Origin of the sequence: Mucilaginibacter celer, assembly GCF_003576455.2 — a bacterium.
Classification (GTDB): domain Bacteria; phylum Bacteroidota; class Bacteroidia; order Sphingobacteriales; family Sphingobacteriaceae; genus Mucilaginibacter; species Mucilaginibacter celer.
Genome location: NZ_CP032869.1, coordinates 4,782,705 through 5,013,390, shown reverse-complemented (window position 1 = coordinate 5,013,390; position 230,686 = coordinate 4,782,705). Strand labels below are relative to the sequence as shown.

General features: G+C 43.8%; 182 protein-coding genes, 2 tRNA genes and 3 rRNA genes (2 of these 187 only partly in view). 111 read left to right on the top strand and 76 right to left on the bottom strand.

Features of this window, described 5'->3' with window-relative positions:
* On the bottom strand, positions 1 to 1,944 hold the 5' portion of the coding sequence (locus tag HYN43_RS20525) for an ATP-dependent helicase (protein ID WP_119411104.1). The gene continues 1,224 nt to the left of window position 1, outside the view; only the first 1,944 of its 3,168 coding nucleotides appear in the window; it begins with the start codon at positions 1,942 to 1,944; the stop codon falls past the left edge of the window.
* A gap of 84 nt (positions 1,945 to 2,028) precedes the next feature.
* On the opposite strand from HYN43_RS20525, the gene HYN43_RS20520 reads away from it, so the two are divergent.
* Positions 2,029 to 2,595, top strand: a complete 567-nt coding sequence (locus HYN43_RS20520) for a hypothetical protein (protein ID WP_119411103.1) — start codon at positions 2,029 to 2,031, stop codon at positions 2,593 to 2,595.
* Between the two features lie 50 nt (positions 2,596 to 2,645).
* Here HYN43_RS20520 and HYN43_RS20515 read toward each other — a convergent pair whose 3' ends face one another.
* Positions 2,646 to 4,355, bottom strand: coding sequence for a glycoside hydrolase family 3 protein (locus tag HYN43_RS20515; protein ID WP_119411310.1), 1,710 nt, complete (start codon positions 4,353 to 4,355; stop codon positions 2,646 to 2,648).
* Positions 4,356 to 4,550: 195 nt separating this feature from the next.
* Between HYN43_RS20515 and HYN43_RS20510 the strand changes: the two genes are divergently transcribed.
* Positions 4,551 to 5,234: a porin family protein gene (locus tag HYN43_RS20510; RefSeq protein WP_119411102.1), complete on the top strand. Its 684-nt coding sequence runs from the start codon at positions 4,551 to 4,553 to the stop codon at positions 5,232 to 5,234.
* Between the two features lie 158 nt (positions 5,235 to 5,392).
* On the opposite strand, the gene HYN43_RS20505 is transcribed toward HYN43_RS20510, so the two are convergent.
* Positions 5,393 to 6,418 carry a hypothetical protein gene (locus HYN43_RS20505; RefSeq protein WP_119411101.1) on the bottom strand — a complete coding sequence of 342 codons (1,026 nt, stop codon included), beginning with the start codon at positions 6,416 to 6,418 and terminating at the stop codon, positions 5,393 to 5,395.
* A 319-nt stretch (positions 6,419 to 6,737) separates the two neighbouring features.
* Here HYN43_RS20505 and HYN43_RS20500 point away from each other — a divergent pair, with 319 nt between their 5' ends.
* Positions 6,738 to 7,634: a glycosyltransferase gene (locus tag HYN43_RS20500; protein ID WP_119411100.1), complete on the top strand. Its 897-nt coding sequence runs from the start codon at positions 6,738 to 6,740 to the stop codon at positions 7,632 to 7,634.
* A gap of 76 nt (positions 7,635 to 7,710) precedes the next feature.
* Here HYN43_RS20500 and HYN43_RS20495 read toward each other — a convergent pair whose 3' ends face one another.
* Positions 7,711 to 9,096 carry a methyltransferase RsmF C-terminal domain-like protein gene (locus HYN43_RS20495; protein ID WP_119411099.1) on the bottom strand — a complete coding sequence of 462 codons (1,386 nt, stop codon included), beginning with the start codon at positions 9,094 to 9,096 and terminating at the stop codon, positions 7,711 to 7,713.
* A gap of 739 nt (positions 9,097 to 9,835) precedes the next feature.
* Here HYN43_RS20495 and HYN43_RS20490 point away from each other — a divergent pair.
* The 6 genes from HYN43_RS20490 (at position 9,836) to HYN43_RS20465 (ending at position 16,161) form a co-directional block, all read left to right on the top strand.
* A 16S ribosomal RNA gene (locus tag HYN43_RS20490) occupies positions 9,836 to 11,356 on the top strand.
* Positions 11,357 to 11,597: 241 nt separating this feature from the next.
* Positions 11,598 to 11,672 (top strand) — tRNA-Ile (locus HYN43_RS20485).
* Between the two features lie 90 nt (positions 11,673 to 11,762).
* A tRNA-Ala gene (locus HYN43_RS20480) sits at positions 11,763 to 11,836 on the top strand.
* A 255-nt stretch (positions 11,837 to 12,091) separates the two neighbouring features.
* A 23S ribosomal RNA gene (locus HYN43_RS20475) occupies positions 12,092 to 14,972 on the top strand.
* 247 nt (positions 14,973 to 15,219) lie between these two features.
* Positions 15,220 to 15,331 (top strand): 5S ribosomal RNA (gene rrf, locus HYN43_RS20470).
* The 16S, 23S and 5S rRNA genes sit together here with 2 tRNA genes alongside, the layout of an rRNA operon.
* 341 nt (positions 15,332 to 15,672) lie before the next feature.
* The gene (locus HYN43_RS20465; protein WP_119411098.1) at positions 15,673 to 16,161 is read left to right on the top strand and encodes a hypothetical protein; all 489 of its coding nucleotides are present in this window, start codon (positions 15,673 to 15,675) and stop codon (positions 16,159 to 16,161) included.
* Here the strand turns inward: HYN43_RS20465 and HYN43_RS20460 are convergent.
* From HYN43_RS20460 to HYN43_RS20450, 3 genes are all read right to left on the bottom strand, one after another.
* Positions 16,158 to 16,463 carry a response regulator gene (locus HYN43_RS20460; protein WP_119411097.1) on the bottom strand — a complete coding sequence of 102 codons (306 nt, stop codon included), beginning with the start codon at positions 16,461 to 16,463 and terminating at the stop codon, positions 16,158 to 16,160. The genes HYN43_RS20465 and HYN43_RS20460 overlap by 4 nt on opposite strands.
* Before the next feature lie 4 nt (positions 16,464 to 16,467).
* A complete protein-coding gene (locus HYN43_RS20455) occupies positions 16,468 to 17,184 on the bottom strand; it encodes a pirin family protein (protein WP_119411096.1) in 717 nt (238 codons plus the stop codon).
* 206 nt (positions 17,185 to 17,390) lie between these two features.
* Positions 17,391 to 17,975, bottom strand: coding sequence for a Crp/Fnr family transcriptional regulator (locus HYN43_RS20450; protein WP_119411095.1), 585 nt, complete (start codon positions 17,973 to 17,975; stop codon positions 17,391 to 17,393).
* Positions 17,976 to 18,256: 281 nt separating this feature from the next.
* Here HYN43_RS20450 and HYN43_RS20445 point away from each other — a divergent pair, with 281 nt between their 5' ends.
* Genes HYN43_RS20445 through HYN43_RS20430 form a run of 4 tightly spaced genes read left to right on the top strand, consistent with a single transcriptional unit; the run spans position 18,257 to position 22,419 of the window.
* On the top strand, positions 18,257 to 19,429 hold the full coding sequence (locus HYN43_RS20445; protein ID WP_245446961.1) for a glycoside hydrolase family 172 protein: 1,173 nt from the start codon (positions 18,257 to 18,259) through the stop codon (positions 19,427 to 19,429).
* Positions 19,429 to 20,283 (top strand): fumarylacetoacetate hydrolase family protein, encoded by an 855-nt coding sequence (locus HYN43_RS20440; protein WP_119411093.1) that lies wholly within the window; start codon positions 19,429 to 19,431, stop codon positions 20,281 to 20,283. The genes HYN43_RS20445 and HYN43_RS20440 overlap by 1 nt, the downstream gene beginning before the upstream one ends.
* A 40-nt stretch (positions 20,284 to 20,323) precedes the next feature.
* Positions 20,324 to 21,604, top strand: coding sequence for an L-fucose:H+ symporter permease (fucP, locus tag HYN43_RS20435; protein ID WP_119411092.1), 1,281 nt, complete (start codon positions 20,324 to 20,326; stop codon positions 21,602 to 21,604).
* A gap of 26 nt (positions 21,605 to 21,630) precedes the next feature.
* Positions 21,631 to 22,419 carry an SDR family oxidoreductase gene (locus HYN43_RS20430; RefSeq protein WP_119411091.1) on the top strand — a complete coding sequence of 263 codons (789 nt, stop codon included), beginning with the start codon at positions 21,631 to 21,633 and terminating at the stop codon, positions 22,417 to 22,419.
* A gap of 572 nt (positions 22,420 to 22,991) precedes the next feature.
* Here the strand turns inward: HYN43_RS20430 and HYN43_RS20425 are convergent.
* Positions 22,992 to 23,768, bottom strand: coding sequence for a GLPGLI family protein (locus HYN43_RS20425; protein WP_119411090.1), 777 nt, complete (start codon positions 23,766 to 23,768; stop codon positions 22,992 to 22,994).
* 8 nt (positions 23,769 to 23,776) lie between these two features.
* Positions 23,777 to 26,584 carry an outer membrane beta-barrel family protein gene (locus HYN43_RS20420; protein ID WP_119411089.1) on the bottom strand — a complete coding sequence of 936 codons (2,808 nt, stop codon included), beginning with the start codon at positions 26,582 to 26,584 and terminating at the stop codon, positions 23,777 to 23,779.
* 295 nt (positions 26,585 to 26,879) lie between these two features.
* Between HYN43_RS20420 and HYN43_RS20415 the strand changes: the two genes are divergently transcribed.
* The 4 genes from HYN43_RS20415 (at position 26,880) to HYN43_RS20395 (ending at position 34,862) form a co-directional block, all read left to right on the top strand.
* On the top strand, positions 26,880 to 29,447 hold the full coding sequence (locus HYN43_RS20415) for a Kelch repeat-containing protein (RefSeq protein ID WP_119411088.1): 2,568 nt from the start codon (positions 26,880 to 26,882) through the stop codon (positions 29,445 to 29,447).
* Between the two features lie 847 nt (positions 29,448 to 30,294).
* Positions 30,295 to 32,214, top strand: coding sequence for a glucosamine-6-phosphate deaminase (gene nagB, locus HYN43_RS20405; protein WP_119411086.1), 1,920 nt, complete (start codon positions 30,295 to 30,297; stop codon positions 32,212 to 32,214).
* 247 nt (positions 32,215 to 32,461) lie between these two features.
* Positions 32,462 to 33,916 (top strand): MBOAT family O-acyltransferase, encoded by a 1,455-nt coding sequence (locus tag HYN43_RS20400; RefSeq protein WP_119411085.1) that lies wholly within the window; start codon positions 32,462 to 32,464, stop codon positions 33,914 to 33,916.
* Position 33,917: 1 nt separating this feature from the next.
* On the top strand, positions 33,918 to 34,862 hold the full coding sequence (locus HYN43_RS20395; RefSeq protein WP_119411084.1) for a hypothetical protein: 945 nt from the start codon (positions 33,918 to 33,920) through the stop codon (positions 34,860 to 34,862).
* Positions 34,863 to 34,979: 117 nt separating this feature from the next.
* Here the strand turns inward: HYN43_RS20395 and HYN43_RS20390 are convergent, their stop codons facing one another.
* From HYN43_RS20390 to HYN43_RS20375, 4 genes are all read right to left on the bottom strand, one after another.
* Positions 34,980 to 36,011, bottom strand: a complete 1,032-nt coding sequence (locus HYN43_RS20390) for a retropepsin-like aspartic protease (RefSeq protein ID WP_119411083.1) — start codon at positions 36,009 to 36,011, stop codon at positions 34,980 to 34,982.
* A 211-nt stretch (positions 36,012 to 36,222) separates the two neighbouring features.
* Positions 36,223 to 36,810 (bottom strand): hypothetical protein, encoded by a 588-nt coding sequence (locus tag HYN43_RS20385; RefSeq protein ID WP_119411082.1) that lies wholly within the window; start codon positions 36,808 to 36,810, stop codon positions 36,223 to 36,225.
* Positions 36,811 to 36,943: 133 nt separating this feature from the next.
* Entirely contained in the window at positions 36,944 to 39,211 is a 2,268-nt protein-coding gene (locus HYN43_RS20380) for an aconitate hydratase (protein WP_119411081.1), read from the bottom strand.
* Positions 39,212 to 39,491: 280 nt separating this feature from the next.
* Positions 39,492 to 42,680 (bottom strand): S41 family peptidase, encoded by a 3,189-nt coding sequence (locus HYN43_RS20375; RefSeq protein ID WP_119411080.1) that lies wholly within the window; start codon positions 42,678 to 42,680, stop codon positions 39,492 to 39,494.
* A gap of 37 nt (positions 42,681 to 42,717) precedes the next feature.
* Between HYN43_RS20375 and HYN43_RS20370 the strand changes: the two genes are divergently transcribed.
* Both HYN43_RS20370 and HYN43_RS20365 read left to right on the top strand, forming a co-directional pair.
* On the top strand, positions 42,718 to 44,001 hold the full coding sequence (locus HYN43_RS20370) for a glycosyltransferase family 4 protein (RefSeq protein ID WP_119411079.1): 1,284 nt from the start codon (positions 42,718 to 42,720) through the stop codon (positions 43,999 to 44,001).
* Positions 43,994 to 44,746, top strand: a complete 753-nt coding sequence (locus tag HYN43_RS20365) for a glycosyltransferase family 2 protein (protein WP_119411078.1) — start codon at positions 43,994 to 43,996, stop codon at positions 44,744 to 44,746. Before HYN43_RS20370 ends, HYN43_RS20365 begins: the two co-directional genes overlap by 8 nt.
* A gap of 257 nt (positions 44,747 to 45,003) precedes the next feature.
* Here HYN43_RS20365 and HYN43_RS20360 read toward each other — a convergent pair whose 3' ends face one another.
* From HYN43_RS20360 to HYN43_RS20335, 6 genes are all read right to left on the bottom strand, one after another.
* Positions 45,004 to 47,481, bottom strand: coding sequence for a glycosyltransferase family protein (locus HYN43_RS20360; RefSeq protein WP_119411077.1), 2,478 nt, complete (start codon positions 47,479 to 47,481; stop codon positions 45,004 to 45,006).
* Positions 47,482 to 47,564: 83 nt separating this feature from the next.
* Entirely contained in the window at positions 47,565 to 47,858 is a 294-nt protein-coding gene (locus HYN43_RS20355; RefSeq protein WP_119411076.1) for a hypothetical protein, read from the bottom strand.
* A 14-nt stretch (positions 47,859 to 47,872) separates the two neighbouring features.
* Positions 47,873 to 48,127: a DUF4834 family protein gene (locus HYN43_RS20350; protein ID WP_119411075.1), complete on the bottom strand. Its 255-nt coding sequence runs from the start codon at positions 48,125 to 48,127 to the stop codon at positions 47,873 to 47,875.
* Between the two features lie 162 nt (positions 48,128 to 48,289).
* Positions 48,290 to 50,314 carry an excinuclease ABC subunit UvrB gene (gene uvrB / locus HYN43_RS20345; RefSeq protein WP_119411074.1) on the bottom strand — a complete coding sequence of 675 codons (2,025 nt, stop codon included), beginning with the start codon at positions 50,312 to 50,314 and terminating at the stop codon, positions 48,290 to 48,292.
* A gap of 145 nt (positions 50,315 to 50,459) precedes the next feature.
* Positions 50,460 to 50,939 (bottom strand): MarR family winged helix-turn-helix transcriptional regulator, encoded by a 480-nt coding sequence (locus HYN43_RS20340; RefSeq protein WP_119411073.1) that lies wholly within the window; start codon positions 50,937 to 50,939, stop codon positions 50,460 to 50,462.
* Positions 50,940 to 50,949: 10 nt separating this feature from the next.
* Positions 50,950 to 51,447, bottom strand: coding sequence for a GNAT family N-acetyltransferase (locus tag HYN43_RS20335; protein WP_119411072.1), 498 nt, complete (start codon positions 51,445 to 51,447; stop codon positions 50,950 to 50,952).
* 131 nt (positions 51,448 to 51,578) lie between these two features.
* Between HYN43_RS20335 and upp the strand changes: the two genes are divergently transcribed.
* Both upp and HYN43_RS20325 read left to right on the top strand, forming a co-directional pair.
* Complete coding sequence (gene upp / locus HYN43_RS20330) at positions 51,579 to 52,223, top strand: uracil phosphoribosyltransferase (protein WP_119411309.1); 645 nt, start codon at positions 51,579 to 51,581, stop codon at positions 52,221 to 52,223.
* 133 nt (positions 52,224 to 52,356) lie between these two features.
* The gene (locus HYN43_RS20325; protein ID WP_119411071.1) at positions 52,357 to 53,085 is read left to right on the top strand and encodes a YjjG family noncanonical pyrimidine nucleotidase; all 729 of its coding nucleotides are present in this window, start codon (positions 52,357 to 52,359) and stop codon (positions 53,083 to 53,085) included.
* On the opposite strand, the gene HYN43_RS20320 is transcribed toward HYN43_RS20325, so the two are convergent.
* Positions 53,080 to 53,505, bottom strand: coding sequence for a hypothetical protein (locus HYN43_RS20320; RefSeq protein WP_119411070.1), 426 nt, complete (start codon positions 53,503 to 53,505; stop codon positions 53,080 to 53,082). The two genes, HYN43_RS20325 and HYN43_RS20320, sit on opposite strands and share 6 nt — an antisense overlap.
* Positions 53,506 to 53,567: 62 nt before the next feature.
* Between HYN43_RS20320 and HYN43_RS20315 the strand changes: the two genes are divergently transcribed.
* The 15 genes from HYN43_RS20315 (at position 53,568) to HYN43_RS20245 (ending at position 68,555) form a co-directional block, all read left to right on the top strand.
* Positions 53,568 to 54,101 (top strand): DinB family protein, encoded by a 534-nt coding sequence (locus HYN43_RS20315; protein WP_119411069.1) that lies wholly within the window; start codon positions 53,568 to 53,570, stop codon positions 54,099 to 54,101.
* 255 nt (positions 54,102 to 54,356) lie between these two features.
* Positions 54,357 to 55,211 carry a UDP-2,3-diacylglucosamine diphosphatase gene (locus HYN43_RS20310; protein WP_119411068.1) on the top strand — a complete coding sequence of 285 codons (855 nt, stop codon included), beginning with the start codon at positions 54,357 to 54,359 and terminating at the stop codon, positions 55,209 to 55,211.
* A gap of 119 nt (positions 55,212 to 55,330) precedes the next feature.
* The gene (locus tag HYN43_RS20305) at positions 55,331 to 56,326 is read left to right on the top strand and encodes a glycosyltransferase family protein (protein WP_119411067.1); all 996 of its coding nucleotides are present in this window, start codon (positions 55,331 to 55,333) and stop codon (positions 56,324 to 56,326) included.
* A 152-nt stretch (positions 56,327 to 56,478) separates the two neighbouring features.
* Entirely contained in the window at positions 56,479 to 57,465 is a 987-nt protein-coding gene (locus HYN43_RS20300) for a DUF6427 family protein (protein WP_119411066.1), read from the top strand.
* A 102-nt stretch (positions 57,466 to 57,567) separates the two neighbouring features.
* A complete protein-coding gene (gene purQ, locus HYN43_RS20295) occupies positions 57,568 to 58,260 on the top strand; it encodes a phosphoribosylformylglycinamidine synthase subunit PurQ (RefSeq protein ID WP_119411065.1) in 693 nt (230 codons plus the stop codon).
* A complete protein-coding gene (locus HYN43_RS20290; RefSeq protein WP_119411064.1) occupies positions 58,260 to 59,003 on the top strand; it encodes a type III pantothenate kinase in 744 nt (247 codons plus the stop codon). Before purQ ends, HYN43_RS20290 begins: the two co-directional genes overlap by 1 nt.
* The gene (gene bamG / locus HYN43_RS20285; protein WP_119411063.1) at positions 58,996 to 60,321 is read left to right on the top strand and encodes a BamG family beta-barrel-assembly machinery protein; all 1,326 of its coding nucleotides are present in this window, start codon (positions 58,996 to 58,998) and stop codon (positions 60,319 to 60,321) included. The genes HYN43_RS20290 and bamG overlap by 8 nt, the downstream gene beginning before the upstream one ends.
* Before the next feature lie 8 nt (positions 60,322 to 60,329).
* The gene (lptC, locus tag HYN43_RS20280) at positions 60,330 to 60,911 is read left to right on the top strand and encodes an LPS export ABC transporter periplasmic protein LptC (protein ID WP_119411062.1); all 582 of its coding nucleotides are present in this window, start codon (positions 60,330 to 60,332) and stop codon (positions 60,909 to 60,911) included.
* Between the two features lie 95 nt (positions 60,912 to 61,006).
* A complete protein-coding gene (locus HYN43_RS20275; protein WP_119411061.1) occupies positions 61,007 to 63,133 on the top strand; it encodes a peptidylprolyl isomerase in 2,127 nt (708 codons plus the stop codon).
* 71 nt (positions 63,134 to 63,204) lie between these two features.
* Positions 63,205 to 63,720, top strand: coding sequence for a DUF2480 family protein (locus HYN43_RS20270; RefSeq protein WP_119411060.1), 516 nt, complete (start codon positions 63,205 to 63,207; stop codon positions 63,718 to 63,720).
* 93 nt (positions 63,721 to 63,813) lie between these two features.
* On the top strand, positions 63,814 to 64,608 hold the full coding sequence (locus HYN43_RS20265; protein WP_119411059.1) for a DUF3108 domain-containing protein: 795 nt from the start codon (positions 63,814 to 63,816) through the stop codon (positions 64,606 to 64,608).
* A gap of 10 nt (positions 64,609 to 64,618) precedes the next feature.
* Positions 64,619 to 65,182: a DUF3109 family protein gene (locus tag HYN43_RS20260; protein ID WP_119411058.1), complete on the top strand. Its 564-nt coding sequence runs from the start codon at positions 64,619 to 64,621 to the stop codon at positions 65,180 to 65,182.
* A 358-nt stretch (positions 65,183 to 65,540) separates the two neighbouring features.
* Positions 65,541 to 66,677, top strand: coding sequence for a GDP-mannose 4,6-dehydratase (gene gmd / locus HYN43_RS20255; protein ID WP_119411057.1), 1,137 nt, complete (start codon positions 65,541 to 65,543; stop codon positions 66,675 to 66,677).
* Between the two features lie 24 nt (positions 66,678 to 66,701).
* Entirely contained in the window at positions 66,702 to 68,288 is a 1,587-nt protein-coding gene (locus tag HYN43_RS20250; RefSeq protein ID WP_119411056.1) for a capsule assembly Wzi family protein, read from the top strand.
* Positions 68,289 to 68,339: 51 nt separating this feature from the next.
* On the top strand, positions 68,340 to 68,555 hold the full coding sequence (locus HYN43_RS20245; RefSeq protein WP_119411055.1) for a hypothetical protein: 216 nt from the start codon (positions 68,340 to 68,342) through the stop codon (positions 68,553 to 68,555).
* A gap of 17 nt (positions 68,556 to 68,572) precedes the next feature.
* Here HYN43_RS20245 and HYN43_RS20240 read toward each other — a convergent pair whose 3' ends face one another.
* Positions 68,573 to 70,198 carry a hypothetical protein gene (locus HYN43_RS20240; RefSeq protein WP_162996563.1) on the bottom strand — a complete coding sequence of 542 codons (1,626 nt, stop codon included), beginning with the start codon at positions 70,196 to 70,198 and terminating at the stop codon, positions 68,573 to 68,575.
* Positions 70,199 to 70,288: 90 nt separating this feature from the next.
* Positions 70,289 to 72,220, bottom strand: coding sequence for a 1-deoxy-D-xylulose-5-phosphate synthase (gene dxs / locus HYN43_RS20235; RefSeq protein ID WP_119411053.1), 1,932 nt, complete (start codon positions 72,218 to 72,220; stop codon positions 70,289 to 70,291).
* A 209-nt stretch (positions 72,221 to 72,429) separates the two neighbouring features.
* Here dxs and HYN43_RS20230 point away from each other — a divergent pair, with 209 nt between their 5' ends.
* From HYN43_RS20230 to HYN43_RS20215, 4 genes are all read left to right on the top strand, one after another.
* Positions 72,430 to 73,722 (top strand): hypothetical protein, encoded by a 1,293-nt coding sequence (locus tag HYN43_RS20230; RefSeq protein ID WP_119411052.1) that lies wholly within the window; start codon positions 72,430 to 72,432, stop codon positions 73,720 to 73,722.
* Positions 73,723 to 73,799: 77 nt separating this feature from the next.
* Complete coding sequence (locus tag HYN43_RS20225) at positions 73,800 to 74,567, top strand: segregation and condensation protein A (protein ID WP_119411051.1); 768 nt, start codon at positions 73,800 to 73,802, stop codon at positions 74,565 to 74,567.
* A 361-nt stretch (positions 74,568 to 74,928) separates the two neighbouring features.
* Positions 74,929 to 76,215, top strand: a complete 1,287-nt coding sequence (glyA, locus tag HYN43_RS20220; protein WP_119411050.1) for a serine hydroxymethyltransferase — start codon at positions 74,929 to 74,931, stop codon at positions 76,213 to 76,215.
* A 6-nt stretch (positions 76,216 to 76,221) separates the two neighbouring features.
* The gene (locus tag HYN43_RS20215; RefSeq protein ID WP_119411049.1) at positions 76,222 to 79,347 is read left to right on the top strand and encodes a PAS domain S-box protein; all 3,126 of its coding nucleotides are present in this window, start codon (positions 76,222 to 76,224) and stop codon (positions 79,345 to 79,347) included.
* Positions 79,348 to 79,680: 333 nt separating this feature from the next.
* Here HYN43_RS20215 and HYN43_RS20210 read toward each other — a convergent pair whose 3' ends face one another.
* Together HYN43_RS20210 and rlmN are read right to left on the bottom strand one after the other, a co-directional pair.
* Entirely contained in the window at positions 79,681 to 80,379 is a 699-nt protein-coding gene (locus tag HYN43_RS20210; RefSeq protein WP_119411048.1) for a ComF family protein, read from the bottom strand.
* 23 nt (positions 80,380 to 80,402) lie between these two features.
* Positions 80,403 to 81,470, bottom strand: coding sequence for a dual-specificity RNA methyltransferase RlmN (rlmN, locus tag HYN43_RS20205; RefSeq protein WP_119411047.1), 1,068 nt, complete (start codon positions 81,468 to 81,470; stop codon positions 80,403 to 80,405).
* Between the two features lie 156 nt (positions 81,471 to 81,626).
* Here rlmN and HYN43_RS20200 point away from each other — a divergent pair, with 156 nt between their 5' ends.
* A complete protein-coding gene (locus HYN43_RS20200; protein WP_119411046.1) occupies positions 81,627 to 82,796 on the top strand; it encodes an amidohydrolase family protein in 1,170 nt (389 codons plus the stop codon).
* A gap of 85 nt (positions 82,797 to 82,881) precedes the next feature.
* On the opposite strand, the gene HYN43_RS20195 is transcribed toward HYN43_RS20200, so the two are convergent.
* On the bottom strand, positions 82,882 to 83,403 hold the full coding sequence (locus HYN43_RS20195) for a YceI family protein (protein WP_119411045.1): 522 nt from the start codon (positions 83,401 to 83,403) through the stop codon (positions 82,882 to 82,884).
* Between the two features lie 149 nt (positions 83,404 to 83,552).
* On the opposite strand from HYN43_RS20195, the gene HYN43_RS20190 reads away from it, so the two are divergent.
* The 13 genes from HYN43_RS20190 to sov all read left to right on the top strand — a co-directional run bounded on the left by HYN43_RS20190 (position 83,553) and on the right by sov (position 103,793).
* On the top strand, positions 83,553 to 83,834 hold the full coding sequence (locus HYN43_RS20190) for an acylphosphatase (RefSeq protein ID WP_342633813.1): 282 nt from the start codon (positions 83,553 to 83,555) through the stop codon (positions 83,832 to 83,834).
* Positions 83,835 to 83,866: 32 nt separating this feature from the next.
* The gene (locus HYN43_RS20185; RefSeq protein ID WP_119411044.1) at positions 83,867 to 85,387 is read left to right on the top strand and encodes an oligosaccharide flippase family protein; all 1,521 of its coding nucleotides are present in this window, start codon (positions 83,867 to 83,869) and stop codon (positions 85,385 to 85,387) included.
* A 229-nt stretch (positions 85,388 to 85,616) separates the two neighbouring features.
* Complete coding sequence (locus HYN43_RS20180; protein WP_162996562.1) at positions 85,617 to 87,317, top strand: tetratricopeptide repeat protein; 1,701 nt, start codon at positions 85,617 to 85,619, stop codon at positions 87,315 to 87,317.
* Positions 87,295 to 88,083, top strand: a complete 789-nt coding sequence (gene lolB1 / locus HYN43_RS20175) for a lipoprotein insertase outer membrane protein LolB1 (RefSeq protein ID WP_119411042.1) — start codon at positions 87,295 to 87,297, stop codon at positions 88,081 to 88,083. The genes HYN43_RS20180 and lolB1 overlap by 23 nt, the downstream gene beginning before the upstream one ends.
* 16 nt (positions 88,084 to 88,099) lie before the next feature.
* Entirely contained in the window at positions 88,100 to 89,410 is a 1,311-nt protein-coding gene (locus HYN43_RS20170; protein WP_119411041.1) for a murein hydrolase activator EnvC family protein, read from the top strand.
* A gap of 59 nt (positions 89,411 to 89,469) precedes the next feature.
* The gene (locus HYN43_RS20165; RefSeq protein ID WP_119411040.1) at positions 89,470 to 89,904 is read left to right on the top strand and encodes a Sec-independent protein translocase subunit TatA/TatB; all 435 of its coding nucleotides are present in this window, start codon (positions 89,470 to 89,472) and stop codon (positions 89,902 to 89,904) included.
* Between the two features lie 35 nt (positions 89,905 to 89,939).
* The gene (locus HYN43_RS20160; RefSeq protein WP_119411039.1) at positions 89,940 to 90,113 is read left to right on the top strand and encodes a Sec-independent protein translocase subunit TatA/TatB; all 174 of its coding nucleotides are present in this window, start codon (positions 89,940 to 89,942) and stop codon (positions 90,111 to 90,113) included.
* A gap of 104 nt (positions 90,114 to 90,217) precedes the next feature.
* A complete protein-coding gene (gene gatA, locus HYN43_RS20155) occupies positions 90,218 to 91,642 on the top strand; it encodes an Asp-tRNA(Asn)/Glu-tRNA(Gln) amidotransferase subunit GatA (protein WP_119411038.1) in 1,425 nt (474 codons plus the stop codon).
* A gap of 66 nt (positions 91,643 to 91,708) precedes the next feature.
* Positions 91,709 to 92,968 (top strand): lytic transglycosylase domain-containing protein, encoded by a 1,260-nt coding sequence (locus HYN43_RS20150; protein ID WP_119411037.1) that lies wholly within the window; start codon positions 91,709 to 91,711, stop codon positions 92,966 to 92,968.
* 203 nt (positions 92,969 to 93,171) lie between these two features.
* Positions 93,172 to 93,540: an iron chaperone gene (locus HYN43_RS20145; protein WP_119411036.1), complete on the top strand. Its 369-nt coding sequence runs from the start codon at positions 93,172 to 93,174 to the stop codon at positions 93,538 to 93,540.
* A 147-nt stretch (positions 93,541 to 93,687) separates the two neighbouring features.
* Positions 93,688 to 95,964 (top strand): NADP-dependent malic enzyme, encoded by a 2,277-nt coding sequence (locus HYN43_RS20140; protein WP_119411035.1) that lies wholly within the window; start codon positions 93,688 to 93,690, stop codon positions 95,962 to 95,964.
* Positions 95,965 to 96,153: 189 nt separating this feature from the next.
* A complete protein-coding gene (gene ruvA, locus HYN43_RS20135; RefSeq protein ID WP_119411034.1) occupies positions 96,154 to 96,738 on the top strand; it encodes a Holliday junction branch migration protein RuvA in 585 nt (194 codons plus the stop codon).
* A gap of 89 nt (positions 96,739 to 96,827) precedes the next feature.
* A complete protein-coding gene (gene sov, locus HYN43_RS20130) occupies positions 96,828 to 103,793 on the top strand; it encodes a T9SS outer membrane translocon Sov/SprA (protein WP_119411307.1) in 6,966 nt (2,321 codons plus the stop codon).
* Positions 103,794 to 103,982: 189 nt separating this feature from the next.
* Here sov and HYN43_RS20125 read toward each other — a convergent pair whose 3' ends face one another.
* Positions 103,983 to 105,785, bottom strand: coding sequence for a hypothetical protein (locus tag HYN43_RS20125; RefSeq protein ID WP_119411033.1), 1,803 nt, complete (start codon positions 105,783 to 105,785; stop codon positions 103,983 to 103,985).
* Between the two features lie 224 nt (positions 105,786 to 106,009).
* On the opposite strand from HYN43_RS20125, the gene miaB reads away from it, so the two are divergent.
* The 5 genes from miaB (at position 106,010) to secG (ending at position 111,085) form a co-directional block, all read left to right on the top strand.
* Complete coding sequence (miaB, locus tag HYN43_RS20120; protein ID WP_119411032.1) at positions 106,010 to 107,437, top strand: tRNA (N6-isopentenyl adenosine(37)-C2)-methylthiotransferase MiaB; 1,428 nt, start codon at positions 106,010 to 106,012, stop codon at positions 107,435 to 107,437.
* A gap of 84 nt (positions 107,438 to 107,521) precedes the next feature.
* The gene (locus HYN43_RS20115; RefSeq protein ID WP_119411031.1) at positions 107,522 to 108,781 is read left to right on the top strand and encodes a sigma-54 interaction domain-containing protein; all 1,260 of its coding nucleotides are present in this window, start codon (positions 107,522 to 107,524) and stop codon (positions 108,779 to 108,781) included.
* A gap of 6 nt (positions 108,782 to 108,787) precedes the next feature.
* Positions 108,788 to 109,312 (top strand): LptE family protein, encoded by a 525-nt coding sequence (locus HYN43_RS20110; RefSeq protein WP_119411306.1) that lies wholly within the window; start codon positions 108,788 to 108,790, stop codon positions 109,310 to 109,312.
* Positions 109,313 to 109,345: 33 nt separating this feature from the next.
* Positions 109,346 to 110,725, top strand: coding sequence for a hypothetical protein (locus HYN43_RS20105; protein ID WP_162996561.1), 1,380 nt, complete (start codon positions 109,346 to 109,348; stop codon positions 110,723 to 110,725).
* A gap of 9 nt (positions 110,726 to 110,734) precedes the next feature.
* The gene (secG, locus tag HYN43_RS20100; RefSeq protein WP_119411029.1) at positions 110,735 to 111,085 is read left to right on the top strand and encodes a preprotein translocase subunit SecG; all 351 of its coding nucleotides are present in this window, start codon (positions 110,735 to 110,737) and stop codon (positions 111,083 to 111,085) included.
* 738 nt (positions 111,086 to 111,823) lie between these two features.
* Here the strand turns inward: secG and HYN43_RS20090 are convergent.
* From HYN43_RS20090 to HYN43_RS20065, 6 genes are all read right to left on the bottom strand, one after another.
* The gene (locus HYN43_RS20090) at positions 111,824 to 112,162 is read right to left on the bottom strand and encodes a hypothetical protein (RefSeq protein ID WP_119411305.1); all 339 of its coding nucleotides are present in this window, start codon (positions 112,160 to 112,162) and stop codon (positions 111,824 to 111,826) included.
* Between the two features lie 92 nt (positions 112,163 to 112,254).
* Positions 112,255 to 113,124 carry an aldose 1-epimerase family protein gene (locus tag HYN43_RS20085; protein WP_245446955.1) on the bottom strand — a complete coding sequence of 290 codons (870 nt, stop codon included), beginning with the start codon at positions 113,122 to 113,124 and terminating at the stop codon, positions 112,255 to 112,257.
* 111 nt (positions 113,125 to 113,235) lie between these two features.
* Positions 113,236 to 115,689, bottom strand: a complete 2,454-nt coding sequence (locus HYN43_RS20080; protein ID WP_119411027.1) for a bifunctional YncE family protein/alkaline phosphatase family protein — start codon at positions 115,687 to 115,689, stop codon at positions 113,236 to 113,238.
* A 93-nt stretch (positions 115,690 to 115,782) separates the two neighbouring features.
* The gene (locus HYN43_RS20075) at positions 115,783 to 117,435 is read right to left on the bottom strand and encodes an IS1182 family transposase (RefSeq protein WP_119411026.1); all 1,653 of its coding nucleotides are present in this window, start codon (positions 117,433 to 117,435) and stop codon (positions 115,783 to 115,785) included.
* A gap of 144 nt (positions 117,436 to 117,579) precedes the next feature.
* Positions 117,580 to 120,003 (bottom strand): beta-galactosidase GalB, encoded by a 2,424-nt coding sequence (gene galB, locus HYN43_RS20070; protein ID WP_119411025.1) that lies wholly within the window; start codon positions 120,001 to 120,003, stop codon positions 117,580 to 117,582.
* Positions 120,004 to 120,290: 287 nt separating this feature from the next.
* A complete protein-coding gene (locus HYN43_RS20065) occupies positions 120,291 to 120,770 on the bottom strand; it encodes a DUF6702 family protein (protein ID WP_245446953.1) in 480 nt (159 codons plus the stop codon).
* Between the two features lie 67 nt (positions 120,771 to 120,837).
* On the opposite strand from HYN43_RS20065, the gene HYN43_RS20060 reads away from it, so the two are divergent.
* The 4 genes from HYN43_RS20060 (at position 120,838) to HYN43_RS30465 (ending at position 124,582) form a co-directional block, all read left to right on the top strand.
* A complete protein-coding gene (locus HYN43_RS20060) occupies positions 120,838 to 121,428 on the top strand; it encodes a HupE/UreJ family protein (RefSeq protein WP_119411024.1) in 591 nt (196 codons plus the stop codon).
* Positions 121,425 to 123,764 carry a M1 family metallopeptidase gene (locus tag HYN43_RS20055; RefSeq protein ID WP_119411023.1) on the top strand — a complete coding sequence of 780 codons (2,340 nt, stop codon included), beginning with the start codon at positions 121,425 to 121,427 and terminating at the stop codon, positions 123,762 to 123,764. The genes HYN43_RS20060 and HYN43_RS20055 overlap by 4 nt, the downstream gene beginning before the upstream one ends.
* 308 nt (positions 123,765 to 124,072) lie before the next feature.
* Positions 124,073 to 124,318, top strand: coding sequence for a hypothetical protein (locus HYN43_RS20050; protein ID WP_162996560.1), 246 nt, complete (start codon positions 124,073 to 124,075; stop codon positions 124,316 to 124,318).
* A gap of 66 nt (positions 124,319 to 124,384) precedes the next feature.
* Complete coding sequence (locus HYN43_RS30465) at positions 124,385 to 124,582, top strand: hypothetical protein (protein ID WP_162996559.1); 198 nt, start codon at positions 124,385 to 124,387, stop codon at positions 124,580 to 124,582.
* A 69-nt stretch (positions 124,583 to 124,651) separates the two neighbouring features.
* On the opposite strand, the gene HYN43_RS20040 is transcribed toward HYN43_RS30465, so the two are convergent.
* Complete coding sequence (locus HYN43_RS20040; RefSeq protein ID WP_162996558.1) at positions 124,652 to 125,044, bottom strand: DoxX family membrane protein; 393 nt, start codon at positions 125,042 to 125,044, stop codon at positions 124,652 to 124,654.
* Between the two features lie 115 nt (positions 125,045 to 125,159).
* Between HYN43_RS20040 and msrA the strand changes: the two genes are divergently transcribed.
* From msrA to HYN43_RS20020, 3 genes are all read left to right on the top strand, one after another.
* Positions 125,160 to 125,705: a peptide-methionine (S)-S-oxide reductase MsrA gene (gene msrA / locus HYN43_RS20035; RefSeq protein ID WP_119411019.1), complete on the top strand. Its 546-nt coding sequence runs from the start codon at positions 125,160 to 125,162 to the stop codon at positions 125,703 to 125,705.
* Between the two features lie 151 nt (positions 125,706 to 125,856).
* On the top strand, positions 125,857 to 126,663 hold the full coding sequence (locus HYN43_RS20030) for a 5'-nucleotidase, lipoprotein e(P4) family (RefSeq protein ID WP_162996557.1): 807 nt from the start codon (positions 125,857 to 125,859) through the stop codon (positions 126,661 to 126,663).
* 293 nt (positions 126,664 to 126,956) lie between these two features.
* Complete coding sequence (locus HYN43_RS20020) at positions 126,957 to 128,249, top strand: DASH family cryptochrome (protein ID WP_119411016.1); 1,293 nt, start codon at positions 126,957 to 126,959, stop codon at positions 128,247 to 128,249.
* 170 nt (positions 128,250 to 128,419) lie between these two features.
* Here HYN43_RS20020 and HYN43_RS20015 read toward each other — a convergent pair whose 3' ends face one another.
* Positions 128,420 to 128,878, bottom strand: coding sequence for a type II toxin-antitoxin system VapC family toxin (locus HYN43_RS20015; protein WP_119411015.1), 459 nt, complete (start codon positions 128,876 to 128,878; stop codon positions 128,420 to 128,422).
* Positions 128,878 to 129,093, bottom strand: a complete 216-nt coding sequence (locus tag HYN43_RS20010) for a hypothetical protein (protein WP_119411014.1) — start codon at positions 129,091 to 129,093, stop codon at positions 128,878 to 128,880. The genes HYN43_RS20015 and HYN43_RS20010 overlap by 1 nt, the downstream gene beginning before the upstream one ends.
* A gap of 196 nt (positions 129,094 to 129,289) precedes the next feature.
* On the opposite strand from HYN43_RS20010, the gene HYN43_RS20005 reads away from it, so the two are divergent.
* Both HYN43_RS20005 and odhB read left to right on the top strand, forming a co-directional pair.
* Positions 129,290 to 132,109 carry a 2-oxoglutarate dehydrogenase E1 component gene (locus HYN43_RS20005; protein ID WP_119411302.1) on the top strand — a complete coding sequence of 940 codons (2,820 nt, stop codon included), beginning with the start codon at positions 129,290 to 129,292 and terminating at the stop codon, positions 132,107 to 132,109.
* A 67-nt stretch (positions 132,110 to 132,176) separates the two neighbouring features.
* Positions 132,177 to 133,778 (top strand): 2-oxoglutarate dehydrogenase complex dihydrolipoyllysine-residue succinyltransferase, encoded by a 1,602-nt coding sequence (odhB, locus tag HYN43_RS20000; protein ID WP_119411013.1) that lies wholly within the window; start codon positions 132,177 to 132,179, stop codon positions 133,776 to 133,778.
* A 215-nt stretch (positions 133,779 to 133,993) separates the two neighbouring features.
* Here the strand turns inward: odhB and HYN43_RS19995 are convergent, their stop codons facing one another.
* From HYN43_RS19995 to HYN43_RS19980, 4 genes are all read right to left on the bottom strand, one after another.
* Positions 133,994 to 135,445 (bottom strand): IS1182 family transposase, encoded by a 1,452-nt coding sequence (locus HYN43_RS19995; protein WP_119408745.1) that lies wholly within the window; start codon positions 135,443 to 135,445, stop codon positions 133,994 to 133,996.
* Between the two features lie 415 nt (positions 135,446 to 135,860).
* On the bottom strand, positions 135,861 to 136,991 hold the full coding sequence (locus HYN43_RS19990) for a TlpA disulfide reductase family protein (protein ID WP_119411012.1): 1,131 nt from the start codon (positions 136,989 to 136,991) through the stop codon (positions 135,861 to 135,863).
* A 264-nt stretch (positions 136,992 to 137,255) separates the two neighbouring features.
* Positions 137,256 to 138,443 (bottom strand): TlpA disulfide reductase family protein, encoded by a 1,188-nt coding sequence (locus HYN43_RS19985; protein WP_205589794.1) that lies wholly within the window; start codon positions 138,441 to 138,443, stop codon positions 137,256 to 137,258.
* A gap of 55 nt (positions 138,444 to 138,498) precedes the next feature.
* Positions 138,499 to 139,680, bottom strand: coding sequence for a formimidoylglutamase (locus tag HYN43_RS19980; RefSeq protein ID WP_119411011.1), 1,182 nt, complete (start codon positions 139,678 to 139,680; stop codon positions 138,499 to 138,501).
* A 240-nt stretch (positions 139,681 to 139,920) separates the two neighbouring features.
* Here HYN43_RS19980 and HYN43_RS19970 point away from each other — a divergent pair, with 240 nt between their 5' ends.
* A complete protein-coding gene (locus tag HYN43_RS19970) occupies positions 139,921 to 140,886 on the top strand; it encodes an NAD-dependent epimerase/dehydratase family protein (protein ID WP_119411300.1) in 966 nt (321 codons plus the stop codon).
* A 331-nt stretch (positions 140,887 to 141,217) separates the two neighbouring features.
* Complete coding sequence (locus HYN43_RS19965) at positions 141,218 to 142,507, top strand: HAD-IB family phosphatase (RefSeq protein WP_119411009.1); 1,290 nt, start codon at positions 141,218 to 141,220, stop codon at positions 142,505 to 142,507.
* Positions 142,508 to 142,721: 214 nt separating this feature from the next.
* On the opposite strand, the gene HYN43_RS19960 is transcribed toward HYN43_RS19965, so the two are convergent.
* Entirely contained in the window at positions 142,722 to 143,195 is a 474-nt protein-coding gene (locus HYN43_RS19960; RefSeq protein ID WP_119411008.1) for a universal stress protein, read from the bottom strand.
* A gap of 78 nt (positions 143,196 to 143,273) precedes the next feature.
* Between HYN43_RS19960 and HYN43_RS19955 the strand changes: the two genes are divergently transcribed.
* Positions 143,274 to 144,227 (top strand): tryptophan 2,3-dioxygenase family protein, encoded by a 954-nt coding sequence (locus HYN43_RS19955; protein ID WP_119411299.1) that lies wholly within the window; start codon positions 143,274 to 143,276, stop codon positions 144,225 to 144,227.
* Between the two features lie 175 nt (positions 144,228 to 144,402).
* Here HYN43_RS19955 and HYN43_RS30905 read toward each other — a convergent pair whose 3' ends face one another.
* On the bottom strand, positions 144,403 to 144,534 hold the full coding sequence (locus tag HYN43_RS30905; RefSeq protein WP_281024296.1) for a hypothetical protein: 132 nt from the start codon (positions 144,532 to 144,534) through the stop codon (positions 144,403 to 144,405).
* Between the two features lie 217 nt (positions 144,535 to 144,751).
* Here HYN43_RS30905 and HYN43_RS19950 point away from each other — a divergent pair, with 217 nt between their 5' ends.
* Positions 144,752 to 145,822: a branched-chain amino acid aminotransferase gene (locus HYN43_RS19950; protein WP_119411007.1), complete on the top strand. Its 1,071-nt coding sequence runs from the start codon at positions 144,752 to 144,754 to the stop codon at positions 145,820 to 145,822.
* A 193-nt stretch (positions 145,823 to 146,015) separates the two neighbouring features.
* Here the strand turns inward: HYN43_RS19950 and HYN43_RS19945 are convergent, their stop codons facing one another.
* Together HYN43_RS19945 and HYN43_RS19940 are read right to left on the bottom strand one after the other, a co-directional pair.
* Positions 146,016 to 146,564, bottom strand: coding sequence for a histidine phosphatase family protein (locus tag HYN43_RS19945; RefSeq protein ID WP_205589793.1), 549 nt, complete (start codon positions 146,562 to 146,564; stop codon positions 146,016 to 146,018).
* Between the two features lie 16 nt (positions 146,565 to 146,580).
* Positions 146,581 to 146,862, bottom strand: a complete 282-nt coding sequence (locus HYN43_RS19940) for an ATP-dependent Clp protease adaptor ClpS (protein ID WP_119411005.1) — start codon at positions 146,860 to 146,862, stop codon at positions 146,581 to 146,583.
* 102 nt (positions 146,863 to 146,964) lie between these two features.
* Between HYN43_RS19940 and HYN43_RS30645 the strand changes: the two genes are divergently transcribed.
* The gene (locus HYN43_RS30645; protein WP_205589792.1) at positions 146,965 to 147,831 is read left to right on the top strand and encodes a hypothetical protein; all 867 of its coding nucleotides are present in this window, start codon (positions 146,965 to 146,967) and stop codon (positions 147,829 to 147,831) included.
* A 77-nt stretch (positions 147,832 to 147,908) separates the two neighbouring features.
* On the opposite strand, the gene HYN43_RS19930 is transcribed toward HYN43_RS30645, so the two are convergent.
* The 3 genes from HYN43_RS19930 to dcd all read right to left on the bottom strand — a co-directional run bounded on the left by HYN43_RS19930 (position 147,909) and on the right by dcd (position 154,225).
* Positions 147,909 to 150,713, bottom strand: a complete 2,805-nt coding sequence (locus HYN43_RS19930) for a TonB-dependent receptor plug domain-containing protein (protein WP_119411004.1) — start codon at positions 150,711 to 150,713, stop codon at positions 147,909 to 147,911.
* Between the two features lie 77 nt (positions 150,714 to 150,790).
* A complete protein-coding gene (locus HYN43_RS19925; protein WP_119411003.1) occupies positions 150,791 to 153,514 on the bottom strand; it encodes a TonB-dependent receptor plug domain-containing protein in 2,724 nt (907 codons plus the stop codon).
* Between the two features lie 174 nt (positions 153,515 to 153,688).
* Complete coding sequence (gene dcd, locus HYN43_RS19920) at positions 153,689 to 154,225, bottom strand: dCTP deaminase (protein WP_119411298.1); 537 nt, start codon at positions 154,223 to 154,225, stop codon at positions 153,689 to 153,691.
* A gap of 199 nt (positions 154,226 to 154,424) precedes the next feature.
* Here dcd and HYN43_RS19915 point away from each other — a divergent pair, with 199 nt between their 5' ends.
* The 4 genes from HYN43_RS19915 (at position 154,425) to HYN43_RS19900 (ending at position 156,888) form a co-directional block, all read left to right on the top strand.
* Positions 154,425 to 155,063 (top strand): 4'-phosphopantetheinyl transferase family protein, encoded by a 639-nt coding sequence (locus HYN43_RS19915; RefSeq protein ID WP_119411002.1) that lies wholly within the window; start codon positions 154,425 to 154,427, stop codon positions 155,061 to 155,063.
* A gap of 2 nt (positions 155,064 to 155,065) precedes the next feature.
* Complete coding sequence (gene lipB / locus HYN43_RS19910) at positions 155,066 to 155,821, top strand: lipoyl(octanoyl) transferase LipB (protein WP_119411001.1); 756 nt, start codon at positions 155,066 to 155,068, stop codon at positions 155,819 to 155,821.
* Between the two features lie 102 nt (positions 155,822 to 155,923).
* The gene (locus HYN43_RS19905) at positions 155,924 to 156,541 is read left to right on the top strand and encodes an SGNH/GDSL hydrolase family protein (RefSeq protein WP_245446951.1); all 618 of its coding nucleotides are present in this window, start codon (positions 155,924 to 155,926) and stop codon (positions 156,539 to 156,541) included.
* Positions 156,542 to 156,705: 164 nt separating this feature from the next.
* Positions 156,706 to 156,888, top strand: coding sequence for a hypothetical protein (locus tag HYN43_RS19900; RefSeq protein WP_119410999.1), 183 nt, complete (start codon positions 156,706 to 156,708; stop codon positions 156,886 to 156,888).
* Between the two features lie 223 nt (positions 156,889 to 157,111).
* Here HYN43_RS19900 and HYN43_RS19895 read toward each other — a convergent pair whose 3' ends face one another.
* Positions 157,112 to 158,539 carry an L-serine ammonia-lyase gene (locus HYN43_RS19895; RefSeq protein ID WP_119410998.1) on the bottom strand — a complete coding sequence of 476 codons (1,428 nt, stop codon included), beginning with the start codon at positions 158,537 to 158,539 and terminating at the stop codon, positions 157,112 to 157,114.
* A 143-nt stretch (positions 158,540 to 158,682) separates the two neighbouring features.
* On the opposite strand from HYN43_RS19895, the gene HYN43_RS19890 reads away from it, so the two are divergent.
* Together HYN43_RS19890 and HYN43_RS19885 are read left to right on the top strand one after the other, a co-directional pair.
* Positions 158,683 to 159,153 carry a DUF5684 domain-containing protein gene (locus HYN43_RS19890; protein ID WP_205589791.1) on the top strand — a complete coding sequence of 157 codons (471 nt, stop codon included), beginning with the start codon at positions 158,683 to 158,685 and terminating at the stop codon, positions 159,151 to 159,153.
* A 17-nt stretch (positions 159,154 to 159,170) separates the two neighbouring features.
* A complete protein-coding gene (locus tag HYN43_RS19885) occupies positions 159,171 to 159,521 on the top strand; it encodes a DUF2752 domain-containing protein (RefSeq protein WP_245446949.1) in 351 nt (116 codons plus the stop codon).
* Here HYN43_RS19885 and HYN43_RS19880 read toward each other — a convergent pair.
* Complete coding sequence (locus tag HYN43_RS19880) at positions 159,503 to 160,240, bottom strand: RDD family protein (protein ID WP_119410997.1); 738 nt, start codon at positions 160,238 to 160,240, stop codon at positions 159,503 to 159,505. The two genes, HYN43_RS19885 and HYN43_RS19880, sit on opposite strands and share 19 nt — an antisense overlap.
* A 96-nt stretch (positions 160,241 to 160,336) precedes the next feature.
* Here HYN43_RS19880 and HYN43_RS19875 point away from each other — a divergent pair, with 96 nt between their 5' ends.
* Genes HYN43_RS19875 through HYN43_RS19845 form a run of 7 tightly spaced genes read left to right on the top strand, consistent with a single transcriptional unit; the run spans position 160,337 to position 167,637 of the window.
* Entirely contained in the window at positions 160,337 to 161,287 is a 951-nt protein-coding gene (locus HYN43_RS19875) for a stage II sporulation protein M (RefSeq protein ID WP_119410996.1), read from the top strand.
* On the top strand, positions 161,284 to 162,186 hold the full coding sequence (locus tag HYN43_RS19870) for a hypothetical protein (protein WP_119410995.1): 903 nt from the start codon (positions 161,284 to 161,286) through the stop codon (positions 162,184 to 162,186). Before HYN43_RS19875 ends, HYN43_RS19870 begins: the two co-directional genes overlap by 4 nt.
* Position 162,187: 1 nt before the next feature.
* On the top strand, positions 162,188 to 162,970 hold the full coding sequence (locus tag HYN43_RS19865) for a DUF4129 domain-containing protein (RefSeq protein WP_162996556.1): 783 nt from the start codon (positions 162,188 to 162,190) through the stop codon (positions 162,968 to 162,970).
* Positions 162,970 to 164,142, top strand: a complete 1,173-nt coding sequence (locus HYN43_RS19860) for a DUF4350 domain-containing protein (RefSeq protein ID WP_119410993.1) — start codon at positions 162,970 to 162,972, stop codon at positions 164,140 to 164,142. Before HYN43_RS19865 ends, HYN43_RS19860 begins: the two co-directional genes overlap by 1 nt.
* A gap of 3 nt (positions 164,143 to 164,145) precedes the next feature.
* Positions 164,146 to 165,123: an AAA family ATPase gene (locus tag HYN43_RS19855; RefSeq protein ID WP_119410992.1), complete on the top strand. Its 978-nt coding sequence runs from the start codon at positions 164,146 to 164,148 to the stop codon at positions 165,121 to 165,123.
* A gap of 9 nt (positions 165,124 to 165,132) precedes the next feature.
* Positions 165,133 to 166,479, top strand: a complete 1,347-nt coding sequence (locus HYN43_RS19850) for a DUF58 domain-containing protein (protein WP_119410991.1) — start codon at positions 165,133 to 165,135, stop codon at positions 166,477 to 166,479.
* 3 nt (positions 166,480 to 166,482) lie between these two features.
* On the top strand, positions 166,483 to 167,637 hold the full coding sequence (locus HYN43_RS19845) for a hypothetical protein (RefSeq protein WP_119410990.1): 1,155 nt from the start codon (positions 166,483 to 166,485) through the stop codon (positions 167,635 to 167,637).
* A gap of 41 nt (positions 167,638 to 167,678) precedes the next feature.
* Here HYN43_RS19845 and HYN43_RS19840 read toward each other — a convergent pair whose 3' ends face one another.
* The 7 genes from HYN43_RS19840 to HYN43_RS19810 form a co-directional block, all read right to left on the bottom strand.
* Positions 167,679 to 168,473 (bottom strand): mechanosensitive ion channel family protein, encoded by a 795-nt coding sequence (locus HYN43_RS19840; RefSeq protein WP_119410989.1) that lies wholly within the window; start codon positions 168,471 to 168,473, stop codon positions 167,679 to 167,681.
* A gap of 370 nt (positions 168,474 to 168,843) precedes the next feature.
* On the bottom strand, positions 168,844 to 170,478 hold the full coding sequence (groL, locus tag HYN43_RS19835; RefSeq protein ID WP_119410988.1) for a chaperonin GroEL: 1,635 nt from the start codon (positions 170,476 to 170,478) through the stop codon (positions 168,844 to 168,846).
* A gap of 149 nt (positions 170,479 to 170,627) precedes the next feature.
* A complete protein-coding gene (groES, locus tag HYN43_RS19830) occupies positions 170,628 to 170,903 on the bottom strand; it encodes a co-chaperone GroES (RefSeq protein WP_119410987.1) in 276 nt (91 codons plus the stop codon).
* 202 nt (positions 170,904 to 171,105) lie between these two features.
* On the bottom strand, positions 171,106 to 171,750 hold the full coding sequence (locus tag HYN43_RS19825) for a putative polyvalent protein kinase domain-containing protein (protein WP_119410986.1): 645 nt from the start codon (positions 171,748 to 171,750) through the stop codon (positions 171,106 to 171,108).
* Between the two features lie 84 nt (positions 171,751 to 171,834).
* Positions 171,835 to 172,599, bottom strand: coding sequence for a hypothetical protein (locus tag HYN43_RS19820; RefSeq protein WP_245446947.1), 765 nt, complete (start codon positions 172,597 to 172,599; stop codon positions 171,835 to 171,837).
* Positions 172,600 to 172,889: 290 nt separating this feature from the next.
* Entirely contained in the window at positions 172,890 to 174,719 is a 1,830-nt protein-coding gene (locus HYN43_RS19815) for a glycoside hydrolase family 35 protein (protein ID WP_119410985.1), read from the bottom strand.
* 64 nt (positions 174,720 to 174,783) lie between these two features.
* Complete coding sequence (locus HYN43_RS19810; RefSeq protein WP_119410984.1) at positions 174,784 to 177,546, bottom strand: DNA gyrase/topoisomerase IV subunit A; 2,763 nt, start codon at positions 177,544 to 177,546, stop codon at positions 174,784 to 174,786.
* Between the two features lie 309 nt (positions 177,547 to 177,855).
* Here HYN43_RS19810 and HYN43_RS19805 point away from each other — a divergent pair, with 309 nt between their 5' ends.
* Both HYN43_RS19805 and HYN43_RS19800 read left to right on the top strand, forming a co-directional pair.
* Positions 177,856 to 178,557, top strand: coding sequence for a hypothetical protein (locus HYN43_RS19805; protein WP_162996555.1), 702 nt, complete (start codon positions 177,856 to 177,858; stop codon positions 178,555 to 178,557).
* Positions 178,558 to 178,687: 130 nt separating this feature from the next.
* Positions 178,688 to 180,592 carry a DNA topoisomerase IV subunit B gene (locus HYN43_RS19800; protein WP_119410982.1) on the top strand — a complete coding sequence of 635 codons (1,905 nt, stop codon included), beginning with the start codon at positions 178,688 to 178,690 and terminating at the stop codon, positions 180,590 to 180,592.
* A gap of 294 nt (positions 180,593 to 180,886) precedes the next feature.
* Here the strand turns inward: HYN43_RS19800 and HYN43_RS19795 are convergent, their stop codons facing one another.
* Entirely contained in the window at positions 180,887 to 182,206 is a 1,320-nt protein-coding gene (locus HYN43_RS19795; RefSeq protein ID WP_119406063.1) for an IS110 family RNA-guided transposase, read from the bottom strand.
* 494 nt (positions 182,207 to 182,700) lie between these two features.
* On the opposite strand from HYN43_RS19795, the gene HYN43_RS19790 reads away from it, so the two are divergent.
* Together HYN43_RS19790 and HYN43_RS19785 are read left to right on the top strand one after the other, a co-directional pair.
* Positions 182,701 to 183,192 carry a cytidine deaminase gene (locus HYN43_RS19790; protein ID WP_119410981.1) on the top strand — a complete coding sequence of 164 codons (492 nt, stop codon included), beginning with the start codon at positions 182,701 to 182,703 and terminating at the stop codon, positions 183,190 to 183,192.
* Entirely contained in the window at positions 183,192 to 183,851 is a 660-nt protein-coding gene (locus HYN43_RS19785; RefSeq protein ID WP_119410980.1) for a GDSL-type esterase/lipase family protein, read from the top strand. Before HYN43_RS19790 ends, HYN43_RS19785 begins: the two co-directional genes overlap by 1 nt.
* 261 nt (positions 183,852 to 184,112) lie before the next feature.
* Here HYN43_RS19785 and HYN43_RS19780 read toward each other — a convergent pair whose 3' ends face one another.
* Positions 184,113 to 184,541 carry a nuclear transport factor 2 family protein gene (locus HYN43_RS19780; RefSeq protein WP_119410979.1) on the bottom strand — a complete coding sequence of 143 codons (429 nt, stop codon included), beginning with the start codon at positions 184,539 to 184,541 and terminating at the stop codon, positions 184,113 to 184,115.
* A gap of 181 nt (positions 184,542 to 184,722) precedes the next feature.
* On the opposite strand from HYN43_RS19780, the gene HYN43_RS19775 reads away from it, so the two are divergent.
* From HYN43_RS19775 to HYN43_RS19765, 3 genes are all read left to right on the top strand, one after another.
* Complete coding sequence (locus tag HYN43_RS19775; protein ID WP_119410978.1) at positions 184,723 to 185,235, top strand: YdeI/OmpD-associated family protein; 513 nt, start codon at positions 184,723 to 184,725, stop codon at positions 185,233 to 185,235.
* A gap of 74 nt (positions 185,236 to 185,309) precedes the next feature.
* Positions 185,310 to 185,801: a molybdopterin-dependent oxidoreductase gene (locus HYN43_RS19770; RefSeq protein ID WP_119410977.1), complete on the top strand. Its 492-nt coding sequence runs from the start codon at positions 185,310 to 185,312 to the stop codon at positions 185,799 to 185,801.
* Between the two features lie 29 nt (positions 185,802 to 185,830).
* On the top strand, positions 185,831 to 186,802 hold the full coding sequence (locus tag HYN43_RS19765) for a hypothetical protein (RefSeq protein WP_119410976.1): 972 nt from the start codon (positions 185,831 to 185,833) through the stop codon (positions 186,800 to 186,802).
* 23 nt (positions 186,803 to 186,825) lie between these two features.
* Here HYN43_RS19765 and HYN43_RS19760 read toward each other — a convergent pair whose 3' ends face one another.
* Entirely contained in the window at positions 186,826 to 187,590 is a 765-nt protein-coding gene (locus HYN43_RS19760; RefSeq protein ID WP_119410975.1) for a hypothetical protein, read from the bottom strand.
* A gap of 153 nt (positions 187,591 to 187,743) precedes the next feature.
* Complete coding sequence (locus tag HYN43_RS19755) at positions 187,744 to 188,151, bottom strand: DUF2251 domain-containing protein (RefSeq protein WP_119410974.1); 408 nt, start codon at positions 188,149 to 188,151, stop codon at positions 187,744 to 187,746.
* Positions 188,152 to 188,238: 87 nt separating this feature from the next.
* Here HYN43_RS19755 and HYN43_RS19750 point away from each other — a divergent pair, with 87 nt between their 5' ends.
* From HYN43_RS19750 to ftcD, 5 genes are all read left to right on the top strand, one after another.
* Positions 188,239 to 188,745, top strand: coding sequence for a MarR family winged helix-turn-helix transcriptional regulator (locus HYN43_RS19750; RefSeq protein ID WP_119410973.1), 507 nt, complete (start codon positions 188,239 to 188,241; stop codon positions 188,743 to 188,745).
* Positions 188,742 to 190,301: a histidine ammonia-lyase gene (gene hutH / locus HYN43_RS19745; protein WP_119410972.1), complete on the top strand. Its 1,560-nt coding sequence runs from the start codon at positions 188,742 to 188,744 to the stop codon at positions 190,299 to 190,301. Before HYN43_RS19750 ends, hutH begins: the two co-directional genes overlap by 4 nt.
* The gene (gene hutU / locus HYN43_RS19740) at positions 190,279 to 191,952 is read left to right on the top strand and encodes a urocanate hydratase (protein WP_119410971.1); all 1,674 of its coding nucleotides are present in this window, start codon (positions 190,279 to 190,281) and stop codon (positions 191,950 to 191,952) included. The genes hutH and hutU overlap by 23 nt, the downstream gene beginning before the upstream one ends.
* A 140-nt stretch (positions 191,953 to 192,092) precedes the next feature.
* A complete protein-coding gene (gene hutI, locus HYN43_RS19735) occupies positions 192,093 to 193,313 on the top strand; it encodes an imidazolonepropionase (protein WP_119410970.1) in 1,221 nt (406 codons plus the stop codon).
* Between the two features lie 78 nt (positions 193,314 to 193,391).
* The gene (gene ftcD, locus HYN43_RS19730) at positions 193,392 to 195,080 is read left to right on the top strand and encodes a glutamate formimidoyltransferase (RefSeq protein ID WP_119410969.1); all 1,689 of its coding nucleotides are present in this window, start codon (positions 193,392 to 193,394) and stop codon (positions 195,078 to 195,080) included.
* A 41-nt stretch (positions 195,081 to 195,121) separates the two neighbouring features.
* Here the strand turns inward: ftcD and HYN43_RS19725 are convergent, their stop codons facing one another.
* The 7 genes from HYN43_RS19725 to HYN43_RS19695 form a co-directional block, all read right to left on the bottom strand.
* The gene (locus HYN43_RS19725; RefSeq protein WP_119410968.1) at positions 195,122 to 195,499 is read right to left on the bottom strand and encodes a helix-turn-helix domain-containing protein; all 378 of its coding nucleotides are present in this window, start codon (positions 195,497 to 195,499) and stop codon (positions 195,122 to 195,124) included.
* Between the two features lie 36 nt (positions 195,500 to 195,535).
* The gene (locus tag HYN43_RS19720; protein ID WP_119410967.1) at positions 195,536 to 195,829 is read right to left on the bottom strand and encodes a type II toxin-antitoxin system HigB family toxin; all 294 of its coding nucleotides are present in this window, start codon (positions 195,827 to 195,829) and stop codon (positions 195,536 to 195,538) included.
* A gap of 200 nt (positions 195,830 to 196,029) precedes the next feature.
* Positions 196,030 to 196,956, bottom strand: coding sequence for a hypothetical protein (locus tag HYN43_RS19715; RefSeq protein WP_119410966.1), 927 nt, complete (start codon positions 196,954 to 196,956; stop codon positions 196,030 to 196,032).
* Between the two features lie 125 nt (positions 196,957 to 197,081).
* The gene (locus tag HYN43_RS19710) at positions 197,082 to 198,272 is read right to left on the bottom strand and encodes a M20 metallopeptidase family protein (protein ID WP_119410965.1); all 1,191 of its coding nucleotides are present in this window, start codon (positions 198,270 to 198,272) and stop codon (positions 197,082 to 197,084) included.
* Positions 198,265 to 198,726 carry an SPOR domain-containing protein gene (locus HYN43_RS19705; RefSeq protein WP_119410964.1) on the bottom strand — a complete coding sequence of 154 codons (462 nt, stop codon included), beginning with the start codon at positions 198,724 to 198,726 and terminating at the stop codon, positions 198,265 to 198,267. Before HYN43_RS19705 ends, HYN43_RS19710 begins: the two co-directional genes overlap by 8 nt.
* A gap of 150 nt (positions 198,727 to 198,876) precedes the next feature.
* Complete coding sequence (secA, locus tag HYN43_RS19700) at positions 198,877 to 202,188, bottom strand: preprotein translocase subunit SecA (protein WP_119410963.1); 3,312 nt, start codon at positions 202,186 to 202,188, stop codon at positions 198,877 to 198,879.
* 265 nt (positions 202,189 to 202,453) lie between these two features.
* Positions 202,454 to 203,020, bottom strand: coding sequence for a hypothetical protein (locus tag HYN43_RS19695; RefSeq protein WP_119410962.1), 567 nt, complete (start codon positions 203,018 to 203,020; stop codon positions 202,454 to 202,456).
* 78 nt (positions 203,021 to 203,098) lie between these two features.
* Here HYN43_RS19695 and purD point away from each other — a divergent pair, with 78 nt between their 5' ends.
* On the top strand, positions 203,099 to 204,373 hold the full coding sequence (gene purD, locus HYN43_RS19690; protein WP_119410961.1) for a phosphoribosylamine--glycine ligase: 1,275 nt from the start codon (positions 203,099 to 203,101) through the stop codon (positions 204,371 to 204,373).
* 143 nt (positions 204,374 to 204,516) lie between these two features.
* Here purD and HYN43_RS19685 read toward each other — a convergent pair whose 3' ends face one another.
* The 3 genes from HYN43_RS19685 to uvrA all read right to left on the bottom strand — a co-directional run bounded on the left by HYN43_RS19685 (position 204,517) and on the right by uvrA (position 210,153).
* Positions 204,517 to 206,154: an ABC transporter substrate-binding protein gene (locus HYN43_RS19685; protein ID WP_119410960.1), complete on the bottom strand. Its 1,638-nt coding sequence runs from the start codon at positions 206,152 to 206,154 to the stop codon at positions 204,517 to 204,519.
* 75 nt (positions 206,155 to 206,229) lie between these two features.
* A complete protein-coding gene (locus tag HYN43_RS19680; protein ID WP_119410959.1) occupies positions 206,230 to 207,027 on the bottom strand; it encodes a Fic family protein in 798 nt (265 codons plus the stop codon).
* 237 nt (positions 207,028 to 207,264) lie between these two features.
* The gene (uvrA, locus tag HYN43_RS19675; RefSeq protein WP_119410958.1) at positions 207,265 to 210,153 is read right to left on the bottom strand and encodes an excinuclease ABC subunit UvrA; all 2,889 of its coding nucleotides are present in this window, start codon (positions 210,151 to 210,153) and stop codon (positions 207,265 to 207,267) included.
* A 494-nt stretch (positions 210,154 to 210,647) separates the two neighbouring features.
* Here uvrA and HYN43_RS19670 point away from each other — a divergent pair, with 494 nt between their 5' ends.
* From HYN43_RS19670 to cfa, 6 genes are all read left to right on the top strand, one after another.
* The gene (locus tag HYN43_RS19670; protein WP_022829898.1) at positions 210,648 to 211,232 is read left to right on the top strand and encodes an RNA polymerase sigma factor; all 585 of its coding nucleotides are present in this window, start codon (positions 210,648 to 210,650) and stop codon (positions 211,230 to 211,232) included.
* Positions 211,233 to 211,536: 304 nt separating this feature from the next.
* Positions 211,537 to 211,731, top strand: coding sequence for a hypothetical protein (locus HYN43_RS19665; RefSeq protein ID WP_119410957.1), 195 nt, complete (start codon positions 211,537 to 211,539; stop codon positions 211,729 to 211,731).
* Positions 211,732 to 212,071: 340 nt separating this feature from the next.
* The gene (nth, locus tag HYN43_RS19660) at positions 212,072 to 212,827 is read left to right on the top strand and encodes an endonuclease III (RefSeq protein WP_119410956.1); all 756 of its coding nucleotides are present in this window, start codon (positions 212,072 to 212,074) and stop codon (positions 212,825 to 212,827) included.
* 164 nt (positions 212,828 to 212,991) lie between these two features.
* Positions 212,992 to 214,017 carry a recombinase RecA gene (gene recA, locus HYN43_RS19655; protein ID WP_119410955.1) on the top strand — a complete coding sequence of 342 codons (1,026 nt, stop codon included), beginning with the start codon at positions 212,992 to 212,994 and terminating at the stop codon, positions 214,015 to 214,017.
* Between the two features lie 263 nt (positions 214,018 to 214,280).
* Positions 214,281 to 214,829: an REP-associated tyrosine transposase gene (locus HYN43_RS19650; protein WP_119410954.1), complete on the top strand. Its 549-nt coding sequence runs from the start codon at positions 214,281 to 214,283 to the stop codon at positions 214,827 to 214,829.
* 322 nt (positions 214,830 to 215,151) lie between these two features.
* Positions 215,152 to 216,273, top strand: coding sequence for a cyclopropane fatty acyl phospholipid synthase (cfa, locus tag HYN43_RS19645; RefSeq protein ID WP_119410953.1), 1,122 nt, complete (start codon positions 215,152 to 215,154; stop codon positions 216,271 to 216,273).
* Between the two features lie 51 nt (positions 216,274 to 216,324).
* Here cfa and HYN43_RS30795 read toward each other — a convergent pair whose 3' ends face one another.
* Both HYN43_RS30795 and HYN43_RS30790 read right to left on the bottom strand, forming a co-directional pair.
* Positions 216,325 to 216,621 (bottom strand): DinB family protein, encoded by a 297-nt coding sequence (locus tag HYN43_RS30795; RefSeq protein WP_245446945.1) that lies wholly within the window; start codon positions 216,619 to 216,621, stop codon positions 216,325 to 216,327.
* A complete protein-coding gene (locus tag HYN43_RS30790) occupies positions 216,609 to 216,791 on the bottom strand; it encodes a DinB family protein (protein WP_245446943.1) in 183 nt (60 codons plus the stop codon). The genes HYN43_RS30795 and HYN43_RS30790 overlap by 13 nt, the downstream gene beginning before the upstream one ends.
* A gap of 106 nt (positions 216,792 to 216,897) precedes the next feature.
* Here HYN43_RS30790 and HYN43_RS19635 point away from each other — a divergent pair, with 106 nt between their 5' ends.
* The 3 genes from HYN43_RS19635 to HYN43_RS19625 all read left to right on the top strand — a co-directional run bounded on the left by HYN43_RS19635 (position 216,898) and on the right by HYN43_RS19625 (position 220,611).
* On the top strand, positions 216,898 to 218,667 hold the full coding sequence (locus HYN43_RS19635) for an ArnT family glycosyltransferase (protein ID WP_119410952.1): 1,770 nt from the start codon (positions 216,898 to 216,900) through the stop codon (positions 218,665 to 218,667).
* Positions 218,668 to 218,677: 10 nt separating this feature from the next.
* Positions 218,678 to 219,703 carry a hypothetical protein gene (locus HYN43_RS19630; RefSeq protein ID WP_119410951.1) on the top strand — a complete coding sequence of 342 codons (1,026 nt, stop codon included), beginning with the start codon at positions 218,678 to 218,680 and terminating at the stop codon, positions 219,701 to 219,703.
* A 185-nt stretch (positions 219,704 to 219,888) separates the two neighbouring features.
* Positions 219,889 to 220,611 (top strand): DUF2490 domain-containing protein, encoded by a 723-nt coding sequence (locus HYN43_RS19625; protein WP_119410950.1) that lies wholly within the window; start codon positions 219,889 to 219,891, stop codon positions 220,609 to 220,611.
* A gap of 82 nt (positions 220,612 to 220,693) precedes the next feature.
* On the opposite strand, the gene HYN43_RS19620 is transcribed toward HYN43_RS19625, so the two are convergent.
* The 3 genes from HYN43_RS19620 to HYN43_RS19610 all read right to left on the bottom strand — a co-directional run bounded on the left by HYN43_RS19620 (position 220,694) and on the right by HYN43_RS19610 (position 223,514).
* Positions 220,694 to 221,533 (bottom strand): DUF2911 domain-containing protein, encoded by an 840-nt coding sequence (locus HYN43_RS19620; protein WP_119411295.1) that lies wholly within the window; start codon positions 221,531 to 221,533, stop codon positions 220,694 to 220,696.
* Positions 221,534 to 221,570: 37 nt separating this feature from the next.
* Positions 221,571 to 222,596, bottom strand: a complete 1,026-nt coding sequence (locus HYN43_RS19615; protein WP_205589790.1) for a proline iminopeptidase-family hydrolase — start codon at positions 222,594 to 222,596, stop codon at positions 221,571 to 221,573.
* A 174-nt stretch (positions 222,597 to 222,770) separates the two neighbouring features.
* Positions 222,771 to 223,514, bottom strand: a complete 744-nt coding sequence (locus tag HYN43_RS19610; protein ID WP_119410949.1) for a head GIN domain-containing protein — start codon at positions 223,512 to 223,514, stop codon at positions 222,771 to 222,773.
* Between the two features lie 174 nt (positions 223,515 to 223,688).
* Here HYN43_RS19610 and HYN43_RS19605 point away from each other — a divergent pair, with 174 nt between their 5' ends.
* The gene (locus HYN43_RS19605) at positions 223,689 to 224,597 is read left to right on the top strand and encodes a helix-turn-helix domain-containing protein (protein WP_119410948.1); all 909 of its coding nucleotides are present in this window, start codon (positions 223,689 to 223,691) and stop codon (positions 224,595 to 224,597) included.
* Positions 224,598 to 224,680: 83 nt separating this feature from the next.
* Positions 224,681 to 225,508, top strand: a complete 828-nt coding sequence (locus HYN43_RS19600) for an SDR family oxidoreductase (protein WP_119411293.1) — start codon at positions 224,681 to 224,683, stop codon at positions 225,506 to 225,508.
* A gap of 194 nt (positions 225,509 to 225,702) precedes the next feature.
* Here the strand turns inward: HYN43_RS19600 and HYN43_RS19595 are convergent, their stop codons facing one another.
* Positions 225,703 to 227,322, bottom strand: a complete 1,620-nt coding sequence (locus HYN43_RS19595) for a M1 family metallopeptidase (RefSeq protein ID WP_119410947.1) — start codon at positions 227,320 to 227,322, stop codon at positions 225,703 to 225,705.
* Positions 227,323 to 227,377: 55 nt separating this feature from the next.
* Positions 227,378 to 229,051 (bottom strand): M1 family metallopeptidase, encoded by a 1,674-nt coding sequence (locus tag HYN43_RS19590; protein WP_119410946.1) that lies wholly within the window; start codon positions 229,049 to 229,051, stop codon positions 227,378 to 227,380.
* A gap of 540 nt (positions 229,052 to 229,591) precedes the next feature.
* Between HYN43_RS19590 and lpdA the strand changes: the two genes are divergently transcribed.
* Positions 229,592 to 230,686, top strand: partial view of a dihydrolipoyl dehydrogenase gene (gene lpdA, locus HYN43_RS19585; RefSeq protein ID WP_119410945.1) — the 5' portion only. Its footprint extends 309 nt past the window's final position; the window shows 1,095 of its 1,404 coding nt (coding positions 1-1,095); the start codon lies at positions 229,592 to 229,594; the stop codon falls past the right edge of the window.

The following is a 230,686-nucleotide window of genomic DNA, read 5'->3' as shown; positions in this document are numbered from 1 at the left end:
GTGTGCGGTAAGGAAGTTAACCCCGTTTTCCGAAAAAATGGTTTGGTTCAGCTCCAGCCGGATAACGTGTTTCTTCATCATCTCGATGGTAGCTATCAGATCGGCCAGGCTGATATCTGGTTTTTTGCGGCTTTCATCTTTTAAAAAGTCGAAAAAGCTGGTAAGCATCTGCATGTAACTGCCTTTATCCTCCTGCTGCATAATGTATTTGAGGATGCCCATTTTGGCTATCACTTTTTCAAACAGCTTTTGCAGGGTTTCGCTTACCGCAATTTTTAGCAGATCATCAATGTTGCGGATCAGGTACCTCATCGCCTCCTGCTGATCTGGCTTAAAAAGATCGATCTGGGCGGGAGGTTTCAGCTCGTTAACATATCTGCGGATAGATGTTTTAGGCTGATTATAAGCAAGCGTACCAAAGTTTTCTTTAAACACCGCCACACTTGCTTTAGCTATTTCGATAGGAGGGATGTTGAAGAAATCGTAGTGCATAATCTCAAACAACAGCTCATCACCACTGTACGGCGAGTCGAGCTCCATAGCAAGGTAGCGCAGGATGTTGATGATCTTTTCGCCGAATGGATCCATCAATACATCAATTTTACGCTTGGTATTTACCTGGATCTTTTGCACGTTCAGAAACCTGATCATCTCTTCTACCTGGGCATGGTTGCGGTAAATAACCGCTATCTCGCCCGGTGGTACGCCACCGGCTACCAGTTTTTTAATCTGCAGGGATACGTCCACCAGTTCTTTATCAGGGTTTTCGTACTCGCGGATCAATGGCTCAACCAACAGATCATTAAAACGCGGATGCGACGATTTTAAAGCTTTATCTAAATTAAGCTGGCTGGTTAACCGTTCAAAATTGTTATAGATCAACGCTTTGGAAATATCAAGGATCTGCTGGTTGGAGCGATAGTTATGTTTTAGCACTACGGTATACAGGCTCTCCACATAGTCATTAGCAAAATCGAGGATGTTTTTCATGTTGGCACCCTGAAACTTGAAGATCGACTGATCATCGTCACCCACCACAAAAACGTTGGGGGTATCCCAGTAGTTCAGCAAAAAGCGCAGTAATTCATTTTGCGATCCGCTGGTATCCTGAAATTCATCAACCAAAATATACTGATAGCGCTCCTGGTATTTGCGCAATATCTCTTCATTATCGCGGAAAGCACGCAGCACCCAGATAATCATATCATCATAATCATACCGGCCGCGGGCTTTCATTTTTTCGGTATAGTTTTGGTACTCACCTACGGCGGCCAGCAGCTTTTTCATCACATCGTGCGCTGCATCGATATCTTTTTGTTTCGGATCGCCTACTTTAATACCTGCTTTGGCGTTGGCGCGTTTATAAATAAATTCTTCACGGTTGGGCAGGTCTTCCAGGTAATCGTTTACAGCCTGTTCAATCATGTTTGCATCCCAGTTTTCGCGCTTCATGGTGCTAAACAGAGTTTTGAGACGAGGCACATCATAATAGATATCGCCGGTAAAACGCTTCAGCAAATGATCGTTCGGGAACTCGTCAACCAATTCGCGAAAAAGCATGGCCGATTCCAGATCAGATAATGATTCGAGGTTCAGCTTGCCAAAATACTCCAGGTTTTCCTGGATAATTTCGTTGCAAAAAGCATGGAAAGTATAGATATTAATACGGTAAGCATCAGGGCCTATAAATTCAAACAAACGTTTACGCATGGCTACAGCGCCGGCATCGGTATAGGTTAAGCACAGGATCTCGTTGGGCGAGGCGTCGGTATCAGTAAGGATCTTACCTATCCGGGCTGCAAGGATTTGCGTTTTCCCCGTACCTGGTCCGGCCACCACTAATACTGGGCCATCCATTTTGTTAACTGCTGCCATTTGCTCGGGGTTTAATCCGGCAAGTGCTTCCTTAAACTTGTTGTTATATTTATTGAATGTAGATTGCATAATATTTTAGTAAAGATAAAAAAGGTTACCACGACATTTGCAGGCGGCTTAATAAATATGATATTTATCCCATCATATTAAACCATGGAAAAACCTTATCAAGGCAGAACAATAGTTGAAGATAATGTAGAATTTATTACTATCACCATCCCCGGAAAACGCGATTTCCTTTCTGTTTCCTGGTTTTTTGTGTGGATGATAGCCTGGGGATTTATCGGATCGGCAGCTATTTCAGATGTTGTTGATCCAATAACACATAGCATACGGGGCGGAATGGTTTTTTGGATAACCGGTTGGGCATTTATGGGTTTAATGAATATTAAAAATGCAATCTGGTTAATTTGGGGCCGCGAAATAATAGAGATAGACAAAAACACATTCGGCATCGCAAAGAAAAACGATTTTCTTAGCCGCGACAAAGTTTATGACCTTAAGGAATGCGAAAATTTCCGGATAAGAGATAAATATTCAGCTGCCGACAGGAAATACTGGTCGATATTTTACTACAGGAACGATGATCCCGGAAATATTGCATTCGATTACGGGATGAAAACTTTTAGCTTTGGCGAAGACCTGCGCGAAGCCGAATCCCGATACATACTTGATACGATAAAAGAAAAGGGCTTTATCCCCGAAAGACATTTTGATTGAGTTTCCTCTTTAAAAAGCTAACCTCTAATCTCAAACCTCTGATCACTAAACTACAACCCCATCCCTGTAGTAAAAAAAGTATTTATAGTTACCGGCAATTTCCCTGCAGGTTTCAAACCCCCGCTCAGTGCTTTAGCCGCCGATTTTTGCAGTTCAGGTGTCATCTGGTAGCAAACCATCAGGTTGCCAGCTTTCTCGAGCCCCGGCAAACCAGCAATGGCATAGGCATTGGCAAATACGCTGAATGCAGTGTTTTTGCGCGAGGCCAGATCGGCTATCATCAATTTTACATCACTATTGTAATCCAGTTTGCTTTGCGGGCGCAGGCGGGTATCATGTATTCCTACTATAATTTGCGGGTATTGCTTAAGCCATGCAAGGATATTGCTAAGCTCAATAGCCGGAGCGTCTTTATTAACGATAAAGATGCGGCTGTTAGGGAAATATCTAACCGCCTCCATCTGGAACGGAGTAGGCGAGGTTACGCCAATACTCACGACGGCGGTTTTTAAAAACGGGTTGAGTTTTGTAGTGTTTTTTAGCTGGGTTACCGCGGCATCGCTTAATTGTTGTACCAAAGCTTTGGCGGCATCGCTGTTAATATCCTGGCTCAGGTTGGCAAGCGGGGTTGGTTTGTACTGATTAAGGCCGGCCCAGTATTTAGCCGCCAGGATCTTTTTAATGCGCTCTTCAAATTCGGCCGCGCTAACGCTGCCATGCCTTACCGCTTTACGGATCAGGTTAATGGCGCGATCAGAATTTTCGGACAGTTCAATAATATCATTGCCTGCAATAAATGCCTTTACATCGGCTTCGCCGTTAGGGAAGTATTTGGTAACTCCCTTCATCTCCATCGCATCCGAAAGTACCAGGCCTTTAAATTTTAACGAATCTTTTAAAACACCTGTAATAATGGGGCGCGACAGGGTAGAGGGCAGTTTGGGCGTTTTATCAAGCGATGGGATATTCATGTGCGCTATCATCACCCCGCTGATGCCGGCATTTATAGCCTCGCGAAAAGGATACATCTCCAGCGAATCCAACCGGCCCCGGCCGTAAGGCAGCAAAGGCAAATCAAAATGCGAATCGACATTAGTATCGCCGTGGCCCGGAAAATGTTTGGCCGATGTGAGCAGGCCGGCATCCTGCATACCTTTAAAATAAGCTATACCTTTTTTTGCCACGTTGTACATATTATCGCCAAACGAGCGGTAGTTGATAACCGGGTTGTTGGGGTTATTGTTCACATCCATATCGGGGCCAAGGTTCATTTGCATGCCCAGGCGCTTAAAATCATAGGCTACCTGCTGGCCCATTTTATAAATGAGGTTATTATCCTGTATAGCCCCTAAAGTCATTTGGTACGGATATGATATCGTCGAATCGAGGCGCATGCCCAGTCCCCATTCGCCATCCATGGTTATTATTAATGGCACTTTGGCCAGTTTTTGATATTTATTGATGAGGTTGGCCTGCCTAACCGGTCCGCCCTGAAAAAAAACAACGCCGCCCAGTTGCTGATCTTTAATTACCTGTCCTACCGAATCGGCATAGGCCTGCCCTTTGTTGGTATGTGCCCGCACAAAAAGCAATTGTGCCACCCGCTGCTTACGGCTCATTTTGTTATAGACCGAATCGACCCAGCGGTTTTGTTTGCTCAACGATTGAATATAACTTTCCTTTTGCGCAAAGGCATCACCGGCAAAAAAAACGAATATGATAATTATAAGATGTGAAAAGCGGGATTTGTTGCGTTGCATAGGCCAAATGTAGCGTAATTCTGAATTTTTGATGAAAATGATGTTGTAACTATTACAAAAATTAAACCGCAAATAAACCTTCGTGTTATTTAGTAATCTATCACGTTTATAAACATACATACACGTAACTACCATTGGCAGCTGATAATATGATGCCGGCCAATAGTTACCACACTATTAAAAACAGATAAAACGATGAAAAAATTACTCTTTTTGGCAATATGCCTTTTTACCGTAGCAGGTTCGGTGAGCGCACAGGGATATTATGGTCCGCGTTATCGCCGCCGTCCGCCCCGCCCCGTTGAACGCCGCCAGCCGCAACGCCGTTATGATGATTTTTATACGCCCAAAGTAGGTGTTGCCGTAGGTTTAAATGCATCAAACACGGTTGATGCTTACAACAGTAATTACAGTTCGAGCGGGATTGCAGGCTGGCATGCGGGTTTAACATTTGATGTGCCGATTATTTATCCGTTATCATTTGCACCCGAAGTTTTATTTTCGCAAAAAGGCTACGAAGCCAACGGGCCCGATTACAAGTTCACCCAACGCACCAATTATATTGATGTGCCCTTGCTGGCTAAATTTAGGGTGGTGCGCGGCTTTAACCTGTTGATTGGTCCGCAGCTTACGTTTTTAACATCAACCAAAAACACTTACGAGTCTGGTTTAGGTGTTCAAATCGATCATATCGATAACGATGCTTCGCATAGCTATGTAGCCGGCGTTGTGGGTGTAAGCGTTGATATTAACCGTAATGTTGAAATCAGGGGGCGATATAATATTGACCTGGGCGAGAACCAGCCCTATGCCGATCAAAACCTGCCCAGCTATCGCAACCAGGTTTGGCAAATTGGTTTAGGATTTAAGTTTCAGTAAGTAATATGTTTGTCTGAAACCGGGATTTGGGAGGATTGTCTGAACCGGAATTTGGGGGAATTATTTAAATTTTTCGAATTTGCTTAGTATTCCATGAATTCCTTAATTCCCCCAAATTCGGGTTCAGACAATTTTTATGTTAGGGAAAGTAAAATGCCCTATATTTTTATAAACACCTTTTTTATATCGGCCACAAACTCCTCCTCTTCCCGGTATAATGCCGCACGATAGGGGCCGAAATCATCTTTAACTATATCATAGTTTTCAAGGCAGTTATTAATCTGGCTGATGATCTCCGGTATTTCCTCGTCCTTTTTTTCAAAACGGTATTCTTCGGGTATCGGCATATCCTGTTTAAATGCAGCCGAACCATTACGGCCGATAATCATGCAGCAACGCATAATACAGGCTTCGCGGGGCATGCGTTCCTTTCCCGGGTGATAGCCAAAATCAACATATAGCTTAGCCTTGTTCATTTTATAAGCAACCTCGACGGGCGTCATATCTTTAATGGCAATCCATTTTAAGTTGGGCGTACGGGCTATAATGCTATCCAAAAACTCGTCGTTTTTTTTGGGATTGTATAAAATGATGTTTTCCTTTTTTACATCTTCATCAACCATATTAAAAAAGGCGCTGTTCATGTAATCAGAGATACGGCCGATGGGCTGAATACCATTTGCCAGTAAATGCACCTGCGAATAGTACGAGTGGCAGATATGCATCACCTCCTTTTTGCTTTTAAACCACCTGAACGAAGCGATAGGGAAATTGCCGAAAAAGTTTTGGAGCTTAAAAAAGCGCTTATTTCGGTATTTATCGGTGATGTGTTTTTGCGTGATGTAATAGTTAACAACGCTAAGCCACCACACCGCCTTACGGATATGATTAAAATGAAGACTAAACAAAGGCGACAGGTGCGTTTCGGGCAGGATCATGATATGTCTCGAACTGTTTTCGAGCTTGCTTACATGGGGCACCGCATATTTTTCGTAGTTTTTATGTACCACATCAACACTATCGGGCGTGCAGTAGTAGTACATAAAAGCGTTAAAACCCTGCTTTATTAAATGAGCGCCTAACTGGTGCAGCGCCTCGGGGCCACCGGTGGCAAATCCCGCCGGACAAAAAATATAGATCCTGGTGTTATCATAACACCCGATGCCGTTTAACTGCTGCTTCAAACCAATTTGTTTGTTAGGTATTAAATTAATCAGGGTTTAAATATAAACGTTCTGATTATAAAATGAAGGTAAATCAAATTTTCAAATTCCCGCTCTTCTCTCCGGTTTAGTAATACAAAGTTAATACAATATTGGCAATTGCCTGGTCTTAAGCGGGTTGTTGTTAATTTGAAAAAAAATAAACTAAATGTTGTTTTTACGTGTAGCGAAACAAAAAAAATGTGCGTAATAGCAATAACAGGAATAAAGTTTGTACGAAACCGATATGTGCAGACGTTAGTTCTGAGTATTTACCTGTTTCACGAAAAACACATTTTGAATGATATCTATTATTATCTCGTCGGCCAATAGTGCGCTTTTAAAGCAAGTAAGTAAAAATGTAGAGGCTACCATAGGCGTACCTTTCGAGATTGTTAGCATTGATAACAGCCGGGGCAAAAAGGGAATTTGCGAAGTATATAATATAGGTATGTACAAAGCGCAATACGAAATTTTGTGCTTTATGCATGAAGATATCCGCATTGAAACGCAAAACTGGGGACAAAGCATTATTAATAATTTTAAAGACAATCCCGGTTTAGGCTTGCTTGGGGTAATAGGCAGCGCTTATAAAACCATGACTCCATCGGGTTGGGGAGGCCTGGGCGTAAATACCTATTACAGTAACCTTATTCAGCATCATAAATTTAGCGGCGAGCCGCCCATACATCATTACCGTAATCCGGATAATGTAAGGCTTGCCCCGGTGGCCTGTGTAGATGGCGTATGGATGTGTACTACTAAATCCGTTGCGAAGGAAATTATGTTTGATGAGATCAACTTTACAGGTTTCCATGTATATGATCTGGATTTTTCATTATCTGTTGGCCAGAAATACAAAGTAGCGGTTACTTATGATGTGCTGATAGCCCATTTTTCGGAAGGCCGCTTTGATGAACGCTGGATGATGGATTGTTTAAAGCTACATGAAAAATGGAACCTGATGCTACCTGTTGATTGCCAACAGCTAACCCGCGAACAAAGACTTTATAACGAAAAGGCAACTTTTAAACACTTTTTGCAGGTGCTTGAAAAATTAAGATTGCCGATAAGCCTGGCTTCAAAAATGCTTAGCGTTAATAACAGCTTTTTAAAACTCGATTTGAAGCTGTATTTTAAACTTCAGTTTTATATTCTGAAAAAACGCTTGTCGGCTTATAAGGCGCAGGTTTCTTAAATCTATTATATTATATATAAATAACAAAGGCTGTTTCGCGCTGTGCCGAAACAGCCTTCGTTATTTTGCGCCGGGCCTACCATTCGCGCGGTGGATTTGCCGAAAGAATCCTGATTTCTTTAGGATAGTAATTATTAATACGGTTAGGCAGTAATTTGGCCCAGCCCAGGGGATGCTCTTCGTAGGTCATCAGTGTCCATCCTTTATCATCAGTGCTTAAATCTATGTTATCCCGGCGGAGGTATTGGATGGCTTGTTCCTTATTAAGGGCCGTTTGCAAAACTGCGTTCTTATTAATAATAAGGCTTAAGGCCAACTCATGATCGGGTATCAGGTCTTTTCCCGCAAGCTTGCCAATAATCACTCCCGATTTTTTAATATAAAGATGCCGTTGTAATATATTGAGGCTTTCTTTATGATTGCGGTTAATGGCCATCCAGTCGTCGTTCACTTTAAAGTAGTAAAACTCGTCGGGATTGTTGATGTATGAACGTACCTGGTCAAGTTCTTTGCCCGGTAGTTTTTGTTGGGTGTTGTTTTTAAAAGAAGCCAGGTTACCACTATTTTCTTTTTTGCGCAGGCACGAAGCGAATAATCCTTCTCCTTTAACTTTGCCCGGGTAGAAGCGATAACCCCATGCCTTTTTAACCGGCGATTGGGTTTCAACAATCCCCCAGTCGTTACTAATTGGGATGCGCACACTTTCCAGGTCAAATTCACTGCATAGCCAATCCAGGATATCTTCATTTTCCTGGTGCGAGTACGAGCAGGTGCTATATATAAGGTAGCCGTCCTCCTTTAAGGCCGGATAAATATCGGCCAGGATGCGCTCCTGCCGTTGGTGGCAAAGATTCACATTCCCTTCCGACCATTCGTTCATCGCCTCCGGATCTTTCCTGAACATGCCTGATCCCGAACAGGGCGCATCAACAAGGATAATATCAAAAAAGCTTTTTAACCGGGTAAAATCTTTGGGATCGTTATTGGTAACGATGGTATTTGCAGTTCCCCACCTGTTCAGGTTATCAGTTAATATAGGTACACGGGTTTTGATAATCTCGTTGGCTACCAACAGGTCGGTTGGATTTAAGGCAGAATTAAGCAATGTACTTTTACCGCCGGGAGCCGCGCAAAGGTCGAGTACCTTTATTGCTTCGTCATTATTGGGGTTGATAGTTTTAAATATATGATCGATAAACATCGATGAAGCCTCCTGCACATAATAACATCCGGCATGAAAAAGCGGGTCGAATGTGAACGATGGGCGGGCATCGAGGTAGTATCCGTCAGGGCACCACGGCACATGTTGTATGTTTTTTATGGCCGAAGGCTTAAAAGGATTAACTCTTATAGAGGTTGGAGCGTCTTCAAACTGATGCGCATTTATAAAATTTTCTTGGTCGAAACCGTTTTCTGCGCTTAACGAAGCGATGAAATTGGGCGGGAAGTTATGCTCGTTCATATACAATTCAAATATACATATTCTGTCAATGCACCGTCCCGCTTGGTAGAAAGCAAAAGAACTTGTTTGCAGATTGCTTAGTTTACAGTGAGTTACAAGTCGGATCTAATTATTTCAAAATTTATTTTGGTTGATAGTGATTTTTCTGTGTACATTTGTGGCCCCTCTAACGGAAGGGGGATTGTTTTTTGAAATTAAGGTTGAATAAAAAAGGTTAAAAAAAGATAAAAAATCTTTTGCGAAACCGATAAAATATTCACACCTTTGCAGCCCGCAAACGAGGAAAGAAATTGAAAATGAGCGGTTCAAAACTTTGAAAATAAAAAGAAAAAAAAGTTTTGGAAAAACAAAAAAGGTTTTTACCTTTGCAACCCCGAACGGAAGGGAGCTTAAAAGGGCGAAAGAAGTTGAGGCTAAGCGAGTTTAGCCGATAAGAAAAGAAGAAGTTTAATAAAAGCTTCAAACAAGAAAAGTGAAAGGGAGCGATTCCCGCACTGATAAAATGACAAGTTAAGCTAAGCGAAAGTAAAGCAAAAACATAATAGCTGATTCGGATGATGAAGCGAGCAAGTTCTTTTAAGAAATGGAAATCATGTAGCGTAACGGGAGATTGACCGAGACTAAGGTTAAGGAAGATTGAAGAGTTACAATAAAACAAGCGGAATCTGTATAAAGATACAATAATGATAACAGATTCTATTAATTAATAATAGGGTCGGGAAATCAAACAAAACATTTTACAATGGAGAGTTTGATCCTGGCTCAGGATGAACGCTAGCGGCAGGCCTAATACATGCAAGTCGGACGGGATAGGAGAGCTTGCTTTCCTTGAGAGTGGCGCACGGGTGCGTAACACGTATGTAACCTACCTTAGTCAGGGGGATAGCCTCTCGAAAGAGAGATTAAGACCGCATAACATTATGATATGGCATCGTATTATAATCAAATATTTATAGGACTAAGATGGGCATGCGCAACATTAGCTAGTTGGTGTGGTAACGGCATACCAAGGCTACGATGTTTAGGGGATCTGAGAGGATGACCCCCCACACTGGTACTGAGACACGGACCAGACTCCTACGGGAGGCAGCAGTAAGGAATATTGGTCAATGGACGGAAGTCTGAACCAGCCATGCCGCGTGCAGGAAGACGGCCCTACGGGTTGTAAACTGCTTTTGCAGGGGAATAAACCTTCTTTCGTGAAAGAAGCTGAATGTACTCTGAGAATAAGGATCGGCTAACTCCGTGCCAGCAGCCGCGGTAATACGGAGGATCCAAGCGTTATCCGGATTTATTGGGTTTAAAGGGTGCGTAGGCGGCTTTTTAAGTCAGGGGTGAAAGACGGTAGCTTAACTATCGCAGTGCCCTTGATACTGAAGAGCTTGAATGTAGTTGAGGTAGGCGGAATGTGACAAGTAGCGGTGAAATGCATAGATATGTCACAGAACACCAATTGCGAAGGCAGCTTACTAAGCTATGATTGACGCTGAGGCACGAAAGCGTGGGGATCAAACAGGATTAGATACCCTGGTAGTCCACGCCCTAAACGATGAACACTCGATGTTGGCGATATACAGTCAGCGTCTAAGCGAAAGCGTTAAGTGTTCCACCTGGGGAGTACGCCCGCAAGGGTGAAACTCAAAGGAATTGACGGGGGCCCGCACAAGCGGAGGAGCATGTGGTTTAATTCGATGATACGCGAGGAACCTTACCCGGGCTTGAAAGTTAGTGAATGTGTCAGAGACGGCACAGTCCTTCGGGACACGAAACTAGGTGCTGCATGGCTGTCGTCAGCTCGTGCCGTGAGGTGTTGGGTTAAGTCCCGCAACGAGCGCAACCCCTATGTTTAGTTGCCAGCATTTAAGGTGGGGACTCTAAACAGACTGCCTATGCAAATAGAGAGGAAGGAGGGGACGACGTCAAGTCATCATGGCCCTTACGTCCGGGGCTACACACGTGCTACAATGGATGATACAGAGGGCAGCTACCTGGCAACAGGATGCCAATCTCCAAAAGTCATTCACAGTTCGGATCGGGGTCTGCAACTCGACCCCGTGAAGTTGGATTCGCTAGTAATCGCGTATCAGCAATGACGCGGTGAATACGTTCCCGGGCCTTGTACACACCGCCCGTCAAGCCATGGAAGCTGGAAGTGCCTGAAGTGCGTAACCGCAAGGAGCGTCCTAGGGTAAAGTCGGTAACTGGGGCTAAGTCGTAACAAGGTAGCCGTACCGGAAGGTGTGGCTGGAATACCTCCTTTCTGGAGCAGTTTCCGCAAGAGTAACGAAGAACTGTTACCTACATGATAATTTCTTAAATACAGAAACAAAAAGACAAAAGGAAACCCAGAAGATGAAGCCATCGATGTGGGCCGGCCGCTGAGGCCAGGACACAGTAGGCAGTCTTCAGTGGGCAGTAAGCAGTTAGCAGTTGGCAACAAGAGCTGGCTGGAAGCAGAATAAGAGCTGCACACTGCAAACTGAACACTGCAAACTAAGAATAGTCCTGTAGCTCAGCTTGGTTAGAGCACTACACTGATAATGTAGGGGTCAGCAGTTCAAATCTGCTCGGGACTACTATGCGGCGGAGCCGCAGGCGAAAAGAGGTTAGAGAATAGAGATTAGGCAACTAATCACAGATTAACCAATCTCTGATCACTCATCGACGGGGGATTAGCTCAGCTGGCTAGAGCACCTGCCTTGCACGCAGGGGGTCAACGGTTCGAATCCGTTATTCTCCACGATGCAGATTAGCAAATGTGAAGATATGCAGATATGCAAATGAGAAATCATCTGCACATCTGAAATCAAAACATCTGCACATCCGCAAAACGTTCTTTGACATATTGGAAGAAGTAATTGAAAACAAGAGAAAACAACAGATAGAGACATTGAGTCGAAAGTCTGAAGTTAAAAGTCGAAAGACTTAAGACTAAGCACTTGGAACTTAATACTCAAATAAAGACATACCATACGGCGCAAAAGGCGTATGAGTAGAAGAAAGTAAGAAAGGGTACACGGGGGATGCCTTGGCTCTCAGAGGCGATGAAGGACGTGATAAGCTGCGATAAGCACCGGGGATTTGCAAATAAGATTTAATCCGGTGATTTCCGAATGGGGCAACCTAATTAGTTGAAGACTAATTGCAATAGCGCTAACCTGCCGAACTGAAACATCTAAGTAAGCAGAGGAAGAGAAAACAATAGTGATTTCCAGAGTAGTGGCGAGCGAAATGGAAGAAGCCCAAACCTGTTATGTTACGGCATAGCAGGGGTTGTAGGACCACAACATGACAATTAAAGAGAACCGGAACGGGGTGGGAAACCCGGCCATAGAGCATGAGAGCTGCGTACGGGTAATCGATAATTAGATAGTGGTATCCTGAGTACCGCGAGGTCGGAGACGCCTTGTGGGAATTTGCCGGCACCATCCGGTAAGGCTAAATACTCCTGAGAGACCGATAGTGAACCAGTACCGTGAGGGAAAGGTGAAAAGAACCCCGAACAGGGGAGTGAAATAGAACCTGAAACCGTGTACTTACAAGCGGTCGGAGCCCGTTAACTAACGGGTGACGGCGTGCCTTTTGCATAATGAGCCTACGAGTTACTCTTCCCTGGCAAGGTTAAGCGTTTAAGACGCGGATCCGAAGCGAAAGCGAGTCTGAATAGGGCGTATAGTCAGGGGAGGTAGACGCGAAACCTTGTGATCTACCCATGGGCAGGTTGAAGGTGCCGTAACAGGTACTGGAGGACCGAACCGATAAACGTTGAAAAGTTTCCGGATGACTTGTGGGTAGGGGTGAAAGGCTAATCAAACTGGGAAATAGCTCGTACTCCCCGAAATGTTTTTAGGAACAGCCTGGCGGTTGAGTTATAAAGAGGTAGAGCTACTAATTGGGTGCGGGGGAGTCAAATCCTACCAAATCCAGATAAACTCCGAATGCTTTATAATATACGCTGGAGTGAGGCTATGGGTGCTAAGGTCCATGGCCGAGAGGGAAAGAACCCAGACCATCAGCTAAGGTCCCTAAATTATTGCTAAGTTGAACTAACGAGGTCCGATTGCACAGACAGCTAGGATGTTGGCTTGGAAGCAGCCATTCATTTAAAGAGTGCGTAACAGCTCACTAGTCGAGCGATCGGGCATGGATAATAAACGGGCATCAAGCAGTATACCGAAGCTATGGATTGCATGAAAATGCACTGGTAGGGGAGCATTCTATTATCCGGCGAAGCAGGAGGGACAACCGACTGTGGAGGGAATAGAAAAGCAAATGTAGGCATAAGTAACGATAAGGCGGGAGAGAAACCCGCCCACCGAAAGACTAAGGTTTCCTGATCAACGCTAATCGGATCAGGGTTAGTCGGGGCCTAAGGTGAAGCCGACAGGCGTAGCCGATGGACAACTGGTTAATATTCCAGTACTTTTTATTACTGCGATGCGGTGACGGAGTAGTGACACTGACGCGAACTGACGGAATAGTTCGTTAAAGGCTGTAGGTATAGAGATTGTAGTTAAGTACGCAGACTCTGCTGAAAGCTGATAGTATACCAAACCTTCGGGCGAGGTAATAGTTCAGGTAATCAGACTTCCAAGAAAACCCGCTAAGCTTCAGGTAATAAAAACCCGTACCGTAAACCGACACAGGTAGTCGAGGAGAGAATCCTAAGGTGCTCGAGTGAATCATGGCTAAGGAACTCGGCAAAATGGCCCTGTAACTTCGGGAGAAGGGGCGCTGCAGAAATGCAGCCGCAGTGAAAAGGCCCAGGCGACTGTTTAACAAAAACACATGGCTTTGCAAAATTGAAAGATGACGTATAAGGCCTGACACCTGCCCGGTGCTGGAAGGTTAAGAGGGGATGTTAGTCGCAAGGCGAAGCATTGAATCGAAGCCCCAGTAAACGGCGGCCGTAACTATAACGGTCCTAAGGTAGCGAAATTCCTTGTCGGGTAAGTTCCGACCTGCACGAATGGTGTAACGATCTGGGCGCTGTCTCAGCCATGAGCTCGGTGAAATTGTGGTATCGGTGAAGACGCCGGTTACCCGCAACGGGACGGAAAGACCCCATGCACCTTCACTATAGCTTAACATTGATATCGGATACAGGATGTGTAGGATAGGTGGGAGACTGTGATGCTGCTTCGCCAGGAGTAGTTTAGTCAACGTTGAAATACCACCCTTTCTGTATTTGGTGTCTAACTCTGCAAAGCGGAGAACATTGTTTGGCGGGTAGTTTGACTGGGGTGGTCGCCTCCAAAAAGGTAACGGAGGCTTTCAAAGGTAAGCTCAGTACGCTTGGTAACCGTACGCGGAGTGCAATAGCAAAAGCTTGCTTGACAGTGAGACAGACAAGTCGAGCTGGGTCGAAAGACGGATATAGTGATCCGGTGGTTCTGCATGGAAGGGCCATCGCTCAAAGGATAAAAGGTACGCTGGGGATAACAGGCTGATCTCCCCCAAGAGCTCATATCGACGGGGAGGTTTGGCACCTCGATGTCGGCTCGTCACATCCTGGGGCTGGAGAAGGTCCCAAGGGTTGAGCTGTTCGCTCATTAAAGTGGCACGCGAGCTGGGTTCAGAACGTCGCGAGACAGTTCGGTCCCTATCTGTTGTGGGCGTAGGAAGTTTGAGTGGGGCTGACCTTAGTACGAGAGGACCGGGTTGGACTAACCTCTGGTGAATCTGTTATGCCGCCAGGTGTACTGCAGAGTAGCTACGTTGGGAATAGATAAGCGCTGAAAGCATCTAAGTGCGAAACTAGCCACAAGATGAGACTTCCATAGAGGGTCGTAGTAGACTACTACGTTGATAGGTTACAGGTCTAAAGGTGGTGACATCAAAGCCGAGTAATACTAATTGCCCGAAGCTTTCTTCGGATCAGAGATTAGAGGATAGCGATTAAGAGATTAGTCGCTACCTCTAATCCGCGACAAAACAGATAAACAACAATGCTGTTGTTTTCTCTTATTCAAATACTTCTTTCAATAATATGTCATTGTTAAGCTAAAAGCGGAAGGCGTAAAGCCGAAAGCTGAAAAGCGAAACAATAAAATAATAGAATAATAAAAGAATTGGCAAAAGGGCTTTTAGCTTTCAGCCTTGAGCATTAAGCTCAAAAGAAATTCAGGTGCCTATATCGGCGGTGTCTACCTCTTCCCATTCCGAACAGAGAAGTCAAGCCCGCCAGAGCCGATGGTACTGCGGTAAAACGTGGGAGAGTAGGTCGGTGCCACCCTTTATCAGCTTCAATGCTGCAACAAATGCAAAGCCTTAGTGAACAACTAAGGCTTTTTGCGTTGATAAGCTTTCATAAGTTAAGTAAGCTTGTCCTGGCGCAGAGGGTTTGGCTCGCAAAGATTCTAAGGCGCTAAGTGTTTTTTGTGGATAGTTGGCGATTATAAGCACGCAAAGAAGCCAAGGACGCTAAGAAACTAATCTCTGTTCTCCAATCACTAATCTCTAAAATCAAGAACGCAAAGAAGCCAAGGACGCAAAGAAACTAATCTCTGTTCTCCAATCACTAATCTCTATATTGTATTATAATTTATTATTTTTGTCGGCCTTTACGTTATCACAGTGAACGATGTTATTTATACTATAGACCGTAACCAAATTCACCATTTGGTAAAGCGTTTGGTACGAAATACTGTAAAGAAATTAAGCATTATCGCAATTTTTGTGCTTGGTACCCAGTCTTTATCTTATCACAAGCATGTTGATTTGATACCCCTTATTTTATCTTACGTAATCACAACCATCATTCTATTTGGCATCATGTTATTTTCTGTGAGAAATAGATTTCAGAAAATGTACTATACGCTTAGGATCGTTTTAAGCCAGGAGGGGGTTGAAATAAAAGGGGAAGGTATACCTTATAAAAGCATAAGATGGGAAAATCTACTTGTTAAAGTGCAAAAAAATAATGTTATAGATTTATGGGATGACCAGATTGCAAATTGGTCGAGGAAATGGAGTGGGAAAGGCTGGATACGGATCCAACCTGAAATAGAAAACCGGGAAGATTTAATTAACGAATTAATGAAGCGTGGTAGGGCGGTTATTTAGTTTTTACTTAGTGCTTCATAAATTTCAGCGCTCAATAAGCCGCTGCCGCCGCCAAAATGCTGAACTATTTTAATTTCTGGCTTCAGTCCGCAAAAATGGTTATTCAACTTGTTTTCCGAATATTCATCCACACCTCCACCCAGTAATACCACTTTAAAATCCTGTTCACCAAAAGCCGCGATGGCTTCCTCATCGCTGAGGCAGCCTGTCGCGTTCCAGTCCGGATTATTGTTTACCAATCGTACTACAGTGGCCAGTATTTCAGGATGGCGGCCAACTACCAGTATCTGTATCTTTTCCATCGGTTTAAAATTTCATGGGTACGTCTATCAGCAAAAATTCGGCATCGGTACCAGCTTCAATGTTAAATTTATCAGTATCCCAAATGCCTAAAGCATCGCGGCTGTTTAAGGTTTCGCCATTGATAACTACTTCGCCATTTAATACAAAAGCGTAAACACCGTTACCTTCTTTTTTAATAGTGTATTTGGTACTTACACCCTTGTCAAATTTGCCCAAATGAAACCAGGCATCCTGGTGAATCCATACGCCCGCGTCATCGGGGTTAGGTGATAATACCTGTTGTAATTTATTATGTCTGTCTTCCAGGTTTAAAGAGATCTGATCGTAGCGCGGCTCAACGTTACGTTTATTAGGATAAATCCAGATCTGTAGAAATTTTACTTCGCTTGCACGATCAAAGTTATATTCGCTGTGAAAAATTCCGGTACCGGCGCTCATGGCCTGGATATCGCCGTTTTTTATTACGGCCACGTTGTTCATACTATCTTTGTGCTCCAAATCGCCTTCCAGCGGAATAGAGATAATTTCCATATTATCGTGCGGGTGCTTGCCGAAACCCATTCCCGGATCAACAGTATCATCATTCAATACCCTCAATGCGCCAAAATGCATCCTGTCGGGATTGTAATAACCTGCAAAACTGAACGATTGGTAGCTGTGCAACCAGCCGTGGTCTGCATGTCCGCGGGTGTTTGCTTTATGTAAAACGGTCTGTGCCATGATGTTTTTCCTTTAATTGTTTTGTTAATACAAATTTAAGGCGGCATGCTTGCGCGGCACTTGATGTAGGTTAAGAAATTGGTGAGTAGTTGATTGAGTTGATTAGGTGAATGGTTGGAAAAAAGGGAGAATGGTTGATTAGGTTATTGGTTAAACTCAAATTGCCATGCAAAACAACAACTCACCTAATCAACTCAATCAACCACTCACTTCTTCCTCACCATTTCCCCCTTCATCCTGCTAAAAAATTCGGGGGTAACACCGATGTATGATGCTATTTGTTTTTGTGGGAGGTGATCTATCAGGGTTGGATAGCGCTTGCAAAAATTGTTATAGCGTTCTTCGGCGGTGAGGCTCAGGCTATCTATTAATCGTTGTTGGCTTGCCACTAATGAGTTTTCGGCGAGGATCCTGAAAAAGTGCTCAAACTTAGGTATTTGCAGGTATAGTTTTTCCTGGTTAGCTTTGGATAGCAGCAGCATATCGGTATCTTCCAAGGCCTCGATATTTTGTATTCCGGGTTTTTGCGAGATCAGGCTGTACATATCGGCAATCCACCAATCGGCAGGCGCGAAACTTAATACATGTTCAATGCCGCTTTTATCAACGGTATATCCTCGTAAACAGCCCGAGGTTACAAAGGCCGAGTATTTGCACACCTCGCCATAGGTAAGTAAATACTGCTTACGCTTTATTTTTTTAGGCTGAAGGTAGGCGGTGAAAATATCCTGCTCTTCGTGCGTAAGGTGGATATGTTTTTCGAGGTTATTGAGTATCAGGTTAAGCGGCATACGCAAAAGTGTGGTTTATTTGGCTTATTCGCGAGGCCTTTGGCAATTTATCTATCCTGTTTTTTACAGGTAGGATAATCAATTTAATAAATTTTAAATTAGCTTTATCAACCGTCATTTACACATGCCAAAATATGCGAATGTTATGCTTATTAAGGAGTATAGATAGCCGGAAATTATCGATATGATTGTGAATGGCTTTTTAACTGAAGCCGGAAGCATAAACAAATAAACCTGGAACGCATTGCCAATTGCGTTAAATGATTTTAAAGATAAATTTTATGGTGAAAAATTATTTTTTAACGATCTGCCTGTTTGTTATTGTTGCTTCGTACGCTAAGGCGCAGCAAAAATTTAATGGTCTTGATGTGGGGTTGGGTAATCTTTACCGGGTATCCGATGCCAAAACAAGGTCGATAAGTCCCGAAAATTTTACTGGCGAAAAGGGTAAAGGTGGCATGGCTACCGAAGGCACCGGAGCCAATGCCGCCCGCGATCTGGGGCAAACCTGGAAGGTAAGCCCAAGCGTTGTTATAAAAAAGCACACCACATTTACTGTTGCCGAAATAAACGGTTCGGGTGCTATTCAGCATATCTGGATGACGCCTACCGGTAACTGGCGTTATTCTATCATCCGTTTTTATTGGGACGATGAAACCACCCCTTCGGTAGAGGTGCCCGTAGGCGATTTTTTTTGTATGGGATGGGGCAAATACGCGCCTGTACAATCGCTGGCGGTGGCGGTTAACCCGGGCAGTGCTTTTAATTGTTACTGGCCGATGCCTTTCCGCAAAAAATGCCGCATCACCATGGAAAATATTGATGATGCCGATATGGTGCTCTATTACCAGGTTGATTACATCTTGACGGATGTGCCCGAAGATGCCGGTTATTTCCATGCGCAGTTTCGCAGGGTAAACCCGCTGCCTTATAAAAAAGATTTTGTGTTGGTGGATAGCATTAAAGGTAAAGGCCAGTATGTGGGTACCTATATTGCCTACGGCTCCAACAAAAACGGTTGGTGGGGCGAGGGCGAGATTAAATTTTTTATGGATGGCGATACCAAATTCCCCACAATAAACGGAACAGGCACGGAAGATTACTTTTGCGGATCGTATGATTTTGATACCCACCACAAGGATGCCGAAGGCAAGGAAAAACCGGGTACAGAATATACCGAATTTTGCAGCCCCTACAGCGGCTTGCCACAAGTGATCCGTGGCGACGGACATTACGGCATTGCCCAGCGCTTCGGTTTGTACCGCTGGCATATTGCTGATCCCATCCGTTTTGAAAAAAGCCTGAAAGTTACCATACAGGCCTTGGGCTGGCGGCATGATGGCCGTTACATGCCTTTGCAGGATGATATTGCTTCTACCGTTTTCTGGTACCAGACAGGCGAACACGGCCCTTTTCCTAAATTACCTTCACGCGACGAACTGGAAGTAAACTGATGAAACTATATAAATTAGCCAAAGGCAGCTTACTGCAGCATAACGGTTCGTCGTATATTATTGACGACGAATGGGATAAACTGATTAACCGCGATGAGCTGGCTGCATACCTCGAATTAATCACTACGGATACTACCGCTTTGGCAGCTGATGTAGAAGCCGAGTACCTGAACGGAAAAATACTACCACCGATTGGAAACCAGGAGGTATGGGCGGCAGGTGTAACCTATTTACGCAGCCGGGATGCCCGCATGGAAGAATCGGAAACAGGCGCAAGTTTGTATGATAAGGTTTATGATGCACCCCGGCCCGAGTTATTTTTTAAATCGCTTGCTCATCGTGTATCGGGCCACAACGGCGAAGTTTATATCCGTAAAGATTCGGATTGGAATGTTCCCGAACCCGAGCTAACCTTGTTTATAAACAGCAATGGCAGGATCCAGGGATATACTATTGGCAACGATATGAGTTCGCGCAGCATCGAAGGCGAAAATGCTTTGTATCTGCCCCAGGCTAAGGTGTACGAAAAAAGCGCTGCGCTGGGGCCATGCCTGTATGTTACCTCGTCGCCTATTTCGGCCGAAACGGCGATCGGCATGAAGATAAAGCGTAACGGTGAATTGATTTTTGAGGATGAAACTACTGTATCGCGCATTAAACGCTCGTTTATCGAACTCACCGGGTATTTATACAGCGAATGCGATTTTCCTTACGGATGCTTTTTAATGACCGGGACTTGCCTCGTTCCGCCACCTTCCTTTGCTTTGCAGGTTGGCGACGTGGTGCAGATCAGCATCGACCATATAGGTACAATGATAAATACCGTGGCTATTAATAAAAAGCATAATCACTAAACAAAAACGAATAAGTAATACAACCAACCAATAAATACTAATGTCAAAAAACAACACGCTATTTGCAGTAGCATTAATTACCTCCCTGTTTTTTATCTGGGGATTTGCACTTAATCTTAACCCGATATTAATTCCGCACCTTAAAAAAGCCTGCCAGTTAAATGATTTGCAATCATCGCTTATCGACTCGGCGTCCTATATCGCCTATTTTATTCTGCCTATTCCCGCCGCGCAGTTCATGAAAAAATATGGCTATAAAGGGGGGATTATTTTAGGCTTGATACTTTTTGCTATAGGCGCGTTCCTGTTTTTCCCGGCGGCGGCAGTTCGCAACTATGCCTTCTTTTTAACGGCGCTGTTCATCGTTTTTTCGGGCGCAGCTTTCCTTGAAACAGCTGCCAATCCTTATATCACCGTATTGGGCGACCCTGCAGGTGCCGAGCGCCGTATCAATTTCTCCCAATCATTTAACGGCCTTGCGGCTACGCTTGCACCCCTTATCGGTGGAAATTATATTCTTTCAGGAAAAGTATTAACCGATGCCGAATCGAGCAAAATGTCGCCCGAACAGTTAAATGAATATCTTAATCATGAGGCTTCATCGGTACAAATTCCGTTTTTAGTAATAGGTGCCGTGGTGCTTGTAGTGGCTTTCTTAATTTACCGTACACACTTCCCGCCAATTGTTGAAGAAACCAGCGAAGACGCTATGAATGATCACAGGCCGCTGGGTACCCGTATAGCCGAGCTGTTGACAATAAAAAGCCTGAGGGCGGGTATCTTTGCCGAGTTTTTGTACGTTGGGGCACAAGCCGGTGTAAGCAGTTTCTTTATCCGTTATTCAGAAAAAGTTGCCGGGTTTGCCGAAAAGCCTGCTTCTTACTACCTCACCATTGCCTCTGCAGGTTTTATGGCGGGTAGATTTATAGGCACTTTGCTGATGCGCTACTTTAACCCGGTTAAATTGCTGATAACCTATGCCGTTATCAATATCTTCCTGATAGCCCTTGCGGTAACATTGCATGGTGAAATTGCCGTTTACGCGTTGATGTGTACCTGGTTCTTCATGTCTATCATGTTCCCTACCATATTTTCATTAAGTATCCGCGGTTTGGGCGCTAAAACCAAATTAGGTTCATCGCTGGTAATTATGGGTATTGTTGGTGGTGCTATATTCCCTGTAATCATGGGTCGGGTATCTGATGCTACACACAGCATTCAGTGGGCCTACGTTGTACCGGGCTTTTGCTTTTTCGGGATATTACTTTTTGCTATTAACAATTATAAAGTTAAAAAGCTGGCCATATCAGGCTCGCATTAATATTGATCTATCTATTATAAATAAAAATGAATTTACAACTTACAGATAAGGTAATCATAGTTACCGGCGGTGCAAAGGGCATAGGCGAGGGTATAGCAAAGGTTTTGGCATCAGAAGGTGCCATACCCGTAATTGTGGGCCGTAACGAAGCGGACAACCTGAAAACCGTGCAGGAAATTGAATCTATAGGCGGCGAAGCGCACCAGGTAGTTGCCGAATTAACTGATCCCAAAGCCAGCGAGAACGCCATTAACGAGGTAGTGGCCAAATACGGCCGCATTGACGGCCTGGTAAACAACGCCGGCGTAAACGATGGCGTCGGCCTTGAAAGCGGCGATTACAAGGGCTTTATCGCATCGCTGCATAAAAACGTAGTGCATTATTACCTGATGGCGCATTATGCCCTGCCCGAACTTAAAAAATCAAAAGGGGCCATCCTTAATATCACCTCAAAAACTGCCGATACCGGCCAGGGAAATACATCAGGCTATGCGGCATCAAACGGAGGCCGTAATGCGCTTACGCGTGAGTGGGCTGTTGAACTGTTAAAATACGGTATCCGGGTAAATGCCCTGGTAGTGGCCGAATGCTGGACCCCGCTTTATGCCAACTGGATTAAAACCCTGCCTGATCCTGAAGCTAAACTGAAGGAAATTGAATCGAAAATTCCGCTCGAAAACAGGATGACTACTGCCGAAGAGATTGCCAATACTGTGGCGTTTTTACTGTCGCCGGTATCAAGCCATACTACAGGGCAGTTAATTTATGTTGATGGCGGGTATGTGCATTTGGATAGGGCTTTGGCTAATGCTTAGTTTTTAAGTGCGCAAAGGTGAATTGTTTAAAATTTTGAGCACGCAAAAACGCGGAGACGCAAAGTTTTTAGGTTTGCATAGTTTGAGATTTTAAGCACGCAAAGAGGCTAAGACGCAAAGCTTTTTGATGGAAGCATCCCCGCCGTTGTTGGTGTTGTCACCATAGCCGTTAACTTAAGGGTTAAATCGTTAAAAAGCAGGGGAATTTGCGATTCCCCTCTTGAGAGGGGTGGAGGGGGTGTATTATTCTGCATGCGGCTTATCGCTTGTATAACACACCCCTGCTCCCACTCTTTCCCATCGCGCCCCCTCTCAAGAGGGGATTTTAAACGCGATTAGGCTAAAATATTCGCTTATGTTAACGGCTATGGTGTTGTCACCAACATCATTTCGTGCCGCTATGCTCTTATATAGTATTAAGCCACGCGCAGGTATCGCGTATAGCTGTTGATGACCAAGCCAACAACGGCAAGGATAGAAAATCAAAAAACAGCCATATAAAAGACCAAGTCCCCGATTTGCAAACAAATCGGGGACTTGGTCTTTATACTACAATATAATTTAAAAGGTCGTCATAACGAAAATCCTTTCAAATACTCCTTCCCCTCGGTACCCCAATCTTTCATTGCGTTTTGTAAAACGGTCATGAAGCTTTTATTGGTGGCTGCTTTACCTTTTTTAGGTGCTGTTAGCGATTTTTCGTCGATAGGTAGTTCGCTAACTTTGGTGGCAAACCAGGTTACGTTTTCGTGTGGGAGGGCTACCCCCAATATCATCCCCGGCAAGCCATTAAATGATTCGGGACCGCCCGAAACAGGGATTTCCTCGGTATAAAATGCTACTACGTAAATCGAATCGAGGATCAGTCCGTTGGCCCGGCGACACGGATAGCCTGCAATTTCGCGGGTTTCGCCGGTAAGCTTCCATTTAATGCGGCGGGTAGTATCTTTTACTAAAAAGGTTTCTTCAAATACACTTTTTTGGCTGGTGCTCATTCCGGTGTTGAAATCAGAAAATATAGTACTGTTTTGTGATACCATCATCGGCTCGCTCCAATAACCGGCCGTTGGTGTTTCCGGCTCAATAGGTGTAAACAAGGTTTGGTTGTTGCCAAATTTCAGGGTACTTTTTAGTACTTTAAACTGAGGCTTGTTTTTTTTGTATTGTTCGTACCTGGGCTGGTACCAGGTTTCATTGTCTTTATTAATAGCTTTTTGCAGCATTGCCCATACATTTGATGTTTTGTCGTATTCAATAACACCATGAAAGGTAAAATGCTTGTTGGCCTGCGCCATCAGCAGGTTGGCAGTTAATATAAGTAGGGTTGTAAGGGTTAATATCTTTTTCATAACAAGGTTTATTTTTTAGGTGCGCCGCCTCCAACTTTATTAAAATCCCAGGTGAGTGAGAACATGAAGTATCTGCGGATAGTGGTATAACGCTCCTGGGTAAGTACGTTTGCCGATCCGGTACGGTTATAGCCGGTATTTTGGTTCAGCAAGTCGTTGCCCGTAATAGAGGCCTTTAAAGCATCTTTCAGGAAGGTACGCGAGATATTTGCATTCAGCAAAAAGCGTCTGAAATCCTGCGGGAATGATTTGGTAGGGGCGTTATAAGTATAGTTGCCATCTGTGCCGATCTGGAATTTGCCAGGCAGATAAATATTGAAACCACCATAAGCATTAAACCCTCTGCCGTTATTGTTTAAAGCCGAATTTAACGATGACGAGTTTACGGTATAAGTAGGGCCGCCTGAAATCCAGGCATCATATTTCCTTTCTTTATACTTAGAAAACCGGATGTTGCCCGAGTAATTGTATGCTTTGGTTTCATTCAGCACATTGTTTGACAGGTTATAATAGGTATTACCGCTGGCTGATAACTCGAAACCGGCGTTAATATCCAATCCCGGAATTTTACGCTCAAAATAACTGTTTGCCCAAAAGTTATTGGTTGAGCGATTTTTAAGGTTTGACGATTGATAAGTGCTGATACCCGTAGTAGTATCGCGCACCACATTGCTCACAATAGGATTACTGGTGGTTGAATACGAACCGCTGATCCAGATGTACTGGTTGCTGATTACTTTATACGAGTTATAGCTGATGTTATAACGGTTGGTGAACGATGGTTTTAAGGCCGCGTTACCAGTTTGAATATTGAGCGGGTCGGTATTTACACGTACGGGTTGGATCTGATCAATATTGGGTTGCGTGGTGTTACCGTTATAGCTTATCCGCACGCTTGATTGCTTGCTGAACTTATATTGAAAGCTGGCCTGCGGATACCAGTTGGTGAAGTTGCGGGTTAAATCGGCCATGCGGCCAAACTCATCAACCTGTTTAAATTTGACGCCGGCTACCTTGGTGCCAAAGTTAAACGAGAACTTTTGTTTTTGTACGTTAAACACGGCACCGCCCTGGTTTGACAACTGGTTAAGTTTATAATCGCTGCTGTAAACACTATCTAACGTATTATAAACGGTGGTATTACCGGTATTGGGTTTATTAAAGGTACGCCTGTCGTTAGTGGCATTGTTTACAGATATGGCATAGCTTAGGGCCAAAGTAAAATCCTTGGCCAGTGGTTCGGTATAGGTGATATTGGTGTTGATGTTGGTACTTTTGCTTTTGTTAACCTTGTACTGATCAATAGTGGTATCTCTTGCAAAAACACCAACCGAATCATAAAACGTGGTGTTCGATTTCAGAAAACCTTTCGAATCGCTGTCGTTATAGCCTGCCCTGAAGTTTACCGATAAGGTGCGGCTTTTCTTTTTAAATTTTTTGGTATAAAATGCAGTAGCGTTAAAAACCTTGCCATCAACATCGGCACTGTTATCGCGCGAGTTGGTGTTTATGCGGCTGCCATCCAACCGGTTGGTTTGTGTATTGAATATGCTTTTGGTATTACTGTTTCTTAAAGTACCGTCTGCCGTTATTTTCAGGTTCTGCATCGAATCTATTTTGACCTGGTAATTCAGATCCAGCTTCTGGCGGAACAGGTAATTGTGATTATACTGATCGCTGTTTACAGTTGATATGTTACCCGGAAAGTTGTTTTGCTGCTGGGTATTTTTGGTGCCATCAACTGTAAGCGAGCCGATTTTGTAGTTGGTGTTTAACGATTCTTTATCGCCGTTCCATTTAGTATCATAGTGCGCGCCACCGGTACGGGCTACGGGTTTGCCTTCGCCATCATAACGGCCGTTAAAGCTGTCAAGATCATCACCCCCGCCACCAAAAATATAGAAGCCGCCATCATCGCCAAACTCCATGTTACCGCCGCCGCCGTATTTGTTGTTATCCTCCCAGCCCAAACCGGTTTTGCCGTTATTGCCTAAGGTGCCATAAAGCGAAAATTTTTGCTTGCCTTTAAAGCGGTTAAACAAAGCCTGCCCCTGGTAGTAACCATCGGTACCAAGGCCACCGTCAAGCTTGCCAAAGTAGCCGTTCTTTTTATCTTCTTTTAATTTAATGTTGATGGTTTTATCTTTCACGCCATCGTCAATACCGGTAAAGGCTGCCTGGTCGCTTTTTTTATCATACAGCTGTACTTTATCAACCATATCGGCGCGCAGGTTTTTGGTAACCAGGGTTGGGTCGTCGCCAAAAAACTCTTCGCCATCAACCAGTACTTTTTTTACCGTTTGGCCCTGCGCGGTGATTTTACCATCCTTATCCACCTCAATGCCCGGAAGCTGCTTCAGCAGGTCTTCCACCTTCGAGTTGGGTTGGATATTATAGGCGGCCGGGTTAAACTCGGTGGTATCGCCTTTAATTTTAATGGCTGCGGCTTTGCCTTTTACAATTACCTCTTTTAAAAGGCGCTCTTTAAGCAGCATACTTACGGTGCCAAAATTGTGGGTGGTATGTGCCGAATCTAAAGTAAAGCGCTCTACAAAATCGGCATAGCCGGGGTAGGTAGCCACTAAAATAAATTTGCCTTTGTTAAGATTGCTGATGGTGAAAGTACCATCATCTTTAACCCGGGTAAATTTTTGAAGGATGGAATCTTTAGCGGTAATTACGCTTACACTGGCATTGATAAGATTTGAGTTGGCTACCGTATCGGCCACTTTACCTTTTACGCTATAGCCGGTTTGAGCAAATGAAGTGGTAAAGCCGAAGCAAAGTAGCAATAGTCCAATAAATGTGATTTTCATAAGGTTCGTTATGGGAGCCAAAATATAACTAAATAGTTAGTTATGCAAGCTATTTAACATTTAGTACTGTACATTTAACATTTCATCGCTAAAATTTAACATTTGGTCTCGGTTTTAGGAGGCGTTTTGTTAACAAACCTTGCCTTCTGCCAGACAACTGAATACATAACTTATGTGGATTTAGGTTATCGGTTTTTAAATGTTATCTCTCCTCGTAGCTAAAAAAACTCTATTTTAGCACATTATTCTAACCTATAGCGCCGCCGGTTTTGCGTGTTTAAACAATGTTTTTTAAATGATAAAAAAAGATAAAATTTTAATGCTTCGTAAAAAGGCATGTAAGATTGTATTGCTTTTTATTATGCTGCTCCCTGCGCTAAAAGGTAATGGCCAGGGCCTCCAGTTCGGATCGAACGACAGCCTGATGAGCAAACGCACCTCGTACCAGGTGTTTAAGCAAGACCCTCCTACATTTCACAATCGTGTTGTTATCTCCTTCGATCTTTCGTTATGGGATAATCAACACCTCGGTTATATTTTAAATTTAACCGATGTAAAAGGTAACTCCTATAGCCTGAGCTCTATTTACAACATGGGGTCCTTTCTTAATTTTAATATTGATAGCCGTAGCAATAAACTGAATATCCCGCTTGCCAATAGCGTGTTAAAAAGGCGCAAATGGATGAAGATTGTGGTGGATCTGGATTTGAAAGGCGATAAGGTGGGTGTTTCGGTCGACGGTAAATGGTACCGCGCCGGTGGTTTGGGTTTTGATGGTAAAATGACTGCCAGGATCACGTTTGGAAAAAACGAACATTATTCGGACGTGCCCAATATGGCTATCAAAAATCTGGTAGTAAGCAATGATGATGATCGATACAGCTTCCAGTTAAATGAGTGGACCGGCAACGATGTGTACAGCGCCGAAGGAGATGATTTGGGCCATGTTGATAACCCGTCCTGGCTCATTAACGAATCGTATTTTTGGAAGCAAAAGTATACGCGAACGTTTAATGAGGTTGCCGGCTTAAATTTTAACCAGCGTACAGGGCAGTTTTTTATTTTTAAAAACGATTCGGTTTTTTATTATGACAACGAACGCGGCAATGCCTGGGCCAAAGCCTTCAAAAAACAACTGGATGTACCACTACACCTCGGTAAAAGCGTTATTAATGTAAAAGAGAACAAATGCTACCTGTACGAAGTGTTACGGGCGCCAAAGCCATCTCCCAGCATAGCGGCTTTTAACCTTGACAGCCTTACCTGGGATTTTTATGGCCGCGCAACCATTACCGAGCAAAGGCATCACCATAATATATTTTACGATAAGGATTTTAATAACCTGTACCTGTTTGGCGGTTACGGTTCGTTTAAATACTATAAAGATTTTTTTAAGTACGATAAGATAACGGATAACTGGCAGATCCAGAATTTTACCGGCGATGTGATCACCCCCCGCTTTTTTTCGGCCAGCAGTACGGCCGATAGCAATAATGATGTTTATATTTTTGGCGGTTATGGCAACCAGTCGGGCAACCAGGTGGTTGGCGGGATGCACTATTATGATTTGTACCGGGTTAACTTAAGTACCCATACCGTTAAAAAACTATGGGATATAAAGCCTAACGAAGAAGCCTTTGTGCCGGCCAATAACCTGATCATTTCAAAAGATAAGCAGTTTTTTTACGCGCTTTGCTATCCGCACGAAAAACCAAAAACCGCCATGCGGCTTTACAAGTTTTCGATAAAGGACGGATCGTACCAGATAGTAAGCGGAACGATCCCTGTTGTATCCGAACGCATAGAAACAGATCATAACCTGTTTTACAATGCCACGCAGGATGTGTTTTATTGTACCACGCAGGAGTTTATTACACCATCGCAATCGGTAATAAAGATTTTCGCCCTTACTGCGCCTCCGGTAAGCGAGCTGGATTACCTTGCAGCACATCAGCCGCGCCAAAAAACATTTACGCTGTACCGGGTTTTGGGCGGTGTTTCAGCCCTGCTGCTGTTAGCCGGCATAGTGATGTTTTTTCTGAAACGAAAAAGAACTGATGATGAGGTGCCCGCTCCGGCTGGTAATGAAGCGCCTGTTATTACCTATAGGGAAGAGAACGAGCCCGGCAGCAGGGCTAACGCGGTGTACCTGTTGGGTGAGTTTACCGTATTTGATAAAAACGCGAAGGATATCACTTACCTGTTCAGCTCGAAAATTAAACAGCTTTTTATCCTTATTTTATTGAATAGCCGTGATAAGAGTGGCGTGATCTCTAAGAAGATCTCCACTATTCTTTGGCCTGATAAAGATGTAGCTAAAACCAAAAACATCCGCGGAGTTACCATCAATCACCTGCGTAAGATCCTTTCGGATATTGAGGGGCTGGAACTTACTTTCCTTAATGATACCTATAGCTTTGTTATAGCCGATGATTTTTATTGCGATTACTTTATTGTAAGGGACGATCTGAAACAGGCCGGCAATGCTGAGCAATCTTTATTTAACCACTTTGATCTGGTAGCACGCGGCGGATTACTGCAGCATATTCCCGAAATTTGGCTGGATGATTTTAAACAGGAGTATGAAGAAGCCCTGATGCCGGTAATTTTGCCGGTGATTAAAAAGGTTTACGACTCGTTTGATTATAAAAGAGCGCTTGAAATCTCGCGGGTTGTTTTAAATATCGATCCTTTTAACGATATCGCTATTAAATTTAAAATCAAAGCTTTGCGCCGTACCCGTGGCATTGAGCATGCCCGCAAAGTATATGATGAGTTTGCTGCCGAGTACGAAAAATCGTTAGGGGAGGAATACCACGTTCCTTTTGAGAAGATCTGCTCCAATAAATCGGATGAGCGTTAATAGCTAAATTTAAATGGCTGTTAATTAGTGTGTTTTGAAATTGTAATGAGTTTTTTTTAATAAATACTACTAAATATATAGATTTAATAGAATATTTATATATTTGCCACAGATTAGTTTGTGAATGGGGTTCATTTCAAACTAAACGGCAGGCGCTGGTTCGGCAGCAAAAGGTTGGTTCGATTCCTCCCCTGCGTCTCTTCTCTCTCATGATTTATGTTTTATAATTGGTTAGCAAAAAGAGTATTCCTGCCCATCAGGAACTCTTTTTCATTTTTTGATGGTCAGGGATAAAGGAACAACTAAAACTACAGTGCTTTAATATCTTTTGTTTTGGACCTGTGCGCAGGCAGCGTTAGGGATTGAAGCGGAAAGCCCGGAGCGCGGGCGGGATTGAGTGTAGGCAAGGCGAGGACTTGCAGCGTAAAGCCCGGCCGAAGGCAACGCCCTGATTCAGTTGGCAGTTTTGAGTTGGCAGTTTGCAGTTGAAAAATGTATGAAATATAAAAGCGAACTTTTTTGGAAGATATGTTAAACGGCCTCTTCATATATTGAAGCAACGTTCTTTCGCAAATTTTAACCTAATCACCCGCTTAATCTGATTTTTCGGATAGAAAATACTTATTAAAAAAATTTAAAAAGTTCTTTTAATTCAAATTATGTTTTATTAAGTTTGTATTGATAATGCACAGCTTATTATTATACGTATTTTACTTTACCCTCATGTCGGTGAGGATAAACATTTTTGTTAATTGGTTTGATAAAAATCCTCGCCCCGGCGGGGGTTTTTTGTATAGCGGCTTTTTTAAACTTTAAACAATTATAACATATAGGTTCTGAACAAATTATGGCACGATTAAATTTATTGGAAGAGACACGGTATGAAAAGTTACCGGTAAGCGTTTACAGCGATGCTAAAACGGCTTCGGTAGCTGTAGCCAACCGGATAGCTAAACTGATTAAAGCAAAACAAGCCCGGGGCGAAAAAACGGTATTGGGCCTGGCCACAGGTGCAACCCCGGTTGCGGTGTATGGCGAGCTGGTGCGCCGGCACAAAGAAGAAGGCCTGAGCTTTAAAAACGTGATCACTTTTAATTTGGATGAGTACTACCCGATGAAACCCACAGCAGCCCAAAGCTATGTGACGTTTATGTACGAAAACCTGTTTAGCCATATTGATATTGATAAAAATAACGTGCACATCCCTGATGGCACATTAGATGCCGATGAGGTAGTAGCTTTCTGTGTGGAATATGAAAGAAAGATTGAAGAGTTGGGCGGCCTTGATTTGCAAATATTGGGTATTGGCCGTACCGGTCACATCGGTTTTAACGAGCCGGGTTCGGCACCAAACTCGGGTACCAGGATGGTAACGCTTGATGACCTTACCCGTCGTGACGCCGCAAGGGATTTTGGTGGTAAAGCGGATGTGCCAACCAAAGCCATTACCATGGGTATCGGCACCATTTTTAAAGCCCGTGAAATTATCCTGATGGCCTGGAGCAAAAAGAAAGCGCAGATCATTAAGAAAGCTGTTGAAGGAGAAATCTCGGGTGAAGTACCGGCTACTTACCTGCAACTATCAGATAATGTAGAGTTTGTATTGGATGTTGAGGCCGCATCAGACCTCACCCGTTTTGATACCCCATGGCTGGTGAAAGATTGTGTTTGGGATAACCAGTTAAAAAAGAAAGCAGTGATCTGGCTTGCAAACGAAATTAACAAACCTGTGCTGAAATTAACCGAAGAGGATTATAACACTCACGGCATGGCCCAACTGGCTGTTGAGCAGGGCCCGGTTTACAATATCAACATTGATATTTTTAACCAGATACAGCATACCATAACCGGCTGGCCGGGCGGCAAACCTGATGCCGACGATTCGCAAAGGCCGGAAAGGGCATTGCCTGCCAAAAAACGTTCAATCATTTTCTCTCCGCACCCGGATGATGATGTGATTTCGATGGGTGGTACCTTTATCCGTTTGGTTGATCAGGGCCATGATGTACATGTTGCTTATCAAACCTCGGGTAATACCGCGGTATGGGATGATGATGTGTTAAGATATATGGAGTTTGCTATCGATTTTACTAAATCCATCGGTGAAGACAGTACACATCTTCAAAAGTCGTACGAAGAAATGCGTGCTTTTTTCCCTACCAAGCAACCTAACGAGATAGATACGCAGGAGATTCGTAATGTAAAGGGCTTCATCCGTAAAACCGAGGCTATTTCGGGTGCAAGGTACGCCGGTTTACAGGACGATCATATCCACTTTATGGCTTTACCTTTTTACGAAACAGGTAAAACCAAAAAGAACTCGGTAGGAGAGGAAGACGTTCTGTTAACCATCAATCTGCTGCAAAAAATAAAGCCACAACAGATCTTCGCGGCCGGTGATTTTGCTGATCCGAACGGTACCCACCTGGTATGCTTTAAAATTATCCTTGCTGCTTTGGAGAGATTAAAAGGCAAAGAGGAGTGGGTTGAAGATTGCTGGCTTTGGATGTACCGCGGCGCATGGCACGAGTTTGAAACCCACGAGATTGAGATGGCTGTACCATTGTCTCCACAAGAGGTGCTCCGCAAGCGTAACGCCATCTTCAAACATCAATCGCAAAAAGACACCCCGGTATTCCCGGGTGATGATGCGCGCGAGTTCTGGGTACGTGCCGAAGACCGCACCCGCGATACCGCCCAGCGTTATGACCGCCTTGGCTTAGCCGAATATGAGGCAATGGAGGCATTTGTGAGGTATAAATTTTAAGTTTTTTGTTGATGGCACATGGTTGGTGCCCCATGAAATAAGGAATAATTTTCAACCCGGATGCCGCAGCTTCGCGGCTGATTATAAAGAGCCTTATGAAGTTTGCTTCATGAGGCTCTTTTATATCCGGTAAAGTCGGTTTCACAACTCGATGATATTTTTAATTACTATCAAAATAAGGCAGGCTACGCCGATAATATTTTAATTTCTTTAGCATATTTGGAAAGCCGAAAACTGCATTGAAATTATGCTCTTTAATTCCTTAAGCTTCATTGCTTTTTTTGTTATCGTAACCCCGCTGTATTTTATCCTGCCGCATCGGTTCAGGTGGATATTATTGCTGTTGGCCAGCTGCTATTTTTACATGGCATTTGTGCCCGTTTATATCCTGATACTGGGTTTTACTATTGTAATAGATTATTTTGCCGGCTTAAAAATAGAAAGTTCGCAGGGACACACGCGTCGCTTTTATCTCATCTGTAGCATTATAGCCAACGTTGGCATCCTTTGTGTTTTTAAATATTATAACTTCATCAACGGTAATATTTCCTGGCTTTTTAATCATTATGGCGGCACCAATCCGCTGCCTTACCTCAGTATTTTACTGCCCATCGGTTTATCGTTTCATACCTTTCAGGCTATGAGTTATACCATCGAGGTTTACCGCGGGAATCAGAAGGCCGAAAGGCATTTTGGTATTTATGCCCTGTATGTAATGTTTTACCCGCAATTGGTGGCGGGCCCTATCGAGCGGCCTCAAAATATAATTCATCAGTTTTATGTTGAGCAGCGTTTTGATTATAAACGCGTTACCGGCGGACTTAAGTTAATGCTATGGGGTTTTTTTTTAAAAGTGGTTATAGCAGATAATTTCGCATTGGTTGCCAATAATGTTTTTGACGGATATCAACATTTTGGCGCGGTAGGCACTATCATCGGTGTGTTATCATTCACTATTCAAATCTTTTGCGATTTTGCCGGTTACTCAAGCATTGCCATTGGTGCCGCGGCGGTAATGGGATTTGAACTCATGACCAATTTCAGGAGGCCGTATCTTGCCACCACTTTATCAGATTTCTGGACCAGGTGGCACATCTCGCTTTCAACCTGGTTTCGCGATTATTTATATATTCCATTGGGTGGTAACCGCGTAAAATTGCCGCGCTGGTGCTTGAACATCCTGATTGTATTTACAATAAGCGGCCTTTGGCATGGAGCCAGCTGGACATTTGTAATATGGGGCGCGCTTCATGGCAGCATCCTGATAATTGAACGTTTACTAAAACCAACGGGCAACCGACTTGCCCGGCTAACTGGTTTGGCAGGCTTACCGCTTTTACATAATTTGTTGAGAGGGATGGTAACCTTTATTATAGTGAGCATAGCCTGGGTGTTTTTTAGGGCGACCAATTTGCAGCAGGCCTTTTCAATGCTGAAGCACCTGTTTGCTCATTCAGATCTTAACGATGCGCGCGGGGCACTTGCACCATGGGGAAGGGAATCATTATCAAAGGTGCTGATGCTGGGTTTTACAGGTTTACTTTTATTTGTGCATCTATACCAGGAATTTGCCGGAAGCATAAGCGCGCTGATTGCAAGGCAGGTGCTGGTAGTAAGGTGGGGCGTTTATTTGTTGCTTATTTTTTCAATAATATTGTTCGGGGTATTCCAGAGTTCAAGGTTTATCTACTTCCAGTTTTGATATGGGCAGGTTTTTAAAAAAGATATTTTGCTTTTTATTGATTGGTGTAGCCATGGCTTACCTGCTGCAGTTTGCCATAGATACCGGTTTGCGCAAATCAGATTATTCGGCCGATTATAAAGTGTGGTACGATTTAATGAACTCGAGGATCAATGCCGATATCCTGATCCAAGGCTCATCGAGGGCCAGGATCCATATTTCGCCGGCGCTGCTCGAAAGCGAATTTGGTATGCCGGCATATAATCTCGGTATGAGCGGTACCGCCTTCGGTTTGGAAAATTATAGGTTTAACCAATACATCAAACACAATAAAAAGCCGAAGTATATAATACAGGTGGTTGATGTTACCACTTTTACCAATGCCGACGAGGTTGAATTTGTACAGTTTATCCCTTACCTGAACAAGCCTTTGATTGAAAAATTTAAAGGTCATTTTGATTATACACTGGCCGATCTGTACGTCCCTTTATATAAATACCGCACAGCCTACGGCGCAACTACTGCCGGAATCAGGAATATATTCAGAACAAGCGTTGCCGACGATGGCAACTACAAGGGGTTTTGCAGCTATAACCGTCCGTTTAGCAATAAATCATTACTGGCCCTCAAAAAAAAGTACCCGGCAGGACTTAAAACCAGGATAGTTGATTCTATTTACCGCGAGTTTGTTGATTTTGTTGCTTATTGTAAAAAGGAAAATATAACGCTCATACTGGTTTGGGTGCCCTCGCTGGATCAATACCAGGCACATGTAAGGGATGCTAATAACATGCCCGGGCTATACAGCTCACTTGCACGAAAGTATGGGTTTAAATATTTCGACTATTCAAGCAGCCCTATTTGCAGGGATACATCCATGTTTTTTGATTACTACCACATGAACACCAAAGGAGTAAATGCTTTTGGTAAATACCTGGTGGAGGATTTAAAATCGGTTATTCATTAAAAGTTATGGGTGGGATATTGTAACGTTTGCAGATAGCTTTTTAATCAGGATTTTTGGTGATTAAATCTTAAAATTCCAATCCCGCTTGCTTGCTTGATAATACTCAACGCTTTTGAGTTACTCCTTTTTCATCATAATCTTTTTTACGTTTCCCTTACTATCCCGGATAGTTAACGTTACGCTTTGCTTCCCGTCAAGAATTCCTGTTTTTCTGTTAACCAATTGGCAAAGATCTATGGTTTCGGTATTCAGTTCATCAACAGCCAGGATCTGATCGCCGGGATCAACCTGGCCTTTTAATGCCTGCCATACTGTTCCAACTACAAAATGATTGCCTGATACGCTTGATTTAATTGGCCAGCTATTTTTCTCAATATGTATGGTGTCTGCTTTTGTATCGAAGTAAAACTGTTGGTGAATAAAATCTAAAGTAACGCCTCCATAGTCCAGAAGCCTGGTGCCCATCCGTGTCATGTTGCTTTTATTGGTCTCGCCGGTGAAATTGGTAAGTATATGTTGCCCTATTTTCATAGCCGGAAAAAGTATGCGCCTTGTGCTGTCGCTTTTTTGTAAACCGAAAAGGCTGCGGGCACCTGTTCCGTAGCCGGTGCTGATGGTAGTAAAAGTCTTGTATTTTTCAGCTGTCACCATGTCTTTTTCTGCAGGCACGAAGAGGCTGCTTTCGCCGCTATCGAAACCAATCATGAAAAAAAAGACATCTGCCGTCCCGACAAGGATATAAGGATAGCTTTGTATGGGATCGGTAACTAAGCGGGCCGCGTCCTTTTTGTTTAAAGATAGTTTTTTAGCATTATCAGTAATAATGATCAACTGTTTTACAGGATCGATCCGCACAATAGATTTCCGGAGAATATTGCTGCCTAACACGCCATCTATATGCCAGCAGGTATAAACATCTGATCCTGTTATCAGGCTCGGAATATTATTAAAGGTGGTATTACCCAGTTTAATTTCGGCCAGGTTAACTACATTTAATGAGTCTTTTCGCCCGGTAGCATCAACTATGGGAGTCCGTTTTATGCTTGCCGACTTTAATTCGGCGGCAAGATCGGGAGTAATTTGTACGGGTGCGCCGGTATCGAACAAAAAACGATGTTGTTTACCTGCAATTTCTACAGTAATAAACATCTTGCCCGATAGTTTTTCGTACGGGATTTCTTCGTAGTAGTTTTTAGCGTTTGTTCAGCCCTGGTTAAAGGTGAAAGGTTGCTGAGCAAAGGCGAGAGCACTGGTGAATAAAAGTAAGGTTGAGGTTAGGATTGTTTTCATGTAGGATGTGTGGCTTTAAATTTAGCGAAAAATAATAAGCGATAAATAAGAGATAGAATTATTAAATCCATTATATAAGCAGCTTATATTTATTCACATGCCAATGCTTATCCTTTGTTTCGATAAGATATCCAATAATCTCATTTTTGCGCTCAAGCCTTTCTGATATATCTCCTGTCCAAAAATCAAGTACTCTTTTTTTATTATATGTAATTAGTATAATGTGTTCTCCTACTCCTATTCCTCCGGTAAGGTAAGTGATCATAAAAAGATGCCCATCGCTGCCAACATTAATCAGTTCGCGATTGGGTAAATTGTCGTCCCATCCTCCATCACAACAGTTCCACTCTTTGCCCGGATCTGCTATTGAAAACCCATCAGCGGCAAAGGATGCTAAGAAATCTTTTACAACCGCCGGAATACCTTTAATGCTTGTGTGCAATGACATCGATGATTTTTTAAGATCGGCTATAAAAGCGTCAAGGTTTTTATCCTGTAATATGAGTGACTGATTAACTGAGGGAGAACCGGAGTTTCCGATTGGCCTTATACTCGAAATATGATGGGGCTGATAAGTAACGCTTCTGCCCTTTTTTAACTGCGCGTTAGCGGCTGTAAACAGGGAGATCAGGATTAAATGAAGTAGCAGAAATTTCATATAAGGTTGGTTTATTAGCTAACGTTGTAAATCATAAATGAGTATCCATCACACAATCACACAACAAAAAAGCCTCCCCAAACGGGAAGGCTTCCAATATTTAAATCCGAAATCAAAATTCCGATATCCGAAATTAAGATGCCATTTGCTTGCGGATGATGTTCAACGCGCCGCCTGCTTTAAACCACTCAATTTGCTGTGCATTGTAAGTGTGATTTACAGGGAACGATTCGGTTGAGCCATCTTTGTGGTGTAATACCACGGTTAACTGCTGGCCTGGGGCAAATGTAGTTAAGCCGGTGATATCGATGGTGTCATCTTCCTGAATCTTCTCGTAATCGTTGTTATCAGCAAACGTGATAGCCAGCATACCTTGTTTTTTAAGGTTGGTTTCGTGTATACGGGCAAATGATTTTACCAGTATGGCACGTACACCTAAGTGACGAGGCTCCATGGCAGCGTGCTCACGTGATGAACCTTCGCCATAATTTTCGTCGCCTACCACTATCGAACCAATACCTGCTGCTTTGTAAGCACGCTGGGTAGCCGGAACCGGACCGTATTCGCCGGTCAGTTCGTTTTTAACGCTATCGGCAGTAAGGTTAAAGTAGTTGATAGCACCGATCAGCATATTGTTCGAAATGTTATCCAGGTGACCACGGAATTTCAACCATGGGCCAGCCATCGAAATATGGTCGGTAGTACATTTACCTTTTGCTTTGATCAATAGTTTTAAGCCGGTAATGTCGGTACCTTCCCATGCTTTGAACGGCTCAAGCAATTGTAAACGTGATGAAGTTGGAGAAACGATCACTTCTACTTTGCTGCCATCCTCGGCAGGGGCCTGGTAGCCTGCATCTTCAACCGCGAAACCTTTTACCGGTAACTCGATACCTACAGGCTCGTCAAATTTAACCTGCTCGCCTGCTTCGTTGGTTAAGGTATCGGTAAGTGGGTTAAAAGTTAAGTCGCCCGCGATAGCGAAAGCGGTAACAATTTCCGGTGAAGCTACGAAAGCGTGGGTATTAGGGTTACCATCCTGGCGTTTAGCGAAGTTACGGTTAAACGAAGTGATGATAGAGTTTTTGCGGGTAGGATCGTCGGTATGACGGGCCCACTGGCCAATACATGGTCCGCAGGCGTTAGCCAATACCACACCGCCCATTTCGGCGAAGGTAGCTAAATAGCCGTCGCGATCAACGGTGTAACGTACCTGCTCCGAGCCCGGAGTGATGGTAAATTCGGCCTGGGTTTTTAATTTTTTATCGATAGCCTGTTTAGCGATAGAAGCCGAACGGGTGATGTCTTCGTAAGATGAGTTGGTGCAAGAACCGATCAAACCAACCTCTAATTTGGTAGGCCAGCCGTTTTCTTTAACAGCGGTAGCAAATTTAGAGATAGGCCAGGCCAGATCAGGAGTGAACGGACCGTTTACATGTGGTTCAAGCTCGCTCAGGTTGATCTCGATAACCTGGTCGAAATATTGCTCTGGGTTAGCGTAAACTTCCTCGTCGCCTGTTAAGTGTTCAGCGATAGCATCAGCTAATTCAGCGATATCGGCACGTTTTGTACCTTTTAAGTAAGCTGCAGCTTTTTCGTCGTAACCGAAGATAGAGGTAGTAGCACCGATCTCGGCACCCATGTTACAGATAGTACCTTTACCGGTTGCCGACATTGAACGGGCACCCTCGCCAAAGTATTCTACAATGGCACCGGTACCACCCTTTACAGTAAGGATACCAGCAACACGAAGGATTACGTCTTTAGCTGAAGTCCAGCCAGAAAGTTTACCGGTTAATTTAACACCGATCAGTTTAGGGAATTTAAGCTCCCATGGCAGGCCGGCCATAACGTCGCAGGCGTCAGCACCACCAACACCAATAGCGATCATGCCTAAACCACCCGCATTAGGTGTATGTGAATCGGTACCGATCATCATACCGCCAGGGAAAGCATAGTTCTCTAACACTACCTGGTGAATGATACCTGCACCGGCTTTCCAGAAACCGATACCATATTTATCAGATACTGAGGCCAGGAAATCGTAAACTTCGCGGTTAACGTCAACAGCAGTACTTAAATCTTCAACCGCGCCAATTTTAGCCTGGATCAGGTGATCGCAATGTACGGTAGACGGAACAGCAACCTTAGGCCTGCCAGCTTGCATAAACTGCAAAAGGGCCATCTGCGCGGTAGCATCCTGCATGGCTACACGGTCTGGTGCAAAATCAACATAATCAACCCCGCGACCGAATGCTTTTTGAGCATCGCCTTCGCTAAGGTGGGCGTATAAAATCTTTTCGGTTAAAGTAAGGGGTTTACCGGTCGCTTTACGTGCAGCCTCAACGCGGGTGCTGTAGCGGTCGTAAACCTTTTTGATCATATCTAAATCAAAAGCCATTTGTATTTGATTTTTAGGTGAAAAGTAAAAGAAATTGACGTTAAGCCCATTAACTGGCCTTAGAACGGCGAAATTACAAAAATTAACATTTAATTGCTGTCAGTGCCTTGTACAAATGTTATTTGGATATGTTCTAAATAAGTGATTGGAGGTTAGTTAGTGGCAGTTGCAGTTTAACACAAGTTGCAGTTTTGAAGTCGCAGTAGCAGTTGAAAAGACTATAAAATTACTGCTACCTGCTATTTGAAAACTGACTGCTACTGCGACTGCAAACTGCTACTTACTTCAATTGCTTCAATATCTCCTCAATAGCCCTATCCAATTGCGGGTCTTTATTTTCCAACCTGTCGGTAAAATTAGTGTTCACATAAATATCCGGCGATACACCATTTTTCTCAATGTCTTTACCATCAAGCGTGTAGCAACCCCATGCCGGGATGCGGTAAAACGAGCCATCAACCAAGCCTTTGCCGCTGGTGAAAATAATCCAACGGTAGGTTTCTGTGCCTACTATTTTGCCTAAGCCCAATTGTTTAAAACCTTGCGAGGTCATTTCGCCATCGCTCAGGGTTTGCTCATTCATCAAAAGAATAATAGGTTTTGCTGCCGGTGCAAAGTTAGGTTGCGGTGATTTTTTGCCATCGCGGTAGGCCCATTGTAAGTATGGCTTCTGCGACAAAAACTTTAACACATCATCGTGCACATTGCCGCCGGTGTTGTATCTAAGGTCGAGGATGAGCGCGTCTTTTTTATAAGCATCGTCAACCATATCTTCCATAAAACCTTCGAGGGCATCGGTACCCATATTTTTCATGTAGGAGTATGCTATGCGGCCTTTGCTTTTTTCGGCAACGCTTTTTGCATTGTTTGCTATCCAATCATCGTACAGGTTGCCTGCCAGGTCGCCGGTTGATTCGGGGTGAAGTTTTACTTTTACCTCCTTGCCCGCACGGTTAAAGGTGAGTTCAATTTCGCTGTCAACCTGCGGTTTGGTGAAATAGTAGTTGCGGTCCTGTTTTTCATCAACAGTTACGCCGTTTACCGCTTTCAGTATGTCGCCGGGCTTTACGTCAACGCCAGCTTTATCGGCATTACTGTGAATGGCTATGCTGCTCACTTTGTATGGCGCTTCGTTATCAAAAATTATCCCTGTTTCGATGGTGCGATAGGAAAGGGTTTTCTTTTCTTCGCTCCCGTTCGAGTAAAAGCCCTGGTGCGATGAGTTCAGTTCGCCCAGCATATCATTCAATAAAAGACGCAGATCCGACCGGTTGTTGATGTAGGGCACAAAAACCTTGTAGGTATCATGCACCTTTTGCCAGTCGGCACCGTGAAAGTTGCCGTCGTAGTAGTTTTCATCCAAACCGGCCCAGGTTTCATCAAACATCTGCGCAAACTCACCGGCCATGTTGCGGGTAAAACTTTCGTCAATGTTTATTTTATCAACTTTATTCGCATCAATGTTCAAAGTGTAAATATTGCCGCCTGCTACCAGGAAATACTTATCGCCGTTGCCAAAAATATCGAAGTTGCCAAAGTCGGCCCCGCCAACTTTTTCGGTTTTTGGCTCCTCAAAGTTTTCGAGCGTGGTGCGGTAAACCGCGCCTTTGCCTTCACTGTGGTTCGATGCGTAGTAAACCAGCGTTTTGTCGCCTTTTTGAATAACGTACGATCCCTGGGCCTGCCCAAACTCCGGGCTGATCCGCTCCAGGCGTTTCATCAACTCGTCGGTATCTATCGTAATCTCGGCAGGGGCTTTCGGCGTAGGCTGCTCAGATAGCGGTTTCTTTTTGTTGGATGCCTTTTTTTCTTTTTCTTTCGATTTGTTTTTATCGTCGTCTTTTTTCTCTTCTTTAAACAAAGCAGTGAATTTATCCATCCTGAATGGTTCGTCATATTTTTGAAGCGGCATACGGTAAACATGCGCGTCTTTCGAGCCATAAGGGTATTCGGGCTGTGTGCGCGACGATGTAAAGTAAATATACTTCCCATCCGGCGACCAAAATGGTGCCGCCTCAGTAACGCCGCTGTTGGTAAGGTTAATGATGTTGCCGGTTTTTAACTCGTAAACAAAAACATCCATTTCAAAATTGCGGTAAGCATTGTATACCACATACTCGCCATTGGGCGAAAATCTTGGTTGCGGATTATAAAAGCCCCAAAACTCATCTGTAACAATTGTTTTTGAAGTGAGGGTTTTCAGATCCATCAACTTCAGTTCGTTGCGGCCGCTCAGGTAAATAGCTTTTGAGCGGTCTTTATTCATATCCAACTGGCGGTCACTGCCCTTATCAGATGTAAGCTGCTTTTCTTGGCCCGTACCATCGGCCGCTATGGTGTACCAATTAGGGAAACCGCCCAATGTTTGGCCAAACAACAGGGTTTTGTTGTCGGCCATCCACTCGACCTCGGTAACACGCTCGCTGGTATTACGTTCCAGTTTTTTAATAAATTTACCTTCCGCGTCGCTTACAAACAGTTCGCCCCGCGATATAAAAGCCAGTTTTTTACCGTCGGGCGAAACCGCAGCCCCGCTAATTTTTCCGCCAACATCAAATGACTGTTCTTTAGGCAATACATTATTGCGAAACAGGTTTAAACTCAGTTTTTGTGTTTGTTTGGATGCCACATCGTACACAAACAGCTGGTAATCTTTTTCAAAAACAGCCTTGCTGCCGTCGGCACTTACCTGCGGGCGTTTAATGGACGTTGGGAATTGGGTTAAAGCGGTTTTCTTTCCGTCGATAAAAGTGTAGAGGTTATATTCTTCATTGCCTTCGTCGGATACGAAATAGATGTTTCCTTTTTTATCGATGGTGGTCCAGAAATCTTTGCCCAGCCAGTCGGTGTATTTTTTGTAGGCTTTTGTTTTGGGATTGTAAGATTGGATATCCGGGTTATAAGCGCCTTTGTAATGTTTACGGTTGGAGAAGAAATTGCTTTCCCAGGTATTGCTGAAAAACAACTCGCCGGTTTGCGGATGCTCTACCACGCCATGAATGGTATTGAAGTAATGCCCGAATAAGCGCACAGGCGTACCGCCCGTAGCCGGTACTTTATACTCGCTGAACCCATTATACCGGCCCGAGTAAAAATAAATGGATTTTGAATCCCAACTCCACGAATCCACATTATCGCCTGCATCATTGTAGGTGATCTGCTTGATATCGCCACCGGCCAGCGGCATCACGTATACATCGTTATTACCGAACTGGTTGGATGAAAAAGCCAGCCACTGCCCATCCGGCGATACCCGCGGACTGGTCTCCTCGCCCTGCATGGCGGTTAGTCGGGTGGCCGACGGGTTGTTAATATCTGCCTTCCAAAGGTCGCCTTCATAGCTGAAAATTACTGTTTTGCCGTCGGGCGTAAGGGTTGGGTTTGAGGTGAAATAGCTTGTGGTGGTTTGGGCATTAACGCCTGTTTGCCAAAAAGCGGCTGCAAACAGCGCGAGGTATCGTTTTTTCATCTGGTTTAAGTATTACGAATAAATGTATTTTTGAGCCATGTTAAAAGTAGTGCATTTAAACACTTATGACGGTAATGGCGGAGCGGGCAGGGCATGCATGCGCCTTAACCGGGCATTAATAAGCCAAAATATAGATTCTAAAATTATTGTGCATTATAAATTTGGTAATAATGCCGAAATCAAAACTTTTAACCGTGGTATCATCCAAAAATCGTACACAGCAGCAACTATTATTTTTGAACGGATACTGGCCAAAAGGTTGTTAAAACCCGATAGCCGTACACCCTTTTCCTTTACCTGGTTTGGGCGCTCGGTTATTAAACACCCCGATGTTAAGGCTGCCGATATCATTCACCTGCACTGGATAAACCATGGTTTTTTGGATCCTAAGCATATTGCCGAAATTAAAAAATTGGGCAAACCCGTGGTATGGACTTTTCATGATAGCAACGCTTTTACCGGCGGCTGCCACGTGCGTTATACCTGCACCAACTATCAGCAGGAATGTGGCAACTGCCCGCTGCTCATTAATCCCGGCGATGATGACATTTCACACCGCATCTGGCAGCAAAAAAACAAGGCATACCAACAGCTTGATTTTGAAGTGGTAGCCCCGAGCACCTGGATGCAGGGATCGGTACAGGCCAGCAGCCTGATGAAGGGTAAAGCCATCAGCCAGATTCCCAACACACTCGAAACGGATATTTTTAAGCCTATTGATAAAACGAAAGCCAAAAAGCAAGCAGGCCTGCCAACCAATAAATTTATTTTTTTGAGCGGATTTATGCCCTCGCGCAAAGATCTGCACAAAGGCACCCAATACCTGCTGGAAAGTATGGAGCTGCTTAAACAGCGTTTAGGTGTGGATGCTGATAAAATCGAACTGGTTGTATTCGGCAACCGCGGTACCGAAACTGTGCCCGATTTTCCATTTAAAACCAGTTTTTTAGGTACTATTAATAACGATGAAAAGCTGGCCCTCCATTATGCCGCGGCCGATGCTTTTTTGATACCATCACTGGAGGATAATCTTCCTTACACCGTGATGGAAAGTTTAAGTTGCGGTACCCCGGTTATCGCTTTTACAACAGGAGGTATCCCCAATATGGTGCAGCATGAGCATAACGGCTACCTGGCCGCTTACCGCTCATCCGAAAGTTTTGCCGATGGTATGGAGTGGATTATCAAACATCCCGAAAAAGAAAAACTGAACCAACAGGCAAGGCAAACCATTATGGAGCGTTTTTCGGAAGAGGTGATTGCCAAACAGCATATTGAAGTTTATAACCGATTACTAAACAAGGGAGGTGCTCATGTTTAACCCCCGTTTAAGCGTGATTACTATTGTGTACAATAACGTGCGCGATATTGAACGCACTATGCTTTCGGTACTTAACCAAACTTACACCAATATTGAGTATGTTGTTGTAGATGGTTTATCCAACGATGGTACTTTTCAGATTATTGAAAAATATAAAGATCGCATCGCCAAACTCATCAGCGAAAAAGATGAAGGCATTTACGATGCCATGAACAAAGGTTTGGCTTTAGCCACCGGCGATTATGTGATCTTCATGAATTCGGGCGATGAGTTTTATGACAGCGAAACCGTAGCCGCTGTTTTTGCCTCGGCAGATGATGCCGATATTTACTACGGCGAAACAGAAATGATAGCCGACGATGGTACCAGCTTAGGCCAGCGCCGCCATAAAGCCCCGGCAAAGTTTACCTGGCGTGGTTTTAAATATGGGATGAGTATCAGTCACCAGGCTATCTATATGAAGCGTTTGTTAGTCGAGCCTTATGACAGGAGGTACGCACTCAGTTCAGATATCGACTGGATTATCCGCGCAGCTAAAAAAGCTAAAAAGATAGTTAACGTAAACCGCTACGTAGCCAAATACCTGGTAGGGGGGATGTCGAAGAAAAAGCACCGCCAGAGTTTGATGGAACGCTTTGATATTATGAAGCGGAACTACGGGTTATTGCCTACTGTTTTCAATCATTTTGTTATCGCCTTTAATTTGGGTTGGTATTGGTTAAAGAATAGAAGGACGAATGATTAACCGAAACTATTATAAAAAATGTCATTTCGATAGAGCCGGGGAGGGAAAGAGCGCCGGAGCGAAAGAGAAATCTTGTACGCCCGACTAAACCACTATGCATGCTTTAAAGCAGGACGTATAAGATTTCTCCTCACGCTACACTCAAATCCCTCCCACTCTTCGTCGAAATGACAATTGGTTTTTAGTCAACTGAATTGTTGGATATAAAAAAAGCGATGAGCCTAAACCCATCGCTTTTCCTTTTTAATATATAAAGCTTAAGCTTTTTTAGCCGCCGGCTTTGCCGCCGGAGTTTTCTTTTTGTTTTCGGTATAAGCTGCGCCGCCTAATGCAAGCACCAGCAGTATCGAACCGGCTAACGAGATATTTTCGCCGGTGTAGTAGGAAGCCGGGTGGAAAATGAACTCAATTTTGTGGTTACCTACCGGAATCTGCGCGGCACGTAGCAGGTAATCGGCACGGAAGTACGGTTTCTCTACACCATCAATCAGCATTTTCCAGCCTTTGTTGTAGTATACTTCTGAAAATACCGCTACCTGCGCCGAGGTTGATCCGCTTTGGTAGATCATATGATCGGGCGAATAGCTTGTTAACTCGATTTTACCGTTCGGATCGGTACCGGCAAATTGTTTCTCGTCAATAACGTTTTTGTATTGCTTATCAACTATAGCCTCATCTTTTGGCGAGAAGCTGCTGATTGCTTGCATCTCCTGGTCGGCGTTGTCGGCATATTTAATGCTTTTTACAAACCACGCATGGCCGCAGGCGGTTTGGTTTACCTGCATGCCCAGGTTTTGGGTTTTAGGATCGGCCGAGATCACATATTTTACGTTCATCATATCCAGCACATCCTGGTTAACAGCTTTGCTTAGTTGGTTATCTACCAGTTCTTCCCAGCGTTTTAACCTTGCGGCCGAGTATCCGCCGAAAGATTTATAAAAGAACGGTGTAAAACCATCGCCCTTAGGTGATTGGGTAACGTCAAATACGCGGAAGTCCGGATCTTTATCCTTCATGATGAACTGGTCAACCTCGCGCGGCTCGGGTGCCTGGTTACTTTGTTTTGGCGTAAAGCTGTCGGTGTTCAGGTAACGCTTGTCAATCATCCAAAAGTCAACCAAAACCAGGGCTAAAATACCTAAGGACAGCATGGTAGGGTTGATCTTCTTTTTAAGGAATGCCCAGCCTAATCCAAACGCTATGGCTATAAAGATAAGCGAACGTACTGCATCGGCCTGTGCTACCGATTCTCTGTCGGCCCTTAAGCCGCTGGTGATGGCTTGGCCATCGGCTTTAAGTGCCTGGCTTATCTGACTGATAACGCCGGCAGTTTGTTCGCTAACACTGAATGATAACAGCAACGAAGGAACTACAGCTACAATAAGTGTGATACCACCGGTAATATAAAAAGCGATCTTTAGTTTTTTAAACAAACTTTCCTTGTCTTCGCTTATAATCGCCTCGTTAACGGCCAATACAGCAAGGATAGGGAAACAGAAGCCTGCAACCGCCAGTATCGATTCAACCGCGCGGAACTTATTGTAAAGCGGAAAGTAGTTGAAAAATAAATCGGAAAGGTAAGGCCAGTTGCGGCCGAAAGATAACAGCATGGTTAAAACAACCGCGCCAAGCAACCACCATTTAATACGGTTTTTAACAATCATTAAACCCCATACAAACAGCAAACAAATTACAGCGCCGAAATAAAACGGACCTTCGGTAAATGGCTTGTTACCCCAGTAAAGCGGCAGGTACCTTGCCGAAATTTCCGTAACCTGGTTAGGGTCGGCACCGCTGGCACCAAGGGCTTTAATTACATGCGAATCCGGATCGACAGAACCCTGTGCGCCGCCGCCGTAAGCGTTCGGGATGAGGAAGGTGATACATTCGCCTACGCCCTGGCTCCATTCGTAAGCGTAATCTTTAGCAAGGCCGTTATTGGGCTCTGAAGTTTGTCGGGTAAGGTTTGATTTACCTCGGATGGTTTCGTTGCCATAATCGGCAGTGCTCCACAAAATAGAGGCGTTTACTGCTACAGCTAACAAAACCGCAGCTGCAATGTATCCAACAGATTTTATAAATGTGTTTAATGTTTTGTTTTTGATGGCATGATACAGTTCGATACCCAGCATAATTAATAAAGCCAGCATCAGGTAATAGGTCATCTGTACGTGGTTGGCCCTGATTTCCATCGCCAGAAACAAGGCGGTAACCGAAAAGCCTAATAAGTGCCTGCCGCGCAGGGTTAAGATAATGCCGGCCAATATGGGCCCGAAAAAGGCGATTGCGAAGGCCTGGTTGGAGTGCCCCGCCACCAGCAGGATGATATTATATGTTGAAAAAGTGAACGCCACCGCGCCGGCAGCTGCCAGCCATGGGTTAACTTTTAATACAATAAATAAAAAGTAAGTACCCAGTAAAAACAGTAATACCGTGCCTACGGGTGCCGGAAAAGTTAGGTTAATAGCATTAACAATATGGCTGGTTAAGTTTGCCTTATAAGGTGCCCAAACCTGGTAGGTAGGCATACCCCCGTAAATCTGGTTGGTCCAGAGGATGGTGGTATCTTTGGCTTTGTAGTCGTTAATTTCTTTTTGGGTTGATTGCGCCCTTGTAACGTCGTTTTGCCCTAAAGTTTTACCCTGAAAAGCCGGGGTTAAATAGATAAAGCAGATCACTAAAAAAATTGCAGCTATGGCAAAGTGTATGCCGTTACGCTTGAACCAGTTATTCATTTAAATTTTTTGAAATGGATAATATATTCCCCAAAAATAGAAAATACAATGAGAATAGGAATTATAAGTTTTGTTAAGGAATGTTAGCAGTGCTGCGCGTAACGCAAAACAAAATACAGACCAAGCATTACCACAAGGCTCAGTACATAGGCTATAATCTGGGGCTTCTCGTACTCTTCGCGGTATTTGCGGATGGTGAAGTAGTTATAAACGGCCAACACAGCCAATACCACCCAAAAAAAGTTTTTAATCCCGGCGCACGACGTAAGCATTTGGGTAGCCAGGCCAAATACTATAAAGTTGGTAATAATAAGGGTTACCGAAGCGGGCGTATTGTTGTGATTATGCCGCCTGTTAAATACCGGGTTGGTGTTCATATTTGCTGATAGGTTTATTTTACTTCTTCATAATCAACAAACTCGCCTTCACTATCGGGCACGCTGCCTTTTTTAGGTTGCGGTACATGATCAATCCGGAGTTTACCATCCGGTTTAGGGCCCTGGCTATAGTTTTGCTGTTGTTGTTGGTATTGTTGTTGTGCCTTGTTCACCAAACCTTCAAACAAAACCGGCAGCAGATGACGCACTAAACTGCGAATGATGTAAAGGATACAAATGGATATGAGGAGAAAACGAATAAGAATCATGCTGTCATATTTTAAAGCTTACAAATATAAGTATATAACGAATATTTTGTTTGATTATGATTTTGAGTGTAGATGTGCGGATTTTTGATGTGCAAATGTGCAGATGATTGAAAAATCAAGGTTCAAATCATCTGCACATCTGAAATCTGCACATCAAAAAATCTAAAATTTCTCCTCCATAGTCTTCTCCAAAGCAAACATCTCATCACGTAACTTGGCGGCCAGTAGGAAATCCATATTCTTGGCGGCGGCAAGCATTTCTTTTTTGGTGTTTTCTATCGATTTTTTCAGGTCGGCCTTGGTCATGTATTGTACAATTGGATCGGCGGCGAGGGTAACGGTATCCATTTCAACGTAAGCCTGCTGTACGCCGCCTTTAAAATCAACCACCGATGTTTGCTCCATAATTTCCTCGCGCGATTTGCCTACTGTGAGCGGCGTAATGCCATGTTCGGTGTTATAAGCAATCTGAATTTCGCGGCGCCGGTTGGTTTCGTCCATCGTTATCTGCATCGAATCGGTAATAGTATCGGCATACATAATTACCCGGCCACGATCATTACGGGCCGCGCGACCAATAGTCTGGATCAGCGAACGCTCCGACCTCAGGAAACCTTCCTTATCGGCATCCAAAATTGCAACCAACGAAACTTCGGGTAAATCCAAACCCTCACGCAACAGGTTGATACCAATTAACACATCAAACTCGCCAAGGCGCAAGCCTCGCAAGATCTCCACACGTTGCAGGGTTTTAACTTCCGAGTGGATATAGCGGCACTTAATGCCCAGCCTGTCCATGTATTTGGCCAGTTCTTCGGCCATGCGTTTGGTGAGGGTGGTTACCAGTACCCGATCGCCTTGTTTAATGGTTTTGTCAACCTCTTCAAGCAAATCATCCACCTGGTTTATTACCGGGCGCACATCAATAACCGGATCGAGCAAACCTGTCGGCCTGATCACTTGCTCAACCACCACACCACCCGATTTTTCCAATTCAAAATCGCCGGGAGTGGCGCTCACATAAATGGTTTGCGGTGCCAGGTTTTCAAACTCCTGGAAATTGAGCGGGCGGTTATCCAGCGCGGCAGGCAACCTGAAACCATAATCAACCAGCGAAATTTTGCGCGAACGGTCGCCTCCATACATCGCCCTGATCTGCGGTACGGTTACGTGGCTTTCGTCAATCACCATCAGGTAATCCTGGGGGAAATAATCCAACAAACAGAATGGTCGCGCGCCGGGCTTACGGCCGTCAAAAAAGCGGGAGTAGTTCTCAATTCCCGAGCAGTAGCCCAGCTCGCGGATCATCTCCAGGTCGTAATTAACCCTTTCTTCCAGTCGCTTGGCTTCTAAAAACCGGCCGTCATCAATAAATTGTTTTTTGCGGGTTTCCAGCTCTTCCTGTATGGCCCAGATGGATTGCAGGAAACGCTCGCGCGGGGCCACATACAGGTTGGCGGGGTAAACCACCATGTGTGTCATTTTTTCGAGGGTTTTGCCGGTGCCGATGTCAAAAGTGCTGAGCTCTTCAATATCATCGCCAAAAAAAGAAATGCGATAGGCATAATCCAGGTAGGCCGGGAAAATATCCACCGTATCTCCTTTTACCCTGAAAGTACCGCGCTTAAAATCGGCCGTGGTACGGGCATATAAAATCTCAACCAATCTATGTAAAAAAGCATTGCGGCTGATGCGCGTCCCTACAGCAAACTTGAAAACGGAATCGGCAAAATCGTCCGGGTTACCCATACCGTAAATGCAGGATATGGATGATACCACGATCACATCCCGCCTGCCCGACATGAGTGACGAGGTAGTGCGGAGACGCAGTTTTTCAATTTCCTCATTTATCTGCAGGTCTTTTTCAATGTAAGTATTGGTAGTAGGGATAAATGCCTCGGGCTGATAGTAATCGTAATACGATACAAAGTAGTTTACCGCATTCTCGGGGAAAAACTGCTTAAACTCGCCATAAAGCTGCGCCGCAAGTGTTTTGTTGTGGCTTAATATCAATGTAGGCTTTTGCGTTTGCTCAATAATATTGGCAACCGTAAAAGTTTTTCCCGATCCGGTAACGCCCAACAGGGTTTGATACGGATCGCCGTTGTTTACACCTTCAACCAGCTGGCGGATAGCCTCGGGCTGATCGCCGGTGGGTTTATATTGTGATGTTAATTTAAAATCCATGTTGTTATGTAAAAATACAAATTATCTGCCAATAGGGTTTGTTGGGCAAAATAAGTACATGGTAATGACAACTGTATGTCAGTATTGTTGTGCCCTTATTTCAGGTTGAAGTAAAACAGGGCGAAGAACGCTTTACGTTCTTAAATTATATTTCGGTTTTTATCCGTTGGGCGCGGTCAAAAAAGCTTTGCTGTTTTATTTTCTCTTCGGCTTCGGTAATGGCTTTCATCAGGTTGTTTTGCGTATCGGTAAGTTCGGCTGCAGCAGCCTTCATAATTCCCCAAACGGGTTTCATGCGCTCAATAAGTTCCTGCCCCTTTGTGGTTAGCATGATCAGGCGCTTACGCTCGTCGGTCTTATCTTTTTTTGACCGGATCAGCTTTTCCTTCTCCAGTTCTTTTAGCAGGCTTATGGTTGATGGGTGGGTGTAACCAATCTCGGCGGCAATTTCAACAACGCTTAAAACCGGCTTAAAATGCAGCGTATAAATAACCGGGAACCATTTGGGTTCAAACTCAATATTGTTGGCCTTGTATATCAGTACGCCATCCTTGCGCAACTGCTCGGCAAGGCGCTGAAGCCTTGTCGAAATTGCCAAAATTCCCGATTCATCAATAACATTCATTATGCCGCTTTTAGTTGCTCAAATGTAGTTCATAAAAAATATTATCTGCCGGCATTAACGGGAATGATTGCGGCAAATGCTGTTTTTCAATTCGCGTAAAACCATTTTTTTCGTAAAAACGATGGGCTGCTTTCAATACTTCAACCGTACCTAAGTAAATAGCATTGATATTATTTTGCCGGCAGTAATCAATTAGGTTATCGAGCAATAACTGCGCAATGCCCAGCTCCTTGCCACGATACTCTTTACGTACAAACATTTTGCGTAGTGCTCCTGCATTATCGCTTATGCCAATAAGTGCGATAGTACCCACAAGCTGTTTGTTGTATGTTGCTCCCCAAAAATTGCCGCCGGTTTGGTGATAATTTGTTTCGATATCCAGCAAATCAGGCTGGCCTTCGAGGGTAACGGGTACATTAAACTCAATTTGCTGAATGGGTAAAATTATATCGATGATCTGGTTGCAATAGCTGTTATTGAGCTCGGTTATTACGGGTAACGTATTCATGTTTCAATATTTATGTACAAATCTACGTAGTTAACTACATATATTCCAAATCCTGTTTTCGTGGCAATAACAGTATGACATTTAATCAACAAATAGTGATGCTATTGCTTAAAAAACATTTAATTTTAAACATGATTTTCGTTCTCAATAAAACCGATACCATAGCCAACCAGTTTTTGGCCGAGCTGCGCGATGCCGTTATACAGCAGGATAAGGCGCGTTTTAAGCGCAACCAGGAAAAACTGGGTGGTATACTGGCTTACGAGTTAAGCAAAACACTACAATACGAAACCAAAGAAATTGCTACTCCACTGGGCACGGCAAGCATTAATATGCCTGCCGATGAGCCGGTAATAGGCGTTGTTTTAAGGGCAGGGCTGCCGTTTCACCAGGGGTTTTTGAACTTTTTCGACAGGTCATCCTCTGCTTTCATCACCGCTTACCGCAAGGTGAAACGCAATGCCAGCTTCGTTATCCAGGTTGATCATATCTCCAGCCCCAATCTTGATGATCAGGTTTTTATTTTGTGCGACACCATGCTGGCCACCGGGCAAAGCGTTGTACAGGTTTGTAAAGAACTGATGGCGCAATACAATATCAAAGAGCTGCACGTGGCCGCCGTTATTGCCAGTACCGAAGGTGTAGCCCACGTACGCGCCAATCTGCCTAAAGCGAAACTTTGGATTTGTGCTGTTGATGATGAGATGACCAGTAAGGCGTATATAGTGCCCGGCTTGGGTGATGCGGGGGATCTGGCTTTTGGGGAGAAGGCGTGAGGGAGATTTCGGATTTCGGATGTTCGATTTCGGATTTATGTGATTGAGAATTTTTAATTTTGGACTTCAGTTTTTAAATCAGTAAATAAAAATCCGAAATCGAACATCCGAAATCGAACATCCGAAATAAAAAATGTCAAAATCCGAAATCGAACATCCGAAATCCGAAATAAAATATAAACACATCTTCTTCGATCTCGACCATACCATCTGGGATTTTGATAAAAATGCCGAGGAGGCACTGCACGAACTTTACCTGATCCATCAGCTTAAAGAGATTGGCTTACATTCGGCCGAGTTATTTATCGAAACTTATACCCGCAATAATCACCGCCTTTGGGCACAATACCATATAGGCGAGATAACTAAAGATGAACTTCGCGATGCCCGCTTTAAATCAACCTTTACAGACCTTGGCCTGCACCCTGATCTGGTTCCGCTTGATTTTGAGGACGCCTACGTGCAACTTTGCCCTACCAAAACCAACCTTTTCCCACACGCGCACGAAACGCTGGAGTACCTGCAATCCAAATATACGCTGCACCTCATCTCCAACGGTTTTAAAGATTCAACCCGTACAAAAATTGCCGGTTCTGATCTGGCTAAATATTTTCAGCACATCATCATTTCTGAAGATGTGGGTGTTAATAAACCCGATAAAGCCATATTTCAGCATGCGCTTGATCTGGCCGGGGCTTTAAAGGAGGAGAGTGTGATGATAGGGGATAGCATTGAGGCGGATATCCGCGGGGCTTTGAATTTTGGTATGGATGCTATTTATTTTAATCCTTTTAATGCCGATAAGCCTGAAGATGTGCCGGTGCAGATAACTCATTTAAAAGAGTTGACCGTAATGTTATAAAAGAATATCATAATAGCCGTTTTTAAATATAAATACTCTTATCGGCATAGCCATCGGATCATTTACGTCATCAGTGGTATAAAAGCCAATGCCATATTTGTACGACGTTATCTCGGCGTAAGAAATAACAACATCCAAATCTAAATCGGTAAATAATTGTATAAGTTTATTGAAGGGCGTTTTTAGGAGATTAATGTCATGAAAAAAAATATCGCCCTCAAAAAAATCAAAAGCATTTACCCCGTCGTTTTTGTCGTAAAAAACAGTTAGGCCAAGATCAATAAAATAGTCATAACGTTCCGAAATCTTTCCAAAGCTTTTTACGCCGGCTTCAAAACGCACATTGAGTTTTTTCCTGATGGTTTGTCTGCTATCACTAAACAATAATTCACCAACCGATTTATATGGTTCGATACGCATAAAACTAATATAGCTATATCGTGCGTTATAGCAAATGCGTAAAAGCGTTAACTTTACTTTATATGAACATCGCCAAAGAACGAAAAGCCATCGATGCTGCCCTCGACGAATACCGCCGCTGGTTAGATCTGATCCCCGACGAACAGTTTGATATAACCCCGGCCGACGGCAGCTGGAGCTACGCCGAGGTTTACAGCCATATTATGCAGGCAACCCTGGGCTCATCTATAGCATTGGAGCGTTGTACACACGGCAATTGCGAACCAAACAAAAAAGGCTTGACTTTGGCCGGTCGTTTTGTAATGTTTTTTGGCGCTTTGCCGCCGGCGAAAGTTAAAGTACCCGCCGAAGTGAATGCTAAGGTAGCTGTAAACAAGATCAGTAAGGAAGATGCCAAAAACCTCATTATCAAATGCCGCCGCCGGATGGATACCACAATGCCGCTTATCAAGGCATCGCTTCCCATCAATAAATACAAACACCCCCGTTTGGGAATGCTTAACGCCAGGCAATGGTTTAAGTTTATCAGGGTGCATTTGCAGCATCATTTAAACCAGTTGGAGCGTATCGAAAATAAATTTACAAAGGCAAAGTAACCTTTTATATTTAATGAAGTCTTAACAGTAGCATAATGTTATATTTCAGACCTTTGTAAAAATCTTTGTAATGAATTTTGAGTACGCATATCTGTTAGTTATCGGGCTTTTAATCCTGGTAGGCTGCTTTTACGCAAGCCCGTATGAGTTGACCGTTAACGAAGATGAGGACGACGAGTAATCGGCGTTGTTTTAATTTAAATATGTTGTTTTCCGGCATAACCTGCCGGCCTGTAAAATAGCCCCTCATAATTAATGGCAAAACGCGAAGTTGATATTGCTGTAATATCCGATGTACACCTTGGTACCTACGGTTGTCACGCAAAAGAACTGCTTAAGTATTTAAAAAGCATTAAACCCAAAATTCTGATCCTTAACGGCGATATCATCGATATCTGGCAATTCAGTAAATCATACTGGCCCGAAGAACATACCAAGGTGCTCCGCCGCATCCTCAAATTTGTTACCGATGGCGTACCGGTGTATTATTTAACCGGCAACCACGATGAAATGCTGCGCAAGTTTACCGATTTTAATATGGGCACCTTCCAGCTGCTTGATAAGCTGGTGCTGGAGGTTGACGGCAAACGCGCCTGGATTTTTCATGGCGATGTGTTTGACGTTACCATGCAGTACTCCAAATGGCTGGCCAAATTAGGCGCCGTTGGTTATGATACGCTGATTTGGATAAACAGCGTAGTTAATTGGGTGCTTACTGCCATGGGCAGACAAAAGATGAGTTTTTCGCAAAAAGTGAAAGCCCGTTTTAAAGAAGCCGTGAAATTCATTAACCAGTTTGAACAAACCGCGGCCGACCTGGCTGTGGATAAGCAATACGCCTACGTAATTTGCGGCCACATCCATCATGCCGAAATCAGGGAGATCACCTCAACCCAAAATACAGGCTCGGTAATGTACCTTAACTCGGGCGATTGGGTGGAGAGCCTCAGCGCGCTTGAATACAACGATGGCTACTGGACGATATTTAAATATCATCCCGACGATTTTAATACCGATGTTGATGAGGATGATAAAACCGATTCGGAAGATTTGAATGCCATGCTGGATGTGAAAAATTTATTGGAGCGTTTTAAACAGGATCCTGATTAATTACTTCCCGGTAACATTTTCTTTGCTAAATTAAGCCCTTGAATTTTTTGAGTTGGTAGCGGCCCTTTGTTTTTATGCCGATACGCTCATGCATCACCTTTTTTTGAACTATATTTTTAATGAAGATACTGTTTGGCATCCAGGGAACAGGTAACGGACACATTAGCCGGGCACGCGAAATTGTCCCCCTGCTGCAGCAATACGGCGAGGTTGATTTGCTGGTAAGCGGTACCGAAGCCGAAGTTTCCTTATCGCAACCGCTTAAATACCGCTTTCATGGCGTAAGTTTTGTATTTGGCACCAATGGCGGTGTTGATAACTGGGCTACCTGGAAAATTATGAACCTGCGCCAGTTTCAGCGCGATTTACGCAGCCTGCCCCTAAAGCAGTACGATCTGATCATCAACGATTTTGAGCCAGTTAGCGCCTGGGCCTGTAAGCTGCGGGGCATACCATCGGTTTCATTAAGTCACCAATGCTCTTTTGTATCGCCCAATACACCACGGCCAGAAAAAAAGGATCCTTTTGCACAATGGCTGCTCAAAAATTATTCGCCAACTACCTACCACGTAGGTTTTCATTTTGAACGTTACGACAGCTTTATCAATACCCCAGTTATCCGCAGCGAAATAAGGCACATGGAAACCAGCAACACGGGCCATTATACCGTTTACCTGCCGGCTTATGATGATAAAACGCTGTTAAAATATTTAAGCACTGCTAAAGATGTTAAATGGCAGGTGTTTTCAAAACGGCAAAAACAGGCCTATCAATCAGGCAATGTCGAGATCTTCCCGGTAAATAACGAGGCATTTAATAAAAGTCTGGCCAGTTGCGAGGGCCTGCTTACCGGCGGCGGTTTTGAAGGCCCGGCCGAAGCGCTTTTTCTGCAAAAAAAGGTAATGATGATCCCCATGAAAGGCCAGTACGAACAACAATGCAATGCGCTCTCGGCCTCAAAGCTGGGTGTACCGGTTGTAAAAGAGATTGATGAACAATTCCCTGCTCATCTTAACAACTGGATTAATGATGATAAAAAGATCATTGTCGATTTTCCGGATGAGACCGCGCAGATAGTGGATAGGATGGTGAAGCAGTACGCTAAGATTGTCTGAATCAGAATTTACAGAATTTTAGAATTTTCAGAATTAATGGATTTGCTATTCTGTTAATTCTAAAATTCTGTAAATTCTGATTCAGACGATGTTTACTATTCTGTAAATTCTGATTCAGACAATTTTTTCTGCTAATTTTACAGCCGCTTGTTATGATCAATCTTTTCAGAAATTATACGCCTTTAAATATATTTTGGCTGGCTGTTTTGCTGTTCGCTTTGCGTATAGGCTACCTGGTGCAGGTGCCCGAAAAGCTGGAATTTTTATTTGTTGAGCCCTTTGCACGCCTGTTGGTACCGGTACAATATGAATACGCCTTTTCGCCGGCGCTTAATGTGGTGTTGGCTGCTGTGCTGGTATTTGCACAGGCATTACTCATTAATTCGTTAATAAATCATCACAACCTGCTGGGCAAGCCCACTTTTTTACCGGCGCTGATGTACGTGACCCTTTCGGGTTTGTTTACGCCGTTTTTAACGCTGAGTGCTCCGCTTATCTGTAATTTTTTGCTGATCTGGATGCTGTTTAAGCTCATCAATCTTTATAAAAGCGACGATGCCAAATCAACGGTTTATGATCTGGGTTTGATTGTAGCGGTTGGCTCGCTTATTTATTTCCCCTTCATCTACCTGTTTTTATCCATTTGGATAGCGCTCATCATTTTCAGGGCCTTTTACTGGCGCGAATGGCTGATAGCCGTGCTTGGCTATGCTACCGTGTTTTTCTTTTTGGCGGTTATTTATTATTTAAATGATATGCTGCCGCGCTTTACAGGCATCTGGCTGCCCCTTGGAAAAAAATTTCCCGATCATATCAGCATCACCTCGTACACCTACCTGTTGCTGATCCCGGTTATCATTATTTTGGTGCTTTGCTTTTTTAAGCTGCAGCAAAATTTCTTTAAAAGTTATATCCAAACCCGTAAAACTTTCCAGTTGCTGTTTTTTATTTTCCTGATAACGGCCCTTTCATTTTACCTCAACCCCGAATTCAGGCTGAGTCATTTTTTGTTGTGTACGATACCGGCAGCCGTGTTTTTTGCCTATTATTTTTTGTACGCAAGCAGGCGCTGGTTTTACGAAACGTTGTATTTGCTGTTGTTTATCAGCATCATTTACTTCCAGTTTAACAAATTTTAACTTTTAAATTCGTCCTTATTTAGGCGGTTATGTTAGTTTTGTAACGTGAAACTATTTTTTATGTTAAGGTAGTTTCATTCCACTTTTTAAAAATAATTTCTGATGAAGTTTGGAGTAGTAATATTTCCCGGGTCTAATTGCGATGAGGATATCATCTATGTATTGGAAAAAGTAATGGGTCAGCAGGTTGTGCGGTTATGGCATAAAGACCATGATTTGCAAGGTGTTGACTTTGTTGTTTTACCCGGCGGATTTTCATTTGGCGATTACCTGCGTTCGGGTGCTATTTCCCGTTTTTCGCCTATTATGCAGGAAGTGATCCAGTTTGCGGCCAAAGGCGGCTATGTAATGGGCATATGCAATGGTTTCCAGATTCTTACCGAAGCAGGTTTATTGCCGGGCGCATTGCTGCATAACACCAACCGCAAATTTATTTGCCGCAATATCTACTTAAAGCCTCAAACGTCACAATCATTGCTTACCGCCCAGCTTGATCCGCAGCAGCCGTTGCGTATTCCTATTGCACATGGCGAGGGTAATTATTTTGCCGATGCTGATGTTATTAAAGCGCTTAACGATAACGACCAGGTAATGTTCAGGTATTGCGATGAAGCAGGAAATATTACTGCCGATGCCAACCCTAACGGTTCGTTAGAAAATATTGCCGGTGTTACCAACCTAACCCGCAACGTATTCGGCCTGATGCCGCACCCTGAGCGTGCTGCCGATGGCCTGCTGGCTAACGAGGATGGTTTGGCAATTTTCGAGTCGATATTATCAATAGTTAAGGCGTAATGACCTGCCTGGTTATCGATATCGGTAACACCCTCATTAAAATAGCGGTTTTCGAAGAAAACCAATTACTTGAGGCTAACCAATACGAAGCCGTTGAGCCAGCTTTACTTGATGCCTTACTTGATAAATATAAGCCGGAAAGGGGCATTATATCATCGGTAAAAAAAGGCGGCGAAGCATGGCAAAGCAGTCTGGAATCAAAAATTCTGCTGGTGCATTTCAATACTGCAATGACAAGCGGAATAAAAAACCATTATTTAACCCCGCAAACACTTGGTCCCGACAGGCTGGCTGCTGTTATAGGCGCTGCCAATCTGTATCCCGGCCAAAACAGTTTGGTGATAACCGGCGGAACGGCCATTACTTACGATGGTGTTGACGAGGCCGGAAATTATTTCGGCGGCAGTATATCGCCGGGCTTAAATATGCGTTATAAGGCTTTAAATTATTACACCGCGGGTTTGCCGCTTATTGAGGCCGATGCCGATTTTAAAGCCGGGTACGGTAATGATACCACAACGGCCATACAATCGGGCATACAAAACGGAATAAAATATGAGCTTACAGGTTTTATTGAAAGCTATAAAACCGAGGGCCGGCAACTGAATATTATACTAAGCGGCGGAGACAGCAATTTTTTTGATACTCTATTGAAAAATAGCATCTTTGCGCCCTATATAAAAATTGAACCATATTTGGTTTTAAAAGGATTAAACGCAGCTATACAAAAGCATAATGATTAAATATACCCGGTTTTTTATAACTCTTTTATTGGCTGCTGCCGCTTTTTCGGCCCAGGCGCAATCAACGGCAACCTCAAGCTCACCATATTCACGCTACGGTATCGGCGATATCGATCCGCAATTGATGGGGCAAAATATTGGTATGGGGGGTATAAGCGTAGCTACCAACAGGATAGGCCTTTTTAACAATATCAATGTTGTAAACCCTGCATCGTACGGGGCTGTTAACTTAACCACTATTGATGTTGGGTTATATGGTAACTTTTTAAAATTATCTCAAACAGGGGCTGTAAGTCAAAAAAATAACAATTTCAGGCTTAATCACATAGCATTTGCTATCCCAACCTCAAAGCGCTCGGCTTTAAGCTTTGGTTTGTTACCATACAGCGAACGCGGTTATAATTATAAAAGATCGGTAAGTAAACTGGGTAACTCAGGTTCGCCGGCCGATACCAGTGTGGTTAATTATAACTACAGCGGGGATGGCAGCTTATCAAAAGCTTATTTAGGTTACGGCTTTGGTTTAGGCAAGCATTTATTATTGGGTGCAAACGTATCCTACATATTCGGTAACATTAAAGATCTTAAAACCACCGAAATCCCGGATCTTCCCGGTGCCATCAACACCAAAATTGAAACAAGCAATGCCATAGGCGGCTTAAATTATGATTACGGTGCACAATACTCTATCGATTTTTCGGATACTAAGCACCTTGTTTTGGGCTATTCAGGTTCGTTAGGTACACAACTCCATACGCAAAGCAGCTTTATCGTAAGCTCATATTTTAATGATGTTAACGGTAACCAGGATATAGCTGCCGATAGCGTTGTGAGCACAACCGGGCCAAAATCAAAACTTAAATTACCGCTTATCAACAGGTTTGGGATCTCATTTCAAAATGAAGGCAAGTTTTTGGTAGGTGCCGATTACTCGATGGGTAAATGGTCGCAGCTTTCAATTGCCGGCGAGCCGCAGGGTTTACAGGATAGCAAAACTTTTAATATAGGTGCTTCATACACCCCTAACATAGCAACCCTGCGCAACTACCTGGCTACGGTTGATTACCGCATAGGTGCCATATATGATCAAACCTATATGCGCGTTAATGGTACTACCATTAAAAGGTATGCCGGTACTTTTGGTGTAGGTTTACCTTTACGTTCAAACAATGGTACCAGCTTTTATAAAATTAACATAGCTGCCGAGATTGGCCAGCGCGGTAGTTTGGTTAACGGTTTGGTTAAAGAGAACTATGTAAACATACACCTTGGCTTTACCCTTAACGATAAGTGGTTCACCAAATATAAATTCGACTAACATTTTTTATGCCTAACCCTGCCGCACTTACACGGGCCTTTGGCCTGTTGCTGCTACCTTTAATAGCAGTGTTATCGGCATGCGAAAACGATCTGAAAAAAGTAAGAGAAATTTCAGCCAACCAGATTGATACTGTTGCGCAGAAAACCGTAGGGCTTGATTTGATTATGAGCGACAGTGCCCGGGTTGAAATTCATTTAACAGCCCCGCTGATGGTTGAATATCAAACCATTAAAAAACCTTATAAAATAATGCCCAAAGGCGTAAACATAGTTTACTTTGATAAGGAGACCGGGCAGCAATCTGGCAGTATCGTGGCCGATACCGGCATCCAGCGCGAGCAGGAAAAACTGATAGAATTTCATGGCCATGTGGTAGCCACCAATACCAAAAACGAAACCTTCAAATCGGCCGAGTTATTCTGGGATCAGGTAACCAAGCGTGTTTACTCCAAAAAGCCGGTGCAGGCCCTGCTTAGCGGCGGCAATGTAATGAACGGCGATAGCTTTGAAAGCGATGATAAGCTGTTAACCCCAACCTTTCAACAGGCCACCGGTATTATCCACGTAGATGAAAAAGCTACACAATAATGACTTTTTTTCAGGAAAATTTTGTGTTATAGAATTTTAGTAAAAATTGTATCTTGCGCCCTCTTTTAGAAGAATAGAATAATTATAAATGTAATATGGGTATAATGGGTTTTTTGCGCGAAAGAATGGGGAAGATCCTCGCATTCTTTATTGGTTTCGCGCTGCTTGCGTTTATTGTGAGCGAAGTTGTAAGATCGGGCGGTTCCTTTTTCAGGGACGATAGTAACGAGCTTGCCGTTGTAAATGGCGAAAAAGTGCCCTACGACAAATTTAATGCAAAGCTTGAACAGGCTTCGCAACAGTTTAAGCAGCAGGGTCAAAGCATGTCGCCGCAAATAACAAGTTATTTGCAGGAAACTACCTGGAACCAGGTTTTAAGCCAATTGCTGTTAACTAAAGAGATTGAAAAAGTTGGCCTTGTTGTTGGCGATGACGAGATGAACGTAATGATTGGTGATAACAATCCCGATCCGCAAATCGTTCGCCAGTTCTCTGATCCGCAAACCGGCCAGTTTGATCGTGCGCGTTACGATCAGTTTAAAGCTGCTATCCAATCGGGTAAAGCAGGTGCCGAGCCAACCAAAGCCTGGGGCGATTTTGTTATCGACCTGATTGAAGCAAAAAAAGCCACCAAATACGTAACCCTGGTTACCAACGGCCTGTATGTAAACTCGCTTGAGGCAACTGATGATTACGAAGCAAAAAACAAACTGGTTAAATTTAAATATACCATGCTTGATTACGCTTCAATCCCTGATGATAAAGTTACTTTAACTGATGGTGATTACAGCGCTTACTACGACGAGCATAAAAATCAGTTTAAAAACCCGCAGGATTCAAGAAACTTTGAATACGTGAGCTTTAATGCAGCCCCTTCAAAAGAAGATTCGGTTGCCGCAATGCAGCAGGTTGAAAAACTGGCTGCCGATTTTAAAGCATCAACCAACGATTCGCTTTTTGTGCAGATCAATGCCGAAACCAAGGCTCCGTTAGCATTTCAACGTAAAGGCACTCTTTCGCCTAAATTGGATACAACCATGTTTAACGCGGCTAAAGGCTTTGTGTATGGTCCGTACCTTGAAAATGGTAACTATAAAGTAGCTAAACTGGTTGATGTGAAAACCACTTTCGATTCGGTTAAAACTAAACATATCCTGATTGATCTGGCATCAACAGGCGGTAATGATGCAAAAGCTAAAGCCAAGGCCGATTCGATTAAAAAACTGATTGACGGCGGTAAATCATTTGCTGAACTGGCTACTACTTTTTCTGCTGATAAAGGCAGTGCTGCTAAAGGAGGCGATATCCCTTCGTTTGATGCTAATGGTGTTATGGGCGGCGGACAAGGTGCGTTAGTTCCGGAATACTATAACGCAGCATTCAAAGCAGCCAAAGGTTCAGTTATTGTTGCTAAATCGCAGTTTGGCTACCATGTTATAAAAATTGAAGATCAAAAAGGATCTGTAAAACTGGTTAAAGTTGGTGTAGTTGATAAACCATTAACTGCCAGCAGCAAAACCCAAACCATTGCATACAGCAACGGCCAAAAATTCCTGGCATCTTTAACTCCTGATAACTTTGAAGCTGAAGCTAAAAAAGAGGGCTTAAAACCACGCACCGCCGAAGACGTAACTGCTATTGCATCTGGTTTGCCAGGTTTAGATAATGCCCGTGAAATAGTTAGATGGGCTTATAAAGCCGAAGTAGGCGATATCAGCGATAAAGTATACCAGGTTGGCGATCAGTATATCGTAGCCCGCCTTACAGCTATCAAACCTAAAGGCATCCTGCCATTAGAGGCTATCAAGAAACAAATTGAGCCTGCTGTTCGTGCCGAGGTAAAAGCAAAGCAATTAAAAGCAAAATTTGACGCTGCTGCAGGCGGCTCTATCGAGCAAATTGCTCAAAAAGTAGGCGGCAAAGTTGTTCCGGTTGAAAACGTGGTATTTGCTAACCCGATTATCCCGGGCCTTTCGGCAGAGTATAAAGTTATCGGTTCTGTTTTTGGTTCGCCTGTCAGCAAAGTATCAAAACCTGTTGATGGTACCCAGGGCGTTTACGTGTTTGTTGTTGACGGTTTCACCAACCCGCCGGCAATTACAAACGTTATCAAACAGAAAGAACAAATAGCGCAAACCATGCTGCAGCGTTCGCAAAGCGTGTTGTTTGATGCATTAAAAGATAATGCTATTGTAAAAGATAACCGCGCTAAATTTTTCTAAATAAAATTTACAGTAAATTTGCATCCGGGAGTGGTATTCAGCCATTCCCGGATTTTTTGTTTTATAGCGATATGGAAATCCAGGAAAACATCATCAATAAGGTAGCCCAAAGCGGTCTGGTAACTTTAGATCCGGCAGATTTTTATCCCGCCGGCGACCGCATGATATACGATATAAAAGATAACCTGTTTCATGGCCTCATCCTGAAAGAAAAAGATTTCAGGGATTTTGTTAAAGAGCATGATTGGGCGCAATATGAAGGTAAAAATGTAGGTATTACCTGTACAGCAGATGCCATTGTACCCGCCTGGGCCTATATGCTGCTGGCTAACCGTATGGCACCCTATGCCCGAGAAATTGTTTTTGGTGATAAGGATGTACTGGAAACCGTATTGTTTGAAAAGGAAATAGCTAAAGCCGATTTTGAGCAATACCGCGGACAGCGTATTGTACTGAAAGGTTGTGGCGATACCGAAGTGCCAACATCGGCTTATGTTGAGCTTACCAAACGGTTAAGTGCGGTGGTGAAAAGCCTGATGTTTGGCGAACCGTGCTCTACTGTGCCTATCTATAAGCGTAAGGATTAAGTATTTACGTAGCCGGGGGCAATAAAAATCAGTTTAAACCATTTATAATAGCAGTTGTCATATCACAAGCCTGTAAATTGGGGCTATTAATAAATGAAGAAACTGCTGAAAAATAAATACGCTTTTACCGGGTTACTTATTGTTGCCTTTTATTCGGGGGCGTTTGGCCAGGAGCTGAAAAAGATCAATGAATCGATATTTAAGGTTGGCGAGCAACTGGACTATAAAATGAAATACGGCATTTTTACCGCCGCCGAAGCCACTATCAAGGTAGAAGCCAGCGATAAAAAATTTGGCGATCAACCGGCATTTCACCTGGTTGCCGAAGGTAAAACTGCCGGATCGTTCGATCTGTTTTACAAGGTGCGTAACCGCTACGAATCGTACGTTGATCAGAACACGCTGATGCCGTATTTTTATACCGAAAACAGGCGCGAGGGCAAATACAGGCATACCGATAACGTTACCTTCGATCAAAAGAATAAAAAAGTAACAGCCAATAAAGGCAGTTACACCTATAAGGGTGAAGCCTTCGATTTTGTATCGGCCTACTATTTTGCACGGGCTATTGATGTTTCAAAACTGAAACAGGGCGATACTTTTGATCTGCAATATTTTTTGGAGGATAGCTTTCATAACATGCAGATTACTTATGTTGGCACCGAAACGGTTGAGTGCTCGCTGGGCAAGTTTAATTGTCTTAAATTTAGCCCCGCTATTATCCCGGGACGTATTTTTCGGAAAAACAGTAAATTGTACCTTTGGGTAACTAATGATAAAAACAGGATCCCGATTAAAGCCCACGTTGAAGTGCTGATAGGCAGTGTATCAATGGAGCTAAAATCGGCTACGGGGCTTAAGTACCCCTTAAATCCTATTAAAGATTGATTTTAAAAAGATGATTGAGGTTGGCAGCGTATTACTGCACGAAGATGTGGTAAAGGAAAACTTTGTATGTAATTTAAATAAATGTAAGGGAGCCTGCTGCCTTGAAGGTGATTCGGGCGCTCCGCTTAATGCCGACGAACTTGATATTTTAAAGGAGATTTACCCCAAAGTAAAACCCTATTTAACCGCCAAAGGTGTTGCAACCATCGAGCGCGAAGGTGTGTATGTAACCGATTTTGAAGGCGATTATACCACTCCCTGTGTTGATACCAATAAAGAGTGTGCCTATGTAATCTGGGAAAACGGTATCACCAAGTGCGGTATTGAAAAAGCCTGGGAAGAGGGTGCCATCACCTGGAAAAAACCAATCTCCTGCCATCTGTATCCTATCCGTATAACTTCCTATCCCGAGTTTGACGTACTTAATTATGACCGCTGGAATATTTGCAGCCCCGCCTGCAGCTTCGGCAACGAGTTGAAAGTGCATGTTCACGAATTTTTAAAAGATCCGCTGATTCGTAAGTATGGCGCCGAATGGTATCGGGAATTGGAAGAGACTGTAGCGGGAATATAACAGGATTTGGGATTTCGAATTTTCGATTTCGGATTTTTATTTTTGGGGATTACACCGATTGATTTTTAATTACACCGATCTTGACCGTTGATGGTTTTGATTACGTTGATTGCGCTGATTTTATTTTTTTGGGTTACACCGATTAATTTTTGATTACACCGATCTGTTCTGGTGATTGATTTTAAAATTCGATAAATTCTAATAATTCCCCCAAATTCCGGTTCAGACAAAACTGCTACTGCTACTACAAACTGCCACTAATTCACCAACTCCCCAATCTTATATCTTCCCCAACAAGCGGTATTTACAATAAAATTGGATATTATTGTAGTATACTAAGCATGTACTGTCATTTTTAATGAAAAAGGCGTTAATAACAGGGATAACAGGTCAGGATGGGGCTTATTTAGCAGAATTTTTGCTGAAGAAGGGATACCAAGTGCATGGAGTAAAACGCCGGTCGTCATTATTTAATACCGACAGGATTGACCATTTATACCACGATCCGCACGAAACCGGCGTAAAATTTAAACTTCATTACGGAGACCTTACCGATTCGACCAATTTAATCAGGATCATCCAGGAAGTACGGCCCGATGAAATTTATAACCTCGCAGCCCAAAGCCATGTAAAGGTAAGCTTTGAAACACCCGAGTATACCGCCAATGCCGATGGGGTAGGAGCCCTGCGGATATTGGAAGCCATCCGGATTCTTGATCTTACCAAAACAACGCGCGTTTACCAGGCCTCTACCTCCGAATTGTATGGTTTGGTGCAGGCAGTGCCTCAAAGCGAAGCAACGCCGTTTTATCCACGGTCACCCTACGCCGTAGCCAAGCTTTACGCTTATTGGATTATGGTAAACTATCGCGAAGCTTATGGTATGTACGCTTGTAACGGCATTCTTTTTAATCACGAAAGCCCTGTTCGCGGCGAGACTTTTGTAACCCGTAAAATTACCCGTGCTGCCTCCAAAATAGCGTTAGGATTGCAGGATTGTATTTATTTGGGTAACCTATCGGCACAGCGGGATTGGGGCCATGCCAAAGATTATGTTGAGGCAATGTGGCTGATGCTGCAGCAGGAAACTGCCGAAGATTTTGTAATTGCTACCGGAGTAACCACCACCGTACGTGATTTTACCCGCATGGCCTTTGCCGAACTGGGTATTGAGATTGAGTTTAGCGGCAAAGATCAAAATGAACGGGGGGTAATTATTGATATTGACGAACAAAAGGCAACCGAACTTGGTTTAAACCTCGATGCTTTGAGGTTTGGGCAAACGGTTGTTAAGATCGACCCTAAATATTTCAGGCCTACAGAGGTTGATTTGCTTATTGGCGATGCCACAAAGGCGCAAATGAAATTGGGCTGGAAGCCTAAATATAACCTTGAAGCACTGGTTGCCGATATGATGCAGGCCGACCTGCACCTGGTGAAAAAGGACGAATACCTTAAAAAAGGCGGTTTCAGTACACTAAATTATTTTGAATAACACAAGATCACACTAAACCTAAATATGAAGAAAGTATTTACCAGCATTGTTTTGTTGTTTTTGATAAGCCGGATAGCGGAGGCGCAATCTGTATACCAGCCATATAACTACCAGTTTTATCAAAAACTTAACGAGGATGTATATTCAACCAAAACACGTGTACACAGTTCGTTAAAACCATTTATGGTGGATGATTCGCTGCTTAAGGTACATTATGATTCGCTGATGAACGCCAGCGGGTTAAAGGGGCGTTTTTTTAATGAGCACCAGATAGATGTAAAAAGTGCCAATTCAACCTTTTATGCCGATCTGCTGCCCGATTTTAACGTGAGCCGCGATTTTTCGGGTAAAAAGAATACCAATTTTGGTACACTCGGTTTGCAGATTGGCGGTACTTTTGGCAATAACTTTTCATACAACATAGCCGGTTACGAAAACCGGGCCGTATTGCCCGATTATCTTGCAACCTATGTTAACCAGGTGGGTATAGTGCCCGGTCAGGCTTATGGTTCAATTTATGGTAATGAATACCGTTGGTCTTACATCACTGCTAATGTATCCTACACTCCGGCAAAGTTTTTAAACCTTAGTGCCGGGCGCGATAAAACATTTATAGGCGATGGTTACCGCTCGTTGCTGTTATCAGATTATGCGTCGCCGTATCCGTTTTTTAAAATAACTGCTACACTTGGCAATGTAAGGTACATGTCTATGTGGGCTTATTTTAATGATCCCCTATCGGTAAGGGTTGATAATGGCGACAGGAAAAAATTCGGCGTGTTTCATTACTTGGATTGGAATGTAACCAACCGCTTATCACTGGGTTTCTTTGATTCTGTGATCTGGGCATCAAAAGATGATGAAGGACGTTCGCGCGGGTTTGATTTTACCTATATCAATCCCATCCTGTTTTTAAGGCCGGTAGAAGCCTCAAACGGTTCGCCTGATAATGCTTTGGTTGGTTTAACAGCAAAATACAAATTAAGCGATGGCATAACCGCCTACGGCCAGTTTGCGCTTGATGAGTTTGAATCAAAAAACTTTTTCTCAAGCAATGGCAGCTCGCGCAACAAATATGCCTGGCAGCTGGGCCTGAGAGGCGCAAACCTGTTTAGTGTAAAAGGTTTAAACTACTTGCTTGAAGCCAATAACGTAAAGCCGTATACTTATTCAGAACGTGCTTCGGTTATTAATTATGCCGAAAACGGCGAGCCGATAGGACACCCATGGGGTGCCAACTTCCGCGAGGTGGTAGGCATGCTGAATTACTCGTACAAGCGTTTCGATTTTTCGGGCGAAGTAGACTATGGTCATTACGGTTTGGATAAAGACGGTTTGAACTACGGTAAAGATCTGTTTTTAGGTTATCTTGACCCGGCCCGTACACTTGGCAACTACACCGGCCAAGGCCTAACCACCAATATGGTATACCTGGAAGGCAAGGTGGCCTACCTGTTAAACCCCAAATACAATCTGCGTTTTGAACTTGGCGGCCTGGTGCGCAGGGATAAAAACAGCCAGTTTAATGATAAAACCTCGATGCTAACTTTCGGTATCCGCAGCTCGTTCAGGGCGGTGTATAATGATATTGTAAGTTATAAGGCGCATTGAGTTTTGACCGTTGGAGGCTAAGCTAAACAACCCTTTTTTGTATATTTGGATATGATCAGAACGGTAGTAAAACCCAATAAACGTAATATTTCTATCAATTTACCGGCAGATTTTGTAGGTAAACAGGTAGAAGTTATTGCTTTTACTATAGATGAAGCAACTAAGGTTGAATCTGTTGATAGCGTAAAGACACATTTCGCTTCTGAAGCTGCTTTAGCTAAAGATTGGAATACTACAGACGAAGATAACGCATGGAATAAATTGTAAATGGTGATATAATTGTTTTATATTATTTTGAAGTTCTCAGGTCTGATACCAAAGGAAATTTCGAAATTAGTAGAAGCCCAATTTTGCATTTCATCTGCTGAGTATTTTGATGATAACCATTCATACTTGAAATTAAAAGGACCTGGCTCAACAATCCATTGCCTCGTCAAATCGTAAACTGAATTCCACGCAAAAAATCCATTTAGTGTGGAATCAACTTGCTCGTCGGTGTATCCTTTCATCGCAGAATGATATATATCTCCATCTATACCGTCTATGAATAGTGCCTTATGTTTTTCAAACAGGTCAAATGCTAATTGTAATTCATTTCTACCGGTTTCGGTTAAATTAATTCCTGGCCAACAAAATATGTGCGGATATTTGTATTTATCTTCCTGGAATCTTAAAAATTTTGAAAAAAATAATCGAATTGGGAGGTTTTCAGATTTAAATCTGTATGTCTCTTCTTCTTTAAGTAAGTCCTGAATTGTTTGTTCGCTCGTCAGCCATCTACATATGAAACCCGCGCTTTCATGGGGTGAACGTGTTTCAATGGAACTTGCTAAAATATTGCTTATAGTGATGTATTCTTCTTTCGAATAATCTTTTATCGCGATTTTCAATACGCTATAATGATCTCGTATCTGTTGACACAAAAGAATAAAACGGTAGCCGGGATCATTAGAAATTATGAAAGACTCATAATTTCTAATCTCAAATGGAAATCCATTAGTAGGATTTATTGATAGATCGCAGACCAGTAAAAATAGACCAATTAGCGGATGCACAGCATTTAATGGCCTTTTTTCTCCTAAAATTTTTAAAAAGAGATCGAAGCATTCTACATAAATACCTTCGAGCATATTTAATTTTTCGAAATCAGCTACAGTATAGTTTTTACCTCTTGCTAAATATTGTATTTGCGAAAAACGAGCTTGACCCTCAAAGATGGACTTTGTCCCAATTGGAGCGATTGTATTAGGGGATCCGTGGTAGAAACCTTTTATCTTCTGTTTTCGTAATTTTTCGAATTCTGCTTCCCATTCCCGTATGTTTGGAAGAAATGAGAAATTATTATCAACTGTGCTTATTAAAGTCCAAATTGAAGAGCCCCACATGATTTGATAGGAATGTCCCCAAGATTCAAAATAAGGGTTATTTGTTATGGTTTTTAAGTTATTAGGGGCAAAAGCAATTTTATTCGCAAAATCAATATCATGCCAATAGTTTAATGTTTTATTTATATTAAGGTTGCTATTTGGGTTTTGAATGTCATATTTCGCTATAGATTTAATAGGACCAATATCTGTTAAGATGGATTTTAGGTATGAATGATTTATATGAGATTGTGCCGGATACTTTAAACTTGAAATAAGGCCATAATTTGATCCAACATGTTGCCACCAGTGAATAGTTTCATGTAGATATGTTGAAAATGCTTGAGTTTGATTTTCGGATAATTCATTTGGTGAATAAAATCCAGGTGTGATTGAGTTAATCTCGTTTTGCACATCGTTCCGTAGCCTCAAAGTGAATTGCATAGGACTGTATACCCCTCTTGCATTGGTACCATTGATGAATGAAGAATGTAGATTTTCGTAAAAACCGTTAGATAGTAATAATTGAGGATTTAGATTACTCATTTGCAAAAGGTATATCAACTCAAAAGTTAATACTTTTTGCAACATAAAAAATCACTAATTAAAAAATGCTTAGCCGAGTCGAATAAATGTTTACGATGCTATGGTATTCACACTACGTTTTTCGGCCATATTGCGCACTTGCCGGGCTATGCCTGTGGCGTCATAACCGCACTCGGCCCAAAGCTCGGGTTGGTCGCCGTGTTCAATAAATTCGTCAGGGATGCCTAAGCGTTTAACGCGGATATTGGTGTAGCCATTATCAATCATAAACTCAAGTACCGCGCTGCCCATACCGCCTTCCAGGCAGCCATCCTCAACAGTGATCACTTTATCAAAATTTTTAAACACTTCGTGCAGTAAAGCTTCGTCAAGCGGTTTTACAAAGCGCAGATCATAATGAGCGGGGTTATAGCCTTCGGCGTTAAGGGTTGCAGTTGCTTTTATAACCTCGTTGCCAATAGCGCCAATAGATAGTATAGCTACATCATCGCCGTCGCAAACTTTGCGGCCTTTGCCAACCGGGATGGCTTTAAAAGGGCGCTGCCAATCAACCATTACACCGTTACCGCGGGGGTAGCGGATCACAAAAGGGCCCATGTTTTCCTGCTGGGCGGTATACATCAGGTTGCGCAGTTCTTCCTCGTTCATGGGGGCCGATACCGTCATATTGGGGATACAACGCATGTAAGCCAGATCATAAGCGCCGTGGTGCGTAGCTCCATCGGCACCGGCAAAACCGGCACGGTCAAGGCAGAATACCACGTTGAGCTTTTGGATGGCCACGTCATGGATAACCTGGTCGTAAGCCCGCTGCATAAAGCTGGAGTAAATATTACAGAATGGGGTAAGCCCCTGTGTTGCTAAACCGGCCGAGAAGGTTACAGCGTGCTGTTCGGCAATACCTACGTCGAACGCGCGGTTAGGCATGGCCTTCATCATCAGGTTTAATGAGCAGCCCGATGGCATAGCCGGGGTGATACCCATTATTTTAGGGTTTTGTTCGGCCAGTTCAATAATGCTATGGCCAAACACGTCCTGGTATTTCGGCGGTTGCGGCTTATCATATTTGGCTTTTTTTATCTCGCCGGTAATTTTATCAAATAAACCGGGGGCATGCCACTTGGTCTGGTCTTTTTCGGCAAGGGCATAGCCTTTACCTTTTACGGTGATGCAATGCAATAACTTCGGGCCAGGAATATCGCGCAAATCCTTCAACACTTTAATCAGGTGGTTTACATCATGACCATCTATAGGGCCAAAATACCTGAATTTAAGCGCCTCAAAAAAGTTGCTCCGTTTAAGCAGGGTACCTTTAATGCTTTTTTCAAGCTTTTGGGCTACCTTAAAAGCGTCCGGACCAATTGATGATAGCTTGGCCAATACATGGGCAATATCATCCCTGAAACGGTTGTATGGCTTTGAGGTGGTAATATCGGTAAGATATTCTTTCAGGGCACCAACGTTAGGGTCGATAGCCATGTTATTATCATTCAAAATCACCAACAGGTTTGAGTTTTCGATACCCGCGTGGTTCAATGCCTCGAAAGCCATACCGGCAGTCATCGAGCCATCACCAATAACGGCAACGTGCTGCCTGTCGGTTTCGCCTTTGTATTGCGATGCCACGGCCATTCCTAAAGCGGCCGATATCGAAGTTGAAGAGTGACCAACACCAAAGGTATCATACTCGCTTTCTGATCGTTTTGGAAAACCGCTGATACCGCCGTGAATGCGGTTGGTGTGAAACTGATCGCGGCGGCCGGTTAGTATTTTATGACCGTAAGCCTGGTGGCCTACATCCCAAACCAACTGGTCGTAAGGAGTATTGAGTACGTATTGCAAAGCAACAGTAAGCTCAACAACGCCCAAACTGGCGGCAAAGTGACCGCCGTTAACCGATACCACGTCAATAATATACTGGCGTAGCTCCTGGCACACCTGTTCAAGCTCGTTCTCGTTAAGTTGCTTTAAATCAGATGGATAATTTATTTTTTGTAATAAATTTCCGGCCGGTACCTGCATTGACATTTGTAAGGGTATTTAACCTGCAAAATACGGTAATTATTGTTAAACAAAGGACATTTAAATGTATTTATTGTTTTGCAGGTCCTTTAAATGCATGGTTAAGTGCAATATATTTTCATTTAACCAACAGGCACATGACGCATCTGTCTCGATGGTCACCGTAAATTGTTATATTTAGCCTTACACAAACCATTAGCCTTGTTAACATGACTGAAACTACCGCGGCCTCGCTTTATTGGTCGGCCCTGCAAAAAATAGCCTTAAGGTTTTTCTTATTGTTATTCCTGTTGTACATCTTTTTTAACCCCAACGGGGTTTTACCTTACACCGAAGTTATTGCTGAATATTTGATCCAGCCGTTCCATACCATTATCCCCTGGTTATCCAAAAATTTGTTAAACCGGCCTGAGCCTGTTACTACTTTTACCAATGGCAGTGGCGATACTACTTACGATTACCTCGTTATTTTATTTATAACAACGCTATCAGTGATAGGTGCACTGATTTGGTCGGTATTGGATAGAAAGGCACGTAACTACAACAAGCTGTTTTATTGGCTGTGCGTTATTTTAAGATACTATGTGGGGATAACCATGCTGAGCTATGGCTTTGTAAAAGTTATAAAACTGCAATTTCCTGCCCCATCGCCAGGGCGGTTATTGCAATCGTTCGGGAATGCTTCGCCAATGGGCCTGGCCTGGACGTATATGGGCTACTCCAGAGGATTTAATTATTTTACGGGGATTGCCGAGGTTAGTTGCGGCTTGCTGCTTTTCTTCCGTAAAACTACCACATTGGGTGCCGTGTTAGGTTTGGTAGTGGCCGGCAATATTATGGCCATTAATTATTGCTTTGATGTGCCGGTTAAGTTGCTCTCAACCACGCTGGTAGTGATGTCGTTGTTTTTGCTGGCGAAGGATGCGCGCCGGCTTATCAATTTCTTTTTCCTGAATAAAACGGCACCACCATCCGAGATCGAACCGCACCGTTTCAGGCGAAAATGGAAAAACATTACCCTCGATGTTTTAAAATATGTAATGCTGATTTACCTGCTGATAACCAATGTTTATGGAGATATCCAGGCTTCGGCACAGTATGGTGAAGCTGCCAAAAAGCCCCACTTTTACGGTATTTATGATATTCATAACTATGTGTTAAATAAGGATACTATTGCGCCGCTCGTCACAAATACTATGCGGTGGCGTAAACTGATAGTTGGCAGTTCGGGCTATGCTACCGTTAAAAAAATGAATGATAGTACGCAGAATTATACTTTCAGGGAAGATATAAAAGCGCATACTATTGTGATGTTTACAGATGCCGATACATCGGCAAAATACACTTTTAAATATTCGGAATTTGGAAAAGATAGCCTGGTATTAAAAGGAGGGTTGGGGCTTGATACGCTTAATATCAGCCTGAAAAAATTTGATATGAAAAACTTTAAGCTGATAAACCGGGGCTTTCATTGGGTTAATGAATTTCCGTATAACAGGTAAGAAGATAAGTGTATGAGGCAACGAACTTTATACAGTTTCAATCGTGCTAAAATGTTTATTTTTGGCCTCATTTTAATATGACCGACAATAGTTTTGCCATAAGGTTACCCCAGTTTGAAGGCCCGTTCGACCTGCTGCTGTTTTTCATTGAGCGCGATGAGCTGGATATCCACGATATCCCCATAGCTAAAATTGCCGACGACTTTTTGAATTACCTGCACCAGATGAGCAGCCTGAACATGGAAATTGCCAGCGAATTTATTTTCGTTGCGGCAACCCTTATGCGCATCAAGGCCAAAATGTTACTCCCTCGTTTTGAAGCTGGCGGTGCTATGGATGAGGCTGATACCAAGGAAGACCTGATCCGTAAACTCATCGAGTACAAAAAATTTAAGGAGGCCTGCGACGAGATGAAACCGATGGAGGATGAACGCTTTAAGCAGGAGAAACGTGGCAATATTAAGCAGGACCTGGAACAGGTAGAAAAAGTAACCGTACCGGGTGAGGAACTATCCGAACTTACCCTTTACCGTTTGGCAGTAGTGTATGAACGTATGATGCGCAATTTTACCCGGCGCAGCGAGGAGGTAAAGCACACCGTAGTTCAGTATCCGTACACCATCGAAAAGCAGAAAAAAGCCGTTGCCGATTTGTTAAGGATCAATAAAATGTTGGATTTTAAGGCCATAGCCAAAGAATCGGAAAACAAAGTTCATTTTGTCTATAACTTTTTGGCCGTGCTGGAGATGTTGCAGCAGGAGCTGATTGATATACAGATAGGGCTGGGGTATAATAACTTTTGGATCTCGCCGAAAGATATATTAGCCGAAAGGTATGGAGAGTAAACAGAAAAATGATCTTACCGAATTTGATCAGTCTGATAACTCATCGGGTAGTGGCCATGGCAGAATTTGCCTGATGATGTAAAACAGGCCTTCGAAACACCTTGATCAAGGTGAAAATATGTACATCATGAAATTATAAGGGAGATGAAGCTATTTTCTTTCCGTAAATAATATATGGTCCGTGCGCTTGTCGGTTTTGCTATAGACAGTGGTTGTTTTATTCGCCGTAATTGCCTGAACAGCAAATAAAATTACGTAGCTTCTTCTGTCTGTAAAATCTACCTCAATACTATCCCAAATCTCATATCACCCCTCTCAAATCTGTAACATTTGCTTAACTTTGCGCCGTTAAAATCACACAATGAAAAGAGACAAACTGATATTTAAGTTATTGGATGAAGAGCAGCAACGCCAGGAAGAAGGCATTGAGCTGATAGCATCTGAGAATTTTGTAAGCAGGCAGGTTATGGAAGCTGCTGGTTCGGTAGCTACCAACAAATATGCCGAAGGTTTACCGGGCAAACGCTATTATGGCGGCTGCCAGGTGGTTGACGAAATTGAAACCATTGCTATTGAGCGTGCCAAGCAACTGTTCAACGCCGAGTGGGTTAACGTACAACCTCACTCTGGTGCGCAGGCCAACGCGGCGGTTTTGCTTGCCGTGCTTCAGCCGGGCGATAAAATATTAGGTTTCGATCTTTCGCATGGTGGTCACTTAACCCATGGTTCGCCGGTTAACTTTTCGGGTAAATTGTATGAGCCTCATTTTTACGGGGTGAACAAAGAAACCGGCCGTGTTGATTATGAGCAACTAAAAGAAGTAGCCCTGCGCGAAAAACCAAAATTGATCATCTGCGGTGCTTCGGCCTATTCGCGCGATTGGGATTACGAGTTTATCCGTAAAGTAGCTGATGAAGTTGGTGCTTTGGTACTGGCCGATATCGCTCACCCTGCAGGCTTTATTGCCCGCGGTTTGTTGAACGATCCGCTTCCGCATTGCCACATCGTATCTACCACTACCCACAAAACATTGCGTGGCCCACGTGGCGGTATGATTATGATGGGTAAAGATTTTGAAAACCCATGGGGCTTGAAAACTCCAAAAGGCGAGATCAGGATGATGTCGTCATTATTGGATATGGCTGTATTCCCTGGCACCCAAGGTGGCCCGTTAGAGCATATTATTGCCGCTAAAGCTATTGCTTTTGGCGAGGCTTTGAGCGATGGCTACATGAAATATATTGTACAGGTTAAAAAGAATGCCGAAGCTATGGCCGAAGCATTTGTAAAACGCGGTTACCAATTGATCTCTGGTGGTACAGATAACCACCTGATGCTGATCGACCTGCGCAACAAAAACATTACCGGTAAAGCTGCCGAGAACGCGCTTGTTGCTGCCGACATCACCGCAAATAAAAACATGGTGCCTTTTGATGATAAATCACCGTTTGTAACTTCGGGTATCCGTGTGGGTACAGCCGCTATTACAACCCGTGGTTTAAAGGAAAAACACATGGAAGAGATAGTTGAATTGATAGATGCTGTAATTTCTGATCCTGAAAATGAACATTCTATCAAAAAAGTCCGTAAAAAGGTCCATAAGTTAATGGAAGATTTTCCGTTATACAAGGATAAGGATACGGAATAATTAAAAATGACTGACAGGCAAGCCCCCCCAAATGCCGAAACCAAACGTTTAGCCGCCCTGCAATCGTACAGGGTGTTGGATAGCTTGCCCGAAAAGGAGTACGATGCCATTACCCGGCTCGCCTCCTATATATGCCAGGTGCCCGTGGCGCTCATCTCTTTGTTAGATGCCGACAGGCAATGGTACAAATCTACATACGGCGTCGACGCGGAAGGAAACTCCCGCGCCGACGCTTTTTGCAACCGCACAATCCTTTCTGACCAACTTACCGAAGTACCTGATTCGCTGCTTGACGAAGAGTTTAAAGACAACCCTACAGCAAATGCTATGGGCGTGCGTTTTTACGCAGGTGCACCACTTATCGACCCCGATGGGCACCGTTTAGGCTCACTTTGTGTTATCGATATGAAACCGCGCAAGCTTACGGCCGAGCAAAGGGACGCCCTGCAAACCCTGGCTGGCGAAGTGATGTCGCACCTGTTGCTTCGTAAACAGAAGCTGGAATTGGAGCAAAGCCTTGCCGGTTACAAGGAGTTTCACAACCTGTTTGATAGTTCGCCCGATATTCATTGCATTATGGATAGGGATTTTAAAATAGGGCACATTAACCGCGTGGTGAGATCTATTCTTGGATACACTCCTAATGAGGTTAAAGGAAAACCTATCTGGGAGTTTTTTCCGGTAGAAGAGCGGGAACGATCATTAGCGGTACTAAAAAAAGGCATCGCCAGGCAACAACGTAAATTTGAGATTGAGACGCCTGTTGTTACCATGGGCGGGGATAGCAAATGGATTAGCTGGTCGGTAACTTTTAAAGATGAAAAATGGTTTGCAAGCGGGCGCGATATCACCTATCAAAAACAGGTAGCGCAGGAGCTTGAACAACTTTCGCTGGTGGCCAGCAAGGTGAGCAATGGCGTTGTGATCAGTAATGCTGACGACCAAATTATCTGGACAAACGATGCCTTCGAAAATATAACCGGCTATACGTATAACGAGGTTAAACAGCGCCGCCTGCCCGAAGTAATAAAAGGCAAGCCGCTTAACGCTGAAGTGATAGAAAAACTTGACGAGGCTATCCGGGATAAAAAGCCTTACGAGATAGAATTATTTTTTAATGCGAAAGACGGCTCGCCTAAGTGGATCTCAGTAATGAACTCCCTGATTTATAATGCTGATGGAAGTGTTGATAAATCGATCCGTGTAATTATCGATATTACCAAACGTAAACTTGCCGAGCAGGAAGTGGAGATCTTATCATTCGCTGCCCGCAAATCACCAAGTGGTATCCTGATTCGTGATGCCGAAGGGAAGGTGATCTGGATGAACGAAGCCCTTGAAACTACAACCGGGTATACCCTTGCCGAAATGAAAGGGAAGGCCTTCGGTACGATGTTATTAGGCGAAGATACCGATCTGGAAGTGTTTAAAACCGCGGTAAAAGCCGTTGAGGAAAAGCGATCGTACGAGGTGGAGATCAAAATCTATAAAAAAGATCAAACACCGATATGGGTTTTCCTGTCAAACAGTCCGCTATTGGATGAAACCGGGCAGGTTGAGCGGCAGATAGGTGTAATGGTTGATATTACCGAACGGAAAAAAGCTGAAGATCAGCTTAATATGCTTTCGCTGGTAGCCAGCAGCACGGGCAGCGGCGTGGTGATTAATAACAGCGACGGCAAGGTTGAATGGGTAAACAAAGCCTTCGAAAATGTTACCGGTTATACTTTAGGCGATGTGCAGAACAACCATCTCGGCGATGTGCTGAAAGGTGAATTAACGGATGTATCCATCATTCAGAAAGCCCGCGAGTTATCCCGCAATAAACAATCATTTGAAGTTGATTTGCTGGTTTACCGCAAAGACAGGCAGCCGCTGTGGATTTCGGTGATCAATTCGGTTATTTTAAACGGCAAAGGCGAGGTTGATAAATATATTGAGGTAATTATTGATATTACCGCCAAAAAGAAGGCCGAGATTGAGCTGATTAACACCCGCGAGGAGGCGTTGCAGCTGAGCCGGGCCAAGGATATGTTTATCTCGGTAATGAGTCATGAAATCCGTACGCCGCTGAATGCGGTAATAGGGATGTCGCACCTGTTGCTGGAGGATGATCCGCTGGAAAGCCAGAAAGAGAATTTGAACGTTCTGAAATTTTCGGCCGAAAACCTGATGACGCTGATTAATGATGTGCTCGATTTTGCCAAAATAGAAACCGGCAACGTAGAGCTTGAAAAGGCTCGGGTTGATTTGCGCGAATTGGTGCATAGCATCACCAGCTCGATGCAATACAAAGCAGGCGAAAAAAATATTTATATTAGGCAAAGCATTGATGAAGCCGTACCCAAGGTAATTTTAGGCGATAGGACGCGGTTAATCCAGATTTTGCTAAACCTCGTAAGTAATGCTGTTAAATTTACCGAACGGGGAGGGATCACTATCGATTTGAAGGTGATACAGGAAAGCGAGCATGATATACGCATCCGTTTTGCGGTAATTGATACAGGTATTGGTATAGCCGCGAATAAGTTGGGCACCATATTTGAACAGTTTAAGCAGGCCGAAGCCGATACCACCCGCAAGTTTGGCGGTACAGGTTTGGGATTAGCCATCAGTAAACGACTGATTGAACTGCACGATTCGCGGATTAATGTGGACAGCATGCCGGGGCAGGGATCAACGTTTTGGTTTACCATCGGCTTTAAAAAAGGAGATAACCAATTAAACAGCAATAATAACAACGTGGAAGAAGGACTGAAAATAAACGTTTTAGTAGTTGACGATAACCAGATTAATCGCCTGCTTATCAATAAAATATTGAAAAAGTGGGGTGCCAATGCCGATTTTGCCGAAAACGGCATCGAGGCTGTAGAGAAAGTAGAAAGCAATCGCAACTACAACGTGGTGTTGATGGATATCCACATGCCCGAAATGGGTGGGCTTGAAGCTACTGGCATTATCCGTGCAAAGGCCGATCCTTACTTTAAGCAATTGCCTATCATAGCCCTTACCGCCTCCATGCTCAGCAACCAAATGGGCGAAATTAACGGTGCCGGTATGGATGATTATATTCTAAAACCATTTGACCCGAGGGTGTTATATGAGAAACTGAGCAGGTATCAGCAGCAGTAGTTTTTTAGTGATTAGAGGTTGGAGATTAGAGGTTAGGTTGTATGGATGCAGCCGGATAAGCCTCCGTGCCGTTGTTGGTGTTGTCACCATAGGGTTCGGAAGAAATAAAAAAGCGGGGAAATTGTGCGATTCCCTCCCTTGGGAGGGTGTAGGGAGGGGTTTGTACACCCTGCAAACCGACTATGCAAGTCGTATAAACCCCTCCCTGCCACTACGCAATCCAACCGCACCCCTCCCCAGGGAGGGAATTAAAAAATCTTCCGAACACCTATGGTGACAACACCAACAACGGCTATAGTGCTCATTAAAGAGGTAGGCCACAAATCAAACTATTTATTCCGCATAGGCAATAGTAGCAATACTCAATTTCAATCCCGGCACTTTCAACAATTCCACCCCGCAAGCCTCCAGTGTCGATCCGGTAGTTACAATATCATCCACCAGTAAAACATGTTTCCCCTCCAGCAATTGTGGATTTTTTACCTCAAAAACATGCTGCATATTCTCAAACCTTGCAAAACGCGATTTACGCGTTTGGGTTTTTGTAGCCCTTGTGCGAATTAAATTTTTATCATCAACAACGGCATTTAATTTTTCGGCCAGGCCTTGAGCAAAGCAGGTACTTTGGTTGTACCCACGCTCGCGTAAACGCTTTTTATGCAGGGGCACAGGGATGATCACATCAACAGTTTTAAAAACGGCGTTGTCAATTAATTGCCCGCCTGCTATATTGCCCAGCAGGTTGCCAATTTGCTGCATACCGTTATATTTAAAATTGTGCATCAGGTGTTGTACCTTGCCACCTTTTTGAAAGTAATATAAGGCATAAGCCGCCTCTACATTAATCTTACCCCAAAACTGCCGGGCTACAATATTATCAGGCTGATGGTGAAAATTGGTAAAAGGCAGGGTAAACCGGCAATTGCTGCACAAAATATGCTCGCCGCTCACCAAACTGGCTTCGCAGGCCGCGCAAAGCTCGGGAAATAGTAAGGAAACAAAATCGGCCAGGTAAGTGCGCAGCAAATTCATGGCCTTAATTTAAGATGGATTTTTTAAACTTCGGCCAGTTTACCTTTTTCTTTAATGGCTAATTGCCCGCAGGCGGCGTCAATATCTTTGCCACGGCTGCGGCGCAGGTGGGTGTTAATGCCCTGTTTGGTAAGGTATGCAGCAAAAGCTTCTACCTTATCTTCGCCAGCATTAATATAGCTGGCAAAGGCAATAGGATTATATTCAATAATATTCACTTTGCAGGGCAGGTGTTTGCAAAATTTTGCTAACTCCATGGCATCCTGAATGTTATCGTTTACGCCATCAAAAATAATATATTCATAAGTAACCGGATTCTTGGTTTTCGCGTAATAATACTTCAAAGCCTCTGCCAGTGCTTTTAACGAGTTTTGCTCGTTTATAGGCATTATGGTATTTCGCTTTTCGTCGTTAGCGGCGTGAAGCGATAGTGCAAGGTTAAACTTAACATCATCGTCGCCCAGTTTTTTAATCATTTTGGCAATGCCGGCCGTTGAAACGGTGATGCGTTTTGCCGCCATGTTAAGCCCATCTTCTGAGGTAATCCGATCGATAGATTTCATCATGTTGGCATAGTTAAGCAATGGCTCGCCCATGCCCATGTAAACAATATTTGAAAGCGGCTGGCCATAATGTTGGCGGGCTTGCTGATCAATCAGTACAACCTGGTCGTAAATTTCGTCGGGGTTAAGGTTTCTTTTGCGCTCCATATAGCCTGTTGCGCAAAATTTACAGGTGAGACTGCATCCAACCTGCGATGATACACAGGCCGTCATGCGGCCGGGAGTAGGAATTAAAACACCCTCAATTAAATGGTTATCGTGTAAAATAAAAGAATTTTTTATAGTTTTATCAGCACTAACCTGTGAGGAATTTATTTTTACGTTGTTAATTATAAAATTAGCATCCAGTTTAGTGCGCAGTTCTTTAGAAATATTGCTCATCTCGTTAAAAGAAAAGCAAGATTTTTTCCATAGCCATTCATAAACCTGTTTTGCCCTGAAGCTTTTTTCATCCATGCGGATAAAATGCTCCTGTAAAGCATTCAGGCTCAGGCTGCGGATATCGATTTTACCATTTGTATTGTTCACATTGCAAAAGTACTTAAATTTAAAAAAATCTATCTTTTTTTAAAGTCATTCTTTTTGATTTGATAAAAAACAATAACTAAAAGTTAATTGTACTTATTTTGCAGGAGAAAGTCTTTTGAAAAACGTTATGCGTCACGATACCAAGTTTATATTTGAATGAAAAGTTTTAGAGCCGATTACGTTTTTCCAGTTTATGCCGATCCTATTAAAAATGGAATTGTCACCGTTGATGATCAAGGTAAGATCATCGCTGTTGCCGAAAGTAATAAGCCCCCCAGCGGGCCTATCCAACAGGTGAGTGGTATCATTACCCCCGGATTTATTAATACCCACTGCCATACCGAACTTTCGCATTTACAAAACAGGGTAAAACCCCGCGGCGGACTGGTTAATTTTATAAAAGACATCCAGGCCCTGCGCAATACCGACCAACAGGAGGTATTGGATGCCATTGCCAAAGCCGACCAGGAAATGTATGATAATGGTATAGTGGCTGTTGGCGATATTTCCAACAGTAACAACAGCGTTGCCATGAAAAAGCAAAGCAAGCTGTATTATCATACTTTTATCGAAACATTTGGTTTTTTGCCCGAGCGTGCCACCGAGGTTTTTGAAAAAGCCCTTGCGTTGCTTAACGAGTTTAAACCGGGGGGCTGTTCCATCACCCCGCATGCACCATACTCGGTATCGAAAGAATTATTTAAGCTGATAAAAAAATACAGCGATAACGCTGATAATAACCTGCTCAGCATCCATAACCAGGAATGCGAGGATGAAAATAAGTTTTATCGCTATAAGCTGGGGGCGTTTTTAGATCTGTACGATCATTTTGGGATGGATATCTCCTATTTTAAGCCCCAGGCCCGTAATTCGGTACAATCTATCATTCCTTTATTAAGCAGTAAACAAAAAGTTTTGCTGGTGCACAATACCTGCACAAACCTTAAGGATATTTACTTTATAAAACGCTTTGATAAAAAAATAAACTGGTGCTTTTGCCCCAATGCTAACTTATACATCGAAGGCCGTTTGCCAAAGATCGATCTGTTTGTTGATCAGGGTTTCAATATTACCCTGGGTACAGATAGCCTGGCATCAAACAGTAAACTCTGTATTTTGAGCGAAATGCAGGCTATTCAACAAAAATTCCCTTCTATAGGTCTTCCCCGCTTAACAGAATGGGCTACACGTAACGGTGCCGAATACCTGGGCATTGATGATGAAAAAGGAACCTTAGCACCCGGCAAAACACCGGGCCTCAACCTCATAAGCGGTTTGGATGGGTTTAAGATAACGCCCGAAACAACCGTAAAAAAGTTAGCATAAAACATAAAACCGGCTATAGGCCGGTTTTATGTTTTACAACATCTCGCCTCCGCCTAAGTGATTGGGCGGCATTTTTTTTGGATAATTACCCTTTACTTACCGGCACGCTCAAATGTATCGTAACCTCGGGCGGGGTGCCGCTCCTGTCGATGCCGTATTTGGCAGGAACCACCTTAAAATCACCTTTAAAGGTTCCCTCATTGCCCTGTTCATCAAAAGTGAAATGAATGGCTTCGGGGTTGGTTTTGCCCTTCATGGTTAATTTGCCGTTGGCAACATAACCGCTGCCGCTTTTGGCAACCGAGGTCGATTCAAACTTAATGGTTGGATAATCATCAGCACCAAGCGCCGATTTAACATGACTGGTTTTGATAAAAAAGCCTGTAGCTGCCGTTGTTACATCGATAGTTGCAGATATTTTGGCTGCTTCGGGATGGTCCTTATCAAAAACAATCTCCGCTTTAAGGCCTGTAAACGAACCGCTTACGCGGTGTCCTTCAAAAGTAACCGAAGCAGCATCGGCCTTAACTTTCCATGTGTTGAATATTGCGAATGCCGACAGGCTGATAAAAATGGCAACAATTGCCGGTAAAATGAGTTTTTTCATAAAACGGATTTTTTAAAATGATTTTGTGGTTAATAGTGCGTGCTTCATAGTTGTTACGCTTACTATTTTAAACAGGTTGCTTAGCAGGAAAAAAGTTAACTTTGTGTGCTAAACATGTAACAAATATAATCAACAATATAATCGGGCTAATGATTAAACATCTGAATATAACCGTTAAGGGCAAAGTACAAGGCGTTTTTTACCGTAAATCGACAAAGGCTGTTGCCGATCAATTGGGTGTGCGTGGCATGATACTCAACGAACCTAATGGTGATGTATATATCGAAGCGGAAGCCGACCAGTCAACCCTCGAAATGTTTATAGAATGGTGTGAGGAAGGTCCGCAGGATGCCGAGGTGAGCACAGTTGAAAGCCATGAAGGCGAATTGAAAAACTATCGTAATTTTGAGGTTGTTAAACGGCGATCGTAAATAATACTGCCAACTAAAATAAGCTATCCCCATTGTCTACAATAAAAAAATTTGCCGGGCAAACCGCTATCTATGGTTTAAGTACCATCATTTCGCGGATGATCTATTTTATTTTAACGCCTATTTATACCCGAACCCTAACGGTTGGGGCTAACGGCGTTTTTACAACGGTTTACGGTAGTGCATCCATCATTAACAACATACTGGCGTTTGGTATGGAAACCACCTATTTCAGGTACCTGCAAAAACGCGAGGATAATAAGCAACAGGTTTATAACAATGCTTTTGGTGTTATTATAGCGGTATCGTTGTTATTCCTGGTGTTTGGCCTGTTTTTTCTGGATCCTATTGTTACTTATATGCAGGCCGGCGTTGCCAAAGATCATGCCGACTATACCTTTTACGTAAAGTGTTTCTTCGTAATCCTTGTTTTGGATGCCTTTTGTGTGATGCCGTTTGCTAAGCTTCGGGCCGAAGGGCGACCAATGAAATACGCCATTATCAAATGCTCAAATATAGCGTTGGTGATGACGCTTAATTTGTTTTTTCTGTTTGGGGTGCCTTTTATCATAAGTCATCATTTACTCGGGGGAGACTGGATGCAGAGTTGGTACAGGCATGGCTGGGTTGGTTATGTGTTTTTAGCTAACGCGATAGCCAGCGGCCTTACCATATTGCTGTTACTGCCCGAGGTATTACAGCTAAGGCTGAAATTTGACGTAGCCATGTACAGCGAAATGTTTATGTACAGCTGGCCGGTGCTGATAGCTAATATCTCTTATATCATCAACGAATCGTTAGATAAGGTGATGCTGAAACATATTCTGCCAAGCGGCATTGCTGATAGGGATGTGGGTATTTATGGTACCTGCGCAAAAATTGCACTATTTTTAAGCCTGTTTGTAAACGCGTTTAAGTTGGGTGCCGAACCCTTCTTTTTCAGTCACTCAAAAAATAAAAATGCCGGCGAAACCTATGCCCGCATCATGAACTACTTTGTTATTATGGTAGCGGTAATATGCGTTGGGCTTGTGGCCAATGTAAACATTCTGGCTACTTTTATAGTAGGTAAAGAAACACATGAAGTAAAGCATCACATAGTTTACAACCCGTTTTGGCAGGGCCTGGGCGTTGTGCCGCCGTTGCTGTTTGGCTACCTGAGCCTGGGTATTTATATGAATTTATCAGTTTGGTATAAATTATCCGATCAAACTAAGTATGGCCTCTACATATCCGGCATCGGCGCGGTGTTAACCATTTTATTAAACTGGTTATTGATCCCCCGATACAGTTACATGGCTTCGGCCTGGATTTCGTTTGCTGCCTACGCTACCATGATGGTGTTATCATACATCTGGGGGCAAAAAAATTATCCTATCCCATACAACTTAAAAAAGAACCTCGCGTATATAATTGTTTCCGGGGTGTTTGTTTTTCTGTCGTTTACAGTATTTAAACGTAATATTTTTGTTGGTAACGGGCTTTTGCTGTTATTTGCGGCCGGAGCGTATTACTTTGAACGCCGGGAGTTAAAAGCTATATTTAAACGATAGTGAGATAGAAGCAGGAGTTCAGGAATCAGGAAGGAAGAAAGATAGAAGCAAGAATTCAGGAATCAGGAAGCAAGAAAGATAGAAGCAAGAATTTTAGAATCAGGAAACAAGAAGGATGAAGATTGAGATAAGTTACATTAAATTGAACTGTGTTCGGAACCGACATTGGTTCTCTATGCCTGTTCCTTCATCTTTATTCTTATGTCTTGTTGTCTTGACTCTCAATGTCTTGCCTCTTGCAGCTCAATCTCAGCGTAAAAAAAATACTACCGGCAATACCGCGGATACCCAGGGTAAGATCATGACCTACCAGGATAGCCTGATGGTGAAGCAATTGTTTTTTTCTGCCCTGCGCGAAAAAACGGTAGAGAATTATAAACTGGCTACCGAGATGTTTGAACGCATTGTTCAAACCGACCCTGCAAATGATGCATCGCTATATGAGCTGGCTAACTTAAAACGGCAGCAAAATGATTATGCAGGTTCGCAGCCCCTGCTTGAGCAGGCCGTGGCCATCAATAAAGATAATGAATGGTACTGGGCTGCCCTGGCCGATAGCTACGAAAAAACAAATACTATTGATAAGCTTGAAAATGTTTTCGATCAGCTCATCAGGATCAACCCCGATAAATCGGCTTATTACTTTGATAAGGCTAATGCCTATATCATTTTAAAAAGGTATGATGATGCACTTAAAGTTTACAACCAGATAGAAAAGCGTGATGGCCCGAGTGACGACATATTGGTTAACAAGCAAAAGATCTACCTAAAACAAGGCAAAGTTGACCAGGCCGCCGCCGAATTGGAAAAACAGATAGCGGCTAACCCCAACGAGATCCGCTACTACCTGGCCCTGGGCGAGATTTACAACTCTAACGGTTTCCAGGACAAAGCCCTGAAAATATTACAACAGGCCGAAAAGCTTGATCCGCGCAATGGCATGGTTCACTTTGCTTTAGCCGATATCTATCGCGATAAAAAAAATAACGAAGCCAGCTTTAATGAGCTTACCTTGGGCTTTGCCATACCCGATGTAAGTATTGACCAGAAGATCAATATCATTTCGGGCTATTTTCCCAAATTTCCGGAAGCCAATGCTAAAGCCAGCGCGCTGGAGCTGAGCCGCATACTTACCGTTGCGCACCCTGCCGATTCAAGGGCTTATGCCATTTATGGCGATATGCTGCTGCAGAATGCCAAATACAAGGAAGCCCGGCCGGTTTTAAAAAAATCGATGCAGCTTAACGATCAGGTGTACAACGTGCAGGAGCAACTGGTACGGCTTGAGTTGGGTGATAATGATTTGGATGCTGCGATTAAAGATGGTGAAAACGCCCTCTCACTGTTCCCTAACCAGGCCTGGATGAACTATTTGGTAGGTGTAGCCTGGGCCCAGAAAAAGGATAATGCCAAAGCCGTTACCTATATAAAAAACGCTACTTCATTAGAACTTCAGGATAAGGAACTACTTTCGTTAAGTTTTTCATTATTGGGCGATTGTTATCATGAGCTGAAGAACATTAAGGCATCAGACGAGAGTTATGAAAAGGCATTAACCTATAACCCGGATAACGCGTTTACGCTGAACAATTATGCTTATTATTTATCGTTAAGGAATGAGCAGTTGGATAAGGCGGCGCAAATGTCGGCCCGGTCGAACGAGTTACAGCCCAACACGGCATCGTTTGAGGATACTTATGCCTGGATCCTGTTTATGCAGAAAAAATATGCGCCTGCAAAGCAGTGGATGGAAAAGGCTTTAGCACATGATAAAGAAAATAGTTCGGTGAAGTACGAACATTACGGTGATATTTTGTTTTTCCTGGGGGATGCAGATGGCGCCGTAGCCAACTGGAAAAAAGCCAAAAGTTATGGCGGTAACTCGCCGGCCTTAGATCGTAAAATAAATGAAAAAAAATATAGCGAATAGTGTACTTATAGCTTGCTGCCTGCTTGTACTGGTAAGCTGTAAAGCACGTAAGCAGGTACTGGTTGCCCGCAAAGCCGATTCGACGGCGACAGTTAATAATGATTTGGCAGGCAAGTTGGCGGGTATACGTGCAAGCCAGGTTAACTTTACAACCTTTGCAGGTAAGGCAAAAACCAAGCTCAGCATCAATAACAACAGTAACGATGTTACGCTGAACGTAAGGATAGCAAGGGATAAAAGGATTTGGGTATCCATAACCGCTGTATTAGGCATTGAAGCCGCCCGCGCGGTAATAACGCCCGATAGCATTATGATTATAAACCGTCTGCAAAGTGTATATATAAAAAAGCCGTTCAGCTATATATATACCTACGCCAGCAAGCAGGTTAATTATAAAACGCTCGAATCGTTACTGATAGGCAACGCTGTGCCCGAACTGGTTAACGAGAAAGCAACAATTGAGCATGCCGATGGTAACACCACCCTAAGCGGTACGCTTAATGATTTGGTTTACAAGCTGATATTGGGCCCTGATAATAAAGTTACCCAAACCAATTTGGATAACCAGCAGCAGGCTCAATCGTTACAGGTAACCAATAATGCGTTTATACAGGCAACAAACAGGGTGCTGCCATCGCAAATAGATATAGCATCAGTAGTAAAAGATAAAAAAATACAGGTTAATTTGCATTACACCAAGGCCGATTTTGAAGTTGAGCAAAATTATCCCTTCAGTATACCTGATGGATACGAGCCCGGTAAATAATTAATATGTTTGTTTGATGAAGTTTATAAAAGCAACTTTCTTTTTACTATTGGTACTGGCAGCGGTTAATGTTCGTGCGCAAAGCAGCGATGAACTGAAGCGCCGTAAAGCCCAGTTAAATAAAGAACTTGAGCAATTAAATGAAGATTATCAGGAAACTTTAAATAACAAAAAAGCCACCTTAAAGCAGTTAAGCATCCTTAAGGCGCAGATAAACCTGAGGCAGGAAAAAATAGAGAACATTAACTCGGAGGTAAGAAATCTGGATAACCAGATCTCGGAGAGCAATAACAACGTACGTAGTTTACAATCACAGTTAGATCAGCTTAAAAAGGAATACGCCGCGATGATATTGTTTGCCTACCGCAACCAAAGTGCGTACAATAAGTTGATGTTTCTTTTTGCATCGAAAGATTTTAACCAGGCTTATAAGCGTTTAAAATATTTGCAACAGTTTGGCACCTATCGTGAACGCCAGGCTGCATCTATACAAGGCACACAAAAAGAGCTGCATGTTAAAATTACCGAGCTTGACAGAACGAAAGATGAGAAAACGAACCTGTTAAAAGATCAGCAAAAAGAAAAAGAAACGCTGGGTAATGAGCGTAATAGCCAGGTTAAAGTGGTAAGCGAACTTTCGCAGCACGAAGGGATCCTGAAAAAGCAGCAAAAGGATTTGCAGATTAAAATAGCCAAAACCAACGCGGCTATTAAAGACGCGATCCGCAGGGAGATAGAAGAAGAAAAACGCCGTTTGGAAGAAGAGGCGAGAAGAAAAGCAGCAGAGGAAGCAAGGTTGGCCGCAGCAAGGGCTAAAGCCGAAAACAAACCAGCCCCGGTAAGTACGCCTGCCGCGCCAAAACCGGTTAATCGCAGCACTTCAAGTCTGCTTAACGCTACACCCGAAGCCGCTAAACTATCTAACGACTTTTTAGGTAACCGCGGAAGTTTACCATGGCCGGTTGCTAACGGGGTAACTACACAAGGGTTTGGTATTTATACTACCCCCGAGGGGATCAGGAGCGAAAGTACAGGAATAGATATCCGCACCAATGCCGGAGCAAACGTAAGGGCCGTATTTGATGGTGAAGTGATTAAAGTGGTAGATGTGAGCGGTACCTACCTGGTAATGGTTAGGCATGGTGAATACTTTACGGTTTACGCCAATTTGCGGTCGGTAAATGTGGCACGCGGGCAAAAAGTGAGCACCAAGCAATCGATAGGTACGGTGGCTACAGAGCCATCAACAGGTGAAACTGAAGCGCATTTTGAAATTTATAAAGGCACCACACCTGTTAACCCCAAGATCTGGCTGGCGCCTAACTAATTAGTTTTGAGTTATAAGAAAATTTAATTGTATATATTTGTATCCTTAAACAAAATGCTATGTTAAGTTCAGTTTTGTTATTTTTAAATATTGGTACGGGCGAGATGGTACTGATACTTTTTGCAGCATTGATGCTATTTGGGGGCGAAAAACTGCCCGGCCTGGCGCGAAGCTTAGGCAAAGGAATCCGCGATTTTAAAGATGCATCCGAAGATGTGAAGCGGGAGATCAATAACCAGATTAACAACTACGAAGAGAAAAAACCGGAAGTTAAAATAGAAACTCCTGCCATAGAAGAGAAAGCTTCAGAAGCACCTGAAAACACGGCTGCCGAATACGAGAAGCCTGTAATCGAAAATACTGTTCCAAATACAATCGCCATTAGCGATTATCACGTAAATACTCCTGCCGAACATCACAACGAGCACGTAGATTTGGATAAAACCATTACCGGCAACCACGTGGAGGCCGAAAAGGAAGAGCATAAATTATAGTACTACATTAAATCATTACATAAAAACTTAAAATCATGGGTGGATTAGGCGCACCAGAAATCATTCTGATCATCATTGCGATACTTTTATTATTCGGCGGTAAAAAAATCCCTGAACTAATGAGAGGCTTAGGAAAAGGCGTTAAAGAATTTAAAGACGCGCAAAACGGCGAAGGCACTTCTTCATCATCTGAAGAGAAAAAAGCGTAATTGCCCTGACGGGGATTAGGTTTTAAAGCCGCTTTTACTTACTATATGAACTTATCTGTTGATTTATTTCTTATTTCAACGGATAAGTTTTTTATTTTAGCCCCATGGCTAATACTTATTCCACTTTATCTGAAATAAAGAGTGGGTTGCAACGTGCAGAAATTACTGTTGAAGGACTTGTAAAAGAATACCTGGTTCAAATTGAAAAAAACGCTCATTTAAATGCTTTTAATGAGGTATTTGCCGACGAGGCTTTGGTTGCTGCAAAAAACGTTGACAATAAAATAAAAAATAACGCCGCCGGTAAACTGGCCGGTATGGTTATAGCCATAAAAGATAACATCTGCTACAAAGGCCACGAGGTTAATGCCTCATCCAAAATCTTAACAGGTTTTAAATCTATTTTCTCATCAACCGTAGTTGAACGCCTGCTGGCCGAGGATGCGGTGATCATAGGCCGCTGCAACTGCGATGAGTTTGCCATGGGTGCCACCAACGAATCATCCTATTTTGGCCCGGTAAAAAACTTTGCTGATAATACCAGGGTATCCGGTGGATCATCAGGTGGTTCGGCAGTTGCTGTGCAGGCTGGTATGTGCCATGCTGCGCTGGGTACTGATACCGGCGGCTCGGTAAGGCAGCCTGCTTCGTTTTGCGGCGTGGTGGGTTTAAAGCCTACTTATGGCAGCATCTCGAGGCATGGTATCATTGCCTATGCTTCATCGTTTGACCAGGTTGGTCCGGTAACCAAATCGGTAGAGGATGCTGCTTTGTTGCTGGAAGTATTGGCCGGTCCGGATGATTATGACAGTACATTATCGCAAACCCCGCCGCCGGCTTCGTATACCAACTTTCAAAAGCCGGGTAAAAAGAAGATCGCCTATTTGCAGGAAGCAATTTCGAGCCCGGGTGTTGATACAGAGGTGAAAGATAACCTGATAAAATATATCGAAAAACTGCGCGATGAAGGGCATACCGTTACGCCGATAGCCTTTGAGTTATTGGATTACCTGGTGCCTACTTATTATATTTTAGCTATGGCCGAGGCTTCATCAAACCTGGCAAGGTATGATGGGGTGCATTACGGTTACCGCAGTCCGCAGGCTACAGACCTGCAATCAACTTATAAAAAATCGCGCTCTGAAGGTTTTGGTAAGGAGGTTAAACGGAGGATTATGACAGGCACCTTTGTGTTAAGTGCCGGTTATTATGATGCCTACTATGCCAAAGCCCAGAAAGTACGCCGTCTGATACAGGAAAAAACCAACGAGATCCTGGTCGAATACGATTTTATATTGGTACCAACCGCCCCCGAACCGGCCTTTAATATAGGCAGGGAAGAGAAAGATCCGGTGGTGATGTATCTTTCTGATATTTTTACCGTACAAGCCTCATTAACCGGTGTGCCGGCCATATCGGTACCTACGGGCAATAACAGCAAGGGTTTGCCGTTAGGGTTACAGTTATTAACAAAGCATTTTGGCGAGCAGCAATTGTTAGATTTCGCCAAATATTTTCTTGAACTATAATAAAAATGGTACTTTAGTAAGATGCTGATGCTTTGGGCATTGAGGATTTAGTCAAACCGATAAAGAATGAAGAGATTATTTACGCTGACCATCTGCCTTTTATCACTGCAAATTTTACAAGCCAAAACACTCCTTACCGCTTCGGCCGGGTTAATTAAATTAAACGCCGAAGCTATCAATGCCGATACTACAATTTTGCCGGTGCTAAACCAGTCGCTTCCGCTTACTACATACGGCGGGGTGTATAAACGCAGGTTAGATTCGATCCGGAAGGATATCCAGCTGGATTATAACGAATACGTACAGGCCTATATCGACCTGTATATGCACAACCGTGAAGAAATGGGGCAGGTTGTTGGCCTGACCAAATATTACTTCCCCATCTACGAAAAAGCTTTCCGCGAGGCGGGCATCCCCGAAGAAATAAAATTCCTCTCGATAGTTGAATCCAAACTTGACCCAAACGCGGTTTCGCGGGTGGGCGCTACCGGGCTTTGGCAATTTATGGGTACCACGGCCAAAATTTACGGCCTCAATATGGATAACTATATTGATGATCGCCGCGATCCCATCCAATCAAGCTATGCCGCTGCCGCTTATTTAAAAGATGCCTACCAGGAATTTGGCGACTGGCTGCTGGCCATAGCCTCATACAATTGCGGTAAAAGCAACGTAGAGCGCGCCGTTGAAAAAGCAGGCGGCGTAACCGATTTCTGGAGCATCCGCCAGTATTTACCCGTTGAAACACGCGGCTATGTTCCGGCGTTTATTGCCATGAACTATGTGATGAACTATTTTAGCAAGCATAATATAGTTCCGCAGGCCTGTAATTTCAGCATCCGTACCGATACGGTTATGGTGAAAAGAATAGTACCGCTAAGCAGTGTTGCCCAGGCACTGGATGTAAGTTTGAGGGAAATCACGGTACTTAACCCATCGTATCGGATGGCGGTAGTGAACGGCAGCCCTAAAACCCCCCGTAGGTTGATATTGCCGCAAACTGCTAAAGATAACTATGCTGCCTTATATAATGTATTAAACGGTGTTGATACGCCGGTACCGGCTACCGCTCCGAAAACCAATACTTACGCTGCTGTTACCTCATACACACCTGCAAAAAACGAGCGCAGGATTCCCACACATCATAAAGTACGCAAGGGTGAAACGCTGGCTTCGATAGCTGATAAGTTTGGTTGCGAGGTGTCTGACCTGAAAGTTTGGAACCACTTGAAAACTAACCGTGCACCGATAGGAGCAACGATCAAAGTATCGGCGGGAGAGGTTGCTGCGAATGTGCAGGATGATGAGGGGTATTCGAAGAATTAAGGTTGTCTGAATCAGAATTTGCAGAATTTTAGAATTTTCAAAATTCTGTAGTGGGTTTCAGATTTCTTTCTGTTGATTCTAAAAACTTTTGGGTGCTAAATTATAAATTGAGAAATTTTAGAATTTTCAGGATCCTTTGTACTGGTTTCTGTTTTAATTCTGTTCATTCTAAAATTCTGTCAATTCTGATTCAGACCACAACCATGCAAAACCCAAAGGAAACCATCGATGAATACATTGCCGACTTCCCCGATGAAGTCCAGCAAAAGCTTCAACAAGTACGCGCTACTATAAAAGCCGCCGCGCCGGATGCGGTGGAGGCCATCAAATATGCTATCCCCACTTTTATCCTTAATGGCAACCTTGTGCACTTTGGCGGCTTTAAAAATCACATAGGTTTTTACCCCGCACCGCAGGGATTGGAGGAGTTTAAAGAAGAACTTTCGGGTTATAAAGGGGCAAAGGGTTCGGTACAGTTTCCGCTGAATGAGCCGTTGCCATTGGATCTGATCACCAAAATAGTAAAATTCAGGGTGCAGAAAAATCTGGAGAAGGTGAAGAAGAAAAAATGATGCTGAGGCATATTTCATTCTTTTAACCCAATCTTTGCAAAACACTAACCGTATTTTAACCTCTTTTTATCATAATCGTAAAAAGGGGCTTTTTTATGTTTGTTCCATAAAAAGAATTGTAATTTTGGGCGCTTCAATTTGAAAAAAATGAATAAAATCAATCGTAAACAGGATGCGCTTAACTACCATTCGCAAGGCCGTCCCGGAAAGATACAAGTTGTACCTACCAAACCAACAAATTCGCAGCGCGATTTAACCATGGCCTACTCGCCCGGTGTGGCCGAGCCATGTTTAAAAATTGCCGATAACACCGAAGATGTTTATAAATATACAGCCAAAGGCAACCTTGTAGCCGTAATCAGTAACGGTACCGCAGTTTTAGGCCTGGGCAATATAGGCCCCGAGGCCAGCAAACCGGTAATGGAAGGTAAAGGCCTTTTGTTTAAAATCTACGCCGATATCGACGTTTTCGATCTGGAACTGGATGCCAAAAATGTAGACGATTTTGTAAAAATTGTAAAAGCGCTTGAGCCAACTTTTGGCGGTGTGAACCTGGAAGATATTTCGGCCCCAACCTGTTTTGAAATTGAACGCAGGCTGAAAGCCGAAATGAATATCCCGGTAATGCACGATGACCAGCACGGTACGGCCATCATCTCGGGCGCGGCACTGATGAACGCCTGCGAGATCCAGGGTAAAAAGCTGGATAAAATAAAAATGGTGGTAAACGGTGCCGGTGCCGCCGCGGTATCCTGCTCAAAAATGTACCTGTCGTTAGGGGTTAAAAAAGAGAACCTGGTGATGTTTGATATCAACGGCGTACTAAACCAGGAACGTACCGATCTCGACGAGATCAGGATGGAGTTTGCTACCGACCGTAAGGACGTAAAAACCTTAGCCGATGCCATGAAAAATGCCGACGTGTTTGTAGGCCTTTCGGCAGGTAATGTGGTAACGCCGGATATGTTGAAAACCATGGCCAAAAAGCCTATCGTTTTCGCCATGGCCAACCCTGTACCTGAAATTGATTATGATCTGGCTGCAGGCACACGCGATGATATCATTATGGCAACAGGTCGTTCTGATTATCCTAACCAGGTAAATAACGTATTGGGTTTCCCATATATTTTCAGAGGAGCGCTTGATGTGCGGGCTACTGCCATTAACGAGGAAATGAAGATTGCGGCAACGCATGCAATTGCCGAGATGGCTAAAAAGCCCGTACCGGAAGCCGTTAACCTGGCCTATAATTTAACCAACCTGAAGTTTGGCAAAGATTACATCATCCCCAAACCAATGGACCAAAGACTTATCACCGAAGTATCTATGGCAGTTGCCAAAGCCGCAATAGATTCTGGTGTGGCCCGTAAGGTAATTACCGATTGGGATGCTTATGCCGAGGAGCTAAGATCACGTTTGGGTACTAATGATAAACTGCTGCGTAACCTTACTGCCAAAGCCAAACAGGATCCTAAACGGGTTGTATTTGCCGAGGCCGATAATTATAAAATTCTGCGTTCGGCCCAGATTGTAAAAGAAGAGGGCATAGCTACTCCTATTTTGCTGGGTAATGTGGATAAAATAAAAAAGATCATCCACGATAACGATCTTGACCTTGGCGATGTGCACATTATCGATCCGCGCGAAGGCTGCGAACACATGGATGAGTATGCCGAATACCTGTACAGCAAACGCCAGCGCAGGGGAGTTACCTTGTTTGAGGCCAAAAAATTGCTCATCGACAGGAATTATTATGGTGCCTGTATGGTGCAGTTTGGCCGTGCCGATGCATTGATCTCGGGCTTAACCAAAAACTATGTAACCACGGTAAAACCCGCCCTGCAAATTATCGGTACCGAAGCGGGCGTAAACCGGGTAGCCGGCATGTATATGATGATTACCGCCAAAGGCCCCGTGTTTTTTGGCGATACCACCGTTAACGTAAACCCTTGTGTTAATGATTTGGTGGATATTACCGTGCTGATGGAACGCTCGGTAAGGCAGTTTAATATCAGTCCGCGGGTTGCTGTGTTATCTTATTCAAACTTTGGTTCGAACGAGGGGGAGATTCCTGAAAAAACAAGGGAGACGGTAGCTATCCTCCACGAAAAATATCCCGATATGGTGGTTGACGGCGATATGCAGGCCAATTTCGCATTAAACTCCGATCTGTTGGCAGATAACTTCCCTTTCTCTACCTTAAACGGCAAGCCGGCTAATACCTTGATTTTTCCAAACCTTGAATCGGGTAACATTGCCTATAAACTATTGCAGGAAATAGGTGGTGCAGAGGCGGTGGGCCCTATATTACTTGGTTTGAAAAAGCCGGTACACGTGCTGCAGCTGGGCAGTTCGGTACGCGAGATAGTAAATATGATAACCATTGCCGTTGTTGATGCGCAGGCTAAAGCAGCTAAAGTTTAAATTTTATCTAACAATATGAAATGAAGCGCCCGGATTATTTTCGGGCGCTTTTTTTGTCGGATTTAACCGGATTTGGGTATTATTTGATCTTAATTAATGCCGCCGGAAATATTAACTTTGGATATTCTCCTGCTCTGCCGCGTAGGCACCGGCAGATTGCTTTAACAGGATTTAACAAAACCGTAATTTATGTATGATTATATTAGCGGAAGGCTGATGTTTAAAAGCCCTTCGTACGTGGTTATTGATGCCGGTGGTGTAGGCTATCACATTAACATTTCAGTAAACACATACTCGGGAATAAGTGAGGATGAAAAGTGTAAGCTGTTTGTATGGCTGCACGTAAAGGAGGATGCGCATACGCTTTACGGCTTTGCAACAGAGGGCGAGCGGCGGTTGTTCTTACATTTAATTTCCATTTCGGGCATCGGGCCAAATACCGCGCGGATGATGTTATCATCCATAACCCCGGCAGAAATCCAGGCGGCTATTGTTAGCGGTAACGTATCGCTCATCCAGCGTATTAAAGGTATTGGTCCCAAATCGGCGCAGCGTATTATTCTCGAGTTACAGGATAAGCTGAAGAAGGAAGGGCCGGATACTTTAACCGTGGTTCCGGTGAGTGCAACGGTTAAGGATGAGGCACTTTCGGCACTGGTAATGCTGGGTTTTGCACGTAATGTTGCCGAAAAAGTACTGGATCAGGAGATAAAGAAAAATAATGCTGAATTAACGGTTGAAGAACTTATTAAATTTGCATTAAAAACCTTATAATTACTGAACAAATTTCGACTAAACTTTTGATCAAAATATTTACTTATAAGATCCTTATAAGTGTGTTGTTCATCGTGGTATTAGGTGGGATGGGAAGCGCGTATGCACAACAGCAGCAGCCCCAGTCTGCCCCCAAAAATGATACAACAAAAACCAATGCACCTATAAACCTCATAACGCCGCGCAGCGCACGGCTCAGGGAAGGTATTTTCAGTCCCGACCCGGCAGGACTTGTGCGTACGGTAGAGTATGACCCGGTTACCAACCGCTATATTTTATACGAGCGTGTAGGGAATTTGTTATACCGCGCGCCGCAATACCTCACTTTTGATCAATATTTAAAACTCAGGCAGCGCTCTGTACAGCGCATTAATTTTCAGCAGCAGGCTGATGCTTATGCTTACGATTCGCAGCAGCCGGGCTTTATCCCGCCTATCAAAGTGCGCAGCCGCACGTTCGAGCAGATTTTTGGCAGCTCGGTTATCGATATCCGTCCGCAGGGATCGGCCGAGATGATATTGGCCGGCCAGGTGAATAAAAATCAGAACCCACTGTTCAACACCCGCCAGCGCAGCCAGTTTAATTTTAATTTCGATCAACGCATTCAACTGAACGTTACCGGTAATATTGGCGATAAATTGAAGATCACCACCAATTACAATACCGATGCCCAGTTTCAGTTTGAAAACCAGATCAAGCTGGATTATACCGGTTCGCCCGATGAAATTATCCAGAAAATTGAGGCGGGTACGGTAAGCATGCCTTTAAATACTACCTTAATAACCGGTAGCCAGGCGCTCTTCGGCGTAAAAACCAAATTGAAATTTGGCAGGCTGGATGTAACCAGTATTTTTTCGCAGCAGCGTTCACAATCAAAAACCATCACCATCACCAATGGTTCGCAGCAGGGCGAATTCAGGTTAACGCCTGCCGATTACGAGGCTAACAAGCACTTCTTTTTAGCACAGTACTTTCGTAATAACTATAACCGGGCGCTGGCTAATATCCCTATTATCAGTTCAAACGTTACCATCACCAAAATTGAGGTTTGGACAACCAACCGCACCAACGTAACCACCGATTCGCGCGATATTATGGCTTTTACCGATTTGGGTGAAAATAATCCATATAACAAAACGCGGTTTCAGGGCGGTGCCGGCTTTAGTGGCTTGCCGGCAGGCTTTAGCGGGCAGGGCTTTACACAGCAATCAAATAACCTGTTAGCTACCATAGGCGCTTTGCCGGGCAACCCTAAACAAACCAACTCAAACGCCATTGCCAGCTTTTTCCAGGGCTCGGGCAGTACAGATAACTACTCAAAACTCACTTACGCCCGCAAGCTTACCGATAAGGAGTTTACCCTGCATCCGCAGTTGGGCTACATCTCGCTAAACTATCCTTTAAATAATGATGAGGTGCTGGCGGTAGCTTACCAGTATACAGTTAACGGTGTGCAATACCAGGTTGGTGAGTTTAGCAGCGATGTGGCGGTTGATCCGGCTGCGCCCAAAATGCTGTATGTAAAATTGCTGAAAGGCGAGTTACTTAAAACTAACTTACCGCAATGGGATCTGATGATGAAAAACATCTATTCCCTCGGCGCGTTCCAAATCTCGCCATCAAACTTTAAACTTACCGTTACCCGTTTGGATGATAAATCGGGCATCGAAAAAACGGTGATGGAAGAGGGGCAAAACCTTAAAGGCAAACTCTGGCTGCAGGTATCGGGTTTGGATAACCTGAACCAGCAAAGCGATAAAAAGCCCGACGGTTATTTCGACTTTTTAGAGGGCATCACCATCGATTCACAAAATGGCCGCATCTCGTTCCCAACGGTAGAACCTTTTGGCTCCGATCTGGCGGCCAAATTTACAAGCGGCGAGGGCGATCTTGCAAAACGCTATGTTTACCAGGCTTTGTATGATTCTACCAAGACCATAGCCCAGCAATATTTTCCGGCGCTTAATCGCTATGTAATTAAAGGTACCTATACTTCAACAGGTGGTTCGGAGTATCAACTGAATGCAGTGAATATTCCGCAGGGCTCGGTAGTGGTTAATGCCGGTACGGTTAAACTACAGGAGGGTAACGATTATACGGTTGATTATAATGCCGGCCGCATCAGGATCCTGAACCAGGCGCTGCTATCATCAGGCCAGCCCATCACTGTTAAACTCGAAAATAACGAGCTGTTCGGCGTGCAGCAAAAATCGTTGTATGGTACCCGGTTGGATTACCATGCCAGTGATAAATTACAGTTGGGTGCTACCCTGATGCACTTAACCGAGCAGCCTATCACGCAAAATGAAATTGCCGGAGAAGAATCGATCTCGAATACCATCTGGGGCTTTGATGCCAACTATAGTTCCAACTCAAGGTTTTTAACCCGTTTGGTTGACAAAATACCGGGCATCCATACCAAGGTTCCGTCATCTATCAATTTTTACGGTGAGTTTGCCAAACTGATGCCCGGCAGCCCCGGTGCATTAAATTTTGCAGGCTCAAAAAATGGTACTTCTTATCTCGACGATTTTGAAAACAGCCAATCGGTTATTGATGTAAAAAGTGCCAATGCCTGGCAAATTTCGGGCACGCCGCAGCTTTTCTCCGAGTCGGGTTTATTTGATGACCTGAGCTATGGTTACAACCGTGCAAGGCTGGCTTTTTATAATATCGACCCCATATTTTATACCAACACCGGCTCTATCCCGGTATCGCGCAGCGAGCTTTCAAATCATTATGTAAGGCAGGTTATTGAGCAGGAGGTTTTCCCTTACAAGCAATCGGCAACGGGGCAGCCTTTAAGTTTGGCAACGTTGAACATGGCTTTTTATCCAAGCATTCGTGGTCCGTACAACTACGCTACCACCGGCGTTAATGCAGATGGTACGCTGCAAAACCCTAAAAGCCGCTGGGGCGGTATGTTCCGGAAACTGGAAACCAATGATTTTGAATCGTTAAACGTATCGTACATCGAGTTTTGGATGCTCGATCCCTTTATTTATAAACCCAACTCGGCAGGTGGCGATCTGTATTTTAACTTAGGTTCGCTATCGGAAGATATTTTGAAGGATGGCCGCAAAAGTTTGGAAAACGGCTTGCCTGTTGATGGCGATCTTACCAAGGTTGATGAAACCAACTGGGGCCGTGTATCAAAACTACAACCGGTAATTAATGCCTTTGATAATAACCCCGACGCCCGCAAACTGCAGGACGTAGGTTTGGACGGCTTGAACGACCAGGACGAGAAAACCAAATTTGCACCCGTGGTGCAACAACTACAGGGCCAGCTGAATGCCCAGGCTGCCGCTAACCTGGCTGCCGACCCATCATCCGACGATTATCAATATTACCAGGGCCCTGCACTTGACCAGGCCCGCGCCGGTATTCTTGATCGTTACAGCAAGTATAATGGTACCGATGGTAACTCCAAAACCGCCCAGCAATCGCAGGCCGAACTGGGTTTGCAAAACTCGGCCTCCACGTCGCTGCCCGATGGCGAAGATATTAACCGGGATAACAACATGAGCCAGGAAGATTCATACTTTCAGTATAAAGTATCGATGCGCCCGGCCGATATGGTGGTTGGCCAAAACTACATCAGCGATAAGGTTATAGCACAGGTAAAACTACCAAACGGCACAACACAGGCTGTAACCTGGTACCAGTTCAGGATCCCGATTACTGATTACCAATCAAAAGTGGGCAACATCCAGGATTTTAAAGCCATCCGTTTTATGCGGATGTTCATGACCAACTTTGCCGATACCGCAGTACTGCGTTTTGCAACGCTCGAATTGGTGCGCGGCGAGTGGCGAGCCTTCAATAACGAAAAAAATCCGCTGAATGTAATTGCAGATCCTGCCATCCAAAACCCGCCAATCGATGCCTCGGTGCTTGATGTACAGGCGGTGAATATTGAAGAGAACGGTAACCGCACACCTATCCCTTACGTAGTACCGCCGGGCATTAACCGCCAGCGCAACTATAATAACCTGCAAACCAATACCAAGCTTAATGAGCAATCATTATCCGTTAACGTTAAAAACCTGCGCGATGGTTACTCAAGGGCGGCCTTCCGTACGTTTTATAATGATTTGCGCCGGTATAAAAGGATGCAGATGTTTATCCACGCCGAGGGCGATTATTTAAAGGATAACGACCTGAACGCCTTTATCCGTTTGGGTGTGGATTACCAGGATAACTATTACGAATACGAGTTGCCGTTAAAAATTACCAATCCGGGCACAAACGATCCGCAGGCTATCTGGCCGGATGCCAATCAAATGGACCTGGAGCTTGACCTGCTGGTGCGTGCCAAACTGGCCCGTAATCACTCCAACGTTGCCTACAATACTTTGTTTAAATATACCGAGGGTGATAAAACAGTTTATATAAAAGGCCAGCCCGACCTGAGTCGCCTGCGTACCATTATGCTGGGTGTGCGCAACCCTTACAAAGGCAGTAGTGTAATTGCCGATGATGGTTTGGATAAATCGGGCACGGTTTGGTTTGATGAATTGCGCCTTACCGATTTTGATCAGCGCGGAGGTTGGGCCGCCACAGCCCGTATTGATGCCAAGCTTGCCGATTTTGCCGACGTAACCGTATCGGGCAGTAAAACCACTATAGGTTTTGGTACGCTGGATTCGCGGCTGAACGACAGAAATCAAAGCGACGATCAAACTTATGACGTATCGGCCAATGTAGAGCTTGGTAAGTTTTTCCCGGATAAAAGCGGGATCCATATCCCAGCCTATATCAACGTATCAAAACAACGCAGCATGCCGCAATATGATCCCGGCGCGCCCGATGTGGAGCTGAAATCATCGCTCGCTGCAGCCACCAGTACCAAAGAGCGCGATTCGATCAGGAATGCGGCTATTGATATCACCATGCGAAAAAGCATCAACTTCACTAATGTGCATAAGGCACGCACCAATACCAGCGCCATCAACCACATTTGGGACATTGAAAACTTTAATGCCAGCTACGCTTATACCGAATACACGCACCACGATTTTGTAACGCAGAGCGATATCGAAAAAACATACAATTTAACGTTGGCCTACAATTATACCAATCAGCCCAAATACTACAGTCCGTTTGCCAAGATCATCAAAAAAAATACGCTGGCTTTACTAAGGGATTTCAATTTTAGCCTGCTGCCAACGAGGTTAAACTTCAGTATTAATTTTGATCGTTTTTACTCGGAAAATACCCTGCGCGATAACGACCCGAATAATTTTATCCCCATCCCAACCACCACTTTCAACAAGTACTTTAACATAACCCGTGTGTACGGTATCGGCTGGAATTTATCCAAATCGTTACAGATGGATATCGATGCCACCAATCTCTCGGTAGTGGATGAACCGGCGGGGCGTATTAACGGTTTAAAGCGCGATACCCTGTGGGATAACCTGAAAAAACTGGGCCGTACCACCAACTATAACCATACGCTTACCTTTAATTATACGGTACCAATAAATAAAATACCGGGTCTGGATTGGGTATCGGCCATTGCACGTTACAGTACACACTTTAACTGGCAAACGCAGCCGCTGTTTGCTATTAATGATCCGAGTTATGATGTGGGTAACAGCATCCAAAACTCGAGAGCCCTCCAGTTTAACCCAACACTTAACCTTACATCGCTGTATAATAAGTTTCCTTTTATCCGTAGGGCAAATAATCCTAATAAAAAGCCTAATGTGCTGATAGGATTATTAACCAGCGTTAAAAATTTAAGTGCTACTTATACCCATACACAGGGTACATTTTTACCGGGCTACCTGCCAAAATCAGGTTTCTTTGGTTCGAGTGGTGGCGCGCCAGGTTTAGGCTTTTTATTAGGCAGCCAAAAGGATATCAGGGCTAAGGCAGTGTCCAACGGCTGGATTACCAACGATACGCTGCAAAACCAGTTGTACACCACCACATCTAACGAAGACATGCACTTCCGCGGCATTATTGAGCCGTTTAAGGATCTGAGGATTGAGCTGAGCGCATTTAAAACGCAGGACCATAACTACCAGGCCAATTTTAAATACCTGGCAACAACCAATAGTATTGAAACCCTAAGCCCGGTTACTACCGGTAATTACAGCGTGTCGATACTTACCATAGGTACTGCTTTTGAAAAGGCTAAGGGCATTACCAATGTATCCGGAACATTCCAGAAGTTTTTGGATGCCCGTGCGGTGATATCGCAAAAACTGGGGCAAACTAATCCCAACTCATCGGGCACCACAGATGGTTATGCAGATGGCTACGGGCCAAACTCGCAAAACGTACTGGTACCGGCTTTCCTGGCTGCTTATACGGGTAAAGGTGCATCGGGCAGCAACCTGTCACAGTTTCCTAAAATACCTATTCCTAACTGGCAGGTTACTTACAATGGCTTAAGTAAAATTGCATGGTTCAAGGATGTTTTTGATTCGTTTGATCTGAGCCACGGTTACCGTTCGGCTTATAACGTAGCCGGCTATACCTCGCTGCTGCAATACCGGGAAGCAAATGGGGCCTCAAGCGCCAGAGATTTAAATAACGACTTTTTACCGCTGTACCAATTCTCGCAGGTAACCATTTTTGAACAGTTTGTGCCTTTAATTGGTGCCAGCATGAGATTTAAAAACAGCATGACCGCCAATGCCGAATACCGCCAAAGCCGCGCGCTAAGCCTCAGCTTACTCAACAGCCAGCTGGCACAGCAAAACGAAAAGATCATTGTACTGGGCTTTGGCTATCATACCAAAGACTTTCATTTCCCGTTTGGCTGGTTTGAGGGCATCCAGCACAAGGATGTGAACTTTAAGCTTGATTTTTCATTGCGGGATAACAAAACCTTGATTTATCGTGCCGATGTTCAATCGGCCGAGATCTCATCGGGTGCACAGAATATCACCGTTCGTCCATCTATTGATTATGTGATTAACCAGCGTTTTAATTTGAATTTGTTTTATGATTCAAACCTTACAAAGCCGTATACCTCGCAAACATTTAATACATCGTTCACCAATTTTGGGGTTAATTTGAAGTTGCTGTTGCAGTAGAAATAAAAACAAAAATGTCATTACGATAGAGCAGGGCGGGAAAGAGCGCCGGAGCGAAAGAGAAATCTTGTACGCCATGTAATGCCGAATTGCAAAGCCGTTTAGTATGGCGTATAAGATTTCTCCTCACGCCAAGGCGCAATCCCTGGGCAAGTTCGTCGAAATTACATTAAGAGATAATTACAAATCCTAAAACTTCCCCTCATCCATCAGTTTCTTTTTCTCTGCTCTCCGCTTCTGCCTTTCGGCTTTATTTTTTAAACGTTCGGCTTTGTTCTTATTATGCTCGTCAATGCGGTCTTTAGTGGCTTTTTGACTTTTCTCGTCAAGGCCAATGCAAGGCTTAATGCCGGTGAGCAGAGTTTTCCAAACCGTTTTCCAGAAACCGAAATCCTTAGGGCGTTTAAATATGACGTAGGATGAGGTAAGTTTTCCTTTATCGTCCGGATTATTATGCTTAATCACAAAAAGATTGGCGAAGATAGAGATGATGGTTTTGCGCTTCAGGCGATCATTAGCGGTATCGGGCTTCAGCAGTACAACTTTCAAATCGTTATACAAAAAATCAACCTTGCCCTTAAAAACCTTGCTGTTGGCATCAATATCAAAACTGAATTTTTTTACTTTGCCTGATGTCATTTTCACCATGGCCAGCGGCATGGTAGCCGGGTTAAGCCGCGTAAAATCCATAGGGCCTAAGCTGCCCTTATAACTGAAAGGGGCATTATCATCATTTAAGGTAAATTTAAATTGTGCATCTAACCGCCCCCGGTTCATGAAATACGATACGATAGTAGCCGTGGTAATATTATTTTTGGCAATTGCAGATGGATTATTGGTTAAGTTTAAAATGGTAGCGCTGGTATTATCAAACTCCACGGTGCCTGTTTTTTGCGATTTATTGTTAAACTCGTTATAAATCACATCCATCCGGCGCAGCTTTACGGTATCTATCCGTAAATCAAGCTTTAACCTGCCGAGCATCATATTGGGGAATGTTTTAACCTGGTTGGTTACGGTATCCTTTGTTTTAACCGGGTTGGTGAACGCAGTGATTTTACCTCCCGACATTTTTAAGCTCGATGCCGAAATAGTGCGGTACTTGTGGTAATTCAGGTAATCGAAATTGCTGAGCTGAACAGAATCGGCAAGAAGGCCCAGCCTGTCTTTCTGTGTTTTATCAAAAAAGGTACTGGCCTTTGCCGCCTGCAAGGCCAGGCCCTCGATATTTAATTTCGAGGTAAAGGTTGATAATTTGAGGTGCTTTATTTTATAGGTGTAGAGGCCGCTTGGCGTTTGGCCGGTATAGTTATTAAGCTCGGTGATAATATCCTTACAGTAAAGCAGCCGCGATTTATCAGTTTGCGTGGCCGAGTCGATCAGCAGATCGTTAGCGCTCAGGTTGAGCTCCTTTAGTTTGGAGATTGCCACTTTATTGCCCGAGTAATCTTCATAATTTAAGTTGACATCGTTAAGCAGGATATTACCGATGTGGATAGATTTAAGGCTTTTCGAAATCCGTTGCCAGGCCGTTCGGTGATCTTTAACTACAGTATCTTTTGTATGGTTAAGTTGGTAGCTTACGTTTAGCCGGGGTTCGTTCAGGATGATCTGACCTATGTTGAGTTTTTTGTGAAAGTACAGGCTAAAAGGATGCGCATGATTGATGACGAGGCGTTTAACACTCAGTTCGACCAATGTGTTGGGCGCAAGGTGCAGGCGTTTCTTTTTGTTATAAACGGCGGTATCGGGCTTCAGCCTAATGTTATAAAGAATGATCTTCCCACGCAAAATATGAAGCTCTGCATCCGAAAAATCGGCGGTATAAAGGCTGTCGCTGCTGTTGAGTACCACATCCTTTACCTTAGCCGCCAATATGGGCGACCAATACCTGTTAACCACGACGGCCAGTATCAAAATAACTGTTACCGGTATCAGCACAAATTTAAATACGTTTTTTTGCCACCTATGCTTTAAAAAATTTAGCTTCATGCACCCCGGTTTATTGTTATTTAAGGTTTAACAGCAAGTTAGTAACTTTTGTTATGTTATAAAGTTAAACAGGCCGTATTTTATTAAAAGTTTATGCCCTGTTCATATTCGGGGCCAATTTTTAACGTTCAATGTAGCTTTAAATTCATTTTATTAAATACTGACAATATGTCATCTATGTATGCGGATTTTGTTTATTTTTGCAAACTAATTTTTATACAAGGATGATGGATTTGCTTATTCCGGATAAAACACATGATGAGAGCAGGCAGGGCGAGGCGTTGATGTTAAATGCCGAAACAGCTAAAAATAACGGGCGCAAGCTGTACATTGAAAGCTATGGCTGCGCGATGAATTTTTCGGACAGCGAAATAGTTGCTTCTATTTTAGCCGAACGTGGTTTTGAAACCACTACCGATCATACATCGGCCGATGTTATTTTTATCAATACCTGCTCTATCCGCGAAAACGCCGAACAACGCGTTCGCAATCGCCTTAAAGAGTTTACCATAACCAAGGTAAAAAATCCAGGTTTGGTTGTAGGCGTTTTAGGTTGCATGGCCGAGCGGTTGAAATCAAAATTTTTGGAAGAGGAAAAATTAGTTGACGTAGTTGTTGGTCCGGATGCTTACCGTGATCTGCCTAATTTGATTGATAAAGTTGATGACGGGCAAAAAGCCGTAAACGTACTGCTATCGCGCGAGGAAACTTATGCCGATATCAGTCCGGTGCGTTTAAACAGCAATGGTATCAATGCTTTCGTATCCATTATGCGTGGCTGCGATAACATGTGCTCGTTTTGCGTAGTGCCGTTTACCCGTGGCCGCGAGCGCAGCCGCGATCCGCTATCTATAGAAGCCGAATGTCGCGATCTTTTTGACAGGGGCTACCGCGAGGTTACTTTATTAGGGCAAAACGTTGATTCATATAAATATTCAACCGGCGAAGATGATAACAAAGTTACTACCAACTTTGCCAATTTATTGGAACAAATAGCGCTGATCAATCCTGATTTGCGGGTTAGGTTTTCAACTTCGCACCCTAAAGATATTACCGACGAGGTGCTTTACGCCATCAACAAGCACGATAACATCTGTAACTATATCCACCTGCCGGTACAATCGGGCAACAGCCGCGTGCTGGAACTGATGAATCGTACTTACGACCGTGAGTGGTATATCAACCGTATCGATGCCATTCGCCGTATTATCCCCGATTGCGCCATTTCAACCGACGTGATTACAGGGTTTTGCAGCGAAACCGACGAAGAGCATAAGGATACCGTTACGATGATGGATTACGTGAAGTACGATTTTGCCTACATGTTTAAATACAGCGAAAGGCCCGGCACATTAGCCGCCAAACGTTATGCCGATGATATCCCGGAAGAAGTAAAGCAAAAACGCCTCACCGAAATTGTGGCTAAACAACAAGAATACTCTTTTTATAGGATGCAGGCCCGTATTGGCAAAGTAGAACGTGTGCTGATAGAAGGCTTCTCCAAAAAATCAGACAAAGATTACTGCGGCCGTAGCGACCAAAACGCCATGGTTATTTTCCCGGTAGGTGAAGGATATAAACCGGGAGAGTATGTTAATGTGCTTGTTGAGCGTAGTACAACAGCGACATTAATTGGGAAAGTGGTTGATTGAGTTTATTAGGTTGATTGAGTGAATAGTTGTTAGGTGGTTTAACCACTCACCTCATCAACCCAATCAACTATTCACTAACAAACAATGGAAGTACAAGAAATAAAACAACGCTTTGGTATCATCGGCAATTCGCCGTTGCTTAACCGGGCTATAACTATAGCAAACCAGGTTGCGCCTACTGATATCTCGGTATTAATTACCGGCGAAAGTGGGAGCGGTAAGGAGGTGTTTTCGCAGATCATCCACCAGATGAGCCCGCGTAAGCACGGGCCGTTTATTGCCGTTAACTGCGGCGCGATACCTGAGGGCACTATTGATTCGGAATTGTTCGGTCACGAAAAAGGAGCCTACACAGGTGCCGTTGGCGAACGTAAAGGTTATTTTGAAACCGTAAACGGCGGTACCATATTTTTAGATGAGATTGCCGAAATGCCGCTGGGTACCCAGGCCCGGCTTCTGCGCGTGCTCGAATCGGGTCAGTATATTAAAGTAGGCTCATCAAAAGTTGAAAAAACAAACGTGCGCGTTATTGCGGCCACTAACGTTGATGTATACGATGCTGTTAAAAACGGAAAGTTTCGTGAAGATCTTTACTATCGTTTAAACACAGTACCATTAAGGATTCCGCCGTTGCGCGACAGGAAGGAAGATGTGTTCCTCCTTTTTCGCAAGTTTACGGCCGATTTTACTGATAAATACCGCACGCCGCCCATTCAACTGGATGATGATGCGCAACAGGTATTAACCAACTATTCGTGGCCGGGTAACGTGAGGCAGCTTAAAAACATGGCCGAGCAATTGGCCGTATTGGAGCGCGACAGGATCATTACTGCGCAAACTTTGCTAACCTATATTCCGCACGAAGTGGGAGGACGCAACCTGCCCATGCGGTTGGATAATCAGCCCAAAGAAGATTTTTCGGAACGCGATATTTTATACAAAGTGTTATTTGATATGAAGCGCGATATGGTGGAGCTAAAAAAACTGGTGGCCGATATTATCGAACACGGCGGTGTTTCTCCTCATTATGCCAACAATCCGCAAACACTTAACCAGCTTTACCGCGATATTGAGCTGCATGGTAATAATGAGTCACAATTTACTTTGCAACAACCCGTTAATACGGTTAATAACCCGGTTGTGAACAACAATACCACTATCGATGGTTTTAACATTACGCACGATGCCGAAGAAGTGGAAGAATCCCTCTCATTAATTGAAAAGGAATCAGACCTGATACGCAAGGCCCTTAAAAAACATAAAGGCAAACGTAAACTGGCCGCTAACGAACTGGGGATTTCTGAGCGTACTTTATACCGGAAAATAAAAGAACTAAACTTATAAAAATTGATGAAACGATTTTTGGGTATCATTACGGCGTTTACCTTCATGCTGCTTTACTCATCATGTTACACGCTGAAGAATGAGTCGATCCCGGCAGATATGAAAACTGTTAATATCCAGTTTTTTGAAAACAATGCCCCATTGGTGGTAAACAACCTTAGCCAAACCTTTACAGAAGCGCTGAAAGAAAGGATCCGTACTCAAACCCGTTTAAGCCTGGTTAGGGGCGAGGCCGATGCAACCATGTCGGGCTCTATTACCGGTTATTCTATCGCCCCGGTTTCTATTGAGGCTACTGCAAATAATGTGGCACCAATTGCCGATGCCAACAGGCTCACTATCACTATAAGGGTTAAATTTTCTTTTGATGCAGCCAAAACTCCTGCCGATAAAAAACTTAGCTTTGAAGAAAGTTTTACTAAGTTTGCCAACTATAGAGGTGATATCGGACCGCAGGAGCAGGCGCTTATACAACAAATTACTAAGCAACTGATTGACGATATTTTTAACAAGGCCTTTTCTAATTGGTAAGCAATTTGTATTTTCAACCACGTGGATCAATATTTGAATAAGAGGCAGTACGAAATATTAGATGAACTATTAGCCAATCCGGCTGATGCGGGTACTTTTTATGGGTATAACCTGCAGCAACTGGTTAACAGTTTTCCGCAAAGTGGTATCCTGAGGGCTTTACTGGCGCATGCAGGCACCAATGATGATGTGAAGCATGCAGCTGCGTACTACAATCCGCCGTTGTTACATAAACTGATTAATGAAGGCGAAAGCCTTGCCCCGGTACAGCCCGCGCAAATCATTAACCTGGTTAATGCCAAACCATTTGTTAACCGCAGTACCGTAACAGCCGGCGAAAATTATTTTAACAGCGGAACGGTAGCCGAAAGCCCGGTAACCCCGGTACAAGCGCCTGTGGCAGAAGTTGATGTTGCAGACGTGCCTCCTCCGGTAAGTAATTTTGTTGCACCGGATGCACCTCCACCTGTACCGCAAGCCACTGAAACACAGGTTGACGATTTACTGCCTCCCCCTGTTCCGGTGGCTGCCGAAACAACTCCACCTGCAGTGTCATTGGTAGGTGTTGAACCTGAAAAACCAGACCAGCAGATAGATGACGATGTGTACGATGAAATAGTAGGCATCGATAACATCGAAATACCAAAGCTTAATGTTCCTGAGCCTGCAGCTGTTGCCGCGTCTGTTGAAAATACAGATGCCGAAGCTAAGCCAGCACCAAAAGACGAAACAGACAAATGGATAATCGGTAATATTGCATCAACCGATTACTTTATGTTTGATAAATCGGTTGCCGATACCCGGACTGAAGATCAGGCCGCTGCACCGCCTCCGGTTGAGGCTGAGCAGGAAAGCCCCGCAGCTCAGGAAGCTCCTCCCGAAGTTATATCCAAGTATAACGACGAGAAAATGCCATATACCTTTATGTGGTGGCTTGATAAAACCCGTAAAGAATACGCCTCGGTTTATCAACCGTACAGTATCGAATCTGTTATTCCTGCGAAGAATGCTCCCGAGCCTGCCGTACCGCCGGCACCACAAACTGCCGATGCCTTGCAGCACCAGTATTACGAAAATATTTTTCATGCCCAATCGCTCGAAGAACTGGAAAAAACACCTCAGCCTGATGTACCCGAGGTAAAAAGTAAGGAAGATATCATTATCGAGAAGTTTATCAGGGAAGAGCCGCAGATCAGGCCGCCATCGGCTAATAAAATTGATAATGAGAATAAGGCCAAGAAAAGTTCGGAAGATAGGAATGAACTGGTAAGCGAAACACTGGCCCGCATTTATACAGAGCAAATGTTATATCACAAGGCTATTGCAACTTACAAAAAATTAATGTTGAAATTCCCGGATAAAAGCCGTTACTTTGCAAGCCAAATTGAACAAATAGAAAAGAAAATAAACTAATATAAAGAAATGTATATCCTTTTAATCATTGTTACTGTACTGGTATGTGCCTTGTTAGGGCTTATTGTACTTATCCAAAACCCTAAAGGCGGTGGTTTGGCATCAAATTTTTCAAGCTCATCACAACTAATGGGCGTACAAAAAACCGGCGATTTCCTTGAAAAAGGAACCTGGGTACTGGCTATCGGCTTAATGGTATTAACCCTTGCGATCAATGTATCGGTTAAAGGCGGCACTACAGGTAATGATAACTCGGCTCTGCGCGAGAAGATCAATAGCAACACTAAAGGCTCGCAGGCACCAGTTAATCAAGCTCCGCTTATCCCAAATTCAGGCACTAAGCCAGACGGTAAGAAATAAATCGAATAAAATATTAACGATAGAAAGCCTTGGGTAGATATTACCTGAGGCTTTTTGTTTTTATTTAAACGAACTGGTAATATAACAAGGCAGGTAAAAACTCCGCGCCGATGTTGGTGTTGTCACCAACAACATTAGGATCCTCGTTTTTTTTGTGAGGTACTATCGCAATAATGCATGGCACAGAGATGTTGGTGACAACACTATAGGTGTTCGGAAGAAATAAAAAAGCGGGGGGAATTGTGCGATTCCCTCCCTTGGGAGGGTGTAGGGAGGGGTTTCTACACCCTGCATATTCGTCGGGCAAGGTGTAAAAACCCCTCCCTGCCACTGCGCAATCCATCACACCCCTCCCAAGGGAGGGAATCAAAAAATCTTCCGAACAGCCATGGTGACAACACCAACAACGGCAAAGGATGGGAGCGGTGGGAGACTTGTGCTTCATGTAATGTATCGTTTCTTGAAAGGCACAAGTGACCCACAGCACAACCCAATGCACAACACTTGCGCCAGATTTGGTGGTGAGAAGATCTTGTACACCCTGCTTAAACGAATGCATAGCCGTTTGACAAGATGTACAGATTTCTCTTTCGCCCTGCGCTCTTTCCTCCCCGGCTCTATCGAAATGACATTTTTTGTTAAAATCAGACAGCCCCGGCTTATCCTGAACTCATGTTAATTCAAACAAAAAACGCTCCGAAAAAATCCGGAGCGTTTCGGTATAATTTTAGCAGCTAATTACAAAATCAAAATCAGCACCAAAATAATAATGATAATAGCACCTAACGAAAGGTAAATACCGCCGCCGCCAAGGGCGTTGGCCTCTTTTTTCATGCTTTTAAGTTCGGTGCGAAGCTCTTTACGCTCTTCTTTGGTAAGTTGCGACTTATCCATGTCTTTAATTTCCTGTACACGGGCTTTTATCTCTTCAACGCGGGCTTGCTTTTGCTCGGTTGTCATGGTGGCTATTTCTTCCTTGCTTAGCGGGGTAAGCGCATGGCTATCGGCAGCAAAGCTGGTTAACGCTGTAAATGACAACAGCATGGTAAGGGCTAATAAATAAATTTGCTTTTTCATAGTTATAGTTTTTTTAGTGATCTGTTCAAAAGGAAAATTAAAATCACTTAAAAATGTTTTAACAAATTTTAAATTTATTGTAAACCTACCGCTTAAATGCACACAAAATAGGCAGCTTCAAACACATGGCCTACGTTTAATTTCTGAATGGCTTCCTTTTCTTTAATATCAACCTGTTTGCCTTCGGTATCGGCACAGCCCAGCCAGGGCTCAATACAAACAAAATCGGCACCGGGTTTGGCCCAGATGCCCAGGTAGTTGAAATGCGGAAATTCAAGCGCCAGCGTTTGCTCGTGTTTATCACTTTTGATAGTGAGCATACGCGATTTAAGGTTTTTAAACACCAGTGCATCAGCATTAAATAAATCGCGCGTTAAATGCAGTTTTTTATTGGGCGTTGGCACCGGGTGCGTAACGCCGTTAAAAAAGCCATCTTTTGATAGCGCATGGGCGTCAAGTTGTTCTTCGGTTTCAAATTCAAGGTAATAATCCTCGTAATTTTCGCCTTTGTTAAACGGCACGTTAAAAGCCGGGTGCCCGCCAACTGAAAAGTATACCGGTTTTTTATCCAGGTTGATCACTTTGTAGGTGATGCGCAAAGCACCCTCTATCAGGTGATACAAAATCTGGAAATCGAATTTAAAAGGGTAAACTTTCAGCGTATTTTCGCAGTTTGGTAGCGAATAACTTGCCGAATTTTCGTCGCTCTCCAGCAAAAAAAACTCCGATTGCCTTGCAAAGCCGTGGCGGTTCATAGCATACTTTTCACCATCAACCACCAGCTCATTATTAATCAACCCGCCAACCACCGGAAACAGGTTAGGGGCATGCCATGGCCAGATCTTTTCATCGGCTTGCCACATATGCTCGGTTTTGGTGGCTTTGTTATATAATGAACTTAATTGCGCACCTTTTGTATTGATGCTTACGCGGATAAATTCGTTTTCGATAGTGGTGATCATGGGTGTATAGTTAAATGTAAAAGCCCGGCTAAAAATATCCAACCGGGCTTCATGTTAAATGTATTAAGATTTCGCTAATTGGATTAATCCCGGTTAAACGAAATTAACAAATCAATCATCATCCTGTTCTTTTTTAGGTTCTAAAATTACAAAGGCACTCCTTTTTGGCGCGGGCATGACAGAAGCCTCACCTTTTACGTACTTCCAAACCACCTCGTTCAAATCGATATCCGGCGCCGCATCTTCTTTAGCAAAATTAAACAACTCCGACCGCCGGCTGCTTTCGTTTACGGCTACGTTGCGCTGCTCCAGGTTAACCTGTGCTGCTTTGGCGGTGTAAGGCGTGAAGTCGGGCTTGCTGGTAAAGCAATCATACAATGGCATGGCTGCGGCATCATACTGGCTCATGGGTGGCAGACCTAATATCAACTCCATGGTGCGCAAAACGCCCGATGTTGAGTACATGCCATGTATCACAGCATTGCGTTTTACATAGGGCCCGGCTACAAACACAGGCGAGCGGTGTGCATCGATATGGTCCGGACCATTCTGGGCGTCATCCTCCAAAATAAAAACAACAGATTCTTTCCAGATAGCACTGTGCGACAAATGCTCAATGAACTGCCCGATAGCCAAATCATTATCACCAACTGCGGCAATAGGTGAAATAGCTCCCTTGCGCTGCCCGCTGGTATGATCGTTAGAGATGCGAACGGTATTGAAATGAGGTACGGCATTAATAGTTAAAAGCGAATCAAAATCATGCGCCCAGATCTCGGTGCGTTTTACGTCTTTTACATTGAGGTCGAAACCCGGAGATGCAGCGCAAAAATGCCCTTCTAACGATTTTAGGTTTGCTTTACCCGGGTTGCCATCGGTCACAAATTCGCCGTAAGTACGGTAACTAACACCGGCACGTTTGCAATAATCCCATATAAAACCATCGCGGGGGTAGGCTGCCTTGCGGCTGCCTTCAAAATCATAATTACCTCCGCGGCCGCCGTAGCTGGTTGGCCATGTTTTTTCCACAAAATCGGTAGCGTAGGCGGCCATGCTCCAGTTGTGGCCGTCGGCGCTTACCTCGGCATCAACATAAAAATTATCCAGCAGCACAAACTCATTGGCAATGGCATGATGGTTAGGCGTCACCTTATTGCCAAAAATACAAAGCGAGGTATCGCCGTTGCCTTGCGGCATATCGCCTAAAACCTGGTCGTAAGTGCGGTTTTCTTTAATAATATAGAAAACATATTTAATAGGCGATTTTTCGCCGGCGCGGCGGGGGATGGGATTGCCTTCTTCGCCTTTGGCTGTTTTTTCAATTTTATCGGTAAACGGCGTGTTGGCATAAACCTGTTTGGTGAGTTTTTTTAGTTCGATATCTGTTGGTTTATCAATGAATGACAGTGTGCCTTTAAACAAACCTCCGATGTATTGCTCACGGCTGTTAATTGCACCCTGTTTATAACCGCTGTTGTCGGTTTTCTTTACAGGCTGAGGCCCTTTAGGGTTAGCCATTGATGAGAAACCTTTACCGTTTGATACCAGTATTTTATTACCCAACATTTTTACGTTAGTTGGGTACCAGCCAACAGGTATAAAACCTTTGCTTTTGCTGCTACCGGGTGTAGTTACATCAAACACGGCAAGGCAGTTGTTATCGGCATTGGCAATGTAAAGGGTTTTGCCATCGGCCGATAGGGCCAGGCCATTGGTGGTTGAACCGGTTAAATGTGTTGGGTAAAGTACCGTTGATACGGTTTCAACTATTTTATGGGTAGCGGTGTTTACAACAGATACGGCATTGTCGTTGGCATCGGCTACGTACAGGTATTTGCCCTTTTTATCTAAAAGCAACTCGTTAGGGTGGCTTGGGGTTTTAATGGTGCTGAGCGTTTGCGTAGCGACATTATAAAAGCCCAGCATATTGCCGCCCCATAGTGATATGTACAGCGTTTTTTCATCGGGCGATAGGGTACAGGCATAAGCCTCGGCCGGGAGTTTAACCCGGTTCATGATCTCTTTTTTATCAGGATTGATAATATACAGCGTGCTATCCTCTTTGGTTACCGAATACAAACGGCTGTTGCTTTTATTGGTTACCATGCCGGTAGCGCAAACCTTGCTTTTGGGCCAGGGATGCGGAGCTAACTTAATGGTATCGGGCGTGCCCAGTTTGTTATCGTTGATATTGTAAATCAGGATCCAGTTATCATTACCTCCGGAGGCATAAAGCTTCTTTTCATCCCTGCTGAAAGCTAAGCCATACCACGATTTTTTGATCACCTGCTCATCAAGCAGTTTTTCATTTTTAGGGTCGATAAGCTGGATGGATTGGGTGCTTTGCCCATTATTGGTAACAGCCAGCAACCTACCCGTTGAGGAGAGTTGCATGTTAAGTGGAAGATCGCCCAGGGGCAATGACCTGCCCGCGGGGCTCAGTTTCCAGCCGTTGGGTAATAACACCTGCCCGGTTTGTTCAATTTTGCCCGGAGTTTTGGTTTGGGCGAAGGCCTGAAAAGAGATACATAGCAGAGCCATGCAAACAGCCGATTTTAATTTCATACGAAAACGATTTTAGTCAAAATTACAAATCGTTTTATCAGCGAAGCAGGAGTTAACATAAACTTAATGTAATAAGCTTGTCTCAAAAGATATTCATGTCAACTGCGCTTTGCTTATACCCCCTCTTTGCGCCTGCGCCGAAAATTGGTAATAAAAAGAAAACCCCTCTTTGCGTTTACGTGATTGTTGCGCAACGATTGAAAAGGAGAGCACAGTATTGATATTGAAATTTCGTTCTTTGAAGTATTGATTAAAACGATAATGATAAGATTCCATCATATTTCTTTTTGGCCATATAACTTGCGCGTATAACCAGTTAAAAGCATCTTTAAGGCCTCCGATAGCAGATGTAGGAGCAGGTGTTAATGGCCGGGTTTTATATTTGAGCAGTTTTTTGATATTATAGGCAGCTGCGGACATAAGCATACACTTATTAGCCTGTTTAAGTCCTTTGGTATTAATCCGGTCCAGGGCTGTGTAATTAATCAAAGAACCGAATACCGGTTCGACCGTACTGGACCGAAGTGCCATCATCAGTTTGCCTTTGAGGCTTTCTACCCGCCGTTGCATGTATTCATAAAGCGGTTTATCGGCAGAATCGACCAGCTTTTTAAAGCCTTTTTTATTAGCACAGATATCTCTGCATGGACAGTTTTTGCAATCGCTGATACTCGACTCATAGATTTTCTTGAATACAGTTGGTTCTTCGTAAGCCTTCTCGATTCGCTTAAAAGGCAGATGAACGCCCATTATGCAAACATACCGGTCGTAGTTATCATCATAAATAAACCCTTCGTCTTCCCTGGAAGATTTATAAGTTCCGGGGGCTGGAATATATCCTTTGAGGCCATTAGCGGTTAATGCCCTTATAGCTTTACCACTGCTGTAACCGGTATCTGCCAGGATTTCTTCGACATGGATGTTATTTTCAGCCATATTACCTGTGAGCCGGGGAAGAATTACAGGTAAAGAACTGTTATCAGCTTCATTCCCTTTGAAGGCTTGTATATAGGTGATTACATGACAGGCGGTATCTACTGCCATTTGTGCCCTGTAATACAATCTCATCGGCTTACCTGGCTTGGTGGTTAAACGGGCATCGGGATCTGATGGGCTGTAGTGGGTTTGATTTGTGGGGGCCACCTTTTTTTCCTTGCTCCCCTTATCATTATTGTCTTTAGGATCTTTCGACTCATTCGGCTCTGCTGCTTCATGCTCGATGTTATCATTCAATTCCCGGCTAAAAACAGAAGCATCTTCCATCACTATCCGTTCTACCATACTGTGTTTAGCCGCATTTGCAGGTATCAAGGCGCTATCCACAGCCTGTCGTTTTCCGCTGATCATGCCTTTATTAATGCAAAGTTTTAATACCTGCTTAAATAATTCAAGGAAGGTTTCTTCTCCAAAAAGCTTGCGGGTACGGCTTAAGGTAGAGTGCCATGGTAATTCCTGACCAAGATCATAACCGAGAAAATACAGAATATCCATCCGCATGCCGGACGAACTGATAATCCGGCGGTCGCTGTTGATGTTTTCCAGGTAACCGACAAGCATCAGTTTCATAAACACTACAGGATCGATACTTTTCTGGCCTTCCTTACCGTAATATTTTAAGGTAGACTGGTATAGAAAATCCAAATCAAGTGTTTTTTTTAACCGACGGTAAAAATTATCAACCGGAACATGATCGGAAAGCTGAAATTGTATGAACAAACTTTCCTGTTGGATTTTCTTGCCTTGCATGCCTCAATTTACTTAAAAACAGCGTTTTAATCAATATTTCAAAGAACTATATTATCACCCCTTAGTTGTGCAACAACCACGTTTACGCAGAGAGGGGTTATAAATGAAGCGATGTTGGAGAATGCAACCTCGCGCTGTAAAATTTTATTTGCTTTTAATAACCAACGAGGCGCCATTCAACCCGTCGGCCGAAGCTGTAAGTGTAATGTTCCCGGCTTTTTCTTTTGCCTGCACAATGGCCAGCGCCAAACCGTGGAATGCTTTACGGTAATTCACTTTAAACGAATCATGATTTACCGGGTCGCCGTTATCAACACCGGCAATAAAACCTTCGCCGGTAATTTTAAAGTTTACCTTGTTATCGGCATCAGGTACTACGTTACCGTCTTTATCCATGATCTTTACGGTTACAAACGAGAGGTCTTTACCATCAGCTTTAATTGATGATCTATCTGCAATAAGTTGAATTTTCGCAGGCGCACCGGCTGTGTGTATCTCGCGGGTTAAGACCACTTTGCCGTTTTTGCGTGAGACTGCTTTTAACGTTCCCGGCTCAAATTTTAAGCGCCACATTACATGCAGGTCGTCGCCTGTTTTCTTTTTGATGCCTACCGATTTGCCATTAAGGTAAAGTTCAACCTCATCGGCATTATTATAGTACGCCCAGATATCAATCATTTTGCCCGGTTGCCAGTTCCAGTGCGGGAAAATGTGGAGCACATCCTTTTTGGTCCACTCGCTTTGGTACATGTAGTAAACATCTTTAGGGAAGCCCGCCAGATCAATAATACCAAAGTATGAACTGCGCGACGGCCATGAGTAAGGGGTAGGTTCGCCAAGGTAATCAAAGCCTGTCCAGATGTACATACCCGACAGGAAATCATATTTCTTCATGATTTTCCAGGTCATCTCGTGGGTCGAGCCCCATGGTGGTCGGGTATTGTCGTAGGCCGATACATTGTTGCCCTCACGCACAAACGGTTTATCCCAGCTGGTAGGCCAAACACGGATGCTATCTGATGGCATCTCGTAATAACCGCGTGTTTCCAACCCCGAAGTTGTTTCTGTAGCGATGAATTTTTTGCCGGGGTAACGATCATGAAATTTAGCGTAATCATATTCGTGATAGTTGTAACCTATCAAATCGATAGCTCCCGATTTTACAATTTTGTTGGTGGTATCCGGGCGATCATTAGCCGTGGTGATAGGGCGGGTTTTGTCAAGGCTGTGAACTATGCCTGCCAGCTCTGGTGCTATGCGGTAGGCCGAGGTATCGCCCTGTTGAGGGATTTCGTTACCGATACTCCAGATCATTACGCTTGGGTGGTTACGGTCGCGTTTAATTTGATCTTCCAGGTCGCGTTTATGCCATTCTTTAAAAAACAGGTGATAATCGTAAGTGGCTTTTTTCCATTCCCAGCAATCAAAAGCTTCGTCCATTACAATGAAGCCCATTTTATCGCAAAGGTCAAGCAGTTCAGGAGCCGGTGGGTTATGCGAAGTACGGATACCGTTACAGCCCATTTCTTTAAGCATTTGCAGCTGGCGTTCCAGAGCGCGGGTGTTAACTACGGCGCCGAGGCTACCCAGATCATGGTGATCGCAAACACCTAAAATTTTCATGGCTTTGCCATTAAGGCTGAAACCTTTATCGGCATCAAAATCGAAATAACGAATACCGAACGGGGTTGTGTACTCATCAAGTACTACTTTGTTTTTAATTACCCGCGTAACCGCTTTGTACAGGTAAGGGTTATCTACACTCCATAAAATAGGGTGATTGAGTTTTCCATGATTTGAGAACTCAATATCTCCAGTTTTTGAACCTGTTTGGGCGTGTATGCTGCCGCCAGCGGCTACGCTTTTACCATCGGCATTGTAAATAGTTGTTGTTACAGAGATGCCGGACAGATCGCCATCAGCAACTTTTACAGAAGTATTGATATTTATGTAGGCCGATGCTTCGCTTACATCAGTAGTAGTTACATAGGTACCCCACTCATTTATAGCGGTTTTATTGGTAGTTTCCAACCAAACATGCCGATAGATACCCGAACCCGAATACCAGCGCGAATTTGGCTGCACCGAGTTATCAACCTTAACCGCGATGGTATTTTTACCGCCGAAGTTTAAGTAGGGCGTAAGCTCGTATCTGAACGAGATATATCCATTAGGCCTGAAACCTAAATGGTGTCCGTTCACCCAAACATCACTTTTTTGATAAACACCATCAAAATCGATATAAACCAATTTGCCCTTTGACGCCGCCGGAACGGTGAATGTTTTGCGATACCAGCCAATGCCGCCGGGTAAAGCGCCTCCTTCGGGAGTAGCAGGGTTATCTTTGGCAAATTTGCCTTCAATGCTCCAATCGTGCGGGAGGTTGAGCGTGCGCCATTTGCTGTCATTAAGCGATGGCTTTTCGCCGCCTTCAACCGCACCGAGGTTGAAGTGCCAGCCTTTATCAAAATCGAGTTTTTGGCGCGGTTGCTGGGCAAAGGCCTGGCTGCCTGCCATAAGTGCCATCAGCAGTAAAGCCTTACCGCGGATGTTTGGGAATATGGACATAATGTATTAATTGTGTTTTGTACACTAAATTAGGAAATATTGTTGGGATTTTGTTTTTGGAAAGGAATTAATGCACGGATGTAACTCCAAAGTCTTGCGCTCGATTGCATCGAGTGCTTAAAATGGGTTTGCGTTTCTAACGCACGGGCGCGCGATACAATCGCAGCGCCACGTTAAGCGCTCGTTGTAAACGAGCGCAAGAAGATTGTATGGCGAAGAAACCCCTCCCTACACCCTCCCGGTGGGAGGGAATCGCACAATTCCCCGCTCTTTATTTATTCTATCTCTCAAAATAACACCACCGCGTCACTATCCGGATTATCCAGCTTAGTACTCTTCCGCTCGCCACCCACGGCAATATGCATCATATTAATCTGCTCCGGGTGCTCGGTATACAACAGATCGTCATGCACCTCAAACTTTTTAGGTTTACCGGTAATGCCCTTCACCTCAAAGTAACTCCAGGCGGCATCTTCCTGCACCTCGTAGCCTATAAAGTTTAGAACCACCGGCTTACCATCGGCCTTAATAGTGAGGTGCTTTTTGATATAATCGTTAATCAGCTGGCCAACTTTGGCTTTATCTTTTGGGTGAACAATGTCAATTTGGGTGTGGTATTGCTTTTCGATGGTGTGCTCCAGGTCATCATAAAAAATGCGGCAGCTTACTTCAAGGCTTTGGTTTTTGGCGTTGTGGTTAATTTCGGTAACGCTTACATAAAAAGGGTGAAAGATGCTGAGCCAGCTAATGAGAAGTAATTGCAACATAATTGCGTTGGATGATTGTATTATCTACAAAAAACGCTATTTTTATTGGCAATCGCTAATTTAACTGATGACTGACTTTTCATTGTACTTCCAGCTGGGCTGGCAGCACATTTGCAATTGGGAGGGGTACGACCATATTTTGTTTGTTACCGTTCTGTGCGGCACGTATTTACTTGCCGACTGGCGTAAGGTGCTCATTCTGGTCACGGCCTTTACCGTGGGGCACTCTATAACGCTGGCATTAAGCGTTTTAAATATTGTGCATATCAATACGTCACTCATCGAATTCCTGATCCCGGTTACTATTGTCTTTACCAGTTTGGCGAACATCCTCAATAAAAAACGTACCAACACCACCATGCGGCTTAACTATAGCCTTGCTTTATTTTTTGGGCTGATCCATGGCATGGGCTTTTCAAACTACCTGAAAAGCTTACTGGGTACCAGCACCAATATAGCCGCGCAACTGTTTGCTTTTAACATTGGGCTGGAGTTTGGGCAGGTGTTAATTGTAATATCTGCGTTACTTATATCGTATTTACTCATCCGGTTTACCCGGATGGCCCACCGCGATTGGACAATGTTCCTTTCCTCGGCTATATTTGGAATTGCTTTTATAATGTGTATTGAAAGGTTTGTATTAATAAAATTCAGATGAATAAATCTTACCCCGCTTTGCTTTCTTGCTGCATCATGGCCTCATCGGCCTGGGCGCAGTACAATAACAACCCTGGCTCAAACCACGGTAATAAGTTTGAGCAGTTAGGCACTATGGTGTCAACCCCTAACGAGTATCGTACGGCATCAGGCGCTCCAGGGCCGAAGTACTGGCAGCAAAAGGCCGATTACGATATCAGCGCCACGCTTGATGATAACAAGCAGCGTTTAGATGGTGTTGAAACCATTACTTACACCAACAACTCGCCTGATCCGCTTACTTACCTGTGGCTTCAGCTGGATGAGAACGAGCATAAAAAAGATGCCGAGAGCGCCAGGTTTGACGAAAGCAAAATGCAAAGCAAAATGAGCATCCGCCAAATTCAGGCTATTATGGGCCATAATCTGGATTTGGGTAACCATATTGTAAGCGTAAAAGATGGCGCGGGTAATAACCTTACCTATACTATTAACCAAACCATGATGCGCATTGAGTTGCCAACAACGCTGGCACCCGGCGCTAAGTTTAAATTTAAAATAAACTGGTGGTATAACATCTCCGATCGTTTAACCATTGGTGGCCGTGGCGGTTACGAGTATTTCCCGGAGGATGATAACTACCTGTACACCATGACGCAATGGTATCCAAGGATGGCTGTTTACAGCGATTTTCAGGGATGGCAAAACAAGCAGTTTATTGGTCGTGGTGAGTTTGCCTTAACTTTTGGCGATTATAAAGTAAGCATGAACGTACCTGCCGATCACGTAGTTGGTGGTACCGGCCAATGCTCAAACTACGCCCAAACCCTTACCCCGGCACAGTTTAAACGCTGGACGGCCGCGCAATCGGCCTCGCAACCTACCGAGGTTGTAACGCTGGATGAGGTTAAGGATGCAATGAAAAAACACAGCACTGCCCGCAAAACCTGGACTTTCCATGCCGAAAACGTGCGCGATTTTGCATGGGTATCATCTCGCCGTATTGTTTGGGATGCCATGAGCACACAGATTGATGGTGGTAAAAAAGTGATGGCGATGTCGTACTACGGTCCGGAGGCCTATCCGCTTTACCGCAAGTATTCTACCAAGGTTGTCGCGCATACGCTTAAAACTTATTCAAAGCATACATTCCCTTATCCTTACCCGGTAGCTATTTCGGTTGAGGCATCAAACGGTATGGAATACCCGATGATCTGCTTTAACTATGGTCGTGCCGAAAAGGATGGCACTTACAGCGAGGCTACCAAAAATGGCATGATCGGTGTAATTATCCACGAGGTTGGTCACAACTTTTTCCCGATGATCGTAAACTCCGACGAGCGCCAGTGGACCTGGATGGACGAAGGCCTGAACACCTTTTGCCAATACATGGCCGAGCAGGAGTGGGATAGCCGTTATCCATCGCAGCGCGGTCCGGCGTATAAAATAGTTGATTACATGAAGATGCCGAAGGATATGCTGGAGCCTATCATGACCAACTCTGAAAACATTGTAATGTTTGGCCCCAACGCTTACGCCAAACCGGCTACAGCGCTTAACGTATTGCGCGAAACTGTAATGGGTCGCGAGCTGTTCGATTACGCATTTAAAACCTACGCGCACCGCTGGGCCTTTAAACACCCAACCCCTGCCGACTTTTTCCGCACCATGGAAGATGCATCGGCTGTTGATTTGGATTGGTTTTGGAGAGGATGGTTTTACGGAACTGATCCGGTTGATGTATCTATCGATAGCGTGAAATACTACCGTCTCAACACCAAAAACCCGGCGTTGGAAGCCGATGCCGACCGTGCGCAGTTTGATCGCAACCTCGAAAACATCAGCACCACCCGTAACAAAGAAGCCGGTACCCGTTTCGCGGTTGAGGCCGATACCGCCCTGCAGGATTTTTACAGCAAATGGGACCGTTTTGCCGCCACTCCGGCAACTACCCAAAGCTACCAGGCCATGTACAACGCCCTGAGCCCTGCCGAAAAGAAACTGTATGATAGCAAAAACTATTTTTACGAAGTAAGCTTCACTAACAAAGGCGGCCTGGTAACCCCGCTGCTTATTGAGTGGACTTACGCCGATGGCACCAAAGAACAAGAGAAAATCTCGGCCTACATCTGGCGTAAAAACGAAAATAAAATAACCAAGGTTTTCGCGAAAAGCAAGGAGGTAAAGAGCATCAAACTCGACCCATACCGCGAAACCGCCGATATTGACGAAAGCAACAACAGCTGGCCAAGAGAATATGCCCCATCAAGGTTTGAATTGTTTAAGCAACAAACCCTGCCAAGAGGCGCGACTTCAGGCGCTAATCCGATGCAGGAAGCAAGGAAAGGTGGACAGTAAGATTTTATAAAAAGTAAACAGCCTCCCGAATGAAGATCGGGAGGCTGTTTACTTTTTATCCCCCAACGTCATTGCGAGGAACGAAGCAATCGCACGGAGGCAGGTCCGCCTTGTATAGTTCGCGATTGCTTCGTTCCTCGCAATGACGCAGGGCTTACAAACTATATGCATACCTATTTCTTATTTTTCTTATTGCCTATACTATTCTCATAAACGTTCCGTTCTTACTGGCAATGAAAGCAATTTCCTTTTTCATACTCATATGCATGCTGCTCATTTCCACCATACCTGGAAAAGCCGAGCAAACTATGAACATGAAAAATTGCTGCCATAAAATGGCCAACATGCCGCAAAAGCATCATGGTACATCAAAAGGCTGTGATGGAGGTATGTGTGCAACCATGCTATCATGCAATAATTGCTGCTTTTTAAAAACCGAACCAGTTAAGGTAGAGGCGCAGGCTATTACTGTTGATAACAAAATAGCCCTGCCGTATTTAATAGGCAACTTATCCGGCTACGCCAACACCTGCTGGAATCCTCCGAAAGTTTAAATGAAAAGAACATCTGCCTATCCTCAATAGCGTATCTTTTTATTTAAACATTCAATTTAAAAAATCATGAAAAAATTTCTTTTCATCACTACTGTGATGCTGTTTACTTTGGTTAATATCTCATTTGCCAATACACCTTGCTGCAATAGCAAAATGAACCATTGCACCAAATGTGCAAAATCATGCACCAAGCCAACCTGTTTGGATAATTGCAGCAAAACCTGCAAAGCCGCAGGCGATTGTAATAAAACATGTAGCAAGTAATTTATAGGAAAGGCCGGGATCAACACCGGCCTTTCTGTATTTATATCCTACTGCTCATTAAGCAAAAATTTATACTGCCGGTGTTGGCTCAAACAAGCTTGCGTAGTTCTTCCGGTAGGCAAACAACAAAAACATCTGTAACACAATCACCGCCAAACCAATTGGCAAACCGGCCGGTGCCAAAATGGCATGGAACAGGAATATATTAAGCGAAATAGGCAGTAAAATCAGCGTAAATAACGCCGTGTAACGGTTAATGATTAAAAACAGACCGGCAACTATTTCAATTACCTTCATATACTGAAAAAAGTAGCCCGAACCCCACAGTCCGCCGCTAAAAGCCTGTGCTTTATCGCTCATGGGTGGTTGGGCCATGTGCAAAAACTGGAAAAAGAAATTTAAACCAAACACCACAAACACCAGCCCCAGCAAAACGCGGGCAATTAATACTGCAATTTTCATAATTAATGGGTTTAATATAAGGTTAAACACTAAGTTTAGTAATTTAAATGACATAATCAAATCGCCCTGGTGCACAAGCAGTTCATCGGGCATTACTTTTGATAAAACAGGATATATGAACATTCAGAAAATAACATTTGGCAACGGTTGCTTTTGGTGCACCGAAGCCGTTTTCCAGGCCCTTAATGGTGTAACATCAGTAACGTCGGGTTATATGGGCGGTAAGGTTTTAAACCCAACATATGAACAGGTTTGTACAGGTGCCACCGGTCATGCCGAGGTAATTCACCTGGAATACGATGCCGATAAATTATCGTTGGATGAGCTGCTGTTGGTTTTCTTTAAAACCCACGATCCAACTACGCTTAACCGCCAGGGTAATGATGTGGGCACACAATACCGTTCGGCTATATTTTATTATAACGATGAGCAAAAACAAGCTGCCGAAGCGATGATCAAAACACTAACCGACGAGCATGTTTTTGACAGCCCGATAGTAACCGAGATAACCCCGGCCAGCACATTTTATCCTGCTGAGAATTATCACCAGAACTATTTTAACGATAACTATAACAAGCCCTATTGCGCATTTGTTATCCAGCCGAAACTCAATAAATTTGCCAGGGAGTTTAAGGATAAAATAAAACCAGAGTTGTTATAAAAAACTTCATCTGTTAATAGCCAAATTATTTGTCATTCTGAGCGACAGCGAAGGACCTTCTTCGATAAGCCGGGTGGCTATACAGGGCGAAGAAGATGCTTCGTTCCTCAGCATGACAAAATTGTTATCTGCCTTTTCTCCATCAACCACTATGAAAAAAAGTTATAGCTATCTGTTATCAGGCCTGTTATTATTCGCAGCCTGTTCGCCCGTAAAAAAAACTGCAGGTTCAAATACCAGCATCTCTAATGACGGTAAAGTTTGGGCTTCACTGTGGCAACAGCGTGCCGCCGAATACAAGGCATTGTGTTTTCAGGCCTATAACATTGCTAAGCTCAGGGTTGATGAAGGGATTAAAAAAACAGGCGATAAGCCCTGGGCAGTAGTTACGGATATTGACGAAACCGTTTTAGATAACAGCCCCTACGACGCCCACCGCGCCCTGCAAAATCTTGATTACAGCGACACCACCTGGAAGCAATGGACTGATAAGGCCATCGCCGATACCGTGCCCGGCGCCCCGGCCTTTTTTAAATACGCCGCATCAAAAGGCGTCACCATTTTCTATGTTACTAACCGTAACGAAAATGAGCGTGCAACAACTTTGAAAAATCTACAGTTGTACGGTTTACCTAATGCTGATGATGCGCATTTGCAGTTGAAAACTACATTATCAAGCAAGGAAGCCCGCCGCATGAATGTTTTGAAAACACATAATATATTGTTGCTTTGTGGCGATAACCTACCCGATTTTGATTTGTTGTATGATAATCACCCATCCGAGGAAAGTCGTGTTGCTACAACTCAAAAACTGATGAAGGAATTTGGCGATCGTTATATCGTACTGCCTAACCCATCGTATGGCGATTTTGAGGGAGCGCTTTTTCAGTTTAATTACAAGCTAACGCAGGCTCAAAAGGATTCTGTAATAAAAGCGAAGATCAAGGCAGATCAATAGTTAAAATAGGGAGTTTTAAAAGTCTCTCTTTTTGGCGGGATTTAGAGGCCACCCGATATTTAACCGTTGTAGCGCATTGTCTGCTAAGGTTATCTTCATAACTTTTTATCAGTTTTTGCGTATAACCTGACACTATGCCGCCGATTTTTTTAGCCTGCAAAAAGCCTTTATATAAGCTGAAGTCAATTACAAAATGTTGGGCCGGTGTCATAATGTTGTGGCAAAATGTGCATTAAACGCAAATAAATTGCATTTTTGCATACTGCATTATTCAGTTAACCCCCTGTTTAACTATGAGTGATAAAACTATTCTGGTTTGGTTTAGGAATGACTTGCGTATTCATGATAACGAAATTTTGTTAGAAGCCGTACGCAAGGCTGATAAAGTACTGCCGGTTTATTGTTTTGATCCTTATTATTTTCAACTTACCGAAACAGGTGCTCACAAAACAGGGAATTTCAGGGCGAGGTTTTTATTGGAGGCTGTTGCCGATCTGCGTAAAAACTTACAGGGCTTTGGTGCCGAACTTATTATCAGGATAGGTACCCCTGCCGAAGTGATTCCACAGCTTGCCGAAGAATACCATGTAAGCGAGGTGTACCATCACCGCGAAGTAGCTTACGAGGAAACCAACATTTCCGAACAGGTTGAAGCCGCCCTCTGGAAAATGAGGCTTAACCTCAAGCATTTCATCGGGCATACCATGTATCATAAGGAAGATCTTCCTTTTCCGATTAAGGATATTCCCGATAGTTTCGCAGTATTTAAAAAGAAAGTGGAGCGCGATAGCAGCGTACGCCCGGTAGTGCCTACGCCCGACCACATCAGTGTGCCCGAAATTGCCGATGCCGGCGAACTGCCTACTTTGCAACAACTCGGCTTAACTGATCCTATCGACGACCCTCGTGCTACAGATTACTTTCAGGGCGGTGAAACGGCGGCTTTGGTTCAACTGCATAAAAGCCTGTCGATCGTTGATGGTTTTACAAAACAGAAGGGGCGTAATGCCAGCGATTGTTCAACCAAACTTTCGCCGTGGATTTCGATAGGCTGCATTTCGCCGAGGCAGGTTTACTGGGAAATTCAGAAATACGGCAACAACGGTAATTTGTTAAAGCTTGAATTGCTTTGGAGGGATTACTTCAGGTTTATGTTTAAAAAGCATGGGCAAAAGTTTATCAGTGCCAGGAACCAGGCAGCGGAATTGGCCGCTGACCAGGATGTACTATTTGATAAATGGAAACTCGGCGAAACAGGCGTGCCGCTCATCGATGCCGCTATGCACGAACTCAATGCCACCGGCTACATCAGCAATCAAAACCGCCAGGTAGTAGCCGACTATTTAGTAAATACTCTCAAAGGCGATTGGACAAAAGGTGCTGCTTATTTTGAAGAAAAGCTGATCGACTATTCACCAGCAAGCAACTGGGGCAACTGGGCTTTTATTGCCGGGGTTAATGATGCTAAAGAAAGCAAGTACACTATTGCTACCAAACTCCCTAAAGAGTTGGAGGCTAAAACAGACTTTGTGAATACCTGGCAACCATCATCCATCGATGAGGCAGGGGATTTGGTAGAGGCTTAATAATTACCCTTTTTGCGTTAGTGATAGGAGCGGATACCGGCCTTGTGGCTAAGGCCTGCAGGCGTATGAGCGGATAGCACGGGCCGCAGGCAACGCCCATATGCTGAACCGTTGATGGAAATGATTACGTTGATTTCGCTGATTTTTTCTGACTATTTATTTTAATTTTATTAGAGATCAAGTAATGTAACTATGTCAATCTCAGTTATGGTGCTTAATCTGTGATCGTTGGTGAAGAAATAATCTGCTCCATGTATCAGTGCTATAGCTATTTGTAAAGCATCTGGCGTTCTAAGGCTATATTGCGATCTTAATTGAGCTGCTTTTTCAGCTATTTCGTTTGATATTTCGAAAATCTGGATTCCGTCTGCGTTTAAAAGGATGTTTTTGTATTGTGAAACCAATTTGGACTTCTTCTCCTTCATAGGTTTGACTAATACTTCTAAAAGAGTGATTGACGAGGTGATAAAAATAAATTCACCATTATCGTTTGCGGAGAAGCATTCGAGTAATTTATCTTGATAAGTTGAATGCCCCTCAATAAAGTAAATTAAAGGAGCTGTGTCAAGAAAAATTCGCTTGCGATAAAACTTTGTTATCAAGTTTGGTTTTTCTGCTAATGTTGCCATTACCACTGGCGCTCTTGATCGACATAATCATCTATATCTATTTTACTCCACAGAGATGAGCCTAAACCTGATATAGATGACAATTTTACTTTGCTTTTCTTTTGCTCCGGTTTGTGGATCATCAATGCAAGCTTTTCAAAAAGATTTTGCTGCGCCTGTTTATCAAGGCGTTCAAACTGATGTAAAATGCTATTGATGTTTAAATCCGAATTCATACAAACAAATTTAACAAAAATCTAAACCATACTTGTAAACGATTTTCCACCAATCACCGTTTCTTCATCAAAAAAACACCCCCATTGTTGCTTATGGGTAAAATCAACCCAATAGTGGTTAAATTTCTTTGCAATTAATTATGAAGTATATAACGGTATATGTTTACTTTTGTACCGTTTTAAAGATCAGTTTAACATGGATCGTTTCAATTATATCAATAGCGGTAACGCTGCCTACATATCTTCCCTATATGAACAGTACAAACAGGAGCCGGAATCAGTAGATTACGGATGGCAAAAATTTTTTGAAGGCTTTGATTTTGGTAAGGATACCGAAGCATCGGCCGCGATACAGCCAGGCGTTGTTGGTGAAGCTACTCCCGATCATTTCCTGAAAGAAATTAGCGTTTTAAATATGATTGACGGCTACCGGTCGCGCGGGCATTTGTTTTCAAAAACAAACCCGGTGCGTGAGCGCCGTCATTATTTCCCGGGTAAAGATCTGGAAACTTTCGGTTTGACCGATGCCGATCTGGATACCGTTTTTAACGCGGGCGTTGAGGTTGGTTTGGGTGCTGCCAAACTGCGCGATATTCGCCAGTTGCTGGAAGATACCTATTGCCGTGCCATTGGTACCGAGTATAAATACATCCGTAACCCTATAAAAGTTAAATGGTTTGAAGAGCGGATGGAAAGCCGCCGCAATACACCATCGTTCACGGTTGATGAGAAAAAAGAAATGCTCAGCAAGCTGAACGAGGCCGTAACTTTCGAAAACTTTTTGGGTACCAAATTTTTGGGACAGAAACGTTTCTCGTTAGAAGGTGCCGAGGCCTTGATCCCATCGATGGATTCGGTTATTAAAAATGGTGCTGATCTGGGTATCGAAGAGTTTATCATCGGTATGGCTCACCGTGGCAGATTGAACGTATTGACTAATATTATGGAGAAAACCTATAAAGAGGTATTCTCTGAGTTTGAAGGTAAAAATTACGATTCGGAATCACCATTTGGTGGCGACGTGAAATATCACTTGGGTTTCTCAACCGATGTGCAAACCAAAAGCGGCAAAAAAGTTCACCTGAGCCTTTGCCCCAACCCATCGCACCTTGAGGCTGTTGACCCGGTTGTAGAAGGTATCACCCGCTCAAAAATCGACTTTAAATATGGCGGCGACCATTCAAAAATCGCCCCGATCCTGATTCATGGTGATGCTTCAATTGCCGGTCAGGGTATTGTGTACGAAGTTTTGCAGATGGAAAAACTGGATGGCTACCGCACAGGCGGCACCATTCACCTGGTTATTAACAACCAGATAGGTTTTACCACCAACTATAAAGATGCCCGTTCAAGTACTTACTGTACCGATGTGGCTAAAACTGTGCTTTCGCCGGTATTCCACGTAAATGGCGACGACGTTGAGGCTTTGGCCTATGTGGTTAACCTGGCTATGGAATACAGGCAGGTATTTAATGAGGATGTGTTTATCGATATTCTTTGCTACCGTAGATACGGACATAACGAGGCGGATGAGCCTAAATTTACCCAGCCGTTGTTGTACAAAGCCATCGAAGCGCATCCTAACCCGTTAAAAATTTACAACCAGAAACTGATTGACGAAGGCAGCATTAATGCCGAGTTTTTAAAAGGCATGGAAAAAGCCTTCCGCGATGAATTGCAGCAAAAACTGGACGAAGTAAAATCGGAAGAAAGGTTTACCGATACCATCGCCATGTTTGAAGGTGCCTGGAGCGGTTTGCACTTAGCCAGCCACAAAGAATTGGTGAAACCTATTGATACCTCGGTACCTGAAGAAACTTTGTTGGAAATAGGTAATAAACTAACTGTGTTGCCGAAAGATAAACAGTTTTTTAAAAAAATTGAGAAACTGTTTGAAGACCGCAGCGCCATGGTAAACAATACTAAAGTGTTTGACTGGGCCATGGGCGAGTTGCTGGCTTACGGTACTTTACTAAAAGAAGGCTATCCGGTAAGGTTAAGCGGCGAAGATGTTAAACGCGGTACTTTCTCGCACCGTCACGCGGTGTTGACCTTGGTTGATTCGGAAGAAGAGTTTACTCCATTGGCTGATATCAATCCTGAAGCTAAGCTGAGTATTTATAATTCACTGCTATCCGAATATGGCGTTTTAGGTTTTGAATACGGTTATGCCCTTGCAAATCCTAATGCTTTGACTATATGGGAAGCTCAATTTGGCGATTTCTTTAACGGTGCCCAGATCATAGTTGACCAGTACATTGCCAGCGCCGAAACAAAATGGCAGCGTGGTAACGGCCTGGTTATGTTATTGCCTCACGGTTACGAAGGCCAGGGCCCAGAGCACTCATCGGCCCGTGTGGAGCGTTTCCTGGAGCTTTGTGCCGATGATAATATCCAGGTGGCTAACTGTACTACGCCTGCAAACTTCTTCCATATTTTAAGGAGGCAGATGCACCGCGATTTCCGTAAGCCGTTAATCATCTTTACACCGAAAAGCTTGTTGCGCAGCCCTAAATGCGTATCGCCGCTTGAAGATTTTACCGGTGGCAAATTCCACGAACTGATTGATGATACTTACGCCGATCCTAAAAAAGTAAAACGTGTACTGCTTTGCACAGGTAAGGTTTATTATGACCTGCTTGATAAACAGCAGGCTGATAAACGTAAGGATGTAGCCATTGTACGTATTGAACAATTATACCCAACCCCGGTTACACAGATATTGAAAGTTAAGGCTAAGTACGAAAAAGCTACCGAATTTATCTGGGTACAGGAAGAGCCCGAAAATATGGGCGCATGGCCATACATTTGCCGCAAATTCCATAACGATAAACTGATTAACCTGAGCGTGATCTCGAGGATTGAAGGCAGCAGTACCGCCACCGGCTTTGCCAAACAGCATGCCGCGCAGCAATTGTATATTGTATCGAAAGCATTTGAGGCGCCTGCGGGCAAAGTAGTTAAGGAATCGGTTAAAAAAACAACAAAAAAAATGGCTGATGCCGGTGCTGATTGATCCTGAAATCAAGATCCCCGCAAATAAAACATCCATTTATAAAAAATAAAATCTACAAAACGATAATATGAGTTTAGCGATTAAGGTGCCTACCGTAGGCGAATCAATTACAGAAGTAACCCTTGCAAGCTGGAAAAAGAAAGATGGCGACCGCGTTGAAATGGACGAGGTGATTGCCGAACTGGAATCAGACAAGGCTACTTTTGAGCTTACTGCCGAAAAAGCAGGTACTTTAAAAATTGTTGCTGCCGAAGGCGATGTTTTAGCCATTGGCGCTGTTGTTGCCAACATTGAAGATGGTGGCGCTGAGGCTGCTGTCCCTGCTCCGGCAAAAGAAGCTGCTCCGGCTGCACAGCCTCAGCCAGAGGTTGTTGCTAATGCACCTGCTCCGGCCCCCGTAGCCGCTGCTCCTGCTGCTTCAGGCTCAGATTCAATCGAGATTAAGGTACCAACCGTTGGTGAATCAATTACTGAGGTAACTTTATCGCGCTGGATTAAAAAGGATGGCGAAGCAGTTGCGATGGACGAAGCTATTGCCGAGCTGGAATCAGACAAAGCAACTTTTGAACTTACTGCCGAAAAAGCGGGTATTTTAAAAACTTTAGCCAAAGAAGGTGATGTATTGCCTATTGGCGCAGTAGTATGCACCATTGAAGGTGCAGGTGCTGCTACTCCTGCCGCTACCCCTGTAACCCCGGCCGTAGTTAGCGCTACAGATGAATCACCACAAGGTGGTGCCGCTGCCGAAAGTGCAAAAACTTATGCTTCTGGCACTCCTTCACCCGCTGCTGCTAAAATATTGGCCGAGAAAGGTGTTGCTGCCGGTTCGGTTGCTGGTACCGGTGTTGATGGCCGCATTACTAAAGGCGATGCCCTAAACGCGCAAGCTGCTCCGGTTAAACCTGCTACTGCCCCTGCCGCTGCAACTCCAACCACTGCTCCTGCAACTGCCACTACTTCAACCGGAGAGAGAAGCGAGAAACGCGAAAAAATGACTTCGTTGCGTAAAACTGTTGCCAAACGTTTGGTATCGGTTAAAAATGAAACGGCTATGCTTACCACCTTTAACGAGGTTGATATGCAGCCCATCATGGAGTTGCGCGCTAAGTACAAAGATAAATTTAAAGAGAAACACAACGTTGGCTTAGGCTTCATGTCGTTCTTTACCAAAGCCGTTACCGAAGCTTTGAAAGATTGGCCAGCCGTTGGTGCCCGTATTGAAGGTGAAGAGATTGTTTACAGCAATTTTGCTGATATCTCTATAGCTGTATCGGCCCCTAAAGGTTTGGTGGTTCCGGTTATCCGCAATGCAGATAGCATGAGCCTTGCCGAAATTGAAAAAGCAATTGTAGTATTAGCAGGCAAAGCCCGCGAAAATAAATTGACCATTCCTGAAATGACAGGTGGTACATTTACCATCACTAATGGTGGTGTATTTGGTTCGATGCTGTCAACACCTATCATCAACGCACCGCAATCAGCAATCCTTGGTATGCACAATATCATTGAGCGCCCGGTAGCAGTAAACGGACAGGTAGTGATTCGCCCGATGATGTACCTGGCTTTATCTTATGATCACAGGATCATTGATGGTCGCGAGTCGGTAAGCTTCCTGGTAAGGGTTAAACAGTTATTGGAAGATCCTGCAAGGTTGTTGTTGGGAGTTTAATCTCTGCATAGCTTAGATATTTAAGAGCCCGAAGTTTTGATAGAGGGCACTGAAAAAGTAGCTCAATAAAGTTGGGTTATTAAAAGCGATCAAGAAAAAGGCAACTTTTACTTGGTCGCTTTTCTTATGCATCATTATTTGCGGAGTTGATTTCTTGTGGCCGATATAGCTGTATTATCGATCTGCTGATCAGTAGGAGGCATTTTGGGGAAATTTTAGTTCATCAGTTTGATGATCCTTTTCAGATTTACAGTAAAGATGGCCAGAGCGCCCTGCATCTGCATATTTTCGATACCATAGGCTATTGCCCGATCATAGCCATGAACGTTTTTTAGTTCGCTGTTCTTGGCTTCTATCTTATATCTGTGTTTGATACTTTCTTTATATTCGGTGGTTTCCTGAAAAGCCATTTGCTGCAGGTGCCTATCCGATTTGATAGTGACAGAATAGGTTTTGGTCTTTGCCCCTAACTTGTAGCAACCATCCCTTAATGGACATACTTTACATTTTTCAACATCAAAGTAATAAGTGTTTGCCTGGTTTTTCCCTCTGTTCTTCTTTCCATGCCGGGCTTTTCGGAAAGCCAGATGTCCAGCCGGGCATACGAACATACCCGCATCTTTGTTATAATCAAACTTGTCTTCTTCTTTTCGGGTTCCTTGTGAAATTGCCGGTGTAAGTTTGGCAACGATCCTGATGTCCTGTTCTGTTGCTATCTTAAGATTATCTTTTCCTGAATAAGCTGAATCGCCGATGATCCTTTCTACTTCAATGCCATTTTGCTGACTGATCTCCAAAAGTTTGGGAAGTTCCGGGCCATCGCCTTTTTCTCCCGAAGTGACCACCGCAGCGGTAATAATGCGTTCTTCGGTCATCGCCAAATGGGTCTTGTAACCAAAGAAGGAACTATCAGCCGATTTGTGGCCTGTTTTAGCATCCTTGTCTTTGGATAATGTATAGTGCTCCTGCGTATCTGCTACCGTCTCCTTTAACAGGTTGAGCTTTTCTTTTACAGCAGGTATCTGGCATAACGGCCCGTCGGCTTCAATATACTTTTCCAATGCATTGCAATAGGCCAGTTCTTTTTCCAACTCGTCCGTAGTGTTCTTTTCCGGCATGCCTGCCTTCATATCTTCATCGATAGCATATACCGCTTTGCGGAGCAGTTTCGAGCGCTCCCGTAATACTTCCAATGCTGAATAGGGATTTGACCTTGACAGAGAATGGGTGGCATCAACAATAATGGACTTACTGCGGATGATCCCTTTTTCAATGGCTATGCCCACTGTTTTATTAATCAGCAAGTTCAAAAGATCATTATCCTTCAGCCTCAACTTTCTAAACTTGGTCAATGAACTGGGATCGATAACGCCTTCTTCCGGGGACATCTCCAGGAAATATTTGAAAGACATATCATATTGCGAACGTTCCACCACATCGACATCTGAAACAGTGTAGATCGTTTTTAATAACAAGTATTTGAACATCCGTACAGGACTTTCGGCTGCCCTGCCATTGGTCATACAATATTTGCAGACCAATTCATCATAGATAAACGTAAAATCTACCAGGTCATTGATCTTCCGCAATAGATTGTCTTTCGGAACGATCAGATCATATAACCCTGAAAATGTACTGAACTGAATCTGCTGTTGTTGGCTAAGCATCTTAATGTCTTTCTTTCGACACTTTAAGATACAAAAAAAGGGGCAGAAAAACTAAATTTTCTACCCCATATATCCTAAAAAGACTTTTTCAGTGCCCTCTTTTGATACTTCGGGCTTTTTTATTGGACGTATTAGTAAACGAAAAAAGAGCGCGGGATTGTGCGATTCCCTCCCTTGGGATGGTGTAGGGAGGGGTTTATACACCAAGCAAACGCGATAGCAAGGCGCAGAAACCCCTCCCTGCCACTACGCAATCCAGCACACCCCTCCCCGAGGAGGGAATTTAAAATCTTCTACAAGCCTTGTGCTTAGGTGATTTGGGGCTTTCTGCTCAACAAAAAAGCCTTAACAAAATGCCAAGGCTTTTTCAAGGTCAATGACTAAATGACCTAATGATTCAATGACTGGATCTGGATTAAATCTTCCCAAAGATCTCTGCCAGTTTATTCTGCAAATCTTCACCACGGAGATTTTTGCCGATGATCTTACCTTTAGGGTCAATCAAAAAGTTTTGGGGGATGGCTTTTACCGCGTAAAGATCTGCTGCTTTGCTATCCCAGAATTTGAGGTCGGATACGTGGTTCCAGGTCAGGCCATCTTTGTGGATGGCAGCAATCCATTTGTCTTTAGCATTCGGCCTGTCTAAAGATACGCCGATGATGGTGAAGTTTTTACCTTTATAAGTGTTATAAGCTTTAACTACATTAGGGTTTTCCCTGCGGCACGGACCGCACCATGAAGCCCAAAAATCAATCAGAACGTACTTGCCGCGGAATGATGACAAGTTGATAGTTTTACCTGCGGTATCTGCCTCGGCAAATTCAGGAGCGGTTGCGCCTAATGCTACGGCCTTTAATTTAGGCAGGCGCTCGGCAAATTTTTTACCGCCTTCCGATGCTTTGATTGCAGGTGAAAGGTTGTTGAACAAAGGAGCTATATCCACATAATCAGCGCTGTAGGCGTACGATTCGAGCGAGCTGAGGCTGATGTAAGAATCAGGGTTTTCCTGGATGAATTTTTTATTGATCTCGGCATCCTGATCGTCAATTTTCTTTTCCTCGGCATTTAACGCGCTTAACTGATCGGGAGTGGCTGTTTTGCGTTTGGCCGCAAGGGCATCGTAAGCTTCGTTAATAGGTTTCTCGGCAATGCGGAGCTTTTCGCTTTCGTTGTTGGTTTTTGTGCCGTCAATCTGGGCATCGGCAACTTTATCATCGGTGTTTACATTGATGGTGCCTGCTTCAATATATAACGAGCGGTAATCTTCCGAGGCGTGTAAGCCGCTTCCTTTGGTATTTACCAGGATGTAGGCATTTACCGGGCTTGTACCTGTCTGGCCTGTAAATTTAAAATTGCCCTCGTGCAATACAGCCGAGTCAACTACCAGTTTTTTGTCTTTATCACGATATTCAACATACACCTTGGCGGGTGCGTTGTAGTTACCAATTTTACCTTGTATGGTGTATGGCGCGTTTTGCGCATAGGCAATGGCGGGTATCCCGGCCAAAGCGGTTAGGGTTATTTTTTTTAATGAGGTCAAGTTCATTCCGCAATATAATGGCTTGGATGCAAATAATTTAATTGTTTGTAAAAAATTACAATCTCTAAAGTTTTTTTGTACAGGCGCATAATTGCGTTTCCCGCATGCAATTTACGCAGGCATAGCGGCGACTTTGTAAAGCTGCTTGTCCTGCGGGAGACGCAATTATGCGTCTCTACAAAAAAGGCGCCATTGCTTCGCTATAACGCCTTTTATAAATTGGGGGTTAAGCAAACCACTCACCTAATCAACCTACTCTCCACTCACCAATCAATTATATTTCCCAAACAACTGCTCCAGCTTGGCATCCAGATCTTCGCCGCGCAGGTTTTTAGCAATGATCTTACCCTGCGGATCGATCAGGAAGTTTTGGGGGATAGATGTTACCGAATACATGGCGGCCGCCTGGTTACTCCAGAATTTAAGGTCGGATACCTGTGTCCAGGTCAGGCCATCGTTTTTTATGGCGGCAAGCCAGGCAGCTTTACCATCCGGCCTATCCAGTGATACACCTATAATGGTGAAGTTTTTGTCTTTAAACCGGCCGTAAGCTCGTGCCACGTTAGGGTTTTCCTGGCGGCAGGGTCCGCACCATGAGGCCCAGAAATCGATCAATACATATTTGCCTCTGAATGACGATAGTTTAACCGGGTTGCCGTTAACATCATTCTGAATAAAATCAGGAGCTTCGGAACCAATAGCCGTAACCCGCAGTGCATCCAGCTGCACCTTCATCATTTTACCGGCCTCGGTATCTTTTATATTTTGCGATAATGAATTATACAGCGGATCGATCTCCGACGGATCAGGAGCCGGGCCGCTTACCGATGTTAACGCTAATAAACTTAAATAGCTGTCTGGGTTAGCAATGATAAAGCTTTTCAATACCCCTTTTTGCTCGGCCTGCAGCAGTTTATATTTTGCCTGTATCGAGTTGCGGAAGGTTGCCGAGTTTTGCTGCTCGGGAGTAGCGTTCCGGGCTTCGGCCATTAATTGTGCGCCTTTTGTATTTATTACCTTAAGCTGCGCCTGGAGTTTTACATTATCGATATTAAGCTGCGATCCGGTGATTTGCGCCTTATCGATAGAATCTTTACCGGTGATAGTTATGGTGCCTTTTTCCAGGAAAAAATCAATGTCATCGGCAGTTTTAGAGATCAGGGTGCCGTTATCAGCATACTTGTAATTAGCATCGATAAATTTTTCGAGCGGCAAACCTTTGTAATTAACGGCTATTGTAGCGTTAACCGGGTTAAATATGGTACCGGTAAATGAGAACGAACCATTTACCACATTGGCCGAATCGGTAACATTATTGGCACCCAGCTGGTACGACAGGTAAACCCTGGCCGGAGCGCTAACATTACCCAATTTGCCATTCACAACAAAAGTATCGGTAGCCTGGGCCATTGCCGTTACGGGCAGCATGGCGGCTATATAAAAAAACAATTTCTTCATTAAAATAAAACTATACGCTTGCTAAACGACAAGCGCAGGTTAAAAGTATTGATTATCAGTTTAATTTTTGATAGGTACGCCACCATAAATCTGGTAATTCGCCGGATGTAGCTGTTTTATAGTCGGCATAGCTGCAGGGCACCAGGTGAAAACGCTCATTTGGTGAGCCTGCCGAGGGGTAGGGCACCTGCATCCACCAGCGGTCGGATTTTTTGCTTTTTACAAATATAACTTCCTGGTCTTCATGGGTAAGGCTGGTTTTATAAATTAAGTATTGCGATTTTGGGTTGAGCGGAAAATCGCGCTTGCGGTTATAAAAACCATCAATAAAATACCAGATCATTTGCGAGAGCTGCCAGGCAGTTTGCCCGTTGCTATCAAAAGCCGGGTTAAACTCGTAAAAACCTATCGAGGTAAGTTTATCATTAAAGCCTGCATAACGGCAAAGCTGGCAGGCCTCTTCGCCGTAAAAGCCATTGGGTGTGGCATTGGCATTACCCATGGCATCGGCCGCACGGATAGCACCAATATCAAAACTGATCATGCTGGCGTTGCGGATAGCAGGTTCAGTAACCGCTACATTACCGCTTAGTTCGCCAAGGCGGTGTACATCAAAATAAAGTTTTTCCATCACCCTCAAACTATCCTGGCTTGCAAAGTAGGTTTGGTAGCCCAGGTTACTGAAGTTAAAGAGATAATTAGGCTCGTGCAGGAAAATTTTATTGAGGTATGATGCTGATGTAGTTTCGATGCTGCCGCCGTGATCATCCTCATCAAGATCGAAATGTGAATCGATCACTACCAGGTCAACCTTTTGTTCCAAATCTTCATAGCCCATGTATTGGGCGTAAGTAAGATCCTGCCCTCCGCCTAAAATAACCGGGATGATGTCTTTTTTAATCAGTTCGCTTACCACGGTTTTTACCGCGAAATAGGTGTCGGTAACTTTTTCGCCGGCGCGGATATTACCGAGGTCGGCAATTTTAACATTATAGGCTCCCTCGTTAAGGAGGTACAATTTTTCGCGGATGTAATCAGGCCCCAGCGAACATCCGGGGTTACCAACGGCGTTCCTGTCGTCCATAACACCGATGATGGCTATGTCTGTTTTCTCTTCCAGATCAGGAAAATCAACCGAATAATGCACAATTTTATTACCAAGCTGGCTGGTGTAATAACCTTTTTTAGGGGCTATCTTTTTAAGATCAATCGGCGTAAAAAAATCAGCTAACGACATAATTTTTGATGTGCAAATATGCAGATATGCAAATGTGGGGATTTTTAAGCAGAAAGCTTAAGGCTGAAAGCAGAAAGCTTTTTGGGGAAGCTGAAAGCTTAGGGCTCAAAGCCGAAAGCTTATTACCTATCTTAGCTTTAAAATCCAGTTTTACGCTTTCAGTATTTGGCTTTCTGTTAGTCTTCTATGCTTTCGGCTTTCAGCCTTAAGCTTTCTGCTCAAAAATCGCATATTTGCATCATGATCTTAATAACGGGCGCTACCGGTTTCCTTGGGGCCGAACTGGCAAAACTTCTTGTTGCTAAAGGTAACAGTGTTCGCTGTACTAAACGGGCTTCGTCGGTTGTGCCTGCATTGTTGATTCCTTTTGCTGATAAGATTGAGTGGGTGGATGCCGATATGATGGATGCTTTCGCCCTGGCCGATGCCTTGGAGGGTGTAAGCCAGGTTTATCATTGTGCCGCCTGGGTATCGCTAAAGCAAGCCGATAAAAAACAGATGATCAATACCAATGTTACGGGTACCGCCAACCTGGTTAATCTGTGTGTTGAGCAAGGGATCAGGATGGTTCATGTGAGTTCGATAGCGGCCATAGGCTCTGCCAAACCCGGCGAGCTGATCAACGAAAATCACCATCTGGAACAATCGACAGAAAATGATGGCTACGCCATTTCTAAACTGGAAAGCGAAATGGAAGTTTGGCGCGGTATTGCCGAGGGGTTAAACGCTGTTATAGTTAACCCATCACTTATTATAGGCGCAAGTGCAGGAACCGGCGGCAGCGGTGCCTTATTTAAAACCGTGCGTAATGGACTTAAGTTTTACACCTCAGGCGGCATTGGTTTTGTTGATGTAGAGGATGTGGCTAAATGCATGGTAGCCCTGATGAATAGCGATATTAAAGCCCAGCGATATATTATCAGTGCCGAAAACCGCGACTATAAAGGTATGGTAACCGAAATTGCCAAAGGCTTCGGCGTAAAACCTCCGTCAATGTTTGCCAAGCCCTGGGTTATGGAACTGGCCTGGCGCGGGGCTGCGGTTGTTGCTGCTGTAACGGGTGGTGTGCCTGCTATTGATAAAGTATCGGCAAAAACGGCGTCGTTAATCCGCGAGTTTGATAATTCGAAAATTAAAAAGGCTATCGGGATTGAATTTAAGCCGATAAGTAAAACGATAACGGAGATTTGCGAGGCGTTGAAATAGTCTGACCATTCTTATGAAAATACGAGGCACCTAAGGAGCCGGGATAGCCGCATTTTTCTTGCTATAAACACGGTACTCCTTCGGAGTTGATAGCATGAAGTATATATCGTTTAAATGCTCAATTTTTTTCATTATAATTTGCGTTAATTATTTTACTCCGTAGGAGTACCGTGTTTATAGAATTAATGATAAATAGGGTAAAGACTCCGTAGGTGTCTCGTCTCTCAAAGCGATTTCGTCAACATGACAATCCCACTTCATATTATGCCAAAATTTAAACTACAAACTCCCTGTACTTCCTCAGCAAATTTTTTGCACCTTTGCACCCAAGATGGAGCAGTACTTTATTATTGATTTCGACAGCACCTTTACACAGGTTGAGGCCCTTGATGAACTGGCCCGGATCTCTCTCAAAAATCGCCCCGACCGCGAAGATATCTACAAGCAAATTGATGATCTCACCAATGCCTCGATGGAAGGCCGGTTGTCATTTACCGAAAGCCTGGAGCGCCGTGTAAAATTGCTTAATGCCAACCGCGATCATTTAAAGCAACTCATCAGCCATCTTAAAAAGAAGGTTTCTACCTCTTTTTCGCGTAATACCATCTTCTTTAAAAACCACCAGGATGAGGTTTTGATCGTATCCGGCGGCTTTAAAGAGTTTATTACCCCGGTAGTTACCGAGTACCATATCAAAAAAGAAAACATCTACGCCAATACCTTCGTATTTGATGAGGAAGGCAACATCATAGGTTACGACCGTGAAAATCCGCTTTCGCAGGAGGGTGGCAAAGTAAAGCTTTTAAAAGAGCTGCAGCTGCCCGGAGATATCTATGGCATTGGCGATGGTTATTCTGATTTTCAGCTGAAAGAATCGGGCATGATCAAAAAGTTCTTCGCCTTTACCGAAAATATCGAACGTAAATCGGTAGCTGAAAAGGCAGATCACGTTACGCCAAGTTTCGATGAATTTCTGTATCTGAATAAATTGCCCCGCGCTATCTCATACCCAAAAAACCGCATTAAATGTTTGGTTTTGGGTAATGTTGATGATGAGGCTGTTGGCTTGCTGAAAAAGGAAGGCTATAATATCCGTCACCGTGAGGCCATTGAAGAAAGCTACCTGGAAGAAGCCGGTGTATTGTTTTGCGATGAAGAACACCAGCCAAGTGCCGAACAGGTTCAAAACGCAGGCCGTTTAAAAGTAATCGGCGTTTTTGGCCGATGCAACCGCAAACTGGCCGATGCGGCAACTGATAGCGGCATTATTATCTTTGACGATCCTAAGCACAACCCGCATAATATAGATTTTATCCCCAAAAGGGTAATGGCTTTCATGAACGAGGGCAAAACGCATACCAGTTGCAATTTTCCTGACCTGCAACCGCCGCGTGTTAATAATGCCCACCGTTTAATTCATATTCACAAAAACGTTCCAGGTATTTTGGCCAAGATCAATGATGTGTTTGCCCGACATAACATTAACATTGTAGGTGAGTTTTTGGTTACAAATCCTCAAATTGGTTATGTAATTACGGATGTTAATACCGGTTACGATACTGAAGTATTGAACGAGTTAAAGGCTATTGAGCATACCATTAAGTTTAGGTTGCTGTATTAAGAATACTTAAACACCACGTCATTGCGAGGAACGAAGCAATCGCGAACTGTACAGAGGGGCTGTGAAAGCCTACCCTGCCATCACCATCACGCCGCTCCGCATCATCACCACGTCATAGCAATGACGTTTTGAGATATATCTTCATTTATAAATGAGCACCGGGTTTTGAACCATTTACAAAACTTTAACAAGGCGGCTCAAAACCCAATACCCATTATTTTTTAAACGGAACTACCAATACCGGAATTTCCGAGTTTTTGATCACATCCTCGGCCACGTTGCCTAAAAACCACCTGTCGATACCCGTGCGGCGGTGTGTGCCCATTACGATCAGGTCGGCATTGAAATTTATGGCGCATTCTATAATACCATCGGCCGTGGCACCGTACTCTGTAAATTTTGATACCTCAAGTCCTCCGCCAAAGGCAAGCCGGGCCCGCTCTAAAATAACAGCCGACCGTTCTGTTTGGATATTTCCTACCTCTAAAGATATGGTCGATTCGAGTGTTGCGTCGAAGGGCAAACCGGTAAGCGTATCTGTAGTGTCGGCTACCGGGGTCATGGGCTCAATAATGTGCACCAGGCCAACCTCCGTGCCGTAGGTTTGCGCAATATCAAAACCGTATTCGGCTGCGTGCTGGGAATATTCGCTCTCATCAATGCAGATGAGTATTTTCCTGATCTTCATAGTATCAAAAGGTTTATATAAATATAACAACCATTTGCCGATATGTTTTCACGGCTCACTATTTTGTTACCTTTGCTTATGCATTTTTCCGCCGAAATTGACGACCGACTAACCCGTTTGCAAGAAAAGTACGAAGCCATGGGCCAGGATATGAACTCCTATCTGGATGGCCTGCTTTATGCCGATTTTTTAACTTATTGGGATTACATCCACCTGGATACCCTGCTTAGCCTGCAAAGCCCTAAAACACCGTTTCCGGATGAAGAGATTTTTATCATCTATCACCAGATTACCGAACTGTATTTTAAACTTGCCCTGCACGAGTGTAAACAAATTGCCGAAGCTGCGCCGCTTACCGTTGAGTTTTTTACAGCGAGGCTGAAACGCATTAACCGTTATTTTGGTGCGTTGACGCACTCGTTCGGGATTATGGTTGATGGGATGGAAAAGGAGCAATTCCTGAAATTCAGGATGTCGTTACTGCCGGCCAGTGGTTTTCAATCGGGGCAATACCGGATGATCGAGATTTATGCTACCGATTTTATTAACCTGGTGGCGATGGATAAACGTGAGGGGTTAAGAGGCGCGGCCATTGAAGATCAGTTTGAATACCTGTACTGGAAGTTTGGAGCTACAGAACTATCCACCGGCAAAAAAACACTCACGCTTAAACAGTTTGAAAAAAAGTATTCGAAAACTTTTATTGAATTGGGTAAGGCAGCGGCTGTTAATAATTTTAACAACCTGGCTAAGCATTTTGAAGCGGAGGGACAATTAACCCCCGAACTAAAAGCGGAATTGAGGCAGCTGGATATTAACGTAAATGTGAACTGGCCGCTCTCGCACTATAAATCGGCAGTGCGTTACCTTAATCGCGAGCCGGAAGATATTAAAGCCACAGGGGGCACCAACTGGCAAAAGTATCTGCCGCCCCGTTTTCAGAAAAGAATTTTTTACCCATGGGTTTGGACGGATGAGGAAAAGGAAAACTGGGGTAAAGCCTGGGTTGATGATGTGCTGAGCGGGATGTAATACTCAACTGAACTTACTCAGCCGTCGTGCCGAATTTATTTCGGCATCCCACAGGACAGATTGCTGCTTTGCTTAGCAAGGCGGCTTAGCGAGTGAGGTGCTGAAACAAGTTCAGCATGACATAATATAAAGGTGGGTGTCATGCTGAGCCTGTCGAAGCATGGTGGGAGGGCCTTTACTTGCGACCCTTCGACAGGCTACCCATGGCGTAATTAAAAAATTTTGTCATCCTGAGCGATAGCGAAGGATCTTCTACAACAAGCATGGCGGCTATACATGGCGAAGAAGATGCTTCGTTCCTCAGCATGGCAAAGGTGAAAATGTCATATTCTCCTTCAGATGCCTCGGGTTTTACTCACTCAGCATAACATTTAATTGGTTTGCGGGAGCATCAACCACCGCAATAATATTGTCAAAATGATGTTTTTATATGTGGTAATCACCAATTGTAAGCACATTTTTTTGGCATAGGGCATAAAAATGCCTACCTTGCCATTTTGTATAATTTATTAATTTTTAACGCCATGACCGAGACATTGGACATCAAGATCAGCAGGACAACTGCTTCCCGTTTGGAGCAAACGGATTTCGACAACTTACCTTTTGGAAAAACTTTTTCTGACCACATGTTTGTGGCCGATTATGCAAATGGTGAATGGACAAATCTCTCGGTCATTCCCTACGGCGAAATTGGTCTCAGCCCAGCTATTTCTGCACTTCACTACGGACAGGCATTTTTTGAAGGCCTGAAAGCCTACAAACATGCCGACGGAAAAATTACCGTTTTCCGCCCGGATAAAAACGCTATCCGTTTCAATAAATCGGCCGAAAGGCTTTGCATGCCTACTTTGCCTGAAGAAATTTTCCTGCAAAGTATAGCTACTTTGGTAGATATCGACCGCAATTGGGTGCCTTCGCAGCCAAATCACGCGTTGTACATCCGTCCGTTTATGTTCGCTACAGATCCGTATTTGGGCGTAACCCCATCGGCAACTTATAAATACATGGTTTTGGTAGGCCCGGTTGGTCCGTATTTTTCAAAACCTTTGCGTGTTAAAATTGAAACACACTACACCCGCGCTGCCGAAGGTGGTATGGGCTACGCCAAGGCTGCCGGTAACTACGGAAGCTCGATGCTGCCCGCCCGCAAAGCTACACAGGAAGGTTTTGACCAACTGATTTGGACTGATGCCAAAGAACACAAGTTTATTGAAGAAATGGGTGCGGCTAATGCCATGTTCCTACTGGACGGTAAACTGATCACTGCCGAAGCAAAAGATACCATATTAGATGGCGTAACCCGCGATACCGTTATCGCTTTAGCTAAAGAATGGGGCATTCCGGTAGAAGAGCGTAAAGTTGCGGTAGCCGAGATTATTGAAGGAGCTAAAAACGGTAAACTTACCGATGCTTTTGGCGCCGGTACTGCCGCTACTATCGCCCCTGTAGCATCAATCAGCTTCGAAGGCGAGGAGTATTTCCTGAGTGATCCGAAAACGCGTGAGTTTTCAAACAAAGTATTTGATACGCTTGATGCTATTAAATATGGTTTAGCGCCTGATACTCATGGTTGGAACTATTTGGTTAGTGAATAATTTTCTGCATAATAATAAACGCAAAACGCCACGGATTTTCCGGGGCGTTTTGCGTTTTATGTAGCGGCTATGAAACTGGTTATCTACCACACGTCATTGCGAGAAACGAAGCAATCGCACGTAAGCAAGAGCTCCCTGTATAGTTCGCGATTGCTTCGTTCCTCGCAATGACGATTGTTGAAATGTGTTTGAATTAAAAACTACACCCCGCTGTCGGCGTAATCCCTTCCTTATCCTGCGTTAAGCCTGGCTTGCCTTTTTTAAAGGTAACTATCCAGATACTATCAAAGTCGTTATCCGGCCATTGCAAATCTTTTACCTTAAGGCCCAAGGCTTTCAATAGCGGTTTAATCTGGTTATGTTCCCAAACAATAAGTATAGTGCCTTTTTTTGAGATCAAATCATTGGCTATACCGTTATCATCCTCTTCTTCAAACTTACTATTGATAGTGAGATTATATTTTACGGCTAAAGGAGACACAGTTTGGAACATGCGCCCACGAGGAGTGGATTTACCTAAATGCAATGCCGGAACATATATATAATCAGGTAGGCCGAATTTAGCCTTAATTACTTCGGGAAGCTTGAGCGAGCGGTTGAATCCTGCACAGGATAGGTTATCACCAACATCAGGTTTTTCGGCGTGACGGATGAACACAAGTCTAAGGTTTTTCCCCTGCCCGCAAGCGGTGAGGCTTATCCAGCCTACCATCATTAAAAGTAAAAACGATCTTTTTAGCATGGCGGTGGTTATTGGATTATTCTACAGAAACAGTTAAACCTTCCTGTTGCAAAATTTTGCGGTAAATCTCCATCTCGGTAAACGAGCCTTCCAATACGGCGCATTTGCCTTCGTTATGTACCTTCCAGGCAATTTTTTCGGCTTGTGGTTCTGAGTAGTCCAGGTACTTCATCATACAATGAATTACATGATCAAAAGTGTTAAAATCATCGTTCCATAGTATTAAACGATGCATCTCTTTAAGTCCTGCAAGTAACTCTTCGAGCGTAAATGTTTCTTCCTGTATCTCGGTTGGCATACGTAACTACAAATTTACTCAAAAACAATAATAAAAATGTTAAAATCGTGTTCGATGGTTTTAAAAATCATGTTACACATCAAACCCTAATTTATTTTTCACATGAAAAAAGCGTACCCCGGCTTTGCTTTGGCCCTGGCAGCACAATTGCTTGCTGCCGGCTATTCATCGGCACAAAACAACAAAAACAATTTACAGGCTCCGCCCGCCAATATCAATATCGACGGCAGCATTAAAGAGTGGGGTGATAGCCTCAGGTATTATAACGATGAAAAGAAGCTGAACTATGCGCTCGCTAATGATAAAGATTACCTGTACGCCGCCATCCGCGTAACCCAACGGTTTGACCAGATGAAGGTGCTGCACGCCGGTATCACTTTAACCATCGATCCAAAAGGGAAAAAGAAGGATACATTTATGTTAACCTTCCCGTTATCGGCTCCTGATGAAAAACTGGATTTCCCCAAAACCGTTACTGATAATACCGAAATTACCCAGGCTGATCGCGACGAGCTGATGCGCGAGCGAATCACTAAGTTGCGTTATATTAAGGTGGTTGGTTTTAAGGATATTGATGGCGATATGATCACCACATCAAACACGTACGGTATTAAAACAGCTATAAATTATGATGCTGATGGTAACCTGATCTATGAAGCAGCTATCCCGCTAAGTTTTTTCCACGCAGGTAACGATGCCTTTAAAAATGAGTGGGCCTTTAATTTTAAGATTAACGGATTTCAACGCCCAACAGGTGGGGGCACAGGCGAGGGTGACCGGGATGGTGGTGGCTTTGGTGGCGGTGGCCGTGGCGGAAGAGGCGGTGGTATGGGTGGCGGTCGCGGCGGAAGAGGCGGCGGACGTGGTGGTATGGGCGGCGGCATGGGCCGCGGGCAAATGAGCGGTGGCAACGGAGAAATCTCGAAAGCTGTTGATTTCTGGGAGAAATTCTATTTGGCCAATAATTAATTGTTAATAAAACAAAAAGTCCGAAAGAATCGGTATCCCCTTTTTCTTTCGGACTTTAGCACTTCCGTACTTTCCACTTACTCTACCTTGTATCGGTAAATCTGCCGGCCTAAATTACCTTCAGAATCAATGCCTTCAACAGTTATCTTGTATACACCCCTCGTATCCGAGTTGAAGTATCTGAATGTAGCCTCGCCGGAAGGTGTAGTTGTAATATTGGGTTCCCAAAAAATTGTTGTACGATAATCTGGTGTAGTTGAATTGATATTTGCCGGAGTATATTTGGGCGAATAAAATGTACGGGCTTTATAAAAACCTTTAAACGGATAGGTGATTACGCCCAATGATGAGCTGCTGCCTGTTACATAGTTGCCGCCATTTAGTGTAGTTATTGCAAGTGCCCCTCCCGGATAATCAGAGCCCACAATGGCTGCGTACGATACCCCGCGCAAAACTTCGATACTATAAATATCATTTGGATTGATGTTATCAAGCGCGCTGCCATCCAGTACCGAGCCGTTAAGTATCACCGCCATTTTCTGATTTCCGCGCATACTAATGGGGTTGCCTTTCGCATCAAAGGTAACGCCAAAAATCTTGCTTCTTAAACAATCAGAAAGTTTGGTGCAGCCGTTAAGCTTGTTGCCCATAACAATCTGATCGGGCGCAGCTCCTAATTTGCCGGCCGAGTATCCTTTATAGGCTGTTTTATTGGTTTTGGTTGCACGTATATTCACTTCTTTTAGCACTGTGGTATCGGTGCCGGCGTATCTTTTAGTTTTAACAACTATTAAAGGCATACTTGACTTTCCTGCCATTATCAAATCTACACTTTCTATTTCTTCCACATGTATCAAACTTAACTGGCGTTCTTCAACGTATGTCCCGTCAATAACAAACCTGCTCGCTCGCCCACCGCCTAATGCATTGTATTTGTACGCGGCAGTAAGGTTAATCTGTGCCAGCGGTTCATTTACATGCAGTGCCCCGGCTAAATTATCATCCTTATAGCTGCGCAGTTTAGCCATATTAACACTTCGTTGCTGAAGGCTGCCGTATCTGTTATATTCATTGGGTGTAATGGCCTTTTTCCCTTTAATAACTACTTCCTTTAATGTATTTGCATTTTTTATGGAGTCTGTTTGTTGTTGCTCCATATACCGGATATACGCTTCCCGGGCGTCGAGAGCAGGCGGTGCCTGATCATCAGCCGGCATATTCATTTTTTCAACCTTAGGATAATCGGGCTTTTTAATAAATATGGTTACGTTTTTTCCATTGTTTTGCTTGCGTGCCTGTACCATAAGGTGCGAGGTATCCGAAACATCAACATCATCAAATGTGAAATCGCCATTCAGATCGGCTGTTGTATCGGCAAAAAAATCTTCCCGGTTACCCAATAATGTTACTTTTCCGTTTGGCAGCGGTTTTCCTCCAGGGGTTTGTATTGAGCCCGAAAGGCTCAGCGAGCCTTCGGCCTTAAACGCCAACGGCGCTTGTTTTTCATTTAATGTTTTAAGCCATTCAAAACCGCGATAGCCCTGGGTAAGCATCAGCATATCCAGATCGGCGTCTGTTTTATCGGTAATGTTGGTGAAATAATAATTGGGCTGCTCGATATATCCTTTCAGGTCTGACGTTAACAGCAGGTTATTCAGGATAGTGCTCTCTGTATTTTGGTTGGATGGAATGCGGCTTTCGTTGATCACCGAAACAGAGAATGTGCCTGTTACGGGTTTCCCGGCCTGATCTGCAGTTTTAAGTGCCACCAAAACTTCTTTACGTGAAGCAAATTTTTGATTGGCGATATTTAATTTCAGGCTCAGGGTGTCGTTGCTGCGTATAAAAGCAAGTCGTTCATTAAGCGGTTCGGCATCGGCGCCGAACAACGTGAATTGTGCAACGCCCGACGGAAAGCGCTTCTTTTCGATTTGGAATGAGTAACCCGCATCCTCAAGCTTAAAAGCGGTGGTATAATAAACCTTTCCGCCCGTTTGGCCAACCAGGTAATAATAAGTATGCTGTTTCAGGCTTATGGTTTTTGCGGACGCTGTTATTTTAACGCCGATACTATCAGTAAGCCGGTTATTAACGGTTATAGTGAAGCCCTCATCCATAGCTTTGGGCAAATTGACCGTAAAAGAGGGAACACCATCGGTTGTTATCCTGGCTTTGTAAATTTTACCGGCCTGCGGCATCAGGGCAAACACGCCCATACCCAGATGGGTAGTTTCAAATTCAGCAACTTCAGCACCATCGTTATCTATTATGGTACCTTTAACATCGCATCCCAATCCGTTTTTCCCTATCGCTTTAACCGCAATTTTAGATCTTAACCCCGTAATAAGGCTACCGCCCTCCGCAAAAAACTGAACATCGGGATTGCTGCTTTGTGCCGTAGCTTGTACCTGCGGCTGACTAAGTCCGAAAATGGTCCGTCCGTTTACCTGCACGCGCTGGTTGAACATTGCGTCGGCAGATTGATTCCGCATCCAGTTTGTATAAGCTCTTAAACGATAGCTTCCTGCCTGGTAGTTAGCGGGTAATACAAAATCACCCCAGGCGGTACCATTATTGAGTTTTAGATGAAGCCTTTGCACAACAGAATCGCGGGCATTGATCAATTCAACGTAAACAACGCCGCTTATACCAGATAACTGATGATCGGGGCCCGCTACAGCGTAAGCTTTAAACCATACCGTATCAGTAAGGTTGTAAAAAGGTTTATCTAAATGCAGGTAAACCTTTTCGGTTGGTTTCTCAGTTAGTTGCTTGTTTGACAGGGCTACAGCTTTTTTTAAAAAAGCGCTATCGGTTTGGGCAAATGATTGTAAACAGCATAGCAAAAAAAGAAGCGAAATAGTAATACGTATGTATTTCATAAGGTTTAGTGAAATTATTAATTTCCTGTATGACGCTAAAATATCACAAAGGATTAATATTAATCACTAAAAAAATATTACTCCACCCTATACCTGTAAACCTGCCTGCCCAGGTTGCCATCAGCATCTATTCCTTCAACTATTATGCGGTAAGTGCCTTTGCCATCAGCATTAAAAAAGCTCATTGATGTATTGCCATCCTTATCGGTTAAGAGCCCCGGAGCCCAGTAAATGGTGCTGCGCAAATCCTGCATGGCTGTGTTGGTTTTAGGATCATCATATTTGGGCGCATAAAATTCGCGGGCGCGGTAATAGCCCTTGGGGGCGTAGGTTACTATACCGGGGGCATATTTGTTATAAGCCGTATCGCCGCCGCCACGTTTGGTAGTGATCACCAAAACTCCGCCAGAGCCTCGTGAGCCATAAATGGCGGTATTACCAATTGTTCGCAACACTTCAACAGTTGCTACATCACTCGGGGTAATGTTATCCAAAAAGTCCGATTCTACGTAAGTTCCATCCACTACAATTTGCATTGGGGTATTAGGGCTGCGGGTTGAATATGGAATCCCGTTTCTAAATGTTACAAAATTAATCCGGCTTTGAAGTACCTGCGAAAGCATCCCGCCGCCATACATCAGATCTTTGCTGGTAAGGGTTTGATCGGCGTTGCCGGGACCGTTAAGGTTAGCCGAACTTTTGAAAGGGTTTTCCCGTTTCTCTCTAATAACTACTTCTTTTAAAACAATGGTGTGGTTTCCTATACCATATTTTACCTGCTCGTCAAAAATCTTTTTGCTGTTGATAAGATAGGCCGATGCACCATCGTTTATGTTGGTTTGCAGATCGGGCCAGTTTTTATTGTGGGTAACCGGTTGCGGTGTTACGTTATCGAGGGTGATATCGAGATTTTTGCGGTCTTTTGCCGTACGGGCCTGCACAATAAATTTCAAGCTGTCGCGAAAAACAAGGTTTTTAAAGGTAAATTTACCCTGGGCATCGGCCACGGTATCTATCATAAACATGCCGCCGGCAGTCGAAATTAAAGTTACCTTACCATTAGGTACAGGTTTGCCACCAAAGGTTTTAAGGTGACCGGTTACCTCCAGCGATTTTTCGGGCTTGAAAACTACCGGCGTAAATTTATCGCCAAGTAACTGTTTCCATTCAAACCTGCGGTAACCTTGCGTAAGCATCAGCACATCAAGGTTGGCCTTGGTTTCGGCGTTTACATTAGTGAAGTAGTAATTGGGTTTTTCTATATAGCCTTTTAAATCGGAAGTGAGCAAAAGCGTTGAAAATATCGAGCTTTCGTTGGCCTCATCGGTAACAACTTTGCTTTGGTCGATAACAGATGCTGAAAAACTGCCTATCACCGGCTTATCTGTACTGTTTTTCGCATTTAGGTTGATGGTAACCTTTTCGCGCGGCTTATAGGTTTTTTTGTCGGATGATACATCAAGCTTTAAGCCATCCGGGTTTTGGATAAATACCAGCCGTTCGTTCAACGGTTCGCCGGTTGCCGAGAATAAGGTAAACTGGATTATGCCCGAGGGGAATTTTTCTTTAGGGATAGCTGCCGAAAACGCCGTAGCTCCGTCTTTGCTTTTACCCGCATAACAAAGCTCACCGCCCGATTGTGCTATTATAGTTAAGCCGGATAATGATGAAGCGGTACCTGTAGCAGTATTTTTGCCTGGCATTATCGTCACAAAAACCTTATCGTCACGGAAGTTATTAATACTGAGAATGTAGCCGTTATCCGATGCTTTTGGCAGGTCGATAACGCCTTCCGACCCATCGGGATAGGTAACGTGAGCCTTGTAGTTCCTGCCGCTCTCGGGCTCAAAGTTAAATGTGCCCATCCCGAAATGAGCTTCGCCCATATCGGTTATCCGTGTGTTTTGTTCGTCGGTAATATAACCTTTAATATTTACGCCAATACCATCAGCACCAACCGCCTTATAGGCTACTTTCGAAAATATGCCGTTTAACATATTGCCGCTTTCCGGAAAGAACTGTAAATCAATCTTTTTTGATAGTGTCTTTACGGTAACTACTTTGGTTACCGTGTGCTTATCGTCAAGTTTAACATCGGTGCTGATATGACCGGAGGTTATAGTGGCAGCTGTACTGGTGGTAAAAGTGGCATTAAGATTCCCTTTATCGTCGGTAACACCTTTGCCGCGCGAAACGGATTTGCCGTTTATCTCCACCTCATAACTAACGGGCTTATTTACATAGGGTATCCCGTTTAAATCGGTATAAGTAATAACCGCATCGGCTTTTTGTTTGCCGTTAACCGTGCTGTAATTGTAAGTAGCTTTGGTGAAAACCCGGTTGCTGATGCCGTTTACAACGGCTATGGTTTTATCAAAAAAGTAAGCATCACTTTCGTTGCGCATCCAGTTGGTGTAGGCACGGATGCGGTAATTGCCTTCGGCCATGCTATCGGCCAGTGCAAAATCGCCGGCTGCCAAACCTGCGGTGAGCGGGAGTTTAATGCTTCGCTTTACCGAGTCGTTCTCATCAATCAAATCAACGTTAAGAATATCACTATAGGCCGAAAGGCGGTGATCGCTGCCAATGGTTACATAGGCTTTAAACCAGATGTCATCGCCAATGGCGTAGCTGGGCTTATCAAAATGAAGGTAAACTTTTTCCTGCGGATGTTCGGCCCGCCACTTATCAAGCTGTGCTATAATTTTGGTGATTAGTTCATCGTCGGGCCTGATAAAAGCCAGGGTTGCACCAATGGTTAAGATAAGTAATAAGGCGGTTAACAGGCGTTTAAAGTTCATAATGGTAAATATGAACCAAGATACGCAAAAAAATATTCAGCGTTTTATAACAAGTGTGATACGGTCTGAATCAGAATTTACAGAATTAAAGAATTAGCAGAATTATTGTCGTGCTTAATTCTGTACATTCTCAAATTCTGTAAATTCTGATTCAAAATATCTCCAATTCAAAAACTACCACTTATTCTTCCACATCATGCTTTCAACCGGGCGGGTTGTTGGGTTATTGTATTTGGCGTTGCTTTTGGTATTGTACATGGTTTCGATATCGCCCTCAACCACGAAATAAATCAGCTGGCCGATGGGCATGCCGGGGTAAATGCGTACAGGCTGTGCGCACGAAATTTCGAGTGTCCAGGTGTTGCAGAAGCCAACATCGCCTTTGCCGGCCGTAGCATGAATATCAATACCTAACCTGCCGGTGCTTGATTTGCCTTCCAGGAACGGCACATGGCGGTGCGTTTCGGTATATTCCATAGTTACACCAAGGTATAACGTGTTGGGTTGCAGTACAAAGCCGTCTTTAGGCATTTCAAAGCCATCAATTTCGTTATGAACTTTGGCATCCAATACCCGGTTGCGGTAGGTGGCCAGGTATTTACCCAAATGCACATCGTACGAGTTGGTACCGAGATACTCCCGGTTAAATGGCTCAATAATAATGTTGCCTAAATCGATCTCCTCGAGTATGCGTTTATCTGATAATATCATAGGGTGATGTTGCTGGGCAACAAAATTATGAAAATTAAGCCAAAGCTCAGGGGCTTTTATCAATAAAACGGAAGGTAAGCTTAACCCGGAAGCGATGGTGAAATATTTATAAATCAACAGGTTATCAATATCAATGCCGATAGATATAATTTAATTTTTTTTGACATATGTTTGCAACCTATTTTGCAACTTTACTTATATGGCGATAGCATACAGGCAGCGTATTGATGATGACACCGAGTTTGCACTCTGGCGTATTGAGGAGGAGGCTACCGACCTGTACAACCAGCTACAGCTAAACCAGGAAGAAAAGGATTTTGTAGAGAGCCTGAGCAACGGCAAGCGCCACCTGCACTGGCTGGGTACCCGTGTTTTATTGCGCAAAATGCTACGCACAGATGAGTATATTGATTGTAAAGTTGATGAGCACGGCAAGCCCTACCTGGTAAATTTACCTTACCATATTTCATTAAGCCACTCGTTTGATTATGCTGCCGTTATGATCAGCAAAACGCATAAGGTGGGTATTGATATTGAGCAGATTAAACAAAAGGTAGAGCGGATAGCAGGCAAATTTATGCGCCCCGAAGAGCTTGATTTTATAAGTGGCAGGCAAAAAATTGAACAACTGTATGTTTGTTGGTGCGCCAAAGAGGCTATTTACAAATGCAACGGGCAAAAAGAGGTATCATTTGCCGATAATATTTTCCTGGAGCCTTTTCAGTTTGAACACCATGGCGTGGTGGATGCCCGCCTTGAAAAAAAAGATACTGTTATTGATTATACCGTAGGCTATCTGCAGTATGAAGATTACATGATAGGTTACGTAAAAGGATAGCAATGAAAAACAAAAAAGTATTTTTTCAGGATTGGGGCCTTACAGATTACCAGGAGGCCTGGGACAGACAGGAAACCCTGTTTAGCCAAACCGTACAAACCAAAATTGATAACCGCAACCGGGAAACCGCATTTGAAGCAGCGGCCAAAAACACCGGTACTACGGTAGCTTATGATATCATTGAAGCCGACGAAACTTTTAACTACCTTGTTTTTTGTGAGCATCCGCATACCTACACTTTAGGCAAAAGCGGCAAACCCGAACATTTATTGTTAGATGAAGAAGGCCTGAAAGCCAAACACGCTGTTTACTACCGTATAAACCGGGGGGGAGACATTACCTACCACGGTCCGGGCCAAATAGTAGGTTATCCGATTTTGGATCTCGATAATTTTTTTACCGATATCCACCTGTACCTGCGTACGCTGGAAGAAGCTGTGATACTTACCCTTGCCGATTTTGGTTTAAAAGCCGGACGGTACGAGGGTTATACAGGCGTTTGGTTTGATGCCGATAACGAAAAGGCGCGTAAAATTTGCGCCATGGGCGTACGCTGTAGCCGCTGGGTAACCATGCATGGCCTGGCTTTAAACGTAAATACCGATCTGGATTATTTTGGCAACATTGTACCCTGCGGTATCGACGATAAAGATGTAACCTCGATGCAGCGCGAGCTTGGCCGGCCGGTTGATATAAATGAAGTAAAAAAAATCCTTAAACACCATATTTCCGTATTGTTTGGTATGGAGATGTTGTAAATGAGGATCATTATAATAAGTTTATTTACCGTTTTTACCCTTTCGGCCTGTGCAAATAAGAACGCGCCTGCACCGGGAGGCTATATTCCCCCACCCAGGCCCGTGACTGTAATACAAGATACCCTTACCTACCTTGCCCTTGGCGATTCGTACACTATTGGCCAGGATGTACCACCCGATCAGAATTTTCCGAACCTGATGGCTAAGCAGGGCTATAACCTTGATATATTACCGCCAACCATTATAGCCCGCACCGGCTGGACAAGCGATGAACTGATTGACGCCATCGATCAAAGCGATATTAAAGGAAAAACTTATGATATGGTTACCCTGCTTATCGGCGTAAACGACCAGTATCGCGGGCTAAGCCAGGATAACTACCGCACTAAATTTACGCAACTGCTAAATACAGCTATCCAATTTGCAGGCGGTATTCACAACCATGTTTTTGTACTATCCATACCCGATTATGGGGTAACGCCGTTTGCCCATGGTAAAGGGGGCAATATCAGTGAGGAGATTGATCAGTTTAATGCAATTAACAATGAAATAAGCGCAAATGCTCATGTTAATTATGTGGAAATAACGGGTATTTCAAAACTTGCAGCCAACGATCTTTCGTTGCTGGCAAGTGATGGCTTGCATCCCTCGCCCAAAATGTATCAGATGTGGGTGGATAAGCTGAAGCTTGAGGTGGAGAGTGTGTTTGTGAAGAAGTAGCTAAAACAGTGAATAGATATAATACATTTTTATTAGATTGTAAAAAGACGTAAGTACATGTAAATAGTGCAGATACAGAAAATACCACTATAACATTTTTTGAATAAAGTAGTTATATTTGTATTAAACAGTTGAATACAGATATTTATTAACACCACAAGATAATGGAAACGCTAACAATTAAGATACCTGATGGTAAAGCCAAAGACGTATCCAATTATATAGAACACATTGGTGGTAAGGTAATTAAAAAGGCCGTTAAAGAAACTGAAGAAGAGGACGAAGTAACGCACGAAAGCTATTTTGGCGAGAACATCCGACGGGTGATTAAAGCCTTTAGCAAATAAATGGCTCCCCAGTCTAAAACAAAAATCAGGGTTCAAATAGGTATAACACTGATATTAGGATTATTTGCAATCTTTTTAATTTATACTGAACCAGAAAATAGTGCGAAGCTAAAATGGGCATTTGGCATTAGTGGAATTATAATAGGATATTGGTTAAAATAAGCCGCTCTTAAAAAAGCGGCTTATTTTATTTAGATCTAACCTTAAGCCTTGATAGTAAATCCTAACACTCCGGCAAACTTATCGGTATATTAATAGCCAACCCCCCATCACTTGTTTCCTTATACTTCGAGTTCATATCCAGTGCGGTGTGCCACATGGTTTTAACCACGGCATCCAGGCTTACCTTTGCTTTTTCGGGATTACTTTGCAGGGCCAGTTGTGATGCCGTGATTGCCTTAATGGCGCCCATGGTATTCCGCTCGATGCAGGGTACCTGTACCAGGCCGCCGATGGGATCGCAGGTGAGGCCGAGGTGATGTTCCATGGCAATTTCGGCAGCCATCAGTACCTGGCGCTGGGTGCCGCCCATGCACTCGGTTAATGCCGCCGCGGCCATGGCCGATGATACGCCAATCTCGGCCTGGCAACCGCCCATCGCTGCCGATATGGTGGCGCCTTTTTTAAAGATACTGCCAATTTCGCTGGCCGTGAATAAAAAGTTAATTACCTTTTGCTCGGTATCGCCCTCGCAAAAAGCTATATAATATTGCAATACAGCCGGGATCACGCCGGCCGCTCCGTTGGTTGGCGCGGTAACTACCCTGCCAAACGAAGCATTCTCTTCATTTACTGCCAGGGCGAAACAACTTACCCAATCTAATGTATTTTTAAAGCCATCACCGGTGTTGCGGATGGCTGCAACCCACTCCTCGTAGTTATTGTATTTATTATTGCCGATAAGCCTTGCGTTAAGTTTAGCCGCACGCCTGGCCACGTTTAAGCCGCCGGGTAATTGCCCGGTGGTATGGCAGCCACGGTAAATACACTCTTTCAGCACCCTGAAAATATTCAAAACGCCGGTGCGGGTTTCCTGTTCACTACGCCAGGCCAGTTCGTTTTCGGCAACCACTTCTGAGATACGCAGACCGGTTTTCATACACCAATGTAAAAGTTCGGAAGCGGTATCGATAGGGAAGGGCAAATCAACCTCAGCCCTCGTTTGGCCCGAAGCGCCGTCCTTTACCACAAAGCCGCCACCTATAGAATAATAGGTTTCGGATATTGCCTTGCCGTTATTTAAAAAAGCCTGGAAGGTTACTGCATTGGGGTGATAGGGGAGGCTCTCGTTAAAAAGGAACAGCAGATCATCATCAGCATAAAAGCTTACCGGCAATACGCCGCCAAGTATTAATTGATGCGACGATTTGATATGCGCAATTTTGGGTGTTACCTGGTCAACCTCGAAGGTAACCGGATCATCGCCGCTTAGTCCGAGTAAAATGGCTATATCTGTACCGTGGCCAACGCCTGTTTTTGCTAATGAGCCATATAGCAAGATCTTAGCCTGTTGTACCATCGGCAACAGCCCCTGCTGTTCAAGCGATTGTACAAACTGTTGCGCGGCACGCCAGGGTCCAAGCGTATGTGAGCTTGAAGGGCCTATGCCTATCTTAAACATATCAAAAACCGAAATCTGTTCTCTTTGCATCGGGGGTAAAATTAACTATAATTTACAATTGCCGGTTCTGTAATAAATACGTTGTGCACAATAGTTTTGACAGAAATATTTTCTAATTTGCAATGAACTTAAACAAATAATAACCTTAAAACTTAAACACTAAACAAAACCTTATGGATTCTTACACCTCTTCTTCTGCCGACATGTCGGGTAGTATTATTGCTGCTATGTTGGGTATGTTTTTAATACCCTGGATTGTTGTAACAATTATCTCCATCATCGGTAAATGGAAAGTATTTGAAAAAGCCGGTAAACCGGGATGGGCTTCACTTATTCCTATTTACAGCACCATAGTATTGCTGGAGATTGTTGGCAAACCTATCTGGTGGGTATTCCTGATTATATTTCCTTGTACTTCCCTGATATTTTATATCTGGGCAACAAATTTATTGAGCAAAAGCTATGGGCAAAGCGAGGGGTTTACTATAGGCTTATTGCTTTTGCCACTTATATTTTACCCGATATTGGGCTTTGGCAGCTACAGGTATTTAGGTCCGTCGGCTAAAGAGGCTGGTGGTTTCCGTCCGTATGACCCATCTTTAGATTATAAAGATCCATTTAATCCAAATTCACCACAAAGCTAATAATGTGGTTAAATTGTATGATGATACATGTATTTTGCAGCCGGTTAAGCTTTATTCACTGGCTGCAAAATCATTTATTACCCTGCCCCTTTAAATACCTTACCGGTATTGACTGCCCCGGCTGCGGTTTCCAGCGCTCGGTAATTGCTCTTATCCAGGGCAATGTTCAAAAAAGCTTCCTGTTATATCCCCCAACAATACCCCTGCTGCTGTTTTTTGCCTATGGCATTGCCGATGGCTTTTTTAAACTGGATACCCGGAAATATGCAGTAAAAAAAACTTTATTTATAATTGTGGGCTACATTGTATTGGTCAGCTATGGTGTTAAAATGTACCACCTGTACGCTCACTACAAACTTTCGGCCTGAGCAATAATGTGGCTATAGTCTTTAATAACGGTTTGTAAAAACAGCATATCGTTCATGCCCTCGGGCGGGGTAACGCCTATGTGGCTTTTTATCCGCTCGGCCATGTTATAAACCACAACGGGGTTACGTGTTTTGATGTATGTGTTGATCACTTCGCTCACCAGTTCAATATCTTTATCTGCTAACTGGGCTACGGCAGGGAAAACGGGCTGATAACTATCTTCTTCGGGGGTAGTGAATACAATATTATCCATTTTTGTGCGCGGTACTGTGCGAATAAGAGTAGTGCCTGCAACCATATCGCCAACACGCTGCTTATTATCAGAAACTATAACGCAAATTAACCCGCAAATGCCGGAGGTTAAGGTAAAATCAACTATCCTGAATAACCAGCGCAAAAGGTATTGCCCTACCGAAGGGCGGCTGCCATTTAAGCTGATCACTTTAATCTTCATTATTTTTTTGCCTACGCTTTGGCCGTTCATGCTTATTTCGCAAATCAAATCGTAAAACACAAACAAACCGGCATAAACGGCTATCATTACAATAAGTGCAACTTTAGATAAGCTGCCCAATGCGGGGCCTATTAAAACAACGGCAAGCATTATCACTATAAACAACGCCATATCAATTATATGCGCAAGTATTCGTTCGCCAACGCCGGCAACTTCATAGTCAATATCAATATTTTGGCTGGTGGTTATCCTGATGGTATCCATGCAATTATAAATTTATACGCTATAATATGCTTTTTTTAGTTGCCAGATACATCTTTTGTGATTATTTTAACAAAATATTTAATGACCTGTCACTGAATGCGCGAGCCACTTTTTGTTAAGCAAAACAAAGCCAAATGGCGTAGTTTTGAACAATCACCCACTGATGACCCGGATGAACTGGCAGATCGTTTTATCCAGATTACCGATGATCTGGCTTATGCCAAAACCTTTTATCCCAAATCAAAAACAACAATTTACCTTAATGGTCTTGCTGCGGGGCTTCACCAATCCATTTACAAAAATAAGGGAGAAAAAAGCAACCGTTTCCTTACTTTCTGGAAATATGAATTACCGCTGCTGTTTAAAAAATATCAAAGACAGCTGTTGTATGCTTTTTTGTTTTTTTTTGTTTTCTGCCTTATCGGAGCCTTATCGGCAAAATATGATGAGAATTTTGTGAGGCTGATTATGGGCGATAACTATATCGACATGACCAATGCCAACATAGCCAAAGGCGATCCGTTTGGCGTATACAAAGGGCAAAACGAATTGCTGATGTTTTTTGGTATAGCCGCCAATAACATTTATGTTTCGCTGGTTACCTTTGTAAGCGGCATTATATTTTCTGTCGGCTCAGTGTTCTTTTTGTTTCGCAACGGTATTATGCTGGGCTCATTCCAGTACTATTTTTTTAGTAAAGGCCTTGGTGTGCAATCGGTACTTGTAATCTGGATTCACGGTACACTGGAGATTTCGGCGATAATTATTGCAGGCGCTGCCGGCATTATTTTAGGCAATAGCTTCCTGTTTCCCAAAACCTTTAAACGTTTTGAGTCGTTAAAAAGGGGGGCTAAGGATGCCATGAAAATTGCAGTGGGGATTATTCCAATATTAATAGTAGCGGCCTTTTTTGAGGGCTTTGTTACCCGGCACACCGAAATGCCATTGTGGCTTAGTGTAAGCATTTTATCTGCGAGCCTGGTGTTTATCATCTGGTACGTAATTATATACCCTAATAAACTTTATAAAAACCCAAACCTTAAATGAAACCTCCTGTTGAGCTTGCCAAAACACGCGATTTTAGCGAAACCATAAGCGATACCTTTACTTTTGTTAAACAAAATATAAAGCCTTTATTCAAAGCATTTTTTGTTTTTAGCGGCTTTTTCCTGGTGGCCGGTACCATAAGTGCCGTTTTTTTCCAGATGAAAATGGTCAATTTAGCCAATGGTGTTATGGCCCCCGGCCCGGTGGCCAATCTTGATTATGGTTCTTCTTTTTTTGAAAGATTTGGCATTGAGTATTTTATAACCATTTTACTTTACATGATAACGCTAACGGTTTTAAAGGTAACAACCTTTAGTTATGTAGCCATATATAAAGAAAAAGGTAATCTGCCACCCACTACCGAAGAAGTTTGGGGATACATTAAATATTATTTCTGGCGTATTTTGGGTGCATCATTTGTTTCAAACATCCTTTTGGTAATCGGCTTTGTATTTTGTTTTATCCCGGGTGTTTACCTGGCACCGATATTCGCCTTAATATTCCCGATCATTGTATTTGAAAATGCGAGCTTTGGCTATGCCTTTAACCGCTGTTTCACGCTGATTAAAGATAACTGGTGGTTAACCTTTGGTATTTTGCTTGTAACCTGGATCATTATTTACGCCTGTATCACGGCCATCACACTACCGGCAGCGTTGTTTAATGTTATAGGCATGGTGATGCACCCGCAAAAAGGTACCAACCTTTCGATGACGGCATCGGTGCTTACAGTAGTTTTACAGCATTTGTGTTTGGTGTTTTTGATCATCCCTATAGTAACCATTAGCCTGTGCTATTTTAATTTAACCGAAAGCAAAGAGGGCACCAACCTGCTTGAGCGGATTAGCAAACTGGGCGAAATTAAGCCGGAGAATGATTTACCTGCCGAGGAATATTAATATGCCCCGCCTGTTTAGTATAATAGCTTTTTTATTGGCTTTTAATATGGCCCACGGTGCGCAGCCTGCCGGTAAGCAGGTTAAGCTGCTGCCTAAAATTATCAAAAAAGCGGCACCTGCTGTCCCTTTGATAATGAAAAAGGATACCGCTGCCATTGCCGTGAGGTATTTTGATACCGTAAAGATACAGGCATTAAAAAAGCAGCCCGAATTTCAATACAACGATACCGTAGAAAGCAGCCCATCGTTGTGGCGGCGCTTTTGGAACTGGCTTAAAAGCTTGTTTAAACCCATCAAAATTGGCACCAACGTAAGTAAGTTCTGGGTTGTTTTTGGTTATGTGCTTAAATACCTTTTAATAATTGGTGGTTTAGCCGGGGTTGTATTTCTGTCGTTAAAGCTGGCGGGGATAGATATGCTGAATGTTTTCAGGCGCAAGCCGGCATCGGCCAACCTGGAGTATTCTGAATTGTTTGAGGATATCCACGAAATTAACTTCGATGACGAAATTGAAAAGGCCATAGCACAGCATAATTATCGTTTGGCGGTAAGGTTACTTTACCTGCGCAGCTTAAAGCATTTAAGCGATGCCGACCTGATTAAATGGCAGCCCGAAAAAACAAACAACGCCTATATTGATGAGTTGAGCAATAGCGAGCAAAAGCGCTTTTTTAAAACCCTTACCCTGCAGTTTGAATACGTATGGTACGGCGAGTTTGCCATCAACGCGCAGGCATTTAATAAAATAAACACAGCATTCACCGATTTTAAAAAGAGTATATAATGAAAGATCTCAAAATATACATCACTATCGGTTGCCTGCTGTTGGGCGTATACCTTGTTTCGTTGTACAACAGGCCGGATGATATCAACTGGCAAACAACCATGTACTATAAGGATAAAGTGCCGTTCGGCACTTATATTCTGTATGATCAGTTAAAGCAAATTAACCCCGGTGCGCAGGTTATCAATACCAATAAATCGATATATAACGCCTTTCACGGCAATAGTTTGGGAAAGGGTACCTACATTATATTGGCCAAAAGCATCACGCTAAACAAGTTTGATGTGGAGGCTATGCTGAAGTATATAAACGCTGGCAATACTGTTTTTATGTCGGCATTTGACTGGCGGGGACAGATAGCCGATACGCTGAACATCAGTTCGAGGGCCGAGTATGCATCGAAAAATACGTCGATCAACTTTGTAAATAATAAACTTAAGCGCGCTGCGGATTATAAGTTTAACCGGGATATAACCAACCAGTATTTTGATTCGTACGATACCGCAAAAGCCGTGGTGCTGGGCATGAACCATTATGAGCATAGTACACTTTTAAGTTATAAGTTTGGCAAGGGGCAACTGGTGCTATGTTCAACACCGCTTGTTTTTACCAATTATAGCCTATTAACACCGCAGGGGGCCGACTATGCGCAAAAAGCGTTATCCTACCTGCCGCCGGCAAAAAATGTTTACTGGGATCAGTTTCAAAACGGCGATATCCCGGAGGATGAATCGCCTATGCGGGTATTTTTTAATAATCCATCATTGCAGTGGGCTTATTATCTCGCAATTTTCAGTTTGTTGCTTTTTGTGATATACGAGGTTAAACGCAGGCAAAGGATCATCCCGGTTATCGAGCCGTTGCAAAACACCACGCTGGAGTTTGTGAACGTGGTTGGCCAGGTATATTATGAAAAACGGAATAATGCTAATATCGCCCATAAAAAAACAATTTACCTGTTAGGACATATCCGCGAAAAATACAAGATCAATACAAGCAAACTTGATAAGGAGTTTATGGAAGCCTTATCGCAAAAAACAGGCATTGAGCTTACATTTATACAGGAACTTACCACCGCGCTTTACTTTGTAAGCACGCACGGACATATTACCGATCATGAACTGATCAGACTAAACCACCTTATTGAACAATTTTATATCAAATCCAGGTAGAACATGGAAAACGAATTTTTTGAACAAAGAACAGACCTGAGTAAACTACATACAGCGGTTGAACAAATAAAGGCCACCTTGGCTAAAATAATAGTTGGCCAGCACGAATCGATTGATTTGCTGATAGCGGGCATCCTGGCCGACGGGCATATCCTGATTGAGGGTGTACCCGGCGTGGCCAAAACCCTAACTGCCAAGCTGATTGCCAAGGCTATTGATGCCAGCTATTCGCGTATCCAGTTTACGCCCGATTTGATGCCATCAGATATCCTGGGCACTTCGGTATTCAACCCCAAAACAACGGAGTTTGAATTTAAGCAGGGGCCAATTTTTGGCAATATCATTCTGATAGATGAAATTAACCGTGCACCTGCCAAAACCCAATCGGCCTTGTTTGAGGTGATGGAAGAACGGCAGCTTACTATTGACGGGCACCGCTACCCCATGGGCGAACCATTTACAGTACTGGCCACCCAAAACCCGGTTGAGCACGAAGGTACCTACCGTTTACCTGAAGCGCAGCTTGACAGGTTTTTATTTAAAATAGAGATCAAATACCCTACCCTTGCCGAAGAAATTACCATTATAGCCCAACAGCATCAACAAAAAAATGTGGATCAGCTAAGCCGGATTCAGCCGGTGCTCTCGTCGACCGATATTGTTGTGGTAAGGCAGCAGGTAAGGGCATTGCATGTTGAAACAAAACTACTGGAGTTTGTAGCCAAAATAGTTCACGAAACCCGTAACAGCAAAGCCTTACAGCTTGGCGGCTCTCCGCGTGCATCGCTGGCCATTATTAATGCCGCTAAGGCACTGGCAGCTATCAGGGGGCGTGATTTTGTTACGCCCGAAGATATCATTTACGTAGCAACCCCGGTGTTGAGGCACCGCATTGTACTTACGCCCGATAAGGAAATGGAAGGTGTTACACCTGATGAGGTGATAGCACAAATTATACAAAAACTGGAAGTGCCCCGCTAAGATTCCACCGTGAAAAAACTGTTCGGACTGTTTTATAAGGATTTGTTTTTAGGCAACAGGCTATTTGCCTGCCTTGCAGGCAGCGTTGTGTTGTTTTTGCTGGGTTTCTTTTTTCCGTGGATGGGCGAGATCCCGGTGCTGGTGTTCTGGCTGTTGATGATAGTGATTTTTATTGATTTGCTGATGCTTTACCGAAACCGCGAAGGTGTTTTTGCCCGGCGGATGGCTCCGGAGCGGTTAAGCAACAGCGATGATAATGAACTGGGCATTTATATCGAAAATAGGTACCCCTTTAATATCAGCGTGGGTATTATTGATGAAATTCCTTTTCAGTTTCAACAACGGGATATCTGGTTTAAAACGGTTTTAAAACCTCGCGAACGCAAGCAGATTAGTTACACGTTAAGGCCTACCCGCCGCGGCGAGTATGAGTTTGGCGATATCAGGGTGTTTGTAAAATCGCCGCTGGGGCTGATTTCGCGCAGGTATAATTTTAATCAGGCCGAAGTGCTGCCCGTTTATCCATCTTTTTTACAAATGCGTAAGTATGAGCTGATGGCCATCTCCAACCGCTTAACCGATATCGGCATAAAAAAAATAAGAAGGATTGGCCACAGCCTGGAGTTTGAGCAGGTAAAAAACTACGTGGCCGGCGATGATTACCGCACCATTAACTGGAAAGCCACAGCCCGCCGCGGCGATTTAATGGTAAACTCGTACACCGACGAAAAATCGCAACATGTTTATTGCATCATCGATAAATCGCGCGCTATGAAAATGCCTTTTGAGGGTTTAAGCCTGCTGGATTATGCCATCAATGCCAGCCTGGTTTTATCAAATGTTGCGCTGCTGAAAGAGGATAAGGCAGGGTTGATCACCGTATCTGAAAAAATTGGCGCGGTTGTACCTGCTGATAGCAAATACACCCAGCTTAATAAAATACTGGAGGTTTTATACAAAGAAAAAACCCGGTACCTGGAAACCAATATGGAGGCGCTTTATACTACCGTACGCCGGGTAATAAAACAGCGCAGCCTGGTGGTGTTTTTTACCAATTACGAAAGTATGCCGGCCTTACAGCGGCAACTGCCGTTTTTAAAACGGATTGCAAGGTTTCACCTGTTGCTGGTGGTGTTTTTTGAAAACACCGAGCTTAAAACACTAAGTGAAGAGCCGGCCACTGATGTTGAAGGCATCTACATAAAAACCATTGCCGAAAAGTTTGCGTACGATAAAAAGCTAATGGTAAAAGAACTGGCCGCGCATGGCATCCAATCTATTTTAAGTACGCCGCAAAATTTAACAGTAAATACGATAAACAGGTACCTGGAAATTAAAGCCAGGCAAAAAATATAAAATATGGGTGGTATTGGGATTTTATTGGTGCTGTTGAGGCTGGTTATTTATATTGTAAAAATAAGTTCAAGTAGTTCGGGATCAGGAGATACGTACCGGTATACAGGCCCGGCTACGCCAATGCCGCAGCCGCCGGAGCCTGATTATATTTTGGTGGCCATTAAAGCATTTGTAGTGTCTGAAATGAGCCCAACCGGGGTTAGAGCACTGCTTTCACGACTAAATGTAGAGGATAAAGAGGCCGACGAGGTAGTTGATATTGCACAAAAAGTTGCCAAAGCCTGGTATGCCCGGGAACAGGACACAGACGATGCAACCGGGATGGAACCTGTAGCAGTATTGCAGCATATTGATGATTTGGTTACCTATCCGGTACGTAAATACTCCAAACCCGGAGAGCAATATGCAGATTTTTTCAGGATGCTTATGGGGAAGGCGACATACGAGGATGAATCAGCCTATGAATTAATTTCGTATATGGCTTCTTACTCGTCGTTTTTACCACCGGTAAGGGTTAGTGATCGTGCGCAGATTTTTCAAATGTCATTCGGTGGTTTTGGCGGGCGATTCAGTGCTGCCCGGTTTAGGACGATTAAAGTGAATGATCAGATTGTAAATTCTTTCCCATACCTGGCAACCAAATCGTTAATGCCACTTACCACAAACGAGGTAATAGAATGGGAAGGTGACACAGCTATTAACACCGAAGCCGAAATCAAAGCAACAAGAAGAGATAATACCGAATTAAGCTTTTTTGCAACCGATTATGCAGTTAACAGGCAGCGATACCTCAACGACACCGAAATTAATGTTCGCATCTCGGCCTTTGCCGGCGAGATCCGTGAGTTTAACCCCCAGGAGCATCTCAGATCGCTTAATATAGATACCGAGGCTGCCAAGGTTCCGGACCTTAAAGGCACCGAAAGGCTGAGCATGTACAACTTTACTGCGCGGGTAGTAAAAATGAAGGAGGTTTCGATATCAAAAAACAATACCGCCTATATTTTAACACTCAGGATGTTTGAAAATACCGACAGGCAGATTTATAACATCATAGATGTTTTTGTGAATGCCGAAAATATTATCTCCGGCGAAATGCATCAGAATATTGTTGTAAGAGGCACGTTCTGGCTTCAGGGCGAACTGGTAATTAATTAGTGGGGGAGTTGTTTTCCTATCCCGAACTCACCTTAACTCAATTAATTGCTGCCCGGCTTAGGGAAACTCACTCCACCTGCGGCCAGTTGTTTTAACATAGTTTCCTGCAGGTTTATTTTGGCGTTCAGAAACTCGGCAGGATCAACCCAAACATTAACGGTAAATCGCACACAATCATTATCCAGGCTAATTACGCCCACGCGGGCTGCGGGCTCATGTAAAATATCCTTACTGGCATTAACAACGCCGGTCATAATGGCTTTTACCTTTTCCATATCGTTATTATAGCCAACCCGCATCTCAAAATCAAGACGGCGGCGGCCCTCGCGGGTTACGTTAACAATAACTTCGTTAAATAGCTTACCGTTGGGGATGATCACCGTTTTGTTATCGGCAGTGATCAATACGGTATAAAACATCTGGATAGATACCACTTTACCATCCTGGCCCTGGGCAACAATGCTGTCATCAACTTCAAAAGGTTTTAACAACAGGATGAGTACACCGCCGGCAAAATTTTGAAACGTTCCGGATAAGGCTAAACCTGCCGCCACCGAAAACGCGCCGATAATGGTGGTGAAAATGGTCATTTCCCAACCTATAATGTTCATTACCCAGATCACGAGTAAAACATACAGGGCCGTAATGGTGAGGCTTAAAAAGAAAGGTTGGAGCGACGAGTGCACCTGCCGGTGGGTCATACGCATCCGCAAGCGGTTACGCAACCACCTGATAAACCATAAACCAATAAAAAATATAATTACTCCACCTAAGTAACTTGGGCCGCGGTTAATGAGCCAGTGGTGAAATTGCGAGTAGTATTCGTCCAGTAACATAACTGGGCGCAAAGTTAATAATTATATATTAACTGTATAATGTAACAAAGAGCTCGGGCCCTTTAAACAGCACCCAATCAACCAGGGTGTATTGTATTTGTTTTGTTTTTTGAGATAGACGTTTCATGACATGTATTGTTCAAATCCTGTGCCTAACAGGCGCTGAATCAGATTTGTTATGCAAAATTACGTAATACTACGCGGGCAATAATCGAAAATTAATCAAATGATTAATAAATGACTGTCGCTTTACCTTTGCATGACTGTAACAGGCTGTTCTTAAAGCACAAAACCCTGTATGCAAAAGCATACAGGGTTTTGAATAGTATATTTTCCCATACACCCCCTTCAGGGGGCAGGGGGGCGAATATTACATCATACCACCCATACCGCCGCCACCCATTGGTGGGCCACCGGCCGGAGCATCTTCAGGATCATCTGCCAATACAACTTCGGTAGTTAATAACATCGAAGCAATTGAAGCAGCGTTCTCTAAAGCTACACGGCTTACTTTAGTAGGGTCGATAACACCTGCAGCAATCAGGTTTTCGTATTTATCGGTACGTGCGTTGTAACCAAAGTCGGCAGTGCCTTCTTTAACTTTTTGCACGATGATAGAACCTTCGATACCGGCGTTTTCGCAGATTTGACGAAGAGGCTCTTCGATAGCGCGACGGATGATCTGGATACCAGTGTTTTCGTCTTCGTTATCACCTTTCAATTCAGAAATTGAAGCAACCGCACGGATAAAGGCAACACCACCACCGGCTACGATACCTTCTTCAACAGCGGCACGTGTAGCGTGTAAAGCATCGTCAACACGGTCTTTTTTCTCTTTCATCTCAACTTCGGTAGCAGCACCTACGTAAAGTACAGCAACACCGCCAGATAATTTGGCTAAACGCTCTTGTAATTTTTCGCGGTCGTAATCAGAAGTAGTTGATTCGATTTGCGATTTGATCTGGGCAACGCGGGCTTTGATCTCTTCGGCAGAACCTGAACCGTTGATGATAGTAGTATTATCTTTGTCGATAACGATTTTCTCAGCAGTACCTAAGTAGCTAAGATCAGCGTTTTCTAATTTGTAACCTCTTTCTTCCGAGATCAAAGTACCGCCGGTAAGGATAGCGATATCCTCTAACATAGCTTTACGGCGATCACCAAAGCCAGGAGCTTTAACAGCAGCAACTTTCAGTGAACCACGGATTTTGTTAACTACCAAAGTAGCTAAAGCTTCGCCGTCTAAATCTTCAGCGATGATCAACAATGGTTTACCTGTTTGTACTTGTTTTTCAAGGATAGGAAGCAATTCTTTCATCGAAGAGATCTTTTTGTCGTAGATCAGGATGAAAGGATTTTCTAATTCAGCTTCCATTTTATCAGCGTTGGTTACGAAGTAAGGAGAAAGGTAACCACGGTCAAACTGCATACCTTCTACAGTTTTAACTTCAGTTTCAGTACCTTTTGCTTCTTCAACAGTGATCACACCGTCTTTACCAACTTTTTCCATTGCTTCAGCAATTAACGAACCGATAACCTCGTCGTTATTTGCAGAGATAGAAGCAACTTGTTTGATTTTGTTGTTGTCTTCACCAACAGTTTGTGATTGAGTTTTCAGGTTTTCAACAACAGCTGCAACAGCTTTGTCAATACCGCGTTTCAAATCCATTGGGTTAGCACCGGCAGCTACGTTTTTGATACCTGCAGTTACGATAGCCTGAGCTAAAACGGTAGCAGTAGTAGTACCGTCACCTGCAATATCGGCAGTTTTTGAAGCTACTTCTTTAACCATTTGAGCACCCATGTTTTCAAGAGCGTCTTTCAGTTCGATTTCTTTAGCTACAGTAACACCGTCTTTAGTGATAGCCGGCGAGCCAAATTTTTTATCGATAATTACGTTACGGCCTTTCGGGCCTAAGGTTACTTTAACCGCGTTAGCAAGGATATCAACACCGCGTTTCAGGGCGTCGCGTGCTTCAACATTGTATTTAACTTGTTTTGCCATGTTTTTAATTATTGAATTATTGATTTAGTGAATTAGTGATTTGAAACTCACTCTCAATAATTATTTCTTTTGATTTTTTGTCTTTTCCGAATAAGCGGCCTGAACAGTAATAACTCACTAATTCAATAACCCACTAATTCACTAATTAATTAAAGAACCGCGTAAATGTCTGATTCACGCATGATCAGGTATTCTTTACCTTCGTAGGTAATTTCGGTACCTGCATATTTACCATATAATACCTCGTCACCAACTTTTACGGTTAAAGGCTCATCAACTTTTCCCTGGCCAACAGCAACGATGGTACCACGTTGAGGTTTTTCTTTAGCAGTATCAGGAATGAAGATACCTGAAGCAGTCTTTTCTTCGGCGGCTGCAGCTTCCACCACAACCCTATCTCCGATAGGCTTAATGTTTAATGACATAGTTATAACTGTTTGTTTATTTAAGTTTTCAGCCCGATGTGTATCATCAATTATGCCAACTGCCCGTTATGCCAGTTATTGACATGCTAAACTGTTTTAATGTCAGCAAAAGGTTACAGCGGTTTGGCGACTTAACAATTTTTTAACGGGATGGTGTCAGGATGTCAGTGTGACTTAGGGATGACGGAGGGATAATTTAGCTTTATGTGGATTTTTGATAGAATTGCTTGGTTAAATAAAACACAGTATCGATAAAGAAAAAAATTCCATCGGATGAAAGAACGTTCTCGTCATGCAAATCTTCAAGGATTAAGCCAAGCTCATCATTGTAAAAATCGTTATTACGTTTATTCTGAAAGCCGTTATACCGTAGATACTGTTTTACCAGATCGAGATTGGTGGGATCTGGCCCTATGATATATTCTTGTTTTACAACCGCGTTCAGTTCGCCATTAATTTGTTTGAACCCAAGAAAAGTGTAAGCTGTTAACGGAAAGAAATAGTTATGAATTAGCAGGCTATTAAAATAGTCCAGCCAAGTTTCATAGAAAATTCCGGCGTTGATTTTCAGTACGTGAGCATCGCCGAGACGATATACTTTTTGCTCAGCACCCTCGCTGAAAAAATCGGCATCGTGAATTACAGGCTCGTAAAAGAGATTTTCTTTTTTTGCAAAAGTTACGATTGCTGTTGTTTCTTCACTTTTGAGCTGCTGTTGTTTTTCAGCTTTAAAGCTTGTGCCCGCATTTGCTCTAAGGAAACTTTGGGTTTTTTTGAGTTGACTTGCTCTGCCAATCGGTTCATCTCCCAGAATGATATGTTGTAATTCATCTTTAATGTTTTTCATTCAAACTGAATGCACAAAAATACTGTTTATTAATCAATTTTGAATGGAACGATATAGGCATCTATGTTAAATAGGAGATGACACCTACACTGTCTTCCGCTCCGCAGCCAACCTCTTCAATTCATCCTTAGCCTTCGCAAACCATACTTTATTACTTTTCCGCTCAACCGGGCTAAGCTGCGATTGCTCATTAAGCATATCGGTAAAAATTTGCCAGGCTTCATCGCGCCGGTCAGCACGGCTCAGGAACATGCCATATTCATACCTCGGCTCGAAGTAGGAGTAGCGGCCTTTCATCAATTTAAATTCATTTTCGGCCTGCTCGGGTTGGTAAGTGAGTTCCAATGCTTTGGCGTAAAGAATATGCGCTTTTGAACGCGCAAATTGCGGTAATTTATAAAGGCGTTTAGCAATCGGGATCACTTCGTTATACATGCCTTTTTCAAAATAGGCTATGATAAGCTGTGCCTGCACATGCTCGTTTTCGGCAAAGGCGCCGGTAAGGCTGTTTTTATATAGTTCAATAGCCTTGTCTGTAAGGCCTGCTTCCAGGTAGGCATCTGCCAGTGCTACGCGGTTGGCAAAGGTATCGGTAAAGCGCAGCTCATTTTCCAGGCGTTTTATTTTAGCACCGGGGTTTATCACAGCTTCTACATTGATTTTTGGGGTGCGGATCCGGTTAACTAACATCTCGCTGTAGATATAATACAGACAGCCAAATACAGGTATAGCAAAAATTATCCACATCCATTTTTGCTGTGTGCCGCGCCGTGAGGAATGGATAATGCAGATAGCATCCAGGATCAAAATAATATAATAATAGTTGCCCCCACCGAAAAACATGCCCATTGATGATATAAGATTTAGTAATATCTCAAAAATATAAAAAAAGCCGTAAACGCTATGCTTACAGCTTAAAAATCGTGGAAATTGCTTTTAAAACACGAGGCTCCTATGGAGCCGGGAAACTTCTTTTTGTTTTGCTATAAACACGATACCCCTCCGGGGTGATTTACCGTCGCATTTTACAACTCCGTTAGGAGTATCGTGTTTATAGTAATGTATCAGATTGCGTGGCCGGCTCCATAGGAGCCCCGTGTCACCCTCTCGTTTTGAAATGGATTTGTCCTGCCTGAAAATCAATTTTTTACCACCACATTCAATATCGGGTGATTTAGCGCCGAAATAGTTTTATGCCCGTTTTTCAACTGATCAAAAACCACAATCTCATTCGAGCCCTTTTTTAACCATCCAGCCGGGATATACAATGTTTGCTGCGGACCGATGTTCCAATATTTACCAATATTAATTCCGTTTAAAAAAACAAAGCCTTTACCAAAATTGCTCAGATCAAGCCAGGTATCGCCGGTTTCGGTAAGGGTAAATGTACCTTTATACAATACAGGCTGGGCCTCTGTTACCACTTTCGCGCTGTATTTAAAGCCGGCTGTATTTTGAAAAGGGAACTTATACATTTTCCAATCCAACAGCTCGGTGCCGTTTAAAGTTACTTTGTCTGTAATGCCCTGGCGGTTATCGGTTAAGTAGGGGCCGTAGTTGATGCGGCCATTGTTCTCCAGCAAAATATCCAGTATATCACCTTTTTTAGCGCCGCTTAACTGTAACGAATCCTGGCGCAGGTGCCTGTCTAAAATACTGATGCGCTGGCCGTTTAAGTAAACGGTAGCGTAATCGCGTAGCTCTTTTATTTTAAGCAGGCCATCAGCGGCATCTTTTAATTGGGTGCGGTAAAGTACAAAGCCATAGCCCTGGTCCAGATCTTCAAAGCAAAGCGGTTTTTCGCTTACAACCGGTTTGTTTAAGTTGTTGAATAATAACGCACTGGTTGTCAATGCAATTGATGGTATGACTATCGTTTTATTAGCCGCAGGAACAGGCGGCAGTGTAACACCGGCAGGGAGGTGCTTTTGAATAATTTCGCGGAATTTAAAAAACTTAGGGGTAGGATCGCCGGCCTCGTTAAGCGGAGCATCATAATCATAGCTTGAAGTTTGCGGCGAATATGGGTCTTTTCTGCTCATATTAGCGCCGTTCATAAACCCTCGTGAAGTACCACCATGAAACATGTACATATTGATAGAGATCCCAGCCGATAAAACCTCATCCAGTTTTTTAGCATCATCTTCTGCACTGGTAGTTGAATGCGGGCTACCCCAGCTGTCAAACCAGCCCGGGTACCATTCGGCAATATAATATGGGCCTTTGCCGCCGTGGTATTTATTGATGAGTGTTTTTACTTCTTTAGGATCATCCAGCCCATTTACAGCCGGCAAATATCCCGGCAGGTAACCCGCAGGCATTTGTGACGGCCCATCGCAGGTAAATAAAACGCCATCAAAACCAGCCTCACGGAATATTTTACGGTTAATGTCAAGGTATTCTTTATCGTTGCTGTACGATCCGTACTCGTTCTCAATCTGTACCATCAAAATATTACCGCCATGGGTTATGAGGTAGGGGTTAAGTTGTTTACTCAACGCCATGATGTAGTTTTTGTAGGCCGCTAAAAACTTAGGGTCTTTACTGCGTACTTTCAGGTCTTTATCTTTCAGCAGCCACCATGGGTAGCCGCCAAATTCCCATTCGGCGCAGGCGTAGGGGCTGGGGCGCATAATAACCCAGAGGCCTTCTTCTTTGGCAATTTTTACAAATTCGGCAATGTTGTTGTTGCCGGTAAAATCATACTGGCCTTGTACGGGTTCGTGCGCATTCCAGAAAACGTAGGTGCCAATGGTGTTCAGGCCCATGGCTTTGGCCATTTTCATGCGGGCTCGCCAGTATTGCTGTGGGATGCGGTAGCAATGCATTTCGCCGCTGATCATTTGCAGTGGTTTGCCATCTAACAAAAAAGTGCTCTCGCCAAGTGCAAAGGTATGGTCCGGGCTCTGGGCTTTTACCGATACCGAGGCAGCAACGAAAAATAAAAAGGCAGTAATGATTTTTTTCATTCGTAATGAATTGTTGTAGGATGTAAATAAAAAAGCCACCGGCAAAAATACCGGTGGCTGGATATTAAAAGAGGTCTAACTGTCCGTTATCTTCAAGGTCGATATCGCCGGGATTGGTGATTTCGAAATCAATCTTTTTTGTTGGGGATTTCACCGACTCTTCAGGCTGATTAGTTGATTCCACCGATTTTTTTGTTTGGGATTCCTGCGATTGATCAGGTGATTCCACCGATTTTGATTCGGGGCCGAATGATGATCCTTCTTCATTTGGCTCATCCGATGTTTCATCCCCTCCTGCTTCTGTTTCAGCAACCTCGTCGCTGATCAGCTCAACCGATTTTATCGGGTTTTGCGAAAGGCGGTTACCCATCGCTTTCATCCCTTTTACATCAATGATCTCCGCGAGGTTCAGCTCCAATGTTTCCGGCGTTTGATCTTTGCCTTTCAGGTGTGTCATACTTACCACCGGCGCGGTATGACCAAGTATTACCATTTTCGAACCTGCTTCCTCGCTGATGAGGCTTACCTGTTTACCGATGGCAATGTTTTCAAAATTGAAACGCTTAACCAGGTAGTTTTTCGATTTTCCGTCGATGTGTATGATCGAAAATACAGCCTGCGGGTCATATTTTTCAATCAGGATCATCTTATCATCAAAGTGATTGTTAAGATCGAAACTGGTTAGTTCGTAAACACCGTTGCTCATCACAGTAAGGATGCGGTCGTCGCCATCAAATTCTCCTAAATATTTGCCACGGTTATCGGCATTCAGGCGTTTTAAAATATCATCATACCAGATTTTGCGCCCTGCCAGTGTTGATACACCTTTGCTTTTCAGGATGATCTTTTTAACCGGGTACTTGGTAATGATATTACCCATCGAACTGCGGCCTTTTATAGCTATAGCTGCAAAGTCCTCATCAAACTGTAGTTTTTTGAGTTTTGAGTGCGGTTTAAGCTGCACATTCACCACCTCGGCTTCGCCGTTGGAGTTGGCGGTAAAGTACAATACTTTTGATCCTTTGGTACCCTTGGTAAGGTCGTATTCCTTATCGCGGGTAACGCCCACTACCGAGAAACGCTTGATATAGCTGATGCCGCTCTCGCCATCTTTATAAATCATGTTGTAAACGGTGCGCTCATCATTCTTTTTAAATACCGCTACGTGGATAATATCTTTACCCACAAATACTTTATCCTGCACTTTGGTGATGACACAGCGGCCATCTCCACGGAAAACAATGATCTCGTCAATGTCCGAGCAATCGCCTACAAACTCAACCGATTCATCCTTTTTCAGGCCCGAGCCCACAAAGCCGTCGGCACGGTTAACATATAGTTTGATATTGGCTAAGGCTACCTGTGCAGCTTCAACCTTATCAAACGTACGTAGTTCGGTTTTGCGTTCGCGACCTTTTCCATATTTTTCTTTCAGTTTTTCAAACCAGGCGATGGCATAATCGGTAAGATGTTTCAGGTGATGTTTTACCTGTTTTATCTCATTCTCCAAAGCCTTCATCTGCTCATCCGCTTTCTTAACGTCAAAACGGGTGATGCTGCTCATCGGTTTATCGATCAGCTTTTTATAATCCTCAGGCAGTATGGTGCGGTAAAATTGCGGGAAGAAAGGTTCGAACAATTTATTCAACACTTCTATCACCACTTCAAAATTGCCCGAGTTTTCGTACCCAGGGTTTTTATACATACCTTCCTGTATGAAGATTTTTAACAGCGAGCTAAAGAAAATCTTTTCCATTAACTCGTTCAGCCTGATCTCCAGTTCCTGCTTCAGCAAATCTTTGGTGAAGAAAGTGCTTTCGGTAAGCATATCGTTCACACTCATAAAGCGTGGCTTATCATCCTGAATTACGCAGGTATTGGGCGATATGGAAACTTCGCAATCGGTAAAAGCGTAAAGCGCATCGATAGTTACATCGGGCGAAATACCGGGCGCGAGGTGGATAATGATCTCTACATCTTTAGCCGTATTATCTTCGATCTTCTTGATCTTGATCTTGCCTTTATCGTTGGCAGAGATTACGCTATCTATTAAGCTACCGGTAGTGGTAGTAAAAGGAATTTCGGTAATGGCCAGTGTTTTTTTATCGCGCTCAATAATTTTAGCCCTTACCCGCACTTTGCCGCCGCGCTGGCCTTCATTATATAAAGAAGCATCGGCCATACCACCGGTAGGGAAATCGGGCATCAGGTTGGGCCTTTCGCCTTTCAATACACCTATTGATGCATCAAGTAGTTCGATAAAGTTGTGCGGCAAAATTTTGGTAGCCAAACCTACGGCAATACCCTCGGCACCCTGTGCCAGCAGCAAGGGAAATTTTACCGGCAGGGTAATAGGCTCTTTGTTACGGCCATCATAACTGGCCTGCCAAACGGTAGTATCGGGGTTAAAAACAACATCCAGTGCAAATTTTGATAAGCGCGCCTCGATATAACGCGGGGCCGCCGCCGAGTCGCCGGTTACCGGGTCGCCCCAGTTGCCCTGGCAGTCAATCAACAGGTTTTTCTGGCCTATCTGTACCATGGCATCGCCTATAGAGGCATCGCCGTGGGGATGGTATTTCATGGTATTACCGATAACGTTGGCTGCTTTGTTAAAACGCCCGTCGTCCATTTCCTTAAGCGAATGCAGGATACGGCGTTGTACGGGTTTTAAACCATCGTTAATGTGAGGAACAGCCCTGTCAAGAATTACATACGAGGCATAATCCAAAAACCAGTTTTCGTATAAGCCGTCGAGCGAGGTAACAGCGTGTAATTTTTCTTCATTAGGGGCAGGCGTATCGTTTTGATTCAAATCGTCACTCATTATTCAATAAAAAACATTTGGATGGGTAAAGATACGGATTATGCGCGGATGTACAGGCCGTAAGGCTATAGATTTTAGCATTCAGGGTATTGAAATTATTAACAAAATTGTTAAGTTTGTTTATGCACTGGTTGTATCAATAAAAAACCAGCGGCGTAAAAAATTACGTTAATGCAGCAAATAAACTTTCCGTATCGGCGTTAAAGTGAGGCGTGTAGCAAAGTGCGGATTGGTTTAAATGTTTGGCAATTAATTTATATATTTACCTATGACGCTTAGGTGCTGCAATGTTTGGTACCTACCCTTGAAATGAAAGCTATTTTGAAGCCAACCATAACCTTGTTGCTATTGGTTTTATCATTGGCGTGTTTTGAGCAAAGCACGGCGCAGGTAAAGCCCTCGCGGCTTTATGCCCAAAATAAGCGTAAACCGGCAAAAAAGAAATACCTATACCCAACAGCAAAAGAAGAGCAAGGTTCTGAACAGTACAAGGAATTTAGCCGCATTTTAGCGCAGGCCAATGTTGTTTTCAATCCGCCGAAAGGTTTCAAAGAAATACAGGCCCCCAACGATGAAGACTTTTTATTTGACTACGCGCTCGAAATTCCAGACCAGGATTTTGAAGTATGGTACCAGGTAAAATCGCAAAGGCAAAACTATGTGAGTTATGAACAGGGTAGGTACGATACCGATAAGCAAACAGAAAACCCCGACTCGTTATATATTAACATGAGCCGTGCCCAGGCTACCGCTTTTACCGGCGAACGGGAAAATCCCTTAAAAATAATACCTCCCAATGTGCTGAAGCGCTTCAAAGCCGATGCCGGGAAATCATACCTGCTTAGCCTGCCCGATATTCCGGCTACCAAGCATTATAAATATGCGCTGCTTATCATGCTGCAGCGCAATCATAAAGGAACCATTATGGCAGTTTGTTTTACCAACGACAAAGGCCCCGAGTTTTTTAAAAATGTTGACAAGGCAAGTAACTGCCTTAAGTTTAAACAGTAATATTCTGTATTCGTCTCCGATACCTCAAATGTTAATATGTTGATATCTGTTGCCGGCTAAATTGGCCCGGAAACTTTATTTTTGCAGTTGGTGCATTTTGCACTTTTTTTAAAATTCTATTCTTTTATAAATGGCAGAACCAGTTAATTATAGTGAAGATAGTATCCGCTCGCTCGATTGGAAGGAGCACATCCGTTTACGCCCCGGTATGTATATCGGTAAGCTGGGTGACGGCTCTGCTTACGACGATGGGGTGTATGTATTGCTGAAAGAAATTGTTGATAACTCGATAGATGAGTTTGTGATGGGCTCGGGCCGCAGTATCGATATCAATATGAGCGATCATAAAGTTTCGGTGCGCGATTATGGTCGTGGCATCCCGTTGGGTAAAGTAATTGATTGCGTATCTAAAATAAATACCGGTGGTAAATACGATAGCAAGGCTTTCCAAAAATCGGTAGGTTTAAATGGTGTGGGTACCAAGGCGGTTAACGCCCTGTCAACCGCGTTTATTGTACAATCATATCGCGACGGCCGCACCAAAATTGCAGAGTTTGCCAAAGGCGAATTGATTCGTGACGAGGCAGAAAAAGATACCACCCAGCGCAATGGCACTGCCATTAACTTTACGCCGGATGATACTATTTTCAGGCATTACCGCTTTATTCCCGAGTTTGTAGAGAACATGATCTGGAACTATGTGTTCCTGAATGCGGGGCTTACCATTAACTTCAATAACCAGAAATATTTTTCGGAGCGCGGGCTTTATGACCTGCTTACCCGTAATACAGATGCCGAAACACTCCGCTACCCAATTATCCACCTTAAAGGCGAAGATATTGAGATAGCCATGACCCACGGCCAGCAATACGGCGAAGAATATTATTCATTCGTAAACGGACAGAATACTACCCAGGGTGGTACCCACCAGGCGGCTTTCCGCGAGGCTGTGGTAAAAACCGTGCGCGAGTTTTATAAAAAGGAGTATGACGCTGCTGATATCAGGGCATCGATAGTTGCTGCCATTGCCGTTAAAGTGCAGGAACCGGTATTCGAATCGCAAACCAAAACCAAGCTGGGCTCGCTGAATGTTGGTCCGGAAGGCCCCTCGGTGCGTGGTTTTGTGAACGATTTTGTTAAAAAAGAACTGGATAATTACCTGCATAAAAATCCGGCAACTGCCGATGCTTTGCTGAAACGCATTCTGCAATCGGAGCGTGAGCGTAAGGATATTGCCGGCATTAAAAAACTGGCCAATGAGCGCGCCAAAAAAGCATCATTACATAACCGTAAACTGCGCGATTGCAAGCTGCATTTTGAAGATACACACGAGCGTAAACAGGATACTACCTTATTCATCACCGAGGGTGATTCGGCCAGCGGTTCGATCACCAAATCGCGCGATGTGATGACTCAGGCCGTGTTCAGCTTAAAAGGTAAGCCGCTAAACTGCTTTGGCCTTACCAAAAAAGTGGTTTATGAAAACGAAGAATTTAACCTGCTGCAGCATGCTCTTAATATTGAAGATGGTTTGGATGGCCTGCGTTACAACAACATTGTAATAGCAACCGATGCCGATGTCGACGGTATGCACATCCGGCTGCTGCTCATGACCTTCTTTTTGCAGTTTTTTCCCGACCTGGTAAAAGCCGGTCACGTATCCATCCTGCAAACACCATTGTTCCGCGTACGCAATAAAAAAGAAACTATTTATTGCTACAGCGACGAAGAACGCCGTAACGCGATAGCTAAATTGGGTAACAAACCCGAAATAACCCGCTTTAAAGGTTTGGGCGAGATCTCGCCCGAAGAGTTTGGCCTGTTTATAGGTAAAGATATGCGCCTCGACCCGGTTATTTTGCGTGATGCCAACGTGAAAAACCTGCTGGAATATTTTATGGGCAAAAACACCCCAACCCGCCAGATGCATATTGTAAATAACCTGAGGGTTGAAAAGGATGATGAAAGCATTAATCCTACTATTAAAGAAGCAGAGGTAGCCGAAGTAGCTGAGGAGTTGCCGGTGGCTGTATAACCTTTCAACTGAAAAAAAGTTTCTCCAAGCGTCATTGCGAGGAACGAAGCAATCCCCGATTAGCAGGTACGCCCTGTATAGTTTGGGATTGCTTCGTACCTACCGATGGGGTGTTTAAAACGCATTGTCATGCTGAGGCACGAAGCATCTTCTACAACAGTCCTGGCGGCTATATAGAAGAAGATCCTTCGTTCCTACCCATGACATAATTGAAAATGGGTGTCATGCTGAGGTTCTCGAAGCTTGGTGGGCTGGGCCTTGCGCGCGACCCTTCGACAAGCTGCCATTGACACATTATGCAGCTATTTGGTTTTCAGAAAGTTGCATATTGTATTTTTTAGCCATTTTTTTCAACAATGCCATTTCTCTTCTCTGCAATTGATCTTCGTAGCGTTTAGTTCCTTCCTCAACATATGCGGTTCCTTTGGTTAATGTATTATAGTAAGCAATGGCCAACTTTCTGGCACCGGCTTTTATAGCAATCCGCGAATCTTTACGGCCACGGAGCTTTCTCATGAAACTACCGATAGCATTATTCTTACTATTCAATAATGACTGGGCACATTGTTTAAAGATCTGCCCGGCAACATTGCAAGGCATACCCCTGACATTCTTTTTCATTTTTCCGCTCCGATGACTTTTAGGGGATAAGGTTAACCAGTTTACAAAGCTTTTAACTGTAGGAAAACGGCTCATATCCACACCAGTTTCCCCAATCAGCCGCAATGCCGTATAATCATTTATCCCGGGAATGCTGGTAAGGTCAACACCGTATAAGCGCGCCATAGTGGCGTGAAGCCCCGGTATTTTTGGGGCATGATGCCGTACTGCTTTGGCTTTTCCTGTAACTACCTCTTCTTTATCTACACTTAGTTCGTCCAACAGGCGGCTAATCTCCCCGTCTATCTTTTTTATTTGGTTTTGGTGTATATCCCAAAGCTGCATGTTCTGCTCAAGCATGAATAAATAGGTATCATTATACCGGCCTTCCAATGCTTTTAATACTTTTTCACCTTTATATTTTTGAATGCGTTCATCACAAAGGCTAAGTAAATAGTTGCTGTCCCGGTTCCCGGATAATATAGCTTTGATCATATTAATGCCGCTGGTACCATGGATCTGGCTAAGTACCTCCGGAAGTTTGATGTTCATCAACTCCAGGCATTTCTGCATCTTGTTAACATAGGTACTGCCCATACTGATGATATCCAGGCGTTCCCGCACCAAATGACGAAGTTCCATGAACTTGCCCTGGGGGATAAAGCTATGTCTGAGGATGCCGGCAGAAAACAGCTTCTGGATCCACTGGCAATCCCTTACATCAGTTTTTCTGCCTTTCACCTGTTTGGTTTCTTTAGGGTTGACCAGGCAAACCAATATGCCAAGTTCTTCTAACAGAAAGTATAAAGCGATCCAGTAAACACCTGTGGCTTCCATTGCTACCTTTTTTACGCCTCTCTCTTTCAGATACACTGCACAAGCATAATAACTTGATGTGAAGGTTTCAAAGCTGACCACCTCTTTCCCATCAGGGGATACAAAAATCTGCTCAGCACCGATATCAATACCTGCAACATTTTGGTGGACTGTTTCAAAAGTCGTTTCTTTTGCCATAACTTTACTTTAGATTTTAAAATCAAGCAACTTATGGCTCAGGAAAGCGATAAATAAAAGGCACGCTGCCATACGGGAATACTGCAGGTAACAGTATCACCAAAATGCTTACGCTATTTCCTAAAGCAAATCTCAGGGGCGGGTAAATAACACCAAGAGCTAAACTGCTACTCTGCCATAAGTTGCTTTTGCAAAGTTCAGCATTCGCTTGTCATCTGCAATGCTATTATTTGTGCGCAAATAAACCCTACTCAGGGTGACAGCCATCCCGCCTAATGTCATATCACCTTTAGATGCCGCGGCTTTTTATTTACTCAGGATAAGAAGATGGTAATATCATATGTCTTTCAGATGCCCCGGCTTTTTCCTACTCGCGATGATGTTTTTTTAGTCGCAGTTTTGCAATAAGCCAGAAAAAATCTTTCAAAACTTTCAATCCTATTATTTATTCCTTATCTTGTATCCCCCGATTTTTTAACATCGGTGGATAATATATGATAAGTCATGAAATTAAAATAGCCTTCGACGAATACGAGTCGCTGGCTGATCTTGATAAAGCCGATCGCAGCCTGTGCCTCGAAGCGCAGAAAGCACTTAAAAATTCTCACTCGCCCTATTCAAAATTTCGTGTAGGTGCGGCCTTACGCCTGCAAAGCGGAAAAATTATTTACGGCAGCAACCAGGAAAACGTAGCCTATCCATCAGGATTGTGCGCAGAGCGTGTTGCCTTGTTTAACTGGGGGGCCAATCATCCCGACGATCCTATCGAGGCCATGGCGGTAACCGCGCATTCCGACGAGTTCCCGATCATCAAACCCATTACCTCATGCGGCTCGTGCCTGCAGGTACTGGCCGAATGCGAAAAGCAGCAAAATCAATCAATAAAAATTATATTGCATGCCGAAAATGGACCTACGTGGATCATTAAAGGTATTGAAAACCAATTACCGTTTTTGTTTTTTGAAGAACGCATCGCAACTCCGTAATGAAAAACAAACTTTTTTTATTGTTCATCGGTCTGTTTATCAGCACCGCTACATTGGCCCAGCAGGGCTTCCCGTTTGATAACGAGATTCGCGCTTTTAAACACCTGGACAGCATCAGCTTTCCGCAAAAGAATGGCATCCTGTTTATCGGCAGCTCATCAATCCGCAAATGGACCGATCTGGAGCAGCGTTACGCGGGTAAACCCATCATCAGGAGGGGAGTTGGCGGTTGCGAGCTTTGGCAGATAGTGGATTATTACACGCCATATATCCTTTTCCCATATCAGCCCCGTAAAATTTTTATTTATGCCGGCGAAAATGATATTGCTGCAGGTAAATCGGCACAGGATGTTGCGGCTTCATTTACCAAACTCTGGCAAATGATTCATCAAAAACTGCCAAAGGCGGAAGTTTATTTTATGTCGATAAAGCCAAGCCCGGTACGTGCTAAATATTATGAGGTGGTTTATGCGGCAAATGATTTGGTAAAAACCTATCTGAAAGATAAGCCGCATAGTCATTATGTTGATCTGGTACCTGCTATTTACAAACCGGGCACTACCCAGCCCGATTCGAGTTTGTTTAATAATGATTATTTGCATCTGAATAGTAAAGGGTATGATAAATGGCAAAAGGTGCTTGACCCGTTGGTGAAGTAAAAACCGATATACGGCGCACCTACGGAGCCAGGAATCGTATTGATCCGACTTTGCTATAAACACGTTACTCCTACGGAGTACCTTGCAAACTTTTTATACTCCGTAGGAGTAACGTGTTTATAGTACAAGTAGCCCGATTGATAAGGCTCCGTAGGTGCCTCGTATCAACAAGAGATCAGCCCATCCTGCTAAAATAAAAAAGGCCCCGCAACCAACGGGGCCTTTACCTACTTACATATTAAACACTAAACTAAAACTTGCTTATTTAAAAACGCTGTACACGTTTGTGATTTTCCAGCCGTTACCGGTGTTGGTAATGGTTACATAATTACTGCGGGTAAAAGTGCTGTATTTCATATCTACTTTTACTACAGCAAGGTCATTATTGCTTTCAACTACCGAGGTGCTGGTGATGCAATCCTGCTCGGTATTTTTGTTGGCTTTAAGCTGATCAACAATCTCGGTTTTGCCAAAGCTTAACACGGTTTTGCCGCGCAGCATCGAAAATTTGGCCGATTGGTCAACCACATCGCTAAAGCCTTGTAGTTTGCCGCGGGTCATGGCATCAACGTAAGTGTTGATAGCAAAATTTTTGGTAAGATTTTCTCCATCTATTTTAGTTGCTGCATTGGCGGCAGTACCTGCTACTAATAAAGCTAAGCCAAGCATAAGTGATTTTAAAGTTTTCATATTGTTGTTGTTTTTAAGGTTTTTAAATTCTAAATTTTCAAATTGTTTTTATACTCATAAGACATCACCAACCTGCGTTCCGTTACAGCATAAAGTGCTTATTTGAGTGATTTAACAAACATTTAACATTTTCGCATATTTTTTAGCGATTACTACAGTAATATGCCGTTAAATAATACTTATGGTTGATTTTACCGCCATTATATTGCAATTTGCTGAACAGGGCGAAAAAACCGGATGGACTTATATCGAGATCCCTGCCGATGTAGCGCAGCAAATGAAGCCCGGAAATAAAAAATCGTTCCGGGTTAAAGGCAAGCTTGACGAGCTGGAAGTGCGTGGCATGGCCCTGATGCCCATGGGCGAGGGTAATTTTATTTTGGCAATTAAACGTGAGATATGCAAAAGCCTGCATAAAGGCCGTGGCGCTATGCTCAGGGTAAGGCTCGAGTCCGACGATGATTTTAAATTTACCATTCCTGAGGATTTACAAGAATGTCTTGAATATGAAGCCGATGGTAATCATTTTTTTATGAGCCTGGCCGAAAGCCACCGCGGCTATTTTATCAAATGGATTGAGAGCGCTAAAACCGAAGCTACCCGTGCTAATAGGATTGCAAGTACAGTTAATGCGATGGCGCGCAGGATGGACTATGGGCAGATGTTGCGGGAGCAGAAAAAGTTAAGAGAATAGGCGTAACCGGGTATCCGTAGCAAGCTATCATTTATTGAATACACCAAATTTAAAAACATTGTAGCATTACACTCATGAAAAAATACGTTGTCATATTTTTGTTATTGGTAACTGCAAGAGCAGCTTACACTCAAACGGCAAAACAAGTTACGGTGAAAGTAACCGGCGAGGTAATTAATCCGCTAAGTATCGGCCTTGCCGAATTGGCGCAATACAAACAAATAACCGTTATCCGCAAAGACAAGGATGGCAAGGATCTTACCTATTCGGGCGTGCCGTTATCTGATATCCTTACCAAAGCCGGCGTTACGCTGGGCACCGATCTGCACGGTAAAAACATGGCAAAATACCTGTTGGTTGAAGCCAGCGACGGTTACCAGGTTGTTTTTGGCCTGGCCGAGTTGGATAAAGGTTTTACAGACAGGGCCATTATTTTGGCCGATAAGGTTGACGGCCAATCATTGGCCCCCGCCGATGGACCTTTCCGTATTATTGTTCAGGATGAGAAAAAACCGGCACGGTGTGTTAAGCAGGTTACTGCGTTGAAGGTGATGTTTGCGAAGTGATTGTATTTCCAACTGTTTATCATATTTAAGTGAAACATAAAACAATTACCGCCGCCGATTATATAAAGACCATTGCCTGGTTAAATGAAAGTATTATTGATTGGGCCAAAGCAGGGAATTTGTATAGCATAGGTACGCAAAGCGAACAACTTGGCCAATATCATTATGTTTATGGTTTTGACGGATCAGTAATATCCAAGGGGGGAGAATATGCTTTTATTTATCAAAAACTTGGTACCAAAGGTTTGTTATTAAAAAACGGCGATTTGCTTAGGGAAATTAACCGTTCATATTATTGTGCTAACGCTTATGAATACCCGGCTGCATTTATAACATTAGGAGGGGTTACCTATTTAGTTCATTGCCCTATCGAATATTGCCGGCTCGATTTTGAGGACGTTGAAACGGGTGAGATCATTACAGATATACCGGATCGCGATCCGCAGGATTTTTTCCACTCGAGATTAGAAATAAGTCCATCCAGTAAATTTTTAATGAGTAAAGGCTGGGTTTGGCATCCGTTAGATGATGTTTTTATATTCGATATAGAAGAATGTTTGAAGAATCCGCTTCTTCTTGATGAACCTAAACTACATCACAACTCGCCTACCGAAATCTGTACTGCAAGTTTTATTAGTGATGCCAAAGTGCTCATCGGCTCATCGGACGAAGTTATCAATGATGAGGCTGAACATTTCCCCCCAAAGCATGTTGCGGTTTGGGATATCGTGACCAATGAAATCTCTACACCGGTAAAGGTTGATGGTGAGTTTGGAAACCTGTTTGCTATTAACGAGGAACTGGCCTGGGATACATTTGAATATCCGAAGATTATTAATATCAATACCGGGAAAGTATTGGAAAAATTGGAGTCCGTTAATAGCGGTAAACAGCGGTCAAGTATTGTAAATAAAGAATCATTGGTGCAACTTATATTTAACCCCAAAACCAAACAGATTGCAATACTTAACGGGAGCAATATTGAAGTGCTTGCTCCTTAATTTTGCATAGGTTGTGAGTCTCTTTACTTTCCTCTTGCAGCTGTTTCCAAAATAGTCTTGAACTTTTTCAACTCTTTTGCGGTATTCGGTCCTGGTTTTAAAGCCAGTATCCGTTGCATAATGTCCTGCCCCTGTTGAATTTGCTGCTGGCTCCATACGGTTGGGTCGGTACGGTTAAGGAAGTATAAGCCATTTATAATCCCATCTGGAGATAAGGTGGCGATGTTTCCTGAGCTGTAAAAATTAAGGATCTGGGTGATGGCCTCGGGCGATGAGGCGTATTTTTTTTCCAGTTCGCCCACAGCGCTGATCCTGGCCGCCGTATTTGAGGTATCTACTTTTGATATGAGCGATGCAAGCTCTGTATTTACTGTCGAGGCTTTTAATGCCCGAAGCCCGCTTTGCCCAACGCTTTGCAAAACAGTATCAGTGGAAGTTTGTAAGGCCGAGAATAGTTTTTTCGATTCATTATCATTAAGGGCGAGGGTGATCAAACCGACAGCGAAGTTCTTTCTACGCACATCGGTGCTGTTTAAGTCACCGTATAAAGAATAAACCCATTGATACCGGGCCACCCGCTCTTTCGATTCTTCAACCTCTGTAGAGCGCTCATTGAGGCTGTTCTCCAGTTTATCCAGCCGTACTTTGTTGGATGTGGTGTATACTGTAAGTATAATAGTTATTATTGAACTGATGATGCCTATCCAAACAGTAACCGTATTTGAAAACAGCGGTTTGGCGGGTGCCTGTTCTTCTGTTTTTTCTTCCGCTTCTTTTTTTATTGGCAAGCTTCACAAATGGTTGATGTTCAGTTGCTAATTTATCGAAAATGAAAGCAGGATAGCGTGCGTAAAAACACGCTAAATAAATGAGTGAAAACACGTACTGTGTTCTTAAAGCATTACGGTAATAAAATATGCGCACGGGTTAATAAAACATGACTAACTCAACAGCTCATTAATAAGCTGATCTGTTAACGGGATTCGTTCCCCCGCATCGCTCCACTCACCATTTGGCGGCGGGAAGGCATTTCGGCAGTAACCGAGTTGGTTTTTAAAATCAAAAATAGCGTGGCAATAATTATTAATGAGCAAGCTGGCAAATTGCCCGTCATCTGTCCAGGCAATTTTTATCGAACAAGGTTTTTGCTTATCTGTTACGTCTGCCACATTATAAATATGTACAGCATCCAGTATCATCATTTCTAAATTCGGATTATTATCAATAGCATAAAGATATCCGGTATTCGTATCATCTTCAAAAACTACCCCAAAGCTCGAAACCGGCGACATGCTTTTAAAAGCGCAGTCTTCGCCAACTGTAAGGGTGCCTTCCAAATCTAAAATCATGGCCTAAATATATCAATAACGATAGGTAGCCTTATCAATGAATAAAATAAAATTTGTAATTATATAAGTACTTATATAAATTGCATCATGAATTTATATCAAAGCTTAGGGCACTTGGTTTTGGGCAGCCGTTTAAGGCGGTTGAGCGAAGCTTTTTTGTCTGAGATTAATAAAGCTTATCAAACGGCGGGGATTGATTTTGATGCCAGTTGGTTTCCTGTTTTTTATTTGTTATCTAAAAACGACGCCTTATCCATTAAAGAATTAAGCGAGCAGATAGAGGTGTCGCACCCGGCGGCCAGCCAATTGATCACCAACTTGAAGAAAAAAGGGTTGGTAGGTACCGATACCTGTAGTGATGACGGCCGCCGTCAACTGGTTACACTTACAGAAAAGGGGCGCGATTTGCTCAAACAGATCATGCCGGTTTGGGAAGCTATCAGCCAATCAATGGCCGAACTGGTGGAAACCGACGAAACTATTAAACAATTACTCCCGGCCATAAGCGCGCTCGAAAACGCGTTCCGCCAAACTAAACTGGCCGATAATATCGTTCAAAAATTGAATACCAATTTAAAACCAGCCGGACAATGAAAAGTACATTTAATTACGGCACCGACCATCTTACTGTCGGCATTTGCCTGGATATAGCCGCTGGCAAAACCAAAGGCATCATCAATAGTGAAGCTACCGAAATGATTAAAGCTTCATGGGGAGCGGTGAAAAAAATAGTGCATGATCATCACCCGGTTTACGGTATCAATACGGGCTTTGGTCCGCTGTGTGATACGCGCATTTCGGAAGAGGATACCAGCCTGCTGCAAAGCAATATCCTGAAAAGCCATAGCGTGGGTGTGGGGAAACCCATCCCGCAGGAAATTGCCAAGTTGATGATGATTACCAAGGTGCATGCTTTGGCACAGGGTTATTCCGGTATCGCGTTAAGTACGCTCGAAAGGATCATCTGGCATATCGATAATGATATTATCCCGGTTGTGCCGGAAAAAGGTTCAGTAGGGGCATCCGGCGATTTGGCACCTTTATCGCATTTGTTTTTGCCTTTGATAAGTTTGGGAGAGGTATTTGAGAAAGGCGAAAGATTACCAGCCGGACAGGTGTTGAATAAGCATGGTTTAAAACCCTTATCACTTGGCCCTAAAGAGGGCCTTGCATTGATAAATGGTACTCAGTTTATTCTCTCATTCGCCATAAAAGCAGTGCAACGATTTGATGCTGCGCTGAATCGTGCCGATCTGATCGGTGCTATGTCATTAGAAGGCTTGATGGGTTCTATCCGTCCCTTTGATGAACGCCTGCATAATATCCGCCCCTTTAAAGGTACCCGCATGGTGGCTCGTCGTTTATTTACATTGTTGGATGGTTCGGAGATCAACTCATCGCATATTAGTTGCGATAGGGTGCAGGATCCATATTCCTTACGTTGTATGCCGCAGGTACACGGTGCATCGCGTAATGCCTGGCTGCATTTGAAAGAACTCACCGAGATCGAACTTAATTCGGTAACCGATAACCCGGTTATTTTTAATGCCGATGATACCATCAGCGGCGGAAACTTCCACGGGCAACCATTGGCCTTACCGCTTGATTATGCCACAACCGCCGCTGCCGAAATCGGCAATATTGCCGACAGGCGCTGCTACCTCATGAGCGAAGGCCGCTACGGTTTGCCTAAATTACTTACGCATGATGCCGGGCTTAATTCGGGCTTGATGATCCCGCAGTACACCACGGCCGCCCTCGTTACCGAAAATAAAACCCTGTGCTTCCCCGCCAGTGCCGATAGTGTACCGACATCGCTGGGGCAGGAAGACCATGTATCTATGGGTTCTATCAGCGGGCGTAAACTGCACCAGGTTATTGATAATATCGAACATATCCAGGCTATCGAGCTGCTTTACGCCGCCCAGGCCATGGATTTCCGCCGTCCGTTAAGATCAACACCAGTTATCGAAGCCTGTCATCAACTGGTAAGACGACATGTTGATTTTATACAGGATGATAGGGTTTTTGCCGATGATATCAATAACTTATATAAACTAATTACCGACGGCTCGCTGCTTAAAACAGCCAACGAAGCCGCTATTGCTCACCAAATAGATCTAAGTCATGACGAGTTCGGAATTTATTAAAACTTACGCCAGCCACCCGGTGTACAAAGCGCCGCGTGGTATGCAGCTACACGCCAAAAGCTGGCAAACCGAAGCCCCGCTCCGGATGCTGCTCAATAACCTCGATGGTCAGGTTGCCGAAAACCCCGATGAATTGGTGGTTTACGGTGGCATAGGCCAGGCAGCGCGTAACCCGGAATCACTGCGTAAAATAATTGAGTTATTGTTAAAGCTGGATGAGCATCATTCGCTCCTGATCCAATCGGGCAAGCCGGTGGGCATTATCCGCAGTCACCCCGAAGCACCGCGGGTTTTAATAGCCAACAGCAACCTGGTACCCGCATGGGCCAACTGGGAACATTTTAATGAGCTGCGCGAAAAAGGCCTGATGATGTACGGCCAAATGACAGCCGGAAGCTGGATCTATATAGGTACGCAAGGCATTTTACAAGGCACCTACGAAACGTTTGTGGAATGCGGTAACCAGCATTTTAATGGCGATTTGACCGGTAAACTGATTGTAAGCGCAGGTTTAGGCGGTATGGGGGGCGCTCAACCATTGGCAGCCACCATGGCGGGCGGCGTGTTTTTAGGCGCCGATGTAGACGCATCGCGCATTCAAAAACGGGTTGATACCAGGTACATCGACCGGATGACGGATTCGTACGATGAAGCCATCGCATGGGTAAAAGAAGCCATCGCCAAAAAAGAAACGCTTTCAGTAGGTTTGGTGAGCGATGCCGGCGATTTGCTTGATAAGCTGTTGAAGGATAATATCATCCCCGATATGCTTACCGATCAAACTTCGGCGCACGACCCATTGAATGGCTATATTCCTAATGGCTTATCGTTAAGTGAGGCGGCTATTTTAAGAAAAGCCGATCCCATAGAATACAAACGACTGTCGTTGAAAAGCATGGCAAGGCACGTGGGACTGATGCTGGAATTGCAAAATAAAGGCGCTGTTACGTTTGATTACGGCAACAACCTGCGCGAGTTTGCCCGCCAGGGCGGCGAGGCGGAAGCTTTTAATTTCCCAGGCTTTACACCGGCCTACATTCGTCCGTTGTTTTGCGAGGGGAAAGGGCCATTTAGATGGGTAGCACTATCCGGCGATCCGGAAGATATTTATGTAACCGACCAGGCGCTGATCGATGCCTTCCCGGAAAACAAACCTTTAATAACCTGGCTTAAAAAAGCCCGTGAAAAAATAGCCTTCCAAGGCCTGCCCGCCCGCATTTGCTGGCTGGGCATGGGCGAGCGTGAAAAAGCCGGATTGATATTTAACGAACTGGTACGCACCGGCAAAGTAAAAGGCCCGATAGTGATTGGTCGCGATCATTTGGATTGCGGCTCGGTAGCTTCACCTAACCGTGAAACAGAGGCTATGCTGGATGGATCGGACGCTGTATCAGATTGGCCTTTGCTTAACCTGATGGCTAATGCATCGGGCGGCGCAACCTGGATCTCATTCCATCATGGCGGTGGGGTAGGCATGGGCTACTCGCAGCACGCTGGTATGGTTGTACTGGCAGATGGTACCGAGCGGGCGGCAACTTGCTTGAAGCGTGTATTGCATAACGACCCCGCGATGGGCATTTTCAGGCATACCGATGCGGGGTATGACAAAGCAGCTGAATGGGCGGATAAGTTTGGATTGAAGGTTTGGTAAAGCAAAACTAAAACGAAATACATAACAACACGTCATTGCGAGGTACGAAGCAATCCCCGATAAGTAGAGCGGCCATAAAAGTCCGCCCTGTATAGTTTGGGATTGCTTTGTACCTCGCGATGACGGGTAGGGAATAAGTCATGAAAAAACTAATCGGCCCATTTGCACAAATATTACCCTTAACCGGCTTGCCGCTTAAAGGCGCGATAAAAGATGAGCAATTGCAAATCATCCAGAACGGTGGAATCTTGACCGAAGACGGCATTATCCTCGCCGTCGACGATTTCGAAAAACTCCGCAAAAACTACCCATCGGCACAAATTGAAGAAATTACCGGTGACCACGTACTGCTGCCCGGCTTTGTAGATTGCCATACGCACATCTGCTTTGCGGGTAGCCGGGCTAAAGATTATGCCATGCGTAACGCCGGTAAAAGCTATCTGGAGATCGCGGCATCGGGAGGCGGCATCTGGGATTCGGTAACACAAACCCGTGCGGCTACCGAAGCCGAACTAAGCTCATTGTTACTTCAACGGATCAATCGCCATTTGACAGAAGGCGTAACCACCATCGAAGTAAAAAGCGGTTATGGTTTATCTGTGAATGAAGAGTTGAAACAGTTAAAAGCCATCAACCAGGCAGCAAATAAAACCCACGCACACATTATACCCACTTGCCTTGCAGCCCATATCAAACCCAAAGATTTTGACGGAAACGAAAGTGAATACCTGAAACATTTATTAACTGATCTGCTGCCAAAAATAAAACAGCAAGACCTTGCCGCCAGGGTTGATATTTTCATTGAACAAAGCGCGTTCAATACCAGCGACGCTTTATTTTACTTAAGTCGGGCTAAACAAATGGGCTTTGAAGTAACCGTACATGCCGATCAGTTCACCACCGGTGGCAGTGAAGTAGCCGTTAAAGCAAGGGCTACCTCGGCCGATCACCTCGAAGCAAGCGGTGATTATGAAATAAAATTATTAGCCAATTCAGATACCGTTGCTGTAACTTTGCCTGGTGCTTCGTTAGGTTTAGGAATGGATTATGCCCCGGCCCGCAAACTGCTTAACGCCGGTGCTTGCCTCGCCATAGCCAGCGATTGGAATCCTGGCTCGGCTCCAATGGGCGATTTGTTGATGCAGTCCTCGGTAATGGCCGCCGCCGAAAAGCTAAGCACCGCCGAAGTTTTTGCCGGCTTAACCTACCGTGCGGCGCAGGCACTAAAACTAAACGACCGTGGTACATTAACCAAAGGCAAGCTTGCCGATATGCAGGCCTACCCATGCAAGGATTACCGCGAAATACTATATCACCAGGGAAAACTAAAACCCAACAAAGTATACACGGGCAACCGTTGATACACGGAATGATTTTTATGATTTCGCTGATTATTTAATAAAAAACTAACCTCTGATCTCTAACCTCCAATCTCTCCAATGAAACTAATAGAATGCGTACCCAATTTTAGTGAAGGTGTAAACCTTGATATCATCAAAGAAATAACCGATGCGGTTGAATCTGTTGAAGGTGTAAGGCTACTGAATGTCGATCCCGGCAAAGCCACCAACCGTACCGTAGTAACCTTTGTGGGCGAACCCGAAAATGTTATCGAAGCGGCGTTCCTCGCCATAAAAAAAGCAGGTGAGTTGATTGATATGAGTAAGCAAAAAGGTGAGCACCCGCGAATGGGCGCTACAGATGTTTGTCCGCTGATACCGATTAGCAATATCACCATGAAGGAAACTGCCGAATATGCCGTGAAACTGGCTAAGCGGGTAGGGGAAGAGCTACAGATCCCGGTTTATTTGTATGAGGCGGCACAGCCTAACAAAAGCCGTAGCAATCTATCTATAATCCGTGCAGGCGAATATGAAGGCTTCTTCAAAAAGATAAAACAACCGGAATGGGCACCGGATTTTGGCCCGGCAGAGAACGATGTTAAACGCGGGGCTACGGTAATTGGTGCGAGGGATTTTTTGGTGGCTTATAATGTTAACCTGAACACAACTTCTGTGCGCAGGGCAAATTCTATCGCTTTTGATGTAAGGGAGGCTGGTCGCACCCTGCGTGAGGGTGATCCGATAAACGGTAAAATAGTTTATGACGAAAATGGTAAGGCCAAAACTGTTCCCGGTTCGTTAAAATCGGTTAAAGCTATTGGCTGGTATATTGAAGAGTATGGCGTTGCGCAGATCTCGATGAACCTCACCGATATTAACGTTACCCCGGTTCATAAAGCTTTTGATGAAGTTTGCGATAAAGCCGCCGCGCGCGGCATCCGGGTAACCGGTAGCGAACTGGTGGGATTGATCCCGCTTAAAGCCATGCTTGATTCCGGTAGATATTTTCTTGAAAAACAACAACGCTCGGTAGGGGTAAGCGAAAAAGAGTTGATCAAAATCGCCATTAAATCGATGGGCCTGGATGAACTTTCACCATTTAAACCTGAAGAGCGCATTATTGAATATTTATTAAAAGATAAGGCCGACAGCAAGCTTATCAACATGAGCCTTACCGATCTGGCTGATGAAACCGCGAGCGAAAGCCCTGCGCCGGGCGGCGGTTCTATCTCTGCGGCTGTGGGTGCTTTGGGTGCCTCGCTGGCTACTATGGTGGCTAACCTGAGTTCGCATAAAAAAGGTTGGGATAGCCGCTGGCAGGAATTTAGTGATTGGGCGCAAAAAGGACAGCAGTTTAAAAATGATCTGCTGATGCTGGTTGATCAGGATACCATTGCCTTTAACCGCATTATGCAGGCGTTTAGCCTGTCAAAATCAAATGATGAGGAAAAAGCTGCACGCGATAAAGCGATACAGGATGCCACTCGTTTTGCTATCGAAGTTCCTTTTAAAATGATGGAAACCGCGTTGAACAGTATGGAGGTGATCAAAGCGATGGTGCAGACAGGTAATCCAAATTCAGTAACCGATGCCGGTGTGGCGGCACTTTGCGCCCGTACTGCTGTGCTGGGTGCGTTTATGAATGTGAAGATCAATGCTTCGGGGTATAAGGATAAGGATTATGTGGTGGATGTGATGTACCGCGGGAATGAGATTGAGCGGAAGGCGATTGCGTTGGAGGTGGAAATTATTGAGTTGGTGAATGAGAAGATAGGGCTACAGTAATGTATGACAAGATTTACGAAGTTTTAAAAACTTCGTAAATCTTACTCTGCTAATTGATATTCCTTGATTAACGCGGACGCCGGAATGCGGAGTAATTCGCTAAACTTCCGGATCATAGTAAGTGAAAGAGCCTGTTTGTAATTTAAAACTTTGCTTACAGTACCCTTATCACCGTATTGTTTGGCTAAATCGGCAGATTTATAACCGAAATCTTCCATCCTGATTTTGATTAACTCTATCGGGTCAACATCAGGTAAAGTGCTGTTGGCATTTTCATATTCCGAAATAAGGTGTACAAGTAGCAATTTTTCCTTATGATCTTTTGAATTTTTAGCAGCACGTTTAACTTGCTCGTAACGGGCAAGAGCATTATGGTACTCTTGCTCCGTTTCCAGTAAAAACCATTGTGGCTTTATCATATTAGTTTGACTAAAAATTTGATGAATTCAATTTAATCAGATAGTTTCAGCATTAATTTCGTCATATTCAGAGTGAGTTCCAATAAATCTGATTTCTACGATTTCGTCTTCATAATCCACCTCTACAATTAGGCGATACTTATTTCCAACTATTTTAAATCTGGCTCTATCTCCTTTTATAATTTTGGCTGTTGGAAAATCGTTTAGGACATCAAGACTCTTCTTCCATTTAGTGTCCAATACTATCGTTTTCCATACTTTTAAACTTTTCGCCGAATCACTATGCTTTTTTGCAAACTGATCGAGTTTGATAAGATAAATAATTTTCATCTGTTGAAATTTCTACAGTTGTTTTTAAAATACTTTCCATATACAAATCTTTTGAAGTAAAAAAATAATTATATTCTCCATAAACAGTCATAGCCTTGATGACCCTTTATAACACAAAGATATACAAAAGTTGGTTTTTTGCCAACTTTTGTATATTTAAAAAAACATTTGGTGTAACAGAGGTCCGAAATGAATAATATCTACTCCCTCTTATAATCCTTATGCACAATCAAAAAGCTCGCCCGTTCCTCTTTATGAAAAGGAATATTCCAATTACCCTGGTAAGTAATTTTGGTAGGTAAAGGCTCTCCATCAAAATTGTTCAGTTCGATGTTCATCTGCACATTAAAATCAAAAAACATATTGCTGAACTTCATATCAATATAACGGCCTAAAATCTGAAATGTACGTTCATCAAAAATGGTGGTCATCTCTTTGATCATGGTATCGCTGTCTGATGTGCTGGGTTTGCATCTCACCTTAAAGCGATAAACGGGGATAGTATCAAGGTATTTACCGCGGGCAAACTCGTAATAGTAATACTGGCGCATATCGCTGCCAAATAATTCAGTTTTGCTGCTGATGAAAGGGATGCCGCTTATTTTACGCCCCGAAGTAAAGATGAGCGCTTTCAGTTTACTTTTATACGATTCATTTTTGCCTCCCGAACCCGGCAAGGCGTCGCCTTTGGTAAAATCAGAATTATAGGCATTCATGAAAATAAAATCGAACATCTCTACCGTGTACAACTGATACTTGCCATTCTTTTTGTACACATCGCCGCTATCCTTTTTAGCTATGTACTCAATTTTGTGCTTACCGGCGGCGTTGCTATGTTCTATTTTGCGGTAAATGCGGCCATCTACCTTATTCTTTTTATCATAAGTAAAAATCCGGTTCTCGGCAGTAAAGCCAAACTTTTTCATGTTTTGGAAAGCTTTGTAAAAACCGGTATCGGCTAAAACAGCATCGATAAAATCCTGCGCGTTGAGTTTGTGGGAGCGAATGTCAACCAATGAATCAATCACGATGGTGCGGATAGTATCCGGGTTAAAGCGGTTGATCTGTTGGGCTTTGGTGGTAAAACCGGCAGTTATGATGATAAGGAGCAGGAGGAATTTTTTCATGGAGATAAGAGAATGTGTCATCCTGAACTTGTTTCAGGATCCCACTGGACAAGTCTCCATCATGCGGGCTACCTGTACTGTGGGGTGCCGAAACAAGTTCGGCATGACACGTGGTGTTGTAATTATTAATTACCTAACTGCTTCACAGCCAAATACGCCATCAAGCCCGTACTCACTTTAAACGCATCTTCTTCCACATCAAAAGTAGGCGTGTGAACTGACGACGTAATACCACGTGCTTCATTACGTGTTCCCAAACGGTAAAAACAGCTATCTGCCGCTTGTGAGTAATAGGCAAAATCTTCGGCAGCCATCCAGATATCCAGGTCGAGTACGTTCTCTTTGCCCAGGTAATCTTCGGCGTGGGTGCGGGTGGCGTTGGTCAATTTTTCTTCGTTGATGAGGAATGGGTAACCGCGCATAATATTGAAATCACAGCTTCCGCCCATGCTTTCGGCAATGCCTTCGGCCATTTTTTTCATGCGTTTGTGGGCTTCTTCGCGCCATTTTTCGTCCATGGTACGGAAGGTGCCTTCCAGGTAAACCTCATTAGGAATTACGTTGGTAGCGCCATTGGCAATCACTTTTCCAAATGAAAGCACCGAAGGGCTTTTAGGATCGGCAAAGCGGCTAACCACCTGTTGCAGGGCGGTTAATATATGAGCGGTAATAATTACCGGGTCGATATTTTGTTGGGGCTGCGCGCCGTGGCCGCCTTTGCCTTTAACGGTAACGTAAAGTTCATCCGTAGATGCCATGTATTTTCCTGCACGGAAGCCTACCTTACCTGCATCTATCAAAGGCATCACATGTTGGCCTAATACTGCGGCCGGTTTCGGATTCTCCAAAACGCCTTCTTTAATCATCAGGCTTGCACCGCCCGGCAGTTTTTCTTCGGCAGGCTGAAAAATCAGTTTCACGGTACCTGCAAACTGGCTTTTCAATTCGGTTAAAATCCTTGCTGTACCCAATAATGACGAGGTGTGTGCATCATGACCACAGGCGTGCATTACACCCGGGTTTTGTGATTTGTAAGATACTTCGTTGGCTTCCAATATCGGCAGAGCGTCCATATCGGCACGTAAAGCAACAACGTTTGATGCATCAGATGGCTTTTCACCCTGTATCAGTGCTACTAAACCGGTATCGGCCATTTTATGGTATTCTAAACCCAACTCTTCCAGCTTACGGGCAACGTAGGCCGAGGTCTGGATCTCATGAAAAGATAATTCTGGATTGGCATGCAGGTGGCGACGGGTGGCCACTACATCATCAAATATTTTTGCTGATAGCTCCTGTATTTGCTCTTTAATCATTATTGGTATCCGCTTTAGGAAGATTAATTTTTTCGGGAAGGATAAATATGCTTGAAAAATACGGCCGTATTTCCTGCACCAGTTTTTCGGCTTCAATACGGGTACGGAAATCGCCGGCCTTTACTTTAAAATTTGGTTCGCGATAGCTGATGTACGTACGTAGCTCGGGGTATTCAGTTTGTAGTTTAGCCTGGGCCTTATAGGCATCCTTGCGGTTCGACCCGCTAAAAAACTGCACCCGGTACCCGTAGGCCGATCGTGCTTCATCAATACCCGTTTGGCCGTTCAATGAAAAACGCCTGGCTATCAGGGTATCAACCAGTGGATCTTTTACCACTTCAACTTTGCCGCGGGTTTGGGCAAATGTTTGGGTTGAAGCCAATAGCAATAAAACGAAAAAGCAGTATTTGATTATTGTTTGTTGAATTGATTGATCAAATACTGCTTTTTTCATTTGGTGAATTTTCTCTTAACGTCATTGCGAGGTACGAAGCAATCCCCGATTAGCAGAGCCGCTATAAAAGTTTGCCCTGTACAGTTTGGGATTGCTTCGTACCTCGCAATGACGTGGTTATAGTAGCCCGCTTTCGCAGGCTATGTTATATTAAACCTGCCCTACGCCGTGGCAGTTTTTAAACTTTTTGCCGCTTCCGCATGGGCAGGGATCGTTTCTGCCAATTTTATTTTCAACCCTTACCGGGGTGATTTTTTGTTGCTCCTGCGGATACTCGTCCAACGGCACTCCATTGCTTTCGGTTACTACCTCAGCTTTGGTGGTTTTCATTTTGCGCAGGTCCATTTTGGGTTCAGGCTGTGCTTCCCTTACCTCTTCGGGCTGCTGTTGAACCGCAATACCACCGCGGAACAGGAAGCTTACAATCTCTTTGTTCACGTTAGCCAACATGCCGCGGAACAATTCAAAAGCTTCAAATTTGTAAACCAACAACGGGTCCTTTTGCTCATAAACGGCATTCTGTACCGATTGTTTTAACTCGTCCATTTCGCGCAGGTGCTCTTTCCATGCATCATCGATCAGGTACAGGGTAACGTTTTTCTCGAACGATTTAAATACCTCGTGACCGTGGTTTTCGACCGCTTTTTTCAACGGTACAGCTACCTGTATACCATGGATGCCATCGCTAAACGGAACCACAATGTTTTCAATGTACTCGCCGCGGGTGTCGTAAACATCTTTTATAACCGGGTAAGCCTGTTGTGCAATAGCTTCCTGTTTACGTTTGTAAAAATCCATCACGCCATGGAAAACCTCGTCTGTTAAAACCGCGGCCGATTTTGAAGCGAATACATCCGCGCCAAAATCAACATCTACCGAGAACAGGCGGATAATTTCCAGCTGGAAACCATCAAAGTTGTTGCTCTCTTTATATTCGGTTACAATATCTTCAACAACATCAAAAATTGTATTGCTCAAATCAACATCTAAGCGTTCGCCAAACAAAGCGTTTTTACGTTTGGTATAGATCACAGTACGCTGTGAGTTCATCACGTCGTCGTACTCCAACAAACGCTTACGGATACCAAAGTTGTTTTCTTCTACTTTTTTCTGCGCACGCTCAATTGATTTAGAGATCATTGAGTGCTGGATCACTTCGCCCTCTTCAATACCCATACGTACCATCAGGCTCGAAATACGCTCCGATCCGAATAAACGCATCAGGTTATCCTCTAACGATACAAAGAACTGTGAAGAACCCGGGTCACCCTGGCGACCAGAACGACCGCGCAACTGCCTGTCAACACGACGAGACTCATGGCGCTCGGTACCAACAATAGCTAAACCTCCGGCTTCTTTAACGCCCGGGCCTAATTTAATATCCGTACCACGACCAGCCATGTTGGTAGCAATGGTCACCGTGCCTGCTTTACCAGCCTCAGCCACAATATCGGCCTCTTTCTGGTGCATTTTAGCATTCAGTACGTTATGTTTAATACCGCGCAGCTTAAGCATGCGGCTCAATAATTCAGAAATCTCTACAGATGTTGTACCCACCAATACCGGGCGACCGGCCTGTGTTAACTTAACAATCTCTTCGGCAACGGCGTTGTATTTTTCACGCACGGTGCGGTAAACCAGATCCTGGCGGTCGTCACGTACAATACTCGAGTTGGTTGGGATTTCAACCACATCCAGTTTGTATATTTCCCAAAGCTCGCCTGCTTCAGTAACGGCTGTACCGGTCATACCGCAAAGCTTGTGGTACATCCTGAAGTAATTTTGCAGGGTGATGGTTGCAAAAGTTTGGGTTGCATCCTCAACTTTTACGTTTTCTTTAGCCTCAATAGCCTGGTGCAAACCATCCGAGTAACGGCGGCCATCCAATACACGGCCGGTTTGCTCGTCAACTATCTTAACCTTGCCTTCGTCCAGAATGTATTCGGTATCTTTTTCAAACAGGGTATAAGCTTTTAATAACTGGTTAACCGAGTGGATCCGCTCAGATTTGATCGAGAAATCGCGCATCAACTCATCTTTACGGGCAATTTTCTCTTCGGCACTCAGGTTTGATTTTTCAATTTCGGCCACTTCGGTACCCACGTCAGGCATCACAAAGAAGTGAGGATCCTCGCCCGAAGCTGTGATCAGCTCGATACCTTTTTCAGAAAGCTCAACCGAGTTATTTTTCTCGTCGATAACGAAGAAAAGCTCAGAATCTACCTTCGGCATTTCTTTGCTTTGATCCTGCATGTAGTGGTTTTCTACTTTTTGAAGGATGGTACGGTTACCGCCTTCGCTCAAAAATTTGATCAGGGCCTTGTTTTTTGGTAAACCGCGGTAAGCACGTAACAGGGCTAAACCACCACCTTCGGCATCGGTATCGCCATTGTTAATCGCTTTTTTGGCTTCATTCAATACGCCGTTGATGTAGTTTTTCTGCGCGTTAACCAAACGCTCGATGCGTGGTTTCAACTCATAAAACTCATGCTCGTCGCCACGTGGGATAGGGCCTGATATAATTAAAGGTGTACGGGCATCGTCAACCAAAACCGAGTCAACCTCATCCACCATCGCATAGTGCAGTTTGCGTTGTACCAATTCTTCAGGGCTGCGTGTCATATTGTCACGCAGGTAATCGAAGCCAAACTCGTTATTGGTACCAAAAGTTATATCGGCCATATAAGCCGCACGACGCGCCTCAGAGTTAGGCTCATGCTTATCAATACAATCAACCGAAAGGCCGTGGAACTCATACAGCGGGCCCATCCACTCGCTATCGCGTCGGGCCAGGTAATCATTCACGGTTACAATGTGTACGCCTTGTCCGGCCAATGCGTTAAGGTATGCAGGCAGGGTGGCTACCAGCGTTTTACCTTCACCTGTAGCCATCTCCGCAATTTTACCTTGATGCAATACGGTACCGCCAATCAGCTGTACATCGTAATGAACCATGTTCCAGGTAACCTCATTACCAGCAGCTATCCAGGTGCTGCTGTGGATGGCTTTATCGCCTTTGATGGTAACGTTTGGTTTGCGGGCCGCTAACTGGCGATCAAAATCGGTAGCGGTAACTTCTAATGAAGCATTGGCAGCAAGGCGGCTCGCAGTTTCTTTAACAACGCCGAAAGCTTCCGGCAGTATGTTCATCAATATATCTTCAAGCTCTTTGTTGCGGTCTTTTTCAAGCTTATCAAGCTGAGTGTATAACTCAACTTTTTCAGCCACGTCCATGTCAAGCTCGTTTTCTGTACGATCTTTAATAGCCTGGATCTCGCTGTCGATGCCCGAAAGGCCCTGAGCTATAGTATCTTTAAAATATATGGTCTTAGCCCTAAGCTCATCATTACTCAGGGAGCCAAGCTTGGCATATTCAGCCTTAATTTTCTCAACTATAGGCTGTATACTTTTTACATCCCGTTCTGATTTGCTTCCGAAAAGCTTACTGATAAAATTTAACATATTATTTTATTATGATTCAACCCGGTTCAACAATTGCGCCATAGCGGCCATTAGAGCCAAATTGACAGGCAAATGTAAGATTTTGCGCCGAAAGCCGAAAGGTTTAAGGCGTAAAGCGCTGTTAGGGATGAAAGATTGACATTGAGGTGTTGGTTAAAGGTTGTCTGAACCGTGATTTGGGGAGATTTATGGGATGGACAGGATTTGATTGATTTAAAAAATCCTATTAATCTTAAAAATCCACCCAAATCACGGTTCAGAAAAATTATTGATCATTGTTTTTGTCGTCGTCTTCCTTTTCATCGTCATCCAAATCTTCCAAATCATCGCTTTCAAAATCGTTCAGGTCATCTTCATTAAATTCGCCGAAAAAGCGGTCTTCATCAAACATCAGCTCCTCCAGCTTTTCCTGTTCGGGCGTGCTGGTATCGAAGCGGATGGCCCAGTTATCGGGAATATCGTAGGTTTTATCAAACCCGCGGATCCAATCAACAAATACCAGCCTAAACTCCTCTATCTTTTCGCGCATCAGCTGCACGTAGTCCTCTTCGTTTATTTTTACCATCGAGGCGAAGGATACGGCGTTAAACATATCCTGTACTGCCAGCTTAATCAATACGGCGTTCTGCATCCGTAGCGAGTAAAGGCTTCCGCCTTCGGCACCGGCAATTTTTGCCTGGATGAGGGCGGCGTTGCTGCACATTTGTACTGCCAGGTGTTCTTTCATGCTGTCCTCCTTTAAAGCTTCGGCAATAACATCGGCAAGGTCAAATAATTCCTGCGCTTTTTGATATACCGGGAGCTTTTCAAACTTTTCAAGTCTACGGGCCATGTGGTAAATTTACTACTTATAACACAAGTAGCCTTATATATAGTATTAAAGGCTTGTTAAAAAAACTATCTTTGCCGCATGAATATCCTGATCCTTGGTTCGGGCGGAAGGGAAAGCGCCTTCGCCTGGAAAGTAGCCCAGAGCCCCAAATGCGAGAAACTTTTTATTGCGCCCGGTAATGCCGGCACCACGCAGTACGGTACAAATGTAAATATCAAGGTTACCGACTTTGAAGGCATCAAAGCGCTTGTGCTTAAAGAAAACATCAGCCTGGTGCTTGTTGGTCCCGAAGAACCGCTGGTAAAAGGTGTTCACGATTTTTTCCTGGCTGATGAGCAGTTGAAAAACATCCCGGTTGTTGGTCCGCAGCAGGAAGGTGCCCAACTGGAAGGCAGTAAGGATTTTTCGAAGCAGTTTATGGAGAAACACAACATCCCTACTTCTGCTTATAAAACTTTTACCAAAGATACCCTGGAAGATGGCCTCAACTATTTAGCCACTGCCGGGTTACCGGTAGTTTTAAAAGCTGATGGATTAGCAGCCGGTAAAGGTGTATTGATCTGCCTTACTTTAGAGGAAGCCCAAACCGAACTAAAAGCAATGCTGGCCGATGCCAAATTTGGCGAAGCAAGTTCGCGAGTGGTTGTTGAGCAGTTTTTAACAGGTATCGAGCTATCGGTATTTGTGATGACTGATGGTAACAGCTACAAAATATTGCCCGAAGCCAAAGATTATAAACGCATAGGCGAAGGCGATACCGGACTGAATACCGGTGGTATGGGTTCGATCTCGCCGGTGCCATTTGCTGATGCCGCCTATATGAAAAAGGTAGAAGAGCGGGTGATCATCCCTACAGTTGAAGGTTTGAAAAAAGACGGCATCCCTTATAAAGGTTTCATCTTTATCGGCCTGATGAACAGCAACGGCGAACCATGGGTAATTGAATACAACTGCCGCATGGGCGATCCGGAAACCGAAAGCGTAATGCGCCGCATCGATTCTGATTTTGTTGATTTGCTTTTGGGCGTTGCTGAAGGAAACCTGAACGAAAAAGAAATTATCATCAGCCCTAAAACCGCGGCCACCGTAGTGATGGTAGCAGGTGGTTATCCGGGCGAATACCTTAAAAATAAAGTAATTACCGGTACCGAAAATGTGCGCGATTCTATCGTGTTCCACGCCGGTACGGCTATGGATGGTGAAGATGTGATTACTACCGGGGGGCGTGTTTTGGCTATTACTACTGTGCAGGATAATATGTTCAACGCGTTGCAGCAGGCTACTGCCGATGCCAGCAGGATATATTATGATGGAATGTATTTTAGGAAAGATATTGGGTTTGACTTACTTTAGTTAGTCATTGAGTCATTAGGTCATTGAGTCATTTGCTTGAAGGATATTGCCGCCGCTCGGCTGGGAGCCGGGCGGCGGCGTTAGGGGAGGTGTCGAGGGAACAACTAACCTCTGATCTCTAACCTCTAATCTCTCCCCTTCACCTAATCTCTCCCTTTTACCACCCTCTTCAACACCAACAAATTCTGCCCGTTCAAGCTATAACCGCTGATATTATTCTGATATAGGTTCACGATTTTATCATAATATAAAACCACTACCGGCGATTGCTGCATCATCAGGTTATCCATTTGGTGATAAATGGCAAAACGTTTTTCGTCGTCCTTTACCTGGTAAGTTTGCTCAAAAAGCTCGTCAAACTTTTTATTATTAAAGCCGGTATAGTTGGGCCCGAAAGGGATCTTGTTTTTAGAGTAGAATACAGATAGGTAATTTTCGGCATCCGGATAATCGGCTATCCACGAACCATAGAAAAAGTTGATACCATTTTTTGAGATCAGTTCCCGCAAACTGGCTCCTTGTGTAATCTCCACATTAGTCTTTATACCCACGCGTTCTAACTGCCCCTGTACATATTCAATTAAACTACGGTAACCAATTGTAGTAGCCAAAGTAATCTCAGGCATGTTTTTGCCATTAGGGAAACCAGCATCGCGAAGCAGGCAACGGGCTTTTTCCGGGTCGTAATTATAGCCGTGTACTTCGTTGCTTTTAAAGCCCGGCATACCCGGTGGCACAAAGCCTCCGTAGCCCGGTGTTCCCATGCTGTTGCGCAGGTATTTGATCATCTTTTCCCTATCAATAGCGTAGTTGATAGCCTGCCTTATCTTCAGAATTTTTAACGGCGATTTTTTAACGATAGGCAAAGTGGTATCAACCAGCATACCTATATAAATGGTGTTTAAATAAGGCGCGGTATTGAGGATAAACTTGCCCTTGTATTTCTGAGTGATCCGGCCCGATTTGGTGAGGATATCATCGCGGTAGCTGCCATCAATATCATTTAAAAAATCGATGTTCTTTTTTACAAACTCTAAAAACGAGGTTTGCTTATCGGCAATAAAGGTTGAGTGGATAGCATCCAAATAGGGGAGACGGTTGCCTTTGGCGTCCTTTTCCCAATAACGTTCATTCTTTAAAAATACCAGTACCTCGCCCTCTTTCCAGTATTTAAACCTGAATGGGCCGGTACCAACCGGGTGACTTCTGAAATCTTTGCCGTAAAATTCAACAACTTCTTTAGGTACCACCGAACAATATTGGGCGGTAAGCAAACTTAAAAAAGGCGCAAACGGCTGCTTAAGTTTAATTTGAAAGGTACTATCGTTAACTGCTATAAAAGCGCTTTTATCTTTTACCTTATCGCTAAAGATCCATGAACCTGATGAGGCTACTTTAGGATCGATCAACCGGCTAAAGCTATAAGCAAAATCTGATGCGACCACCAATCGACCATGACCACCGGTAAAATGCGGATCATCATGAAAATAAACATCGTTACGCAGGTGAAAAGTGTAAAGCAAACCATCGGCAGATGTTTCCCAGCTTTTGGCTATGCAGGGGATGGTTTTAAGGCTATCGTTTATCTGTACCAAACCATTGTATAGCTGGTTATCCATCCAGATGGTATAATGGTTACGGCAAAAGGCCGGATCAAGCGAGGTAAGGCCTTCTTCGAGGTTGATGTTGAAAACGGTTTTATGCTGATTGGAGATATCGGAATGGCAGGCGCAAAGCTGAATTGAAAGTAATAGTATACAGTAAGTGATCAGCTTATTCATTCAGGCTAATATATTAAATATCGGTTTAGCGGAGAGGAGAATAAGCTGATTATTGCGTAGGGATGATGGAGTTTTTTAAAACAGAAAAGTAAACCCGCCGCCTTTTGAAGGTTTTTTCATTTCTTCAAATTTTTCAATTTCTTTTTGAAGCAGATTGTGGTATTCACTACGCATAAACTCACGGAATATTTCGATATTTTCCTGTTCGCGTGTATCTATCAATGCCTGAATGTAGGTGGCTTTATTTTCACTGCGGACTATTGCCAAAGGCAGGTTATACCAGGCCTGTATAAAATTCATCAACAGACGGGAAGTGCGACCGTTGCCATCGTAATATGGATGTATACTTACCAAATTAAAATGCGCATCAAACGACAGGTTTAATTGCTCGGGCACAGATAAAGGCGACTTTATCGTGTCTCCAAGCTTTTTTATTAATTCTGTTGTTAACCGCTCAACCTTATCAAAATTAGGAAAATAGGATATTCCGGCTGTAACATTTCCTTTCCTGAAAGCGCCGGTTCGCGAATCAATGGTGCCAAGTATGGTGTTATATACCTTGCCTGTATTTTGCATAACCAACGCGTTGATCTGCTGTAAAAGGTTTGCAGATAAAGTGGCTTTGGCCCTCGCGCTTTCGATAGTAAACAGCAATGCCGCGTGATGGTCGGTAACCATCAGGCTTTCGGTTAAGGGTTTTCCGTTAGGAGTGCGGCCCTCCGTTATTAACACCTGAGCCTCCACTTCGGTTAGGGTTGAGCCCTCAATCCGGGTTGTATGATGGTCGATAGAGATCAGGTTGAATTTTTCATGATCGATCACATCGGCGATGCCGAGATCATTGTATTTTTTTATCAGATCAACTATTTCCATTATTTAAGTACCACGAAAATAGCTATAAGTTTTTATATGCTTAACTTCAGGAATCAATCCCTGTTAATCCCTATCCTTGCGCTCATCTGTGATTAGTGCTTAACATGGGTTTGCGTTTAAAACGCAAACCGTAATGAATTAGGGGTAGCTTTACGGATTAATTGCGTTGCAAACGCAAATCCATGTTAAGCGCTCGTTACAAATGAGCGCAAGTTTTGAACTCTAAATACCCGAAAACTAAAACCGATCTTTCAAAAACTTGCCGGTATAACTGCCTTTTTGCTTGATCAAATCTTCCGGCACACCTTCAAAAACAACTTTGCCACCACGGTCGCCGCCTTCGGGTCCGATATCGATGATCCAGTCGGCGCATTTAATTACGTCCATGTTGTGTTCAATAACGATGATAGTGTTGCCATGATCAATCAAGGCGTCGAATGATTTGAGCAGTTTTTTAATATCGGCAAAATGCAAACCTGTAGTAGGTTCATCAAAAATGAAAAGCGTTTTGTTAGTGTTATTGCCCTTAACCAGGAACGATGCCAGCTTGATACGCTGCGCCTCACCGCCCGATAGGGTGTTTGATGATTGCCCTAACTGCACATAACCCAAACCAACATCAACCAATGGTTTTATTTTGGCGATGATCTTTGGCTCTTTGGCAAAAAACTCAACGCCTTCGTCGATGGTCATGTTCAGGATATCTGATACGTTTTTCTCTTTGTATTGAATATCGAGCACGTGTTGTTTAAAACGGTGACCGCCGCAGGTTTCGCAGGTCAGGAAAATATCGGCCATAAACTGCATCTCTATCTTCACTTCACCTTCCCCCTGGCAAACATCGCAACGGCCGCCCTCTACGTTAAATGAAAAAGCCGATGGCTTTAGTCCGGCAGCTTTTGCCGCGGGTTGTGAAGCGTACAGGTTACGGATCTCGTCCCAGGCCTTAACATAAGTAACCGGGTTTGAGCGCGACGAACGGCCGATTGGGTTTTGATCAACCAGTTCAACCTGCTCTATCTTGCCAAAATCGCCATCAATAGCATCATACAAACCTGTTTGTTCGCCCGAATAATTACCCAATGCTTTTTGCACGGCAGGGGCCAGGATGCGTTTCACCAAACTGGTTTTACCCGATCCTGATACACCGGTAACAACCGAAAGCACACCTAACGGGAATTTAGTATCTACATGTTTCAGGTTGTTTTCGCGCGCGCCTTTAATCTCGATGAAATCATGCCATTTGCGGCGGCTTTTTGGGATGGCTATCTCTTCCCTGCCGCTCAGGTATTTGCCGGTAAGGCTTTTTTCGTCCTTTATAATTTCGTCATAAGTGCCGGTGAAAATTAGCTCACCACCATGGGTACCGGCTTCGGGCCCGATATCAATGATGTGATCTGCGGCTTTCATGATCTCTTCTTCATGTTCAACCACCAAAACGGTATTGCCAACATCACGAAGAGATTTTAAAACGCTTACCAAACGCTCGGTATCGCGGGGATGCAGGCCGATGCTCGGCTCATCCAACACATAAACCGAACCAACCAAACTGCTGCCTAATGAAGTAGCCAGGTTAATACGCTGCGATTCACCGCCCGATAGTGTGTTTGATAAACGGTTAAGCGTTAAATAACTTAAGCCAACATCATTTAAAAAACCTAAACGGTTGGTGATTTCCATTAACAAACGCTTGCCGATTTTTGCATCGTTCTCGCTCAGCTCAAGCGTACTGAAAAACTCATAAGCTTTGTCAAGCGGCATCAACACTACATCGGTAATGGATTTGGCATTGATCTTTACATACGAGGCATCCATCCGCAGGCGGCTGCCCTTACATTCCGGGCAGGTAGTTTTGCCCCTGTACCGCGACAGCAAAACACGGTACTGAATTTTATAGGTTTGCTCTTCCATTTCCTTAAAAAACTCATCAAGGCCGCGGAAAAACTTATTGCCGGTCCACAACAGGCGCTGTTCCTTTTCGGTAAGCTGGTTGTACTGGCGGTGTATCGGGAAATCAAACTTCAATGCGTGGCGTACCAGTGCATCATTCCATTCGCGCATTTTTTCGCCGCGCCACGGAGCGATGGCGCCCTCGTAAACAGATTTGCTTTTATCTGGAATCACCAGGTCTTCATCAATACCGATCACCTTACCATAGCCTTCGCATTTTTTGCAGGCACCATAAGGGTTGTTAAAGCTGAAAAAGTTTGGCGTAGGTTCTTCAAATTTTAGCCCGTCAAGCTCAAAGCGGTCGCAAAAAAAGCGCTCGTGCTCGGTTTCGTCATCCGGTTCCTGGAAACGGACGAAACAATCGCCTTTTCCTTCAAAAAACGCGGTCTGGACCGAGTCGCCTAAGCGGCTTATAGTTTCATCCTCGTTGTTTTTATTAACACGGTCAACCACAATGCGCACGGTAACCGGTTGGGTAGTTTCTGAGGCTTCGGCGGCAGCTTTTTTTGATTTCGGCTTTTTAAGTTCAACTACCGGTTCGGCTGCGATCATCGGCACGTTTTCAACGGTTTCATCTTCCAGTAAGGCTTCAATGCGCGAAAGCTTACCATTGTACTCAACCCTTACAAAACCTTTTTGCATCAATACCGCCAGTTCTTCTTTAAGGCTGCGGTTGTTATGCGGGTGCAGCGGGGCCAGTATGGTTACCTGGGTTTCATCAGGTAAGGAAAGTACAAAGTTCACCACATCGGTTACCGAATCTTTTTTAACCACATTGCCAGATATGGGCGAAATGGTTTTGCCGATGCGGGAAAAAAGCAGCTTCAGGTAATCGTAAATCTCGGTAGAAGTACCCACTGTTGAACGCGGGTTAGAAGTGATCACCTTTTGCTCAATGGCGATAGCCGGAGCAATGCCTTTAATATAATCCACATCGGGTTTATTCATCCGACCCAAAAACTGGCGGGCATATGACGACAAACTTTCCACATAACGGCGCTGCCCCTCGGCATAAAGCGTATCGAACGCGAGCGACGATTTGCCTGAACCCGACATGCCTGTAACCACCACCAGTTTATTTTTAGGGATGGCCACATCAAGGTTTTTAAGGTTATGCACCCTCGCACCTTTTATAATTATATGTTTTTGCGGATCTTTTTCTGCTTCTTTACTCATTGTTCATGGTTGATAGTTCATAGATCATAGCCTGCTTTGTACGGCCTCACAGCAAATATTTTACCATGAACCATCCACCATGAACCATGAACTTTTCGGAATGCAAAAATCCTAAAAAATTTAGCAGTATCCAAATCGGTTTTAATTGTTTATACCAATTTAACAGGTCATTTTCATGTGTTTACAGTTTGTTGACTTTTGGGCGCTTAATACTTTTTTAACAACTAATTTTTGAAAAATTTATTTTGGTTAATGATTAAACCTTCGGTATTAAAAGTCAGTCTAATGTAGGCTTGCAAAATTATTGTTGGTTTTGCGTTCAATTAAACCGATTAATAGTAATCTATAACTCTAAAAAAAAAATTTTATTTGTTTTTTATTCAATTATTTATTTTATTTGAAGAAACAAATCTGTAACCCCTAAGGAGCACGCTATAGAATATACTTTACTTTAAAAGGTTTTAACTAAGAATTAAGTTTAAGTAGTACTTTCTATGGATTTTCAATTGAAAAGTGATCAGGATCTAATCCATCTATATGTTGCCGGCGATGAAGCGGGCCTTGTAGAACTGATAAGACGTTACCAATCAAAAATATATACTTCCATTTACCTCCTGGTAAAAGACGAATACCTTGCCGAAGATATTTTTCAGGATGCTTTTATAAAAGTGATCAACACCCTTAAAGCCGGAAAGTACAACGAAGAAGGTAAATTTTTACCATGGGTAACCCGCATTGCTCACAACCTGGTGATAGATCATTTCCGCCGCGAAAAACGTGCGCCGATGATAAGCAATGGCGATGATTTCGATATTTTTGAAGTGCTTGGAAATTACGATGAAAGCACTGAAGATAAAATGGTTAGGGAACAAACCCATAAAGATTTGAAAGCCCTGATCCAGCTATTGCCATCCGAGCAAAAAGAGGTGCTTATTATGCGCCACTTTGGCGATATGAGCTTTAAAGAGATTGCCGATATTACAGATGTGAGCATCAATACAGCCCTGGGCCGTATGCGTTACGCCTTGAATAACCTCCGCAAAATGATGCAGAGCAAGGAGCTTAGTTTGAAGAATTGATTCTTTAGAGTGATTAGAGGTTAGAGATCAGAGGTTAGTTAAATCGAATGATTTTTAAACCCCGAAAATATAGGGTAGGATTTCTTGTTTAGGTTAAATTAAACATGAAGATCCTAACTTTTTTATTTAGGTTATTCTGTAAGCTATCTGTTGGTATTAAATAGGTTATCAACCTATGCAAACTAATCTCTAACCTCCAACCACTAATCTCTGAATAAAAAAATTTCATTTAATTTTCATTTAACAAAATATTATCTTTAAGCCACCGTTATAAATCGTATAAAATTTATAGTAAAATAAGCTTATGGATGAAACCTTTACAAAAACGTTAAATGCATTAGCTAACCAAGGCGAGATGAACAATAGCGCACAAGAAAATCTGGAAGCCGACGATGTGATTTTTTACAATTCCATCCGTGCCGATTTGGATCTGCTGGTTAAAAAACCAAAACTCCAGACCATCCACCAGATACTTGACTATTCAAAAAGCCTCCGTTAGTATTTAATGCGGATCCCCCACTGGTTCATAGATCATCATGGTTAACCCCGGTTAACGATATTGATTTATGAACCTTTCTATTTCTATGTGGTTCATAGTTCATGGATCATAGTTCATGGTTTTATGTTGGTTTATGGTGGATGATTCATAGTTTATGTTTTTTTATTTGAGTGGAATAGTTAAGGGTTTGAACGGAGCTGATGCTACTATAATCCATGAACTATCAACTATGAACTAAAAAAAACACGAACTAAATTCCATACTTTTGAGCCCGGATCATGATTGGACTAAGTAATGTGCTTAGCCATGATCCATGAACAAATGAACCACTGAACTAAAGATGCTTAAAGCCGAACGCTACCGCCATTTTGTTGAATACTTTTCGCAAAACCAGCCTAATCCTGTTACCGAACTGCATTATAACAATCCGTTTCAGTTGTTGGTGGCCGTGATCCTTTCGGCGCAGTGTACCGATAAGCGCATTAACCAGGTTACGCCGGCACTGTTTGAGCGTTTTCCTACGGCCCAGGATTTGGCCGATTCCACGTCTGATGAAGTTTTTAGTTATATCCGCTCGGTAAGTTATCCTAATAATAAAGCCAAGCATTTGGTGGGCATGGGTAAAATGCTGATGGAGGTTTTTAATGGCGAAGTACCTTCGGGCATTGAAAACCTGCAAAAGTTGCCGGGCGTAGGGCGTAAAACAGCTAACGTAATAGCATCTGTAATATTTGAAGAGCCGGCTATGGCGGTTGATACCCACGTTTTCAGGGTGGCTAACAGGATTGGCTTAACCAATAATGCCCGTACACCACTGGCTGTTGAAAAACAACTGGTGCAAAATATCCCAAAAGAACATATAGCCGTTGCACACCATTGGTTGATTTTGCATGGCCGGTACATTTGCCTGGCCAGAAGTCCGAAGTGTGATGTGTGTCCGCTTACCTGGTTTTGCCGATATTATGAGCGCAATAATATCGAAGCCGCTTTAAAGAGAGCGGAAGCCGCGAAAGAGAAAAAGGTAAAAGAAGCTAAAAAGAAAAAACAGCTTAACACTATTAGTAAAGAATTGAAGAAGAGAAGTGTGGATAATTAGTTGATCAAGTAAATGGTTGATTAGATGAGCTGTTATTATATTTACTTGTGCAACCTAATCAACCATTCACCCAATCAACTACTCTCCACTCACCCTAAAATAAATTACTAAAAAAATTAGTATTTATAAAAAATGTATTTATATTTGTTGAACAAAGTATAACGATGGCTACTACAGATAATAAAAATAACTCGGATAAATTAAAAGCATTACAGCTTACACTGGATAAGCTGGAAAAATCATACGGAAAAGGCACCATCATGAAGCTGGGCGAATCTGTAGTTGAGCAAACTGAGGTGATCTCGACCGGTTCATTAGGTTTGGATATAGCTTTGGGCGTTAATGGTTTGCCTAAAGGAAGGATCATTGAGATCTATGGCCCGGAATCATCTGGTAAAACAACCCTGGCTATCCATGCTATTGCCGAATCGCAGAAAAAAGGTGGTATTGCCGCTTTTATTGACGCGGAACATGCTTTTGATCGTTTTTATGCCAAGAAATTAGGTGTAGATGTTGAGAACCTGTTGATCTCTCAGCCGGATAACGGTGAACAGGCTTTGGAAATTGCCGACAACCTGATCCGTTCGGGCGCTATCGATATCCTGGTTATCGACTCGGTTGCTGCCTTGGTTCCTAAAGCCGAGATTGAAGGTGAAATGGGCGATTCGAAAATGGGTTTGCATGCCCGTTTAATGTCGCAGGCCTTGCGTAAGCTAACCGGTACTATTAGCAAAACCGGATGCTGCTGTATTTTCATCAACCAGTTGCGTGATAAAATTGGTGTGATGTTCGGTAACCCCGAAACTACTACCGGTGGTAACGCCTTGAAATTCTACGCTTCGGTACGTTTGGATGTACGCCGCATCTCTCAAATTAAAGATACCGACGAGGTTTCTGGTAACCGTGTTAAAGTTAAAATAGTTAAAAACAAAGTAGCTCCGCCATTCCGCGTAGCCGAATTTGATATCATGTTTGGCGAAGGTATTTCAAAAGCCGGCGAAATCATCGATCTGGGTGTTGAATACAACATCATTAAAAAAGCAGGCTCATGGTTTAGCTACGGCGAAACCCGCTTAGGCCAGGGCCGTGACGCGGTTAAACAACTGATTCTTGATAACCCGGAATTACAGGAGGAACTGGAAAACAGGATCCGCGAGACTGTAACCGGTGAGAGCATGGAAGAGGTGTAGTAAGTAATGAACCAATTCTAAAGTGATTTAAATAAGTACAAAAAAGCTTTCCGCAAGGAAAGCTTTTTTTATAAAACAATCTGCCGCGGGTTTAGCGCAGCGTAACCCGTGGTATAAAACAGGTTAAGTCTCTGACTTAACCCCCAAAACTAAACCGGTAAACCGAAATCATAAAAGCAATCTGCCGTGGGGTTAGCGCAGCGTAGCCCGTGGTATAAAACAATTTAAGTCTCAGACTTAAATCCCCAATAAACCTAAACCCGATGAGCCGCAACTACAAATTTCATAACCAGGAGTTTCCCTACTTTGTAACCTTCACTATTGTAAACTGGATAGATGTTTTTACCAGAAGAGAATACAAAGACATTATCGTAGATAGCCTGAAGTACTGCATCAAAAACAAAGGACTAAAACTATATGCCTGGGTAATTATGAGCAACCACGTTCATTTAATTATCGGCACAACAGATAAACCCATGCAGGATATTTTAAGGGATATCAAAAAGTACACGGCACGAACAATATTGCAAGCTATAGCGGACAATGTGCGGGAAAGCAGGGCGGCATGGATGCTTTGGCATTTTGAACGAGCTGGCGCAAAGAATCCCGCTAATGAAAATTACCAGTTTTGGCAGGTTGGTAGTCACCCTATCGAATTGTTTGGTGATAAAATGATTGATCAAAAGTTGGATTATTTGCATAATAATCCCGTGGTTGCTGGCTGGGTGGATAGGCCGGAAGATTTTCTTTACAGTAGTGCGAGGGATTATGCCGGGGATAAAGGGTTGATTGATGTAGAGTTGATGTGTTAGTGATTTTTTTATAAACTAAATGAATTTATACGACAATCTGCCGCGGGTTTAGCGATAGCGTAACCCGTGGTATCAAATCACTTAAGTCTCTGACTTAAGTCACAAAGCAACGCTAAGTTTGATTGCCCCACTATCAGCCATAGGTTATGCTACATTTAAGCTCGTGTCAGATGATATGTTAGTTGTGTTAGGGTTAAGTCAGAGACTTAACCTGTTTTGTACCACGGGTTACGCTATCGCTAAACCCGCGGCAGATAGTCAAACCCGCGGCAGATGGTAGTAGTTTTGTGTATATTTAGCCCCAAATTATCACCACTTAACTATGGGTTCATCCAAACAGCTTGTTGAAAATATGTTTAAGGCCGGCGGCATCACCATGAATGGTACAAATCCATGGGATCCGCAGGTGCACAATCCAAAACTGTATGATAGGTTGCTTGGCGGCGGATCATTAGGTTTTGGTGAAGCATATATGGAAGGCTGGTGGGATTGCGAAGCTCTGGATGAATTCTTTTTCAGGGTGCAGTATCACCGGGTGGATAAAATGCTACCCCGCGATTTTAATACACTTAAATATTTCCTGAAAGCCAAATATCTTAATCAACAAACCAAATCCAGATCAAAAGAGGTAGTAAAGCGGCACTACGACATCGGTAATGATCATTACGAACTGGTGCTGGATAAATACATGCAGTATTCATGCGGCTACTGGGGTTACGGTGCAAATACTTTACAAGAGGCGCAGGAAGCGAAACTGGATATGGTGTGCCGCAAACTAAAACTGGAACCCGGCATGAAAATGCTCGACTTAGGCTGCGGCTGGGGAGGCCTTTCGCAATTTGCTGCCGAAAGATACGGCGTATCGGTTGTAGGCGTAACCATCTCTGAAGAGCAGGCCGCATACGCCCGCGAGAAATGTAAGGGTCTGCCAGTTGAAATAAGAGTACATGATTACCGGGACCTAAACGACGAGTTTGACCGCGTGGCCTGCGTAGCAATGACCGAACATATCGGCTACCGCAATTACCGTACTTTAGCCGAAGTAGTGAGCCGCAACCTGAAACAGGACGGTATTTTTCTGCAACATACCATCGGCGGTAATTACTCAACTAAAATTACCGACCCATGGATAGATAAATATATTTTTCCGAATGGGATGCTGCCATCGGCGGCGCAACTTACAACAGCATCGCAAGGTTTGTTTGTTTTAGAAGATTGGCACAACTTCGGTACCCATTACGACCGTACCTGTATGGAATGGCTCAGAAACCTCGACGAAACCTGGGATCAACGCGACAGCGCCCAATACGATGAAGCTTTCCACCGCATGTGGCGCTATTATCTGAGCGCCAGCGCGGCCTCATTCCGCTCAAGAAAAAATCATTTATGGCAGATAGTTTTTACTAAGCCATTGCATTTAGGCGAGTATAAATCGATAAGATAAAAACAAAACTGGGCGGCAATTAAACAATGTCGCCCCTTTTGTTTTCAAGCTTTATGTCGTTTCCTCCAAAACAACACGCTTAAGCGCCCATATATATCCAAAATGCAATCCTTCGTGGAATGCGATAAAACGGATGGCTTCTTCAATATTGCTCAGGGTAACGCCGTAACGGGTAGTCATGGGTTGATAGTTATTGAAAATACCGGCATTGTAGTCTTCTTCCAGTTTATCGATGGTAGAGATAAATAGTTCTTTTACCCTGGCTATCTCATCTGCATCAACAAAACCTTGTGGCTTAGTATCCGGCCTGTACGGTGTAAAGTATTTATCCTCAACTACAATAGGCACCCCGGCACGGGTATAATGAATACCCTACCGGAAATGAGGTGCGTCACGTTCCAGATCAGGTTATTGTTGAAGCCTGTGGGGATATGGTTAAGTTGTTCGGTTGTTAAGGGGTCAATAATGCTAAGCAGCATTTGGCGTGGTTTTTTGATAACCTCAAATTCCTGTTTCATGGGGTAATTATTGTGGTAAAGGCCTTGCGGGCCTTGCTAAAGTATGAAGATTGTGGTATAATTTCGTCAAATTATCACATCGGCAAGGCCCGGGCTTTAAGCCTTAATGCTTTTATCATACCTTTGCCCATTCATTTACTCATCCATTTTAATGCAGGATACCTCTTTAAATAGCACGGCGGTAAAACATAATAAGTTCATTATTTACTTTTTGCTGTTGTGGGCATTGCTAAACGCGGTACAGGCTTTTACGCTCGAAATTCACGCTGATGAGGCCTACTACTGGGTTTACTCCCGTTTTTTAGATTGGGGCTATTATGATCACCCGCCTATGGTGGCCGTTTATATTAAAGCAGGTTATAGTTTGCTGCATAACGAGTTTGGCGCAAGGCTATTTACGGTTATCACCACAACGGCATCGTTATATTTGATGTGGGTAATGCTGAAGCGTTACCGGGTAGATGCCATTAATTTTATTTTGGTGATATCGGGCATATTTGTGTTCCATATTTACGGTTTCACTACCACGCCCGATGCTCCGCTGCTGTTTTTTACGGTGTTATTCTTCTATTTCTACCAGCAATATGTAGAAAAAGATAGCTTTAAACTGGCTATAATACTTGGCGCGGTAGTAGCCTGTTTACTTTACAGCAAGTACCATGGCATATTGTTGTTGATATTTACACTGGCGGCCAATATCAAATTGTTAAAACGTGGTTCATTTTATGCCATCGTGTTACTGGCTTTGGCTTTGTATGCGCCGCACATTATCTGGCAGGCTAACCATGGTTTCCCATCGTTAAGTTACCACCTTTCCGAACGTTCGGCCGAGGGCTATAATTTTGAATATACCTACATCTATCCGTTGGGGCAGTTGCTGATGGCCGGTCCGCTGATTGGCTGGTTGTTATTTTATAAAGGGTTTAAGGCAAAAAGCCAGGATGTTTTTACCCGTACGTTGAGGGTAAATGCGATTGGCATTTTAGCCTTCTTTTTCCTCACTTCCTTTAAAGGCGAGGTTCAATTACATTGGACGCTGATTGCCTATGTACCGCTATCTATGATGGTACTCATCAGTTTTACCCAATCTGGTGTAAAACCCGCCTGGTTTAACAGGCTGGCTATAATCAACGTGGCCATGATCGTGATTTTGCGTGTATGTATCATCATTGCTTTCCCGCCTTTGTTAAAAGTTGATGCAGTAAGGAGTTTCTTCGGTTTCAAAGAATGGGCAAAACTCATTCGCGAAAAAGCCGGGGATAACTATGTGATATTTAACGAGGGTTTCCAAAATCCATCCAAATACAATTTTTACAACAATACCACCAAGGGCTTTGATTACGACGCGCGCTACTACCGCCGCACGCAGTACGATATCTGGCCGATAGAAGATAGCCTTCAACATAAACGGGCTTATGTGGTTTGTGCCGAGTATCCGGTGAAGGGGCTTACTACAGATTCGTTAATAATAGGAGCCGGGAAATGGTATATGGGTTGGGTTGATGATATCCGCACTTATCAGAAGATCGATTTCCAGGTACCCTCATATAAAGAAGTAATGGCACCGGGAGCGAGTAAAGATTTTGAGCTGTCGTTCACTAATCCATACGCTTTCCCTATCAGCTTCAGTAATCAAAACGCTAAGCATAAGGTGTTTCTGGAAGCTTGTGTTTTTAAAAAGTTAGATCAGGTAAGCTTACAGCAGGCCGATAGCACTTTTAACAACATCTCACTAAAAACCGGCGAAACCGGTCACTTCAAATTTAATGTAACCGCGCCAAAGCAACCGGGTAAGTACGAGTTGATCTTCTCTATCCGTACCGAGCCTTTTGTTGGTGGCCGCAACAATAAGATCATCAATATTACAGTAGAATAATACCATAGCAATGTTTAAACGGATATACCTTTTAGTTTTCTTTTCAATAATTACCACCGCTGCAGCCCTTGCACAGGGAAGCCTTGATATACATTTTAACGCCCTCGGGTTTATGGATAACCGCGAGTATAAAGATTTTGTGGCCCGCTCGCGCACCTACTCAGGCGTGCGTACCACGCTCGATCTGGGTTTGAACCTCGATAGCCTGAACCACTTTATTGTAGGTGCCAACGGTATCCATGAGTTTGGCGCTAAACCTTACTTTTTAAAAGTAAACCCCGTAGCTTATTACAGCTTTACCGGTAAAAACTGGTTGTTTAACGCCGGTGCTTTCCCGAGGGAGGGTTTGCTGGATGATTATCCCCGGGCTTTATTGAATGATACCTTACGCTATTATCGCCCTAATGTGGAAGGTTTGTTAACCCGTTTCCATAACGCGCACTTTACCGAAACTGCCTGGATAGATTGGGTAAGCCGCCAAACGGTTACCGACCGCGAGCAGTTTTTGTTCGGCTTTTCGGGTAAATACAGGCCAAGCCTTACCGGGCCGTTTTATGTAAGCCATTACTTTTTACTGATGCACGACGCCGGTGCCGAAGTGCTGCTACCTAACGACCATATCCAGGATAACGGCGGCGGACAGATCAGATTAGGGTTAGACCTCAGTCATAAAACTATTTTAGATTCGTTATCTATTGAGGCTGGCGGCATGATGTCGTTCGAGCGGGTACGCGGTGTAGATGGTTTTAAAAAACCTGCCGGCTTTGTGGCCAACGCTTATTTAAGCTGGAAACGTTTTGCCTTGTTTGATGAGTTTTACAAAGGCCAGGGCAGCCACATTATTTACGGCGACGCGTTTTTCGAAAAGAAAACGTATAATCGCCTTGATATTATTTATACGCCCTTTTTATACAAACGTGTAAAGGGCCAGTTTATACTAAGCCTGCACCAAACACCCGGCTACAGCAGCAACCAGGAAGCCTTTAGGGTAACGGTTGATCTGGGACGCCGTACCCTGGTGAGGTTTAAGGATTAAGAAACGTATTTGTCATTTCGACGAACAGCGTGGTGGCCGAGAGGGGGCGTGAAAAGAAATCTTCTACGCCCTGTAACCGACCATGCATAGCTAATCGCATGGTGTAGAAGATTTCTCCCGTTGGTCGAAATGACAAGGCTTTTCGTTATTTAAATGTTAACCTTTATAACACATATATAACATCCATGCAATTAAAAAAACAACTATTAATTTTTGTTGCACTGTTGCTCGCGGCACCTGCAAGGCTGCTGGCTCAGGACAATCAATTTTCGGGTTGGGCGGCTATTTTTCATAGCCAGAAACTGTCTGACCACTGGGGCTACTCGTTCGACGGGCAATTGCGCTCGCACGATGAGGTGAGCTATTTGAAACACATTTTGCTTCGCCCTTCGGCCAACTATTACTTCGCCAAAAACAAAGTGGGCGCATTGGGTTATGCTTACATAGCTACCTACGGTCGTACCCCGGTAAACGAAACAACTTTTCGCCCGGAGCATCGTATCTGGCAACAGTACACCTACTCTCATAAAGTTGGCAGGCATATCAGCCTGGCCCATCGCCTGCGTTTGGAGCAACGGTTTTTAGGAAACAACGATGGCAAAAATGATCATTACTTTGCCCAGCGTTTCAGGTATTTCGCCCGTGCCATTATCCCTATGAAACCGGATTCGGACGTGTTTACCAAAGGGACCTTCCTCGCCCTGCAAAACGAGGCTTTTGTAAACGTGCAAAACAAAAACAAAGTAAACAGACACTTTTTTGATCAGAACCGGGCTTATGTAGCGGTAGGTTACCGTTTCAGTAAATCGTTTGATGCCGAGGCCGGTTATTTAAACCAGTATATTAAACAAGCCGATGCTTACGTGGTGAACCATGTTGCGCAGGTAGCTTTTTATACCAGGTTTTAGTATCGTTTAACCACAAATAAAAAATCCTTGCCGTTATTATTGGCAAGGATTTTTTTATTTGCAGATAAGATTAAAACTTATCTCATTTCTTCGCCTGCGCAATTACTTCATTGTTTAGCCGTACGTACTCGTCGGTTTTGGTATCGGTAGCAATTTTTACGCCTTCCTGGGCTGTGGTTATGGCCGCTGCTTTATCTCCTTTTTTTAATAAGATACGCGCTTTCCAAAGCTTGGGTACAAATGGCGGAAAGTTTTTGTCTTTTTCCAGCTCGGTGGCCCAGGCGAGGGCTTTGTCCATATCCTTATTATTATTGTAATAATAGATCAGCGCCTCGTAATAAGGCTTTTTATCGGTATTCATCGCCGAATCGATCCGGGCCATCACCTTGGCGTCGATATCTGTGGCTATATGAACGGTAAAACCACTATGTTCCCACATCATCTGCAAATCGCAGGTGGTTGCTTTGATGTTGGTGAAAGCAAGGGTCATGGTCTCTGTTAGTGCGCTCAGATGTTCGGTTTTTACTTTAAAACGTACAAAATCGTCGCTTTCTTTGTAGCGATAAGCGCCCCATTGGTTAGGTTGTTTGCTGATGATGATGGTCCACTCATTTTCGCCGGGAATACTGAACAGGCCATACTGGCCCGCCGGAATCTTATTGCCTTCCAAAGTTACATCATCAGTAAATTTAACTACCGTAGCCGAGTTTGCGCCCGTGCGCCAAACGGTGCCATAAGGTTCCATCCCTCCAAATATTTTACGCCCCCGCACATCCGGGCGCGAGTAAGTAAGACTGATTTTTCCGAGGCCAAAATCCTGCACAACGCTTTGTGTTGAGCTTGGCTGGGGCGTTAACTGCGCGTAGGTGTTTACCGCAGTGAAAATCATCATGGCAATAATGCCAGAAAAGAGCTTTTTCATGAATGAGAGTTTTATAAGTGGTGGATTATAATTGGTTTTACTTTTTATCAGCCGTAAAGGTACAGGCATCTACATCTTTTAAAAATTTAATAAGGTTGCTGAAATAATTTTGCTGATCATCATACATGCTCATATGGCTGCCGTTGGGGCATAAATAGGTACGGCTGTTTGGTAATAACCGGCCTTCTCTTTTCATATCTTCCGGGTTCATCTCATCATGTATGCCGCCCAGCACCAGCGTTGGTACTTTAATATCCGGCAGTTTATCCCAAAACTCCCAGCCTTTAAAATTACCGGTTACGTGAAACTCGTCAACACCCTGCATTTGGATGTAAATGGTATGGTTGGCTTTTTTAAAGGCGCGCCAAAGCGGTTCGGGCCAGTTTTGGATAGGCAGGCGGCAAATTACCTGGGTGTAAAGCTTATTCATCAACAAATCATTGTATTGCGGCGAATCATATTGTTTCAGCCGGTCTAACGAATCGAATACGGTAATATCCCCTCGGGTAAAAAACTTCTTTTTAAGTTCGGCAGCATAGGTAACGTAGCCTTTTACCCCGGCCGTCATGTTTGAAAGCACGGCGCCTTTAACATGCGATTGGTATTTGTGCAGGTACTCCATAGCCAGCATGCCTCCCCAGGAGTGGCCGAACAGGTAAAAATTATCCAGGCCCAAACCTTTGCGCACTTCTTCCACTTCCTCTACATAACGGGGGATATTCCACAGTGTAGAATCCGAAGGCGCATCCGAGTTACCGCAACCTAACTGATCGTAATAATAAAATTCGATCCCTTCCTTCGGCAAAAAATCCTCAAAACATTCCATGTAATCGTGCGAGAAACCGGGGCCGCCATGCAATAGCAATACTTTTATTTTGCCATCACCTACCTTCTTTGTCCACACGTTGTATTTGCCGGCAACTTTGATCATTTTATTGCCGCCTGTTTTTATTGTTGTTAAGGAGATATCGGATGCAGACGTGGTTTCGTTAGGCGATGAAGTGTTTGATTTACACGCAAACAAACACATAACAGCAATCAGAATGCAGAACAGTTTTTTCATATTGCGGGAAATTGCAGAGAGATTAAGTTGCCCGAATATAATTATTTGGTGGAGTTTTAAATAGTTGATTTTTAATTTGATAGTGGAGGTTCCTCAAACGACAAAAGCGACATTGCATATTGAAGCAATGTCGCTTTTTTAAAGTCCTCTCCCCGGAGAGGATTTAGGTGAGGCCTATATCCGCTCAATATCCCCGCTACCTGCTTTAGAAGTAGAGATATTCCTTGCGCCGCCGGTATAATGCACATCGCCCGAGCCGCTTACCGAAGCATCAATTTTATTGCTGGCATTGATCACTGCATCGCCCGAACCGGCTATCGAAACCTGGGTGTTAACAGTAACCAGTTCGCGGGCGGTAAAATCGCCCGAACCAACAACCGTTACCCGCGAATTGTCTGCCCGGCCAGAAAGTTTCATATCGCCCGAACCTGAAATGCTGCTTTCCAGACTTTTAACAGTCACCTTGCCCAGCATATCGCCAGATCCAACTACTTTTAATTTTAGAGAGTTAGTGCTGATCCCTTCCCTGAAATAAACATCGCCCGAACCGGCTACGTTTATGCTGGTCATATCTTTTGATACTACATGAACAATCATTTTGCGGTTTTTACCCCAGCTCCAATTATCCCAGTTAGTGCCTTTTTTACTGTAAATTTTCAATACACCGCCATCAACTTCGGTAATGATCTTGTCGATCACATCCGATGGAGCCTCTACTTTTACCGATTCGTTAGAACCCTGTGTGTAGTATACATCAAATGAACCCGATAAATCAATCGCGCTGAAGCCTGATAGGTGGCGGTCCTGCGTGGTTTGACCGGCATGTTTAACAATTGCATACACCGGTTTCGCTGTACTGTAGCTTACTGTTCCCGCTGCCAATACAGCGGCCAATAATATTTTTGAGATCGATTTCATGACGATTATTTTAGTTGTGTTTCAAATTAGACGCCGGGTAGGAGGGGAAAGTTGCATGCCGGTTATATTTTTTTAGATAATGTGTGAAATAAAGATCTCAACACTGATAAAACCACCCACTCAAACTTTACATTCCGAACATTTTTGCACTTACCGGGTTGATTAACTTTGGTTATGGTTGAGCAACAAACATTAGGCGATTATGTAAAACCCTTGCCCCGGGCGGCGGGGTATGATCATTTAAACGGCGGAAACTTTGCCGCTATTCGTTTACATGAATTTTCGGACGAGAGTTTGGCGGCGACCGCAGTTTACAGTCGTAAAGATTTTTATAAGATCTCGCTCATTACCGGCGATGCCACCTACTATTACCGCGAAAAAACGTACCAGGTAAAACCCGGCGATTGCGTGCTGGTATTTACCAACCGGGAAACGCCCTACCGCTGGCAAATTCACAGCGGGGCCTGTAATGGTTACAGTTGTATGTTTACCGAAGATTTTTTGCCCTTGCATACCTATCTCCGCCCGGCAGATTTGGCTGTATTTAACGATGCAGGTTACTCTTTTTTAAAACTCAAGGAAGAAAATAAAGCCACGTTTGAAGCTATTTTTCAAAAAATGATAGCCGAGCAGGCATCCAACTATGAGCATAAGTACCAGCTATTATTTTTATATATGCTGGAGTGTATCCACGCCGCGCTCAAACTAAAGCCGGCTACCGAAAATTACAACCAAACCGCGGTTGCACGGTTAACCGAGGCTTTTAAATTATTATTAAACGATCAGTTTCCGGTAGTAAACCCCTTTCAAAAGCTAACATTGCGCTCGCCGCAGGCTTTTGCTGATAAACTTGCGGTGCATACCAATTATTTAAACCGCGCGCTGAAAGAGGTAACCGGCAAAACCACCACGCAGTTTATTACTGAAAGAATAATGCAGGAGGCGCAGGCCTTATTGATCCACTCCAACTGGTCGGTAAGCCAGATTAGCGGGAGCCTTGGTTTTGATGATCCTACCCATTTTGCTAAAGCTTTCAGGAAAGCTACAGGTCAAAAGCCCTCCGCTTTACGGCAAATGGTTTGATTTATGCCGGTATTGGTTTGATTAGCGTCGGACTTGCGCCGGTAACAGCCGGTAACTTTGTTATTATTAAAAAACGTCAGGTTATGAAAACATGGTTTATCACCGGCACATCTGCCGGTTTAGGACGGGTACTAACAGAAAAGTTATTGGAACAGGGACACCGCGTTGTTGCTACTGCGCGTAAGGTAGAAGCGCTTGATGATTTGAAACAGAAGTATACCGACAGGTTATGGGTAGCAAAACTGGATGTTACCGATAACGATCAGATTAAAGAGGTAATGAGAAAAGCATTCGACGATCTTGGGCGGATTGATGTTGTTGTTAATAACGCGGGTTACGCCCTGTTTTGTGCTGCAGAAGAAGCGGGCGACGAGCAAATCAGGCAGCAGATAGATACCAATATTATAGGATCGATACAGGTGATCAGGGCGGCGCTTCCGCATTTACGCGAACAGGGCGGCGGCCGCATCCTGCAGCTATCATCCGCAGGCGGGCAAACCACCTATCCAAACTTCAGCTTTTATCACACCACTAAATGGGCCGTTGAAGGTTTTTGCGATACACTGGCCAAAGAGGTTGCCCCGCTAAATATCGGCGTAACCATTGTTGAGCCGGGCGCGCATAAAACATCTTTTGCCTCAGGTATGGTTACCGCGCCGGTAATGGAAGCCTATGATAAAACCCCGGCCGGAGATGTGCGCAGGGCCATAGCAGCAGGTAGTTTCCCGATAAAAGGTGATGTAAACAAAACCGTGCAGGCTATGATAGATGGCGTAGAGGTTTCGCCGGCACCGTTGCGTTTAGCATTAGGAGGTGATGCTTACCGTGACATGCGGGCGGCGCTGGTATCCCGGTTGGAAGCGCTGGACAATCAAAAGGAGATTGCGCTGGCCAGTGAAATGGAGGATTGATTGTTGGACAGCTAAACAACAAAACGTCATTGCGAGGCACGAAGCAATCGCGGACTGTGCAGGGCGCATCTGCTAACCGGGGATTGCTTCGTGCCTCGCAATGACGTCTTTTTTAATGGGTTTAACTGTCCAAAAAGGGTTAAGAAATTGAAGGCCCAACCACTCACCTAATCAACCATTCACCCAATCCACCTCTACTCCACCTTAATATAATAATTAAACGTATCCACCTCTACATTATCCTTATTAATCCCATCAATTTTAACCTGTGTAAACTGGCTGGTAGGTTTAATAAACTGGTATTCGCCGCCTTTTACACGCACTTTTACGGGCATGTTGAAACCGATGGCATTAGCCTGCCATTTGGCGAATAATTTACCATCCTTAACCGCGAATTGCAGCGTTGGCAGATCTTTATAATGCAGGTACTGATCAAAAACAGGGGCGAGGTTCATGCCTGCTTTTTTGCAAATATAGCCTACAATATCATCATAGGTAACGGTTTGGTGGTAAAAAGTTTTGTTCAATCCACGCAGAATCTCGCGCCATTTATCATCGTTGTTGATAATGGTACGCACCATGTTTAACAGGTTACCGCCTTTATAATACATATCGCCCGATCCTTCTCTGTTCACGCCATAAGGCCCAACAATAGGTCTGTCGTTGCGGATGTTTTTGCGGGTGCCGTTTACATATTCCTGGCCGGCTTGTTTGCCGTAGTAAGTTTCAATAAACAGCGACTCGGAATAGTTGGTGAAACTTTCGTGTACCCACATATCGGCTACATCTTTTGAGGTAATGTTATTGCCAAACCATTCGTGCCCGCTCTCGTGCACCACAATAAAATCCCATTTCAAACCCCAGCCGGTACCCGATAAATCCCTGCCGAGGTAGCCGTTTTTATAATGGTTGCCATAAGCGGTACCGCTCTGGTGTTCCATACCCAGGTGCGGTGTTTCAACCAGCTTGTAACCATCTTCATAAAAAGGATAAGGGCCAAACCAATACTCGAACGATTTAAGCATGCGCGGCGCATCCAGTCCCCATTGTTTTTTAGCTTTTTCAAGGTTATAGCTTAACGGCCAGTAATCCAGCGTAAGCGGACCTTTTTCGCCCTGGTAAGTTCCTTCATAATGTTCATAATCGCCAATGTTGGCTTCGATGTCATAATTATTGATAGGGTTGGCCACAAACCAATCAAAACGGGTATAGCCGTTGCCTAAATCGGTTACTTTACGCAAACGCCCGTTCGATACATCTTTTAAACCGGTTGGCGCACTAATGCTGATGAGTGCGCTATCCACCTCATCGTACTGGTGATCTTTAGTAGGCCACCAGATGCTGGCACCAATACCCTGGCAGGCTGTAGCTATCCAGGGTTTGCCTAACGAATCGGTAGTATAAACTATACCACCATCCCAGGGCGCACGTTTGGCAATGGTTGGGTTGCCTGAGTAGTAAACAGTAAACTCATCAATACTGCCTTTTTTTATTTCTGTTGGGAAAGTAACAAATACGGCGTTGAACTCGCGGGTAAAGGGCACTTCGGCACCTTTGTAAACTACTTTCTCTACCTTTAAATTGGCAAACAGATCAAATTGTAGCTTATTGAAAGTTTGTGTAGCCTTAAATTTGAACAGGTTGCTGCCGCTGATGAATTTGTTGGCGATATCAAACTTAACATCGAGGTGATAATAGCTGATATCATAACAGGTGCGCACGGACGTGAGGCTTCCGCGCAGGGTATCGGCACGGGTAAAGGTTTCCCTGTCGGCACCTAACTGTGCCTTGGCGGTATTTAGGCCTGTTGCCATTAAGCCTATTGCAAGTGCACAAATCTTTAAAAAATTATTCTTCATATCGGGGAGATTAATCCATGAGCACGCCCACGTAGTAATTTAAATTGTCAATTTCAATATTGTCTTTGGTCGCGCCTTCAATACCAACGGGGCCAAATTCGTTTGTTGGGATAATGAAACGATATTCGCCGCCCTTTACTTTTAAGCGGATAGGCATTTTAAAATCTTTAGCCTCGGCCACCCAGCGGCAAAGCAACCTGTTATCCTTGCTTTTGGTAAACTCAAGCATCGGCAGGGTTTTGTAGCGCAGGTACTGATCAAACACGGATGATAGATCGATACCCGATTGCTTGCTGATGTAACCTGTAATATCATCGTAAGTAACTGTTTGATGATAAAAAGTTTTGTTAAGGCCGCGCAAAATGCTGCGCCATTTTTCATCATCATTAATAATGGTGCGCACCATGTTCAGTACAACCGCGCCCTTAGAGTACATATCGCCCGAACCTTCTTTGTTTACGTTGTAAACGCCAACAATCGGGCTGTCATTGCTGATGCCTTTCCGCAAACCGAAGTTATATTCCTGCCCGGCGGCTTTGCCCCAGTTATCTTCAATAAATAACGATTCGGAGTAGCAGGTAAAACTTTCGTGTACCCACATATCGGCAAGGTCTTTACCGGTAATGTTGTTGCCAAACCACTCGTGACCGCTTTCGTGCACAATAATGTAATCCCATTTTTTGCCCCAGCCGGTGCCCGAGAGGTCATAACCTAAGTAGCCGTTCAGGTATTTGTTACCGTAGGCTGTGGCGCTTTGGTGTTCCATGCCCAGGTGCGGTGTTTCTACAAGTTTGTAGCTGTCTTCATAAAAAGGATAGGGGCCAAACCAGTGTTCAAAAGCTTTTAGCATGGGTTTCACGTTGTCGGCGAATTGTTTTTTAGCTTTCTCCAAACTGGTTGGGAGCACCCAATAGTCGAGGTTAAGTTTGCCTTTTTCGCCCATATAAGTATCGCTGAAGTGTACATAATCGGCAATGTTGGCTACCACATCATAATTATTGATGGGGTTAGCCACAAACCAATCGAAGCGGGTATAGCCATCTTTTAACTGGGTTACTTTACGCAGCCTTCCGTTCGATACATCTTTTAAACCTTTGGGTACGCTGATGCTGATCATCATGCTGTCCACCTCATCGCTTAGGTGATCTTTATTGGGCCACCAGATGCTGGCACCCACACCCTCGCAGGCAGTAGCTACAAAGGGTTTACCTAACGAATCTTTTTTAAACACCACGCCGCCATCCCATGGAGCATTTTTAGCGATGGTTGGGTTGCCGGAATAATAAACCGTAAACTCATCTTTGCTGCCTTTGCTTATAGTTTGCGGGAAGGTGACGAAAGCGGCATTACCATCGCGGGTAAAAGATACTTCCTTACCTTTATAAACAACCTTTTCAATTTTCAGGTTATCAAACAAATCAAACTGTAGTTTGGTGAAATCTTCGGTAGCGGTGAATTTAAATTGATTGCTGCCGCTGATGAATTTTTTATCGATATCAAACTTCACATCAAGATGGTAATAGTTGATATCGTAACAGGTACGCAGGGGCGTGAGCATCCCGCGGAGCGTATCGGCATGGGTAAATTTGCCTTTCTCTTCTAATAGCTGGGCATTGGCTTGTTGTGCAAAAGCGCCGGTGCCTAATAAGGCGATGGCGGCAATGTATAGTTGTTTTATTTTCATGTACTTAATTGTGTTAGGTTACAAGGGTTGATGAAATATTGCTTTTGCATAATTGCTTTGAGCACAGGTATCGGCACGTAAGCACACCTGCGTAAATAATAGCTGGGTTTTCTTCATGAGATCAGTCGGATATTAATTGGGTTAAATTTAATAAAGAGTTAACGATAAACCGATTTATCATTAACTCTGTTACAAAAAAGGTAAAATGCTGGTGGTGTAGGGTAAATAATAACCGTTGATGGGTTTGATTACGTTGATTTTTTTCTGGGATTACACCGATTGTTGTTTGATTACACAGATTTTTTCTGAACCGTGATTTATGGGATTAAAGGATCACCGTGATTTTACCTATCAAAATAAAAAATCCTGTCTTCCTCAAAATTCACCCAAATCCCGGTTCAGACAAATTTGCACAGCGTTCCGTTAATTCTTTAATTCCCCCAAATTCAGTTCAGACAATATTCTGTTAATTCTCAAATTCTGAAAATTCTGATTCAGACAATAATCCTTAACTTTGCCATCCATAAAAAACACACTACTATGCAATATGATGTTATAGTTATCGGTTCGGGGCCGGGTGGTTATGTAGCCGCTATCCGTTGCGCCCAACTGGGTTTAAAAACCGCTATTGTTGAAAAGTATAATACCCTTGGCGGTACCTGCCTTAATGTAGGCTGTATTCCGTCAAAGGCACTGCTCGATTCGTCTGAGCATTATCATAATGCTGCCCATGCTTTTAAAACTCATGGCATCAATCTGGATAACCTGGGTATCGATTTCGGGCAGATGATTAAACGCAAGCAACAGGTTGTAGATGCCAATACCAGCGGCATCAGTTACCTGATGAAGAAAAATAAAATTGATACCCATTTTGGTGTGGGATCATTTAAAGATAAAAACACCATCATTGTTAAAAAGAACGATGGCACCACTGCCGAACTTACCACCAAAAACGTAATCATAGCCACTGGTTCAAAACCATCGGCGCTGCCATTTTTACCTGTTGATAAAAAACGCATCATCACATCAACCGAAGCTTTAAGCCTGAGCGAAGTGCCTAAACATTTGGTGCTGATTGGTGGTGGTGTTATAGGTTTGGAGCTTGGTTCGGTTTATGCCCGTTTAGGTGCCAAAGTATCGGTAATTGAATATATGGATGGCATTATCCCAACTATGGATAAAGGTTTGGGCCGCGAACTGCAAAAAGTGCTTACCAAACTGGGTATGGAATTTTATCTTGGCCACAAAGTTACCGGTGCGGTGGTTAATGGCGATGAGGTAACCGTAAGTTTTGATACCCCTAAAGGCGAAAAGAAAGAGTTGAAAGGCGATTACTGCCTGGTAGCTGTTGGTCGTGTTGCTTATACCGATGGTTTAGGTTTGGAAAACATTGGTATCACTGTTGAAGAACGTGGCCGCAAAATTACCGTTAACGATCACCTGGAAACCAGCGTTAAAGGTGTTTACGCCATTGGTGATGTTATTAAAGGTGCTATGCTTGCCCACAAAGCCGAAGATGAAGGCACCCTGGTTGCCGAAATCATAGTAGGCCAGAAACCACATATTGATTACAACCTGATCCCGGGGGTAGTTTATACCTGGCCGGAAGTTGCCGCCGTTGGCCAAACAGAAGAG

Bases quoted from the DNA above. Each gene is read 5' to 3' on its own strand.
- HYN43_RS20030 (WP_162996557.1), top strand. From the start codon at position 125,857: ATGAAAAAAAGTTATAGCTATCTGTTATCAGGCCTGTTATTATTCGCA.
- HYN43_RS20350 (WP_119411075.1), bottom strand. From the start codon at position 48,127: ATGATTCTTATTCGTTTTCTCCTCATATCCATTTGTATCCTTTACATC.
- HYN43_RS20065 (WP_245446953.1), bottom strand. From the start codon at position 120,770: ATGTTGCAATTACTTCTCATTAGCTGGCTCAGCATCTTTCACCCTTTT.
- HYN43_RS20310 (WP_119411068.1), top strand. From the start codon at position 54,357: ATGGCAAAACGCGAAGTTGATATTGCTGTAATATCCGATGTACACCTT.
- ruvA (WP_119411034.1), top strand. From the start codon at position 96,154: ATGTATGATTATATTAGCGGAAGGCTGATGTTTAAAAGCCCTTCGTAC.
- HYN43_RS19860 (WP_119410993.1), top strand. From the start codon at position 162,970: ATGAAAGATCTCAAAATATACATCACTATCGGTTGCCTGCTGTTGGGC.
- HYN43_RS20160 (WP_119411039.1), top strand. From the start codon at position 89,940: ATGGGTGGATTAGGCGCACCAGAAATCATTCTGATCATCATTGCGATA.
- groL (WP_119410988.1), bottom strand. From the start codon at position 170,478: ATGGCAAAACAAGTTAAATACAATGTTGAAGCACGCGACGCCCTGAAA.
- HYN43_RS20020 (WP_119411016.1), top strand. From the start codon at position 126,957: ATGAGTGATAAAACTATTCTGGTTTGGTTTAGGAATGACTTGCGTATT.
- HYN43_RS20300 (WP_119411066.1), top strand. From the start codon at position 56,479: ATGATCAATCTTTTCAGAAATTATACGCCTTTAAATATATTTTGGCTG.
- HYN43_RS20150 (WP_119411037.1), top strand. From the start codon at position 91,709: ATGAAGAGATTATTTACGCTGACCATCTGCCTTTTATCACTGCAAATT.
- HYN43_RS20085 (WP_245446955.1), bottom strand. From the start codon at position 113,124: ATGATCACCACTATCGAAAACGAATTTATCCGCGTAAGCATCAATACA.
- HYN43_RS20010 (WP_119411014.1), bottom strand. From the start codon at position 129,093: ATGAATTCGGATTTAAACATCAATAGCATTTTACATCAGTTTGAACGC.
- gmd (WP_119411057.1), top strand. From the start codon at position 65,541: ATGAAAAAGGCGTTAATAACAGGGATAACAGGTCAGGATGGGGCTTAT.
- HYN43_RS19900 (WP_119410999.1), top strand. From the start codon at position 156,706: ATGGAAACGCTAACAATTAAGATACCTGATGGTAAAGCCAAAGACGTA.
- odhB (WP_119411013.1), top strand. From the start codon at position 132,177: ATGAGTTTAGCGATTAAGGTGCCTACCGTAGGCGAATCAATTACAGAA.
- purQ (WP_119411065.1), top strand. From the start codon at position 57,568: ATGAAGTTTGGAGTAGTAATATTTCCCGGGTCTAATTGCGATGAGGAT.
- HYN43_RS19815 (WP_119410985.1), bottom strand. From the start codon at position 174,719: ATGAAAAAAATCATTACTGCCTTTTTATTTTTCGTTGCTGCCTCGGTA.
- nagB (WP_119411086.1), top strand. From the start codon at position 30,295: ATGGCACGATTAAATTTATTGGAAGAGACACGGTATGAAAAGTTACCG.
- HYN43_RS19890 (WP_205589791.1), top strand. From the start codon at position 158,683: ATGGATTCTTACACCTCTTCTTCTGCCGACATGTCGGGTAGTATTATT.
- HYN43_RS20370 (WP_119411079.1), top strand. From the start codon at position 42,718: ATGTTAAAAGTAGTGCATTTAAACACTTATGACGGTAATGGCGGAGCG.
- groES (WP_119410987.1), bottom strand. From the start codon at position 170,903: ATGTCATTAAACATTAAGCCTATCGGAGATAGGGTTGTGGTGGAAGCT.
- HYN43_RS19895 (WP_119410998.1), bottom strand. From the start codon at position 158,539: ATGCAAAGAGAACAGATTTCGGTTTTTGATATGTTTAAGATAGGCATA.
- HYN43_RS19610 (WP_119410949.1), bottom strand. From the start codon at position 223,514: ATGAAATCGATCTCAAAAATATTATTGGCCGCTGTATTGGCAGCGGGA.
- HYN43_RS30645 (WP_205589792.1), top strand. From the start codon at position 146,965: ATGAAAAAAGCGTACCCCGGCTTTGCTTTGGCCCTGGCAGCACAATTG.
- glyA (WP_119411050.1), top strand. From the start codon at position 74,929: ATGAAAAGAGACAAACTGATATTTAAGTTATTGGATGAAGAGCAGCAA.
- HYN43_RS19785 (WP_119410980.1), top strand. From the start codon at position 183,192: ATGAAAAACAAACTTTTTTTATTGTTCATCGGTCTGTTTATCAGCACC.
- HYN43_RS19950 (WP_119411007.1), top strand. From the start codon at position 144,752: ATGACCGAGACATTGGACATCAAGATCAGCAGGACAACTGCTTCCCGT.
- HYN43_RS20115 (WP_119411031.1), top strand. From the start codon at position 107,522: ATGGAAGTACAAGAAATAAAACAACGCTTTGGTATCATCGGCAATTCG.
- uvrA (WP_119410958.1), bottom strand. From the start codon at position 210,153: ATGAGTAAAGAAGCAGAAAAAGATCCGCAAAAACATATAATTATAAAA.
- dxs (WP_119411053.1), bottom strand. From the start codon at position 72,220: ATGCAGGTACCGGCCGGAAATTTATTACAAAAAATAAATTATCCATCT.
- HYN43_RS19705 (WP_119410964.1), bottom strand. From the start codon at position 198,726: ATGAAAAAAGCAGTATTTGATCAATCAATTCAACAAACAATAATCAAA.
- HYN43_RS20275 (WP_119411061.1), top strand. From the start codon at position 61,007: ATGGGTATAATGGGTTTTTTGCGCGAAAGAATGGGGAAGATCCTCGCA.
- hutU (WP_119410971.1), top strand. From the start codon at position 190,279: ATGACGAGTTCGGAATTTATTAAAACTTACGCCAGCCACCCGGTGTAC.
- HYN43_RS20360 (WP_119411077.1), bottom strand. From the start codon at position 47,481: ATGAATAACTGGTTCAAGCGTAACGGCATACACTTTGCCATAGCTGCA.
- HYN43_RS20375 (WP_119411080.1), bottom strand. From the start codon at position 42,680: ATGAAAAAACGATACCTCGCGCTGTTTGCAGCCGCTTTTTGGCAAACA.
- HYN43_RS19670 (WP_022829898.1), top strand. From the start codon at position 210,648: ATGGATTTTCAATTGAAAAGTGATCAGGATCTAATCCATCTATATGTT.
- HYN43_RS19755 (WP_119410974.1), bottom strand. From the start codon at position 188,151: ATGATTTTAGATTTGGAAGGCACCCTTACAGTTGGCGAAGACTGCGCT.
- HYN43_RS20250 (WP_119411056.1), top strand. From the start codon at position 66,702: ATGAAGAAAGTATTTACCAGCATTGTTTTGTTGTTTTTGATAAGCCGG.
- HYN43_RS20040 (WP_162996558.1), bottom strand. From the start codon at position 125,044: ATGAAAATTGCAGTATTAATTGCCCGCGTTTTGCTGGGGCTGGTGTTT.
- HYN43_RS20290 (WP_119411064.1), top strand. From the start codon at position 58,260: ATGACCTGCCTGGTTATCGATATCGGTAACACCCTCATTAAAATAGCG.
- HYN43_RS19980 (WP_119411011.1), bottom strand. From the start codon at position 139,680: ATGTCGTTAGCTGATTTTTTTACGCCGATTGATCTTAAAAAGATAGCC.
- lolB1 (WP_119411042.1), top strand. From the start codon at position 87,295: ATGAAAAAAAATATAGCGAATAGTGTACTTATAGCTTGCTGCCTGCTT.
- HYN43_RS20210 (WP_119411048.1), bottom strand. From the start codon at position 80,379: ATGAATTTGCTGCGCACTTACCTGGCCGATTTTGTTTCCTTACTATTT.
- HYN43_RS20450 (WP_119411095.1), bottom strand. From the start codon at position 17,975: ATGCCGCTTAACCTGATACTCAATAACCTCGAAAAACATATCCACCTT.
- secA (WP_119410963.1), bottom strand. From the start codon at position 202,188: ATGTTAAATTTTATCAGTAAGCTTTTCGGAAGCAAATCAGAACGGGAT.
- HYN43_RS19595 (WP_119410947.1), bottom strand. From the start codon at position 227,322: ATGGCAACAGGCCTAAATACCGCCAAGGCACAGTTAGGTGCCGACAGG.
- HYN43_RS20515 (WP_119411310.1), bottom strand. From the start codon at position 4,355: ATGCAACGCAACAAATCCCGCTTTTCACATCTTATAATTATCATATTC.
- HYN43_RS19715 (WP_119410966.1), bottom strand. From the start codon at position 196,956: ATGAAAAAATTCCTCCTGCTCCTTATCATCATAACTGCCGGTTTTACC.
- HYN43_RS19945 (WP_205589793.1), bottom strand. From the start codon at position 146,564: ATGCTAAAAAGATCGTTTTTACTTTTAATGATGGTAGGCTGGATAAGC.
- HYN43_RS20510 (WP_119411102.1), top strand. From the start codon at position 4,551: ATGAAAAAATTACTCTTTTTGGCAATATGCCTTTTTACCGTAGCAGGT.
- HYN43_RS19800 (WP_119410982.1), top strand. From the start codon at position 178,688: ATGGCAGAACCAGTTAATTATAGTGAAGATAGTATCCGCTCGCTCGAT.
- gatA (WP_119411038.1), top strand. From the start codon at position 90,218: ATGGCTAATACTTATTCCACTTTATCTGAAATAAAGAGTGGGTTGCAA.
- HYN43_RS19780 (WP_119410979.1), bottom strand. From the start codon at position 184,541: ATGAAAACTTTAAAATCACTTATGCTTGGCTTAGCTTTATTAGTAGCA.
- HYN43_RS20385 (WP_119411082.1), bottom strand. From the start codon at position 36,810: ATGAAATTTCTGCTACTTCATTTAATCCTGATCTCCCTGTTTACAGCC.
- HYN43_RS19685 (WP_119410960.1), bottom strand. From the start codon at position 206,154: ATGAATAAGCTGATCACTTACTGTATACTATTACTTTCAATTCAGCTT.
- HYN43_RS20325 (WP_119411071.1), top strand. From the start codon at position 52,357: ATGTCAAAATCCGAAATCGAACATCCGAAATCCGAAATAAAATATAAA.
- HYN43_RS20110 (WP_119411306.1), top strand. From the start codon at position 108,788: ATGAAACGATTTTTGGGTATCATTACGGCGTTTACCTTCATGCTGCTT.
- HYN43_RS19665 (WP_119410957.1), top strand. From the start codon at position 211,537: ATGGATGAAACCTTTACAAAAACGTTAAATGCATTAGCTAACCAAGGC.
- HYN43_RS19650 (WP_119410954.1), top strand. From the start codon at position 214,281: ATGAGCCGCAACTACAAATTTCATAACCAGGAGTTTCCCTACTTTGTA.
- galB (WP_119411025.1), bottom strand. From the start codon at position 120,003: ATGTCCATATTCCCAAACATCCGCGGTAAGGCTTTACTGCTGATGGCA.
- HYN43_RS20500 (WP_119411100.1), top strand. From the start codon at position 6,738: ATGATATCTATTATTATCTCGTCGGCCAATAGTGCGCTTTTAAAGCAA.
- HYN43_RS19695 (WP_119410962.1), bottom strand. From the start codon at position 203,020: ATGGCCCGTAGACTTGAAAAGTTTGAAAAGCTCCCGGTATATCAAAAA.
- cfa (WP_119410953.1), top strand. From the start codon at position 215,152: ATGGGTTCATCCAAACAGCTTGTTGAAAATATGTTTAAGGCCGGCGGC.
- HYN43_RS19750 (WP_119410973.1), top strand. From the start codon at position 188,239: ATGAATTTATATCAAAGCTTAGGGCACTTGGTTTTGGGCAGCCGTTTA.
- HYN43_RS19965 (WP_119411009.1), top strand. From the start codon at position 141,218: ATGGAGCAGTACTTTATTATTGATTTCGACAGCACCTTTACACAGGTT.
- HYN43_RS19985 (WP_205589794.1), bottom strand. From the start codon at position 138,443: ATGAAGAAATTGTTTTTTTATATAGCCGCCATGCTGCCCGTAACGGCA.
- upp (WP_119411309.1), top strand. From the start codon at position 51,579: ATGATTTTCGTTCTCAATAAAACCGATACCATAGCCAACCAGTTTTTG.
- HYN43_RS19790 (WP_119410981.1), top strand. From the start codon at position 182,701: ATGATAAGTCATGAAATTAAAATAGCCTTCGACGAATACGAGTCGCTG.
- purD (WP_119410961.1), top strand. From the start codon at position 203,099: ATGAATATCCTGATCCTTGGTTCGGGCGGAAGGGAAAGCGCCTTCGCC.
- HYN43_RS20145 (WP_119411036.1), top strand. From the start codon at position 93,172: ATGCAAAACCCAAAGGAAACCATCGATGAATACATTGCCGACTTCCCC.
- HYN43_RS20445 (WP_245446961.1), top strand. From the start codon at position 18,257: ATGGTGAAAAATTATTTTTTAACGATCTGCCTGTTTGTTATTGTTGCT.
- HYN43_RS19960 (WP_119411008.1), bottom strand. From the start codon at position 143,195: ATGAAGATCAGGAAAATACTCATCTGCATTGATGAGAGCGAATATTCC.
- HYN43_RS20170 (WP_119411041.1), top strand. From the start codon at position 88,100: ATGAAGTTTATAAAAGCAACTTTCTTTTTACTATTGGTACTGGCAGCG.
- HYN43_RS20355 (WP_119411076.1), bottom strand. From the start codon at position 47,858: ATGAACACCAACCCGGTATTTAACAGGCGGCATAATCACAACAATACG.
- HYN43_RS20380 (WP_119411081.1), bottom strand. From the start codon at position 39,211: ATGGCTTTTGATTTAGATATGATCAAAAAGGTTTACGACCGCTACAGC.
- HYN43_RS20200 (WP_119411046.1), top strand. From the start codon at position 81,627: ATGAAAAGTTTTAGAGCCGATTACGTTTTTCCAGTTTATGCCGATCCT.
- HYN43_RS19995 (WP_119408745.1), bottom strand. From the start codon at position 135,445: ATGCTTAGCCAACAACAGCAGATTCAGTTCAGTACATTTTCAGGGTTA.
- HYN43_RS20305 (WP_119411067.1), top strand. From the start codon at position 55,331: ATGAAGATACTGTTTGGCATCCAGGGAACAGGTAACGGACACATTAGC.
- HYN43_RS19865 (WP_162996556.1), top strand. From the start codon at position 162,188: ATGCCCCGCCTGTTTAGTATAATAGCTTTTTTATTGGCTTTTAATATG.
- HYN43_RS20455 (WP_119411096.1), bottom strand. From the start codon at position 17,184: ATGGCACAGACCGTTTTACATAAAGCAAACACCCGCGGACATGCAGAC.
- HYN43_RS20335 (WP_119411072.1), bottom strand. From the start codon at position 51,447: ATGAATACGTTACCCGTAATAACCGAGCTCAATAACAGCTATTGCAAC.
- HYN43_RS19775 (WP_119410978.1), top strand. From the start codon at position 184,723: ATGGTTGATTTTACCGCCATTATATTGCAATTTGCTGAACAGGGCGAA.
- HYN43_RS19620 (WP_119411295.1), bottom strand. From the start codon at position 221,533: ATGAAAAAGCTCTTTTCTGGCATTATTGCCATGATGATTTTCACTGCG.
- HYN43_RS19605 (WP_119410948.1), top strand. From the start codon at position 223,689: ATGGTTGAGCAACAAACATTAGGCGATTATGTAAAACCCTTGCCCCGG.
- HYN43_RS20440 (WP_119411093.1), top strand. From the start codon at position 19,429: ATGAAACTATATAAATTAGCCAAAGGCAGCTTACTGCAGCATAACGGT.
- HYN43_RS19600 (WP_119411293.1), top strand. From the start codon at position 224,681: ATGAAAACATGGTTTATCACCGGCACATCTGCCGGTTTAGGACGGGTA.
- HYN43_RS20395 (WP_119411084.1), top strand. From the start codon at position 33,918: ATGGGCAGGTTTTTAAAAAAGATATTTTGCTTTTTATTGATTGGTGTA.
- HYN43_RS19940 (WP_119411005.1), bottom strand. From the start codon at position 146,862: ATGCCAACCGAGATACAGGAAGAAACATTTACGCTCGAAGAGTTACTT.
- HYN43_RS19930 (WP_119411004.1), bottom strand. From the start codon at position 150,713: ATGAAATACATACGTATTACTATTTCGCTTCTTTTTTTGCTATGCTGT.
- HYN43_RS19970 (WP_119411300.1), top strand. From the start codon at position 139,921: ATGATCTTAATAACGGGCGCTACCGGTTTCCTTGGGGCCGAACTGGCA.
- nth (WP_119410956.1), top strand. From the start codon at position 212,072: ATGCTTAAAGCCGAACGCTACCGCCATTTTGTTGAATACTTTTCGCAA.
- HYN43_RS19615 (WP_205589790.1), bottom strand. From the start codon at position 222,596: ATGAAAAAACTGTTCTGCATTCTGATTGCTGTTATGTGTTTGTTTGCG.
- HYN43_RS20425 (WP_119411090.1), bottom strand. From the start codon at position 23,768: ATGAAAAAGATATTAACCCTTACAACCCTACTTATATTAACTGCCAAC.
- HYN43_RS20270 (WP_119411060.1), top strand. From the start codon at position 63,205: ATGGAAATCCAGGAAAACATCATCAATAAGGTAGCCCAAAGCGGTCTG.
- HYN43_RS20315 (WP_119411069.1), top strand. From the start codon at position 53,568: ATGAACATCGCCAAAGAACGAAAAGCCATCGATGCTGCCCTCGACGAA.
- HYN43_RS20140 (WP_119411035.1), top strand. From the start codon at position 93,688: ATGAATAAAATCAATCGTAAACAGGATGCGCTTAACTACCATTCGCAA.
- HYN43_RS20365 (WP_119411078.1), top strand. From the start codon at position 43,994: ATGTTTAACCCCCGTTTAAGCGTGATTACTATTGTGTACAATAACGTG.
- HYN43_RS19805 (WP_162996555.1), top strand. From the start codon at position 177,856: ATGAAAGCTATTTTGAAGCCAACCATAACCTTGTTGCTATTGGTTTTA.
- ftcD (WP_119410969.1), top strand. From the start codon at position 193,392: ATGAAACTAATAGAATGCGTACCCAATTTTAGTGAAGGTGTAAACCTT.
- hutI (WP_119410970.1), top strand. From the start codon at position 192,093: ATGAAAAAACTAATCGGCCCATTTGCACAAATATTACCCTTAACCGGC.
- HYN43_RS19840 (WP_119410989.1), bottom strand. From the start codon at position 168,473: ATGTTACTGGACGAATACTACTCGCAATTTCACCACTGGCTCATTAAC.
- HYN43_RS20015 (WP_119411015.1), bottom strand. From the start codon at position 128,878: ATGGCAACATTAGCAGAAAAACCAAACTTGATAACAAAGTTTTATCGC.
- HYN43_RS19955 (WP_119411299.1), top strand. From the start codon at position 143,274: ATGCATTTTTCCGCCGAAATTGACGACCGACTAACCCGTTTGCAAGAA.
- miaB (WP_119411032.1), top strand. From the start codon at position 106,010: ATGATGGATTTGCTTATTCCGGATAAAACACATGATGAGAGCAGGCAG.
- HYN43_RS19845 (WP_119410990.1), top strand. From the start codon at position 166,483: ATGGGTGGTATTGGGATTTTATTGGTGCTGTTGAGGCTGGTTATTTAT.
- fucP (WP_119411092.1), top strand. From the start codon at position 20,324: ATGTCAAAAAACAACACGCTATTTGCAGTAGCATTAATTACCTCCCTG.
- HYN43_RS20265 (WP_119411059.1), top strand. From the start codon at position 63,814: ATGAAGAAACTGCTGAAAAATAAATACGCTTTTACCGGGTTACTTATT.
- HYN43_RS20430 (WP_119411091.1), top strand. From the start codon at position 21,631: ATGAATTTACAACTTACAGATAAGGTAATCATAGTTACCGGCGGTGCA.
- HYN43_RS19710 (WP_119410965.1), bottom strand. From the start codon at position 198,272: ATGATTAAAGAGCAAATACAGGAGCTATCAGCAAAAATATTTGATGAT.
- HYN43_RS20495 (WP_119411099.1), bottom strand. From the start codon at position 9,096: ATGAACGAGCATAACTTCCCGCCCAATTTCATCGCTTCGTTAAGCGCA.
- HYN43_RS20415 (WP_119411088.1), top strand. From the start codon at position 26,880: ATGATAAAAAAAGATAAAATTTTAATGCTTCGTAAAAAGGCATGTAAG.
- HYN43_RS19795 (WP_119406063.1), bottom strand. From the start codon at position 182,206: ATGGCAAAAGAAACGACTTTTGAAACAGTCCACCAAAATGTTGCAGGT.
- HYN43_RS20460 (WP_119411097.1), bottom strand. From the start codon at position 16,463: ATGGAAAAGATACAGATACTGGTAGTTGGCCGCCATCCTGAAATACTG.
- HYN43_RS20520 (WP_119411103.1), top strand. From the start codon at position 2,029: ATGGAAAAACCTTATCAAGGCAGAACAATAGTTGAAGATAATGTAGAA.
- HYN43_RS19820 (WP_245446947.1), bottom strand. From the start codon at position 172,599: ATGGGCATGTTTTTCGGTGGGGGCAACTATTATTATATTATTTTGATC.
- HYN43_RS19680 (WP_119410959.1), bottom strand. From the start codon at position 207,027: ATGGAAATAGTTGATCTGATAAAAAAATACAATGATCTCGGCATCGCC.
- secG (WP_119411029.1), top strand. From the start codon at position 110,735: ATGTATATCCTTTTAATCATTGTTACTGTACTGGTATGTGCCTTGTTA.
- HYN43_RS19855 (WP_119410992.1), top strand. From the start codon at position 164,146: ATGGAAAACGAATTTTTTGAACAAAGAACAGACCTGAGTAAACTACAT.
- HYN43_RS20080 (WP_119411027.1), bottom strand. From the start codon at position 115,689: ATGAAATTAAAATCGGCTGTTTGCATGGCTCTGCTATGTATCTCTTTT.
- HYN43_RS19810 (WP_119410984.1), bottom strand. From the start codon at position 177,546: ATGAGTGACGATTTGAATCAAAACGATACGCCTGCCCCTAATGAAGAA.
- HYN43_RS19915 (WP_119411002.1), top strand. From the start codon at position 154,425: ATGGCGATAGCATACAGGCAGCGTATTGATGATGACACCGAGTTTGCA.
- HYN43_RS19770 (WP_119410977.1), top strand. From the start codon at position 185,310: ATGAAAAAATACGTTGTCATATTTTTGTTATTGGTAACTGCAAGAGCA.
- HYN43_RS20400 (WP_119411085.1), top strand. From the start codon at position 32,462: ATGCTCTTTAATTCCTTAAGCTTCATTGCTTTTTTTGTTATCGTAACC.
- HYN43_RS20005 (WP_119411302.1), top strand. From the start codon at position 129,290: ATGGATCGTTTCAATTATATCAATAGCGGTAACGCTGCCTACATATCT.
- HYN43_RS20050 (WP_162996560.1), top strand. From the start codon at position 124,073: ATGAACATGAAAAATTGCTGCCATAAAATGGCCAACATGCCGCAAAAG.
- lptC (WP_119411062.1), top strand. From the start codon at position 60,330: ATGCCTAACCCTGCCGCACTTACACGGGCCTTTGGCCTGTTGCTGCTA.
- HYN43_RS20240 (WP_162996563.1), bottom strand. From the start codon at position 70,198: ATGAGTAATCTAAATCCTCAATTATTACTATCTAACGGTTTTTACGAA.
- HYN43_RS19880 (WP_119410997.1), bottom strand. From the start codon at position 160,240: ATGGATACCATCAGGATAACCACCAGCCAAAATATTGATATTGACTAT.
- HYN43_RS20195 (WP_119411045.1), bottom strand. From the start codon at position 83,403: ATGAAAAAACTCATTTTACCGGCAATTGTTGCCATTTTTATCAGCCTG.
- HYN43_RS20230 (WP_119411052.1), top strand. From the start codon at position 72,430: ATGACTGAAACTACCGCGGCCTCGCTTTATTGGTCGGCCCTGCAAAAA.
- HYN43_RS19630 (WP_119410951.1), top strand. From the start codon at position 218,678: ATGTTTAAACGGATATACCTTTTAGTTTTCTTTTCAATAATTACCACC.
- HYN43_RS19825 (WP_119410986.1), bottom strand. From the start codon at position 171,750: ATGAAAAACATTAAAGATGAATTACAACATATCATTCTGGGAGATGAA.
- HYN43_RS20390 (WP_119411083.1), bottom strand. From the start codon at position 36,011: ATGTTTATTACTGTAGAAATTGCAGGTAAACAACATCGTTTTTTGTTC.
- HYN43_RS20245 (WP_119411055.1), top strand. From the start codon at position 68,340: ATGATCAGAACGGTAGTAAAACCCAATAAACGTAATATTTCTATCAAT.
- recA (WP_119410955.1), top strand. From the start codon at position 212,992: ATGGCTACTACAGATAATAAAAATAACTCGGATAAATTAAAAGCATTA.
- HYN43_RS30790 (WP_245446943.1), bottom strand. From the start codon at position 216,791: ATGAAACAGGAATTTGAGGTTATCAAAAAACCACGCCAAATGCTGCTT.
- lipB (WP_119411001.1), top strand. From the start codon at position 155,066: ATGAAAAACAAAAAAGTATTTTTTCAGGATTGGGGCCTTACAGATTAC.
- HYN43_RS20420 (WP_119411089.1), bottom strand. From the start codon at position 26,584: ATGAAAATCACATTTATTGGACTATTGCTACTTTGCTTCGGCTTTACC.
- HYN43_RS20190 (WP_342633813.1), top strand. From the start codon at position 83,553: ATGATTAAACATCTGAATATAACCGTTAAGGGCAAAGTACAAGGCGTT.
- HYN43_RS20165 (WP_119411040.1), top strand. From the start codon at position 89,470: ATGTTAAGTTCAGTTTTGTTATTTTTAAATATTGGTACGGGCGAGATG.
- HYN43_RS20340 (WP_119411073.1), bottom strand. From the start codon at position 50,939: ATGAATGTTATTGATGAATCGGGAATTTTGGCAATTTCGACAAGGCTT.
- HYN43_RS20320 (WP_119411070.1), bottom strand. From the start codon at position 53,505: ATGCGTATCGAACCATATAAATCGGTTGGTGAATTATTGTTTAGTGAT.
- dcd (WP_119411298.1), bottom strand. From the start codon at position 154,225: ATGATATTATCAGATAAACGCATACTCGAGGAGATCGATTTAGGCAAC.
- HYN43_RS20215 (WP_119411049.1), top strand. From the start codon at position 76,222: ATGACTGACAGGCAAGCCCCCCCAAATGCCGAAACCAAACGTTTAGCC.
- HYN43_RS30905 (WP_281024296.1), bottom strand. From the start codon at position 144,534: ATGCTGAGGAACGAAGCATCTTCTTCGCCATGTATAGCCGCCATGCTT.
- HYN43_RS20225 (WP_119411051.1), top strand. From the start codon at position 73,800: ATGACCGACAATAGTTTTGCCATAAGGTTACCCCAGTTTGAAGGCCCG.
- HYN43_RS19885 (WP_245446949.1), top strand. From the start codon at position 159,171: ATGATGATACATGTATTTTGCAGCCGGTTAAGCTTTATTCACTGGCTG.
- uvrB (WP_119411074.1), bottom strand. From the start codon at position 50,314: ATGGATTTTAAATTAACATCACAATATAAACCCACCGGCGATCAGCCC.
- HYN43_RS30465 (WP_162996559.1), top strand. From the start codon at position 124,385: ATGAAAAAATTTCTTTTCATCACTACTGTGATGCTGTTTACTTTGGTT.
- HYN43_RS19635 (WP_119410952.1), top strand. From the start codon at position 216,898: ATGCTTTTATCATACCTTTGCCCATTCATTTACTCATCCATTTTAATG.
- HYN43_RS20060 (WP_119411024.1), top strand. From the start codon at position 120,838: ATGACTGACTTTTCATTGTACTTCCAGCTGGGCTGGCAGCACATTTGC.
- HYN43_RS20260 (WP_119411058.1), top strand. From the start codon at position 64,619: ATGATTGAGGTTGGCAGCGTATTACTGCACGAAGATGTGGTAAAGGAA.
- msrA (WP_119411019.1), top strand. From the start codon at position 125,160: ATGAACATTCAGAAAATAACATTTGGCAACGGTTGCTTTTGGTGCACC.
- HYN43_RS20090 (WP_119411305.1), bottom strand. From the start codon at position 112,162: ATGAAAAAGCAAATTTATTTATTAGCCCTTACCATGCTGTTGTCATTT.
- HYN43_RS19720 (WP_119410967.1), bottom strand. From the start codon at position 195,829: ATGAAAATTATTTATCTTATCAAACTCGATCAGTTTGCAAAAAAGCAT.
- HYN43_RS20075 (WP_119411026.1), bottom strand. From the start codon at position 117,435: ATGCAAGGCAAGAAAATCCAACAGGAAAGTTTGTTCATACAATTTCAG.
- bamG (WP_119411063.1), top strand. From the start codon at position 58,996: ATGATTAAATATACCCGGTTTTTTATAACTCTTTTATTGGCTGCTGCC.
- HYN43_RS19925 (WP_119411003.1), bottom strand. From the start codon at position 153,514: ATGAACTTTAAACGCCTGTTAACCGCCTTATTACTTATCTTAACCATT.
- HYN43_RS19590 (WP_119410946.1), bottom strand. From the start codon at position 229,051: ATGAAAATAAAACAACTATACATTGCCGCCATCGCCTTATTAGGCACC.
- HYN43_RS19875 (WP_119410996.1), top strand. From the start codon at position 160,337: ATGCGCGAGCCACTTTTTGTTAAGCAAAACAAAGCCAAATGGCGTAGT.
- hutH (WP_119410972.1), top strand. From the start codon at position 188,742: ATGAAAAGTACATTTAATTACGGCACCGACCATCTTACTGTCGGCATT.
- HYN43_RS20055 (WP_119411023.1), top strand. From the start codon at position 121,425: ATGAATAAATCTTACCCCGCTTTGCTTTCTTGCTGCATCATGGCCTCA.
- sov (WP_119411307.1), top strand. From the start codon at position 96,828: ATGGGAAGCGCGTATGCACAACAGCAGCAGCCCCAGTCTGCCCCCAAA.
- HYN43_RS19990 (WP_119411012.1), bottom strand. From the start codon at position 136,991: ATGAACTTGACCTCATTAAAAAAAATAACCCTAACCGCTTTGGCCGGG.
- HYN43_RS19870 (WP_119410995.1), top strand. From the start codon at position 161,284: ATGAAACCTCCTGTTGAGCTTGCCAAAACACGCGATTTTAGCGAAACC.
- HYN43_RS19625 (WP_119410950.1), top strand. From the start codon at position 219,889: ATGCAATTAAAAAAACAACTATTAATTTTTGTTGCACTGTTGCTCGCG.
- HYN43_RS19725 (WP_119410968.1), bottom strand. From the start codon at position 195,499: ATGATAAAGCCACAATGGTTTTTACTGGAAACGGAGCAAGAGTACCAT.
- HYN43_RS20125 (WP_119411033.1), bottom strand. From the start codon at position 105,785: ATGAAGCTAAATTTTTTAAAGCATAGGTGGCAAAAAAACGTATTTAAA.